Below are 230,686 nucleotides of genomic sequence, written 5' to 3' on the forward strand. Positions count from 1 at the left end.
CGTATTACCGCGGCTGCTGGCACGTAGTTAGCCGGTGCTTATTCTGCAGGTACCGTCATGAGCCCAGGGTATTATCCTAGGCCTTTTCTTCCCTGCCAAAAGTGCTTTACAACCCGAAGGCCTTCATCGCACACGCGGGATGGCTGGATCAGGGTTGCCCCCATTGTCCAAAATTCCCCACTGCTGCCTCCCGTAGGAGTCTGGGCCGTGTCTCAGTCCCAGTGTGGCTGGTCGTCCTCTCAAACCAGCTACAGATCGCGGCCTTGGTGAGCCTTTACCTCACCAACAAGCTAATCTGATATCGGCCGCTCCAATAGTGAGAGGTCTTGCGATCCCCCCCTTTCTCCCGTAGGACGTATGCGGTATTAGCTGACCTTTCGGCCAGTTATCCCCCGCTACTGGGCACGTTCCGATATATTACTCACCCGTTCGCCACTCGCCACCAAAGAGCAAGCTCTTCGTGCTGCCGTTCGACTTGCATGTGTAAAGCATCCCGCTAGCGTTCAATCTGAGCCAGGATCAAACTCTTCAGTTTAATTCCTGTAATCGTAGTTTCTTATCCCCGAAGGAATGGAGAAGCTACGCTCGCTATGCATCACTCAAAAGAAATGACAAAGCTTGGTTTTAACCTTACTTCTTCATTTCTATCTGTGCGAGCACTTGGTATAACATTTGTGCATTTCCGTGCAATGCATGATCCGTGAGAATCAACGCATCGCCGGGCTGTGCTGCCTGTTATCAAGCGCCCACACTTATCGGCTGTTTAGTTTTTAAAGAACAAATCTGCGTGAAGCAGAGAAACGAGATTATGAAGAAGTTTTTTAGTCTTGTCAAGCAGCTGGGGTGGGTGACTCAATCGGTTATTGACTTGCCACATCGTGGCAAAACCGCTTGAACACTGCCTCGCAGCGCCTTGACAAGGAAATCTTCATCCCCTCGTCGAGCCCGAAATTAAAACACATTTAAGCGTTAACGTCAAGCCAGACTGCCACCGGCCGAAACCGGCGCCTCGCCTTTTTACCCTGTACAACCATCGAGACCATTGCCTTCAAATGACCGCACTTCGGCTTGCCAAACCACTGGTTTTACCCTGTGTTGTCGGGGTTAACCCTGACTGCCCGGCGGCGAAGAGACCGAACTATAGCACGCTTTTTTTGTTGTGTGCAAACTGCGTACCGGAAGCAGGTAACATAGGCTGAATGTTCTCTGGCCAGCCAGAGTTACTCTAGATACAAACCCTATAAGAATCAACGGAATACACACATCAAGATGAAAGGCATTATTTTGGCCGGCGGTACCGGCTCCCGACTGCACCCGATTACTCGCGGGGTTTCGAAACAGCTTCTACCCATCTATGACAAGCCCATGATTTATTACCCCCTGTCGGTATTGATGCTGGCAGGCATCCGGGAGGTCCTGGTGATTTCCACGCCCGAGGATCTCCCGGGATTTCGCCGGTTGCTGGGTGATGGTTCCAGATTCGGCATCTCGCTTCAGTACGCCATACAGCCTGCGCCCGAAGGCCTCGCCCAGGCCTTTTTGATTGGTGCGGACTTCATTGGGCAAGATTCCGTATGCCTGATCTTGGGTGACAATATTTTTTATGGCTATGGTTTTAGCGAAATGCTGCATACAGCAGCACGCAGAAGTGCTGGTGCCACCATCTTTGCGTACCGCGTGGCAAACCCTCAACACTTCGGTGTGATTGAGTTTGACCAGATGGGACGAGCAATATCCATCGAAGAGAAACCCGCCAATCCGAAATCTGCCTATGCCGTCACCGGCCTGTATTTCTACGATAACCAGGTGGTGGATATCGCACGCACGGTTCGGCCGTCCAAACGGGGCGAGCTGGAAATCACCGATATCAATCAGGCCTATCTACAGAAGGACGCTTTGAATGTCCAAACCCTTGGTCGCGGCTTTGCCTGGCTAGATACCGGCACACATGAAAGCCTGCTCGACGCCGGTACATATGTGCACACTATCGAACAGCGCCAGGGCCAAAAAGTTGCCTGCCTCGAAGAGATTGGATTTAACAATGGCTGGCTGACACGATCCGAATTGCTGACGCAGGCGCAAATACTGGCCAAAACAGCCTACGGCCAGTATTTGCTGGCATTGGCCCAGGAGCACAGCGCATGAAGGTCATTGACACTTGCCTGCCAGGGGTGCGCATCATCGAACCGCAAGTGCACGCCGACTCCCGCGGCTTGTTTGCGGAGTTATTTAGCGACCAGCGCTACCGGGACGAGGCCGGAATCGACCAGCCTTTTGTCCAGGACAACCTGTCCCGTTCTCATCAAGGGGTTTTGAGAGGCATGCACTATCAGCGGCAACGCCCGCAGGGCAAGCTGGTTCAGGTGCTTGCCGGCAGCGTGTTTGATGTGGCTGCGGACATCAATCCGGCATCACCCACGTATGGGCAAACTGTGGCGCTGGAGCTGTCTGGTGAAAATCACCGGCAATTATGGATTCCCCCAGGCTATGCGCACGGGTTTTGTGTCACCAGCGAGACCGCTTTATTGCACTATAAGTGCACCGACTATTACAGGCCACAGGACGAGGCTGGCGTTGCCTGGAATTGTCCTGTATTGGCTATTACATGGCCGATCAAGCAACCCGCGCTATCTGATAAAGACCAACAGCTAAAGCCGCTCTCCCCCTAAGATTTATTCATTTATCACTCGCAATCCTTGCCTGAACTATCGCATCAGACAGATGGTGATACAGTTTTGCCAGATGTTGAACATCACCTAAAACCCTATAAACCTGCCAAAGACCATGTCCGCCAGCGAAGATATTCTGATCAACGTCACACCCTTTGAAACCCGGGTTGCGGTTACTGTGCAGGGGGTGGCGCAAGAACTGCACATCGAACGCAGCATCCAGCGCGGTCACGTAGGCAATTTGTACCTGGGGCGTGTCGCTCGAGTGCTGCCGGGCATGCAAAGCGCCTTTGTGGATATCGGACGGGAACGGGCCGCCTTCATCCATGTAGCCGATTTGCGCCAAAATCGCCATGCCCGCAACAATGGCGACCACAGCCAACAGACACCGATAGAAAAGCTGCTGTTTGAAGGCCAGTCTCTTTTGGTGCAGGTGATCAAGGATGCCATTGGCACCAAGGGTGCACGACTATCCACACACATCAGCATTGCGGGGCGTATGCTGGTTTACCTGCCACACGAGCCCCATATCGGGATTTCCCAGCGCATCGATAACGAAGCAGAACGCGAGGCGCTGCGCGAGCGCATCATGGCACTCAAGCCCAAAGGTGAACCCGGCGGGTTTATTGTCCGCACACAGGCAGAAGGCGCCAGTGATCAAGAGCTTGAGGCGGACATCCTGTACTTGCGGACACTATGGAGCAATATCCAGGCCCGTATCGGGCAAGTGCCGGCGCCCTCTCCTGTTTACATCGAACTGACACTGGCCCAGCGAGTACTGCGTGACATGGCAACCCCAGACACAGGCACCATCCTGGTGGATTCACGCACCGTTACGCAAGAGCTGATCAGCTGGGCACAACATTACACACCGTCCTTGGTTGATCGCATCGATCACTACAGCGGCAATCGCCCACTGTTTGATACTGCCAATGTAGACGAAGAAATCGCCCGGGCACTGTCCCGGCGCGTCGATCTCAAATCAGGCGGTTATCTGATCATCGATCAAACCGAGGCTCTGACCACTGTGGACGTCAACACTGGTGGCTACGTTGGTGGCCGCAACTTTGATGACACGATCTTCAAAACCAATCTGGAAGCTGCCGTGGCCATCGCCCGACAGCTGCGCCTGCGAAATCTGGGTGGCATAGTGGTGTTGGACTTCATCGATATGGATGATGCGGGACATCAAGCTTCTGTGCTGGCCGAGCTGCACAAAGCGTTGGCACACGATCGCACCCGCGTGACAGTCAGCGGCTTCAGCCAGCTGGGCCTGGTTGAGATGACACGCAAACGCACACGAGACTCGCTGGCGCACCAGCTGTGCGAGCCTTGCCCCACCTGTCAGTCCAGGGGCTCTGTGCGTACACCCAGAACCCTATGCTACGAGATCCTGCGCGAGATCCTGCGCGAAGCCCGACAGTTTGATCCGGCCGAGTTCCGGATCGTGGCCTCGCAAGCAGTGGTGGATTTGTTTCTGGAAGAGGAAAGCCAACATCTGGCCATGCTGGGTGACTTCGTAGGCAAACCGATCTCTTTGGCGGTCGAAGCCGGCTACGGCCAGGAGCAGTACGATCTGGTGTTGTTATAGACAGTGCAGCTTTTTGCTATAGCCAACTGACCTCAGGCACCTGACAAGCTTGCTATTATTCTCTGCCACCGATAGACCTGGATGCCTACTCACCTACATCCAGCTTGTTTTCCCAACTGCTGTCTGCATGACATAACTCGGGCTTCATCATCGCGGTCAACATCTGATGCACTCGGTCCATCTCGCCGGCATAGTAGCTGTACGCCTTGACGTTGATGGTACGGTTATGCAGCAAGGTCAGGCTCAGCACCACACTGCGGTCCCACCCGGCATCAGGAGTGGGGCGATATACCACACGACCATACGCAGACTCCCGAGGCACCATCTCGAAGGTATAGATATCTCCGCACAGCTTTGCGTGACGAAACAAATTTTGCTGTACGCCGGCAAAATCGATGGGCAGGCGCCTGCGTTCGGTGAGCTGGTGGGTGGGAGTCTCGAGCTGATTGATGGTGAGGCCTTGTGGCTGGCCAGCACAGGCGGCCAGAACAGACAAGGATGCAAGGGCGCACAGCGTTTTCATGGGAAGCTCCGTGGCAAAAATGGGGGTGAGGTGGACGGTCGGGCTAAGCATAAGCAAATGGGCAGACTCATGATCAAACCGCGCGTGGCTGGCAAGAAATTGGCACTATCAAGACGCCTGATCCGGCACCGAAGTGCTTTGGTCTGATGCGGGTTCGTCGAGAAATTGCAGCTGGTACAGGTTGGCGTACAACCCACCCTGCGCCAGCAGATCGGCATGGGTGCCCTCTTCCGCTATCCGCCCTTGATCCATGACGATGATGCGATCGGCCTTTTGCACAGTACTTAAGCGATGCGCAATGACCAGCGTCGTGCGCCCCGCCATCAAGCGCTCCAGAGAAGCTTGCACCTGCCGCTCAGACTCGTTGTCCAGAGCTGAGGTCGCTTCGTCGAGGATCAGAATCGGCGCATCCTTGATGAGTGCCCGGGCAATAGCCAGGCGTTGGCGCTGGCCACCCGACATCGCGCTGGCATTGGAGCCCACTTGCGTGTGGATGCCCTCTGGCAGGCTGTCTACAAACTCGAGCAAACTGGCTGCTTCCAGTGCATCACGAACCTGCGATTCTGGTACATCGTCTCGGGAACCATAAGCGACGTTGTCGGCAATGCTGCCTTCAAACATCACGACGTCCTGGCTGACCAATGACAACTGCGACCTGAGCGCCTGCAAGCGAAACTCGTGAATATCAATACCGTCGATCAGCACCTGGCCGCTGGTGGACTCGATAAAGCGAGGCAACATATTGACCAATGTGGTCTTGCCACTGCCCGACCGGCCGACCAACGCAATGGTCTGCCCAGCCGGGACCGAGAGGACAATGTTGTCAAGCGTATTGCGCGATGCATCGGCAAAGCGGTGGCTTACCCCGCAAAACTGAACCTGACCAGACAGCCGCCCAACGATGTCCCGGGTGCCTGTGTCCTGCTCGGCGGGTTCTTCGATCAGGGAGAAAACACTTTCGGCTGAAATCAGCATGCGCTGGGCCGCACCGGCAATATTGGTAAGGCGTTTGAGGGGATCAAAAATCTGCCCAAGAGCTGCCATGAAAGCGGCGAAACTCCCTACTGTCAGCCCTTGATGGTTGGCCTGATACAAGGCAACCGCCACAACAATTGCCACAGACAGGGCCACAAAAAATTGTGAGATTGGCGACATGGCGGAATCTGCACTGGCTGCCCGCATGGCAAACCGGCGCAGGCGAGCATTAATGTAGGCAAAGCGATCACGCTCGCGTGCATAGCCGTCAAACAGTTTGATGACACGCTGCCCGGCGATACCTTCAGACACCACGCGGGTGAGCTCGGCGTTCATGTTGATGGTATCGCGGTTGATACGCCGCAAGCGCTGCACAAAATACCGACCAGTAAGCACCGACAGGGGCAACATCACCAGCACAATCAGGGTAAGTTGCCAGGACATGTAGAGCAGCACGGCCAGCAGGGCCACAACCGTGAGGGACTCGCGAACAATGACACGAATCACCTCTGTGGACAGACCCGCCACATTTCCGGCATCAATGGTGAACCGGTTAAGCAGCCGTCCATGATCACTGGAGCGAAAGGTTTCGTCCGACATGGCCATCAGGCGCTCAAACATCTCTGAACGCAAGCCCAATAGCAGATTATTGGCTACCCAGGACATCAGATAGGTACCGCCAAACGTGGTGATGCCGCGCAGCAGCATGAGGCCCACAACGGCCAATGGAATCGACCAAATGTACGATGGGCGAGCGCCCGTAAAGCCTTCATCCAGCAACGGCTTCATGATGACAGCCAGCAATGGTTGGGTAGCAGAGGCAACACTGAGCAAGAGCAGCGCCAGCAGGGCCACCTTCCAGTCTTTTCCCAGGCGCAGATAGATCTGCCGCCACATTTCCAGGCGTACTGGCTGGCTGTCGGTCAGATTAGATTCAGGTTTCAAGCCTCACACTCTCTTATATACTGTCGTGAATCACGCATTTTAGCCCGTGGCCAGGCTTAGGCCGCTACGGGTTGCCGGAGTTCCTGCGTTGTCACCCACTGCCAGACCCACCTTATATATCCGCCTGCCCAATTGGGTGGGTGATGTCTGCATGAGCCTACCCAGCCTCGAGCTGCTGTTGCACACTGGGCTTCCTGTTGTGGTGTGCGCACGCCCATGGGCCCAGGATCTTCTGGCGGCCTATCCCTTGGCCGGGTTCGTCCCCATGACTTCTTCCTGGCGCACCAACCGCGCGTCTGTCCGCCAGCACCTCAAGCTATCCCGGCTGCCTGCCCCCCGGGGTCTGCTACTGCCCGATTCGCTTTCCAGCGCTCTATCCTTCCGGTTCGCAGGAATCCCTTGCGCCGGCTATCGGGACGATGGCCGCAGCCTGATTTTGCGTTGGCCTTGCCGCAAGCCAGACGCCAGTTTGCATGCCGTGCAATCGTGGCACTATCTCACCCGGTACGCACTCAAGCACTGGCAATTGCCCGTTGCCCACGCCGAGCCGGCCCCCGAACTTGATTGGCGGCCCGCCGCCCTCCATGAACAGCAGGCAGCAAAAGTGATGGCTGAGGCAGGGCTGGCTTCCGGTCGATTCATCCTGATAGCACCCACGGCCACAGGCCTGCATAAGGGGCGTATCAAGGCCTGGACTGGGTTCGATAGCCTCAGCCAGTCCTTGCAGGCACGCGGTTTCACAGTAGTGATGGCACCTCCTGCTGGCGAGCAGGCAGCAGCACAAGCCGCTGCACCCAGCGTCCAACTGCTGCCCGCCATGGGGCTGGGCGCCTTCGCTGTCCTTACTCACGCTGCCGGGCTGGTTGTGTGCAACGACTCCGGTGTCTCTCATCTGGCTGCTGCTGCACGCGCACGCCAGATCACCCTGTTTGGTGTCACCGACCCCTTACGCACAGGCCCTTGGTCAAACCAAGCCACCCGAATGGGCAGGCTGGACCATTGGCCCAGCGCCCCCGACGTCCTGAGCACTGCCCTGACCCTGATGGAGAATGTACCCAGCGCATGAATGTGTCCGAATTCCTGGCCAATCTGGTAATCCCCCTCAATCTCTCGATCACCCTGCTGCTGCTTGCCGTGGTTTTGTTGATCGTCCGCTGGCGCAAGACCGCTGCCATCCTGACGATCGCGGCACTGGCGTGGGTGGTGTTCTGGTCGCTGCCCACCACATCCTTGTGGGCAGGCGGCCTGCTTGAGCAGCGATACCCCTATCGTGTGGCAGCTACGATGCCCACGGCCCAGGCCATTGTGGTACTTGGAGGCAACACGGCCAACGGGCGCAGCAATTGGTTTGAACCCCTGGATTCTGCTTCAACAGTGCTGCGAACCGATACCGCCGCCAAGCTGTATGCAGCCAGGCGTGCGCCATTGGTAGTGGTCTCGGGTGCCGCGCTGGATGGCGGTGTCAGCGAAGCACGCATGATGGCAGCGGCGTTGGAGCATCAGGGGGTGCCAGCCTCAGCAATTCTTGAAGAAAGCCAGAGCCTGACAACGCATCAAAATGCGGTCTACACAGCAAAATTATTACGCCAGCGCGACATCACTGCCTTCTTGCTGGTGACATCGGCACTGCACATGCCGCGCGCCATGGCCAGCTTTCAGAAGCAGGGCTTAAACCCTGTCGCAGCCCCTTCACCGCCACAAATCGTCGTACCCGACCAGCCAGACTTTTCATTCTGGTTGCCCGATCTGCGTGCGCTCAACGCCAGCCGATCGATTGTGAAAGAGTATCTGGGATTGCTGGTGTACTGGCTGAGGGGCTGGGTTTAGCCGTTCAAGAAGCGTTTTTCTCTGCCAGGATGGCGGAATAAACAGCCTGATACTGACGCGCGACTTCGGGCCACGCATGGCGTGCAAGCACTGCCCGCATGCCTTCTTGCAAATGCTGTCTCAAAGCAGCATCCGTGCGAATTCGCACAACTGCCCGGGCCAGCTCATCGGCATGCTCGGGATGGCTTAGCACCAGGGCCTCGTCGCCCGCCCGCACATATTGTGCAAAACCGCACCAGGGCGCAGGACTGAGAATCACTGGCAAACCAAACGACATTGCCTCCAAAGGCGCCATCCCGAAGCTGTCATTGAGAGTGGGGTGCACGTAAATGTCGGCCGCCTGATAATATGGCGCCACCTGTGCGGTCTCAGCCACCAGATGAACCCGCTGGCGGACTGCGTGCGGCGCCTGGTCCACGCAGGTACGGGCAGCAGCATTGGCCCCCACCACCAGCACATGCACATCCTCAGGTAACTGACCAAGGGCCTGCAGTACCGTCGGCAGCCCTTTACGCATAGGGTTGCGGGCCACCAGCAGGCATAGGGTCAGGTGCTGATCCAAACCGAGGGACTCACGGGTACGTACACGCACCTCGGCGGTACTGGCAGGTGCAACCGACACGCCAGGCGGAATCACCGGCAATGGACATGCAAACGGTCCATACGCTTGTTCAAGCTGATAGGCGATCAACTGGGAAACGGCCACCACCCGGCGACCGGGGCGCGCAGCCATGCGGCGACGCTCGAGACCAAGATATGTTTGCACTCGAAGGCTGGGATAAGACAGACAACGCTTGAGCCAAGCCATGGGCTGAACACGCCACCGATAGCGTACTGGCGTAACGTGCACGACTTCAACATCCCCGCACCAGCCATTGCAGTGTGAATGGACGATATCAAAACCCGCCTGCGTTGCCCGCGCAGCCCGGTGGGCAAACAACCAGCCTCGCACCCAGCCGGGCCAGCGCGTACTGACGCGAATGGCACGATACGGCAGTCGGAGGTCGCAGGCCGGATCGTACTCCCGAGCAAACACAGTGACCTGATGGCCCGCGGCAAACAACTCGCGCATCAGGGCCACCCCATAGGCTTCCGCGCCCCCGAAGCGATTGCCAAAACGATCCACCACAAAGGCGATCGACAAAGGCCGGATATCCGGTGCGGGCGATGGAACCGGGAGACGATCGAGCACTGTCACGACAGCCTCTGCTCTTGACGGATACGCTTGCGATCTTCAAGGGATGTGAGGCATTTTTGCAGAAAACGGATCAGCAAAGTTGAGCGCATCACAGCCACCCGAGGCAAGGTAAAGGGGTCATCAAAGCGGCGCACCAGCCCACCGGCGGTGGTGGTGGCAGTTTCGTAGCCGGCATTACGTACACAGGCGGCCAGCTCGGGCGTGAACTTGCCATAGGGATAACAAAATGCCTTGACCGGCGCGCCTGTGATTTGCTCCAGTGCCTCGCGTGAATCGCGGATTTCGTTAAGTGCCAATTCTGGCGACAAACCTGGCAGAACCGGATGATTGAGGGTATGAGACCCCACCTCGTGGCCTGCGTCAAACCATTCTCTGAGCCCCTGCACATCCATAAGCGCAGCAGCGGGCACCCCTTCGGCATGATCCCAGGTATTGGTCTTGCCCAACATACGCACCACAAAATAATTGGTGGCATGAAAGCCGCAGTCTTCGAGGACAGGCAAGGCGTGCTCGAGGACGTTTTGATAGCCATCATCAAAGGTCAGGCCAAATACCTTGCCTGTTTTCTTGCCTTGCAGATAAGGCATCAATTGCGCCATCGACAAACCACGATACCCCAGGCGGCGCAACCAGACCATTTGCCGCCGGAAGTCGCGCGGGTGCACCGTCAGCCCCCGGTAAGGAGTGCCTTTGGGATTGGGCTCGCCAATCTGGTGATACATCAGGATGGGAATCATGCGCAAATTATAAGAATAAGGGGTTGTCACAATAGCCGGCCACCGGGCATAAACAGATCAGGACGGCGACTGGCGGCCCAGCCAAAACAGTTTGACATAACGATAGAAACTGCCGGTTGCCGCCATTCCGGCCAGCACAAGCCCGCGCCAGCCATCGAGAAACCCGCGCCGAAAAAAATAATGGCGAAGGAATGTCCAGAACGCATGCCCAAAGGGGCCCAACAGCGTGGTGCGCCGCCCCTTGTGGTACGCCTGCAGCGCAGCCTCGGTGGAGTACCGATTGATCTTGTCGATGAATATTTCCAGGCTGGCATAGGGATCATGCAAAAAGTGCCCAGGCAGTGTGGCAGTTTGCCCAACAACCTGCACGCTTTCATGCACGGCCGCATCTGTAAAACGGCCAGCTTCGCGTCGAAACAGACGCAGCACGTAATCTGGCCACCAGCCGCTGTGCCAGATGGGTTTGCCGCAAAATTTTGACAGGCGTGCCATCCGGTAAGCATCTGCCTGAGGTGCCTGGATGGCCGCTCGGATCGCGGCAGCCAGCTCAGGGCTCAGCTGTTCATCCGCATCAATGGATAACACCCAATCACCGGTTGCCAAGGCAAGCGCCCTATTCTTTTGCGGACCAAATCCGGGCCAATCAGGGCTGCTGTGCACAAGCGCCCCCAGGCGACGTGCAATGTCACACGTGTCATCTGTGCTGCCAGAATCCAGCACGATGATTTCATCGGCAAAGCTGACCGACTCCAGACACCACGCGATCCGGGCCGCCTCGTTTTTTGTGATGATAATGACAGAAAGGCTCATGAGCGGCATCTTGAATGGCAAGTTGGCATAAGCGCTTAGCCTTTGTAGTGCTGGCTTTTTTTCCAGCGCTTCCAGGCGTTGAAGGGAGGCGCCAGTACCGGGCTGCCGGCCACCTGCACCCGGCGTCCCAGGGACGCGCCTGTCGTATCACGAACCGCAAAACGGAAAATCGACGCGGGATCCATCCCCGGCCTGTTGCGACCAAAGGCGCGCGTGGTGTACAGATACTTGAACCCCAGCTCTTGCGCAATCCTGACGTAATCGGGGTCGAAGTAGCCTTGAGGCCAGCACAAGTGATCAGACACAGAACCCAGACGCTGCTCCAGCGTCTGCCTGGATTGTGACAGTTCTTCGTGCATATGGGCGTTTTTATCGACCGCCTGTTTATCCCATCGGGTATGGGTGTGGGTATGGGTGTGAAATTCCATCACTCCCTGCTCAATCAGCGTACCGATTTCAGACCAGCGCAACATCACCTCGTCTGCGGCACCGTGCGCAATGCGTCGTTCACACTCGTGGTGATCGGGGGTTTCGGGCAATGGGGCACCATCAGACAGACACGGGCGCTGTGGCCCGTCTCCTATCCAGCCCGTGACGATAAACACAGTGGCCCGCATCCCGTAGCGCCGAAGCAGCGGTGCTGCATAAACCCAATTATCCAGGTAACCATCATCAAACGTCAGCAACACCGCCTTGGAAGGCGCTTGGCCATGGTTTAGAAAATGGGTGAATTCTGCCGTGCTGAGCGTGTGGTAACCCCGCCGCGATAACCAACGCAACTGATCTTCAAAGTGCTCTGGTGTAGTGGTGATCATGCCGCCCCCTGGGTGGACATGGTGATACATGAGCACGGGCACAATCTGACGCGTCATGATGCATTGATCTCCTGTAGCCAGCGCTGATAGCACTGCTCTGTGCGTTGGCCCAGGGCGGCGCGCGTAAAGCGGCCATCACCGAGACAGAATTTGCGCCCGGCTTCGCCCATCTGCCGGCGCAGGGCCGGATCGAGAATCAGGCGTTCAATCGCGGCACTCAAGGCTGGGATATCAAACAAGGGGACCAAAAGGCCTGTTTCGCCCTCGCGCATCATTTCGGGTACGCCCCCCACCCGGGTACCCACCACCGGCAAGCCTGCCGCCCCCGCTTCAATAAAAACAGCCCCAGCCGCTTCGATATGGGTAGCCAGTGCAAAGATATCAAAGTCTGGCAAGAGGGCCGGCACATCCATACGGGCCCCCAGCAAATGCACCTTATCCGCTACACCAGCAGCCTGGGCCTGTGAGGCCAACTTTGTGCGAGCGGTCTCGCCGCCACCCACCACGACAAAGTGCAAGTGTGCATAGCGTTGCAACAAAGGCGCCATGGCCGCCAGCAGCTGTTCATGACCTTTTTCCGCACGCAGGACACCCACGCTACCAACAATCAGCGCCTGACCATCCAGGCCGAGTTCAGTACGCAAGACGGGCTGAGGCATGGGATCTGGAAAATCCACGGCAGGCGGCACCACGGCCACGTGTTCGGGCTTGACGCCTCTTTGTATGAGATGCTGACGAACGAACTCGCTAGGTGTAATTACCCGCTTGGGGACACGGGTGTAAGCCAACAGCGACCCCACAGGCTTGGCCAGATGACGTGTGCGCACCACAAGCGGCACTCCCGCCAGCCGGCCGGCTGCCCCCACCAGCAGCGTCTCACGACGGCTATGGGTGTTGAGCACATCAAACCGCCCTGCCTTGAGAAAACGCACCAGGCGGGGCAAACCTTTGAGATGGTTCCAGGGCCCATCCATGGCCAGGGTTTCAACTGCAAAGCCGGCTTCACGCAGCTGGGTAGTCAAGCGGGCGTGAGGCTGGCAAATCGCCTGCACATGATGGCCCCGCGCACGTAATGCGAGCATCAGCCGGTAAATATAACGCTCCTGGCCCCCAAAACCGGTAGCGGCCTCGGCATGGACAATGCGCAGCGGCCTCATCGCTGCGCGCACCACAGCATCAACCTAGCCACCAGAGACATCCACCCTGAAAAGGCAGCAGGCAACATCTTCATCCGTAATTTACCTCGACGTTGTCATAGGAAAGCCACTGTCGGGCACTTGTCAGCAAGGCATCGTCCATGCGGACGCGCCAGGCATCGCCCAGGCGCAGCAAGCAGGAGAAAGCCGGGTCTTGCAGACGCAGCTCGACGGGCACGCCTGCTTCCGCAGACCGCCAGGGCTCGAGCAATTGCTGCAGGCTTGCCGGATCAACCGTGGCCGGCACCACCAGCCGTAAGCTGCGGGCACGGGTTTCACGGATGCGCTGCAGATCGTAAAGGTCATCGGCAGAGACCCGCAAGCCACCGGAGTATTCGTCGTGGCTGACGCGGCCCTGGATAACCAGCGGCCGATCTTCTTTGAGGCTGTTGCGATATTGCTCGAACAACTCGTTGAAAATGGCGATCTCGATCTGTGCGCTACCGTCATCCAGCAAGGCATAAAGCATTTTCCCACGACGCGTCATGCGGGGACGCACGGCGGCAAGCACGCCTGCCAGCCACTGCTGGCCGCGCGCAGGCGCCAGACGCGCCAGCGGCGTAGGGGCCACTCGACGGATCTCATCGCGCCACGCCTCAAAGAGATGGCCACTGAAATAAAAGCCCAGCGCTGATTTCTCTTCTGTGAGCCGGGTTTGCAGATCCCAGGGCGTTACCCGGGCCAACTCACCCGCCACCAGTTGGTCGGATTCGTCGGCAAACAAGGAGGCCTGATTGGCATTGCGCTCGGCCTGCTCTGCAGCGTCGATTGCACTACCCAACGTTTCCAGCAAGGCGGCACGGTTTTCTTCGAGGGTATCGAAGGCGCCGGCACGGATCAGCGCTTCGATGGTGCGCCGGTTGACGGCATGGCGATCCACCCGCGCACAGAAATCAAACAGGCTGGCAAACGGGCCATTGGCCTGGCGTGCCGCCAGGATGGCTTCGACAGCCGATTGCCCGGTGCCTTTGACTCCGCCCAGACCATAGCGGATGGTGCGCGGCGGTTGACCCTGTGCGGTGTACGCATCGGCCACCGGGGCAAACCGAAACCCTGAGGCATTGACGTCCGGTGGCAACACTGCAACGCCGTTATCCAGGGCATCCCGCCAAAAGATCTGCACCTTGTCAGTGTCATCCATGTCCGACAGCATGGTGGCCGCGAGAAACTCGGCGGGATGATAGCGTTTGAGCCAGGCAGTCTGGTAGGAGATCAGGGCATAGGCTGCAGAGTGACTTTTATTGAAACCGTAGCCGGCAAACTTCTCCATCAGATCGAACAAGTGTGCCGCGAGATCGGCGTCATAGCCTTTCTTGACCGCGCCTTCCTGGAAGATTGCGCGGTGCTTGGCCATCTCCTCGGCCTTTTTCTTGCCCATGGCCCGGCGCAGCAGATCGGCGCCGCCCAGCGAGTATCCGCCGATGATCTGGGAGATCAGCATCACCTGCTCTTGATACACGATCACACCATAGGTGCTTTTCAGGACGGGTTCGAGGTCGGGGTGGAAATAATCGACTTCTGCACGGCCATGCTTGCGATTGACAAAATCCACCACCATGCCGGATTCGAGTGGACCTGGCCGAAACAAAGCCAGCAAGGCGATGACGTCTTCGAAGGTGTTGGGCTGCATGCTTTTCAGCAGCTCTTTCATCCCTCGCGACTCAAGCTGAAACACAGCCGTTGTGTTGGCGGACGACAGCAAAGCGTAGGTTTCCGCATCATCCAGCGGCAGATCCATGATGTCAAAATCATGCATCTGCGGATTGAATTCACGCACATAGCGCACCGCCCAATCCAGAATCGTCAGGTTACGCAAGCCCAGGAAGTCGAATTTCACCAGGCCGACGTCTTCGACATCACCTTTGTCGTACTGCGAGACCACGCTTGTTTCACTGCCAGGCTGACAATACAGGGGGGTGTAATCCGTCAGTTTGCCCCTGGCGATGATCACGCCACCTGCGTGCATGCCGATATTTCGGGTCAGTCCCTCAAGCGGCCGAGCCAGATCAATCAGCGCCCGGATTTCTTCATCAGAATCGTAACGCTCTTTAAATGCCGGCTCGTTTTCCAGCGTGCGCTCCAGCGACCAGGGGTCTGCCGGATTGAACGGAATCATTTTGGAGAGGTTGTCGCAGACGCTGTAGGGCATCTCGAGCACACGCCCGACATCTCGCACCACGGCTTTGGCCCCCAATGTACCAAAAGTGGCGATCTGGCTGACTGCATCGCGACCATACTTCTCTTTGACGTACTCGATTACCCGCTCGCGGTTGTCCTGACAGAAATCGACGTCAAAGTCGGGCATGGACACGCGCTCCGGATTGAGAAAGCGCTCGAACAGCAAATCGTATCGCAGCGGATCCAGATCCGTGATCCCGAGGCTGTAGGCCACCAAAGAGCCGGCCCCCGATCCACGGCCTGGACCCACAGGCACTCCATGGTGTTTGCCCCAGTTGATGAAGTCCTGAACGATCAAAAAATAACCTGGGAATCCCATGCCAACGATGGTCTGGCACTCGCGATCCAGCCGCTCTTGATAGACAGGCATCTGGCGCGTGCGTTCTTGCTCGTCTGGATATAACTGGCGCATCCGGCGCTGCAACCCATCATTGGCCAGCTGCACCAGGTAATCATCCAGCGTGACGCCATCAGGCGTGGGAAACAGGGGCAGCTCAGGGTGACCCAAAGTAAGCGTGAGGTTACAACGACGGGCAATCTGCACCGTGTTGGCCAACGCAGATGGAACATCCGCAAAGCGCCGCGCCATTTCGGCAGAATCCGGCATGTATTGTTCGGCGGTAAACCGCCGGGGGCGTCGCGAGTTGCCCAGCAGCTCGCCTTCGGCAATGCAGACACGGGCCTCATGGGCCCGGAAATCAGACGGCGCAATGAACTGAATAGGATGCGTGGCTACTACCGGCACGTCTGTTTCGGAGGCCAGTTGCAGTGCTGCCTGCACGTAAGCCTCATCACCCTCAAAACCGGCTCGTTGCAGCTCGATGAAATAGCTGTCGGGAAAATCCGCAGCCCACTGCCGGGCCAGACGACGGGCTTCATCGGCCCGCCCTGCCCCAAGCGCATGCCCGATGTCTCCGGCCCGACCTCCCGACAAAGCAATCAGGCCCGCCCGGCCAGACAGCCACTCACGGCTGACCTCGGCCCGCCCGCGCTGGCTGTTTTCTGTCCAGGCACGGCTGAGTAGACCGCATAAATCCAGGTAGGCCGCATGACTGGTTGCCAGCAGGACAAGCCGAAACGGCTTGTCGGGATCGTCGGGGTTGCCAAGCCAGACATCGGCCCCGGCAATAGGCTTGATCCCCGCCTTGCGTGCGGCCTTATAAAACTTGATCCAGCCAAACAGATTGCATAAGTCGGTGAGAGCCAGAGCTGGCTGCCCAAATGACTTGGCTGTTTTTACTAAATCGGGGATACGCGCAATACCGTCCACCACCGAGAATTCTGAGTGGCTGCGCAAGTGTACAAAAGAGGGAGAAGCAGAAGACATTTTCATGCGAGGATTGTACTGAAGCCGGGACGCCAGAGGCGCCTAGCGCGGCATGGCTTGCCAGGCCTTCTGCAAACGTTTGACGGATACCGGAAACGGCGTGCGCAGCGCCTGTGCATACAAGGCCACCCGCAATTCCTCGAGCTGCCAGCGAAACGCATCCAGATACGCATCCGGCGCCCCCTTGAGCGCAGTCCGTGCACGTTGCCAGGGCACCATCAGCGTTGAGAACTCGGCCATCAGCTTGGCGTCCCTGGCGGGATCTTCACGCAGTTTGTCAATCCGCACCTGCGCAGCCTTGAGATAGCGCGGAAAATGTTTTAACTGCTCTGCAGGCGTATCTTGAATAAATCGCGGGCCCACCAGTGCAAACAGTTGCTGGCGGATATCTTGCTGTGCCTCGGGCCACGGCTTGGCTTGAGGCAGTTTTTTCAGCAATTGCGCCCGCTCTTGCAAGATCAGCAAAGTCAGCCGGGCAAGCTCCTGGGCCAACAGTGTCAGCCTGGCCCGCGCATCCTGGCAGCGCTGATCGAACGCATCGCTGTTTTCGGGCCAGGGCTCGCCCAGACACGACTGGCCGATGGCGGCATCGATCAGTTGGTCGCGCAATTCTTGCTGGCTACCCAAATCCATGTACAACATAGCCATACGGGTGAGATCCGGCAGATTTCTTTCCAGGTAACGGACTTGTTCACGCAACGCCAGCCGAAACAAGCGGCGAAGCCCGGCGGCATGCACACGACGGGCCTGCTGGGGATCATCGAACACATCCAGGTCACACGACTCCCCACGATCACGCAAGGCCGGATATCCGATCAGGGACTGTCCGCCACGACGAATTTCAAGCAGCTCCGGCAAGGGGCCAAACGTCCATGCGGTCAGGCCCTCATGCTCAAGCACCTGCGCTGCATCTCGGTCCCGTGCTGCCAATTGTTGAAATGAGGCCTGGGCCTCGCGACCGTGCTCGGCGCGCAACTGATCCAGACTGCGACCACCAGACAACATGCGGCCATGCTCATCCACCACCTTGAAATTCATGAACAGATGCGCCGGCAAGGTTTCCAGCTTGAAATCCGTGGCTGACACACGTACCTGCTGTTGCTCCCAAATATCCTGAATCAGGGCTTCAATCAGACTCATGCCAGGGTCTGCGGCACGCTCGAACCAGCGCTCGTGGAATCCTGCCGCGTAATCCGGCAAAGGCACGCACCGCCGACGCAACTTTTGCGGCAGGGATTTAAGTAACAGATGCACTTTGTCCTTCAGCATCCCTGGTACCAGCCACTCACACCGGCCAGCATCCAGCTGATTGAGGGCAAACAGGGGTACGGTCAGCGTCATCCCGTCGCGCGGGGACCCTGGTTCAAAGTGATAATCAACCGCCAGGTCGGTGCCTGCCCATGACAGGCGCCGGGGAAACACTTCGGTTGTTACCCCCGAAGCATCATGCTGCATCAGATCGTTACGGCTCAGCTTCAGGCCTTCGGCCTGCTCGCGCCCCAGTGTACCCACCCAGGCCTCAAGAGAGACTGCCTGACAAACTTCTGGCGGAATCTGCTGATCGTAAAAGGCATAGATCAATCCATCATCAACCAGGATGTCAGGCCGTCGGCTCTGGTGTTCGAGGCGCTCGATGGAGGCGATCAGCCGGCGATTATGCGCAATAAATGCAAGCTTGCTATCAATATCGCCCGGTACGAGCGCATCCCGAATAAAGATTTCGCGTGCAGCCTTGGGATCAATGCGCCCAAAATGCACCCGCCTCCCGGTATACACCGGCAAGCCGTACACAGTGCCACGCTCGTTGGCAACCACCTGCCCGGCCTTTTTCTCCCACCGGGGATCAGACCAGGCCTTTTTCAACAAATGGACGCCTGCTTTTTCGACCCAGACAGGATCGATCTGCGCCACGCAGCGTGCATACAAACGCGTGGTTTCCACCAGTTCGGCGGCCAGCACCCAGCGGCCTGCCTTTTTTTGCAGCGCCGAGCCAGGGTGAATGGCAAACCGGATGTCTCGCGCCCCCTGATAGAGGTTGGCATCATCAGACTTCATACCGATATTGCCCAGCAACCCCGCCAACAAGGCCAGATGTATCTGCTCCCGGGTGGCTGGTGTCTGGTTCAGGCGCCAGCCTTGCTCTCGTGCCAGCGTCAGCAGCTGCACATGTGTGTCGTGCCACTCACGCATGCGCACCGGTGACAAAAATTTTGCACGCAGTTGCTCGACCAACTTGCGCTGAGAGGCCTTGTGCGCCACCTGATCCCGGTACCACTCCCATAGTTTCAGCCAGGCCAGAAACTCTGACTGCTTATCCCGAAAAAGCGCGTGCGCCTGATCCGCCGCATCGCGCGCCTGCATGGGCCGATCGCGCGGATCCTGGATCGACAGCGCCGAGGCGATGACGAGGATTTCAGTCAGGCATTGTTGCTCGTGGGCGGCAAAGATCATCCGCGCAACACGCGGATCAACAGGCAGCTTGGCCAGGGATTTGCCCACTGCGCTGAGATGGTTCTGCTCATCCAGCGCACCGAGTTCCTGCAGCAGTTGATAGCCATCGGCAATCGCCCTGCCCGTGGGCGGCTCAACAAACGGAAACGCTTCGACATCATCCAACCGCAACGCCTTCATGCGCAAAATAACGGCAGCCAGAGACGAACGCAGGATTTCCGGATCGGTAAACGGCGGACGCTGCGTGAAATCTTCTTCGGCATACAGGCGGACGCACACCCCTGGACCCAGCCGGCCGCAGCGGCCTGCGCGCTGGTTGGCCGATGCCTGGCTGATGGGTTCTATCCGCAGCTGCTCGACCTTGCTGCGCCAGGAATATCGCTTGATCCGGGCCAGGCCGCTATCCACGACATAGCGGATTCCGGGCACTGTGAGAGAGGTTTCCGCCACGTTGGTGGCCAGCACCACCCGTCTGAGATTGCTGCGTGGGTGAAAGATCTGCTCTTGCTCTGCCCGCGACAATCGCGCATACAGCGGCAGCACCAATACACCGGCCGGATGCTGCTTGCGCAAGGCCTCGGCGCATTCCCGAATTTCGCGTTCTCCAGGCAAAAAAACCAGCACATCCCCTGCACCATGACGCGCACACTCGGCCACACCATCGACCACGGCGTCTACCAGATCCCGTTCTTCGTCAGCACGGCCGATCTCTGACGCCGGCTGCTCTGCTCGCACCGGCCGGTAACGCAACTCAACCGGAAACAGACGACCGGACACCTGAATCACCGGGGCTGGCTTGCCGCCCTGCCCGAAATGCTGCGCAAAGCGCTGTGCATCGATGGTGGCTGAAGTGATGATCAGTTTCAGATCATCGCGTCGAGCCAGCAGGCGCTTGAGAAAACCCAGCAGAAAATCGATATTGAGGCTGCGCTCATGGGCCTCATCGATAATGATCGTATCGTAGCGACGCAGCCATGGATCACGCTGCGTCTCTGCCAGCAAGATACCGTCCGTCATCAGCTTGATGGCCGTCCCTTGGCTGGTGCGCTCGCCAAAGCGGATCTGATAGCCAACCCAATCGCCCAACTCGGTGTGCAGCTCTTGCGCCACCCGTTGTGCCACAGAAGTAGCCGCAAGCCGGCGAGGTTGCGTATGGCCGATCATGCCCTGGCGGCCACGGCCGAGCTCCAGGCATATTTTGGGCAACTGTGTGGTCTTGCCAGACCCCGTTTCACCACAGATCACAACCACCTGATTATCCGTGATCGCCTGAGCGATCTCACGACGGCACGCACTGACAGGGAGGTCTTCCGGGTATTGAATCAGCGGCAAGGGCCGATCGCCAGCCCCGGCACCAGGGGGCGACGCCTGCGGGCGTCGCTTGCGCGGGCGCCGGGTGGCTGGGTCTTGTTGCAGCGTAGGATGACGTGGCGGAGGTGTCTGGTCTGGCAAAAGTTTGGTTTCCACAGAAAAGCTGCCCTTGAGGCGTGGCCGGGTGCCGGTAACGGGCCCATCCGGCTTAGGCTAAAGCCCCACTCAGAGACCTTCCATGCCCTTAAGGGTAATCCGTCATTATAATTTCGAGGTCTCCCTCTTGCGATCCCACCCCAACTTGCCATGAGCTCAGCCGAAATCGACACCTATTCCGCACAGGATGCCCCTGAATTCGCAGCCGCGCAGTTTGTCCGCTGGTTTCGCGAGGTGGCGCCCTACGTGCACGACTTCAGAGGCAAAACATTTGTGGTGGCCTTTGGCGGGGAACTCATCGAGGACGAAGGTCTTGAGTCTCTCGTGGCTGATCTGTCCCTGTTATCGGCGCTGGGTGTCAAGCTGGTGCTGGTGCACGGCTCGCGCCCGCAGGTCAATGAGCAACTGCGGCTAAAAGGCTACACCACCCAGTTTGGGCGGGGCACCGAGCCCACTAGCCCCGAAGCACTCGAGTGCGCCAAAGAAGCCGCTGGTGAAATCCGCCTGGACATCGAAGCGGCCTTCAGCCAGGGCCTTCCCAACACGCCCATGTCCCATGCAAAGATTCGCGTGATTTCCGGCAACTTCGTCACGGCACGGCCCGTTGGCGTCATCAATGGCATTGATTACCGCCGCGCAGGCACGGTTCGCAAGCTGGATATTGATGCCATGCACAATGTCATCAGCCAGGGTGCCATCGTCCTGCTGTCACCCCTGGGTTTTTCTCCTACAGGCGAAGCCTTCAATCTGGCGATGGAAGACCTTGCCACCAATGCTGCTGTGGCACTGCGGGCTGAGAAACTGATTTTTCTGACGCAAAACCGCACCGTTACCGAAACCGACGGGTCTGTGGATACAGAGCTGGCCCGCAAAGACGCAGACGAGCTCCTGGCCCAGGGCGTGCTCGACGAAGACACCAGCGCATTTTTGGGCCACGCCTCACTGGCAGTCAAGCGCGGCGTGGCACGTGCACACCTGGTGCCCTACACGCTGGACGGCAGCATCCTGCTCGAGATCTTTACCCATGACGGCGTGGGCACTATGGTGGTCGAAGACACGCTCGAAGACCTTCGCCCCGCAGTCGCCGATGACGTCGGGGCCATTGTGCAGCTGATTGAACCCCTCGAATCCGACGGCACGTTGGTGCCTCGTGGCCGCGCCGTGATAGAACGGGACGTCGAGAAATTCACGGTGCTGGAGCACGACGGCGTGATCTACGGCTGTGTCTCGGTGATTCCGTACCTGTCTGACGGTATGGCCGAAATGGCCTGCCTGATTGTCCATCCCGAGTGGCAAGGCGCAGGTGATGGCGAAAAGCTTCTGCGCCACGCCGAAGCCACAGCCCGCGCCCACGGGGCACGGCGTCTGTTTGTGCTCACCACCCGTACATCCCACTGGTTTCTGAAACGCGGCTTTGTGCAAGGCGGGGTATCCGACCTGCCCCACGAAAAGCGCGCCCACTACAACCACTCTCGCAACAGCCTGGTATTTATCAAGCGGTTATAGGCCCGTCAGCGCATGAAAATCCTCATCACCGGAGGCGCCGGCTTTATTGGCTCGGCGCTGGTTCGCCATTTGATTCAGTCTACCGGGCACTCCGTTGTCAATGTCGACAAGCTGACGTATGCCGGCAACCTCACCTCCCTGGATTCGGTCAGCGCCAGCCCGCGATACGTGTTTGAGCACCAGGATATTTGCAACGCGGCCGCACTCGAACGTATCTTTGCGCAGCACCAGCCCCAGGCGGTCATGCACCTGGCTGCCGAAACCCACGTCGACCGATCAATCGATGGCCCGGCTGCTTTTGTGCACACCAATCTGGTTGGCACCTATACTCTGCTGGAAACCGCTCACCAGTACTGGGCCCGCCTGCCCAAAGAAGATCAGTCCAGCTTTCGATTCCACCATATTTCAACCGACGAAGTCTATGGCGATCTTGCCAATACCGAGGATCTGTTTACAGAGCGTACCCCCTACGCACCCAGTTCGCCATATTCTGCCAGCAAGGCAGGCGCCGATCACCTGGTACGCGCCTGGCACCGCACCTACGGCCTGCCTGTCCTGATCACCAACTGCTCCAACAACTACGGGCCTTATCACTTTCCAGAGAAGCTCATCCCGCTGATTATTCTTGGCGCACTGGCCGGCAGGCCCTTGCCGGTATACGGCCGAGGCGAACAGATCCGCGACTGGCTGTATGTAGAAGACCATGCCAGAGCGCTTCAGCGCGTGATTGAAGCCGGCACACCCGGAGAAACCTACAACATTGGCGGCCACAACGAACAACGCAATATCGACGTGGTGCACGCCATCTGTGACTTGCTCGAGGCACTCGCGCCAAAGCACCCAGCCGGGGTTACCCGCTATGCAGATTTGATTACACACGTCACCGACCGCCCAGGCCATGATCTGCGTTACGCGATCGATGCATCCAAGATCCAGACGCAATTGGGCTGGACCCCCCGGGAGACATTCTCCAGTGGCCTGCGTAAAACCGTGCAATGGTATCTGTCCAATCCGCAATGGCTGGACAGCCTTCAGGATGCTCGCAGCCAAGGCCAGCGCCTGGGCCTTAGCCGCATCGGGCAGTGATCAAGCCGGACGACACAATGCGCGTACCCGTCATTCTTGTCACCGGTGCAGACGGCCAATTGGGCAGATCGCTGCAAGCACTAGCCAAACAACAGCCCTCAACCGCCCATTATGTATTTGCCACCCGTCAGCACATGGATCTGGGCAATGAAGCATCCATCGTACGTTTTCTGGATCAGCATCCGGCAGATTGCCTGATCAACGCCGCCGCATACACCGCTGTGGATCAGGCGGCCAGCCACCCCGAGCAGGCCACGGCCATCAATGCACAAGGCCCGCAGTGGCTGGCACAACAATGTGCTGCCCGTCACACCCGGCTGCTGCACGTGTCTACCGACTACGTCTTTGACGGCCAGCTGGACCGCCCATACCAGGAAACCGACACGCCGGCGCCGTTAAATACCTACGGGCGCAGCAAATGGGAAGGTGAACAGGCCGTGATGGCTGCTGACAGCCGCGCCATCGTGGTACGTACCAGCTGGGTATTCAGTGCCTGGGGCGCCAACTTTGTGCGTACCATGCTCAACCTTGCCAGCCGCCAAACCTCTTTGCGAGTGGTCGACGACCAGATCGGCAACCCGACGTGGGCCGGGCACCTGGCTCAGGCTTTGCATCGCCTGGCGCTGCACGTCATAACCTCTGACGAAGCGACTCAGGTTTCCACACATCAGACATCCACGCCGACAAGTACCGCACCGATAGCAGATGGTGTGGATGCGTTCAACAGAATCTATCATTTTTGCGGAACACCGACGGTCAGCTGGAAGGGATTCGCGGAAGAGATTTTTCGTCAGGCACAGGCAAGCAAAGTGTTGGCAGACATACCCACCGTGGCACCGGTCAGTGCAAGCCAATGGCCCTCTCCCGAGCCACGCCCCGCCAACAGCCGGCTGGATTGCTCGCGCATTGAAGCCTTGCTGGGGCCTTTCGAAAGAGATTGGCGCCTAGGCCTGGCGCAGGTACTACAAATCTTGCACACCAAACCAGGCACAAATTAGGCCGCTACAATGGTGGCCTGTTGAAGCCGTAGGAGCGCAGAACATGGCCCGCATGATTCATTGCCACAAACTAAACCGCGAGGCTGCCGGCCTTGATTACCCCCCTTATCCGGGAGAGCTAGGGGCCAGGATCTGGCGCGAGATTTCGCGGGACGCATGGGCCAAATGGCTGGATATCCAGACCCGGCTGGTAAACGAAAACCACTTAAGCCTGGCAGAACCTGAGGCCCGGAAATTTTTAGCCGAGCGCATGAAAGCTTTTTTGTTTGACGACCAGGACGTCGAGGCACAAGGCTATAAGCCCCCCGCCCCCTGATTACCAAACAAACACAACACACAGCCTGCCGGATACGGACAAACAAGCTGTGCCAGCCGTCAGGGCGGCCTGTTCGAGCCGTCAGTCGCGGGGCTCTGGGGGTTCGCCGCGCGCCATGCGCTCGGTGTTGTTAACCCCCAGGTGGCGCACATCATCGCCGCGCACCATATAAATAACCCGCTCGGCCATATTCTTGGCGTGGTCGCCGATACGCTCTAGTGCGCGGGCAATGAAGATGAGATCTATCGAACGCGAAATGGTGCGCGGATCTTCGATCATGTAGGTGATGATGTGGCGCAGCGACGCTTTCCATTCTTTGTCGACGTCCTTGTCGTTGCGCACAACCTGCGCAGCCGCCACGGGGTCCTCGCGGGCAAAAGCATCCAGCGCAGCGCGGATCATGCTGGCCACACCATCGGCCATGTGACGCAGCTCTACCACGGGTTCGTAGGATGAATCCGACTCATGCAAGCGGCGTGCCACTTTGGCGATTTTTTCTGCTTCGTCGCCGCAGCGTTCCATGTCGGTCAGCATTTTGGAAATTGACAGCAACAACCGCAAATCAACTGCAGTCGGCTGATTACGGGCAATCAACTGGCTGATGCGCTCGTCGATATCGACCTCAAACTGATTGACCTGACGCTCGTGTTCGCGGACGCGGTCGACCAATTGCAGCTGCCCCTCGGATAGGGCATGAATGCCGTCGAGCACCATGGACTCGACCAGCCCACCCATCTGCAGAAACATGGATCGTGTGGTTTCGAGTTCGCCGTGAAATTGTTTATTGGTATGTTCCAGCATCGGAAGCCTCTGACTGCTTGTGACACACTAGAGTGCAAGGAGGGCAAGCGTACCATCACGCTGGCCACTTGAAAAGAAACCCAGCATAGCAGGCAAACATGACAACCACATGACCGCCTGAGGTATGTTGAGTTTAGCTTTCCTGGAGCTCGAGCAGGGACACGCCATCCTGCCCTGCCACCAATGCCAGATGCGCCCCGGAAATTGCAAACAGACCGCAGCAGACCACCCCTGGAATATTGTTCAGCATGGCTTCGAATTCGGCAGGATCGTCATACTGCAAACCGCTGACATCCAGAATCTGATTGCCATTGTCGGTGGTAAACCCAGCCCGCAACACTGGCCGGCCTCCCAGTTGTCGAACCTCGCGGGCAACGGCCTCGCGCGCCAACGGGATGACCTCTATGGGTAATGCAAATCTGCCCAGCTGCTGCACCAGCTTGCTCTCATCGACAATGCAGACAAAGCGGTCGGCCACCGACGCCACGATTTTTTCGCGGGTCAGTGCCCCCCCCCCGCCCTTGATCATATTGAGCTGGTGATCAAGTTCATCCGCCCCATCGACATACAAGGTGAGCGAGGAGACCTCATTGAGATCAAGCACCTGGATACCCGCTGCCTGAAGGCGCTGGGTACTGCGCTCTGAACTGGACACTGCTGCGCGAAACGCCTCGCGATGGGCTGCCAGCAGATCAATGAAACGGTCAACGGTAGAACCGGTGCCCACCCCTAGAATGCTTTCTGGCTGCAATTGAGGCAGCACGATATCCAGGGCCGCCTGGGCTGCCTGTTGCTTGAGTTCGTCCTGAGTGCGCATACGCGGGGGTTCCTGCAAAAATTGGATATTGACAAGTGTATTTTAGTGCCTGCCAATGGCAGGTTCAGTAGCATGCCTCTAGCTGGCCGGCCCAGGCCGCCCCTTGTGGCCCGGCTACCTTGAGCAAGGACCGACGCAGGCGCTGCAGATTATTGTGCCGCTGGCGGCTTGAGACATGGCCAATCGTGGCCCGATCAAAATCGATCAGCCAGACGGTATCGTCCGGATCCAGCAAAATGTTGTAGGCGTTTAAATCGGCATGCCAGACGCCGGCGTCATGCATGGCACGGATCGCATTCGCCACAGACAATGGAGAAGCACGATCCAGCAACTGGGCCAGGGGTGTGGCCCCAAAAATGCGCCCCACCAAAATGGCATTGCGATAGCTGAAGCCTGTGCGCCAGTACGCCGCCGCCAAGGGCTGGGGAACAGCCACCCGAGCCGCCTGCAAGTGGGCCAGCACGCGAACCTCGGCCCAGGCCCTTACGCGTGCAGCCCCCAACCAGCAATATGTATCGCGCCGCAGCCGCGCCAGCAAGCCACCACGCCGGTATTGCCGCAAGACAGCAGGGCCATAATCGCCATCGACAAACCAGGCCGCTTGCCGGCCACCCTGGGTAACCGCCTGCGCACCTGGTTGGTGCGGATCAAACCAGCCTGTCGAGACCCGATCTGCCAGCGCCTGCGGGACACATAAAGCGCCGGACGGAAACGCCCGCGCCACCCAGCCGGGAGGAACGGGGCTCATGCCGGGCCTCGCGCCAACAAAAGGGCCATGATCACCAGCAACATGCAGGCAAAAATCAGTTTCAGCCGGGCCTCTGGCAGCGAATAGGCTAGGCGAACTCCGTAGGGCACACACAAAAGGCTGCCCAAGGCCAAGGGAATACCCACCAACCCATGCGCCTGCCCATGCCACGCATAAGTTGCCAGCGCCACCACAGTGCCCGGCACAATCATGGTCAGTGCAAGACCTTGCGCTGCGGTCTGGCGCAAATGAAATAACGTTGTCATGACAGGCACAGCCAGCACGGAGCCCCCCACACCAAAGATACCGCCGGTAAGTCCTGCAAAAATACCTACTAGAAAATACCAAAGCTGCCGAACTTCACCCACATCATGATAGTGACTTTCCGACCGCGTTCTGGCCCCGCGGCCTAGGCTTTCGCGAAAATAAAACAGCGCAATGAGAAAAACAAAACCGGCATAGATGCGACGCAACAGCCACGGATCAATGCCAAGGGCGATCTGCGCACCAATCCAGGTAAAGATGATCGATCCTGCCGCCCCGGCACCCGCCGAGCGCAGATTAATTGGCGAACGCTGATGATATTTGCGCACGGTCAGCAGCACCGCCGGCAGCACCATGATCAGGGCTGTCCCCTGTGCCGCTTGTTGCTCGTAACCCAACACCAGGCCAAGCAAAGGAATTGCAAACAGGCCACCGCCGATGCCCAGAACTCCTCCTGAAAACCCGATAATCCCGCCAACCAGCAGACAGCTGGGAATCAACCACATACTCTCGAACATCCAGATCAATCCTTAACGCAACACACTCAAGACATCTTCGATGCGGTCGACTGCTCGGATTTCCAGGCCTTCGATGGCCTGACGCGGCAGATTGGCACGCGGCACAACCGCCTGAGTAAACCCCAATTTGGCAGCCTCGCGCAGCCTTTCCTGCCCACGAGGCGCCGGGCGGATCTCACCCGCCAGGCCAATTTCGCCAAACGCCAGAAGGCCCTCGGGCAAGGCCTGATCACGCATGGAAGACAAAATGGCCAACGCAACAGCAAGATCGGCCGCAGGCTCGATGATGCGAACCCCTCCCACGGCGTTTACAAAGACATCCTGATCAAAGGTCGCCACCCCTGCGTGACGGTGCAAGACGGCCAGCAACATTGCCAACCGGCTGCTTTCAAGGCCTACCGAAAGCCGGCGGGGATTGGGCACATGCGCGGTATCCACCAAAGCCTGCACTTCAACCAGCAGCGGCCGGGTGCCTTCTTGAGTAGCCATGACGCAAGACCCCGACACTTGGCGCGCATGGCCAGCCAAAAACAGCGCCGACGGATTGCTGACGCCTTTCAGGCCACGATCAGTCATCGCAAAGACGCCGAGTTCATTGACTGCACCGAAGCGATTTTTGATGGCCCGCACCAGGCGAAATGAAGAATGGGTATCGCCTTCGAAATACAGGACGGTATCTACGATGTGCTCAAGCACCCGGGGGCCGGCTAGTGCACCATCCTTGGTGACGTGCCCGATCAGGATAAGGGTGATGCCTGTTTGCTTGGCCACACGGGTAAGCTGCGCCGCACACTCCCGAACCTGGGACACCGAGCCAGGCGCTGCGGTGAGTTCTCCCGAGTACAGCGTCTGGATGGAATCAATCACTGCCACATCAGGCTTGCGCTCTAGCAGGGCATGCGTGATCTGCTCGAGCTGGATTTCAGCCAACAGATCGACTGATTCACCGGATACGCCCAGGCGTTGCGCCCGTAGTGCCACTTGCTCGGCTGATTCTTCGCCTGTGACATACAACACAGGCTGCTGGGCAGACAGGCTGGCAAGCGCCTGCAACAGCAGCGTGGATTTCCCGATACCGGGGTCGCCACCGATCAGGACAACCGCACCAGCGACCAGGCCACCGCCCAATACACGGTCGAACTCTTCGATACCCGTGGGGTTACGCGTGTGTTCACGCGCCTCGATGTCGGCCAGCCGGCGCACGGGGGCCGAGGCTGCCAGAGGTGCAAACCGATGGGCCGCCGAAGCGGTAGGCTCGCGGGATTCTTGCAGAGTGTTCCATGCGCCGCAGTGCGGGCAACGGCCTTCCCACTTGGCTGTGGTGCCACCACACTCGGTACACAGAAACAGGGATCGGGCTTTTGCTTTGGCCATTAGCGGCCCGCCAGGCTGCCGCCCCCGTCTACCCCTAATTCTTGTCCGGTGATAAATGCAGCTTCGTCACTTAGCAGAAACACCACGGCTGCAGCAACCTCATCGGCCTGCGCCAGACGCCCCAGCGGAATGGTAGACAGCACCGCACGCTCGGCATCGCTGCCCACTGGACACTCGGAGCGAAACTGGAGAGTCTCGACCGGGCCGGGAGACACTGCATTGACCGTTACACCGTATGGTGCGAGCTCGAGTGCCCAGGTGCGTGTGCACCCCAGCAAGGCGCTTTTCGCAGCCGAGTAGCTGGTATGGCCGGCGGCACCATGCACCGCACGGCTGCAGAGGTTGACAATACGCCCGGCCTTGCGGGCCTTCATCCCCGGGACAAATGCCTGCACGGCCTGAACAGCCACACGCACGTTGAGATCAAAGGCCTGATACAGGGAAGCCAGATCAACTTCTCCGAGGGGTTCGGCCATGGCCGGGCCCACACAGTTGACCACAGCATCCACCGGATATTTTTCGCGAATCACCCGCAGAAGCTCTTCAGTTTCGCCGGCGTTGGCCAAGTCGCACGCATACAGATATCCGGGAAAATCGATATCGGCGGTATGTCGGGCCAAGCCCACGACATGACAGCCTTGGTCGGCCAATCGCTGGCTGACGGCCCAACCGATACCTTTGGTGGCACCCGTGACGAGGACGCAACTGTTTTTCATGGGGATCCCTGGAGTTAGATCTCGCGCCGTGGCACACGAGGCGCCACGGCACAAAGGAGTTCGTAGCCTATGGTGCCACAGGCCTGGGCAACCGCATCCACCGAAGGCCCACCCTGGCCCCACAGTACAACACTGGAGCCGACATGTGCATCGGGTATCGGCTGGAGGTCGACCGCCAACATATCCATGGACACGCGGCCAACGAGGCGGGTTTCAATCCCATCTACGGTAACCGGGGTGCCCGTGGGGGCGTGCCGTGGATAACCATCCGCGTACCCACAAGCCACGATCCCTATTTTCATGGCCTCAGGCGCACGAAAGGTTTGCCCATAGCCGACGGCTTCTCCTGCCGGCACAATATGTGTGCTGATGAGGCGTGCACTGAGTGTCATGGCCGGCAACAGGCCAAAATGACTGGCAGGCTTATCTGCAAACGGTGACGCCCCATAAAGACAAATGCCTGGGCGTACCCACTGGTTGGCGGCACCAACCGCAGCGGCAAAACCAGGGGTCAGCGTAGCAGCAGAGTTACACACACTGACCGGGCCGGGTAAGCCTTGGGTAGCCTGAATAAAGCAGTCCATCTGCGCCCGCGTGACGGCCACGTCGTCGTCCGCCCGTGCGAAATGCGTCATTTTGCCGACAGACCCCAACACACCACTGGTGTGCAGGGCCTGTGCCCGGGCAAACGCTGCACGGTATTGCGCTGGCTGGAAACCCAGGCGGTTCATGCCGCTGTCCAGTTTGACCATGGCATCCAGTGGTGTACGCAACAGGGCACTCTCAAGCATTTCGAGTTGCTCGGTGCAATGAATGGTGGTCTGGATGCAGTAATGCAAAAGAATCTCCAGATCGGCGGGCTCAAAAAAGCCTTCGAGCAACAGCAAGGGCCCTGTCCAGCCAGCTTCGCGGCACTGAATGGCTTCGTCGAGATCCAGCATCGCCAGGCCATCCGCTTGGGCAAACCCCTTTAGGGCTGCGGCTACCCCATGACCGTAGCCCCGGGATTTCATGACCGCCCACACAAAGGGCGCCGCACCTGGCGCATCCTGGGACAGGCGTTGAGCCACTTGTTGCAGATTATGGGACAAAGCCCCTGTATCGACCGTCACCAGGATTGGACGCGGCATGGGATCCTCATGAAACAGAAAAGCGGGGCACACGCGCCTCGCCAACTGAGGATCAGTATACTGCCGCTTAATGGCCATCGATCACTACGAAAACTTCCCTGTCGCATCACTTCTGTTGCCGGCCAGGCTGCGCCCTGCCGTGCAAACCCTATACGCATTTGCACGCGGCGCAGACGACCTGGCCGATGAAGGCGACGCAGATACCGCAACGCGCCGGGAGGTGCTCGAGCGTTGGCGCCTGGCCGTACAGGATCTGGGCGCTCACCAGACTGTTCGCGTTGCCCTGTCCGCCGAAGACAGCGTAATCTTCGAGCGCCTGCGCCTGACCATCGCAAAACATCAATTACCGATTCAACCTCTGCTGGATCTGCTGTCCGCCTTTATTCAGGATCTGGACGTTACCCACTATCCTGACGAGACTGCCTTGAAAGACTACTGCCGACGCTCGGCCAACCCTGTGGGCCGGCTGATGCTGCACCTGTTTGGCGCCACCAGTTCTCAAGACATCGAGCAATCGGATGCCATCTGCACCGGGCTGCAGCGCGTCAATTTTTGCCAGGACGTGGCAATCGACCAGGCCAAAGGCCGCTGTTATATCCCGCTAGAATGCCTGGCACGGCACCATGTCACCCTGCCGGCACTGGCTGATCTCTGCCAGAATCCACCCGCGCAAGCGCCTGCACCCTGGCAGGCAGTATTGCGCGAACAGGCCCGGCAGGCGCAACACGCCCTGCTTGCCGGCAGCCCCCTGGCCTGGCGCCTGCCGGGACGCATCGGCTGGGAGCTGCGGCTGGTGGTACTGGGAGGATTGCGCATCCTCGAAAAACTGGCGGCTGGTGGTTACAACCCTTACGCCAATCGGCCCATCGTGGGTCGGCAAGATAGCTTCCTGCTATGCTGGCGCGCATTCGGCCGGCCTCGCCCGGCACAAGACACAGCCTTACCCTTAAGCCATGACACCTGACGATTACTGCCAGCAAAAGGCCGCCCAAAGCGGCTCGAGCTTTTACTACTCATTTTTGTTTCTACCCACGCAGCAACGGCACGCCATTACGGCGCTGTATGCCTTTTGCCGTGAAGTGGATGACATCGTGGACAACGCCGAAGAAGCCTCGGTGGCACGCATGAAACTGGCCTGGTGGCGCGGCCAGGTCGACCTGATGTTTGACGGTACGCCAGACCACCCTGTGGCCATTGCACTGGCGCCTCATATCAAAACCTTTGGGCTTGAGTCTGCCCCGTTCTACGCCATAATCGAAGGCATGGAAATGGATCTGGACCAGTTTCGCTACGATGACTGGAACGCCCTGAAAGAATACTGTTGGCGCGCCGCAGGTGTGGTGGGAGATTTATCTGCCCGTATTTTTGGGTACACCGATGCGCGCACCCTGCAATATGCCGAAACCCTGGGGCTGGCGTTTCAGATGACCAACATCATCAGGGACGTGGGCGACGACGCCCGGCGCGGGCGGATTTACCTGCCAGCCGATGAGATGCAACAGCATGGCGTTACCGTAGACGACATCCTGGACGGCCACCACACAGCAGCATTTGAAGCCCTGATGCGGCAACAGACGCAACGTGCACAATCTCTATACCGGGATGCCATGCGCCTGCTGCCGGAAACCGACCGGCGCGCCCAGAGGCCCGGGCTCATGATGGCAGCCATCTATCACACCCTGCTGGGCGAGATCGAACGCGACGGCTGGCATGTCCTGAACCAACGCATCACCCTTACGCCCATCCGGAAATTCTGGCTGGCCTGGAAGGTGTGGGTGGGCGGCGGCGCGGGCCTGATACGCCGTCTGTCTGCATGAAGCTTGCCGTCATTGGCGCCGGTTGGGCTGGCTTGGCCGCTGCAATCCATGCGCTGCGGCAAGGGCATGACGTTCATGTCTACGAGGCGGCCGCCGCTGCCGGCGGGCGCGCACGACACATCCGTAACCCGGCACTGGCCACGGCCACAGATAATGGGCAACATATTTTGCTGGGTGCCTATCACGCCTCCCTTGGCATGATGGCCCAACTGGGTGTCGATCCCCAATCTGCCTTTTACCGATACTCCCTGAATCTTCAGTCAGCAGATCAAAGCCTGAGACTCTCATTTTGGCCTTTGCCAGCGCCTTTTCACCAACTTGGGGTGATGTTCGGCAGCAAAGGCTTGCAAGGCTGGCGCGGCCGCCTGCACCTGAATCGGGTTCTGCGGTCCCTGGACAATCCGGTGATCCCCGCGGACATGAATGCAGCCCTCTGGCTGCAACAACTGGGGTGCCCACCCCGGCTGCAAAACGTCTTGTGGGCACCGCTTTGTCTGGCTGCCACCAATACCGCTCTGGAGCACACGGATGCCCGTTTGCTGGCACACTTGCTGGCCAAGAGCCTGGGTGCCCACCCCGGCGACAGCGATCTGCTGATCCCGCGAGGTCATCTCCACGATCTGTGGCCTCGCCAGGCCTGCGCACAGCTGGGCGACCGACTGAGCCGCGAACGCATCACACAATTGCAAGCTGGCCCGGCAAACACCTGGTACTTGAACGGCAAATGCCATGATCGGGTGATTGTTGCAACGTCCGCACGCGAAGCCCGGCGGCTGCTGTCTCCCCTGCCCGGTGCCAATCTCTGGCTGGACACCTGGCCCTTGCCCCAAATGGCAGCCATCGGCACACTGAGCCTACGCCTGAGCCGACCCTGGAACTCGGGGCACGCCATGCTGCTGCTGCAAGACAACCCTGCCCGGCAAGCATGGGGGCAATGGATGTTTGACGCCAGTGCTTATGCAAACACAGCCGAAGCCCGATCCATGGCGCACATTGTGATCGGACGGGCCCAGCGCTACGCCGACACAGCCCCGGACACGATTTTTAACGGCGTGCTGCAGCAGATTCGAGACCAGGCCAAACACCCTTTACCGGCCGTCGAGCAGTGGTCTTTGATTACAGAAAAGCACGCTACTTTTGATGTGGTGCCAGGCCTGAAACGCCCGGGCACGGAGCCCCCCTGGCCAGGCCTTTATCTGGCCGGCGACTGGACAGACACGGGCTTCCCGGCTGTATTGGAAGGTGCCGTACGCAGTGGCCTGAAAGCGGCACAACAGGCCACTGAGTAAGGCAATCAGCCCACGCTACAAGGCGTGCCGACGAAGATAATCGGCCACCAGACCGGCGTCGCAATCCATGACCTCAAAGCGCTGTGGTTGCTGCTGCAAATCCCGCAGTGCCTCTGGAATTTCGGGCTGTCGGCCGGTTGCCTCAAGAATGGTTTCAGAGAACTTGGCCGGTAACGCTGTTTCGAGCACCAGCATCGGGATACCCGGATCAAGGTGCGACAGGGCGACATGCACGCCGTCTGCCGTGTGCGGATCAATCAGCAAGCCCGACTCCTGGTATACCGCCCGGATGGTGGCCAGACGATCGGCATGCGTACTGGTGCCCGCAACAAAGCCGTAGCGCTCTGTGAACTGCGATTTAAGGTCGGAGAGGTCGAACTGGCCGTCTTGCTTCAGGGCGGACATCAGACTGCGAACCCGAGCCGGATCCTGCGCCACCAGATCAAACACAAAGCGCTCGAAATTGGAGGCCCGCGAAATATCCATCGAGGGACTGGAGGTGGCGTACGTTTGGTTGGCCGGCCGTGGCCGATACACCCCAGTGCGGAAAAATTCTTCAAGGACGTTGTTTTCGTTGCTGGCCAAAACCAGGCGATGAATGGGCACCCCCATCCGACGCGCCAGATGGCCGGCCAGAATATTGCCAAAGTTGCCCGACGGCACCGCAAACGAGACCTTTTGATCCGGCCCGGTGGTGGCACGCAGCCAACCCCAGACGTAATACACAATCTGTGCGGCAATGCGTGCCCAGTTGATGGAATTGACGGCACCCAGATTGTGGCGATTCTTGAAATCGAGATCGCCGGAGAGTGCCTTGACGATATCCTGGCATTCGTCAAACACACCCCGTACCGCAATATTGTGGATATTGGCGTCTTGCAACGAATACATCTGCGCGCGCTGGAAAGCGCTCATGCGTCCATGAGGCGACAGCATGAACACCGCCACACCACGCTTGCCACGCAAGGCGTATTCGGCGGCAGACCCAGTGTCTCCCGAGGTGGCACCCAGCACATTGAGGGTTTGGCCACGCTGCGCCAGCACGTACTCGAACACCTGTCCCAGAAACTGCATGGCCATGTCCTTGAACGCCAGCGTAGGGCCCTCGGACAAGCCCAGCAACGACACGCCGGGGCGCAATGGCTTTAATGGTGCAATCCGGGGAAACACCTCGGGGGCATAGGCGGCTTGCGTGAGGCGCTGCAAGTCATTGGTGGGAATGTCGTCGATGAATAAGCCCAGTACCTGGGCGGCGAGCTCGGCATAGGACAGGCTGCGCCAGGATTCAAGCTGTGTCTTGGAAATTTGCGGCAGGGAGACCGGCAAGGCCAGGCCGCCATCGGGCGCCAGGCCCTCAAGCAGGATGTCGCAAAATGGCATAGGGGCCATACCGCCCCGGGTAGACTGATATTTCATGAGAAATTCTCCACGCGCAGACGGGTGACATCAGAGCGGACAAAAGACTGCTTTTGCATCACTTGCAAGGCAGCATCCACATCGCCTTCACGGGTTTCGTGGGTGAGGAAAATAATGTCGGCCTGCTGGTCACCGTGCGGCTGCTGGAACATTGACCCCACAGAAATCCCCGCACCAGACAGAATCCGTGCCAAATCGGCCAGCACGCCCGGCACATCATCCACACGCAAGCGCAAATAAAAGCTGGAATGCACTTCTGCCATCGGCAGCACAGGAATATCCACCACGGCCTCTGGCTGGAAAGCCAGGTAGGGAACCTGGTGCTCGGGATCAGCCATTTGCAAACGCGCAACGTCGACCAGATCGGCCACGACGGCTGATGCCGTGGGCAAAGCCCCGGCCCCTTGTCCATAATACATGGACAAACCCACAGCATCACCCCTGACAAGCACGGCATTCATGGCACCTTCGACATTGGCCAGAAGGCAGTCGGCCGGCACCAACGTGGGGTGCACCCGAAGCTCGATGCCATCCGGGCGCCGGCGGGTGATACCCAGCAGCTTGATGCGATACCCCAGACGCTCGGCGTGCACGATGTCTTCGGAAGCCAGATGGGAGATACCCTCAGTGGTGACTTTGTCAAACTGCACCGGGATGCCAAAGGCAAGCGACGCCAACAAAGTAAGCTTGTGCGCGGCATCCACACCTTCGATATCGAAGGTTGGGTCGGCTTCTGCATATCCTAATCGCTGGGCCTCGGCCAGTACGGTTTCGAAGGGCAGCCCACGCTGGCGCATTTCGGAGAGAATAAAGTTGGTGGTGCCATTGATAATGCCGGCCACCCACTGGATACGATTGGCTGTCAGGCCTTCGCGGATCGCCTTGATGATCGGAATTCCACCGGCAACCGCCGCCTCGAAAGCCACCATTACTCCGCGGGCCTGGGCCGCCGCGAAAATCTCGTTCCCATGCACGGCCAGCAAGGCCTTGTTGGCCGTGACCACATGCTTTCCGTGCTCGATCGCCTGAAGAATGCAGGCTCTGGCAAACGTATCGCCCCCCATGAGCTCGACGACGACGTCGATATCCGGATCACTCACAAGCTCAAGCGCATTGCTCACAATGCGGACGTCAGGCCCAACCAGCGCCCGCGCCTTGGCAACATCACGCACAGCCACGGCAGTGACTTCGATGGACCGCCCGGCACGACGCGCGATCTCGCTGCCATTTTGCGCCAGTACTGTCCAGACACCCCCGCCAACAACACCCAAGCCTAACAAGCCGATTCGAACTGGTTTCATTTCAGGAACCCGTCCTTGCGAAACATATCCTTGATGCCGCGCACCGCCTGGCGGGTACGTTGCTCGTTTTCGATCAGGGCAAAGCGCACGTATTCGTCGCCGTACTCACCAAAACCAATCCCTGGTGAAACCGCCACTTTGGCTTCCGACAACAAGTGCTTGGAGAACTCGAGAGAACCCATCGCCCGATAGGGCTCGGGGATATGCGCCCAGATGTACATCGACGCCTTAGGGATATCCACCGGCCATCCTGCCTCGTGCAGGCCCTTGGCCAACACGTCACGGCGGCGACGATACTGTTCGACCACTTCGGCCACGCAATCTTGCGGGCCCTCAAGCGCCGCAATGGCAGCCACCTGCAAAGGCGTGAAGGTGCCGTAATCGTGATAGCTCTTGATGCGTGCCAGCGCATTGACCAGCTCGCGGTTGCCCACCATGAAACCGATACGCCACCCCGCCATGTTGTAGCTTTTGCTCATGGTGAAGAATTCGACAGCCACATCACGAGCACCGGGCACCTGCATGATGGAGGGCGCCACATAGCCATCAAACGTAATATCGGCATAGGCGAGATCGTGCACCACCAAAATGCCATGCTCTTTGGCCAGTGCCACCACGCGTTCGAAGAACGACAAATCCACGCACTGGGCGGTGGGATTGCTGGGAAAGCCCAAAATCATCATCTTGGGCCTGGGGATGGTCTCGCGCACTGCACGCTCGATTTCCTCAAAGAAATCCAGACCTGGAATCATAGGTACAGAACGGATATTAGCCCCTGCGATTACCGCCCCGTAGATGTGAATCGGATAGCTGGGGTTGGGCACCAGCACCGTATCGCCGCGATCCAGTGTCGCCAGCATCAGGTGGGCCAGGCCCTCTTTTGAGCCGATCGTCACAATCGCCTCGGTATCGGGATCAAACTGCACGCCGTAACGGCGCTCGTACCACTGCGTAATGGCCCGGCGCAGACGCGGAATGCCCTTGGATACCGAATACCCATGGGTGTTTTCCCGCTCGGCAACCTCAACCAGCTTGGCCACGATATGCGGTGGGGTCGGGCCATCCGGATTGCCCATGGACATATCAATAATGTCCTCGCCCCGGTGCCGGGCAGCCATCTTGAGCTCTCCCGTAATGTTGAACACATAGGGTGGCAGGCGCTCGATACGCGGAAAGGTGGTCATGATGATCCTCGGCAGGGCTGAAACAAGATTCTGGCGGCAAGTAGATGCAGTGCAGCAAATCCGATAATCTAGCGCATGCGTGTGCGACTCGCAAATCAGCCTGCCTGTCGGCGGGAGCACACTGCGCTATCATCACAGGAACTCTGGAGCATGCCGTGTTATTGCAAAAAGACCTTAATCCAGCACTGAATACCGTAACGGCATACGGCGAGCACCACCTGGAGATCAATCAGGTGCGCTACGAAAACGCCATCTGCTTTGGGCCTGAAGGCCCCGTGCGTGCGGTAGAAATCAGCCGCGTCAATGAGATCAATGCATCGCTTTTGAAGGCGCTTATCGGGCTTGACAAGGCCTCGGACGATCCCATGGCGTTTCTTGACGACGCCCCCAGCCGCCTGCCGGACGATGCCCCCGAAGTGTTGCTGATCGGCACGGGCTCCCGCCAAACCTTCTTACCCACCGAGACCCTTCGCCCGCTGTTGCAGCTGGGTATCGGTGTCGAAACCATGACCACCCAGGCCGCAGCCCGGACATACAACATTTTGATGTCCGAAGAACGCCGCGTTCTGGCGCTTTTGTTACCCGGAGACCCAACCCCATGACTACTGTCGCAATCGGCAAACCCTTGCCCTCCTTGACCGCAGAATCCACCCACGGTGCATTTGATTCAGCTGCACTTCAGGGCAAACCCTTTGTTCTTTATTTTTATCCCAAAGACAACACACCGGGCTGCACCACAGAGTCACAAAATTTCCGTGATCTCCACCCGCAATTTCAATCGCTGGATTGCCCGGTGTTTGGCATCTCCCGGGATTCCATCAAATCACACGAAAACTTCACCGACCAGCAAAGCCTGCCCTTCGCACTGGTATCCGACCCAGATGAAACCCTGTGCCAGCTCTTTGATGTCATGAAACAGAAAAACATGTATGGCAAACAGGTGCGCGGCATCGAACGCAGCACCTTTCTGGTTGATCAACACGGTACGCTGGTGCAGGAATGGCGTGGCGTTCGTGTGCCGGGCCACGCAGACGAAGTCTTGCAGGCCGTGCGCAAGCTGACCGCCTAAAAATCCCACTTTCCGGAGACTCCATGCCGCTTCCGAAACCGCCGACCAAGCTTGGTGCTACGGTCGACCCGTCTGCTACCGTATCAACCCTCGTTGCTACACCACCGGGCAACACCGAGGTATCCAACACGACACCAGACACACCCAGAAAACCACGCAACAAGCCGGCGGTCGCGGCGATTCTTACAAAATCAACCCGTTCGCCAAGTACAGCAACAACCGAGCCTGCCACAACACCCAAAACAGCATCCGGCTCAGCCAAATCAGATACGGCGGCTCCCGCTGTTTCGGCCACCACCTCACGCCAGGCTGCCAAACCCAGCAGCTCACCTGCTTCGGCATCCAACACACAGCCTGCTCCCTCCGCCAAAAACAGCAAGGGGCCGGCCAAGCGCCTGCCGGCCAGCCAGCGCAAGCTGTTTGTGCTTGATACCAACGTGCTGCTGCACGATCCCAGCTCGCTGTTTCGCTTTGCAGAGCATGATGTCTTTCTGCCCATGATTGTGCTCGAAGAGCTTGATCACCAGAAAAAAGGCATGTCCGAAGTCGCCCGTAATGCACGCCAGGTCAGCCGCTCGCTCGACGAGCTCATCGGCAATACCGACGACCTCAACAAGGGGGTATTGCTGGACGGCTCTGGCAACAAAGAAGCCAGAGGAGCCCTGTATTTCCAGACACGGCCCACCGACACACGACTGCCCATCGAGCTGCCCATGGGCAAGGCCGACAACGTCATTCTCAGCATTGTCCACGGATTGCGTGAGGCCTCACCCAAGCGCGAGATCGTTCTGGTGTCCAAAGACATCAATATGCGGCTGAAGGCCCGCGCATTGGGGCTGCCTGCCGAAGACTATCTCAACGATCACGTCCTCGACGATTCTGATCTGCTCTACGACGGCATCCTGCCGCTGCCAGAAAACTTCTGGAACAAGCACGGCAAAGACATCGAATCCTGGCAGCAAAACGGCCTTACCTGGTATCGGGTGCGTGGGCCGCTATGCAGCCAGTTCAGCGTCAACGAATTTGTCTACTACGAAGGCGACATGCCTTTGTCGGCACAGGTGCGCGAGGTTACCGGCAAAAGTGCGGTCCTGGCCACTTTACGCGACTTCAGCCACGGCAAAAACAGCGTCTGGGGCATTACGGCACGCAACCGCGAACAAAATTTCGCCCTTAACTTGCTGATGAACCCCGATATCGACTTTGTATCGTTGCTGGGACAAGCGGGCACCGGTAAAACACTGCTCACCCTGGCCAGCGCGTTATCGCAAGCCTTCGAAACCAAACGCTACACCGAAATCATCATCACGCGTGCCACGGTGCCCGTGGGCGATGATATCGGGTTTTTGCCTGGTACCGAAGAAGAAAAAATGCTGCCCTGGATGGGTGCCCTGGAAGACAACCTCGAAGTCTTGCACCAGGGGGCCGGCAATGCCATCACCAGCACCCCCAGCTCAGGCAACCCCGACTGGAGCAAAACACCTGCCATGGATCTGATCCGCTCACGCATCAAGGTCAAATCCCTTAATTTCATGCGGGGGCGTACTTTCCTCAATAAGTTCCTGATCATCGACGAAGCGCAGAACCTGACGCCCAAACAGATGAAGACGCTGATTACGCGAGCGGGCCCAGGCACCAAAATCGTTTGCCTGGGCAATATCGCGCAAATCGACACGCCCTACCTCACCGAAGGCAGCTCGGGGCTTACGTACGTGGTCGACCGCTTCAAGGGCTGGCCACACGCAGGCCATGTCACCTTGCAACGCGGCGAGCGTTCCCGCCTGGCAGACTACGCCAGCGATGCGCTCTGAGTCCGTCAATATGCAACGCAGCCACTTACCTCTTGGTTTCACCCTGGGGGATGCCGCAGGGGTTGGCCCCGAGCTTATCGTCAAGCTGTTTCACCAGGGGTTACCCCACCCCGCCGTGGTGTACGGCGATGCAGGGATTCTGGCCAGGGCCTGTACAGCACTGGGCCTCGAAGAGCAAATCAGGATTCAGCCACTGAAAACCCCTGGAGCAGGTTCCTGCAAGGGCGTCATCGGTGTGCTGAATCGATGGGACAGCCTGCCGCCAGACCTGCCCTACGGGTATGTAGACGCCCGCGCGGGGCGAGGTGCTTACGAGTACCTGTGCCACGCAATTGATGATGCCCAGGACGGCCGTTTGCGTGCCGTGGTTACCGCACCGCTGCACAAAGAAGCCTTGCACGCGGCAGGCATAAATTTCCCCGGACACACCGAAATCCTGGCAGAGCGCACCGCCACCACCGATTACGCCATGATGCTGGCCAACCACGAGCTGCGTGTCCTGCTGGTTACCATCCACATGGCGCTGGCGGATGTTCCCCAAGCCATCAACCAGCAGGCTGAGCACCGTGCCATTACCCTGGCCCAATTGGCGTGCCGGCAGGCCGGTATCCGCCAGCCACGCATTGCCGTGGCTGGGCTCAATCCCCATGCCGGCGAAGGCGGTGCATTTGGCACAGAAGAATCCCGCCATATCCTGCCCGCCATCCAGGCGGCCAAGGCACAGGGGCTGGATGTCTCAGGCCCCTGGCCGGGCGACACCATCTTTATGCGGGCCCGAAAAGGCGAGTTTGACATCGTGGTGGCCCAATATCACGACCAGGGGCTCATCCCGGTAAAGTATCTGGGGCTTGATGAAGGCGTCAATGTAACAGTAGGACTGCCGTTTGTACGCACCAGCGTTGATCACGGCACTGCCTTTGACATCGCCGGCAAGGGGATCGCCGATCCTGCCTCTTTAAGGGCAGCCTTTGACATGGCCCTGCAAATGACCGCCCATGCTGATCAGGCTTAGTAACCCGGCGCAGCAGAGAAATTAAGAAACCGTGTGCTGGCACCCTGAAATGTCAGCCTCACCGTGCCAATCGGGCCATTCCGCTGCTTGCCGATAATGATTTCGGCCGTGCCTTTATCAGGAGAATCAGGGTTGTAAACCTCATCCCGGTAGATAAAGATGATCACGTCCGCATCCTGCTCGATAGCCCCTGATTCACGCAGATCGCTCATGACCGGCCGCTTGTTGGGGCGCTGCTCCAGGCTGCGGTTTAACTGCGATAAAGCCACCAGCGGGCAATTGAGCTCTTTGGCCAGGGCCTTGAGCGAGCGGCTGATCTCGGAAATCTCGGTGGCGCGGTTTTCACCCCCGCCATTGGCTGACATCAGCTGGATGTAGTCGATGATCACCATTCCCAGCTGCCCGCACTGCCGCGACAGGCGGCGGGCACGCGCCCGTACCTCCATCGAGGTGAGCGCCGGCGTTTCATCGATATAGATTTGTGCCTGCTCAACCTTTTGCACTGCATGTGTCAGGCGGGGCCAGTCATCCTGATTGAGTTTCCCGGTTCTCATTCGATGTTGATCGAGCATGCCGACGGAACCAATCATGCGCATCGCCAGCTGTACCGCGCCCATTTCCATGGAAAATACGGCCACCGGCAGACCTTGCTCGATGGCGACGTGCTCACCGATATTCATTGAGAATGAGGTTTTACCCATGGACGGGCGGCCGGCAACGATGACAAGATCACCTGGCTGCAGGCCGGATGTCATGCGATCGAGATCATCAAAACCCGTGGGTACGCCCGTAACATCAGAATCTCCCTCGCGGTGGTACAGCTCGTCGATACGCTCGACAACCTGCGCCAGCAAGGGCCGGATCTCCTGGAATCCAGCCATCCCGCGGGCACCCTCTTGTGCAATCTGAAACACACGGGATTCTGCCTCGTCGAGAATCTGCCGGGCTTCTTTGCCCTGAGGATTGAAGGCAGCCGCGGAGATCTCGTCGGCGATTGATACCAGCTTGCGCAGCATGGAGCGCTCGCGCACGATCTCGGCATAGCGCCGGATATTGGCCGCCGAGGGCGTGTTGTGCGCCAACGCATTGAGATAAGGCAAGCCGCCGCAATCATCGGCCTTGCCGGCCGTGGCCAGGGATTCGTGAACCGTAATGACATCGGCTGGGCGCGCCAGGCCCACCAGACGGGTAATGTGCTGCCAGATCAGGCGGTGGTCAAAACGATAGAAATCATCTTCGACCAGAACATCGGCAATACGATCAAATGCGGCATTATCCAGCAGCAAACCACCCAGCACCGATTGCTCGGCCTCGATGGAGTGCGGCGGGACGCGCAGATAATCCAGTTGATTGTCGGTTTCGATATCCACCACGTGATCCTTGATCCAATAAAAAAGGCCGGCATCGAGCCGGCCTTGGTGCTCGCCCTGCTACTTCTTCATGGAAGAAATGTAGCACGACAGGCAAATGGCATCAGGCCATTTCGCCTTGCACGGTTAGTGTGACATCAGCCACGACGTCCGCGTGCAGCGCAACCTGCAGGGGGAACTCGCCCACTGCCTTGATGGCGCCGTCGGGCATGCGAACCTGCCCTTTGTGCACACCGCTGAAGCCAGCATCTTGCAAAGCCTTGGCAACGTCCATATTGGTCACCGAGCCAAACAGGCGGCCATCGACGCCCGCCTTTTGGCTGATGATCAGGGCATAGCCGTGCAGCTTCTCGGAGAGCGCCTCGGCGGCGGCCAGTTTCTCGGCCTGATGTTTTTCGAGCTCGGCGCGGCGGGCTTCGAATTCTTTCAGGGCTGCGTCGGTTGCCCGACGCGCGATTTTCTGGGGAATCAGGTAGTTGCGGGCGTAGCCATCACGCACACGCACCACATCACCTAGGTTCCCGAGATTGACGACTTTTTCAAGCAGAATGACTTGCATGACGGGGACCTCGGATTAGTTATGGTTGTCGGTGTACGGCAACAGGGCCAGGAAGCGCGCACGCTTGATGGCTGTGTCCAGCTGACGCTGATAGTGCGCTTTGGTGCCGGTCAGGCGTGCCGGGATGATCTTGCCGTTTTCCTGGATGAAATCACGCAGGGTGTCGAGATCCTTGTAGTCGATTTCCTCGACCTTGGCGACGGTGAAGCGGCAGAATTTGCGCCGTTTGAACAGCGGGTTTTGTTGCCCGAATTTACGTTTTTCTTTCGACTTCTTGAAGTAAGCCATGATGTTAACCTTTGTCTGATACCGGGCAAGGCCCGGTGGGTTCATTCAATTTGCCTGCACAAGCTGCTGGATATGCAATACCAGCCGATCCGATCCCTGCCGCTGCGGTGCGAGAAACCCAACTACCCGAATGGCCGTCCCCACGGGGGTATTGGCCAACTGCAGTGCGATGTCTCCCAGAGCGACCGCCTTGAGTGTCATGGATACCTGACGGGACAGGCCCGCTTCGATTACCCGGGATTCATGCGTCATCTGCAATCTGACAACCGGCAAGCCTGCCGGGGTGTGACGCAGCGGTTGAATCTCCAGGAGGTTCGCAGCCAGCTTGACCTGGTTCACGGATCGCGCGAGCGCCGGATCAGGAGTTCGAGGTCTCGGCGGAAGCCTTGCGGGCCTCTTCGCGTTCGACTGACTTCATCATGAGAGAAGGCTCGGTGTGGGCGTGCTTGGTCTTGATGAACAGGTGACGCAGGATGGCGTCGTTGTAGCGGAACGAGTGCTCGAGCTCGTCGAGTGCCGTTTGACCGCATTCGATGTTAAAGCAGACATAATGCGCTTTAACAAGTTTCTGGATCGGGTAAGCCAGCTGGCGGCGGCCCCAATCTTCGACGCGATGAATCTGGCCGCCGTTAGTGGTGACCATGGTTTGATAGCGCTCGATCATGGCGGGCACTTGCTCGCTTTGATCGGGGTGCACAATGAACACTACTTCGTAGTGACGCATAAATGACTCCTTGAGGATATCTGCGATTGACAGACAGCCCGCCACCACTGAAAAACCAGGGACGGTCGGGCAAGTAACCCGGCATTCTAGCACAAATCAGGAAACCTCAACCAAACACAACACAGGGTACTTGCGCCTGGCCGGTGCGATGATTACAGCAAATACGCCGGGAGATTCAGGCGCTACGCACCACTGCATAGGCCGAATGATTGTGTATGGATTCGAAGTTCTCAGCCTCGACTTCAAACCACTGGATGCCCGGCTGTTGCTGCAGCATGACGGCCACATCGCGGACAAGATCCTCGACAAACTTTGGATTCTCGTAGGCGCGCTCAGTGACGTATTTTTCGTCTGCCCGCTTGAGCAACCCCCACAGCTGGCACGAGGCTTGCGCCTCGATGGCGGGAATCAGCGTATCCAACGCCGGCGCCTGCGCTGCCGGACACTCGAGCCGCACTGTGACATGTGAGCGCTGGTTATGCGCACCGTATTCGGAAATGGCCTTGGAGCACGGGCACAGGCTGGTTACCGGCACCTGAACCTCGAGAGAAAACTGACTTGCCTGCTGACGCCGTGCCCGGATCGCCCAGCACACCTGATAATCCATCAGGCTGCGGACCTCGGTGACGGGCGCGGATTTTTCGAGGAAATACGGAAACCGCGCGGACAGATCGCCCGCATCTGCCTGCAACTGATCCAGCATGTCGGCGGCCAGCTGCGCAAGACCTGTCGGGCTCAGAGCCTGGGCCCGTCGAGCCTCGAGCAGCGCAATAAAGCGCGACATATGGGTGCCCTTTTCTTCGGCAGGCAGCGCAACTGTCATTTCCCATTGGGCAATCGTGGCCTGTGGCTGTGCTGCCGTGGCAACCAGCAACGGGTGACGTACCCCCCGAACCCCGACACGCTGGATGGCAATATGGCGTGCATCCGCACTACTTTGCACATCCGGCATGGCTACCAGAACCGGATCGAGCACCGTGTTCATGAATGATTTCCTTGCAAACGCTGGCGTATTGACGCCTCGATCCCTTGGGCGTCCAGGCCTAAGCCTGCCAGGATCGCCTTTTGGTCCCCGTGATCGATGAATTCGTCCGGCAGCCCAAGCTGCAGAACCGGGCACACGATCGCCTCCCGATGAAAGTATTCGGTCACTGCACTACCCGCCCCGCCCATGATGGCTGCTTCTTCGAGGGTGACAAACAACTGATGGCCAGCGGCCAATTGCGACAGCAGGGATTCATCCAGCGGCTTCACAAAGCGCATATCCACCAGCGTGGCGTCCAGCGCCTCAGCAGCCTGAATGGCGGATTGCAGCAGCGTGCCGAACGCCAGAATGGCAATGGCTTGCCCTTGCCTGCGCACCACGGCACGACCGATCTCGACCGTATCGAGTGTATCGCCAGGCTGCACACCACAGCCCGGCCCGCGAGGATAGCGTACCGAAGCAGGCCCGGGATGACGATAGCAGGTGTTGAGCAAGAGGCGTGCCTCGTGTTCGTCGGAGGGTGTGGCCACCACCATATTGGGTACACAGCGCAGATAGGCAATATCATAGTTGCCCGCGTGTGTGGCACCATCGGCCCCCACAATGCCGGCACGATCCAGCGCAAAAGTCACATCCAGATTTTGCAATGCCACATCATGGATCAGCTGATCGTAGCCACGCTGTAAAAATGTAGAGTAAATGGCCAGCACAGGTTTATAGCCCTCGCAGGCCAGCCCTGCCGCGAAAGTAACCGCATGCTGCTCGGCAATGCCCACATCAAAGTAACGCTGCGGATACGCACGCTCGAAGGCAACCAGGCCACTGCCCTCGCGCATGGCAGGCGTAATGCCAATAAGCTTGTCATCGGCCCCTGCCATATCGCACAACCATTGGCCGAAGATCTGCGAAAACGACTGCCGCCCAGGCTGGGCAGGCTTCTGGATGCCCACCGAGGGATCAAACTTGCCAGGCCCGTGATAAAGGACGGGGTCGGCCTCCGCCAATTTGTAGCCCTGCCCCTTGCGGGTAACCACATGCAGAAACTGCAAACCCTTTAGTGCCCGGATGTTTTCGAGGGTGGGCAGCAGCGCTTCGAGGTCGTGACCATCGATGGGGCCCATATAGTTGAAGCCCAGCTCTTCGAAGAGCGTAGAGGGTGACAGCATGCCCTTGGCATGACCCTCAAGTTTGCGTGCCAGCGCCAATGCCGGTGGCACATGCTGCAGCATGGCCCGCCCCATTGTCTTGGCACGTGCATAAAACTGACCGGACAGAAGTCGGGCAAAGTAGTAGTTCAGCGCCCCGACCGGCGGCGAAATCGACATGTCGTTGTCGTTCAGGATCACCAGCAAATTGACATCGGGTGTCACACCCGCGTTATTAAGCGCCTCGAAGGCCATGCCAGCCGTCATGGCCCCATCGCCAATCACGGCAATATGCTGGCGGTCGATACCCGCATTGCGCGCAGCCACGGCCATGCCCAACGCTGCAGAGATCGAGGTGGATGAGTGTGCAGTGCCAAAGGCATCGTAGGGGGACTCGGAGCGTTTGGGGAACCCCGAAATACCACCTTGTTGGCGCAAGCCTGCCATAGCCTCGCGTCGGCCCGTCAGAATCTTGTGTGGATACGATTGATGGCCAACGTCCCAGACCAGACGATCCTGGGGCGTGTTAAAGACATAATGCAAAGCAAGCGTGAGCTCGACCGTACCCAGATTGGAGGACAGATGCCCGCCCGTTTGAGCAACCGACTGCACAAGAAAACTGCGTAGCTCTGTCGCCAGCTCTTTGAGTGCCCGACGATCCAGCTTGCGCAATTGTGCAGGAGAATCAATGGTGTCCAATATCGTCATCTTGTGCTTCTGGTGTCCTGGGTCTGGCTGTATCAGTGCGTTCGGCCAATGATGTAATCCGCAAGCTCGCGCAGGCGGCCGGCCGACGGGCCCAAAGGCAACAGCGCCTCGTGGGCCTGCTCTCGAAGATCGTTGAGCAAACTACGCGAAGCGTCCAGGCCGAGAATGGAGACATAAGTAGGTTTGCCCTGTGCAGCATCCTTGCCTGCCGTTTTTCCCAGGGTAGCCGAATCTGCCGTAACGTCCAGAATATCATCCACGATCTGAAACGCCAGCCCCATCGCGGCCGCATAGGACTCCAGCCCGTTGCGCGCCGTTGAACTGGCACCCGCCACGACCCCGCCCAGCAGCACGCTGGCTTCGAGCATGGCACCGGTTTTCATGCGGTGCATGCGTTGCAGTGCATCGATATTCAGGGCATGGCCGACACTGGCACAATCGATGGCCTGCCCACCCACCATGCCGTCGGCACCGGCCGCCCGAGCCAGCAATTGCACGGCTTGCACCACCAAGGCCGGGGCGATCGGCATCTGTGCCAGACAGTCGAAGGCCAGAGGTTGCAGGGCATCTCCCGCCAGCATTGCCAGCGCTTCATCATCAAATTGCCGATGAACAGTAGGCCGGCCACGCCGCAAATCATCATCATCCATGCACGGAAGATCATCGTGGATGAGGGAATATGCGTGAACAAGCTCTACTGCCGCGGCCGCACCATCCAGCGCCAGGCCTTGGGCGGCGGACGCACTGCCTGAGGGGCAACTGGCCTCACCCGCAGCGTACACCAAAGCAGCCCGTACCCGCTTGCCTGGGCCCAACACGGCATAGCGCATTGCCTCATGCAGCTGCGCGGGGCTTTCGTCGGCTTCGGGAAGGAGCTCGGACAACACCCCGCCAACCCGGCCGACTGCGTCTTGCAGCCATTGATCAAAACTGCCTGCCACGGACATTATTGGCCATCCTGCCCGGGGGTACCATCCAGGGGTTCGAGCAACTGCCCTTGCAAGACCTGCACTTGCTGTTCGGCCGCTTCGAGGCGTTGCTGACAGACACGAGCCAAGGCAACACCCCGTTGATACAGCGCAATCGACTCATCAAGCCCCAAATCGCCATCGCTCATACGCGAAGCGATTGACTCGAGTTCGGACAATGCAGTTTCGAAGTCTTGCGGCAATGCCGGCCCAGCCTGTGACGGCTCTGGGCGCACTGTGGTTTTTTCCTTGACCATGGGATTCTGTTATCTAGTTCCAGACTGAATTGTACGAGAACTGAAGACATGTACTCGGCCCATCTCCCAAATCCAGACAATCGGCCTAACCAAGTTAGAATTCAGGCTACTCATCCAGACCTTTCTGAAGATCAGCATGCCAGACATCACCAGCAACCTTACCTTTTGGGCAACCATCGGCACTTGGCTGGGCCCCGTCGTCACAATAGTGGGCTTTATTCTGGTCATCCGGCAGCTCAGTGCAGATCGGCAGACCCTGGAAACACAAACGAGTTGGCAAATCTATAACGTCGGGGCGGCGGTACTACAGACGTTCGTGAACCACCCGGAGTGCCGGCCATATTTCTACGAAAACAAACCACTGCCGCCGGACGAGCCGCTACGCAGCACGATATTGGCAGTCAACGAACTAATCTGCGATCACATGGAAAACATCGTCCTGCATGTCAATGCGCTAGACTGCGAAACCTACCGCGTCTGGAAAATCTACATGCAGGGGCTCTATAACCGCTGCCCCACCATGCAGGAATTTCTGCGCAAGGAAAATGAAGGATATCGCTATTCCCACGAACTACTCGTCATTCTGTCCGAAGGGGCCAAGACCGAGGTAGGATCCAACGCGTGGATCACACGGTACGATCCTTTGTCATCGCAGCCGCACGACAGCACATCAGCGTAATTCTGCGGTCGTTATAGAAATCCTCCCGGAGGATTTCCCAGCCCAGGTGCAGATAGAGTTCCACCTGGCTGGTGGTGTAAAGGTAAATGGTGGAGGCCAATGTACTGGACCAATCCATCGCCCGCCGGATCAGCCTGCTACCGATACCGCGACTCCGCCATTCCGGCGACACATACACATTGGCCAGCCAAGGGTGCAGTTCGGGATGGCTAGGTAAATCATTTTCAACAATACTGGCCATCCCGATCAACTGACCAGCCTGGCGTGCTACAAAGAATTTAGGGATCGATAGCGCCTCATTCAAGGATCTGTCGAGATCCTGGCGGTTCTTTTGCCATACTGCATCCGTTTCAAACCGAGCCCATTCCTGATAGATCCACTGGGCAACCTGCTTCGCCTCGTACGTACTGCGTAATATTTCAATATCTGGATCTTGGAGGACAACGCTCGGACGCCGGCTATCTGCACGCGCCCCTTGCGGGCTGTTAGGCGCCGCGCCGCGGGCCACCGGACGATCAGGGTTGCTGCACCATTCGCTCCAGGAGCCCGGATACAAGGCAGAGCCCCTAAAGCCCGCCAGCTCCATTGCAAACAGATTGTGGCAAGCCGTGATGCCCGAGCCACATTGGTGCACAATCCCGCGATCCAGGCGGTCGCCCAGCAAAGATTCGAACTCGGCCCGCAGTTGCGAGGCCGGCTTGAAGCGGCCATCGGCCTGCACGTTTTGCACAAACGGACGATTAAGCGCACCCGGGATATGGCCACCCACCGGATCTATGGGTTCAACCTGGCCGCTGAAGCGCTCGGGAGCCCGGGCGTCCAGCACAGTAAATCGCGGCTCGTCCAGATTGCCCAACACGGCACGGGCGTCCACTGTTGGCATCGATGGCTGACGCGTTTGTACCAAGCCCTGCAAGGCTTGGGCTTCGCTGATGGATGCCTCATGCAGACCCGATTCTACGGGCCCATCCGCAGCCAGCCACGCCGCCCAGCCGCCGTCCAGTACGGCAACGGATTCGTGGCCCAGCCAGCGCAGCATCCACCACAGATGGGCGGCAAACATGCTGTTGCCCGCGTCGTATACCACCACATCCGAGCGTGCCGTAAGGCCTTGTGCCCGCATCAAGGCAGCAAAATCGGCGCGATCCGGCAAAGGGTGGCGACCATTTTGGCCTGTGCACGGGGCGCACAACTGCATCTCGTGGTCGAGGTAAAGGGCGTGCGGAATATGCCCTTGCTGATAGGCCTCGCGCCCGGCCTCGGGCTTGGCCAGATCGTGGCGCACATCGAAGATCAGACAACCGGGCCGTTGCAAACGTGCCTTTAACTCATCTGCCTGAATCAGTAAATCGGACATGGCGCTGAACCTCCTGGGTGAAAACAACCTGGCGCGTAGCAAGCGTGTCTTCGTGCACGGAGCATGGGCCCGGGGCCCAAAATGCCTGCCACACGGGGATACAGTTTACAGAGCCGATACTATACACTTTGGATACATCCTCAATTTGTACACGACTCCCGGAGCCGTCCCCCTATGAAGCGCATCATCCTGTTTCTCCTTACCAACCTCGCCGTCGTTGCAATCCTCAGTATCACCATGAATCTGCTGGGTGTCGGGCGCTACCTCACCGCCAATGGCATCAATCCCGGCGCCTTGCTGGTGTTCGCTGCCGTCATCGGTTTTGGCGGTGCATTTATCTCGCTGCTGATCAGCAAGTGGATGGCTAAAACCAGCACTGGAGCTCACGTTATCGACCCCCAGGCGCCCCGTAATGCGCGTGAGGCCTGGCTGGTGGATACCGTGCATCAACTGGCCGATCGCGCGGGCATCGGCCGCCCCGAAGTTGCCATCTACGAAGGGGCGCCCAACGCGTTTGCCACCGGAGCCTTCCGCAACGACGCACTCGTGGCGGTCTCCACGGGCCTGTTATCGTCAATGACAGAAGAAGAAGTCACCGCAGTGCTGGGACACGAAATCACTCACGTTTCAAACGGCGATATGGTCACACTTACCCTGATCCAGGGCGTCGTCAACACGTTCGTCATCTTCCTGTCGCGTATCGTGGGCTATTTCATTGATCGCGCCATTCTCAAGAACGAACGCGGTGTCGGCATAGGGTATTACATCAGCGTCTTCGTGTGCGAGATCCTTTTTGGCGTCCTGGCTTCCATTATCGTGGCCTGGTTTTCCCGCCAACGTGAATTCCGGGCGGATGCAGGCTCGGCACGTCTGCTGGGGTCCCGAGACCCCATGATTCATGCCCTGGCCCGCCTGGGCGGTGTCGATGCCGGCGAGTTGCCAAAAACGTTCCAGGCTTCGGGCATCGCCGGTAATGCATTGGGCGCCTTGTTCGCCTCCCACCCCCCCATCGAGCAGCGCATCAACGCCTTGCGCCAGCAAGCCTGACACGGCTGACACATGCGCGAACTCCAGGTCATCATCGCCTTCAGCGGCTTTATCGCCCTGCTGCTGTGGGGCGTGCATATGGTGCAAACCGGAGTCCAACGGGCCTTCGGCAAAACGCTGGGGGTCTGGATGGGCCGCGCAATGGGCTCCCTGCCTCGGGCCTTTGGCACGGGCCTGATCATCACGGCAGCCATTCAAAGCAGCACGGCCACAGGTCTGATGATCACTGGTTTTGCCATGGATGGTCTGGTATCGCTGGTGCCTGGGCTGGCCGCCATGCTGGGCGCCAATGTAGGTACCACCCTGATCGTACAGGCCCTGTCCTTCAATCCCACCGCGCTGGCGCCGGGGCTGGTGTTGATCGGGGTCTGGATGTTCCGCCACTACGCGCCTGGGCGTACACGGGATCTCGGACGTGCATTTATCGGCCTCGGGCTGGTGTTGTTGTCGCTGAACGAACTCGTCACCATGTTCGAGCCTCTCAAAAGCGCCCCAATGCTGGGTACGGCATTGGATGCACTGGGTGCCGCCCCCTTGCTGGCACTATTGGCCAGCACCGCGCTTACCTGGGCCTCGCACTCCAGCGTGGCCGTGGTTGTACTGATCATGTCATTGGCCCACCACGGGCTGGCAGACCCGACACTAGCCTATACCCTGGTGCTGGGCGCCAATTTGGGCACCGCCATCAACCCTGTTCTCGAAGGGGGCTACGACGACAACCCCGCCTCCCGCCGGCTGCCGGTAGGCAATCTGGGCACACGGGTGGCGGGATGTCTGCTCGGGATGGCCCTGCTGCCCTGGGCAAACGAGATCATGGCAGTGCTGGGCCAGGATCCCGCCCATGGAGTAGCCAATTTTCATCTGGCCTTCAATCTGGTGGTGGCGGCATGTTTTATGCCGATAGTGCGGCCATATGCCAATCTGCTGCAGCGGTTCCTGCCTCAGCGCATCAACCCGGACGACCCCGCCCGCCCCCGTTATCTGGATGAATCGGCCCGCGAGGTTCCTGCTGTCGCCCTGGGGCAGGCAGCACGCGAGGCGCTGCGCCTCATTGATCTCCTGCGCGAATCACTGCAACTGACCGAACGCGCACTGCTGCACGAAGACACCCCGGCCATCGGGCGCGCCCGTTACCTTAACGGAGCCATCAGCCAGCTCGACCAATCCATCACGGCGTACCTGGCCACCCAGGACCAGGAAAGCTTGAGCGCCGAAGACGAAAAATACCTGAAAACCATTCTGGCGTTTTCCACAAACATCGCACACGCGGCCAGTGTTTCAGGCATGGGATTGCTGGGGCACGCCAGCCGGCTGCAAAAAAAACACTGGATACTGGAAAGCGGGCAACAACAAGAACTGCAGCAAACGATGGATCGCCTGCAACGCAATCTGCGTCAGGCAGCCTCCCTGTTTGTATCGGGAGATCGCCATGTAGCGCGCACCCTGGCGTTTGAAAAGGATTATTTTCGAACACTCGAAGCCGAAGCCGCCGACCGCCACCTTGAGCGCATCAAAACAGGCCAGATCGAGGCGGCCGATGTGGGTGCGTTTTATCTGGAGGTCTTGCGCGATGCGGGTGGTGTCAGCGCCTACTTGGTAAACGCTGCGGCCTACCCTATTTTGGCTCACTATGGCGAGCTTCTACCCAACCGGCTTCGCGAAGCCGACTGATCCGCGGCAATCGGCGGCCTAGGCGCTACCCTTAATGAGCCTCGCCCCAATCGTTGCCAACCCCCACTTCAGCAATCAGCGGCACTGCCAGTTCTGCCACACCCGCCATCAGGCGAGGCACCTCGGCGCGCAATAATTCCACTTCGTCTGGCGTCACATCAAAAACCAGCTCATCGTGCACCTGCATCACCATCAGGCTGGCCAGCTGCTTTTCCAGCATCCATTGCTGGACGGCCACCATGGCCATCTTGATGAGATCGGCCGCGGTGCCCTGCATGGGGGCGTTGATCGCTGCGCGCTCGGCCGCTGCCGCCCGGGGCCCCTTTACGCCGGCAAGATCGGGAAAATGCAGGCGGCGACCAAAGACGGTTTCCACATAGCCTTGCTCGCGTGCCTGGCGACGGATGCGATCCATGTAATCGGCCACCCCGGGATAACGCATGAAATAGCGATCGATATAAGCCCTGGCCGCAGCACGGGTAATGCCTAGATTGGTTGCCAGGCCAAATTCGCCCATCCCGTAGATCAGCCCGAAATTGATCGCCTTGGCGGCACGCCGGTGCTCGGCATCCACCTGATCGGGCGCCACGCCAAAGACTTCGGCCGCAGTGGCCCGGTGGATGTCTTGCCCGTGGGCAAATGCCTGACGCAGATTTTCGTCGCCAGACACATGCGCCATCACCCGCAACTCGATTTGAGAATAATCAGCTGACAGAATCTTGCCAAGACTGGACACAAAGGCAGCGCGCACACGCCGGCCTTCAGCGGTACGCACCGGGATATTTTGCAAATTGGGGTCGGATGAAGCCAGCCGCCCGGTAACCACGGCAGCTTGCGCATAGCGCGTATGGACACGCCCCGTCCGGGCATCGATCATCCGGGGCAGCTTGTCGGTGTAGGTGGATTTCAGCTTGGCGATCCCGCGATAATCCAGCAGCAAGCGCGGCAAGGGATAATCTGCCGCCAGGCGGGTAAGGACTTCTTCGTCTGTGGACGGGGCACCACTGGCTGTTTTACGCACCACCGGCAACTGCATCTGCGTAAACAGGATTTCTCCCAGTTGCTTGGGCGAATTCAAATTAAAGGGCTGCCCCGCCAGCACATGGGCCTGCGCTTCAAGCGCAATCATTTGCTCGCCCAGCTCGTGGCTTTGGCGCGCCAGCACGTTTACATCCAGGGCCACACCGTTACGCTCGATGCGCGTCAGTACTTCGGACGTCTGGATTTCAAGCTGATAAATCCGCTTGAACCCGGCCTCAGCCTGCACGCGGGGCCACAGCACCTGATGCAGGCGCAGGGTGAAATCAGCATCTTCTGCCGCATAGTGGGCGGCACGATCGAGATCGACTTCATCAAAGCCGATCTGCCGGGCACCTTTGCCGCAGAGGTCTTCGTAGGTAGTGCCGGTGACACCCAGCCACTGAATGCAGAGGTCTTGCAGATTGACCCGCCGATGAGACTGCAATACATACGCCTGCAACATGGTGTCGTGCCGGATACCGCACAGATGCAAGCCCTCGTTGGCCAGCACATGTGCATCATATTTGGCATGGTGCAACAGTTTGGCGGCCGCTGGATTCTCGATCCAGGGGCGTAGTTGTTCCAATACCCAGCCGCGATCCAGTTGCTCGGGCGTACCCGGGGCACGATGCCCCACCGGGATATACGCCGCATGGCCAGGCTCTACCGATATCGATAAGCCAATCAGGCGCGCCACCATGGGGTCAAGACTGGTGGTTTCGGTATCCAGGGCAACCAGCGGAGCAGACTCAAGCCGCTTTAACCAGCTTGCAAAATGCTGCTTGTCGAGAATGATTTCGTATTTGATTTCTGCCGGCGCCGCGGGGGCGGTGTCTGCCTGTGCCGCCCGGGCATCCTGCTCGGGGATGCGGTCGGGGTCTCCGGTGATTTCACGCAACCATGAGCGAAATCCGTAATGCTCGTATAAACGCGTGAGTGCTGGCGTATCGGGCTGGCGCAGTTGCAGGCTGGGTACGCCAAACCGGCCGCCCAGGTCGCAATCAACGCGAATCGTCAGGAGGTTGCGTGTCATTGCAAACTGAGGCACTGCCGCCCGCAAATTGGCCCCCGCTACCCCTTTGATCTCGTGCGCATGCTCGATGATGGCCTCGATGCTGCCATACTCGGCAAGCCATTTGGCCGCTGTCTTGGGCCCCACCTTATCTACCCCGGGCACGTTGTCCACAGTATCGCCAGTCAGCATCAGATAATCGATGATGCGCTCGGGGGGCACACCAAATTTGCGCACTACCCCATCGTGATCCTGGCGATCATTGGTCATGGTGTTGATGAGCTCGACATCATCGTTGACCAGTTGCGCCAAATCCTTGTCACCCGTGGAAATAATGGTATAAAGGCCCTCTTTGGCGGCCTGAGTGGCCAAAGTGCCAATCACATCATCCGCCTCGACATCGGGCTCACAAATCACCGTCCAGCCCAAGGCGGCCACCGCCTCGTGGATGGGCGCAATCTGACGCCTCAGATCATCCGGCATCGAGGGGCGATTGGCCTTGTACTCGGGGTACATTTGCTCTCGAAACGAGCCACCCGGCGCATCAAAGACACAGGCCCCGTATTGCGCGGCATCCTTGTAATCCTGCATGAGCCTCCGTAACATGGATATGACGCCGTACAGGGCACCGGTGGGCTCTTGCTGCGCATTGCGCAAATCAGGCATGGCATGATATGCCCGATATAAGTAGCTAGAACCATCGACAAGCAACAAGGTTTTTTTCATGACAGACAACAAAACAAAACGTGTATCGGCAGAACAACAGATTCCTACGATTATTGCAGAGATGCGCGCCGCCGCCGTGGCTTTTCAAAAAATCGGCCTGGGTGTCAGCGTTTTCGGTAGTGCCCGCATCCCGCGCGGTCATCCTTTTTATGAGATGGGTCGCGAGCTTGGCCACCGCCTGGCCCAGCTGGGCGTACCGGTCATCGCAGGCGGTGGCCCAGGCCTGATGGAGGCCGCCAATCGTGGCGCCTTCGAAGCCGGCGGCCGCAGCATCGGGCTCAATATCCGCCTGCCGCGCGAAAACGTAGACAATCCCTACCAAACCGATAGCCTGCACTTCGAGTACTTCAACTCACGCAAGGCTTCATTTTTTATGCACAGCCTGGCGTACGTCGTGCTGCCCGGCGGCTTTGGCACACTCGATGAACTCTTCGAAGCGGTCACCCTGATACAAACGCTCAAGCAACCACCTGCGCCCATCATTTTGGTGGGTACAACATTTTGGTCTGGCCTGATCGACTGGGTTCGTGACCAACTAGTACCCAATGGCACGGTCAGCCCCTTCGATGTCGATCTGATCACGGTCACCGACAACCTCGACGAAGTGATCAGCCTTATTCAGCAGTCGCTGCAGATCGAGCCCAATCGCGAACCCGCTCTGCCCGAATAAGCACTTCTACGGGTAATGCTTGATGCGGCCTGATAAAGACCTGGGTTAACATCACGCCTTGTTACCGCTGGCTGGCCGTATGGCAGGCCAGCCCCACAGGAGAACTATTCGATGAAACCGACATTCCTGGGCGCCGCGCTGCTGATCGCAGCCGGGCTGATCCCTGCGGTGGGTTCAACCGCCCACGCCGCCGAACTCAAAATTGCAACCGAAGCCGGCTACCCGCCATTCGAATACCGAAACCCAAACGGGCAGCTTGAAGGCTTCGACATCGATATCGGCAACGAACTCTGCAAACGCATGCAGCGCCAGTGTGTCTGGATCGATCAATCCTTCGATGGTCTGATCCCCGGCCTGCAGGCCCGCAAGTTTGATCTGGCCAACTCCACCATGACGGCCACCGAAGCACGCAAAAAGGTCATCGACTTCACCACCCCTCTGTACATCGTGCCTGTCAAGCTGATGGTCAAAAAGGGCAGCGGCCTCGAGCCCACCGCAGAATCCCTCAAGGGTAAGCGCGTCGGTGTGCAGCAAGGTACCACCATGGAAACCTACGCACGCAAATACTGGGCGCCCAAGGGCGTCAAGGTGGTCTCGTACCCCAGCTATACCAATGCCTACGTCGACGTTACTGCGGGCCGCCTGGATGCCACTTTCCAAGAGGCACAGAGCGCTGTCGAGGGCTTCCTCAGCAAGCCCGAGGGCGCTGACTACGAGCTCGCCCAAATGACGCTCGATGACCCCATCCTCAACGACCCCATCGCCATGGGCATGCGCAAGGGCAACAAGCTCAAGGCCGAGGTCGACAAGGCTCTGAAGTCCATGCTGGCAGACGGCACCATCCAGGGCTTTGCCAAAAAATACTTTGCCGAAGGCCTGATCCAGTTTCCCGCTCAATAACCGGATTGGCGGCCTGCCGCATGATCCTTCCGCCCAGCGCCGCCCGGCTTCACCGGGCACGCCGGGCGGCATTTCCATCTGAAGTCCTCTTTTCATGTTTCTAAACGGCTATGGCCCACTTTTGCTGGCTGGCACCTGGGTGACCATCCAGCTGGCGATCCTGTCTCTACTGGTCGCCATTGGGCTGGGTCTGTTGGGTGCCTGGGCAAAACTATCAGAGGCGTGGGGTGCCAGAGTCCTGGCTACCGCCTACACCACGCTGATCCGGGGAGTCCCCGATCTGGTGCTCATGCTGCTGATTTTTTTCAGCCTGCAGATCTACCTCAATGACGTCACCGACCTTCTTGGCGCCGACCCCATCGATATCGACCCCTTCGGGGCCGGTGTGCTTACCCTGGGTTTTATCTATGGCGCTTATTTTGCCGAAACCTTTCGCGGTGCATTCATGGCGGTGCCGCATGGCCAACTAGAGGCTGCCACTGCCTACGGCATGCGTGAATTCCAGGTGTTTCGCCGGGTGCTGTTTCCCCAGATGATGCGCCATGCATTGCCAGGCATCGGCAACAACTGGCAGGTGCTCCTGAAATCCACTGCCCTGGTGTCCCTGATCGGCCTGACAGACCTCGTCAAAGTAGCCCAGGACGCCGGCAATGTCACGTTTCGGGTGTTTCTGTTCATCAGCATCACGGGCCTGATCTACCTGCTGCTCACAACGATATCCAACGGCGTGCTTTTTTGGTTGTACAAACGCTATAACGTCGGCGTTCGCGAGGCCCTCCTATGATGGACGTCCTCGAGCAATTTTGGCGCGCCTATCTGTTCAGCAGCAACGGCAGCCTCTCGGGCATGGCCATTACCTTGTGGCTGTTGGTGCTGTCCGTCTCCATGGGCTTTTTCATTTCCATATTCCTGGCGGTTGGCCGGGTTTCTTCGCGAAAATGGCTCTCGATACCCCTGTGGATATTCAGCTATGTGTTTCGTGGCACTCCCTTGTATGTCCAGATCCTGTTTATTTATGTGGGCATTTACAGCCTGGATTTCATCAAGGGTGTGCCACCGCTGGCCACTTTTTTCCAAAATGGCTTTAATTGCATGGTGGTGGCGCTTACCTTAAACACGGTCGCCTACACCACCGAAATCTTTGCCGGTGCCATCCGCGCCACCAACGCCGGCGAAATCGAAGCCGCCCGGGCCTTTGGCATGACGCGCTTCGCCCTGTATCGCCGGATCATCCTGCCATCCGCCCTGCGTCGGGCCCTGCCCGCCTACAGCAATGAAGTCATCCTGATGTTGCATGCCACCTCGCTGGCGTTTACCGCCACGGTGCCCGACATCCTCAAGGTTGCCCGGGATGCAAACTCGGCCACCTATCAAACCTTTGCTTCGTACGGGATTGCTGCCGTGCTTTATCTGGGTCTTTCGTTTACCCTGATCGGTATCTTCCGCTGGTATGAGCACCGTACACTGGCCTATCTGGCCATCCACCGATAAGAACATGTCCAAACTCGACGTACTCAATATCCACAAGCGCTACGGCGATAACGAAGTCCTCAAGGGCGTTTCCTTGCAGGCCAATGCGGGCGACGTGATCTGTATCCTTGGCTCCAGCGGCTCGGGAAAATCCACATTTTTGCGCTGCATCAACTTTCTGGAGAAGCCCAACAAGGGCTCGGTATCCCTTAACGGCGAGGAGCTGAAAATCGTGCACGACAAGCACGGTGAGCCCCACGCCGCCGACCTCGACCAGCTTCGCCGGCTGCGATCCAAACTGGCCATGGTGTTCCAGCACTTCAATCTGTGGGCGCACATGAACGTCCTGGGCAACGTCATCGAAGCCCCCATGCAGGTGCTTAAACTGAGCCGCGCAGAAGCCACCGAACGCGCCCGACACTACCTGGCCAAGGTAGGGCTGGATCCCAGGACCGAAACACAATATCCATCTTCTTTGTCTGGCGGCCAACAACAGCGCGTCGCCATCGCCCGGGCGCTCGCAATGGAGCCCGAAGTGATGCTATTTGACGAGCCCACGTCGGCACTGGATCCAGAGCTGGTGGGTGAAGTGCTGAAGGTTATGCAAAAGCTGGCCGAAGAAGGCCGCACGATGCTGGTTGTTACCCACGAAATGGGGTTTGCCCGCAACCTGGCCTCGCAGGTGATGTTTCTGCATAAAGGTGTTGCCGAAGAAACCGGCACGCCCGCCGACATCTTCGATAATCCTCAAAGCCTGCGCCTGCAGCAGTTTCTGTCAGGCAATCTCAAATAGGCTGGCAAGGGTTTTTGCCACCCTCAGGCAGCTTCACCTGCCAAAGCTGCCTAAAGAGCCTGATCAGAACCGCAGCCGCATCTGCCGATGCTCAATCCCTGCGTCCATAAAGGTTTCACCCTCTTCGACAAACCCGTGGCGTGCATAAAAGGGCCGGGCCTGCAGCTGTGCGGCCAGCACCACCTGGGTATCACCCCGCTGGCGCGCGGCATCCATCAAGGCATTCAGTAATAAAGACCCCACTCCGGCACCCCGCCACGGGTGGCGCACCGCCATACGACCAATATGGCCATCAGGCAGCAAACGGCCTGTACCCACCGCCTGTCCGTCACCTGCGTATGCCACAGCGTGCACACACTGTGCATCTTGAAGATCCATCTCTTCTGCCAGGGGGACGCCTTGCTCGTGCACAAAGACTTCAAGGCGAATCGGGCCGGCTATATCGCTGAGTTCGTTCCAGGTGCCGGTGATAACCACGGGCGCCTGCTTGGCCCGCATGCCGGGCCTGGCACCCTCCTGACTGACCGCCATCGGGCCCGTCAGGCTAAAGGCCAGCACCTCTGGGAGCCATTGGGAAAAATCAGAGAGCCCATGATCGCTGCCCTGGATGATATGTTGCCGGGCACCCGAAAAGCGTTGTTGCATCTCACGCCAATTCAGCACCTCATCTCCGGTGGCCGCCAGCAAAAAGTAACGCTCCGGGTGTGTCAACTCTGGAATATCTGCTTCTGCCCGAGCCAGTTCATCCACGTATTCAGGCAGAAACTCGAAAGGATGGTTGCCATGAAAAGTACGATGTGACCCTACCTGAGTGGCCAAATCCCGCGAGGCATGCACCACGGGATTCAGCAGTACGGCGCGACACCCCAGTTGCTCGGCCAGCCAAGTTGTATAAAACCCACCAAGCGATGAGCCAATGACGGTGAGTGCATCGGCGTTTGCCAAGGCTTGCCGGGCCAGTGCCAGGCCCAGCCGCATGGCGGCGGCCGGGCTGGCTGGCAACTGCGGGCAACACCACTGCGCGGCCAGGCCCCGATCAGCCAGGGCCGCAGCCAGCAAGCCAGATTTGAAGGACTCTGGTGAAGACCGGAACCCGTGCAAATAAAGAATCATCGCCTCAGGCACCCAACGCACGAATGGCTGCCGCAACCCCGGCGCCGTAGGCAGGATCTGCCTGGGTACAATGCTGAATATGCACGGCCTGCACCTCTGGTGTCACCCCCGCGATGGCTCGGGCGGTATTGTCAAAAAGCGCTTGCTGCTGTGCCGGCGTCATCAGGCGAAACAGATCACCAGGCTGCGAAAAATAATCGGTGTCTTCACGATGATTCCAGTGATCTGCTGCACCCTCAAGGCTGAGTGGCGGCTCTTTGAATTCGGGCTGTTCCTGCCACTGGCCCGAGCTATTGGGCTGATTGCCTGTAAGGCCGCCATAGTTACCATCCACCCGCATCGCGCCATCCCGGTGAAAGCTGTGATATGGGCAACGAGGCGCATTGACCGGAATCTGGTGGTGATTGACCCCTAGGCGATAACGCTGGGCGTCTCCGTAAGAAAACAGGCGAGCCTGCAGCATGCGATCGGGCGAGAACCCGATACCAGGCACCACGTTGGCAGGCGTAAAGGCGGCCTGTTCAACTTCTGCAAAGAAGTTTTCCGGATTGCGATTAAGCTCGAGAGTACCCACTTCGATCAGAGGATAATCACCATGGGGCCACACCTTGGTGAGATCAAATGGGTTGAGATGATACGCACTGGCCTCGTGCTCGGGCATGATTTGCACGGAGAGTGTCCAGCGCGGAAACTCTTGGTGTGAGATGCTTTCGTATAAATCACGTTGGGCACTTTCACGATCACGCCCAATCAGTTCGGCTGCTTCAGCGTCTGTCAGGTTGCGAATCCCCTGCTGCGACTTGAAATGAAACTTTACCCAAAAACGCTCTTGTTGCGCATTAATAAAACTGAAGGTGTGGCTGCCAAATAAATGCATATGGCGGTGATTTGCAGGAATACCGCGATCACTCATCACGATGGTGATCTGATGCAAGGCCTCCGGCAGGCCTGTCCAGAACTCCCAATTATTTTGGGCGCTACGTAAGCCGGTGCCCGGATCACGTTTCACAGCGTGGTTCAGATCGGGAAACTTGAGCGGGTCTCGAAAAAAGAACACCGGCGTGTTGTTGCCCACCAGGTCCCAGTTGCCTTCTTCGGTATAGAACTTCATGGCCACGCCGCGGATATCACGCTCGGCATCCGCCGCACCACGCTCTCCAGCCACTGTCGAAAAACGGACAAACACGGGGGTTTGCTTGCCTACCTGCGCAAATATCTTTGCCCGGGTATAGCGGGTGATGTCCTGGCTGACAGTAAACATGCCATAGGCACCGGTACCTTTCGCGTGCATCCGGCGCTCGGGGATCACTTCACGGTCGAAGTGCGCGAGTTTCTCGAGTAACCAGACATCCTGCAGCAGTGCTGGTCCACGAGCGCCTGCAGTGAGGATGTTTTGATTGTCGACCACTGGTGCGCCGGCAGCTGTCGTCAGCTTTTTCATGGAATTCTCCTGGTGACAAGATTGATCATGGCCTTGAGTGCGTCATGCACACCCTCAGTTTGAGCCATCCCTGACAGACAGTCTAAACAAGATTTCCGCATTAATAAAATTGATTATTTATTATTGGTAATTAGATAAATACTATTGAACTGAAATCCACATAAAAAACCGGAGTTTGGACATACATCCAAACCCCGGGAATTTTAAAACCAGCTATCGGGCGATACGTCTAATAGCTGTGTCAGGCTGATTCGCGCAGACTGCGACGGCGCTCGTGCTCCTGCAAGAAGCGCTTGCGCAAGCGAATGGACTTGGGCGTGACTTCAACCAGCTCATCATCAGAGATGAACTCGACTGCGTACTCAAGATTGAGCGCAATCGGCGGCACCAGATCAATGTGCTCGTCCTTGCCGGAGGCACGTACGTTGGTGAGCTTCTTTTCCTTGATGGGGTTGACCACCAGATCATTGTCACGCGAATGGATCCCAATGATCATGCCTTCATACACAGGGTCCTGGGGGGACACGAACATGCGGCCGCGCTCCTGCAGCTTCCACAAGGCGTAGGCCACTGCCGTGCCATCATCCTGGCTGATCAGTACACCGTTGCGACGTTCGCCGACGCCGCCCTCACGTACGGGAGCGTAATCGTCAAAAATATGGCTCATCAGACCCGTGCCTCGGGTCAGGGTCAGAAACTCACTCTGGAAGCCGATCAACCCACGGGCGGGAATACGGTACTCGAGGCGGGTACGGCCACGGCCATCCGGCACCATATCCTGCAAATCACCCTTACGACGGCCCAGCTCTTCCATCACGCCGCCCTGGTGGCCGTCTTCAACGTCCACAGTCAGGAGCTCATAGGGCTCGCACCTGACGCCGTCGATCTCTTTGTACATCACACGCGGACGCGACACGGCCAGCTCATAGCCCTCGCGACGCATGTTTTCCAGCAAAATCGTCAAATGCAGCTCGCCACGACCACACACCTCGAATACGGTGTCATCGTCTGTGTCGTTCACCCGCAAGGCCACGTTGGACTTCAGCTCGCGATCCAGGCGATCACGCAGCTGGCGGCTGGTAACAAACTTGCCTTCGCGTCCGGCCAAAGGCGAGGTGTTCACCATGAAGTTCATCGTCAGGGTGGGCTCATCGATGTGCAGCATGGGCAGCACTTCGGGGTTGGCCGGATCCATCAGCGTGCAGCCAATCCCGATCTCTTCAACCCCGTTGATCAAAACGATATCGCCGGCTTCGGCAGAATCCACAAGCTCGCGATCCAGGCCCTTGAACTTGAGTACCTGATTGATGCGACCCTTGAAGGTCTCACCCTCCGGACCAAACATGCCTACCACATCCTGGCCTGCATGCAGGCGGCCACGGTTGATCCGGCCTACGCCAATCTTGCCCACGTAGCTGCTGTAATCCAGAGAAATGATCTGGAACTGCAGGGGGCCATCGGCATCATCATCACGCTGAGGCACATATTGCATGATCGCGTCAAACAGGGGCCGCATGGTGCCCGATCGCACATCGCTTTCCAGGCCCGCATAGCCGGCCAAACCAGATGCGTAGATCACTGGGAAATCCAGCTGCTCTTCGGTGGCGCCCAGCTTGTCGAACAAATCGAAGGTGGCATTCACCACGTAATCGGGACGCGCGCCCGGGCGATCTACCTTGTTAACTACAACGATCGGCTTCAAGCCCAGGGCCAATGCCTTGCGGGTCACAAAGCGGGTTTGCGGCATCGGACCTTCAACAGCATCCACCAGCAGCAACACGCCATCAACCATCGACAGCACACGCTCTACCTCACCACCAAAGTCCGCGTGTCCCGGGGTATCAATGATATTGATATGTGTCCCTTCGTACTCGACCGCACAGTTCTTGGCCAGAATGGTGATGCCGCGCTCGCGTTCGATATCGCCGGAGTCCATGACCCGTTCGGACACCTGCTGGTTGTCGCGAAAGGTGCCGGACTGTCGCAGCAGCTGGTCGACAAGAGTGGTTTTGCCATGGTCGACGTGGGCGATGATCGCCACGTTACGCAAAGCTCGCTTCATAGGATGTTTTCCTCGGTAGTGACACTTGCCGGACGCAGGCCGTCAGGCAAGGCGTGTAAAGGGATCAGCGCCGACTGCGGCGCGGGCATGGCCTGCAAGGCCTCCAGCCCAATGGCCTGCTCGATCGAAAAAGGCCCGATCGCGGTGCGACGCAAGGCGGACAGATGGCCCAGACACCCCAGGTGACGGCCAATATCCTGAGCCAAGGTACGCACGTACGTGCCTTTGCTGCAATGCACTCGCACGCGTGCCTGGTTGCCTTCGCAACTCAGCACGTCGAGGGCATGAATCGTAATCTGACGCGGGGGTCGTTCAAGCTCGATGCCCTGGCGGGCGTATTCGTACAGCGGCTTGCCATCGCGCTTCAAGGCGGACACCATCGGCGGAATCTGCTGGATCTCGCCTCTGAAAGACGCCAAAGCGTCCTCCAGCTGGGCGGCGGTCACGGCAGGGGTCTGCCCGGATCGCGCTACGATATGGCCGGTCAGGTCGCCACTGTCAGTTTCCTCACCAAAAGTGATGGTGGCGTCATACACCTTGTCAGCCTCCAGCATGGCAGCAGAAATCTTGGTCGCACGACCAAAGCAACAAATCAGCAATCCGGTGGCAAAAGGATCCAGCGTGCCGGTGTGGCCCGCCTTGCGGGCATCCACGGTTCTTTTGGCACGCTGCAATGCGTGATTACTGGAGAGGCCCTCCGGTTTGTCCAGCAACAGGACACCGTCGAGCATCTGCCCGCGTCGGGAAGCCATCGTTCAATCCGTCCAGATGAGTGACGACCGCCCTATCAGGGCTGGCCGTCCGGGTCTTCGAGCTCGGGAATCTCCGATGCGCCCGCTTGGGGGCGATTGGCCCGATCGATGAGTTGTGTGAGTTCGATCCCGCGCGCCAGTTGCACATCGTGCATAAAGCGCAGCGTCGGAACCGTATGAATCTGCAGCAACTTGAAGAGCTGCGAATGCAACCAGCCCGCCTTGCTGTTCAAGGCCTGGGCTGCTGTGTCGGGTTCTGCACCCAATACCGTGAAATACACTTTGGCATGGGCGTAGTCGGCCGACAGATCAACCCCTGTCAGGGTGATCAGGCCAGCCTGAGAGACATCCAGCTCGCGGTGCACCAGGGCCGCCAGATCTTTCTGGATCTGGTCGGCCAGCCGGGTATTGCGGCCTGGATTCGGTTTGGTTTTATGACGACCCATGACAGACAGCCCTCACTTACAGTGAGCGGGCAACTTCCTTGATTTCAAAGACTTCGAGTTGATCACCGACTTCGATATCATTGTTGCCCCGGAGCGTGATCCCGCAATCAAAGCCAGACTTGACTTCTTTGACGTCGTCCTTGAAGCGGCGCAGGGACTCGAGCGTACCCGACCAGTGCACCACATGGTTGCGCAGCAGGCGAACCTGAGAATCGCGCTTGACCAGGCCTTCGAGCACCATGCAGCCGGCAATGTTGCCCACCTTGGATACGGTAAAGATCTCGCGGATCTCGACGAGGCCGATGATTTCTTCGCGTTTCTCGGGTGCCAGCATGCCGGACAAGGCATTTTTGACGTCGTCGATAGCGTCGTAAATGATGTTGTAGTAGCGCAGATCGATTTCGTTGGTTTCTGCCAGTTTCTTGGCAGACTGATCGGCACGGACATTAAAGCCGATCACCACGGCACCCGACGCGATAGCCAGGTTGACGTCGCTCTCGGAGATACCGCCCACCGCAGCGTGCACCACCTGTACGCGGACTTCGTCCGTGGACAGTTTGACCAAAGACTGCACCAGGGCTTCTTGTGAACCCTGCACGTCGGTTTTGACGATCAGGGGCAAGGTACGAACACCCTCGCCCAGGTTGTCGAACATGGACTCGAGCTTGGCAGCCTGCTGGCGTGCCAGCTTGACGTCGCGGAACTTGCCCTGACGGAACAATGCGATCTCACGTGCCTTGCGCTCGTCGTTGAGCACCAGCACCTCGTCTCCGGCGGCCGGCACTTCGGCCAGGCCCTGGATCTCGACCGGCGTAGACGGGCCGGCCTCGGCGGTGGGCTTGCCCGTATCGTTGAGCATGGCGCGAACCTTACCAAAGGCCACCCCGGCCAGCACCGCGTCGCCGCGATGCAGCGTACCGCTTTGCACCAGAATGGTGGCCACAGGCCCGCGACCTTTGTCCAGACGGGCTTCGATCACGATGCCCTTGGCCGGTGCGTCTACCGGTGCCTTGAGTTCGAGGATTTCGGCCTGCAGCAAGACGTTTTCGAGCAAATCATCCACACCCTGCCCGGTTTTGGCAGACACCGAGATAAACGGCACATCGCCGCCGTATTCTTCGGGCACGACTTCTTCGGCAACCAGCTCTTGCTTGACACGCTCGGCATTGGCTTCGGGCTTGTCGATCTTGTTGATGGCCACAACCAAAGGTACATTGGCCGCCTTGGCATGGTGAATGGCCTCGCGGGTTTGCGGCATCACGCCGTCGTCGGCGGCAACCACAAGAATCACGATATCCGTGGCTTGTGCACCGCGTGCCCGCATGGCCGTAAAGGCTTCGTGGCCCGGGGTATCCAGAAAGGCCACCACGCCGCGATCGGTTTTGACGCTGTATGCACCAATGTGCTGCGTAATCCCGCCTGCTTCACCCGTAGCCACCTTGGTACGGCGGATGTAATCCAGCAATGAGGTCTTGCCGTGGTCGACGTGACCCATCACAGTCACCACCGGTGCGCGAGGCAAGGCTTCGGTTTCGTTGGCTTCGGTATCGGCCAGGAACGCCTCGGGATCGTCCAGCTTGGCTGCAATCGCAGTATGCCCAAGCTCTTCGACCACAATCATGGCGGTTTCCTGATCGAGAATCTGGTTGATGGTTACCATCTGGCCCAGCTTCATCAGGTGCTTGATGACTTCCGCCGCCTTCACTGCCATCTTGTGGGCCAGATCAGCCACCGAGATGGTCTCGGGGACATGAACCTCACGGGCGATGAATTCGACTTGTTGCGGCTCTTGGTGATGCTCTGCGTGACGGCGGCCTTGCTTGCGCCCACCCTTGCCACCACGGCCAGACTTGTTGCCGGAGCGCCAGGCGTCTTTGCTGGTGCCAGCCGACAGCGTATCGGCCTTGGACGGCTTCTTGCGAGCATCGTTGGACCAGCTGGAAGACACATCCGCTGCCTTGATGACCTTCTTGCCTTCGGACTCTTTCTTGGCAGTACTCTTGCCCGCAGGTTTATGCAGGGTTTTAGAGCTGGATTCTTCGGGCTCGGCTGCGCGCAACACTTTGCGCGGCTGACGCATCATTTCACGCAATGCAGCGGCCTCGGCCTCTGCTGCCTTGCGGGCACGATCCCGATCGGAATCCGGTGCCGCCGGCGCGCGGCGTGCCTTGCCCGGTGTCGCGGCAGGTGCAGCCACGGGTGCGGAGGAAGCCTCCGGCCGCGAGGGGCTGCGCCGTGCAGGCGTGGCATCAGAATGCGTTTTTGAACGAGATGCGGCAGACGTCTCGGCAGGCGCAGCCTGCTCGACGACGGGGGTTTCACTCACGATAGTCGGCTTTGTATCAGTAGAAGGTGCTTCAACGGTGTCTGGTTGAGCTGCATCGGCCGCTGCAGGCTGCTGCGCGACAGGCGTGGCTTCTGCAGACGGCGCGTCTGTGCGGGATTCGGGTGTGGCATCTGCCTGATCTGCGTGTGCAGACCCTGCATCCACATCGGAGGCAGAGGCTGGCGCAGCAGGTGTCTCGGCGACCGGAGCAGCTTTGGCTGGTTCGGAAACCGGTGCAGAGGTTTCAGTGGGCTGCTCTTGTGCCAGCTTTACAGACTCATCAACCACTGGGGTAGCGGTGGCTGCAATAGCTTCTGGCGCAGGCGAAGAATGAATCTCTGCCGCCTGGGCAGGCTCGCCCGCAGCCGCAACGGCCTCGGCTCGCGCAGCATCCAGCAACTCGGCACGATCCCGCTTGACCAGCACCCGCTTCTTGCGAACCTCGACTTGAATGGTCCGTGACTTGCCAGTGCTGTCAGCCTGATGGATCTCGGAGGTCTTGCGGCGTGTGAGCACTACCTTTTTGCCTGATTCTGCCCCGCCGTGCGAGCGACGCAGTGACTCGAGCAAGGCACTTTTATCGGCCTCGGTCACGTCTGCATTCACCGTATCGAGCTGGACACCGGCCGAGCGGAAATGGTCCAGCAGGACGTTGGCAGGCATGTTCAGTTCTTCGGCGAATTGGGCGACGGTGTTACTCGGCATTCGACTCTCTCTTTAACTTCGTTAAGGGGCGCGATGGGGTGCGATGCGACAAGACCTCAGGCTTTGTCGTCTTCGAACCAATGGGCTCGCGCCTGCATGATCATGTCACTGGCAGTTTCTTCAGACAGACCGGTGAGTTCAGCCAGTTCGTCTGCGGCCAGTTCGGCCAAATCATCCAGTGTCGTGATCTCGTTTTCGGCCAGTTTGGCAACCAGCGGGGCATCCATGCCCTTGATCTCCAGCAGATCACGGGCTGTTTGTACACGTTCTTCTTGGGCGATGGCCTCGGTGAGCAAGGCATTACGGGCCCGCGTGCGAAGCTCGTTGACGGTTTCTTCGTCGAAGGCTTCGATGTCCAGCAGCTCTTGCATGGGCACATAGGCGACTTCTTCGAGGCCGGTAAAGCCTTCATCAATCAGAATATCGGCAACTTCTTCGTCCACATCCAGCCTGGTGATAAAGGCATGGCGCAAGGCAGTACGCTCGACATCCTGACGATTCTGGCTTTCTTCAGGCGTCATGATGTTGATCTGCCAGCCGGTAAGCTCGGATGCCAGGCGGACGTTTTGACCTCGCGCACCAATAGCCTTGGGCAGGTTTTCTTCGTCGACCACGACATCCATGGCATGTTTGTCTTCGTCGACCAGGATGGACTCGACGTGCGCCGGCGCCAATGCACCGATGACGAACTCGGCCGGATCATCCGCCCACAGAACGATGTCGACTTGCTCTCCACCGAGCTCGTTGCGCACAGCAGTGACGCGAGAACCGCGCATGCCCACGCACGTGCCGATGGGATCGATACGCTTATCGTACGCCACCACGGCAATCTTGGCACGCACACCGGGATCCCGGGCGGCCGCCTTGATTTCCAGCAAGCCTTGCTCGATCTCGGGCACTTCGTTGTCGAAGAGCTCGCGGATGAAATCGGGTGAAGTACGCGACAAAATCACTTGCTGGCCGCGTGCCGTGTGATCTACCTTGAGCACCCAGGCGCGGACACGATCGCCCGAGCGGATGTTTTCTTTGGGGATCATCTCGGATCGGGGCAAACGGGCTTCGACCTTGCCGATTTCGATGATCGCATCTCCTTTGTCGAGCCGCTTGACGGTACCCGAGACAATGGATTCGCCACGATCGAGGAAATCGTTGAGCACCTGCTCGCGCTCGGCGTCACGGATCTTTTGCAAGATGGCCTGCTTGGCCGCTTGCGCACCGATCCGACCAAACTCGATGGGCTCGAGAGGCTCTTCGATGTATTCGCCGATCTCGATGCCAGGCACAATATCCTGGGCATCGGTGAAGAGCTCCTGCGCATCAGGCTCTTGAAGCCCGGCTTCGTCGGGCACCACCAGCCAACGGCGAAAACCTTCGTGCTCGCCAGTTTGGCGATCGATGGCCACGCGAATATCCACGTCTTCTTTGAAGCGTTTTTTCATGGCAGAAGCCAGAGCGCTTTCGAGTGCGTCAAACACGACATCGCGTTCAACGTTTTTTTCACGCGCCAAGGCGTCGACCAATAGAAGAATTTCGCGACTCATCGCTTCTTACCCTTGAAATCGAGAACAGGATCCAGGTGAGCCCGGTCCACATCGTCAAAAGAAAATGGCAGCGTCTGCAACTGCCCGGCCTGGTCTTCGTACTCCAGACTGAGCTGGGAGGGGTCATCCTCCGACGTGCGCAAAATGCCGGTAAATACCTTGCGGGATTCAATCGCCTCGTGAAGCCGAAGCTCGATGCGTTGGCCCGCAAACCGTTGGTAATCATCCAGACGACGCAAAGGGCGGTCGACACCAGGAGAACTGACTTCCAGGCGCTTGTAGTCGATGTTCTCGACTTCAAACACATGAGACAGCTGGCGTGAGACTTGTTCGCAATCGTCGATACGGACACCTTCAGGACGATCAATGACCACACGCAGCAGCCCCAGGGGCGCGCGCTCGACATCGACCAGTTCTATATCAAACCCAAGCAAAGCCTGCTGGGTGACAGCAAAGATATCCGCCATAAATTCCAAAAAAAAGGGGCTGTCCAGCAGCCCTTTGTTTACCTTGTGGCTTGCGCCAAAAGGCTGATTCAGGAACCGCCAAAGACCCGCGACTAATCTGGCATTACCTTAATAAAAGGCAAAACCCCAGACTAGGCAGGCCTTCGGGGGACACAGCACTTGTATGTGCTGTAAAGCCTTAGATTATAACAGCATTTCTGTGTTCACATAAGGATTTTTAATGTTTCAGCGCCTCGGGTTAACGGGCGCGTCCCACCCGACCCAACTGTGATTCGTGAGCATGCGCCCCGGAGGGTTGGTGCTCGCCGCCTCCCTGACGACGCGGCTTGGCAGCACTCCGATTTTGCTTTTGACCCGAAGCCTGTTGCCCTTTGGGTTTTGGCCCCCCTGCTTTCTGACCAGCAGGCCGTGGCGGCCGACCGCCTGGCGTACGAGGAGAACGCTCGGCGGCAGGCCCCTGACCGGCAAACTCTGTCGGTGCCTGGGCATCTGCAGGTTTGGATCCCCGACGAGGTTTGCCCGGACGTGCTCCTTGGGATTTTGGCCGCGAGGGCTTATGGTTGCCCGCGCCTTGAGGCGCTTCGGCATTTGCCCCATGAGGCCTGCCCGGCCGGCCCTTACGAGCCGGCTTCCCGCCTTTTTGCTCGCGCTCGGCGGTGGGGTGTCCGTTAGCCAGACCGCCGCTGATCAGCAAACCCGGCGTAAAGGGATCAATGGTGCTGCGTCGCCCGCCAGACACACGTCCGCGCCGGTTGATGCGCGCACCATTTTGGCCATTTTGGCCAGGCGTACCATAACCCGGAGGCAAGGCACTGGCATGCGACAGCGGCTGGCGCTCGGCTTGCTCGTCGGCATCATCGGCCGCCCGAATCAAACCAAGATGCACCATCAGGGCACCCACCAAGCGCTCGTCGAGTTCATCCCAGCGACCACGGCGCATGTTGCTGGGCAGCATGACTTCGCCAAAACGAGTACGGATCAGACGGCTGACGGTGACTCCAGCAGCCTGAAACATGCGCCGGACTTCGCGGTTGCGCCCCTCGGACAAGGTGACGCGATACCAGCGATTGCTGCCCTCGCCGCCGATATATTCCAGTGAATTGAACTGTGCCATGCCATCTTCGAGCTGGATGCCAGTGGTGAGCTCGGCCTGTTTGGCCTCATCCAGCTCGCCCAGCACTCGCACAGCGTATTCACGCTCGGAGCCATATCGGGGATGCGAAAGGCGATTGGCCAATTCGCCCGAGGTCGTAAAAATCAATAAACCTTCGGTATTGAGATCCAGGCGCCCCACCGACAGCCACTTGCCACTGCGAATACGTGGCAGGCGTGCAAATACGGTTGCCCGCCCTTCGGGGTCGTCGTGCGAGACGATTTCACCGGCTGGCTTATGGTAGAGAATCACACGCGGCAACTTCCCGGCCCTGGGCCGAGACACCAGACGCCCGTTGACCCGTACTTTATCGTTGGGCCCAACTCGTTGCCCCACATGGGCGGGCTCGCCATTAACCGACACGCGCCCGGCAACGATAAGGTCTTCCATGTCGCGCCGCGATCCAATACCGGCTTCGGCCAGCACCTTGTGCAACTTGGGCATCAGCGCATCTGTGTTGAGATACGGATCAAGGTGATGTTGCGCCTGGTGGGTATCACTGAGATACGACAAGGCACGATCTGCTTCTTCGGGCGACCCGGCATCTACTTGCGGAACATCAGCCTCTGCCTCCGGATTGACGGCGGCATCCCCCCGACGACGACGAAACGGAGTGCGCAATTTCCGCCCACCCCGCGAGCGCCCTGAGGGCCCACGCTCTTTGTTCCCGGCCTCTTTGGGCGTTGCGGGAGAATCCGGTACGGCTGTGGGTGTCGTTTCGAGTTCTGCTGTCATGGGGGTCGGTGACTCCTTCACAAAATTCTGTTCATTATTGAGCGGCCTCCCGGGTGTCGGGGTCAGCCAATATCAGGTCGCCCAGAACCTGCTCGGGTTCTGTGTTTTCGAGAGACGGTAGTTCATCCAGCGCACGCAGACCGAGGTCTTCAAGAAAACGACGCGTGGTACCAAACAGCGCTGGGCGCCCGGGAGCATCCCGATAACCCAGTGTTTCGATCCAGCCTCTGTCTTCGAGGGTGCGAATAATTTGAGCAGATACCGTCACACCCCGGATATCTTCGATATCGCCTCGGGTAACGGGCTGGCGCCAGGCGATGATCGCAAGGGTTTCCAGCACGGCACGCGAGTATCGAGGTGGTTTTTCAGGGTTTAGGCGCCCCAAGTAATGCTGCATGTCGGGACGGCTTTGAAACCGCCAGCCACTGGCCAACTGCCTGAGCTCGAGACCTTTTTCTTGCCAATCGAGTTGCAGGGTTGCCAGATGGCGCCGGACATCGTCCCCGGAAATCGTGTCATCAAAGAGCCCGCGTAACTGGGCAATCGATAAAGGTGCATCCGCACACAACAAGGCGGTTTCTAGTACCCGCAAGATTTCCGTTTCCGCCATTTTATCCTGATCCAAGAAGATTTGCTTGCTTTATTTTCGCAGACTATGCTATAGTTATGTTCTTCAGACGCGGGGTGGAGCAGTCTGGTAGCTCGTCGGGCTCATAACCCGAAGGTCACAGGTTCAAATCCTGTTCCCGCAACCAATAAAATCAAGGGCTTACCGAATTTCGGTAAGCCCTTGTGCTTTCTAAATTCGGTTTTTGCTGCAATTTTGCTGCACTTGTCGCTACACCTGACTCCAACCACACATTCTGGAGCAGAACATGGCAAGCATCACAAAGCGCGGCTCGTATCAGTACCAAGCTACTATCCGCCGAAGCGGCTACCCGACACAAACAAAAACGTTCGAGACCAAGCGCGAAGCCGAAACCTGGTCGGCCACGGTCGAGTCGCAGATGGCCCGAAAAGTCTTTGTGGACCTTTCCGAGGCTGAGCGCACAACGTTCGGCGAAGCCTTGAAGCGCTATGAGCGCGAAGTCACCCCCACACACAAAGGCGCACCCGCAGAGCGCGCCAGGCTGCAGCAACTGCAAAAACATCCGCTTGCCCTACGCACCCTAGCCAGCCTGCGCAGCGTCGACTTCTCGACATACCGGGACGAGCGGCTGAAAGAGGTCGCCCCCAAGACAGTACATCTCGAATTATCGCTGATGTCGTCCGTCCTCGTTACCGCAAACAAGGACTGGTCCATCCCCATTAGCAACCCTATCGCGAACATCCGCAAGCCTAAGCTGCCTCCCGGACGAGAGCGCCGACTTGAGGACGACGAAGAGGCGCGACTGTTTGCCGCCACAAGTGACGCCCGTGCGTCGACACTGAGTACCTGCGTTATTCTGGCTATTGAAACGGGGATGCGCCGAGGGGAAATAGCACTGCTGACATGGAACCAAGTTGACTTCAAAAACAAAGTCATCCGGCTCGGCGCGGCAGACACCAAGAACGGCGAGCGACGTATCGTGCCACTCTCAGAGACCGCAGAAGAAGCCCTTCTCTCGCTGCCACGTCCGCTGCACGACGGGCGGCTCATGAGCTTTCACGACTCCAATGGGCTTGGCGCCGCATTTGCGAGGGCGTGTGAGCGCGCGGGCATTGAAGGGCTGCGCTTTCATGACCTGCGGCACGAAGCGGCCTCGCGGCTCTCCAAGAAAATGCCACCAACAACGCTTGCAAAAATCATGGGCTGGAAAACTTTGCAAATGGCCATGCGCTACTACAACCCGACTGCCGATGAACTGGTAGACGCCATCAGAAAGGTGGCCTGACGGCTGACTGCCTGCATCGGAAGAACGGCCCCAGTTGGGGCCGTTTGTTCAGAATCATTCAAGCCAAAAAGGGCAGCCACAGTCGCTGGCCCCCTTCTCCTTCATTCCCACACATCTCAAGCAGCCTAACCCCTTCAGGGATGAGCCGAGAGCTGCGCGAGCATGTTCGTCCACTCCTTCATGTAGGCGCTTTCGCCATCGCCGGTCGTGACCGCCCACTGCTCATACAAAAATAATACAAAACGCTGAACCTCGGTTGACGCACACTCCAGCCCAGCTGGTACCAACGGCCCCACGCGGGGGTCTTGCCGCATAAGCTCCAATGCCATTGCCACACGGTTGCGTCCCTGCTCTCCAGGCCACACAAGGTCTCGCATTCCTATGTTCCCCGCCATTAACAGGACAAGCATGACAGGCATTCGCAAGTAGGCTCCAATATTCTCCAGTGTCTGGCGTCGCGCACCAGCCAGCTTTGCATCCCCCCGTCGATACTGAACAAGACGTTGATATGAGATGCCCACCGCCCTTGCCAGCTCCGCCAGCGAGTGACCTCGCTTGGTAGCCTGTCGGAGCAACAGCTCAATGAGCGGCTCCTCAATGCGCACCGGTCGTTCAGATTTCATAACCTATCCATCCATATCCTTTCGCAGCACGGCGCTGCTTGCGACGTATAGCGACTGGGTGGATGCCGTACCTGCGAGTAGAGAAGCGGCTAACCGGGAGGCCTGCGGTCGGCATCAAGTCACAGATAGTTTTCTGAGTATTGCGTGTTTATGTGCGTTGCTGCGATAACAATCCATTCAAAATCGCACAGAAGCCGGACATGAACTCAAGAAGCAGCCCCACCGCTTTATCCATATCCCTGGCGCCGAGATTGATAGGCTCCAATTCGGACCAGCTGAAGCACGAGCATCTACTCCAGATTCGCGTCAAAACGCACCCGACCAACTTAAGCTGGAGCATCTTTGCATTAGGTCCTATGAGAAATATGGCAGATGCAAACTCGCTCGACCTTTGCCTCATCTATTCCGAGAGAAAAAAGCACCATTCGATATGCGTAGCAGCCGTAGACCCAAGTTCACTATATGAACAAAAAATCATCGAGATGCTCGCATGGGCATTTAGCTCAGGTAAAGAGGGCCTTCCTTGCGCAACACTAAACAACTGGAGAAGCATTCAGGTTTCACATTGCAGTAGTGTCAGCCCATGTCTGCCAAAATTAAAAATGAAGATAAAACGTCATAAAAACAGAATCAAGGCAACCACGCTCATCAGTGACACAACACAACGTTATGACGCTCAATATTCCGCAGATGCTCTTTGCATGTCACCAGGCAGAATGGTCATTGCCGCCCTGCTCGAGCAACTGCGGAGAATGGGATATTCTCTGCAGTTAATTACTCCACACGAAGAAGCAAAAGGACAGCCTCAAAACTGAGCGACCCATCACCCGGAAAACACTCCTCACCTCTTTGGTAACTGTCCCACGAAAAGCGTTTACCACTTTCCCATATAGAGCTCTACTTTATATGAAACTCTTTATATAAAGCTCTTTAAAAGAATAGCCTGATGCCGTGACACCCTCACAGCGCAAGCATCTACAGCCCTCCAACGTGGCAGATTGCACGGTCTGAAAAGCTCATTATGATTAAATAAAAATAATCCACATCATAATATTTCATCCCACAGAACAACTCACACGACTCAATTTAGTGAAAAAGCGAAGCCATGACAATTCCAGATGATTTCCCTCGCAGGAAAATAATGAGCTCAGTCGCCGGAAAGGCGCCAAAACTTGCAATCCGAAAAACAGCTGATAATCAGTATACTGATTATGTGGACGACACAGAGCACCTCCAAGCATACGAAAATGCAGAAGACCTCGCCCAACAGCTCAAAAAATACGGCCAACGCAAAGAACGAGAGCACCCCGAATGGACGCGAGAATTCAATTTATCCCGCATCCGAAAGGGCATAGAAAATAAAGTGCATAGCTCGGAGTGGAATATTACGCCCGATGAGAAACAGTGGATTATGGAACGCCTCGCACAGCTGCTTAATGAGTCGTCTAAGGACGACCCCGCACCATCTGAGAGTATGACGAAGCTACGGCCAAAATAAGTGACCAACCGTGGGGTCAGAAAAATGACCGCATAGTCAGCGGTCATTTTTTGGCTAACACAAGGCCTGCGGCGTGCTTTGCTATAAGTCTTCGTTTCGAAGAATCAGCACTTGTCCGCTGCGACAACAGATTTCTTTAAACCATCCAAGGCTCCTTCGTCACAACCAAAATTTTTCCACGCCGTCGGTCATAGGAGGCCAGCAGTCCCGCAGTGTGAAGCACCTTCATCGCGACAGTGATTTCGCGACCGAACTGAACAGGCTCCCGCTGCCAAATCGCGCTTAACGCGGATATGTAATACACATGGGTGCGGCACGCACGAAACAAGTCTATCAGCGCAGTCGAAAAACCATCTGGTAATGGCAAACGGGAAGGTAGCGGAATACGAGTCGAGCCCCTCCACCATAAGACTTCTGCGAAGGCAGGCGACATCTGAATTTCCATCCGCCCCTTGTCTACGGACACTGAGCGAAGAAACGTGAACCGGTTTCGGCCATCGTGTGCATAACGCTTGATATTCACTTGGGCACGAGAAAGATGCGTCAAGGAGCGCTTTAGCGCGGCCACGTTTCTCGAGCAAGCGGACCGCCCAATAAATTCAAGAAACTCCGCCGGATTAATGACCATAGTAGCGTCGTTTTTTTGGCCCGATGCCCTTGAAATCAGCCCAAGCAAAACCCGCTTATGGTATTGATTCAATCGAGGCCCACTCAAGGTCACGCACTGCTCACGCAATTTAACGTCAACGCTTTCCCAATCATAGATTGGGTACGATTCTGAGACATCATCATCACATAATGCCGTCGAAAGCCCAAAGAACCCAGAGCGCAAAAACTCAGACGGCAACATCGAAAATTTTTCTGAGACTACCGGGAAGGTGTCTTCCATGCAGTTCCCGGGCGATGTAATACGCGAAATCGCACCACCTGATGTCATCGGCAAAAGATGTATATGTGACATGCAACCCCTAAAACCATCTCAACAAACAGACAAGGGTGTAGTCACTTGACTTTATAGCCGTGAGAATGAGTCTTTTAAGAGCTCGGCCATCCTTTGACTCCCGTCGCCACTACTTAACCAAGCGTAATGGTCCTCAACGGTTGTCTCCTTATCATTCAGGACCTGGGCCGCAGTCTTCACATCGCCGCCCGGGGCCTTCATTATTGCCGTCGCGACGATATGACGGAATGCGTGTGGTCCAATACCATCCGACCTCCACAAATACTTCCGAGTCAATCTGAAAATTGTGCGCCCTATGTCCATATATGGCAAATGAACGTGCTGCCCAGTCGTGCGAGCGCGGGTCGCCGCCCGACCACCATTCAAAGTGAGGATGACGAGGTCGCTTGGTGCACGCTGCAGTACAGGCCGGAATTTGAATAGATAGCGTTCCAAGTCGGGCCAAACAGCCGGATGAACCGGTGCGTGATAGTCCCTTATTGAAGCCGTTGATGCGCGGTTTTTCAGCAGGCGCTTCGGAATATATATCCACCAAGAGCCGTCATCGCGCTGATATAAAACGCCATCCTTGTCTGAACCTTTATTACCCTTTTCTCCATGCCATTGCAAACAAGCAAGGTTCCGCAAGCGAATGGGATTTGATAGCAAGAGCTCTACGACGAATAAATCTCGGGCCCACACCGCCTGCGCCCTCAAACTGCGGCCAATGGGCCTGTCTGCACGCATCCTAGCAACCATATCCGCCATGTATTGCATGGGCTCTTGTGAGTGCACAAGCGTAGAAATTGGGTCAAACGGGTCGCGACCTGCAGCCATCTCTGGTTGATATATCCGAGCCAGCTGGCCTGCATGTTTGTGTTGCTGTTCGCACAGGGCCCTCCAGTCGCGACTATGGTAGACCTTGGGCAAGGTTCCCATCAGTTGGGGGATTTGGTAAAGGTAGCCGTCCCCAGGCCGACACAGCCAGCGCACCATAGCGAGGAACTCCCCAGCCGTACGTGTGTGTTTGCCACCTGCCCGGACCTTCATCCAATCCAGGAATTTCTCTATAAACCCTGGCACAGCAAACCAAGCAAGAGTCTGAGCAGCAGTAATTGGAATACCGCCGCCGCCAGCCTCTGCCGGCAAGGAAAGCCAACCCAGATAGCTTGCCGTTCGCGCCCAGCCCATCCTCGCTGATGGCACTTCCTTCCCATCTAGAAAAGTCCACCAATTTCCACTCGTTTCACGTGCAGCCGCGAGCGGGGCAAAGGTCCAACGACCGTTGCCGCTGCGTTCCAGGAGCGGCACTGCTGCTGTCTTGTACTCAAGCAGTGCCCGCCACTGTTCAGTCAGTGCAGAGTCACGGGGCACTCGAAGCCAGTAACTTTCTTTGCTGCGACGGGCCAGACTCACACGATAGTCAATCGTGGCAGCATTTCCGACTCGCTGCTCAATATGTTTACCGTCCTGAAAGCCGGCTAACAGCACCAAGCTCTCTCGTTCCAATCCAAAAAAAGATTCAAGCCGTCGCAGGTGGCATATGCTGCTAATGCGAGGCCACTTACCATTTCTCCATCCGAATAACATATCCGGCGGTATCGCACACTGCTTGGCCACTCTCTTTATGGGATGTGCGCCTAGGACTTCTTTAATCCTCTTGTGGAAGGGCGAAATATCGGCACCAGCAATCGTCAATTGCGTATCAAATACCACAACAGCCTTCTTAAACGCCATTAACGCAGAACGTGTGTTGCCAATCGAGCGTTCCGAACGTCCTTCGCGACGCAACTCAGCAACCAAGGTCTCAATAGCTGCTCCATGACCGGCGCGAAACTCTTCGCCCACGACATCCTGTTCATGTAGGCGGTTCGCCCGTAAAAATAAATTCAGTGCTGTCAACCGATTAGCGACAGTCTGCTTGCTGACAATCGACAACTGAGCATTTCGTCGCTGTTCATCACGCAGATATTCATAGGTCAGGGAGGATGGGGTAAGCATTTTCTTCCGATATGTCTCCCCCCCTTTTTGCCGCGTCTGCGAAGCAAGTAAAGACGACGGAACGAAGTACCTGCAGGATTCATAACCACCTGATTTATCAGATGATTCGCAGTCGTTAGTCGCACCGCCCTTTTGGTTACAGGACGGTGGATATGCAGGTATCGGATTTCGCTCGAAAAATGGGGAAGACAAGGAGTGTCTTCGCCCTTCGTATAGCGACAGGCGGCTCACAACCGCAGCACCGGCAGCGAACTAACGCCAAGCAAGCCTGCCTCGCAGCAGGTATCCTCGGGGGCATACAGCTGCGGGGATACAATGCGACAGCCCCCCACATCATGTGAAACAATGTAACAAACCGCCTTTTCTGCAGTGATACGCAACTGCAGAAAAGAGACCTGAGGATTCGTCACCCATGCTGTTGATTGCTCCAGGAGCCCGTGCAGTTATCCGCGATGAAGAATGGTTGGTCCGTCGGGTCGACCCGACCGCCGATGGCGGTCACTTGCTGACATGCGATGGGGTATCAGAACTCGTGCGGGGGCGCACGGCACTCTTTCTGAGCAAGCTAGAAGACCAGATAGACATCCTGGACCCGGCGGACACCGAGTTGGTCACGGATGACAGCCCCACCTACAACGCATTCATCCTGTACCTGGAAAGCCTGCGTCGACGTAGCGTACCCAATGATGAGCGCATCCATCTGGGCCACAAGGGCGTCATGGACCTCATGCCCTATCAGTTGGACCCCGCGCTGCAGGCACTGCACCAGCCTCGCGCCCGGATTCTGATTGCCGATGCGGTGGGGCTGGGCAAAACGCTGGAAGCAGGCATTCTGGCCACCGAGCTGATTCAGCGGGGGCGTGGCAAACGCATCTTGGTCGTGACGACCAAGGCCATGCTGACCCAATTTCAGAAAGAGTGGTGGAGCCGCTTTTCCATACCGCTCGTCCGCCTGGACTCAGTTGGACTAGCCAGGGTACGCAATCGCATTCCGGCCAACCACAACCCCTTCAATTACTTTGACCGCAGCATCATTTCCATCGACACGCTCAAGAGCAATCTGGAATACCGCAATTATCTTGAAAGCGCCTGGTGGGACATCATTGTCATCGACGAATGCCACAACGTCGCAGCCCGCGCCGGTGAATCGTCCTTGTCGCGTCGCGCTCGCCTGGCCCGATTGCTGGCAACGCGCTCTGACACCCTGATGCTGCTGTCAGCCACCCCGCACGACGGCTCGGCGCGCAGCTTTGCGTCACTCATGAGCCTACTGGACCCCACCGCGATTTCAGACCCGGACGACTACACGCCCGAAGACTTTCGCAGCAAAGGGCTGGTGATTCGGCGCTTCAAAAAGGACATTCGTGACCAATTGGCCGGGGAAATCAAAGAGCGACTGACGACACGATTGCATGCGCAGGCCAGTGCCGCCGAGGAAGCTGTCTACCAAGCCCTGCTGGCGGTCCCCTTTACCCAGCGCGGCCAGCACACCCCCGGGAAACCCGCAGAACTGCAGCGGGTCGGACTGCAAAAAACCCTGTTTTCCAGCCCGGCTGCTGCCTTGGCATCCACGCAAAACCGCATTTCACGGCTGGAGGCCAAGTCAGCCGCAACCCCGGACGAACAGGCCGAAGTAGCTGCTCTGCGTGAATTGCAAGCGACCCTGCACCCCCTGGTAGATGACTCCAACGCCACCCAGTTCAGCAAATACCAGCGCCTGCTGGCCCAGCTACGCTCCGATTCATTCGGCTGGAATCTCTCCGATGCCAAAGACCGCCTAGTCATCTTTTCCGAACGCATCGAGACCTTGCATTGGCTGCGTGACCAACTGCGCCGTGACCTGAAACTCAAAGACAGCCAAATCGAGGTCATGCACGGCCAGATGGCTGACACCGAGCAGCAGGCCTTGGTTGAACGCTTCGGGCGCCTGAGCGACCCCGTCCGGGTGCTGCTGTGCTCGGACGTGGCCAGCGAAGGCCTGAACCTGCACTACTTCTGCCATCGACTGGTGCACTTTGACCTGCCTTGGTCGCTGATGGTGTTCCAGCAGCGTAATGGCCGTGTGGACCGCTACGGACAGGAACACCAGCCGCAGGTGGTGTATCTCTTTACAGACACGGTCAACGAAAAAGTCAGGGGCGACCTGCGCATCCTGGAAATCCTGGAAACCAAGGACGAACAAGCCTTGCTCAACCTGGGAGACCCGTCCGCCTTTTTGAATGTGTACGACCCGGACAAAGAAGTCGAGAAGGTCACCAACTATATGGCGAGCGGCCTGAGCCCGGAGCAGGTGCAGGCCGACCTGGACGCCACGGCCAGCGATGACGAACGCAATGAAGGCGACTGGTTGATGCAATTATTCGGAGCAGACCCTGGCACGGACCAGCCCTCCTCATCCAATGAACAGTCCTCTGACATCAGCGCGCCGTCGACTGTATTGTTTTCCAGCGACTATGACTACGCCCGCACGGCACTGTCCCTGCTGAACCAGGACCAGCCCCTGTGCCAATGGTCAGCCGAAGATGCCGAACACATCATTGCCCTGACGGCACCATTGGACTTGCAGGAACGCCTGCGTCAGCTTCCCCGGGAGGTCCAGGCCACCAATGACCATTACGCACTATGCGCAGACCCCGAGCGTATCGCCCAGGCCATCGAAACAGCACGGCAAGCCCAGGCAGAAGACGACACCTGGCCGCAACTGCATTACTTATGGCCCCAACACCCCATCATGGAATGGCTGGGCGAGCGCGTACTGACGCATTTTGGCCGACACAAAGCCCCGGTCTTGCAAAGCCATCGTCTGCAGACTAATGAACAGGCCTTCATCCTGATGAGCCTGGTGCCCAACCGCAAAGGCCAGCCCCTGCTGGTGGAATGGCAGGTTGCTCATCGCCAGGGTACGGCCCCCTTCACGCTGGAGTCCTTTGATACCTTCGCTGCACGCGCCGGCATTCAGGCCAAAGGCCTGCCCAATCGGGGCGACGGCCCAGCCCTCAGGACGGCCATGGCAGACTTGCAACGCGCCTTACCCACCGCCGTCGAAACCATGCACGCCTACATGCTGGACCGGCAAGCTACCTTTGCGGCAGACCTGGAGCAGCGACTCAGCAACACACTGACCGAGTTGCAAGCACTACAGGACCGGCAGGTCCAGCAACTGCAACTCAGCCTGGAAAAGCAACTGGAGACCGTGCGTCGGGGCCGCTTTGAACAGCGCAAGCAACAAATCACACGCATCTTCGACGATTACCGGCTATGGGTACACGATACCCTCTCGACCGAACCACAGCCCTGGATTCAGGTCATCGCCGCCCTGTGCCACCCCCAAGCCACTCTGGAGGCCTGACCATGCCCACGCTCGACGCTGTTCAGACCTTTGCCGGCATCACCAACGAAAACGAATTCTATAGCCATCACTATCTGGCCGAAGTGTTCAAGGGTGACATCAAGAACACCCTGGATGCCTGGGATGAGGACGAGGCTCAGCATCCAGGCCAGAACGCACACCGCGCTCCCTATAAACGGCTGCAAGCCTGGGCGCAAAAATGGTTCAGCCTGCGCAGCCAAATCGCCCAGACCAGCGACGCACACAAACGTTGGGTGCTATTCACGGATATCCAGGCCGGTCTGCTCGATGCACTGGGATATGCCGCCCCGCCGGCCCGACCCACATGCGAACCACTGGTAGCCGGCTTGCCCATCCCGGTGTGGGCGCTGTCCCTGCCCGGCCTGGTCCTGATTCCGGCCTATCGCCCTGGGGCCGAAGACGACGACCTGCTGGACCAGACCCTGGCCAGCATGCTGTATGGCGACATCCCTATCCCTCCGGCACTGCAGGGCAAGCCTTGGGCCGAACTGTTATCCGATGCCGTCTTTGCCGGTGACGCCCCGCCACGCTATGTGCTGCTGGCGGGCCTGGACGAGTGGCTATTGATAGACCGCTACAAATGGCCCAACAACCGGGCCCTGCGGTTTGACTGGGCCGAAATCCTGGACCGCAAGGACGTCGACACGCTCAAGGCCTGCGCGGTCTTGTTGCATCAAAATTGCCTGGCCCCTGCCGATGGCGCGGCCCTGCTGCAATCACTGGATGAACAAGCGCACAAGCACGCCTTCGGTGTCAGCGAAGACCTGAAATATGCCCTGCGTGAGGCCATCGAGCTCCTGGGCGACGAAGCCGCCCGGCAATTGCGCCAGCAGGCGGCAGAATCCAAAAAGGGGTTCTTCAGCGGCAAGGACCAGCTGGACGCCGACGAACTAAGCATGGAATGCCTGCGCCTGGTGTACCGGCTGCTATTCATGTTCTACATCGAAGCCCGCCCAGAACTGGCGTATGTGCCGATTGCCAAAAGCGAGGTCTACCAAAAAGGCTACAGCCTGGAAAGCCTGCGTGACCTGGAACTACAGCCGCTGTCCACCCCCAGTGCGCGGGATGGGCGATATTTCGATACCACCTTGCGCCGTCTGTTTTCGCTGGTGGCCCAAGGGTGTGGCCTGAAAGAACCCCGGCAACACGAACTGGGTTCCAGCCTGACCGGCGCGCGCGAAGTCTTTGCCTTGGCCCCACTGGATAGCCGACTGTTCGATGACGACACCCTGCCGCTGCTGAGCAAGGTACATTTCCCCAACCATATCTGGCAACGCATCATCCGTCTGATGTCCTTGTCGCAGGGCCAGGGGCGCGGCAGGCGCCGGGGCCGCGTCAGCTATCAACTGCTGTCCATCAACCAGTTGGGGGCCGTCTACGAGGCTCTGCTCAGTTACCGAGGGTTCTTTGCAACCGAGGAACTGTACGAAGTGCAGCCTGCTGCGAAAAAATCCCAATCAAGCAACGAAAGCAACGATGACGAAGGCGACGACGATATCGACGCACCCGAATCCAGCGACACGGACACCGGTGCATCCGCCGCATCGGGGGACCTGCTGGATAACGCCTGGTTTGTACCCGCCAGCCGGTTGGGCGACTACAAAGAAAGCGAACGCGTCTATGACCGCAACGAGGCCGGCCATCTGGTGCTGCGCAAGCATGCCCGCGGCAGCTTTATTTACCGCCTGGCGGGTCGCGACCGGCAAAAGAGCGCCAGCTACTACACCCCGCAAGTCCTGACGCAGTGCCTGGTCAAATATGCGTTGAAAGAACTATTGGCAGGCGGTCGCGTCCAACAGGCGGACGACATTCTGAGCCTGACGGTATGCGAGCCCGCCATGGGCAGTGCAGCGTTCTTGAACGAAGCCGTCAACCAACTGGCCGAAACCTATCTGGAACGCAAACAGGCCGAACTAGGCCGCCGCATCCCCCACGAAGACTACCCACACGAACTGCAAAAGGTGCGCATGTATCTGGCCGACCGCAATGTCTATGGCGTCGACCTGAACCCGGTGGCCGTGGAACTGGCGGAGGTTTCATTGTGGCTGAATGCCATTTACGGCGAAACGGATGCCCAGGGTCAGCCGCAGCCTGCACGGGTCCCCTGGTTCGGCTACCAACTGTTTACCGGCAACAGCCTGGTCGGGGCACGCCACCAGGTCTATCGCGCCACCAGCCTGAAAAAAACAGCCAGACCCGCCTGGCACCAGGAACCACCTCGCCCTGTCCGCACGGCTCAAGCCCGTCAGGCAGATGAAATCTGGCATTTCCTGCTGCCCGACCCCGGCATGGCCAACTACACCGACAATGCAGCCAAAGCCCTGTATCCAGATGATTTTTCCCGCATCAAGACCTGGCGCAAAGCCTTTTGCGCACCGCTGGAGGACTACGAAATCACCCGGCTGCAGCAGCTCAGTACCCAAGTCGAGGCCCTGTGGCAGCAACATGCCCAGGCCCTGGCACGCGACCGTCACCGCACCGAAGACACGCTGGCCATCTGGCCCGAGTGCGAGGCAGACGATACGGACGCAGAGCAGCGCATCAGCCGCACCCAGAAAGAAGCCATCCGCCGCCAGGGCCTGCTAAACGAAGACGGTGATTTGGCGACCCCCTTTCGTCGCCTGAAGCTGGTCATGGATTACTGGTGCGCCCTATGGTTCTGGCCGATTACCGCCAGTACACAGCTCCCCAGCCGGGAAGAATGGTGGATGGAACTGGGCGCCATCTTGGAAGGCAATGTGGTGGATATCATGCATCAGACGGGGCTGAACTTCACCGCCAACACCCCGCTGCCCCCCACAACCGGTACGACCGCGCCCACGGGGTTTGAAACCGTCCAGGCCCACCTGAGCGGTTTTGAGGTGCAGCCACCCCTGGTCGCCCAGCCCTCAGCCCAACTGCATGATGCATTGGGGCAGTTGCGCATCAGCAAGTTGCGCCAGAGCTTTCCTCGTATCGCCCAGGTGGAAGCCGTGAGCGAAGCGCGCCGTTTCATGCACTGGGAACTGTGCTTTGCCGACGTCTTGCTGCAAGGCGGTGGCTTCGACCTGATACTGGGGAACCCCCCCTGGCTAAAGGTGGAGTGGAACGAATCGGGCGTGCTGGGGGAATACAACCCCATGTTTGCCGTGCGCAAAATCAGCGCAAGCGACCTAGTCAAACAGCGGGCCACTGCCTTTGCCGACTATCCCGGCTTGCAGGCAGCCTGGACCGATGAACTGCAGGAAGCCGCAGGCACACAGAATTTCCTGAATGCCGTCCAGAATTACCCTCTGCTACAAGGCATGAAAGCAAACCTATACAAATGCTTCATACCCCTAGCTTGGAGCCTGAACAGCCCCCAGGGTGCCACGGGACTGCTGCATCCCGAAGGACCCTATGAGGACCCGGACGGCGGCAATCTGCGTGAGGCTCTGTATGCACGTCTACGGCGGCACTTCCAGTTTGTGAATGAGTTGCAGCTGTTTGCAGAAGTTGACCACCATACCAAGTACAGCATCAATGTGTACGGCGCCAACCGTAACCCGTTGAACTTCCATCACATAGCCAATCTATTCACGCCCACAACAGTAGACACCAGCTACCAACACGGCGGAACTGACCCAGTCGGCGGCTATAAAAACACGCTCGGCCAGTGGAACACCAGCGGTCACCACGACCGCATCGTACACGTCGACGAGACGGCGCTGGCAACTTTTGCCCAACTGTACGACGAACCTGGAACCCCACCCCGCCTGGCACGTCTGCCCGCACTGCACGCCAGCGCCTTGAATCAGGTCCTGACCAAGCTGGCAGCCTACCCACACCGGTTAGCGGACTTAGGGAGCGAATATTTCAGTACGCAACACTGGAACGAGAAGCTCTCACGAGATAACGGCACCATCACCCGTCGCTCGTCCAGTGATGAGGGCTTTGCCGCATCCCCCGAAGACTGGGTCTTGTCTGGACCGCATTTTTTCCTGGCCAACCCATTTAACAAAACCCCACGCAAGGTCTGCACGGCCAACGGCCACTACGACGCCCTGGACCTGGAAACCCTGCCCGACGACTACCTCCCCCGCACCAATTACCGCCCCATGACCGACCGGGCGGAATACCTGCGCCGTACCTCTCGCGTCAGTTGGGTGGAAGAAGGGGAAACTGCACCAAAACCGGTGACGGATTATTTTCGATACGTCCATAGAAGACGCATTGGAGCCGCATCTGAGCGCACACTAAGCTGTGCCGTCATTCCCCCTGGAAGTGCCCATGTACACACAGTGCTTTCATTAACATTTTCCTCACCAGCGATACTGATTGAAGCGCTGGGGACACTATCAGCACTAGTCTCCGACTATTTTGTGAAATCCACAGGCCTCGCAGACCTGTACGAATCCACCCTGTCTAAGATTCCGTTTACTAAAAGCCCGGCCATTTCTACCCGAGCCGCAACTTTAAATTGCCTAACCCAACACTACGCCCCACTATGGGAAAGCGTCTTTAACGTAGACTTCACCGACCAATCCTGGAGCCAGCCCGACAATCCCCGTCTGCCACAAGATTTCTGGCAAAACCTGAGCAGTACCTGGACCCGTGATTGCGCCCTGCGCAGTGATTACGCCCGTCGCATGGCGTTGGTGGAAATCGACGTGCTGGTGGCACAGGCATTGGGCCTGACGCTGGATGAACTGCTGCTCATCTACCGCGTGCAGTTCCCCGTCATGCAAGGCTATGAGCGCGACACTTGGTACGACATCCGTGGCCGCATCGTCTTTACCAACAGCAAAGGGCTGGTCGGTGTCGGCCTGCCCCGCAAGGGTGGACGAAAAACCCCACGCACGCGCATTCAGACACCCGACGGTCAAAGCCGCGAAGGCCAGTTTGGCTGGGAAGACCTGTACAAAAACGGTGAATGCCAGGTGCCCGACGGCACCATCGTCACCCAATGGGTGACCGACGACACCCTGCCAGGCGGCCCCCGCATGGTCGAACGCCGCTATGTTGCCCCCTTTGTCCTGGCCGACCGCGAGGCGGACTATCGCACCGCGTGGGCTTTCTTTAAGCAGCAGGAGGCTTCTCAATGAACCCTTGCGATATTTCAACCGTGACAATTCCCATCCTAATTGCTTCTTTATCTGCTCTAGCAGCCATAGCAGCCGCGTGTATGGCATACAAATCCGCCGAAGAAGCCAAAAAAGCAAATAAGATTTCCTTGCACAATCAGAAGCTGGCTATCTACGAAGCCTTTCGCGCACTCAGCATGCACATGACATCTCGTGGGCAGTCAGCAGATTTCGTCGAGGTCAACAAGTTCAACCGCTGCCAGGATATCGCACCCTTTATTTTTGAAAACACCATATCCACAGATTTAAAAAAATATTTCAGAGCGGCATTTGCTATTGCCGACGAATACCGCACCGACCAAAACTTAGCAACAACACCAGAAACCGTAAAGAAGAATCTAGAAATAATTAACAGCCTAACTGAAAGCTTAAATACCAGGCTTAGAGCTGAACTGAAAATTGAATAAATAACCCCATGCTGCCATCGCTGCTGACCCACGACATCAAGACCGGCCTCAAACAGTTTTTGACGACCGGTTTCGAGCCATCAGACGCATTTCTGCACGGTCTGATGCACCGCCTGACGCAGGACGAAGCCAGTTGGCTGAAAGGCCCCTATGTCCAAATCGGCCTGCCGTTTGTCAATGGGCAGCACGGCACTCAATTCTTTTCTGCCTTTCAGACCCAATACCCCGGTTACAGCCACCAGGAACAAGCCTGGAAACGTCTCTCGTCCCAGCACCTCGCCGCCAGCACCCTGGTGGCCACCGGCACGGGCAGCGGCAAAACAGAATGCTTTTTGTACCCCGTCCTGGATGATGCCGCCCGTGCACGGTCAGCCGGCGAGACCGGCATCAAGGCGCTGGTCATCTACCCCATGAACGCCCTAGCGGCCGACCAGGCACGGCGTATCGCCCAACTGGTGGACTCCGTGCCAGCATTCAGGGGACTGCGAGTGGGCTTGTATGTCGGGGGACAAACGGGCGCACCCGGCACCGGCATGATGATGACCCCTGATGCAGTCATCACAGACCGCGACACCTTGCGCAAGCAGCCGCCCGATATCCTGCTGACCAACTACAAGATGCTGGACTACCTGATGTTGCGGCCCAAGGACCGGCAACTATGGGCAGCCAACACCCCGGAGACCCTGCGCTACGTGGTGGTCGACGAACTGCATACGTTCGATGGTGCCCAAGGCACTGACCTGGCCTTGCTGCTGCGCCGCCTACGCGCTCGGCTGCAAACCCCAGCCGGCCATCTGATTTGTGCCGGCACATCCGCCACACTGGGCGGCGCATCCGATACAACGCCCCTGCGCGATTACGCCCGACAGATTTTTGGGGTACCATTCGAGCCTGATTCGGTCGTCACCGAAAACCGCCAGAGCGTGGGCGAATTTCTGGAAGACGCCACCGTCGACTATATCTTCCAGCCACGCCCGGAATCCCTGGCCCTGTTGGAACCCAGCCGCTACGCGTCAGCCGAAGCGGCCGTTCTGCACTGGTACGGCCTGTTCTTTGCTGACCAGCCTGCGCCTAAAGACGCTACAGACCCCGCCTGGCGTCAGCAGTTGGGCCAGCAGCTGAAGCAGCACCAGCTTTTCGTCAACCTGCTAAAGCACCTGAAAGACGGGGTGGCGGATGTCCAAACACTGCAAACTGCCTTTGCCCGCAACCTGCCCGAGGCCAGCGACAAGCAGCTAAGCCAAATCATCGATGCCCTGCTGGTGCTGGTCGCCTGGGCACGTCGCGAGGGCGACCAACCACTGGTCAATCTGCGCATGCAGCTATGGGTGCGCGAACTACGGCGTATGGTGGGCAAACTCAGCCCGCAAGCCGACGAGGTTACCCTACGCAGTGAACGTGACCTGCCCAGCCAACGGGACGGCGTGTATTTGCCCATGGTGCAGTGCCGCCAGTGCCACACCACCGGCTGGATATCCCGGCTGGTACAGGGTTCCAGCAAGCTGTCCACGCAGTTGGACGAAATTTATAATACCTGGTTTGCCCATCGTCCCGAAGCCACCCGCTTTTACGCGGCCCAAAGTGTAGGGCGCACCCATGTGGATGGCATCCACCAGTTTGTCTGCGTGGCCTGCGGCAACCTGCAGATGGGCAAAGACGCCTGCCTGGCCTGCGGCAACCCGTCGCTGCTAGCCATCTTCCGGGTCACGGCGCAGCGCACGCGGGTCTCCGGCACAGCCCAATTCACCCACCACGACACCACCTGCCCGGCATGCGGCGAACGCGACGAATTATTGCTGCTGGGGGCGCGTAACGCTACTCTGGGTGCGCAGGTCGTGGAAGCCACCTGGGCCAGCGTCTTCAACGATGACAAAAAACTCATCGCATTTTCCGATTCTGTACAGGACGCTGCCCACCGGGCAGGCTTCTTCGGCGCGAGAACCTACCAGAACACCGTCCGCACAGCACTGGCCCAGGCTATGGATGAGCTGGTCCAAGCCCCCCTGCCCTGGTCTGAATTTCTGACGCGACTCGAACAACAATTCCAGCAGCCAACGTCCGTCCTTCACATGGACGATGAACGCCTGGTGTCTGAGTTCATTGGCCCGAATATGACCTGGCAACGCGACTGGGCCACGGAATTGCCCCAGCACCAGCACCTGCCCCCCGGCAGCCGCCTGCCCGCCCGCGTCAAAAAACGGTTTCTATGGCAGGCATTCAGTGACATGACCTACCTGAGTCGACGCGGTCGCACCCTGGAGCGCATCGGCAAAGCCACCCTGTCCGTCCCTTGGGCTCGCTTGGCCGCGCTAGCTGAAACGCTGACACGGCGACTGCAAGAAGATTTCGGCGCACGAGGTCTAAGCCAAGCGGTAGTGACGCAATGGCTGTGGGGGCTACTGACCCACATGCGCCAACGTGGCGGGGTCATGCACCCAGAGCTGACCCACTACGCGGCAGACGGTAATGCCTTTGCACTCCCCAAAACCGCAGGGCGCAACGAATGGATGCCCATCATGGGCGAAAACACCCCAAGGCCCATTTTCCTGACCCTGGGGTCACAGGCAGCCTTCGACAAACTGAAGTACCGTAGCCGCGCAAGCTGGTATGAACGCTGGGCCACGGCCATCCTGAGTGAACAGGCGCTGCTGGTCGATGGCATGGCCGCTGAGATGACTCTGACGGCACTAACAGCCTTGGAACAGGCGGGAATTCTGCTGCGCAGCCAGCATCACCAGGGCGACACCCTGGCCCTCAATCCAGCCGCTTTGCTGCTGGATACGCATGTTGCCATGATTGCCACCTCGGGCAATCAGCGGCGGCTGGCCGTGCCCAGCAGCGACGCGCCCCAGCTACTGGGAATGCCGTGCCTGGATGCCCCCGAATCCCGTTATGACATCATCCAGCCTCAGGCAAGAAACTGGTGGGCCAGCCGCTACAGCCTGGGTAGCGTGCGGCGCGTCATCGCCGCTGAACACACAGGCCTGCTACAGCGCACCGACCGCGAGGCCCTGGAACAGCGATTCAAGGACAAGCAGCCCAAACCCTGGTTCGAGAACTTGCTGTCGGCCACCCCCACGCTGGAAATGGGGGTCGACATCGGTGATTTATCGTCCGTGCTGTTGTGCTCGGTGCCGCCGGCCCAAGCCAGTTTCCTGCAGCGGATTGGCCGTGCCGGACGCGTCGACGGCAATGCCGTAGCCACCACACTAGCCGATGGCAACAGCCCGCATGACCTGTATTTCTTTGCTGAAACGGAAGAAATGATGGCTGGCGAAGTCAGCCCGCCAGGGATTTTCCTGCAGGCTGCAGAAGTGCTGCGGCGCCAACTGTTTGCCTTCTGCATGGATGACTGGGTGGCCGGCCTCAGCAACGCAAACGCACTGCCGCACAAGACATCCCCCGTGCTGGATGCCGTGGAGCAGGCCCGCAAAGACCGCTTTCCCTATGTGTTCTGCGACCATGTGCTGCAACACGAGCAACGGCTGTTTGACGCCTTCATGGCCTTGTTGGCAGACGACGCCACGCCAAGAGTCCGCGAACGCCTGTGGAACACCTTGCAAGGCCAGGGGGAAGACGACGGCCTGCGCGTGCGCCTGGTGAAGGTCTTCAGCGACCTAGCGCAAGAACGGCGCACCTACAAGAAACGCAAGGACGAGCTGGACAAGGCACGGGCCCGGTTAGCGCAAAGGCCGCAGGACGAAGCCACCCGCAATGAGGCCGAGCAACTGACCCGCGAACGCGACTCCATGCTGGAACTCATCAAGGAAATCAATGGCCGAGACCTGTTGAACACATTGACCGATGCGGGCCTGATTCCCAACTACGCGTTCCCGGAAGCCGGGGTGGAATTGAAATCCGTACTGTGGCGCAAGCGCGCCTCGGATGAACCTGGCACAGGCGCCTATGTAACGCTGAAAACCCTGACTTACGAACGACCGGCCCAATCCGCTCTGTCGGAATTCGCACCGGACAACCGCTTTTACGCCAACCAGCGGCGGGTACAGGTCGACCAAATCAACATGAGCCTGGCCAAGGCAGAAACCTGGCGGTTCTGCCCGTCCTGCCACCACATGCAGAACCTGGATGTGGAGCCCATCGAGCAGGCCGTGTGCCCACGCTGCGCCGACACGATGTGGGCCGATGCGGCGCAGAAACGGACCCTGCTGCGGTTTCGCCAGGCGATTGCCAATAGCGATGACACGCAGGTGCGCATTGACGACCGGGCGGAAGACCGCGAACCCAAATACTACGTGCGCCAGTTGATGGCGGACTTTCAACCCTCCAGCATCCGGGAAGCCTGGAAAATTGCATCAGGCGAGCTGCCCTTTGGCTTTGAGTTCATCTCCAGGGTCACCTTTCGCGATGTCAATTTTGGCGAAATCGCCAAGCCAGGCGAGGCGTTCAAAGTGGCGGATGTCGAATCGGCACGCCCTGGTTTTTCTGTATGCCGACACTGCGGCAAAGTGCAAAAGCCACCACGCCGCCACGACACAGGCCCTGCCCAGACCCACAGCTTCGACTGCCCCAAACACGGCAGCGACGACCCGGCCAACCTGCTGGAATGCCTGTATCTGTACCGCGAATTTGATTCCGAAGCATTGCGTATTCTGGTGCCATACACCAAAAACGGGGTCGATGAACGTGTCGTGCAGTCCTTCATGGCAGCGGTACAGCTTGGTCTGAAAAAGCGTTTTGGCGGCAAGGTTGACCACCTGCGCATGGTCATGCAAGACGAACCGGGCAAGGACGGCGGACCGCGCAAACACTATGTGCTGCTGTACGATTCAGTGCCGGGCGGCACTGGGTACCTGCACCAACTGCTGGCCCAAGACGCCAAGACCCTAGCTGAAACCCTGCACATGGCGCTGGACACCCTGAAGCAATGCGCCTGCAATGCCGACCCCGACAAGGACGGCTGCTACCGCTGCCTGTATCAGTACCGCCTGGGCCGCAATATGCAGATGGTCTCCCGGGAGTGCGCCAAAACTGTGCTGTCCGAACTGGTGAAGTCCTTGGGCCAGTTGGAGCAGGTGGACACGATTTCGGATATCTACATCAATCCGAACTTCGATTCCGTCCTGGAAGGACGTTTCATCGAATGCCTGTCACGCATGAGCGGCGTGGCTGGCCTGCCCAACATCCAGGTGGTATCCGACATCATCAACGGCAAGCCTGGTTATGTGCTGGAAGTAGGCAAACAACGCTACCGCATCGAGCCCCAGTGCCCCTTGGGCACGGCCCAAGGGGTCACGGTGCCCAGTCAGCCCGACTTTGTCATCTGGCCCTGGGCCTCGGCCTCGAAACGCAAGCCCATCGCCGTATTCTGCGATGGCTGGCTGTACCACCAGCACAGCATCCGCGAAGATGCTCACAAGCGCAGCGCCATCGTCAACAGCGGCGCATTCTGGGTATGGTCTGTCACCCATCAGGATGTCGTCACGGCGCTGGCCGGCGCCTGGGAAACCGACCTAGAGTCACCCTTGACGGCGCTCTCCAGGCACGACGGCAGCCGTGCCCCTGCCCACATACCCAGGGCACAGCAAAACGCCTTCACGCAACACGCCATCACCCGCTTGTTGCAGTGGCTGGCCAGCCCGTCGGAGGCTGACCGCCCAGGCGATGCCGCACTGGATGCGCTGCAACGCAATGCCCTGTGGGCGTCCTTCCTGTGCATCCCGAACAGTGCCAGCGACAAGGCCGCCAGCGAACAAGACCTGGCCCATTGGTTGCCCCACCTGCCAGGCAGTATCCACGACCCCAATACGCCGTGGCCAAGAGCGGGATTTGCACCCTACCTATCCAGAACAGCCCCCTGCCTGTTGCTGGGCTGCTGGCCGCTGGCGCTGGCCAGCGGCACCCTACCCCAGCAAGGCTGGTCCGCCCCCGGCATGGTGGTGTTGGATGCCGCTGCCGCAAGCAATGACGAAACCCTGCATCTAGCCTGGCGCCGATGGCTGCAACTGTATAACGCTGTGCAGGTGCTGCCAGGGATGCTCCTGACCAGTCGCGATGGCTTGGAAGCCCACGACTACGACACGCTGCACCCCGTGACTGCCGGAGAAACAGTCACGTCGGCACATCCCGACAACCATGCCGCGCTACAGGAAGCCTGGCTGGCCGCACTGGAACAAACCTTGAGCGAACTCCAGTCTGGCCTTGCTCAGTTGGCCAGAGCAGGCGCCCCGATTCCGGAAATCGGACTGGAACTGCTGGACGACCGGGGTACCGTGTGTGCGGATGCTGAAATGGCCTGGCCCGATGCAAAGCTGGCTGTGCTGCGGCAGGACCAAATTGACCTGGAAGACGCCTGGCATGCGGCAAGCTGGACTACCCTGCTGCTAGACGAGACGTACGAACACATCGGTCACCAGCCTTGGCTCGTGGCCGTGGCAGCCGCCCTTGACTTGACGCTAGTCCCCGAGACACAGGAGTGATGTTGTGAGCTTCAGACCCAAAGTCGCCATTTCCCAGGATTTTTTGGGGCAATTGGCCAAGCTGCCCGCAGCCGCCCATGCGAAAGTCATGAAATGGGCCACACGCTTTCAAGCCGACCCGACCAGCCCCGGCATCAACTACGAGTCCATACACGCAGCACAGGACAACAATCTGAAGTCGGTTCGACTGGACCAAGACTGGCGCGGCATTGTGTTCAAACCGCCCAAGGGCGACGTCTACGTTCTGCTTTATGTGGACCATCACGATGCGGCCTACCGCTGGGCAACCAACCGCCGCCTTGCGGTCAACCCAGTCACTGGGGCCATGCAGCTTGTGGTGCTGGAACACGTCGTGCAAACGCCCCAAGAACTGGATGCGGGTGCCAACGCTGCCGATACACACGGCGATTTGACTGCGGCACAGACACGCGCTGTCCAGGCCGCTACCCCTTTGTTTGCTCACCACTCCGACCGCGAACTGATGAGCTTGGGCGTACCCGAAGGCATGCTTGCCGCCGTGCGTTCCGTCGCCACAGAGGACGCCTTGGACGCTCTGCAGCCATCTCTGCCTGTCGAAGCCTACGAAGGCTTGTTCCTGGTGCAGGCCGGCGACACCATCAGCCAAATTCTGGCAAGCCGCGAGACCCGCGTCGACCGGGCCATCGATACCGAAGATTTCGCAGCCAGCCTGGATACACCAGAAGCCCAGTCTCGCTTTGTCGTCGTGGAAAACGACGAAGCCATGCGTGCGATTGTCAATGCGCCACTGGCGCAATGGCGTGTCTTCTTGCACCCCACCCAAAACAAACTGGCAGTCGGCGACCGCAGCGGCCCCATGCGGGTGCTGGGCCAGGCGGGGACCGGAAAAACGGTGCTGGCCATGCACCGCGCACGCTGGCTGGCTGAACATCAAACCGGGCCGGGCCAAAAGGTGCTGTTCACGACGTTTACCCGCAATCTGGCCACAGACATCCAGCAAAACCTGCGCACCCTGTGCAGTGCTGAAACGATGGCCAACATCGAGGTCATCAACCTGGATGCCTGGGTGAGCCACTTTATCCGTAGCCACAAGCTGGAACACCGCATCATCTATGACCGTAAACAGGACGGTGCCCGCCAAGCCTGGGAATCCGCTCTGGCCACCCGAGACACCAGCCTGGCATTGCCCGAAGATTTCTACGAAGAAGAACTGGAACAGGTCGTCCTGGCACAAGGCATCACGTCACTGGCCAACTACCGGGTGGCACGGCGTACCGGGCGCGGCATCGTGCTGGGCCGCGCCAAGCGCGATGCCGTCTGGCCGGTGTTTGAAGAATATCGAGGACAACTGGCTTCCAGAAAACTAAAGGAAGTCGACGACGCCTACCGCGAAGTACGCGATATTCTTCAAGCCAAAACCACCGACACCGGTGCGCACCCATACAGTGCCATCGTGGTCGACGAAACCCAGGACTTCGGGCCACAGGCTCTGTTGCTGCTACGTGCCATGGTATCCCCCGGCGCGAATGACCTGTTTTTTGTCGGCGACGGCCACCAGCGTATCTACAGTCGCCATCGCGCCGTGATGAGCCACTGCGGCATTGAAATCCGAGGGCGCTCTCGCAAGTTGTACCTGAACTACCGGACCACCGACGAAATCCGCAAGCAGGCCGTGGCCCTGCTGGAGGGCTGCGAAATCGACGACCTGGACGGGGACCGCGATGAAGACTCCCGCTACAAGTCTCTGTCTCACGGACCAGCACCCGAAACCATCGCCGTCGCCGGTCTGGAAGCCGCTGCGCAAAAGACCCTCGAATTCATCCAGGCATGGCACAAGCAGGCCGGCGAACAGCCCCTGTCGCTTTGCGTCATTACGGCGAACAAAGCCGCACGCGACGCCCTGGCCCAGGTACTGAAGAACTCCGGCCTGCCCTGCGCCACGATAGAGGCACAAAGCAATCCCCAGCATGAACCAGGGACGATTTATCTGGCCACCATGCATCGAGCCAAAGGGCTGGAATTCGATGGTGTCGTAGTCGTAGCTCCCACAAGCTACCTTGGTGCCCCTGAAGAAACTGGCAACCAGCGTAAGCTTCTGTACGTAGCCCTGACCCGCGCCAAACGAGGGGCGCTATTGCTGAAGATGGGGTGATGCCCTGTCAGAAACCGGCCTTTAACGATTACCTGAAGATTGACCCAATGACGAAGCTGCGAAGGCGTTACCCAAGTGAAGCCCACGCCGCCTGACCTGCTCGGCTTTTGTCGGGCGGCCTCTGCGGGGCGGCACTTTAACGGGCTGCTCAACAGGGACAGACCTACGTTGCACTTGTTGTCTCAACCAGACGTCGACGTCGTCTTGCCGGAAGCGGACAAGTCGGCCCAATCTGAAAAATGCCGGCAGGTTGCCGCCCGTGCAGATGCGGTTGTAGATTGTCTGCTCCGAGAGTTCCAGCATAACGGCAAGGGTTTTCGGAGAAAGGAGTGCTTCCATAGGTATGGCTATACGGTACGCAATCACATGACTGCCTACCGTATAGCCACCGATTTACCGCGACCTACTTGACGTGTTTTTTAGGCTGTTCACGGCTGCAGCATTGCTGCAATTTTGCTGCAATTCACCCGGTAAACCGGGGTAAAATGAGGTAAGTCAGGGTAAGCTACATCGTTGATTTTATTGGATAAGCCACTGATTCATCAGGACTTTTTTCGGCCTCATAACCCGAAGGTCATAGGTTCAAATCCTATCCCCGCAACCAGATTTATGGATGGGTCGGCAACCAATTGGTGCCGGCCCATTTTCATTTCTGCTTGGTACCACTCTGCCTTGTGCGTTGATGTTTCATACCACGGCCGGCGATCCATGTCTGGATGGTACAGCGAACTGCTGCCACATGGCTGGCAGTCGTGCCGCCCGCCGGCTAAGCCCCGATAATGCCCCCATCGTCCTTGGTGATGATCAGCGTCGCAGACCGCGGCAGGGACGCACCGCCGTCGGGCCAGTGGCTGTCACCGCCCTCGCCCGGATGCTGAATGTTGATGAACATGGCCTTAATGTCGGGGGTGAAGGTGATACCGGTAATCTCACACTGCTTCGGGCCAACCAGAAACCGGCGGATTTCCTTGCTGACAGGATCGGCACACAGCATCTGGTTATTGCCCTGGCCCTGGTAGTCGCCCGTGTTGCTGTACTTGCCGTCAGTCTGTATCCACAGGCGGCCATGCGGGTCAAAGGCGAGGCCATCGGGGCTGTTGAAGGTGTTGTCGACATTGATGTTGGCCGAGCCGGATCGCAGATCTGCACGATCGGTGTATTTGACGGGGTTACCGGCCAACACAAAGATATCCCATTCAAACGACTCCGCAGCCGCATCGCCACCAGCTTCACGCCAGCGCACGATCTGGCCATAAATGTTCTTTTCCCTGGGATTGGCGGGGCCAGCCGCAGCACGCTTGGTATTGTTGGTAAGGGTGACATAAACCTCACCGGTCTTGGGATTCACGCTGACCCACTCGGGCCGATCCATTTTCGTGGCGCCCACGGCATCGGCTGCAAGGCGCGTGTGGATCAGAACTTCAGCCTGACTGCTGAAGTTTGTGTCTGCGGCAAGCACGGGGTTCGCCTGCTTGTCCAGCAGAATCCATTCACCCCGCCCTGCATAGCGTCCGTCGGCCGAGGGGCCGTCACTGAATCTGGCCACGTACAGCTTGCCGGAATCCAGCAGGTCAGCGGTTTTACTGCCCTCGCGATAGTGGCCCTCGGATACAAACTTGTAGATGTAATCATCAGCCTGGTCATCGCCCATATAGACGACGGCGCGCCGGTCGACCGCCAACGTAAAGGCGGCATTCTCGTGCTTGATACGCCCGAGCGCCGTCCGTTTTTTGGGCATGGATGCCGGATCGAAGGGATCGATCTCCACGACCCAGCCAAATCGGTTGGACTCGTTGGGTTCCTTAGCATAGTCGAATCGCGCGACGAAATCCTCCCAACGGTATTCGGTTGAACCGGCCGCCAGACCATAGCGCTTCTGGGCTGTGTTGCGCGTATCCTGCCCTGATGTCGTGCCGAAATAGGTATTGAAGTTTTCCTCACAGGCCAGATAGGTATTCCACGGCGTCCAGCCATTGCCGCAGTTATTGAAAGTGCCAAGCACACGCGTGCCGCTGGGGTCAGCACTGGTTTTCAGCCAATCATGGCCAGCAGCCGGACCACTCAGTTGCATCGCGGTAGAAGCGGTGATGCGCCGGTTATAACGCGAGCCAGCCTGAATGCTCCATTTTCCGTCGACATTCGCGGCGACGTGAATTACCGACACACCGTGGGCATTCATGGCCTTGTCGGCCTTGTCCGCCGTCCAAGGCTGCGTCCCATCTGCCCCAAACAGCCAGACATAATTTCCGTCTTCGACAGTTGTGTATTCGTGATTGACGACCAGCAGCCCCTCATTGTTTCGTCCATCCATAGCAAAAAAATGGATGCCGTCGTGGTTGTCACCCACCTGCAATGCCTGTGCCGCCGCATCATCGCTGCCATCGGCCTTCCACGCGGACGCAGGTGCAATCAGCGGCGTGCCCCAAGGGGCAAATACAGTAGCGGTATAGCCTGGCGCAATTTGTACCGCATCGGCAGTGGACAAAGGGATGGCGGTGAATCCAAGCAAACGTGAAGGCTGCGGTGCGGCACCGCCCACGCCTTTCGCCTGAGCGGCGGGCAATCCTCCCAGAAACAGGGCGGCGGACAACCCAATTCCGGATTTCAGGAAACCACGGCGGCTGAACGCACGCTGGACCACATCCTGGAAGTGCTCGCCAGCGGAGGTATTTGTTGGCAGGTCTTCGGAATCGATCGGGTAGGACGAGGACATGACTGGGTTCCGTACAGAGTCAGGGAAAGAACTCCAGTATCGGTGATGTTTGTTGCAGGACGATGACGGGGGGTGATCACCAAGAACCATACAAAAGAACCGCCAAAGCACTTTCGGGCTTACCCGAAGCGGGCTTGCCCAAAAGCGCTCCGGCGGTTCGGGGCTCTCGAACAAGAGAGTAAACTGGCTGAAAAATTATGTCTGGCGACAAAGCGCCATAAAATATCGATGAACAGACAAATCCCTATCTTGCCCGCGGATAATCTGATCAAATCGCTGCCTCGCCCCGTGTTTGGCCATGTGGATAGCCAGCCCAACATGATTATTCCCGGCCCGCACCAACATCCCTGGGGCCAGCTGACCTACGCCCTGCAGGGCCACCTGCAGGTCTGGACACCCTACGCCCGATTCATCGCACTCCCACAGCGGGCCGTGTGGATTCCTGCAGGCGTACAGCATCAGGTCTACGAATCATCTCCGGCTGAAATCCGCAGCCTGTATCTGGACGGCGCCGCATTGGGACTGAATTGGGCCGCTTGCCGTGTCCTGGCTATCGACCCTCTGCTGCAAGAACTGATCCGCCGCTTCAGCACGATCCCGGTAGAGTACGATCTGACAGGGCCTGATGGACGCCTGGCTCAGGTGCTGATAGACCAGCTGGTCATCAGTCCTGATGCGGGTCTTGTACTTCCGTGGCCATCCGACCCACGCTTGCTGACCCTGTGCAAGCAACTGCACCACCAGCCAGACGAGGCGCCTACCCTGGCGCAATATAGCCGGCAGCTGGGGCTCTCAGAAAAAACCCTGACCCGTCTGTTTTTGCAACAGACAGGCCTGGGATTCAGATTATGGCGCCAGCGCGCCCGCCTGGTGCATGCCCTGCCCCGCCTTGAACGCGGCGAGCGCATCACCGATGTGGCTTTGGCGTGCGGCTACGAGAGCCTGTCATCTTTTATTGCTGCATTTAAAGAACACACGGGGCAGACGCCCCGTGAATTTGCCTTGCGCAACCAGCAACGCCACGACGGCACCTGACCAGCCCCACAGGCCAATCAGGCGTTAGCCGGCAAAATTAGAATTCGTCGTCAAATACCACGCCCTCGTCGGTACGGCGCATCACACCAACCTTATAAGCCGCAATATCCTGCTCTTGCGGAGAAGCCTGGGTTTTGCTGATATTCAGCCATTTCTCCATGTACTTGAGCGGGTTGGACTGCGGAAACTCGTAGCGGTCAGTCTGGATACCCACAGTGTTGTAAACATCTTTGGCGCAATAGAGTGTCCAGGCTGCCAGACGATCTTCGTTCATGCCGACAAGCTCGCGCCCTTCAGAGAACAGGTATTGAATCCAGTCGAGCTCGCTGTCTACGACTTCGGTGATCAAGGCCTCGATTTCAAAATGGCATTGCTCAAAGGCCTTACGACCACGTTCGGTACGCAGCTCGTGCTGCAGCACTGCACGGTCGAGCTCGGCGTGGATCTCAAGCTCATCCTGGGCGATTTTCTGGATTGCCTTGCCGATGGGCTGAAACATGCCGGTATCGCAGATGGCAAACGTGACAGCAAATGAAGCCATGAACTGGATGCGTTCCATGCAGAACAGCGCCACTACCATCATGAACACCGTATTGTAGGTATCCTGATCGTTGGGAAGTTCGCCTAACGCATATTTGTGTGAGGCCGCGTAGCCTTCACCAAAGGCCTTGACGACCCGTGACAACCGGGTATGCGCCTGCTCGACACTGAGGATCTCGTCGATGATGGCTGAGGGGTCATCAAAGGAGTTGCGAACAATCTCGGAATAGGTAGCCGCATGAACTACTTCGTTGTCGGAGATGCGCTGCCAGGCCGCCCAGAGCTCGGATGAGGTAATAAACGGCGCCAGCACCGGTGCAATGGCGCGCGAGGCCACGCTGTCGGCTTCCCATTGCCACGCCAGCGTCTTGACCATCATGTCGTATGTGGCGCGCGGGCAGTTTTTGAAGTCGGCGTTGCAGGAGGAGTAGTCAAACTCGTTTTCGTCCCAATCGAGCGATTTCTGGGTTTTGTACAAGGACCAGATCTCTGGGTAGTGACGATTGATGGTGTCAAACAGCCCCTGCTTCTCGCCCAGGAACAGCAAAGGTTTGGCGTAATCCTGCTTGTTGTAGTTGAAGACGCTATCAGACATGATGTGGTTTCCAGAAGATGATGAGGCACACGCTGGCTGCACCACCAAGGGTGCCGCGCCAGCGCAACAGTATGTGGATTACAGGGTGCAGCCGCCCTCGCAAACAGGATCATCAGGATCGGGCTCGCCATGGGCAACTGCTTGTGCCTGTGGCAGGCTGATGCCGGATACAGCCAGTTTGACGAAACCTTGCGCCGCCGGGAAATCCGCTACTTTTTTCATGCCCGCAGAGGTTTTCTGGTTCATGTAGTACTTGGATTTCAGACCCATCTTGACCCGGTAGAGGTAGTTTTGGATCATCTCGGTGGACTCGATGCTGGCATCGCCAATGACCTTGCGGTAGAAGTCGGCGGAAATACCCTGGTCTGTCCACTTCTGGATAATCGCGTAGATATCGGTCATATCCTCGGTGGGGACATCCCAGGCGGATTCGTACCATTGGCTCAGGGCATCGCCTTCGGGGGCAGCCCAGTAATTCACCCGCTGGTTATCCGTCTTGATCATGGTAAGTTCGCGGATCGGATACACACCGTTGGTGGTGCCAGACGAGTTGGCCGAGGTTTCTGTGGGCATGTGCGCTGCCACCACCGAGTTGCGGATCCCTCCGTTGGCGATGATTTCAGCACGCAGGGCTTCCCAGTTGTAGTGATTTTTGAAATCGGCAATCTTGTCGATGTTGCGATTGTAGGTGTCGGTGGGCAGCCAGCCGTCCGGCCATTTGGTTTTGTGCATCCAGGGCGCATTGCCTAGTTCGCGGCCCAGCTGCAGGCTGGCCCGTACCAAATGATAATAATGTCGCTCGGCAATCCAGTGAATGAACTGCTTGCCCTCGGGCTCGGTGTAGCGCTTGTGGTTTTTGGCCATCAGGTGCGCCACACCCAGCATGCCCACACCCGCATTCAGACGCGCCTTGGAGGTTACCCCCACGTGCGGGAGCTCGTAGTCGGCCAGGTGAATGCATTTGTCGATCATCAACAAGGCGTAATAGGCGACTTCTTCGTATTGCTCATCGGACTCGATGTTGGAGACGACGATACCCGCCAGGTTGCAGGTGGCAACCTCGGGAGACGAACGGCGCTCGATGCGCGCAATGACGCGGCCATCTGACAGCACATCGCCCGCCACGAGGTCTTCGAGGTACACCGAACCGCGCTGAGTATCTACCGCACCGGTGCCAGGCTGCAAAGTGTGCATATGGCCGTCGGCATCGGCAAACTCGACAAAGGAGATATCCGTGGTTTGATAGAGCTCGGTAATGTGGTTGTACGGTGCCGTGGGCAGTGCAATCTCGGAACACAGATTAGAGCTGTAAATGGTGTTCTTGAACGGCGTGTGGCGGTTCATCTCATAGATGTTGTGTTCGTAGATGCGTCCGGTCTCGTTCCATTCGTTGATTGCGGTGATCAGGAGCTCGCGTGCATTGACGGTTTGCTTCTTGAAGGTGGGGTCTTGCTCGTATTTGGTGTAGAGGGCCTCGAAACGGGCCTCGTCATCGCTGTAGAGCGCATCGTAAAGATCGGGCGCCGTATGACAGTTAAACAGGAAGACGTCTTCGTTGCGCGCCACCTTGCGGGCAAAGAACCGGTTGCCACCCCACGAATAATCCATCCCGCGGATCTTGCGATCTTCGGTGGACATGGGGTTTTTCAGGCGCAGCAAGGTATCGACTTCAGGGTCGAAGATAGAGAAATAACTGGTGCAGGCACCACCACGGCCATTTTGCAGATTGGCCTTGATCTCGGCCACTACCGCACGCAGATAAGGCAGCTTGCCCTGGTGACGGATGACGCCCCCCCGGACGGGATCATTGACAGAGCGCGTTTGCAGGTAGGAACCAATACCCGCACTCATGTATGTCATGGTGTTGGCAATGTGATTGCCGACAGCAATCGAGCGGGCGGAGTCGCCCGACGCATACAGGCAGCAACTGGCGTACCCACGCAGCGGCGTACCCAGATTGATGTGATTGGGCGTGGGGGCGTTGATGCGGTTTTTGGAGAGATGCTCGTAAAACTTGGCCACGTCACGCATACGACGCTCGCGGGGCTGATTGACTGCCAGCGCCATGGCCATGCGCATATAAACAAACTGCGGAGTTTCGTAGTGTATGCCCTTGACGCGATCGGAGATGGCGTACTTGGAGCGATGCGTATGGATCTGATAGTGGGCGTATTCGAAATCACGTGTGTGATCGATCATGCCCTCGACCTGGAAGTATTCTTCTTCGGAGTAGTCGAGGAGCTCCATGTAGCCAAGTTTTTGCAGGCGCCGGTGCAGCGTGAGTACCGTGGGGAAAGCACCGTCACAGACGTCTTTGAGCTCTTTTTGTGCAAGCGCTGCATATAGCCGGCCTGCCATGCGGTTATACGACCAGGTATCGGCGTCGAGGCAGTGGCGAATCAGTTGTATCTGGAGGAACTCGGATGAGCACTCCTCGGGCATGTTGGTGACTGTTTCGAGCACCACGGATGACCAGTCGACGCGGTCACCCAGCGAGGTAGCACCCCATTCACCCCAGCCGTTTAATTTTGACGGAATGAATGGCTCTTTGCGTCCATCACGCTTGATAACGGTCTTGATCATGGGAGTAGTCTTCTTTTGTATGGTGGATAAAGAAAGTTGATGTCAGGCACGCCTACGCGACACCAAATCTTGTGTATATCCTACACGAAACACACCAGATGTTGTGCTTCAAAAATTGTCTCAAAGACACGCAAAAGGAGCCAAAAACATGAAAAGCAAGATGGGATAAGGCTTTGCAGACACGATGGTGCAGCAAATTTTTTATTTCCAAACGTTTCAGTTTGGCAGCCCTGAAAAAACGCAGCCAAGACAAAGGTTATCTTGACTTCTAAGGTGGCGTGGCGTCAATAAAAACGTTTACCAGAGTACAAAAAACAGCCACCAGGACCATAGAAAAGGCAGCAGGCCTGCGGCTACGGAAGCCACTACGCCCAGGCGACGCCCCAACTGCCGGGTACGCAATCCGGCCATACGCCAGACAAGTCGCAGGCTCCAGGCCAACGCCAGGCCCAGCAAGGTAAACCGCAAGGGATTGGCCCACCAGGTGGGTACGCCCTCGTGCTGCAGCAAGGTCAGTGTGGTGGCTGACAGGCCCAGAAACACGCCGATGCCAGCCAAGGGGATCAGCCCTTGTGCCAGCTTATGCACGCCCTCCAGGCGGCTACGCATCAGTTGGCCCACGGCATTGCGCACACCGGGCCGCTGACAGACAGGCAAGCAGCGGCTTGCCATCATCAGGCCCGCAAAAATGGCGCCCCCCACCACCAGCGCTGCACCAAAGATAAACACCAAAATGACAGCTCCATCGAGCCAGCTGAAACTGTCGTTGACCTCAGGGTAGTGAGTGAGCAGAAACCAGGGCGCGTTATCCACGAGCGGCCAATAGATGTCCCGGTTGACCAGCCAGGTGGCCGCGCCCTGCTTGAGCGTGACAAACCAGGGGCTGGCGCTCCATAAGAAAGCACCCACGGCCAAGCCCATCATGCCAAATACAATCAGCATGGTTTGCCAGCCGCTGCCTTCAGCGATATGGACGATTTCGACTTCAGGTGACCGGGGTGACAGCGTGATTGCACCCCGATAATCGCTGCAGCGCCCGCACATGTGACACTCGGCCGCACCCTGCATATGGCGCAGAGGCAAAAGCGGTGCACAGTTGATGGTTTCGGTACGCCGCACAGGGGCACGCCAGGCCTCGGCGTCCACCCGGTAATACCAGGGCGCCAGTTTTGCCAATGCATTGAAGACACCATTGACCGGGCACAGGTATTTGCACCAGACGCGTTTGTTGCGCCCGTACAGATAGCCCACAATCATCGCCGCAATGGTTGATCCCCCCAGGATGGCCGCCACCGCCCAAGGGTATTGATAAACGCTGACCAGCTGACCATAAATGGTGGTGAGGCTGAAGGCCACAAAGGGCCACCCGCCCCAGCGCATCCAACGGGGGATGGCACCACCCCGCCCATGCCGGCTGGCCCACTCGGTGAGTGTACCTTCGGGACAAAACAGCCCACACCAGGCGCGCCCCAGCAAGGGGATGGAAATCAGCACAAACGGCCACCAGACGCCCCAAAAGGCAAACTGGGCAACGATAGTCAGATTGTTGAAGACAGAGGCAGTGCGATCAGGCAACGGCAATACAGCCGGCACAATCAGCAAGGCCAGATAAACACCCACAATGATCCACTGCATGATGCGGATGGCCCGTTGGTGATCACGCAGAAAATCACCTACCCTGGCCACGCGCGTGCGCCAGCCGTACCCCCCGGAAGCAGCCTCTAGCATGTCACTCCCGTGCGCTGCAGTTCACGGCGCACTGCGCGCCCCCGGCGCCAGACCAACACCTGCCCCGCGTAAAACATCAGGATGACGCCGCGACTGATGCGTGGCTGGCACGCCGTGTTGGCGCAGGCGTCGAGCGACGCAACAATGCCAATACACCCACCCAGTACACACCCAGGACAAGTACCTGAGACAGCGCCGGATATGCCCGATAACCGGCGAAGTCGGCCAACACCTTGCCAAGCACACTATCGGTTGTCAGCCAGGCGCTGCTATCCCAGACAGGATCGATCAAGGTGGGTAGCACGCCAAGGGAAATCAGGCGATCGGTGGCAGACACCAGCAAAGCACCGGCCAGCAGCAACAACAGAATCTCGGTGATCTTGAAAAACCGTCGCCAAGTGATGATGCGCCCACCCAGCTGCAGGAGCCAGAAGGTGAATAACGCAACGAGAAACCCCGCCAACCCCGCCAGTGCCATTGATACCACTTGCCCGGCCTGTTGCGATGACAAAATGGTGCCATATAAAAACACCACGGTTTCACTGCCCTCGCGTGCAACGGCAATCATCACCAGTACCAGCAGGCCCCACCAGTGGTTTTGATCCAGCTGCTCTGAGGCACCGGACTCAAGCGCCCGTTTGAGGCCACGACCATAGCGGCGCATCCAGACCACCATTTGCACAACCAACCCACAAGCCACCAGAGCCATCAACGTCTGGAACCACTCCTGGCCGATATCCGACAACCAGGATGCCAGCCCCAGCAGGACCAGTGCCAGCGCCATGGCAAGCAGCAAACCTGCCCCCACCCCGCCCCACAGCCAGGGCAAGCCGCGACGCCCTTCGGGTGAGGCCTTCAGCCAGGCATACAAAATACCAATCACCAGCAGAGCTTCGACGCTTTCGCGCCAGACGATGAAGGCTACTTGTTCCATGAGACTGATCCTGACGGGGGATTCAAGGTTTGGGAAGAACGATCAGGGTGCCTTTCACCTGCGGATGAAAGTCATCAAAAAACGGATATTCGCCTGGCCGGGAAAGGTTTAAAACCACAAACGAGGTGACCCCCGGCCCAAGCACTTTCTCTTTGCGCAGGGGCAGACTTTCAAACTCGACGGCCTGGGTGCTTTCATTGACCAAAATGATTTTGAAACGCCCAGCGGGAACTTCCAGCTTTGAGGGCTGAAATGTACCATCAGACTTGAATGTCAGGGTATAGGCTGGCACCTCGGCCCGTGCAGCAGACAACGGTGCCAGGCAGGCCACCAGCAGTGCCAGACCTATCGCCATCCAACGGCTACGCATCTCAGTACCCACCCTTCTTGCCCGTTCCGGCAAAGACAAAGTCGTACTTCACTTCGAAGGTTTTAAACCACGGCGCCACACCGGTTTCTTTATCGACATGGCGGCCAAAATGATTGCTGGGCGCAGTTTCGGGTGAGCCGATAATAAAAGTGAGCTTGTATTTCCCGGGGCCCTCAAGCTTGACGTTGTCACCATAATGGGGACCATCATTGGCCACCATGGGCATCAGGTCGCCCTTCTGGATTTTGTCGCTGCCCTGCTTCTGGAGTACGTACTGAATATTGAGATACGGAGCCCATGCACCTTCGGGCAAGCCATTTTTGTTGTCGGCCGTCGCATGAATGTCGGCCTCAAGGTGAACGTCGGAATCTTTGGCGGCACGCATCATGCTGTCAGGTTGCATCTCGACGGGCTGCAGATACACTGCGGCCACTTCAAGACCATGGATTTCCTTGGGTTCGCCAATGGGGTACTCGGCAGCGATTGCCGATGTAGCCATACCCAGACCTGCCAACGCGATGAGCAACTTGCCAACCATATAAAAGACTCCGTAGTGATGAAAAGGAAGATAGTAAAGAGAATGATTCTCGTTATTTAACATCAAAAAACGGAGTATATGCAAGCACGAAAGGGGCTTGCAAAATAATTTTTTTGGCTGGCAAATCAGGCGCTGGCCATCCTGGCAACGCCTATCGTGCCATCACAGGATCTTTAGGGTTTCTTTTTTGAATCTGCGGGTGGTTGCCCTGGAAACGGGAAACCGGTGAACAGGTTGCGGGTTTGATCCTGCATTTGATCCTGCATCTGAACAAACACATTGCGGCTTTGTTCAAGGTAGCTGTTCATCATGTTTTGCAAGGCTGGGGTTTGCAGGTTCATCAGCTGGGCCCAGGCCTCAGGGCCAAAATGCTGCTGATATACATCCTGTGACTGATCAGTCATGCGATCCTGGATATCCATGAGCACCTGGATGTTTTTCTCGAGGAACGTGCCCATGACACCTTGCATTGCGTGCCCGTAAAACCGGATGATTTGCGCCAGAGCGGTGGCCGAGAACATCGGCACCCCGCCCGACTCTTCTTCGAGGATGATCTGCAGCAAAATGCTGCGGGTGAGATCATCCCCGCTTTTGGCGTCAACCACGCGAAAGACTGCGTGATCGAGCACCAGTTGCTTGATGTCAGACAGGGTGATGTACGCACTGGTTTGCGTATCGTAGAGCCGGCGATTGGGGTATTTCTTGATTAATCGCTCGGCAGGTTTGGAAGACTTGTTTTGTGGCATTTGTTTAACCCATGTGCAGGCCGCCGTTTAGGGAGAAATCGGCACCTGTTGCAAATCCGGCATCGTCAGACGATAACCAGGCAACAATCGATCCGATTTCCTCTGGGGTGCCCAAACGTTTGACAGGAATCGTGGCAACGATTTTCTCGAGGACATCCGGACGAATGGCACGCACCATATCCGTACCAATATAACCGGGTGAGACCGTATTGACAGTAACTCCCTTACTGGCGACTTCCTGGGCCAATGCCATCGTAAAGCCATGAATACCTGCTTTGGCTGTGGAGTAGTTGGTTTGCCCAAATTGCCCCTTTTGGCCATTCACGGAACTGATATTGATAATACGGCCCCACTGGCGATCCACCATGTCGTCGATCACTTGCTTGGTGACGTTGAACAGGCTGTTGAGGTTGGTGTTGATGACGGCACGCCAGTCGTCTTGAGTCATCTTGCGAAATACGCCATCGCGGGTAATCCCGGCGTTATTGACCAGCACATCCACAGGACCAAACTGCTCTTTGATCTTGATAAAGGCCTGGACGGTGGAGTCCCAGTCGGAGACATTGCCCACAGAGGCATTAAATTTGTACCCAAGGGCCGATTGTTGATGAAGCCATTTTTCGAAATCACGGCTGGGGCCACAACCTGCAACGACGGTAAAGCCCTCTTTGGCCAGGCGCTGGCAGATCGAGGTGCCGATACCGCCCATACCTCCGGTGACGTAAGCCAGTTTTCCGCTCATGGGATTCTCCTTTTTAGTCTGCTCTGACTGTGACATAGTGCCCGGGTGCGGGCTCTAGGATTGGATAGCGTTGATTGCCAAGCCGAACCGGCGCACGCCGCATCGGCCCCGAGTGCCCAGCCAGCCACTGCAGCCAATCGGGCCACCAGCTGCCTTTGGCATGTGTGGCGGACTCAAGCCACTCGGTGGGAGCGCTGGGCAAGACATCGACATCGGACGTCCAGTAGCCACGCCGACCGCGCTCTGGAGGGTTGACGACGCCGGCAATATGACCGGATTCTCCGAGGACAAAGCGCAACGGCCCACGCAGCAACAGCGTGGAGGCGTAAGCAGAGCCCCACGGCACAATGTGATCATCACGCGAGGCATATAAATAGCTTGGCATATCCAGCGTACGAAAATCGACCAACTGGCCACACACAGGCAATTGGCCTGTCTTGAGCCGGTTTTCGAGGTAGGTATTGCGGAAATACCAGGTAAAGAACGGGCCTGGCAAGTTGGTGCCGTCGGCGTTCCAGGCCAGCAAATCGAAAGCGCGCGGAGACTCGCCCATCAGGTAGTTGGCGTTGACGTAGTTCCAGACGAGCTCGGAGGGGCGCAGAAATGAAAAAGTGGTGGAGAGCTCTCGGGCTGACATGAGCCCGCCTGCGCCCAGTTGCTGGTCTCGGGTACGCGCATGCCATTCATCGACAAACACATCAAGGATGCCGGTTTCCCGAAAATCGAGAAATGTGGTGAGCAAGGTAAGTGCCGCCACCGGATCTTGCCCGCGCGCCCGCGCAACCGCCAGCGCAGTGGACAGCAGCGTGCCTCCTACGCAAAAACCCAGGGCGTTGATTTGCGGCTGACGGCTGATGTCGCACACCACCTGGATGGCTTTCAGGACTCCGTCTTCGATGTAGTTGTCCCAGGTCATGGTATCGATGCCGTCGGTGTCGTCGGGCCGCGGATTGCGCCAGGAAACCATGTACACCTGAAACCCCGCCTGCAGCGCATGGCGCACCAGCGAGTTGGCCGGCTGGAGATCGAGAATGTAGTATTTATTGATGCACGGGGGCACCATCAGCAAGGGCCGCCGGTGTACCTGAGCGCACTGTGGCTGGTACTGAATGATTTGCATCAGGGCATTTTGGTACACCACCGAGCCGGGTGTAATGGCCAGGTTCTGGCCAGGCACAAACGCGGTTTCGTCAGTTTGCGTAATACGCCGGCGATGAAGATCGTGCAGCAGGTTGGCCAGCCCCCGCTGAAGGGAGTCTCCGCCGGTACGCAACAAGGCCTGCCGGGCATCGGGATTGCTGGCCAGAAAATTGGAGGGCGCGGCGGCCTCGGCCCATTGCATGATTGAGAACTGCAGGCGCTCACGGGCGGAGTCTGCAACATCAGCAGATGCCGCCAGTTGCTGCAAGGCGCGCGTAAGAATCAGGTAGGCATGCGCAGAAAACAGGGCTTGGGGATCGTTGGCCCAGGCATCGGACGAAAACCGGCGATCAGTGGGCGGCACAAGCTTGCCCTGGGCCGTGGTTTGAAGAAGCGACTGCCAGGATTGCAGGAAATCAGCCTGAATGGCGGCGAGATGATCGACAGCAGCATGCGGGTTGGTCTGCTGTGATGAATCGGTAATTGCCATGACATCCCCCGCAAAGTGAAGCCGTGCTTCTTGATGTTGCTTTCAATCATTCTGACAGGCTGGATCAGGCCGTCAATCGGGGTAATCCGCGAGCATCAAGCCGTCTGGGCCCATCCTCATCGCTGCCAATGCAATGATCATACCAGCCAGGCAATGGTGGCCTGGCGCCCCGTCTGTTTCTGCCGCCGATACGAAAAATACCGATCTGTCTGCTGATAGGTGCATTCGCCGCTGGCTTCGATGTGTGCGACGCCCGCGCATTGCAGCCGCGCACTGGCCAGGCCCGCAAGATCAGCCAACCAGTGGCCGGGCCGCACGGACGGCATAAAACACTGTGCAAGCTGCGGATCCACTTGCAAAAACGCCTCACGGACTTCGGGGCCCACCTCGAATGCGCGGGGGCCGATGGCGGGGCCCAACCAGGCATGCCAGCCATGTGCATCGGGCGCCTGTCGGTGCATTGCCGCCAGGGTGTTTTCGAGCACACCCGCCACCAGACCACGCCAGCCTGCATGTGCCACGCCCAGTACGGTGCCATCGGCATCGGCCAGCACAACAGGCAGGCAGTCAGCCGTCAGGATGGCTAATGGAAGACCACGCTCACGGGTAATTGCCGCATCGGCGCAAGGACCCAATGCCGACACAAGTTGAACCGCTGCCGGGGGATTTGCAGTGTTGGGGACAGAGGCGCACCAGACCTCCGTGCCATGCACCTGATTAAGCCACTGGACGGACCCAGGCAAGGCCACCTGCAGACGAGCCCGGTTTTCCTGCACTGCAGACGGATCGTCGTGCACATGCAAGCCCAGGTTCAGGCTGTCCCAGGGCGCTTCACTGACACCGCCCGTGCGCGCGGTAGAGAAATACTGCACCCCTGACCACGGTGCTCCACTGACTCCATGCACCCCCGGGGCCCATGCCCGCAGTTTGCTCATGCACCCGCCCCCCAATCAATCTGCTCGCGCACCGATTCGAAATCGGCCGGCAGCTCGGCTGTGAAGGCCTGCCACTGGGCAGTCAGCGGATCCTGGAAGCTCAGCGCCTGCGCATGCAGCATCTGGCGCTGGGCGCCGCCCAAGCCACGGCCACCGTATAAGGTATCACCCAGCAAAGGATGCTTCAGCCACGACAGATGGACACGAATCTGGTGCGTGCGCCCGGTTTCAAGATGGCAAATGATTTCTGTGACGGGCTGCTGTTCGCACTGCCCGCTGGCCCGCACCTGATAATGCGTAACCGCAACCTTGGGCGCGATCGGCCTGTCGGCACTCATGCGCACGGGTACACGCGAATCCCGGCCAATGGGCGCGTCCACCCGTCCCGACTGGAGCACCGCACCATGCACCAGCGCGCGGTATTCGCGCTTGACCGTGCGTGCCTGCAACTGACGCACCAGCGCGGTTTGGGCGATGGCTGTCCGCGCCACCACCAGCAGGCCCGAGGTATCTTTGTCCAGCCGGTGCACAATACCGGCCCGAGCCACCTGAAGGAGCTCCGGATACCGGTACAAAAGGCCATTTAGCAAGGTACCGTGCCAGTTGCCGGCGCCAGGATGCGTCACCAGACCGGCCGGCTTATTGACCACAATCCACTGTGCAGACTCTGCCACCACCAGGAAATCGACGGGCTCGGGAGTAAAGGCGAGGTCTTCGGGCGCCTGCTGCGGCCACACCTGTATGTGGGCACCAGGGCCCACACGCGTGCGAATCTTGCCAACCACGCCATCCACCTGCACATGGCCTTGTTCGATCCATGTCTGCAAACGATTGCGTGAATGTTGCGGCAGCAGACCCGCCAGCACCTTGTCCAGACGATCTGGCAGTGCCTGCAAGGGCAGGGTAAAGTGTTCGGGTTCGTCGGAATCGACGTCGTCGGAGGCAAACTCTGTGTCAGACATGGCGACAAATCATATAATCTGCCGACAATGCTAACACCTTGATCAAGGATGCCCCGTGGCCGTGCATGCACTCGTTTCAATGAAATCCATGTCTTCTGTTGCTCGGCTGGCGCTTGCCGGCCTGTGCCTGGCGCTGCTGGCAGCGTGCAGTTCCACGTCGGGCAAGATCGACCCCACGGCAGGCTGGAGCGCAGAACGCCTGTACAGCCAGGCCCGCTCTGACATGAGCTCGGGCAACTGGTCAGATGCCCGCAAAAACCTCGAAGCACTCGAGGCCCGCTATCCCTTTGGCTTGTATGCCCAGCAGGCACTGATTGACCAGGCCTATGTCAACTGGAAAGACGAAGAGCCTGATCAGGCCAAGGCGGCCATCGACCGCTTCATGCAGCAATACCCCAATCACCCGGGTACCGACTACATGCTGTACCTCAAGGGCATGATCACCTTCACACCTCCCAGCGCGATTTTGTCCAATATTACGCGTCAGGATCCAAGCGAGCGCGATCCAAAAGGTTTGCGCGAGTCCTACGAAGCGTTCAACGAGCTCATCAAGCGCTACCCCGATAGCCGCTACACACCGGACGCACGCCTGCGGGCCGCCTGGCTGGTGAACACCATTGCCGAAAACGAAGTGCATGTGGCCCAGTACTACTACGAGCGTGGGGCCTATGTGGCCGCCGCCAACCGGGCGCAAACCGTGGTCACCGATTTTGAAGGCGCCCCGGTCGTCGAGAAAGCACTCTATCTGATGATGCTCAGCTACCAGAAGCTGAACCTGCCCAACCTTGCCGACGACGCCAAACGGGTACTGGATAAAAACTTCCCCGACAGCAAATATTACAAGCAAGGCCTGGACGAGCCCAAAAACTACTGGAACCCCGTCAACTGGCTATAGGCTGCAGGCGATAGGCGATAAGCCTTGCTTAATCGCCCACAGTAGCCGTGTCCGCCGTGGGAGTGTCGGGTACCCCCACGGCGGACACTGTGGCGTTACTTAACAGAGGTGGCCGGGCCATGAAACCAGCGGCCACGGAGGGGTCCCGGGTACGGGCAAACGGTGGCAGGCCCTGCCACAACAGACGGCCATACGGCTTATCCACCAGCCGGCCATCTCCCACCATCAGCACTCCCCAATCCAGCTCCGACCGGATCAGGCGCCCTGCCCCCTGCTTCAGCAACAAGGCCGCTTGCGGCAACTGATATTCCATAAAGGGGTTTCCACCCTCAGTTCGGCAAGCGTTTAAACGCGCCTCCAGCACAGGATCATCCGGGGGAGCAAATGGCAATTTGTCGATGGCCACCAGGGTAAGCGCGTCTCCTGGTACATCAATACCCTCCCAGAAGCTGGTGCTACCCACCAGCACGGCATTGCCGGCAGAGCGAAACCGCTCCAGCAGCACACCACGGGTGGCCTCTCCCTGGCGCATCACCGGCCGGTCGGACGACAGCATCTCGCGCAGGAGAAAGTCGGCAACGCGATCGACGGCCCGCAAGGTGGTGCACAACACCAGCACCCCACCCGCGCATGCATCCACCAGGGGAAGCAAGGATCTTGCAAATGCGTCGATATACCCGGGATCATTGGGCCATGGCAGGTTTTGCGGCACATACAGCAAGCCTTGCGCCGGATAATCGAAAGGCGATTCCCAGTGTTCCGTATGCGCATCATGCAGCCCCAGCTGGTGCTGGAAGTGGCTGAAATTGCCGCGTACCGACAAGGTGGCGGACGTTAACACCCAGGCCTGTTGCGGCTTGCGAAACCCAGAGAAAATACGGGCCACCGACAAGGGTGCCCGATGCAAGCGCACCGAATGCAGGCTGTGCTCAATCCAGCGTACGGCCGCATGATCCGCGGGCTCGGGCTCGCCACGTGCCGGCTGGGTCCATTGCAGCAAGCGCGCCCGCAGGGTGCGTGCCACCCGGGCTGCGGCGGCGAGATCCGGATGGCGCTCTTCTTGCGTGCCCAGGGCTTCGGTTACCACATCCAGCGCTTTGCCCAAATCTTGCAGGGCCGCATCAAATGCATCCGCATCTGGGATTTGCTCGAAGGTGGCGCGGCTACCCGGCATCTTGCTGACAGGGGCACTGATCAGACGAAACGCTTTGGCGGCCGCATCCAGCGCCTGGCAGTGCTCAGACCAGCGCATGGCCTCGCGGGCGTGCGCCAGCCCGGCTGCCTCGGTTTGCCGCGCGCAATCCAGAATTTGATGCAAGGACACACTTTGACCCAAAAAACGGGTAGCGGTTTCTGGCAGTTGATGGGCCTCGTCAAATACCACCAGGCGTGTTTCAGGCAGGAGATCAGCGATGCCTTCTTCGCGCAGGGCCAGATCCGCCATAAACAAAGCGTGGTTGACTACCACCACATCAGCTTCCTGGGCATGGCGCCGGGCCTTGAGTAAAAAGCACTCGCGCACAAACGGGCAGTCTTGCCCCAGGCAGTTTTCACGGGTGGAGGTGACGCGATTCCAGATGTCGGCGGTTTCCGGGACAGCAGGCAAATCCGCTTTGTCGCCAGTGTCTGTTACCTGCGCAAACTGGCGGATTTGCCGTAGCAAGCCGATTTCATCCCGGGATTTCAACCCGCGATCATCCTGTTCGAGACGCTCGAGATGGTAGTGACAAACATAATTGCTGCGCCCCTTGAGCAAAGCCACATCCACCGACATCGACAAAGCGGCCCGCAAGCGCGGAATATCCCGGCGAAACAGCTGATCCTGCAGTGTCCGGGTACCGGTGGACACCAGCACCTTATCCCCCGACAGGAACGCGGGCACCAAATATGCCCAGGTTTTACCGGTTCCGGTGCCGGCTTCTGCGATCAGTACGTCGCCCGCCTCGAGGGTTGTCTGGATGGCGTCGGACAGGGCCAACTGCGCCGGGCGCGGCGTGTAGGCTGGCAATTGACTGGCCAGGGGGCCATCCGGGCCAAATACCTTTGAAAGATCTGGGGAGGACATGAGCGAGGAGAACAGGCGTTAAGCCAGTGATACAAGGAACCGTTGGTCCAATGATACGCTGGAGGGATTCGGGGTTTATGCCACAGTATGGCAAAATGCGCCGCTTGATAGCCTTTATTTTAGGACGTCCGGATGTCCACTGCTGCCCTTCCCTCTACCGACCAAGTCGACCCTGCCCGCATTTTGCGTCTGCTGACCGCAGAGCTGGGCGCCCGCCCCGCACAGGTGGCCGCTGCGGTTGACCTGCTGGACGCCGGGGCCACGGTGCCCTTTATTGCTCGTTATCGTAAAGAAGCCACCGGCGGGCTGGATGACACCGTATTGCGCCAGCTTGAAGTGCGCCTGCTGTATATCCGCGAGCTTGAAAGCCGCCGGCTGTCCATCCTGCAGTCCATCGAGCAGCAAGGCAAGCTGGACCCGGCATTGCACGACGCAATTCTGGCTGCCGACAGCAAGCAGCGACTGGAAGACCTGTACGCCCCCTATAAACCCAAACGCAGGACACGGGCACAGATCGCCCGCGAAGCAGGGCTGGAACCCTTGGCAGAACAGCTGCTGGTTACCGCCGACGCAGACCCTGAAACGGCAGCAGCCGCATTTATCAACGCAGACGCAGGGTTTGCAGACATCAAAGCCACCCTGAATGGCGCCCGGGATATCCTTGCCGAGCGTTTTGCCGAGCAGGCCGTGGTGCTGGAGGCCCTGCGCGCGGAACTCTGGAACACCGGCCGGCTGTACGCCAAGGTGGTGGCCGGCAAAGAGCAGGAAGGTGAAAAATTTCGCGACTGGTTTGATTTCAGTGAAACCCTGCGCACCCTACCCTCGCACCGGATCCTGGCCTTGCTGCGCGGACGCCAGCAAGGCGTGCTGGATCTGCATCTGGGGCTGGATCCCGAACGCGATGCCCTGGTACCCCACCCCTGCGTGGTACGCATCGCCGAGTTGCTGGCGCTGGACGCCCGCTTCGATACCCGGGCCACTGCGCGCGAGCACTGGCTGGCCGAAGTCTGCCGCTGGACGTGGCGGGTCAAACTGCTGACCACCTTTGAAGCAGAACTGATCGGGCAGCTAAGAGAAGCGGCAGAAGCCGAGGCCATTCGAGTCTTTGCAGCCAATCTGAAAGACCTGCTGCTGGCCGCACCGGCCGGCCCCAAGGCGGTGCTGGGCCTGGATCCCGGCATCCGTACCGGCGTGAAGGTAGCCCTCATCGACAGCACCGGCAAGCTGCTGGATACCGCTACCATCTATCCGTTTGAGCCGCGCCGGGATGTCGAGGGCAGCCTGAACACACTGGCAACGCTGATCCGCCGCCATCAGATCCCTTTGATCGCCATCGGCAATGGCACGGCCTCACGCGAGACCGAGCGGCTGGTGGCCACCTTGCTGGAGCGCCACCCCGAGCTTTCTTTTGACCGTGTGGTGGTCTCCGAAGCAGGTGCGTCGGTGTATTCGGCCTCCGAACTGGCGGCGCACGAGTTTCCCGAACTGGACGTCAGCCTGCGAGGCGCTGTATCGATTGCCCGCCGCCTGCAAGATCCCTTGGCTGAACTGGTAAAAATCGAGCCCAAGGCCATCGGAGTAGGCCAATACCAGCACGACGTCAATCAGCGCGCATTGGCTCACTCGCTGGATGCTGTGGTTGAAGACTGCGTGAATGCGGTGGGCGTGGATGTCAACACCGCCTCTGCCCCGTTGTTGACACGGGTATCAGGCCTGAATTCTGGCCTGGCACGCAATATTGTCCAGTGGCGTGAAACCCATGGCGCATTCAGCAACCGGCAGGCCTTGCGTGAAGTTCCCCGCTTTGGCGACAAGGCATTCGAGCAGGCCGCTGGCTTTTTACGCATCCCCGGGTCGGACAATCCGCTGGATGCCTCGGCTGTGCACCCCGAAGCCTACCCGGTGGTCGAGCAGATCGTGCTTAAGGCCGGTAAACCGGTCTCCGAGCTGATGGGTCAGGCACAATCACTCAAGGGTTTGTCTCCGGCTGATTTCACTAGCGAACAATTCGGCCTGCCCACCGTCCGCGATATTTTTGCCGAACTGGAAAAACCAGGCCGTGATCCGCGCCCGGCATTCCAGACAGCACACTTCAAGGAAGGCATCCACGACATCAAGGATCTGCTGCCGGGCATGACGCTCGAAGGCGTGGTCAGCAACGTGGCCAATTTTGGGGCATTTGTAGACATCGGCGTGCATCAGGATGGCCTGGTGCACGTCTCTGCCCTGGCCGACAAATTTGTGAAAGACCCCCGTGATGTCGTGCGTGTCGGCCAGACCGTGCAGGTTAGAGTGCTGGAAGTGGACGTCGCACGCAAGCGGATTGCACTGAGCATGCGCAAAGATGATCCGGAACAGCGTGGGATCAGCCACCCCGGCAAGGCCGGCCCAGGCCGCGCCGCTGGCCGGCCTGGCGCCGGCCGCCCCCAAAAGGCCGAGCGGTCGGCCACAGCGCCCCAGGGGGCAATCGCGGAGGCCTTCGCCCGGTTGCGAGGCAAACCCTAGTGCGTTGTGGCCAGCCAGCCTCGGAACGGAATCAGATTCCGCCCATGCACAGGTACTTGATGACCAGGTAGTCATCCAGACCATGACGTGAACCCTCGCGGCCCAGACCAGATTGCTTGACTCCACCAAACGGGGCGGCGGGATTGGACACGACCCCGGCATTGATACCCACCATCCCGTATTCCAGCGCCTCGGCGACCCGCCAGATACGGCCGATATCGCGGCTGTAGAAATACGCCGCCAGACCATATTCGGTGGCATTGGCCATGCGGATGACTTCAGCGTCATCCTTGAAACGGAACAAAGGCGCAACTGGGCCGAAAGTTTCTTCGGTGGCGACTTTCATATCGGATGTGACCTCGGTCAGGATGGTCGGCTGGAAGTATGTGCCACCCAGGCTATGGGAGCTGCCCCCCGCCAGGACACGTGCGCCCTTGCTCACCGCATCGTCGACATGGTTGCGCACCTTGCTCAGGGCCGCCTCATCGATCAGCGGCCCTTGGTTGACCCCATCGTCCATCCCATTGCCAACCTTTAATTCGGCCACCTTGAGCGCCAGGCGCCGAGCGAATTCATCGTAGACCGCATCCTGGATATACAGACGATTGGCACACACGCAGGTCTGTCCGGTATTGCGATATTTACAGATCATCGCGCCCTCGACAGCAGCATCCAGATCGGCATCGTCGAACACGATGAACGGCGCATTACCTCCCAATTCGAGCGAGAGCTTCTTGATCGTCGGCGCGCTTTGGGCATACAGCAAGCGGCCCACTTCGGTAGACCCGGTGAAACTGAGCTTGCGCACGACAGGATTGGAGGTCATTTCACCACCGATGGCCGGTGCATCCCCCGTGATCACGGAAAACACACCGGGAGGAACACCCGCTTGTTCGGCCAGCACAGCCAATGCCAGCGCCGAAAATGGCGTCTCGGGTGCAGGCTTGACGACTATCGGGCAGCCCGCCGCCAGCGCAGCCGCCGCCTTGCGGGTAATCATCGATGAGGGGAAGTTCCAGGGGGTGATCGCGGCACAGACACCAATGGGTTCACGCAACACAACCACCCGACGGTCATTGGCGGGCCCCGGGATGACTTCGCCATAGGCGCGTTTCCCTTCTTCCGCGTACCACTCGAAATAGCCGGCGCCGTAAGCGACCTCGCCACGAGATTCCGCCAGCGGCTTGCCTTGCTCGGCTGTCATGATGCAGGCCAGATCTTCCGCATGATCCAGCATCAGCTGATACCAGGCCCGCAGAATCGTGGCACGGTGCTGCGCGCTCAGTGCCCGCCAGGCACCCCAGGCGCTCTGGGCGGCGTCGATGGCCTGGCGAGTTTCGGTGGCGCCCATCACGGGTACAGCCCCCAGAAGCTCGCCGGTGGCCGGATTATGTACCGGATCGGTGCGCCCGTCAGCAGCATCTCGCCACTGCCCATTGATGTAGCACTGCTGGCGCAATAAACCAGGCTCGCTTAATTTCAACATCTATGTCTCCTTGGTAATGTCAGCACAAGGCGGATTGCCTTGCGCGATAAGTCAAACGGCGCCTCGTGCCTACAGCGCACGCGTCACCTCATCAAGCGATTGCTCGAAACGATCCGCAAGCGTATTGACCTGAGCCTCGGTGATGATCAGGGGTGGGCAGAACGCCAGGCTGTCCTGGATACCCCGCAGAATCAGACCATTGCCCTGTGCCTGGCGTACCAGCAGCGCCCCCACCTCGCCAACTGGATCGAAGGGCGTATGACCAACCTTGTCGGCCACCAGCTCAACCGCAGCAATCAGCCCCACGCCGCGAACCTCACCCACCAGCGGATGGTCCGCCAGTGCATGCAAGCGGCGCTGAAGCACGGCACCCGACACCGCGGCATTGCCTACCAAGCCCCGTTCTTCGATGATGCGGATATTTTCGAGCGCGACGGCGGCGGCTACCGGATGCCCGCTGGCCGTATAGCCATGGCCAAACGTACCCAACTCACCACTATGGCGAACAAGCACATCGGCCACCCGCTTGTTCATCAGCACTGCGGCCAGCGGCATATAGGACGATGTGAGCTGCTTGGACAGCGTCATGAAGTCGGGCTCGATGCCGAACAGCCCCGACGCGAACAAATGGCCCGTGCGCCCGAAGCCGGTGATCACCTCGTCCGCGATCACCAGCACATCGTATTTGCGACAGACCGCCTGCATTTTTGGCCAATACGCATGTGGCGGGACAATCACCCCGCCTGCCCCCATGATCGGCTCGCCGATGAAGGCTGCCACCGTATCGGAGCCTTCTGCCAGAATCAGGGCTTCAAGTTCGGCCGCCAGACGATCACCAAAGGCCGCCTCAGTCTCGCCTGGCAGGCCCTCGCGGTACAGATGCGGGCAACGCACATGACGCATCTGAGGCAGAGGCAGATCGAAACTGCGGTGATTGCCCGCCAGTCCCGTCAGACTGGCGGAGGCGACCGTGACGCCGTGATACCCGCGATGACGGGCAATAATTTTCTTTTTCTCCGGCCGACCAAGGGCGTTGTTGTAGTACCAGACCATCTTGACGATGGTGTCGTTGGCCTCAGACCCCGAATTGGTGAAGAAGGCCTGGGCCATGGATCCATCTGTCAGGCCGATCAGCTTCTCTGCCAGCTCGATTGACGGGACGTTGGACTTCTGGCTGAAGGTGTGATAGAAGGGCAGATTTTGCATCTGGCGGTATGCTGCCTGTGCCAATCGGGGCTCGCTAAAGCCCACCGCGACGCTCCAGAGCCCCGCCATGCCCTCGATATACTGCTTGCCTTCAGTATCACGGACGTAAATACCTTCACCCTGCGCCATGATGCAAGGGCCTTCTTCGCGCAGACGCTGGGCGTTGGTATAAGAGTGGAATTGGTAGGCTACATCGCTGTGAGCCAAGCTATCGGGTGCATTCATGGCAAAACCCCTTTTGGGCAAAGTCAAAGATAAGTGTTGATCACGCGTGCCAGTGTGTCGAAAGCGGGCCGGATTTCTTCCGGACTGACTCCGGCATAACCCAGCAACAAGCCAGAACGGGCGCGTGCGCGTTCCAGGTAATAGGTGCTCAGGGCCCGGGTGACGACACCCTGCTGCAGGGCGTCGCGCACCACCAGGATGTCGTCCACGCCCTCGGGCAAAGCCAACGGGCGGCGCATCAGGAACAGCGCATCGAGCCCGATGCGCTGGGCCATGGCAGGCCCCTCGTGGGCGCCCAACACCAGCAGCGCACTGGCCCAGGCATCCGCCCGCATGCAATCCGGCGCCAGGACGGTAACAGATGCCACTGCGTGGTCTGCAGGCCGGCGCGCACGTCCATCCATGGTGTGAGACACCCACTGCCCCGGCTCGAAATGAATCCGATGGCGGTAATCACCCGACGTGGCAACGGCGATATTTTCGAGCTGTATCACGCCGTGCGCAGCGCGGATGCCCGCCTGGGGGCGCTCAAGCGCCACAGCCCAAGGCCTGCCGTCCGCGTGACCAGACAAGGCACACAACTCACCATCGAGCGACAGCAAGGCCCTGGCCACGCCATGCTGGCGCATCACAGCCATCATTTTGTCTACTCCGTAGCCCTTGGCGATCCCACATAAATCCAGAGTAAGCGGATGCGTTTTGCGAGCCCGGCCAGCAGCAACGTCCAGTTCGAGAGACACATGAGCCGCCCGGAAACCAAGTGTCGCCCGCCGGATGGCTTCAGCATCGGGCTGCGTGCGCGACGCACCAAACCCCCAGGCTTCTACCAGGCCCCCCACCGCGATATCAAACGCACCATTGCTTTGCCGGCCCACGTCCAGCGCGCAGGCCAGCACACACATGAGTTCGGGGGGCAAATCAACCCACTGGCCCGGTGCGGCGCGATTCAGACGCATGAGATCACTGTCTGGCTTCCAGGTAGACATCTGATTGTCTACCTGATCGACCGCGTGCTGCAGATCCCGTTCAAGCAGGACACCATCCAGACCCGGCACCGGCTGGTAGCGGGCTGCCCAGCGGGTACCCATCGTCGCACCACTCAGGCTATGCTCGACCAGCACATCTGTGGCTCGGCCCAATGTATGCGGCTGGTCCATATCAAAAGACATCTTCGGCATAACGGGCTCCAACACGCAAATTATCCACACAAAGCCCCAAGGGTTTAAGGATGTCATCGAGCGCATCGCGTACACCCTGCGCCATCAAGTGGCTGCCACACACTCGCAACACCGCCCCTTGTGACACCAAATCCTGCAGCCGCGCCGCATCCCGGCGCAAGGCATCCTGCACATAGCTACCGTTTCCCACACGCGAAAAAGCTGTTTTTAGGCCAGTGAGATGGCCTTTGCTAAGCCAGCGTTGCAGCGACGAGGCAAATAAAAAGTCTTTTTCAGGGTCTCGCCCACCAAAATACAAAAACATGGGTGCATGCTGGGAATTGCTCCGGATAAATCCCGCCAAAGGTGCAATGCCGGTGCCCGCGCCAATCAAGATCACGGGCCGGGCTTCGGCGGCCAGCGTAAACCCCGGGTTCTGCTTCACAAATGCCTGTAAACAATCGCCAGGCTGCAAAGTATGCAGATATTCTGAACACTGGCCACCCGGTACTTTTCTGACACAGATCTCCACAAAACCATCCGGACGGCCTGAAGCCAGCGAATAATACCGGGGCACCTGAACCGTATCGGACACAACACCCAGAAGGTCTCCAGCCTGAAACGCAGGCATGCCACGCCCGCGCAACCTGTCTGTGAGGTGCACCTTGGGCCAACCCAGCCGCAGGATAACAACGGCCCCCGTCGCCTCATCGGAATAATCTGTGCGCTCCAGTACCGTAAGCGGATGGGTCGCCGGTACCCGGGCAACCATTTTCAGGACTAGCGGATCGGCCAAAGCATCGGACAAGGCCTTGACCCAGCGCTCAAACGCCTGCACGTTTTGCTGATGAATCGCCTCAAAAGGAAGCAAGCCACGCCATCCCCGAGTTCTCAAAGACTCTTCAATGGCACGCGCATAGGCACAAAAACGGGGAAACTGGCGATCACCGAACCCCAACACCGTCACCGACGCCTGACCGGCTGGCAGTGCCCGAATCTTATTCAGTGCATGCGCTGCAGGCGCGGGGGCCTGGCCGTCACCATAGGTGGCCGCGAACACAAACACATGCCGGGCAGAAGGCGGAACATCAAAAGCTGCCAGAGGCGCGGTATGCACTTTGTGTCCGCGCTGCACCAAGGCATTGTGCAGCGCCTGCGCAAACCCCCAGGTGGAACCGGTTTCACTGGCCACAAAAATCAGCATGTCAGCCTGACTGACTGCTGTATTGGCAGATATCGTGGGTATCAGGCTACGGTGCTGCGCGCGGACGAGCATGCCTGATATCCAAAACATGGGCATCGACAGGCCCAGCAAAGCCAGTACCATTGCCCAGCCCCACCCGCCCTTGCCCGTGTGCAGGGTGTATATCCAATCGTTCAGTTGCTGTAGAACACCGTAAGAAGACCAGGCAAGCATCACACCTGTCTTGCGATCAATCGCACCTTCACCCTCGGAAGTACGTACCGTCCAGACATCCTCAGGCACCCCTGGCTCGGGCAGCTCCAGCGAGCGCAACTGACCGACTGGCAGAGTCTGCAGAAACGGAATACGCCCAGCAGGAAGATCCGGCCTATCTACCCGGGCAGACTGCACCTCAGGAAGCGGTGGCGCATCGGCTGAAAAAAGGCCAAAGCTGGTTGCGCTCATCCACAAAGCCGTGGCAGACGACAGCAACAAGCCAACCACCAGCACACGGCCAGTCCAGGTGTGGAGCCGGTGAACGCCCGTGCCGCGCACCCTGCCAAGGACATGTCGCCAGCCGCCAAGCTGACGCACCAGCAACACTGAACCCGACACAGACAATGCCAGCAAGGCAAAAGCGGCAAATGCAGTAACCAGCCGCCCCGCATCTCCAAGGAGTAGCGAGCGGTGCAAATTGCGCAACCAGCGCTCGGTATTGGAGGCCTGATACGCTCCCAGTACATTTCCGGTTGTGGGATCCAACTGCTGGGCATGGGATCCCGCAGCATCAAAGGAATACGCCAGGACGGCCCCTGCCGGCTGACGCCGGAGCGCTTCCAACCCCGGAATATCGGACTGCGCACGCTGCACCAACCCGGCCACCGAAGCCTGCTGGTCATACGATGGCGCCACCCAGGCGTCCTTGACCGGGAAGAAAGCCAACATTGCACCAGTCAGGCCAAGCATCAATAACAGGGCACCCGGCCACAGCCCCAGCACCCGATGGATCTTTCGCGCATTCATCTGGCTCACCGCACCTGATAAGACACCGATTTCACGTATTGACGGCCCGGCCCACTGGTGGACATACCCTCACTGCGCAAAGGCACGCGCACATCCGAGGGACTATCCCGCAGGTCTTCCACGGCTGCATCAATGTGAATTTCATAGCCCGCATCGAACAGGGCATCGGCCAGATCGGCACTGATCTTCAGGGAGCGGCCCTCGCCGACACTTGCCCCAGTGACGCCATCCAGCCGGGTGGCATCACTGGCAGACAGGCGCTGCCAATTGGAAAGATGCTTGTAATACTTGGCCTTGCCTCCGGCCACCCATAAGGTACCTGCATAAGCACCCGTAGGGTTGGTGAGGTAGACCGCCAAATATGCACCGTCTCCCCCATAACGCTGCAGTGTTGCCGAGAGATCCACTGTGCGGCTATGCGCCAGTGTAGGGACAGCCAACGTAGCGGCTGTCAGGGCGTAAACACCCAAATGATGTTTTGCTTGCATGCTGCATGCTCCTGTCCTTGCCACTGCCCGATAGCAGTGATGAGGTCAGGATACGCAGCTCAATATTGACCAGAGATGAACATATTCTGGCAACGCCAAAAAACAGTTTGGCGGGTCAGATCACGCCATCTGTCCGCAAGCGGTCAATCTCCGGAGTTTCCAGGCCCAGCACCTGAGACAGCACCTCGGCCGTGTGAGCCCCCAGGCCAGGAGGCGGCAGGCGGTAGTCTACCGGTGTATCCGACAAGCGGATGGGGCTGGCCACCAGCGGCACCGACCCGGCTTCGGGGTGTGCCATATCAATTTTTAACGCCCTGGCCTTCACCTGCGGATCTTCGAAGACCTGTGCCATCGCATTGATGGGCCCACAGGGCACCGCACGGGACTCGAGTGCCTGCACCCACTGGGCGGTGGTGCGCGCCGTGGTGATATGCCGCAGGATGGGAATGAGTTCATCCCGGTGTTCGACACGGGCGCGGTTGGTGGCAAAGCGCTGATCGCTGGCCAGATCCGGTTGCCCGGCTTCCTCGCAGAACCGGATAAATTGCCCATCGTTGCCAATGGCCAAGATCATGTAGCCATCTGCAGTGGGGAAATCCTGATACGGCACAATACTGGGGTGTGCATTGCCCATGCGGCCGGGGCTTATGCCAGTGGCCAGATAGTTCATGGCCTGATTGGCTAGGCAGGCCACTTGCACATCCAGCAAGGCCATATCAATGTGCTGGCCCTGGCCGGTGGTGGCGCGGGCTGCCAGGGCCGCCTGGATGGCATTGGCCGCATACAGGCCTGTCAGGATGTCGGTAAGCGCCACCCCTACCTTTACCGGCCCGCCACCCGGCTGGGTATCCGGCTGCCCGGTGACACTCATCAGGCCACCCAGCCCTTGTATCAAAAAGTCGTAGCCGGCACGTGGCGCATAGGGGCCGGTTTGGCCAAACCCCGTAATCGAGCAATACACCAGGCGCGGATTAAGCGCATGCACGCTGGCGTAATCCAGCCCGTAGCGGGCCAGGCCACCCACCTTGAAGTTTTCAACCAGCACGTCCGACTGACTCACCAACTGGCGAATCAAGGCCTGGCCTTTTTCGGCTGCCATATCCACGGTAACCGAGCGCTTGTTGCGATTGGCGCACAAATAGTAAGCCGCTACGCGAGAAGCCTGGCCGCTTTCGTCCGGCATCCAGGGTGGGCCCCAGCCACGGGTATCATCCCCCTGCCCTGGCCGCTCGATCTTGATGACATCAGCGCCCAAATCACCCAAAATCTGGGTGGCCCACGGCCCAGCCAGCACCCGGGACAAATCCAGCACCCGAATTCCCGACAAGGCCCCCGCCGGAGCACCTGCTGCAACCGCTGTATCGCTATGCGTCATGACGGACTCAGTTGGCAAATGCCGCAATACCGGTGATGGCCCGTCCAAGAATCAGGGCATGGACATCGTGGGTGCCTTCGTAAGTATTGACGACCTCAAGGTTGACCAGATGACGGGCGATGCAGAACTCGTCGGAGATCCCGTTACCACCCAGCATGTCGCGCGCAGTGCGGGCAATGTCCAGCGCCTTGCCACAAGAATTGCGCTTGATGATGGACGTGATCTCGACGGGTGCCTGGCCTTCGTCTTTCAGGCGGCCCACCCGCAGCACGGATTGCAACCCCAAGGTAATTTCCGTGAGCATGTCCGCCAGTTTTTTCTGGATCAGCTGATTGGCAGCCAGAGGCCGCCCAAACTGCTTGCGATCAAGCACATACTGGCGTGCGGTTTCGTAGCAGGCCTCGGCGGCACCCAGGGCTCCCCAGGCAATCCCGAAACGAGCGGAATTCAAGCAGGTAAATGGCCCTTTGAGGCCACGAACCTCTGGAAACGCGTTTTCTTCGGGCACAAAGACTTCGTCCAGCACAATCTCGCCGGTAATCGAGGCCCGCAGCCCCACCTTGCCATGGATAGCGGGGGCAGACAGGCCTTTCCAGCCTTTCTCAAGAATAAAGCCGCGAATATCCCCAGCATCGTCCTTGGCCCACACCACAAAGACATCGGCAATCGGACTGTTGGTAATCCAGGTCTTGGCGCCCGACAGTTGATAGCCACCAGCTACTTTTTTAGCCCGCGTGACCATGGAGCCCGGATCAGATCCGTGATCGGGCTCAGTGAGACCAAAACAGCCAATGGATTTGCCACTGGCCAGGCCCGGCAGATATTTTTCTTTTTGTGCCTGTGTGCCAAATGCATTGATGGGCACCATCACCAGTGAGCTTTGCACACTCATCATCGAGCGATAGCCGGAATCGACGCGCTCGACCTCACGGGCAATCAGGCCATAGCTCACGTAATTGAGCCCCGCACCACCGAATTCTTCGGAGATGGTTGCGCCCAGCAGGCCCAGTTCGCCCATTTCGCGAAAGATACCGACATCGGCTTTTTCGTGGCGAAAGGCCTCTTGCACCCGAGGCAGCAACTGATCCTGACAATAGGCCCGGGCGGCATCACGTACCATACGTTCGGTATCGGTCAGCTGCTGGTCCAGCAAGAGAGGATCAAGCCATTGAAATTGCGGGCGAGACGAAGACATGCGAGGGCTCCTGAAAGATCAAGTGATGATTTTGCATCCTACCGACATGCTTATTGCGAATCAAGCCATATAATTTGAATAACCTGTGAGGTATTCTCACTTCTTAGTCCGATCTTTGGATATCGATGCGCAAGCGCCTACCCAACACCAGCACCCTGCAGGCATTCGAGGCCGCGGCCCGGCATCAAAGTTTTACGCACGCGGCCCAAGAGCTCTCCCTCACCCAGGGTGCCATCTGTCGTCAGATTGCCTCACTGGAAAGCTTTGTGGGGGTACCTCTGTTCTACCGGATCCGGCGCGGCGTACGCCTGACAGACGCAGGCGCACGCTATGCCCGAGTGATCCGGCGCAGGCTGGACGCAATCGAGCGCGATACCCTGGCCATCATGGCGCACCAAACCGGCGGCGTGGTCGAACTGGCCACAGTCCCTACCTTTGCCACACGGTGGTTATTGCCCCGCCTGGCCCAAAGCCACGACATCGCAACCAGCCTGCAGGTAAACATGGTTACCCGCACACGCCCATTTTTGTTTGACGAAACCGACTTCGACGCCGCTATTTACTCGGGCGACCCCGCCTGGCCGGGCACACAGGCGTATTTCCTGATGCATGAAAACCCGCTGCCTGTGTGCAGCCCGGCACTGGCCAGCGGCCCCCTTGACGCCACAGCCATCGCCGCCCTGCCCTTGCTGCAGCAAAGTACCCGCCCTACGGCCTGGCGCGACTGGTTTTCTTCAGCAGGCATCCATATGCCCACGGCCATGGCGGGGATGCGCCTGGAGCTGTTTTCGATGTTGTCACAGGCGGCAACCGATGGCCTGGGCGTTGCGCTGATCCCGCCATTTCTGATCCAGCAAGAGCTCGCTGGCGGCGACCTTCATATCCTGAACACACACTCGGGCCCAGGCAAGCGGGCGTTTCATCTGATCGTGCCCGAAAGCAAAACTGATTTGCCCGCTTTAGTGCAGTTTCGTGAGTGGCTGATCCGGCAGGCCTCAGATCTGGCGCAAGGCAGCCCGGACGTTGGCTAATTGATCTGCGGGGACACGTGCCCAGCAATGCTCGCTGGATCCCAGCACGACATACCCCTGGGCATCCACAGGAAACATGGGCAGATCTGCCCCAGCCAGCCCCCGGCTGACCTGGTTCAGCAGCTTGGGGTCGTCGAAGGCTTCGGATAACAAAAGCTCGGTGCCATCAGCCGCAAACAGGCGCTGGCGGAACCGCCCGTCTTCGTCTCGAAACGACACCAGGCGGGCCTTGGCGGCCTTCACGCCACCGGCCTTTTTACCCGCCACGGGTGCGGCTTGTCGCAAACCCACGGCCTCGCGCAGGCGATTCATGAACGGCACCGCAATCCCGCGGGCCTTTCGTGCACCCGCCTGCAAAATGTCTTCGATGTGCCCGGGATGCGCCATCAACTCTGCATAAGGTTCACGCATCGGGCCGATTTGCGCCTCGATTTGTTCGTAAAGCGCCTGTTTGGCTTCGCCCCAGCCCAAGCCGCCCTCAAGGGCTGTCTTGAAAGACGCCGCTTGGGATGCACTGGCGAATGCCCGATACAGGGTAAACAGGTGAGAGGCGTCGGCATCCTTGGGCTCGCCCGGCAGGCGGGAGTCGGTGACGATCTGAGCAATGGCCGATTTAAGGGCCTTGGCTCCGCCCTCAAAAAGCGGGATCGTATTGTTATAGCTTTTGGACATCTTGCGGCCATCCAGGCCCGGCAAGGTAGCCACCTCTTCATCAATCTGCACTTCGGGCAAAACAAAAAGATCCTGGCCACCGCCGTACAGATGATTAAAGCGCTGGGCAATATCCCGCGTCATTTCCAGGTGCTGGATCTGGTCTCGTCCCACCGGCACCCGATGGGCATTGAACATCAGGATATCGGCCGCCATCAGCACCGGATACGAAAACAGCCCCATCGTCACCCCGTCGTCGGAGTCTTCGCCTTTGAGCTGATTGGCATCCACCGAGGCCTTGTAGGCATGCGCACGGTTCATCAAGCCCTTGGCCGTCACGCAGGTCAGCATCCAGCAGAGTTCGGGAATTTCAGGCACATCCGACTGTCGATAAAACGTGACACGCTCGGTATCCAGCCCTCCCGCCAGCCAGGTGGCTGCAATCTCCATGCGCGAGCGGGCCACCCGGGCAGGATCCGCACATTTGATCAGCGCGTGAAAATCGGCAAGAAAGAAAAAGGCGTCGACGTCAGGCTCGGTGCTGGACTGAATAGCAGGCCGGATGGCGCCCGCATAATTGCCCAGATGGGGCGTACCAGACGTTGTAATACCGGTAAGCACCCGGCGAGCGGACTGCGGTGTTGCGGAGGTGTTCTGCATGTGCCTGATCAATTTCAAGAAAAGAATGCCCAATCGTACCGCAGCGCGATGTCGGCACGCCGGTGCATCGCGGGCGCCACTTGCCCGTTACAGCACGACAGCCGCGCGCCGGACTTCTGCCAGATATTCGTGAGACTGCATTTCCATCAGGCGCGACACCGTACGGGTGAATTCGTTGGACATTGGCCCTTCTGTGTACAGTGCATCCGGCGGGCATTGCGCCGACAGGATCAGCTTCACTTTGTGGTCGTACAAAACATCCACCAACCAGGTAAAACGTCGGGCCTCGGAGGCCTGCCTGGGCGCCATGCACGGGACATCCGACACAATAATCGTCTGAAAGCGATCAGCCAGATCCAGATAATCGTTTTGCGAACGCGCGGTGCCGCACAAGGCCATGAAATCAAACCATACCACTGTGCCAGCCAGCGCCACGGCCTGAATCTCGCGATTTTCAATCTGCAGCACGGGTTTTTGTTCGGCCGTATCCGCCAGACGATCAAAGGCCGAGCGCAGCTCGTCGTGTGTGCCGGCAACGATTGGCGTGATATAGGTGCGTAGCTCGGCAAGCGTCCGACGGCGGTAATCAACACCCGCGTCTACATTCAGCACATCCATTTGCTGCTGAATCAGTGCAATGGCCGGCAAAATGCGATCACGGTGCAAGCCATCGGGATATAGGGTGGAAGGCTCGTAGTTGGAGGTCATGACAAATGACGTCCCGTACTCGAACAGCCGCAACAGCAGCCGGTACAGGATCATGGCATCTGCCACATCCGACACATGAAACTCGTCGAAGCAAATCAGGCGATAGCGCTTGGCGATATTGCGGGCCACGTGATCCAGGGGATCTTGTTCGCCACTGACTGCCTGGATTTCACGGTGCACACCACGCATGAACTCGTGAAAATGCAGACGCACCTTACGCTTGACAGGCACTGTCAGGTAAAAGGCGTCCATCAAAAAGCTTTTGCCCCGGCCTACCCCGCCCCACAGGTACACACCGCGCGGCACTGCGGGGTGCAAAAACAGCTTTTTGATTCGGCTGGACCGTTGATGCTTGAACTCGATCCAGTCGTCATAATATTGCTGCAAGCGCTGTACCGCTGCACGCTGGGCTTCGTCAGCGACGAAGCCCCTTTCGTGCAGGGCCTGCGCGTAATACGCGCTGACATCCATCGGGCAACTTACAGATTAAGCGTACGCTTGTCTACCGCCAATGCGGCTTCTTTCACGGCTTCGGACAAAGTGGGATGCGCGTGGCAGATCCGTGCGATGTCTTCGGCCGCACCACGGAACTCCATGATGGTGACAGCTTCGGAGATCAGCTCGGAGGCCATGGGCCCCACAATATGTACACCCAGCACTTCGTCTGTCTTGGCATCGGCCAGAATCTTGACGAACCCGGTGGTGTCGCCCAAGGCACGTGCCCGGCCATTGGCCATGAAAGGGAAAGAGCCCGACTTGTACTCGCGCCCGTCGGCTTTCAGGGCCTGTTCTGTCTTGCCCACCCAGGCAACCTCGGGCGAGGTGTAAATAACCCAAGGGATGGTATCGAAATTGACGTGCCCATGCTGGCCGGCAATACGCTCGGCAACCGCTACGCCTTCTTCTTCGGCTTTATGAGCCAGCATCGGCCCACGCACCACATCGCCCACTGCCCAGACATTGCTGAGGTTGCTGCGGCAGTGTTCGTCTACCACCACAAAACCGCGTTCATCCAGCTTCAGGCCAACGGTATCAGCACCGAGGCCATTGGTGTTGGGCACGCGTCCGATGGATACGATCAGACGATCCACCGCAAGTTTTTGCTCGGCGCCTGCTGCGTCGGTGTACTGGAGATTGACGCCCTTGGCTGAAGTCTTGACCTCGCCAATACGCACACCTGTCTGGATAGCCAGGCCTTGTTTGGCAAGCGCCTTCTGGGCCTCTTTTGCCACGTCGCGATCGACTGCACCGAGGAAATCAGGCATGGCTTCGAGGATGGTGACTTCGGAGCCCAGGCGGCGCCAGACACTGCCCATCTCCAGCCCGATCACACCGGCACCGATGATGCCCAGTTTTTTGGGAATATCAGGGATACGCAAGGCGCCATCATTGGAGAGGATGCGGTCTTCGTCGAAGGCAAGCCCGGGAAGCTCGCGTGCGTTGGAACCTGTTGCAACCACCACATGACGGCCTTCGAGGTCTTCTTCGGTTTTACCCGCTACCTTCACAGACCAGCCAAAATCGGTTTTGGCTACCAGAGAGCCCGTACCGTGGAAGAAAGACACCTTGTTCTTCTTAAACAGATAAAGGATGCCTTCGTTGTTTTGCTTGACCACTGTGTCTTTGCGGCCCACCAGCTTGGCGAGATCAAGGCTGACGCCCTTGGCGGTGATGCCATGCTCGGCGAAATGGTGGTTCAGCTGTTCGTAGTGCTCGGACGACTGCAACAAGGCCTTGGAGGGAATGCAGCCCACATTGGTGCAGGTGCCACCAGGCGCGGGCTTGCCCGCGGCGTCAGACCACGCATCCACGCAGGCCACCGACAACCCCAGTTGGGCCGCACGGATGGACGCAATATAGCCACCAGGGCCGGCACCGATCACGATCACATCAAATTGTTTTGCCATGCTTATCTCTTGAAAAATGGGGATACCGCAGCAGGTATCCGGTTGGCACCCAATATGTGCGCCGGATCAATCGTGACCCTGCGGGCGCCCAGCACTGGATGCCGGCATTACTGGCCGGCCACAGGCCCACTGCAGGTTTGGCAGCAGGCCGCAGCTGGCAGCGATCAGACGCTGAGCAGCAAACGCTGGGGATCTTCGAGCGCTTCTTTCATGGCCACCAGGGCCAGAACCGCTTCGCGACCATCAATGATGCGGTGATCGTAGGACAGCGCCAGGTAGTTCATTGGACGGATCACAACCTGGCCGTTTTCGGCCACCGGACGCTCTTTGGTGGCATGGATACCCAGGATGGCCGACTGGGGCGGATTGATAATGGGTGTAGACAGCATCGACCCAAACACACCACCGTTGGAAATGGAGAAGGTGCCGCCGGTGAGTTCGTCGAGGGTGAGCTTGCCATCCTGAGCCCGGCGACCAAAATCAGCAATCTGCTTTTCGATGTCGGCCAGCGACATTTGATCGGCATTGCGCAAGATGGGTACCACCAGGCCACGGGGGCTGCCCACGGCCACGCCAATATCAAAATAGCCGTGATAAACGATGTCTTTGCCATCGACCGAGGCATTGACCACCGGATAGCGCTTGAGCGCAGCCACAGCAGCCTTGACAAAGAAGGAGGTGAAGCCCAGCTTGACGCCGTGCTCTTTTTCGAAGACCTCTTTGTACTTTTTACGCAGATCCATGATGGCCTGCATATTGACCTCGTTGAAGGTCGTCAGGATGGCGTTTTCGGATTGCGACTGGATGAGACGCTCGGCCACACGGGCACGCAGACGACTCATGGGCACGCGCTGCTCGGTGCGGCCATCCAGGTTGACGGGTACCGGCGCAGACGAGGCAGACGGCCCAGCAGCGGCAGGCTTGGCTGAGGCAGCCAGCGCGTCACCCTTGGTGACACGGCCATCGCGGCCTGAACCTTGCACAGAGGCAGGATCAACGCCTTTTTCGGAGAGGATCTTGCCAGCGGCCGGAGACGCCACCGAGGAAGACTTGGCGGCGGCCGGTGCAGCGGCAGCAGCGGGTACCGACGCAGGTGCGGGTTCTTCGGCTTTGGCAGGCGCCGCAGCAGCGGCCGCCTTGGCGTCCGTATCGATACGGGCCAGGACTTCGCCTGCCGTCACCGTGCTGCCATCGCCCTTGACGATTTCTGCAAGCACGCCACCTGCCGGCGCAGGCACCTCGAGCACGACCTTGTCGGTTTCTACCTCGATCAGGATCTCATCGACTTCGACGGCCTCGCCCGGCTGCTTTTTCCAGTTGAGCAAGGTGGCTTCGGAGATGGATTCGGAGAGTTGAGGAACGAGAACTTCGGTAATAGCCATGGTGATTGTTTTCCGTTTATCTGTCTTTGAATGAGTGGGTTTACTTGATCAGCGAGAAGCTTTTCAGCTTGGGCGAAAAGGCCTGCTCGATCAGGGCATGCTGCTGCTCTTGGTGCTTGGCCAAGTAGCCCACAGCCGGCGATGCCGAGGCCGCACGGCCGGCGTAGCCCAGCTTCTGGCCATCATTCATGTTCTCGTACAGGTGATGCTGTACATAGAACCACGGCCCCTGATTTTGCGGCTCGTCTTGAACCCACACCAGCTCTTTGGCGTTCTCGTATTTCTGGATCTCTGCCTGGAACGCCTTGTGCGCAAAGGGATACAGCTGCTCGATACGAAAGATGGCCACATCCTTGCGATTTTGCTCGTCACGGGCATGTACGAGATCGTAGTAAACCTTGCCTGAGCACACCAGTACACGCTTGACGTCAGCGGGCACGATATCGGCGTTGACTTCGCCGATAACCGGCTGGAACGTACCTGTGGCGAGGTCTTCGAGGGGCGAGGCAGCAGCCTTGTTGCGCAGCAGCGACTTGGGCGTAAAGATGACCAGTGGCTTGCGGAACGGGCGAATCATCTGCCGACGCAGCACGTGGAAGATCTGCGCACCGCTGGTGGGCTGAACCACCTGCATATTGTTGTCGGCACACAGCTGCAAGAAGCGCTCGACCCGGGCCGAGGAGTGCTCGGGACCCTGGCCTTCGTAGCCATGCGGCAACATCAGCGTAAGCCCGCAGGCACGGCCCCACTTGGCTTCGCCCGAGGCGATGAACTGATCGATCACGACCTGTGCGCCGTTGGCGAAATCGCCAAACTGGGCTTCCCAGATGGTGAGGATGTTGGGCTCGGCCGTGGCATAGCCGTATTCGAAGCCCAGCACGGCGGCTTCGGACAAGACCGAATCAATGACGGTAAACGACGCCTGATTGTCGGACACGTTTTGCAGCGGGATGTAGCTGCCGGCATCCCAGCGCTCGCGTTTTTGATCATGCAAAACCGCGTGCCGATGAGAGAAGGTGCCCCGACCCGAATCCTGGCCTGTGATACGGATGGCGTAGCCATTGGCTACCAGCGTGGCAAATGCCAGGTGCTCGCCCATACCCCAATCGATGGGGTGCTCGCCGCGCGCCATGGCCAGACGATCGTTGAGCAACTTGTTGACCAATGGGTGCACGGTGAAATCGGCCGGCACCTGGGTGAGTTTTTCGCCGATGCGGGTAAGCTCGGTGAGCGGCACACCGGTATCGGCGTGATCTGTCCACTTGGCCCCCAGAAACGGCGACCAATCGGTGGCGTATTTGTTTTTGTAGTCGGTGAGCACGGGCTCGACGGTGCGCTGGCCGTCTTCCATCAGCTGGCGGTAATCCTTGACCATTTGGTCGGGCTCGCCGTCGGCCAGCGTGCCCTGGGCCACCAGGCGATCAGCGTACAGCTTGCGCGTGCCGGGGTGCTTGCCAATGCTTTTGTACATCAGCGGCTGAGTAAGAGACGGCGTGTCTTGCTCGTTGTGGCCCAGCTTGCGAAAACAGACGATGTCGACCACGACGTCGTGGCCAAAATCCTGGCGATAATCCAGTGCCATCTGCGTGGCAAACACCACGGCTTCGGGATCGTCGCCATTGACGTGAAACACCGGGGCTTCGATCATCTTGACCACGTCGGTGCAATACAGGGTAGAACGTGTGTCGCGAGGATCAGAGGTGGTAAAGCCAATCTGGTTATTGATGACGATGTGCAGGGTGCCGCCAGTGCCGAAGCCGCGGGTTTGTGCCAGATTGAGGGTTTCCATCACTACCCCCTGGCCTGCAAACGCAGCATCGCCGTGCACCAGCACGGGCAAGACCTGATCGCCTTTTTCGTCGCCGCGGCGATCTTGCCGGGCACGCACACTGCCCTCTACCACCGGATTGACGATCTCGAGGTGGGAGGGGTTGAAGGCCAGCGACAAATGCAGTGGGCCGCCCCGGGTGGAGAGGTCGCTGGAAAAACCGTTGTGATATTTGACGTCGCCGTCGCTGAGCGCCTGGACGTGCTTGCCTTCGAATTCGGCGAAGAGGTCGCCAGGCATCTTGCCCATGATGTTGACCAGCAGATTAAGGCGGCCACGGTGGGCCATGCCCACAACGATCTCTTGTACGCCATTATCGCCTGCATGGTTGACGACCTCGTCCATGGCAGCGATGAAGCTTTCGCCGCCTTCGAGGGAGAAGCGTTTTTGACCAACATACTTGGTGTGCAGGAAACGCTCGAGGCCTTCGGCTTCGGTAACCTGACGCAGAATATTGCGTTTTTGCTCGACGGTGTATTCGGGCACACCCAGGGTGGATTCGAGGCGCTCTTGAATCCAGCGTTTGACGGCCGGATCAGAAATATGCATGAACTCGACACCGATATTGCGGCAGTACGTATCCTGCAGTGCCTTCAGGATGTCCCGCATGGTCATCGTGTCGGCTTTGGTGAAATACGTATTGGTAGCCGAGTAGATTTGATCGAGGTCGGCTTCGGTAAGGCCATAAAAGCCCGGATCGAGCTCGGGAATATCAGGACGATCGCGGCGTTTCAGCGGATCAAGCTGGGCGATGCGTGCGCCTAACGAGCGATACGCCGCAATAATGGACTGGACATAAACCTGCTTGCCGGCAACAGCCAAGGCTTGGTCGGATGCCTGTGCAGGACGAATCTGAAAGGAGTTTTCGCGCGCGCGCTGGGCAAACGACGCCACAATAGGCGCATGTGCTTGGTCGCGGGTGGCTTCGCGGCCATCAGCCGCCGGTTGGTGTTGCAGCTGGTCAAAGTAGCTGCGCCACTGATCCGGGATGGATCCCGGATTATCGAGATAGGACTCGTAGAGTTCTTCGACATAAGGCGCATTAGCGCCAAAAAGATAGGAGTTAGACTGGAATTCTTGTTCCGTGGACATTGTGCGCTTCACCTGGCGGGTGCTTCACCCGAACGATGCAGATTGAAAAACCTTCCGCGACTCGGCCAGACCGATAAGCGGATAGCAGGGGCAGAAGGCTAGTGTACGACGCCTTGCATAAGCCGTATTAAGGCTAAAGTATACGCGGGTTACCACGCGGGTATAAACTGATCAGCCCAAAACGCTGGTTCTATGCCGCTTTTCACAAGAATGGCGTTGGTATTATCAAACACTTGCACGGATCAGTCTCAGCCCTCACTGATCACGACAGCACCATATCAATAAAACCGCTGGAGCAATTGCAATCATGGATTTAAAAGATCAACGTGCCAAAATGGCCCTCGATTACCACGCCTTTCCCGTTCCCGGAAAAATCTCGGTTGTCCCCACCAAGCCGCTGGCAAACCAGGACGACCTCTCCCTGGCCTACTCGCCAGGCGTTGCCACAGCCAGCATGGCCATCCATGCCGAAGGCGAAGCCGCTGCCGCCAAATACACCTCGCGTGCCAACCTGGTTGGCGTGGTAACCAACGGCACCGCTGTGCTGGGCCTGGGCAACATCGGCCCCATGGCGGCCAAGCCCGTCATGGAAGGCAAGGGCTGCCTGTTCAAGAAGTTTGCCGGCATCGATGTCTTTGATATTGAGCTCGATGAGCACGACCCCGATAAACTGGTCGACATCATCGCTGCACTCGAACCCACTTTAGGTGGTGTCAATCTTGAGGACATCAAAGCCCCCGAGTGCTTCTACATCGAGAAAAAACTGCGCGCACGCATGAAAATCCCGGTGTTTCACGACGATCAGCACGGAACAGCCATTATTTCCTCAGCCGCCATCCTCAATGGCCTGAAAGTTGTCGGCAAAAAAATCAGTGAAGTAAAACTGGTGTGCTCGGGCGCCGTGCGGCCGCCATTGCCTGTCTGGATCTTCTGGTCAAGCTGGGCATATCACAAAAAAATATCTATGTGGTGGATTCACGCGGCGTCATCTGGCAAGGGCGCGACGAGCACATGGAGCCCAACAAGGCCCGTTACTCGCAACAAACCGATGCCCGTACCCTGGCTGATGTTTGCAAGGGTGCAGATGTCTTTCTGGGTTGCTCGGCCCCGGGCGTACTGACGCAGGACATGGTTCGCAGCATGGCGGATCGCCCCATGATCCTGGCGCTGGCCAACCCCGACCCCGAGATCCTGCCCGAGGACGCCAAGGCTGCCCGCCCCGATTGCATCATGGCCACCGGTCGCTCGGATTATCCCAACCAGGTCAATAACGTCCTGTGTTTCCCCTTTATTTTCAGGGGTGCCATGGATTGTGGCGCCACCGTCATCAATGAGGAAATGAAACTGGCCTGCGTAAAAGCCATTGCCGAACTTGCCGAGGCAGAAAGCAGCGCCGAGGTTGCAGGTGCCTATGCCGATGAAGACCTCACATTTGGCCCCGAATACATCATCCCCAAGCCCTTCGATCCACGCCTGATCCTCAAGATTGCACCGGCTGTGGCCGAAGCCGCCGCCGCCTCCGGCGTGGCGCGCCGCCCGATCGAGGATATGGACGCCTATCGGCAGTCGCTGATGAGCATCGTCTATCACTCTGGTCAGTTGATGCGGCCGCTCTTTCATCAGGCAAAATCGGCACCCAAGCGGGTTATCTACGCAGACGGCGAAGACGAGCGCGTACTGCGCGCAGCCCAGACAGTGCTGGACGAAGGCATTGCCCAGCCTGTGCTGGTGGGGCGCCCCGCCGTCATCGAGATGCGCATCCAGAAATTTGGCCTGCGCCTGGTGCCGGGCAAAAACATCGAAATCGTCAACCCCGAAGACGACGACCGGTTCAACGAAACCTGGAGCGCCTACTACAAGCTTCGCGGCCGCGAAGGCGTTACACCCGACATCGCCAAGGCGATGGTGCGCAAACACAACTCACTGATTGGCGTGATGTTGCTGCAACGCGGTGATGTAGACGCCATGATTTGCGGCGTGGGCAGCCGCTTTGATAACCAGCTGAAATACGTCGAAGAAGTGATTGGACTGAAGTCCGGCGCCGGCACTTATGCCGCCATGAACGTCCTGATGCTGCCCACGCAGACACTCTTTATCTGCGATACCCACGTCAATGAAGACCCCACGGCCGAGCAAATCGCCGACATGACCATCCTCGCTGCCGAGGAAGTTCGCCGCTTTGGCGTGGTACCCAAGGTGGCCTTGCTGTCCCATTCCAACTTCGGCAGCCGTCCAACAGCCTCGTCACGCAAAATGGCACTGGCCCGACAACTGATTGCGGTAAAAGCACCAGACCTCGAAGTGGACGGCGAGATGCACGCGGATTCAGCACTGTCAGAGGCGACGCGCGCCAAGGCCTATCCCGACACCACCCTGAAGGGCCCGGCCAATCTGCTGATCACCCCCAACCTGGATGCCGGCAACATTACCTACAACATGCTCAAAATGACGGGCAGTCATGGCGTGGCCATGGGCCCGGTGTTGCTGGGGGCAGCCCGCCCGGTTCATATCCTTACCACCAGCTCGACGGTGCGCCGGATTGTGAACATGACGGCACTGGCCGTGGTGGATGCCCAGCAAGAGGCCACCCAAGCCGCTTCAGGCCGGTAACACCAAGGCTTCAATCTCGTTGTACAGCGCACGCGGCACGGCAATTCCGTGCTCGCGGCTGCGTGCGCGAGCGGCAAATCGCCGCTGGGACGGCAACCGGGCACCCTGGCCTTCGATGGCGGCAAACAGGCGCTCCGCCCGTGCTATGGCGGTATCCCGATCTCCAAAGGCAGCAGGATCAAACGCCAGGATCAATTCGCCATGGCGCGGCGAAGCCCCCTGCCCGCCATCAAATGCCAAAGACTCCAGACTGAGCCAGTCGCCAATCAGGGCGCCGGCCAAAAGTTCGACCATCGTGGACAAGGCAGAACCCTTGTGTCCACCAAAGGTCAGCATGGCACCGGCCATCACGGCCAGGGGATCCGTAGAGGGTTGTCCTTGTTCATCCACGCCACAGGCAGCAGGCAAAGCACTGCCTGCACGGCGATGCAGTTCGAGGTCGCCTCGCGCAATGGCACTGGTGGCGAGGTCGAACACATAGGGATCCGTACCAGGCCGCGGCCAGCCAAAGGCGATGGGATTGGTGCCCAGTGTGGGCCCACGTCCGCCGGCCGGTGCCACCCAGGCGTGACTGGGGGTAAGCGCCAAAGCCGCCAGGCCACGCTCTGTCAGCGCCTCGATCTCAGGCCAAAGGGCCGAGAAATGCACGCAATGACGAATAGCCAGTGCCGCCAGGCCGTGGCTACGTGCGCTTGCGGCCAGGGGCTCAAGACCACATTCGAACGCCAGCGGTGCAAAGCCGCCGTCGGCCTCTACCTTCACGATGGCACCAGTGCTTTCAAGCACCTGGGGCTGGGCTTGCAAGTTGACCTTCCCAAGGCGAATGGTACGCACCACATCCAGGATGCGGTAGATCCCGTGTGATTGGCAATCATCCCGTTGCCCGGCCAGCACCACCCGGGTAATGGCTGCCGCATGGGCCTCATCCAGGCCATGCTGATGCAGCACGCGTTTGCATAGGGCTTCGATTTCGGCGGGATCCAGGTACAGCAGATCGGGCATGAGGGTCTCCGGATGGGCAATAAAAAACGGGCACGTCACCGTGCCCGTCTTTTAACAGAAATACGCGTGAAAGTTATTTCACGTTGCGCACTGCTGCACCGGTGTACAGCTGACGCGGGCGGCCGATCTTGTAGTTGGGATCGGACAGCATTTCGTTCCATTGGGCAATCCAGCCCACTGTACGGGCCAGCGCGAAGATAGCCGTAAACAGCGAGGTGGGGATACCGATGGCACGTTGAACAATGCCCGAGTAGAAGTCGACATTGGGGTACAGCTTGCGCTCGACGAAGTACTTGTCTTCGAGTGCAATGCGTTCGACTTCCATGGCCAGCTTGAACAGGGGATCGTTGTGCAAGCCCAGTGCGTCCAGCACTTCACGGCAGGTTTCCTGCATCATCGTGGCGCGAGGGTCGTGGTTTTTATAGACACGATGACCAAAGCCCATCAGGCGTACGCCGGAGTTTTTGTCCTTGACCTTCTCCATGAACTCGCCAACCTTGGCGATGCCGCCATTGGCCTGGAGCGTTTCGAGCATGTTCAGGCAGGCCTCATTGGCCCCGCCGTGTGCCGGGCCCCACAGGCACGCCACACCTGCCGCAATGGCAGCAAACGGGTTGGTGCCAGAAGAACCACACAGACGCACGGTGGACGTGGATGCATTTTGCTCGTGGTCGGCATGCAGAATAAAGATGCGATCCAGGGCGCGCTCGACGACATCATTGACTTTATAGTCATCGCACGGCGTGGCAAACATCATGCGCAGGAAGTTACCCGTATAGGACAGATTATTTTGCGGATAGATGAAGGGCTGACCCAGCGAGTGCTTGTACGCCATGGCCACCAGTGTAGGCATCTTGGCAATCAGGCGAATCGCGGAAACCTCGCGATGATGAGGGTCGGTGATATCGGTGGAATCATGGTAGAACGCCGACAAAGCGCCCACCAGGCCCGTCAGCACAGCCATCGGGTGTGCATCCCGGCGGAAGCCCTGCAAAAACTTGTGCATCTGCTCGTGCACCAGCGTGTGGTGAGTGACCAGATCATCGAACGTCTTTTTTTGCTCGCCGTCGGGCAGCTCGCCGTTCATGATCAGGTAGCAGACGGTCAGGAAATCACAATTTTGTGCCAGCTGATCGATGGGGTAGCCGCGATACAGCAACTGCCCTTTCTCACCATCGATAAAGGTAATGGCGGATTCGCAGGATGCGGTGGCCAGGAAACCCGGATCGTAAGTAAACATGCCGGTTTGGCTGTACAACTTGCGAATATCGATGACATTGGGGCCTACCGTGCCCTGATACACGGGAAAGTCAACCGACGGACTACCGTCGGAAAACGATAGCGTGGCCTTATTTTCGGATAGCTGCATGTGATTTTCCTTTAAGTTACAGCGCCTTCATTTGCTCGACCAGACGACGGATGTCCGGGGTGTCATAGACACCGGAAACGTCCGTCCGCCCCAGAAGGACATCGAGCAATTCGTTGTCGCCCATTTCAAATAGCTGTGTCAGTGCCCGTACGTCAGCCTCGGACAACTGCGTCTCGAAGGTATCCAGGAAACGCGTGATGATGAGGTCGTTTTCGAGCAGACCGCGGCGCGCCCGCCAGCGCAGGCGCGCGCGATCAAGATCTGTGAGATCGCCAGACATGCGGAAACCTAAACCGTACGCCGAACAAGCATTTCCTTGATCTTGCCGATGGCTGCCGAGGGATTCAGCCCCTTTGGACAGACCTCGGTACAGTTCATGATCGTGTGGCAACGGAACAGGCGGTACGGATCTTCGAGGTCGTCGAGACGTTCGCCGGTGGCGCGGTCGCGGGAGTCGGCGATAAAGCGATAGGCTTGCAGCAAACCTGCCGGCCCCACGAATTTATCGGGGTTCCACCAGAACGACGGGCAGGCCGTGGAACAGCAGCCACACAAAATGCACTCGTACAGGCCGTTGAGCTCTTCACGCTCTTCGGGCGACTGCAGGCGCTCTTTCTCGGGAGGCGGCTCGTCGTTGATCAGATAAGGCTTGATGGAGTGGTATTGATCGTAGAAGAACGTCATGTCCACGATGAGATCGCGCACCACCGGCAGGCCAGGCAAGGGCTTGAGCACGATGGGTTCGGCAAGCGTGAGCAGGTTGGTGGTGCACGCCAGGCCATTATGGCCATTGATGTTCATGGCATCAGAACCACACACGCCCTCGCGGCACGAGCGGCGCAGCGCCAGGCTGTCGTCGACCTCGTTTTTGATGCGCAGGATGGCATCCAGCAGCATCTTGTCGGAAGGCTGGAGCTCGACCTCGAGCTTTTGCATGTAGGGACGCTCGTCCTTGTCGGGGTCGTAGCGATAGATTTCGAATTTGACGATACGTTTAGTCATGACAGTATCCGGATTAGAAAGTCCGCGCCTTGGGCGGAATGGTATCGACGGTGAGCGGCTTCATGCGCACAGGCTTGTAGTCGAGCCGGTTATCGGGGGCAAACCACAGGGTGTGCTTGAGCCAGTTGACGTCGTCGCGCTCGGGGTATTCGTCCAGGGCATGGGCGCCGCGGGACTCGAGGCGGTTGGCCGCCGATTTAGCCGTGGCGCGGGCCACTTCGATCATGTTGGTGACTTCGAGGGCTTCCAGGCGCGCTGTGTTGAACACCTTGGATTTATCCGCGAAATACATGTTTTCGACTTCGGGGACAAGCCCGTTGATGACCTGTTCGCCCTCTTTGAGCTTGTCGAGCTTGCGGAACACGCCATAGTGGCTTTGCATGGCCTGCTGCATCTTGTGCACGACATCCTGGGGCTTCTCGCCGGATGTGCGGGTTTCGAGGCGATTGACGCGATCGAGCGAGGCATCGATGTCGGTGTCCGGCAAAGCCGCGTGGCTGTGCTGTTTCTCGGGGTGCTGGGCCACAATGAAGTTGCCCGCCGAGCGACCAAACACAACCAGATCCAGCAACGAGTTGGTGCCCAGGCGGTTGGCACCGTGCACGGAGGTGGCCGCACACTCGCCGATGGCGTACAGGCCGTTGACCACTTTTTCCTCGCCATTGACCAGCGTCATCACCTGCCCATGATAGTTGGCGGGAATGCCACCCATCTGGTAGTGGATGGTGGGCACCACGGGGATGGGATCCTTGATGGGATCGATATTGGCAAACTTGATGGCGATTTCGCGAATCGACGGCAGGCGCTTCATGATGGTTTCCGCGCCCAGGTGATCCAGCTTGAGCAGCACATGGCTGCCGTCGCCGCAACCACGGCCTTCTTTGATTTCCTGATCCATCGAGCGCGAGACGAAATCACGCGGGGCCAGATCTTTAAGCTGCGGTGCGTAGCGCTCCATGAAGCGTTCGCCATCCTTGTTGAGCAGGAAGCCGCCCTCACCACGCACGCCTTCGGTGATGAGCACGCCTGCGCCCGCCACCCCCGTGGGGTGAAACTGCCAGAACTCCATGTCTTGCAGGGGGATGCCCGCGCGCGCCGCCATGCCCAGGCCATCGCCCGTATTGATGAAGGCGTTGGTGGTTGCCGCCCAGATACGGCCGGCGCCACCCGTGGCCAGCACGGTGTGCTTGGCTTCGAGGATGTAGATATCGCCGGTTTCCATTTCCATGGCAGTGACGCCCAGCACATCGCCGTCATTGTTGCGCAGGAGATCCAGCGCCATCCACTCGACGAAGAAATTGGTGCGCGCCGCCACGTTGCGCTGATACAGCGTGTGCAGCATGGCGTGGCCGGTGCGGTCGGCCGCCGCACAGGCGCGCTGCACGGGCTTCTCGCCAAAATGGGAGGTATGGCCACCAAAGGGGCGCTGATAAATGGTGCCGTCCGGATTGCGGTCGAAGGGCATGCCGAAGTGTTCGAGCTCGTAGACGGCATTGGGGGCTTCGCGCACCATGAATTCGATGGAGTCCTGGTCGCCCAGCCAATCGGAGCCCTTGACAGTATCGTACATGTGCCATTGCCAGTGGTCTTCGCTCATGTTGCCCAGCGAGGCACTGACGCCGCCTTGTGCGGCCACAGTGTGCGAGCGGGTGGGGAACACTTTGGTGAGCACCGCAACGGTGAGGCCCGCATTGGACAGTTGCAGGGCGCAGCGCAGGCCGGCCCCGCCGGCGCCAACGACCACCACATCAAACTGGCGGCGTGGGGTAGATTTGTTGACAGCAGCCACGTTAGAGACTCCAGAGAATTTTAGCGAAGAAGACCACGGCCGCGACCAGCCACAGGGCAGTCAGAACCTCCAGGAAGAGGCGCAGACCATCAGAATGGGCGTAATCCATCCAGATATCGCGCACACCTACCCAGGCATGCCAGGCCAGCGACAGAAAAGCCAGCGTGGCCAGCATTTGGCCCACCGGCAGCGTACCGATCGTGAAAGCAAAAAACGCGCGCCAGGTTTCAAAATCCAGGTTGGACACGAAAACGGCGTAAAGCACCAGGGCCAGGGTATACACCGCCATGATGACCGCGGTGGAGCGCTGGACGATGAAATCACGGGTGCCATAGTGTGCGCCCACAACCAGGCGCTTGCGACCAATGCGTTCTTTTGTCATTACCAGACTCCAAAGAGTTTCAAACCGAACACCACGGTAAGGCCCAGGGCAACGCCAATTACCAGGGCGCCGGAGCGCTGCGAGGCTTCGCGGTTGTGGCCGATGTGAAGATCGAGGGTGAGATAGCGGATGCCTGCGCAGAAGTGGTGAAAATATCCCCACATCAACACCAGCAACACCACCTTACAGGCTGGGTTGGCAACCCATTCTTTCATGGTGGCAAAGGTGTCTGGCGACTGCACGCTTTGCGCAAACAGCGGAACCAGAATCACCGGCAGCGCCAAAAACAGCAACGCGCCGCTGATACGGTGCAGAATGGAAGCTTTGCCTGCGGGCGGCAGCTTGTAGCTCATGAGGTCGGCTAACCCCAAGTTACGAAACTGCGGACGCGGCTTTGTGGCTGACTCAGACATGATGGCCTCGTAGTTAAAAATAGGTTGGATTCAGGAGATCAATTAGTATTTTCGCCGATCTTGGAATCAATTCAAACTGTTTCGGTAATGGTGGCGCTCGGTCACGTAGTGCCCCCGGCGTAATTCCATAGGACGATCACCATAGGTATAGGCAATGCGTTCTACCTGCAGCAACGGGCTGCCGGCCGAAACTTGCAATAACGTTGCTTGGGCGTCGGTGGCTGCCACCGCCCGGATTTTTTCTTCGGCGCGCACCATGCTGACGCCAAACTCGGTTTCAAACAAGGCGTAGACCGGGCCGCGATATTTCTGCAAGAACTCGAGCGTCAGGCCTTTGAAAGCACTGCCCGGCAGCCAGATATCGTCGAGAATGGTGGGGATTTCGTTGAAAGACAGCACGCGGCGCATGTTGACGACTGCATCACCCGCCCGCAAATCAAGGGCAGCCGCAATTTCGGCCGAAGCCTTGGTGCGGCGGCAATCAAGGATTTCGCTGCTGGAAGCCGCGGCCAGGCCGTCGTCGGGGGCCAAACGCAAAAAACGGTAACGGACACGGGCCTCGTTGTGAGTCGCCACAAAAGTGCCTTTTCCCTGGCGACGGATCAGCAGATTATCGGCTGCGAGTTCGTCGATGGCCTTGCGCACGGTGCCCTGGCTGACCTGAAAACGGGAAGCAAGCTCGAGTTCGCTGGGGATGGATTCGCCGGGTTTCCATTCGCCACGGTCCAGGCCCTGAAGGATCAAGCCCTTGATTTGCTGATACAAAGGGCTGAACGCAGCGCTGTGTGACGCGCGCCCTGAAGGCTGCTGACGATCAATCTGGGAAGTATCGGACATGTCGGCGAACGCGCCGCAAGGCGGCCCATGCTACAAAATGGAACTTCAGCATTTTCGCATTTCCCTGCCCGGATGTCTAATACTCTTGTGTCTTATATAAGATATAAGACTCTTGACTCTGGCAGATGAAATACACTACTCTTTTCGGCGATTTCGCACACACCGGATACCCCTTTCATCCTATCGGAGATTCACTATGTCCAAACCCGCCATGCGCGTCGCCATTACTGGCGCTGCCGGCCAGATCGGTTACGCCTTGCTGTTTCGCATCGCCTCAGGCGAAATGCTCGGTAAGGATCAACCCGTCATCCTGCAACTGCTGGAAATTCCGGACGAAAGAGCACAAAAAGCCTTGCAAGGCGTCATGATGGAGCTTGAAGACTGCGCGTTTCCGCTGCTGGCCGGCATGTCGGCCCACAGCGACCCCCGCACGGCTTTCAAAGACGCAGACGTTGCCCTGCTGGTAGGTGCACGCCCCCGCAGCAAGGGGATGGAGCGCGCCGATCTGCTGCAGGTTAATGCCCAGATCTTCACAGCGCAAGGCAAGGCACTCAATGAAGTCGCCAGCCGCAATGTCAAAGTGCTGGTGGTGGGCAACCCCGCCAACACCAACGCCTACATCGCCATGAAATCGGCTCCCGATCTGCCGGCCAAGAATTTCACCGCCATGCTGCGCCTGGATCACAATCGCGCGCTTTCGCAGATTGCCACCAAAACCGGCAAGCCTGTGGCCGACATCGAAAAACTGGTGGTATGGGGCAATCACTCGCCCACCATGTACCCCGACACGCGCTTTGCCACCATCGGCGGCCAGGCCGTGCAAGCCCTGGTCAACGACGACGCCTGGATTCGCGACACGTTCATTCCCAAGGTAGGCAAGCGCGGCGCAGCCATCATCGAAGCCCGCGGCCTGTCCTCGGCAGCCTCTGCAGCCAATGCAGCCATTGATCACATCCACGACTGGGTGCTGGGCAGCAACGGCAAATGGGTCACCATGGGCATCCCGTCCGACGGCTCGTATGGCATTCCCGAAGGCATCATTTATGGTGTACCGGTTACCACCGCCAACGGCGAATACACCCGTATCAGCGGCCTTGAAATCGACGCATTCTCGCGCGAACGCATGGATCACACGCTCAACGAGCTGCTCGAAGAACGTGACGGCATCGCCAGTTTGTTGAAATAAGCAGTACCGCCGACACTGCAAACTGCGGCTGACCGCGTTTGCAGTGTCGGCGAATGTCCAGTCGATGACAGACACAGCTAAATTGCAGACGCAAAATCAGCCATATCGATTGGATCCCCCTCGGCCCTGAAGGGCTGATTTTGCCGCGCAATGGGTCTGCCCGGCGCGGCTGCTCACCAGAGAGTCGCTCATGACCCGTCCTGCATCTCCCGGCGCACTGCTGCGCCAAGCCCTCATCGAAGAATCCCCCCTGCAAATTATTGGCGCCATCAACGCCAACCATGCCTTGCTGGCCAAACGTGCCGGCTACAGGGCCATCTATCTGTCTGGTGGTGGCGTGGCGGCTGGTTCGCTGGGCCTGCCCGATCTGGGCATCAACACCCTGGACGATGTCCTGACGGACATCCGCCGCATCACGGACGTCTGCGATGTGCCGCTGGTGGTGGATATCGATACTGGCTTCGGCCCTTCGGCCTTTAACATCGCCCGCACCATCAAATCCCTGATCAAGTTCGGCGCGGCCGGCTGCCACATCGAAGACCAGGTGGGTGCCAAACGTTGCGGACACCGTCCCGGCAAAGAGATTGTCAGCACCCAGGAGATGGCCGACCGCGTCAAGGCGGCTGCGGATGCCCGCACGGATTCCGACTTCTACCTGATCGCACGCACCGACGCGATTGCCGTAGCCGGGGTAGACGCCGCGCTGGAGCGCGCCCACGCCTGCGTTGAAGCCGGTGCCGACGCCATTTTTGCCGAGGCCTCATACGACCTGGAAACCTACCAGAAATTCTCCAGTAGCCTGCCGGTTCCGGTGCTGGCCAACATCACCGAGTTTGGCAAAACGCCGCTCTTTACCGTGCAAGAGCTGGCAGGCGCCGGTGTGGGCATGGTGCTCTACCCGCTGTCGGCTTTCCGGGCAATGAACAAAGCAGCCGAGGCCGTCTATACGGCCATCCGGCGCGACGGCCATCAGCACAATGTGGTCGACACCATGCAAACGCGCGAAGAACTCTACGATCGCATCGGCTACCATCAGTACGAAGCGCAGCTTGATGCATTGTTTCAGCAAGGCAAAGGCAAAGCCTGATCCCCCGCCGGCACCCCGACATTTCATCCCGTCACTCAAGGAGACCTCTGATGGCGACCAAAAAAACAGTTTCTGCAAAAAAACCTGCTGCGCCCAAGGCAGCCGCCCCGGCAGCTCCCACTACCCCTGTACCCGGTTTCAAACCCAAAAAATCCGTGGCACTTTCGGGCATCGTGGCCGGCAACACAGCCTTGTGCACGGTGGGGCGCAGCGGCAACGACCTCCACTACCGTGGCTACGACATCCTGGATATTGCAGACACCTGCGAGTTTGAAGAAGTCGCCCACCTGCTGATCCACGGCAAGCTGCCCACCAAGGCCGAGCTTCAGGCATACAAGGCCAAGCTGCGCAGCATGCGCGGGCTGCCGTTACAGGTGCAGATTGCCCTCGAGGCCTTGCCGGCAGCCAGCCACCCCATGGATGTGATGCGCACGGCTGCTTCGGTACTGGGTTGCGTGCTGCCCGAAAAAGACAACCACAATCTGCCGGATGCCCGTGACATCGCAGATCGCCTGATGGCCAGCCTGGGCTCTGCCCTGCTCTACTGGTATCACTACAGCCACAATGGCAAGCAAATCGACGTCGAAACCGACGACGACAGCATCGGCGGCCACTTCCTGCATCTGTTGCACGGCCAGGCCCCTTCCGACGAATGGATCCAGGCGATGCACACCTCGCTCATCCTGTACGCCGAGCATGAATTCAACGCCTCCACGTTTACGGGCCGCGTGATTGCCGGCACGGGCTCCGACATGTATTCGGCCATCACGGGCGCCATTGGCGCCTTGCGCGGGCCCAAGCACGGCGGCGCCAACGAGGTGGCCTTCGAGATCCAGAAACGCTACGACAACCCCGACGAGGCCGAAGCGGACATCCGCCGCCGCGTCGATGCCAAAGAGGTCGTCATTGGCTTTGGCCACCCGGTGTATACGGTATCCGACCCCCGCAACAAGGTCATCAAGGCTGTGGCCAAGCGTCTGTCCAAAACCGTGGGCTCTACCAAGATGTTTGATATTGCCGAACGCCTTGAATCCGTGATGTGGGACGCCAAGAAGATGTTCCCCAACCTGGATTGGTTCTCGGCCGTGTCGTACCACATGATGGGGGTCCCAACCGCAATGTTTACACCGCTGTTTGTGATTGCCCGCACGGCCGGCTGGTCTGCCCACATCATCGAGCAGCGCGTCGATAACAAGATCATTCGGCCAACCGCCAATTATGTGGGCCCCGAAGATCAGAAATTTGTCCCGCTGGCCAAGCGCAAGTAAGCCAGTTTGCATCAGCCGCAACTCTCTTAGGAACACTCATGTCTGCGACGATTTCCAATAAGCGTCCCCAACCCGATGCGGTGTTGGTGGACATTGTCGACTACGCCCTGAACTTCAAGATCGATAGCACCCTGGCGCTTGAAACAGCCCGCAACTGCCTGATCGATACACTGGGCTGCGGCCTCGAAGGCCTGGAATACCCGGCTTGCCGCAAGCTGATGGGCCCGATCGTACCGGGTACGGTGGTGCCCAATGGCGCCAAGGTGCCCGGTACGCAATTCCAGCTGGATCCTGTCCAGGCAGCCTTCAATATCGGCTGCATGATCCGCTGGCTGGATTTCAACGATACGTGGCTGGCGGCCGAGTGGGGCCATCCGTCGGATAACCTGGGTGGGATTCTGGCCGTGGCCGACTGGCTGTCGCGCAATGCGGTGGCGGCAGGCAAGGCGCCGCTAACCATGCGCACGGTACTCGAGGGCATGATCAAGGCACACGAGATCCAGGGCTGCATTGCGCTCGAAAATTCGTTCAACAAGGTGGGCCTGGATCACGTGGTACTGGTCAAGGTGGCCTCTACTGCGGTGGTCTCGCAGATGCTGGGCCTATCGCGCGAAGAAACCATCAACGCGGTTTCCCTGGCATGGGTAGACGGGCAAAGCCTGCGCACTTACCGTCACGCCCCCAACACGGGCAGCCGCAAGTCTTGGGCCGCGGGCGACGCCACCAGCCGCGCGGTGCGCCTGGCCTTGATGGCCCGCACTGGCGAGATGGGCTATCCGTCTGTACTGACAGCACCTGTATGGGGCTTTTACGATGTGCTGTTCAAGGGCCAGCCGTTCAAGTTCCAGCGTCCTTATGGCACGTATGTGATGGAAAACGTGCTGTTCAAGATTTCTTTCCCGGCAGAGTTCCACTCGCAAACGGCCGTAGAGTGCGCGATGGACATCCACGGCAAGCTGAAGGCCGCAGGCAAATCTGCAGAAGACATCAAGAAAATCACGATTCGTACGCACGAAGCCTGCATCCGGATTATCGACAAGAAAGGCCCGCTGCATAATCCCGCGGATCGCGACCACTGCATCCAGTACATGGTGGCGGTGCCTATCCTGTTTGGCCGCCTGACGGCTGCCGACTACGAGGACGGCATTGCTGCAGATCCACGCATCGACGCACTGCGCGACAAAATGGAGTGTGTGGAGGACCCCGCTTTCACCAAGGATTACCACGATCCAGAGAAGCGTTCGATCGCCAATGCACTGACGGTCGAGTTCAATGACGGTTCAAAACTGGACGAGATCGTCTGCGAGTATCCGATCGGCCACAAGCGCCGGCGGACAGACGGGATCCCGCTGCTCGAAGCCAAATTCCGCAAGAATCTGGCACGTCAGTTCCCGGAGCGTCAGCAGCAACGGATTCTGGATGTGTCGCTGAATCAGGCGACGCTGGAGGCGATGCCGGTACACGAATACGTGGATTTGTATGTCATCTAAATCCAATACAGGCACGATGCAACGCGAGATTCAGCACAATGAGGCCAAGCACCGCTTCGAGTATGTAGAAGAGGAACAGCTTTGTGTGCTGGATTACTCGCTTGACGGCACTGTGGCCGTATTTTTTCACACAGGTGTTCCGTCTGTTGTGGGCGGGCGCGGGATTGCAGCAGATCTGGTGCGCTATGGGCTGGAGACGGCACGGGCGCGCGGCTGGCAGGTGGTGCCCGAGTGCTCGTATGTGGATGCTTATATACGGCGACACCCCGAGTATCAGGATCTTGTCGCTGGATAATTAGCGCTGGCTTTATCTGTTCTTTCCGGGCGCCTGGGGTTTTGGCCTCGGGCGCTTTTTTGCGGCGCCTGCTGCTTGCGGCGCCTGAGAGGAGGGTGGGGCGTGGCTGCGCCAGACAGCGGTCCGGCCCTTGGCCGGACTTCCCGGATCTTCCTCGTCCAGCGGGGCGGCCCGCGAACTCGGCTCGCTACGCGATCCTCAGACAGCGCGGGCCGACGCCTCCCCGCCTCCCTTCGGAAGCATCCGGCGCTGTCCGATTGCGCCGCCACGCCCCACCCTCCTCTCAGGCTCAGACCATGATCAGAGCGAGATGTTTAACCCCCTTTCGTGGCGCTCAGCTCGGTGCGGCTTGCTGATCTCTGGCTTGCTGATCTCTGGCTTGCTGATTGGCTGGCCTACTGACCCACTGACCTACTGGCTTGCCGATCTGTTGACTTGACGACCTGTTGACCTGCTGGCGCCCCAAGCATGGGATTCAAGGTTTTAAGACGCCGCAATTCTCGTGGATCGATGCGGGAGGGTGCCTGGGGACACTGTTGGAGCCTACCACCACATCCCCGGCGAAGCCGCCGGATTGCGACCTGTGTCCCCAGGCACCCTCCCGCATCGATGAAGCCTACCCAAGAAAAAACGCCAACGGTGTCCGCACGAAGAAGCAGCGTGAAAATACCCATACAAAGAAGCCACAACAACGACACCCGGCAAAAGAACAGCACAAAAACCAAACGTCAACTCTTATATCTTATATAAGACTGTTGCCTGATTGGCGCTTCTTCTTTAAAATAGCGGCATTCTCAAACCCTCCTTTCTGGGGTACCTTAATGCTGGATTCCTACCGCACCGAAGCCGCTGCTCGCGAAGCCATTGGCGTGCCGCCACTGCCACTGACAGCCAAGCAAACTGCCGATCTGATCGAACTCCTCAAGGCGCCTCCGGCGGGCGAGGAACAATTCCTGCTGGATCTCTTTACCCACCGTGTGCCGGCGGGTGTTGATGATGCCGCGCAGGTCAAGGCTTCCTACCTGGCGGCGCTGGCACTAGGCACAGAAACCTGCTCGCTGATTAGCGCCAAGCATGCCACCGAACTTCTGGGGACGATGCTGGGGGGCTTTAATATCGGTGCCCTGATCGAGCTGCTTGACCACGCAGACCTCGCACCGGTTGCAGCTGAAGGGCTGAAGAAAACCCTGCTGGTGTTTGACGCGTTTCACGACATCGAAGAAAAAGCCAAGGGCGGTAACGCCCATGCCCAGGCGGTATTGCAAAGCTGGGCGGATGCCGAGTGGTTTACCAGCCGCCCGGAGGTTCCTGAGAGCCTGACGATGACCGTGTTCAAGGTGACGGGCGAAACCAATACGGATGATCTCTCGCCGGCACCGGATGCCTGGAGCCGCCCGGATATCCCGCTGCATGCACTGGCGATGCTTAAAAACCCGCGTGATGGAATTACGCCGGACGCCCCGGGCCAAGTGGGGCCGATCACGCTGATCAATCAGCTGAAAGAAAAAGGCCATCTGGTGGCCTATGTGGGTGATGTGGTGGGCACCGGCTCGTCACGTAAGTCGGCCACCAACTCGGTCATCTGGCACACCGGCGAAGATATCCCTTTCGTGCCCAACAAGCGCTTCGGTGGCGTCTGTCTGGGTAACAAGATTGCCCCGATTTTCTACAACACAATGGAAGATTCGGGTGCGCTGCCTATCGAGCTCGACGTGTCGGGCATGGATATGGGCGACATCATCGAGCTGCGCCCCTACGAGGGCAAGGCACTGAAAAACGGTCAGGTAATTGCCGAGTTTCAGCTGAAGTCTGAAGTTTTGCTGGATGAAGTTCGCGCCGGTGGCCGGATTCCGCTGATTATTGGTCGCGGCCTCACGGCCAAGGCCCGCGCATCGTTGGGCTTGCCGGCCACGACACTGTTCCGTTTGCCCGAGTCTCCCGTGGATACAGGCAAGGGCTTTTCGCTGGCACAAAAGCTGGTGGGCCGCGCATGTGGCTTGCCTGAAGGCCAAGGGGTGCGCCCGGGCACGTATTGCGAGCCGCGCATGACATCGGTGGGCAGCCAGGACACAACCGGCCCCATGACGCGCGATGAGCTTAAGGATTTGGCTTGCGTGGGCTTCTCGGCCGACCTGGTGATGCAATCGTTCTGCCACACGGCAGCGTATCCCAAGCCTGTGGACGTCAAAACCCACCACGAGCTTCCGGCCTTTATCAGCACACGCGGCGGGGTGGCCCTACGCCCGGGCGATGGCATCATCCACTCCTGGCTTAACCGCATGCTGCTGCCGGATACGGTGGGTACGGGCGGTGATTCGCATACACGTTTCCCGATCGGGATCAGCTTCCCGGCCGGCTCGGGATTGGTGGCGTTTGCCGCCGCCACGGGTGTAATGCCGCTGGACATGCCCGAATCCGTGCTGGTGCGCTTCAAGGGCACGATGCAGCCGGGCGTGACACTGCGCGATCTGGTCAATGCAATTCCGCTGTATGCCATCAAGAAGGGCTTGCTGACAGTCGAGAAAAAGGGCAAGAAAAACATTTTCTCGGGCCGCATTCTCGAAATCGAAGGCTTGCCCAACCTGAAAATCGAGCAAGCATTCGAGCTCTCTGACGCGTCGGCTGAGCGCTCGGCAGCTGCCTGCACGGTACGCCTGAACAAAGAGCCGATCATCGAGTACCTCAACAGCAATATCACGCTGCTGAAATGGATGATCGCCAACGGCTACGAAGACGCCCGCACGCTGGCACGCCGCATCAAGAACATGGAAGCCTGGCTGGCCGATCCTCAATTGGTAGAGCCCGATGCAGACGTGGATTACGCAGCGGTCATCGACATCGATCTGGCTGAAATCAAAGAGCCGATCGTGGCCTGCCCCAACGATCCTGATGATGTCAAAACCCTGTCTGATGTAGCCGGCACGGCCATCGACGAGGTCTTCATCGGCAGCTGCATGACCAACATCGGCCACTTCCGCGCCGCCGCAGCTCTGCTTAAAGGCAAGCGCGATCTGCCATCCAAGTTGTGGGTCGCGCCACCCACCAAGATGGATGCCAGCGAGCTGACCAAAGAGGGCCACTATGGCACCTTTGGTACGGCCGGGGCACGCATGGAAATGCCAGGTTGCTCCTTGTGCATGGGCAATCAGGCCCAAGTGCGCGAGGGTGCCACGGTGTTTTCCACCAGCACGCGCAACTTCCCCAATCGTCTGGGCAAAAACGCCAATGTGTTCTTGGGCTCGGCCGAGATGGCAGCGATCTGCTCGGGCCTGGGCCGCATTCCCACCCGTGACGAGTACCTGGAAGCAATGGGGCTGCTGGCTAAAGATAGCCAGGATATCTACCGCTACATGAACTTCGACCAGATTGAAGACTTCACCGAAGTCGCCAATACGGTTCAAGCCTAAAAGGTAGCTCCCGCCCGCTTCGGGCGTCCCCTCAGCCCCGGTATGTTTACACGACATGCCGGGGCTGATTGCTTGAACGCGCTACACTAATGGGTCTATTCAGTGTGTCCCATTTTCCCGGTTTCTCATGCCCGCCCGATCCCGATCTTCTTCTTTGTCCCGGACGTCGCTGTCGCTGGTGTCTCTGGCCGAGTCTCTCTCCCGTTCGGGCAGCCGGCTGGAAGACCTCTGGTGGCAGCAAGCGCTTTCAAAGGCGCTCACTAAAGTGCTCGGTGGCCGCGCTGGGCATAGTATCGAGCACGCACTCGAGCACTTGCTGCAGCATCGCTCGCCGGCCTACGAGCTGCTGGTTGAGCACGCCGAGGCGTACTCAGAGTCTTTTAACCTGACGCACGACAATCAGTCATACGACGTGCAGCTGATTTCAGCCCCAGTACTGGCCTGGACGCGCTACCAGTTGCCTGCCGCGCAACTCACGGAGTCACACTTGCAGGCGTTATCCGACGCCATGACCGGCATTGTGCTGGCGCCCGGTGCGCAACTGCAATTGCTGCCGCATTGGGTGCGTTTCGATCAACTTCCGCAGTCGTTTCGCGAAACCCGTACATGGGCCACAGAAATCGCCCAGCACACCCTGGGCACGCGACGCGATCTCCCGGGCTTGCCACCGGCAGACACACCCGAAGACTTGCTGGCGGATGCGTATTTCCTGATTGGTGTGGTGATCGTGCCACAGGGCCAGGCCCTGTTCAAATGGCAGGATACGGGCGAAAACAGCCTGGTCAAACGCACCGAGGTTGCCGCACAGTGGGCGCAGGCGTGCGTGCAAGCCGTCGAACCCCTGTTTACAGGCTGCCTGATGGAATACCTGCTGCCGGAAGCCTTTTATACAGCCACCCGGCAAGCCGATCAAAGCATCCGGCCGCTTACCTTAAAGGCTGCCATCACCTGGCTGCAAACAGCCGCACATATTGCCGCCACCGATCTTCGTGCCGCCATTGTGGGCTGCGGCGAACAAGCCATCGAGGAATATCGCATCGGTTTTTGCACACGTAAAAACAACGATGTCATCTACGGTTGCGTCTGGCCATCGCTTAGCCGCGAGGAAGCCACCCCCGATCTCAGCGAGGCCGCAGAAGGCGAGGTAGACACCTGGGACACGCTGGCAGCACTGCTGCGAGAATCCGGCATCCAGGACATCCGGCGCCTGCCCGGCCTGCATCCGCTCGAGTTCTGCGACGATTGCGGCACGCCGTATTTTCCCAATATGCTGGGCGAAATGCAGCACCCCGAGCTCCCCGAAGAAATCGATCCCGAACCCGTCCAGTTTCACTAAATGCCTGTCGATATTTTCTGCCAGGTCATCGACAACTTTGGTGATGCTGGCGTGTGCTGGCGTCTGGCACAACAGTACGCAGCGCTGGGCCATCGGGTACGGCTCTGGATCGATGATCTCGCTACACTGGCCCGGCTGGCGCCCGCACTGGACGCAACAGTGCTGCACCAGCATGTGCACGGCATCGAGGTTGTTCATTGGTCTTTGGCTGCGCAGGCGCAGGCCCCGGCCAATGGCTTGGTGATCGAGGCTTTTGCCTGCACCCTGCCCACTTCTTATCAGGCGTCTTTGGCCCAGACACAGAGCCTGTGGATCAATCTCGAGTACCTGAGCGCAGAGCCCTGGATCGAGGGCTATCACGGCCTGCCCTCCCTGCAACCCAACAGGGTTGCCAAGTACTTTTATTTTCCTGGTTTCACTGCGGCCAGCGGTGGGCTGCTGCGGGAGCCAGATCTGCTGGACAGACGTCGTCAGGCGCTTGGGGTGGATCGCCGGCTGCGGCTATCGCAGATCACCGGCTGGCCTGTCGACACCTTGCCGGCGGACGCGCGTTATATCTTGCTGTTTTGCTATCCGGGCGCACCCATGGACACTTTGCTGGCGGCACTGGCTCAGATGGACACCCCCACCTGTCTTTTACTGGCAGGCACGCACGTCGGCGGCGCGGCAACTGCTGCACAGGGTGAAGGAAACCAGCACACTGACGCATCAAGCACGGGAAACCTGCAGGTTCGCACCCTGCCTTTCGTGCCGCAGGCGCAGTTTGATGATCTGCTGTGGTGCTGCGATCTGAACTTTGTGCGCGGCGAGGATTCTTTGGTGCGGGCACTTTGGGCAGGCGCACCCCTGGTGTGGCACATTTACCCGCAGGCCGAAGACACACATCTGACAAAACTGGAGGCCTGGCTGCAAAGGGCGCAACTGCCGACGGCAGCTAACGCCCTGATCCGGGCATGGAACGCCGGCCCGCCCGGCTGTACCAGTCTGTCCAGCCATGCCCACCCGTCCAGCCAGATGGCTGAGTGCCTGGCGGATGCACTGGCGCCCACAAGCTGGAAAGCCTGGCAGATCCGTGCGCAGCAGTGGTCTGACGAGCTGGCCACACAGCCTGATCTGGCCAGTCAGTTGCTGCGGTTTTACCAGCAACACGTCCAGACGCGTTAGAATACACAGTTAATTTTTTCCTGCTTTGCCTCGAAACGCGTTTTTCATGCTCGGGGCATGTCTTTCCCCCGGAGTCTTACCCTATGAAAATCGCCCAAGAACTGCGCGTCGGCAACGTTGTAATGGTTGGCAGCGACCCCTTGGTAGTCCAAAAGGCCGAGTACAACAAATCTGGCCGCAATGCTGCGGTGGTGAAGCTGAAATTTAAAAACCTGCTTACCGGCACCGCCAGCGAGTCTGTTTGCAAGGCCGACGAAAAATTCGAACAAGTCGTCCTTGAAAACAAAGAATGCACGTACTCGTACTTTGCCGATCCCATGTATGCCTTCATGGACGAAGAATACAACCAGCACGAAGTTGAATCCGAAAGCATGGGCGACGCGTTGAACTACCTCGAAGAAGGGATGACGGTTCAAGTCGTCTTTTACGAAGGCCGTGCCATTTCTGTCGAGCTGCCCACAATTATCGTGCGCGAAATCACCTACACCGAACCGGCCGTCAAGGGCGACACCTCGGGCAAGGTGCTGAAACCCGCCAAGATCAACACCGGCTACGAGCTGGCAGTGCCACTGTTCTGCAATATCGGCGACAAGATCGAAATCGATACCCGCACCAATGAGTACCGCAGCCGCGTGATGTAATTTTCAGCATCGGCAGCACATAAAAACGGGGCATGATTGCCCCGTTTTTGCATCTGGCCGGTACGGTTTTATTTACTGCAAACGGTCGTCGTCCAGAATGTCTGGAATCGGCATGATGGAGATGCCGTCTTCCACAAGCTCTTGGCACTCTTCCACAGAAGCCGTGCCACGGATGGGGCGCTCTTCGATTTCTCCGGTGTGCATGCGCCGGGCTTCGTCGGCAAAGCGGGCCCCGACGTTATCGCTTTGGCGCACCACCTGGCGGATCTGACGCAAAACCTCGGCCTGCAGCTGTGCCAGTTGCTGGCTGGAGGGCGCGGCCACGGCCGCACGACCTTGCCCTGCCGGCGACTGGGCCGCCATGGGTTGGCTGCGCAGGTGGCTGACATTAAGGTGCGGGGCCGACACGCGCCGCGTGATACTGCTGCTTTGGCAGACAGGACAACGCACCAGCCCGTCCGCCAGTTGCTTGTCGTAGGTTTCCTGTGATGCAAACCAGCCTTCAAAGACGTGGTCGTGCTCACAGGCGAGGTCGAATACTTTTAGTGCCATGATTAGCAAATGGGGGCGCGATCGCCCGTTTCAAGCGCTTTCCAGCATTTGTAGCGCCATTCCCAGGGTGGCACAGGCTTGGCATCCCGCCACAAGCCCAGGTGCTGCTGTTTTGCGCGCCGTTGCAAGTCTGGCAGGCTGGCGTCACGCATATACTTGCCACGCCCCTGCTGGTTAGCCCAGACCATGCCACTGGCCACCAGGGCCTGACTGGCCAGTCGGCCATCATCCAGGGGGACATCACAGATCTCGCGGCCGTATTGGTCTTGCTCGTAGCAGTGCAGGCGCACATTTTTACCGGCCACCAGATCAGCCAGTGCCTGGCGCGCGGCCTTGCCATAGGGCTGGCCAGGCTGGGCACGCCCATGGCCGATCTCGGGCGCATCAATGCTGGCCAGGCGCACGCGCACGCGATCACGACCCGACAGCAAAGTTAACGTGTCGCCATCCGCCACATGCACGACCTTGCCTGACAAGGTGTAGGCATCGGCCGACTCGAACGCCAGGGGCGACAACAACACCGCCGCCAGTACGGCCACTGAGAAAAGTAATCGACGCATGGAGAGAGTTCCGGCAAAAAAAGGGCTGCAAACCTGGCGCAGCCCGTGCTTTATTGTACTGGACAGCACCACCTTCTTAACGGGCGCTGCAGCACCGCCATCCTGTACAAACTTGAACAAACGCAGCCACTGCGCATCGGCCTCAGGCCGGCCAGGCCCGCTGCAACAACGCCTCGGCGGCCTGAACCGGCAGACACGCACCATATACCCGCCCGCCCTGGCCTTGCAGGCGGGTATCCACAAAGGCCCGAGACACATTATCGGGGGCGTGACGCAGCAGCAGATCGGTCTGCACCAGCAAAACCAGATCGCGGGCAATCTGCCGTGCTTGGATCTGTTGCGCTTCCGGGGTATCCTGCAAGGCCTTCAGAAGGCGGTCAGCTGTCGCGCGCAAAGTGGATTCAGCCGGATGGGCTTGTGCCATGCCGTCAATCATCTGGCTGATGTGCGGCCCAGCATGTCCAATGGCACGCAGCACATCCAGGCACATGACATTGCCCGAGCCCTCCCAGATGGAGTTGACTGGCGCTTCGCGATACAGGCGCGCCATAGGTGCGTCTTCGATGTAGCCATTGCCGCCCCACACCTCCATGCATTCGGCAATGGCTTCGATGGTGCGCTTGCACACCCAAAATTTGGCTGCCGGCGTAAGGATGCGCCGCAAGGCATGCTCGGCCGGCTGCTCGGGATGGTCAAATGCCCGGGACAGCCGCAACGCCAGCACGGTGGCGGCCTCAGACTCCAGTGCAAGGTCGGCCAGCACCTGGCGCATCAGGGGTTGATCGATCAGGTTGCTGCCAAACGCGCGGCGATGACGCGCATGGTGGATGGCTTGCACCAGCCCCTGGCGCATCAGGGCCGCGCTGCCCAGGACACAATCCAGGCGAGTATAAGAGGCCATCTCCACCAGCGTGGGGATGCCGCGCCCAGGATCGCCCACCCGCCGCCCCAACGCACCGGAGAATTCGACCTCGGCACTGGCGTTGGAGCGATTGCCCAACTTGTCTTTTAAGCGCTGGACATGAACGCCGTTGCGCGTACCCGAAGGCAGCCAGCGGGGAACATAAAAACACGACAAACCCTCGCCTTCGCGGGCCAGCATCAAGTGGGCATCCGAGGTGGGCGACGAGAAAAACCATTTGTGGCCGGTGAGACGAAACCAGCCATCGCTGTCCGGGCTGGCCGTACTAGTGTTGCTGCGCAGATCAGAACCCCCCTGCTTTTCTGTGAGACCCATGCCGATCATCATCGAGGCCTTGTCGGCCAGGGGAAGATCGCGCCCATCGTATTGCCGGCTGGCCAGCTTAGGTTGAAGCTCGGCAAACCAGGGCTCGCGGGCCAGCAAGGGGATGGCGGCGCTGGTCATCGTAATGGGGCAAAGCGAGCCTGCTTCTACCTGCCCGTGCATCAGGTAATGGGCGGCACGCACCACATGGGCGCCCTCGGCCGGCGCAATCCAGGCGCTGCCGTGCATGCCCTGGGCAAACGCCAGCGATAGAAATTGTGTCCAGCCCGGGTGAAACTGCACCCAGTCGATGCGATGTCCGGTGCGATCAAATGCCTGCAGCACCGGGGCTGTGCGGTTGGCCTCGGCGGCCAGCACGGCCAGATCGGCCTGCCCCAGGCGGCGCCCCCAGGATTCGAGGTCGGTGGCATCGGCCTGCCCGCCCTCCCGCAGCACCCCCTGCATCAGGGCCACATCATCCAGAAAAAGATTGCAATCGGGCAGATCAGACACCTGGTTATCCACCTGATGTGTCTCGAACGGCGAATGCTGAACAGCCATGACGGCCTCCAAAAAACCCTTGCAAGACAACCCAGTCTACCCGTGAATCCGGTGTGACAACAGGCTCGCTACAATCAGATGCACCCACCCAATGGAGACTCTTTGCATGACCCCACGAATTCTGATCCTGTGCGGTGCCCTTTTGCTGGCACTCGGCGTTGCTGCCGGGGCCTTTGGCGCCCATGGATTGCGACGGGTACTAAGCCCTGATCTGCTGGAAACCTGGCGCACTGCGGCCCATTACCAGCTGATCCATGGCCTGGGCCTATTACTGGTGGCTGCATTGTGGTCGTCTCTGGCGCCCACCCCCGCGGCCTGGGCAGGCGGCCTGATGCTGGCCGGTGTGCTGATTTTCAGCGGCAGCCTGTATGTGCTGGCGCTGACAGGCATCCGGGTGTTAGGGGCCGTGACGCCCATTGGCGGGCTGCTGATGATTGCCTCCTGGCTATGCCTGGCATGGGGTGCCTGGCGAGGCGGCGCATAGGCGGGCAAGCCCAATCGCAGCCTGCTGATCCCTGGCTGTCCAGGCCTATACCCGGGCCTATAATAAGGGCCCGTTTCAACGTCCGGAATCCCCATGTCCAAAGCTTCTGGCGACCACGCACTGCGCAACTGGCTGCAGGCTCTGCCCAAGGCCGAGCTTCACCTGCACATCGAGGGCACTCTTGAGCCCGAGCTCATGTTTGCCCTGGCGTCACGCAATCAGGTGCCCCTGCCCTATGCCGACGTGCAAGCGGTCAAAGACGCCTACCAGTTTTCCGATTTGCAGTCGTTCCTGGATCTTTACTACGCAGGTGCCAGTGTTCTGGTCACCGAGCAGGACTTCTACGACCTGGCCATGGCCTACCTGCAACGTGCCCACGCAGACGGCCTGGTGCACGTCGAAATCATGTTCGACCCGCAAACCCATACGCATCGCGGCATTGCCATTGGCACCGTTTTTGCAGGCCTGGCCCGCGCCTTGCGCGAAGCGCGCGACACCCTGGACATCAGCAGCTACCTGCTGCTCAGTTTCCTGCGCCACCTCAGCGAAGCCGACGCCCTTGCCACGCTGGATGCGGCACTGCCACTACGGGATCAGTACGCAGATCTCTGGATCGGTGTGGGGCTGGACTCTGCCGAAAAAGGCAACCCGCCCGAGAAATTTGCACGTCTGTATGCGCGCTGCGCAGAGCTGGGCTTTCGCTGCGTGGCCCACGCAGGCGAAGAAGGCCCGGCCGACTACGTGCGCAGCGCCCTGGATACGCTGCGCGTCGAGCGCATCGACCACGGCGTGCGCACCAGCGACGACCCCGATCTCCTGCAGTCGGTGATCCAGCAGCAGATACCACTGACCGTTTGCCCCTTGTCTAACCTCAAGCTGGGTGTGGTCAGTGATTTGTCCAACCACAACCTGGCACGCTTGTTGCGCGCTGGCGCCATGATCACCCTGAATTCAGACGATCCCGCTTATTTTGGCGGCTACGTACTGGATAATTATGTGGCCAGCGCGCAAGCACTGGACCTCTCTCACGACGAGTTGGTCACCCTGGCGGCCAACAGCCTGCAGGCGTCTTTCTTGCCAGCTGCCGATAAGGCCCGCTGGATGGATCGCCTGGCCACAGCTGCCAGCCTGGGTTAAGGGCCATGCCATCTGCTGCCAGGCTACACCGATTGTCCCTGCCCTCTGATGCGATACAGGGCGCCTGCACGCGGCTTGATCGCGATTTTTACAACCGCCCGGCCATCCAGGTGGCGCCTGATCTATTGGGCTGCCTGATGTTTCATGCCACTCCCCGAGGCTTGCGGGTGGGCCGTGTGGTTGAGGTTGAAGCCTATCTAGGCCCAACCGACCTGGCCGCCCACACGTCGCGCGGCCGCACGGCACGCACCCGCGCCATGTTTGGGCCCCCCGGCCATGCGTACGTGTACCTGATCTACGGCATGTACCACTGCATGAATGCCGTGACCGGCCCCGAGGGTAGCGGCACGGCGGTGCTGCTGCGCGCACTGGCACCGGTAACAGGCCTTGAAGGCGAGAGCAACGGCCCCGGAAAACTATGCCGCGCCATGGATATCACGCTTGAGCACTATGGCATGGATCTGTGCAGCGACACCCTGTGGCTGGCCCGCGATAACGCGCCGGCTGCCGGGCAGATTGCCACCAGCCCCCGCATCGGGGTGGATTACGCAGGCGAGTGGGCGGCCAAGCCGCTAAGGTTTTATATCGACGGGCATCCGGCGGTCAGCCGCCGGCCTGCTGCCCGCAAGCCGCGCCATAAACCGGCCTGAGCATCACGTATCCACCCGATCGCTTCGATACCGCCGGAAGGGGCTGGGTATTGCGCAAGGCCTGCCAGATCGTGGTATTATCTTGCCCTTTCCGGGGTCTTGGATACATGTCTGGAGACAGACAAATCCCTGATTTCGGTAAACAGGCCTGATATGACAGTGTAAAAAAAACATGTTATATTTACGCCTCTTTAGCGGCTGTAGCTCAGTTGGATAGAGTACTTGGCTACGAACCAAGGGGTCGTGGGTTCGAATCCTGCCAGCCGCGCCAGAATTATCCTGTTCTCCAAAACAGGCAAAAAACCGCCTCGGGTTAATCACCTCAGGCGGTTTTTCTTTGGCAGTTGCAGCCAAGCAAACCATTGCGGCTGGCAAAGCAGCAAAAGACCCTCAGGGACAGCGTACCAGCAGTTGCGTTGATCACGCGTATCCAGTATCTGGCAAAAGCCCTGCCTGACCAGGGTAGAATGATAATCACTTTTAATTAACGACACCGGCAAATGCGCTGTGGGTGCAGCATGCGGATACCCCGACATCGGCCGGCCAACTCATTGATACTGATGACACACAAACTGAAACTTCTTGGCGGCCTGGCTTTGCTTTTGGGCGCGCTGCCGCTGGCGCAGGCTCACGTCCACTTGCAAACTCCCACGGCCACTATCGGCAGCAGCTACAAGGCAATCCTTGAGGTCGGCCATGGCTGCGATGGCTCGGACACCACCCGGATCCGGGTGCAGATCCCTGAAGGCGTTGTGGCGGTCAAGCCGCAACTTAAGGCTGGTTGGCAGATCGAAACCAAGGACGGCGCTTATGCCCAGCCTGAAACCCTGCATGGAGCGAAGATCGATCACGGGGTACGTGAGATCTCCTGGACGGGCCTGCTGCCAGAAGCGTTTTACGATGAATTTTCCTTTGTGGGCACAATCGCGTCCTCTTTGAAGCCCGGTCAAACGCTGTATTTCCCGGTGGTGCAAGAGTGCAAGAAAGGCGTGTCACGCTGGATCGACACAACGGGCAAGGCGGGTGTCGGCAACCCGGCGCCCAGCGTCAAACTTGAAAAAGCCCAAGGGCACCACGGCGCTCACTCGCACTGATGATTTTTGCGCGTCTTGTACTGGCCTGCCTGCTGATCTGGTCTTCAGGCGCCTGGGGGCATGCGGCCCTGATATCCAGCACGCCAGCAGCCGGCGCAGTGCTGGCCCAGGCACCGGCCACGCTGACGCTGCAATTTAGCGAGCCGGTCGGCGTCACGGTCTTGCGCCTGATCAACCCGGCCGGGCGGACACAGGACATCCACACCAGTGGCGCGCACGACGCCACCGTGCAGATCGATGTGGCCGGGCAGCAGACACCCGGCACCTATCTGCTGAGCTGGCGGGTAGTCTCTGCCGATGGTCACCCCATTGGCGGCACGCTGGATTATCAGGTGGGCCCGGCAAGCGGTGCCGCCGGCGGCATCAGCGGTGTAGGCGCTGCCGCGGGGCTGCACGCTCATTTGCAACAGTTGGCAGACCCTGGCGCCAGCCAGCGTGCTGCCCTGATATGGGCCAGCCGCTTTGTTTCGTATGTCTGCCTGTTCTTGCTGCTGGGTGCCTGCGCATTCCGGGCGCTAAACCCGTACAGCCGCCACGCACCCGCGATGCAACCCGTCTTACAAGGCCGCCTGTGGCACATGGCTTTAGGTGTAGGCGTTTTGCTGCTGCCCTTGCAATGGGGCCTGCAGGGGCTGGATTTGCTGGGTGCCCCATGGCAACAGATTGGGCAGCCGGCGGTTTGGGTTCAAACCTGGCACAGCAGCTACGCCACCACGCTCATTTTGCTGGCGTTGGCCTTTGGTACTACCGCCTGGGGGCTTTCCAGGCCGATGCCGGTGCAAAATACCCGCGCCTCGATGCACGGCACCAATCCGCATGAATCCAGCTCAAAAGGTGCTATCTGGCGACAACGCCTGGCCGGGATACTGGCATTGTTGCTGGCGGGCAGTGCCCTGGCCGTCAGCGGCCACGCGGGCACCGCACCGCCGCGCTGGCTTTCCCGGCCAACCGTGGTGCTACATGTCATCAGCGCGGTGGCCTGGATCGGCCTGCTGCTGCCGCTGGCACGTTGCCTGGTGCCTACAACCCTTGCGCAACGCACTGCTAGCGATGTCGCCATCCCCGAACTCCGGCGGTTTTCTAGCGGCATCACCTGGGTAGTGGCGCTTCTGGTGCTAAGCGGCCTGTGTCTGGCTTGGCTGCAGCTGCGCCAGCTGTCCGATCTTTGGCAAACCCTGTATGGTCAGGTGCTGTCTGCCAAACTGACCCTGGTGGCGCTGCTGTTTTGCGTGGCCGCCTGGAACCGCTGGCGGCTGACCCAGGCGACCCAGGCAGGTGCATTGCGGCCACGCGCCCAGCTGCGTCGAGCCATCCAGGTTGAACTGGTCCTGGCTGTATTGATTTTGGGCCTGGTGGCGCTGTGGCGCCTGACACCACCGCCCAGAAGCATGGCTACAGTACCCATGGCAGCTGATGTCCACACGCTGGCGCATCAAGCTGTACATCGACATGCCCCAACCCAGGTACCTGATTCACCCTCCCCTCTCCCGCACAGGCCGGCCATCGTGCTGCATAATGCCGACATCACGGCAACCATCCAACCTGAGCCCACCATGTGGCAATTAACGCTGCGGCACGCCGATGGCACACCTTTTGTTACCCAGGCAGTCGAGGTGCAAATCAGCAACCCAGAGGCCGGCATCCAGCCTCTGCACCGGACAGCCCAGGCAGCGGACGCATCCGGGCACTGGCAATTTGCCCTACCGCCCCTACCCGACACCGGGCATTGGCAAGTTGGCCTGGAGATTCTCGTAAACGATTTTCAACAGGTTTCGCTAAGCTCACACTAGGCACAGGCCGCCCATGGGCAACACAACGTCACGCTTTCGGGAGATGATGAAAACTGCCGGCCGCCGCTTGCTGCGTGGCAGCCAGCGGCTGCGCAAAGGGGCGGGCTTGGCCCACCGAAAAGGCCCAGGCGTGTCCCTATCGTCCGGCCTCTTTTCCGACACTATCCAGCAGAATCAGAATCTACCGCCATCCGCGCACCTGGACACGCCCGACCAGAGCCCACCAAACCCAGACCTCCCCTGCGCGGACAAGGCCTCCCGCCTGTCGCAATCCGTCACCCCCCTGCACCAATCACACCCCAAAGAATCCGGCATCGTCGAGCTCTCCGACGGCCGGGCGGCTTTTGCTGCGCGGGTGGCATTGGCCGACGCCGCCGAGCACACACTGGACATCCAGTACTACATCTGGCACGCCGATATGACGGGCCTGCTGCTGTTTGACGCGATCCGCCGCGCAGCAGACCGCGGTGTGCAAGTGCGCCTGCTGCTGGACGACAACAACACCACCGGGCTGGATCCCTTGATTGCAGGATTGAATGCCCATCCCAATATTCAGATCAGGCTGTTTAACGCGTTTCGCATCCGCCATTGGCGGGCCCTAGGGTACCTGACAGAATTTGCCCGGCTTAATCGCCGCATGCACAACAAATCGTTTACAGCCGACCAGCAGGTAACCCTGGTAGGTGGGCGCAATATTGGCGACGAATACTTCGGGGCCGGCCCCAACCAGTTGTTTATCGACCTGGATATCTTGGCAATTGGGCCAGTGGTGCAGGACGTGAGCGATGATTTTGAGCGCTACTGGACAAGCGACTCTGCCTGGCCGGCAGAACAAGTGGTGCTGCGGCCCCCATCAGCAGACCTTGCCACACTGACCGCCATCAAACCAGATACCGCCCACAGCCACCTGGCTGACAGCTACCTTGAGGCCATCACCCGGCAATCCTTTGTGTGCAACTTACTGGCTGGTACGCTACAGTTTGAATGGACGTCCGTGACACTGATTAGCGACCACCCCGCCAAGGGCCTGGATAAGGCCAATAAAGCCTCCCTGTTATGGCCACAACTGCAGCAGGTGCTGGACAACCCCACGCAAGAACTGGCACTGGTATCGCCTTACCTGGTGCCCGCCAAAGCAGGGGTCGATGCCTTTGTGGGCCTGGCCCAAAAAGGCGTGCGCATCACCCTGCTGACCAACTCGCTTGAGGCCACCGACGTGGTGGCCGTGCATGCCGGCTACGCCAAGCGGCGCAAGCCATTGCTGGCCGCAGGCATCCAGATTTTTGAGCTGAAACGCAGGGCCTCGGTGCCCAAGTTGCGCGATCGCGGCCTGGTGGGGCGATCGGGCTCCAGCCTGCACGCAAAGGTGTTTTCGGTGGATCAATCGCACGTGTTTGTGGGCTCTTTTAATTTTGACCCAAGATCCAGGCACTTGAACACCGAAATGGGCTTCTTGATTGCCAGCCCCCGGCTAGCCGCCCGAATCGCACACAACATCCAGAACCTGACCAGCACGCACGCCTATCAGGTGCAGGCCGGTAGCGGCCATACCCTGAAATGGCTGGAGGGCACCCCGCCCCGGCAAATCGAACACCACCAGGAGCCGGGCGCCACCGTGTGGCGGCGGCTGGCCACAAACCTTATCGCCCGTCTGCCGATTGAATGGCTGCTTTAAGCGTCGCGGAGGCAACGGGGCTGTTGATACAAGCGAGGATTGTCCTAACCGCGATGTATTCGCAGCCACTCGCGTAGCGCTTCATTTGCACGGGTTTGCCACCCTCGGCCAGTTGCCCGCAAACCTTCCAGGACATCCGGATCGAAGCGGATCGTCGTGGGGATTTTGTGGACGGCGGCGGTGGAGCCTGCGGGACGGCCACGACGGCGCGCCTGGATTTGTTCAGGCGTATGGACACGAGCATGCTCACCTTTCTTAGCTTGGTGGATGGATTCCAGCAAATCACGTTCAAACTGGCTCAGTTCGTTGGTCTTGGGCATGATGTCACTCCACAAGTTTTCGCAGTTCTCTCAGGAACGCATGAGAAAGGTTGTCGGTAGTCGATTTGGGATACACGATCAACAAGCTGATTGTTCCGTCTGCCAAGGTTGTGTAGTAGATAACCCGCACGCCACCGCGCTTACCAATACCAGCACGGCCCCATCGAACTTTACGCAGCGGCGCAGCACCGGGGATGACGTCTCCGGCTTCGGGATGCTGCGCGATCCAGTCGATAAAGGCTTCGCGCTCGCCATCGCTCCAGACCGAGGCCGCATAATGCCGAAACATCTGAGTTTCAATGACTGTAAGGACCATTTTATCGTATTAACAATAAATTAGGAAATCAATAATTCAGGTTAATACAACAAACATGTCAGATCGCTTCCGCGAGTCTTTTTTATCCGTTAGATAAACATACCTTGAAGGCAAACCCGATCCGGTAGGCTACGCTCGCGCTGACCATCTCTTTATAGCCAGTATGGTATATAAGCAGCTTGCCCAGCCCAAATCAAGCCCGGTGGCATTGCTGAAAATGCCGGGCTCGGGCCGTGCATTCATGGATACCAACACGGGAGACTCACGATGAACCGACTGAAACTGGCGGCCACCGGCCTGGCCATCTTTGGCTGCATTGGCCTGCTTGGCGCAAGCCATGCCGAAGAACGCGTTACCTATAAATCCGCCAAGACGGGCACCTCGTACTACCAAATGGGGGTAGAGCTGGCCAGCGCCATCAAACAGGGCACTGACGGGCAAACCATTTTGACGGTAGAAGAAAGCCAGGGCTCGGTGCAAAACGTGATGGAAGCGGCCGTGCGCTCGGGCAATTACGTGTTTACCACCCCCCCTTCTCTGGTTAAAAGCGCCCAGGCAGGCACCGGCCCCTTTAAAAACCGGCCCAAAGAAAGCTTTGCAAAGATCCGCGCGCTGTTTCCCATCCCCTCGTTAACCATGCACTTTGTGGTGCACAGCGACAAACAGGTGGATACCTTTGACGACCTGGCCGGCAAGACCATCCTGCTGGGCAAAGGCACGTTTGGCGCCAACGAGGGTGCCAAATACCTGAAATTGTTTGGCCTGGACGGCAAAGTGAAAATTGCCTCGGCAGAACTGGGCAATGCTGCCGAAGCCCTGCAAAACGGCCAGATCGACGGCTTTGTGACAGCCGGATCATTCCCCGCCCCCAACCTGGTGCAGGCCGCGGCCAGCACGCAAGTGGCACTGGTGTCCATGACTGACGAGCAAATCGCCAAAACCGGGCGTGCCAAACAGATCATCCCCGCAGGCACCTATGCCGGCGTAGACAAAGACGTGGCCACCACCTTTTTGCCAGTGGACGCCTTTGCCACCACCGACATGAGCGACGACACCGCCTATCTGCTGACAAAAACCTTCTGGGCGCAAAAGGCTGCTCTGAGCAAAACCGCCCCCTGGTGGAAAGCGGTAGAGCCCGAAATGATCATGAGTGCCGGCGTCAAACTGCACCCCGGTGCCATCCGCTACTACGAAGAGGCCGGTGTCACCATCCCCGAGGCCATGCGTTAATCCCATGAGCACCACCATCAGCACCATGGCAAGCACCGCCAGCACTTCTGCCAGCCCCGACAACCACCCGACACCTGCCACAATCGACACCCGCGCACCCTATGTATGGATTGCGCTGGGGTTGCTGTCCATGGTGTTTCACCTGGGGCTGATTTTCAGCGGCCTGGTGCCGGCCCTGGTGGCCCGCCCCTTGCATATGGCGCTGGCCCTGCCCTGGCTGTTCTTGTTTCCGGCGCATACCCGCAGCCAGCGGATCTCGGGCACGGTGCTGATGGTGATTGGGATGGCCTGCTGCGCGTATACGGTGATCAACGCCGATGCGCTGGGCAACCAGTACGGGTTTTTAGAGAACCCCCTGCAAATGGCCATTGGCCTGGCCTTGCTGGCGGTAACGCTGGAGATGGCTCGCCGCGCCATCGGCTGGCCCCTGCCGATGGTGGCACTGATCTGCCTGCTGTACGCCTTTTTTGGCGAACACATCCCTGGCCAGTTTGGCCACCCAACAGTGCCCTTTGCCAGCACCCTGGGTACCCTCACCATCACCGAAGGCGGCGTGTGGGGCTCGCTGACGGGCGTATCCGTTAACGTGGTGGCCATTTTTGTGATCATGGGCGCCGTGCTTAACGTGGGCGAAGCCGGCCAGGGCTTTCTTAATATTGCCATCGCCGCGGCCGGCCGCCTGCGAGGCGGAGCCGGCAAGGTGGCCGTGCTGGCCTCGGCCCTGTTTGGCTCGATCTCGGGCTCAGCCTCGGCCAATGCGGCATCCATCGGCTCTGTGACCATGCCCACCATGGTGCGCCTGGGCTACCCCAAGGCACTGGCCGGCGCCGTCGAGGCCGTGGCCTCATCGGGCGGGCAAATCATGCCGCCGCTGATGGGCGCGGGCGCCTTTGTGATGGTAGAGCTTACCGGCACCCCCTACACCCAGATCATGGGCGCGGCCCTGCTGCCCGCAATCCTGTACTTTCTGGCCGTCTGGATCGGTATCGATCTGTTTGCCCGCCGCTACGGCCTGCGGGCGTTGGATCAGGAAGACCATCCCCGTGGCCGGGACGTGCTGCTGACCATGATGTTCTTTTTGGTGCCCTTTGGCGTGCTGATGCAGCAGATGTTTATCGCCCGCGTCACCCCGCAATACGCGGCGTGCATCGCCATTTTGGTGGGCGCGGCACTGCTGTTTACCAATATCCGGTTCGAGTTCTCGCCACGCCTGTTTGCCCAGCGCCTGTCCCAGGCGGCCATCATCGCCGGCAAACAGATCTCGATGATTGCCGCCATCATCATCTGCGCCTCGATCATCATCGGCGTGCTGGGCATGACCGGCCTGGGCATCAAGGTCACCTCCGTGATTTTGGCCGTGGCGCAATCCAGCCTGTGGCCCGCCCTGCTGCTTACCGCCCTGGCCTGCCTGCTGCTGGGTATGGAAGTACCCACCACTGCCGCCTACGTCATCTGCGTGGCCGTCGCCGGCCCGGCACTGAGCAGCCTGGGTATCGATCTGCTGCTAGCCCATCTGTTTGTCTTCTGGTTTGCGCTGCTCTCCACCATCACGCCCCCCGTGTGCGGCACAGTGTTCATCACCGCCGGCATCGTGGGCGAAAACTGGCTGAAGGTAGCCGCCTCAGCCATGCGTCTGGGTATTGGCCTGTACATCATCCCCCTAGCGATGATTGCCAACCCGCAGGTGATTCAGCTGGCCAGCCACCCCATCCCCGCCCTGTTTGCCTTTGTGCGCATTGGCGTAGGGCTGTGGGGGCTGTCGTACGCGTTTATCTCGGGGCGCGGTGTGGGGATGCGCCTGCTGGCCGGAGCGATGGGGCTGGTGATGTGCTTTGGGTGGATGTGGGTGCGGTACGGGGTTGCCGTCTTGTAAAAAAACTTTGCCATAACACCCTAAAGTTTCCGACAGACAATCCGTTAATGGGACAGAACAGGAGGTCACTTGGTTTGTCATCCTGGGCAACAAGGGCGGATCTCCGCCAAACAACTTAGGAGTCTCTCATGGCTGTTATCAATACCAACTACCTTGCTCTGGTCTCCCAGAACAATCTGAACAAATCCCAATCCGCCCTGGGTTCCGCGATCCAACGCCTGTCCTCGGGCCTGCGCATCAACAGTGCCAAGGATGATGCTGCTGGTCAAGCCATCGCCAACCGCTTCACCGCCAACATCAATGGCCTGACGCAAGCTGCCCGTAACGCCAACGACGGCATCTCTATTTCCCAGACGGCAGAAGGCTCCCTGAACGAAGTCAACAACAACCTGCAACGCATTCGTCAACTGGCGGTTCAAGCCTACAATGGCACAAACTCGGACGAGGATTTAACCTCGATCAACGCCGAAGTCAAGCAACGCTTGGCCGAAATCACGCGCGTCGCAGAGCAGACACAGTTCAACGGTACCAAAGTCCTGGATGGTTCCACGTCTGGCGGCATCAACATCCAAGTCGGCGCCAACGACAACGAAACCATTAACGTCAAGGTTACAGATGCTACGCTCACCAATCTGCTGAGCGGTGCTTCCTCCATCACTGCCTCCGGCGGTCTGAGTATCACCGTCGTTTCTGGTGGTGCTGACACCCTCGCCTCCGGCGCTCTGGGGGAAATCGACGCAGCTATTGCCAAAGTCGACTCCATGCGTAGCGACCTGGGCGCAATCCAGAACCGCTTCGAATCCACAATTTCCAATCTGAATAACACCATCACCAACCTGTCGGCCTCGCGTTCGCGCATCGAAGACGCCGACTACGCGGTGGAAGTGTCCAACATGACACGTGCCCAAATCCTGCAACAGGCTGGTACTGCCGTGCTGGCCCAGGCAAATCAGGTACCGCAAACCATGTTGTCCTTGTTGCGTTAATTTGCAGCACTGTGCCCAGGCAGGTTTATACTGCCTATCGCACCAAAACCGCCGGATTCTTTCCGGCGGTTTTTTTTGAAGCGCACACCGTGCATCTCACACTAACCCTATCATGAGCCAAAAAGTCCTGATTACCCGCCTTGCGGGGCTGGGGGATGTTGCTTCTATCCTGATTCCCGCCGTCCGATTAGTGCACGAGCAAGAACCCAGTTCTACGATTGACGTGCTGACCTATGGAGCAGGTATCGAGCTTATGTCGCTATGTCCGGATATTGGCGATATCCTGGGTATCACACAAGAGCAATGGCCTCGCGACCTGATCCCCGCCACTCAAAGCTTTCTGAACATAGCCCAGGTCATCTCTTCACGTGGCTACGACCGGATTATTTGTCTAGATACCTGGTTTATGCCGTGCTTTCTGGCGCAGGTTTTGATGGATATTGGGCTTAATGTAGAAGGCAACCACCTGGATCGCCCTACCAGCGAGTTTTTTGCTGCGCAGCAAACAGGGCAACTATCAGATAATTACTTTAGCACTGCCTTTATGGCCAGTACATATCCCAACATGATGGACTGGTTAAGCCCCTGGTGGCTACAGCCACAATCCCATGCCAACTACCCAGAATACTATCTGATCCACTGCTGCGGCCTAGGAAAAAACATTACAATCAGCCTACCCACTGAACCCGATACTGTATTTAAAGAAACTGCTGCTGGACGCCCAATTATTGCGGTGTCATTTCGAGGCAGCACCGCTATCAAGCGCTATAAGCAGGCAGATACTCTAACATGTTTGCTGCAAGAAGCCGGCTACTACGTCTGGTCTGGATTTGACGGCAGCCTACCTATGCAGACCACCTTAGCTCGGCTTGCAACAACCAATCTGTTGGTTACCGTAGCAACATCCACTCAATGGCTGGCCAAACTGGTTGGCTGCCCATCCTTGATGCTACCTGGTGCCATGCATCCTGCCATCCTGGGGGCAGAATACACCATGGATCGAGTTGTAGATTGCCAATACTGCTGCCAGCGCGGCTGCCCCGCAGGCCGAAACTATGCTTGCATGGACGTACCAGCGCAGGACGTGATGGATCGGGCCCGTCACATCCTGGCTGGATAGGGCTGTATTTTAGCTTTATTCTGCTTGGGCGAATTCGGGCGCTATCCCCCAGGCGCGTGCCCATTGATCGAGAAACTCTCCCTCCATCATCCAATTTTGTCGAATCGCGTCACGCAAGGCGTCTCCTTTACGCCCTAATTCATCGGGGTCTGCCAGATGGGCACGAATCGCCTTAACCCAGTCCTGGTGACGGTTAGAGACAAGAGTCACAGGTAAATCTACACGATATGGCTCAATGTCCGTAGCAATAATCGGTACCCCACATGCACCTAATTCCAGCAGGCGAAGATTACTCTTACAGCGATTAAACTGATTTATCTCTAGCGGAACCACAGCCAAATCTAAATTAAGCTTGGCCAGCTTCTCTGGATACTCATGAAATGTCACACCTTTATGATATTCACAGGGAACGCCCTCAGGCTTCATCCCCATAAAGACCCATTCAACCTCATCTTTCAAGTCTTGGACGACAGAACGAATCTCTGCTAAATCGCCCGTATGGCTAGTTCCACCGGCCCAACCGACACGAAATTTACGGCCAACCCGGCGTTGGCTAACAAGATTACGCCACGGATCCACAGGCAAGCCATTTAAGGCCACACGGATATCATGGTGATAATTAGCATATTCCTGAGCTAGCACTGGCGTAGAAACCACTAACCAATCCACTTTTTCAATCGCACGGCGCATATATTTGATAACGCTCTGAGGTAGATCCTTACGATGGATGCTACGTGTTGGAATATTGGGCAGATAGTCATCAAAATCCATCACTACCTTAGCGCCTGTAATTTCTCGATAACGACGAATTTGAGAAAGAATGTCTTTGTTAAGCCAGCCCCCTTGCAACACAATCACATCAGGCTGCACACGAGCCACATCAGTGAAGTGAAAATCACGATGTTTTAACCCGCCCTCCAAACGCAGCTCTGCATCCATTGCCTTAAAAGGTTGCAGAATCCGGTAGTAACCACATCCTTGCCAATCAGCGTGCGCCGCCAATACCACAGGTAAAGGCCTACCCGGCAAAGGGTCCTGGATACGAGATGCTTCAGGACTAAGGTCAAAACCAGGAGAATGTTTGCCAAAGGCCGGATGATAGTAAGGATCTCGCGCCAATTGCGGCAACCACCGCTGATACAAGCGATCCCGCTGTTCATCATCCGGGCTGTTCTTCAGGCCAAATTTCTCTGTCAATACACGGCTCGCACCGCCCATGTGCAACAGGCCAGTGTCAGGCTCCAGAACCAGCAAATACCCTGCCTGTGTCGCCTTCATACTAAGGTCCGCGTCCGCGTAATAGATCGGAAAGGATTCAGCATCAAACCCTCCCAGCTCATCAAAGACTTGGCGCCTCATCATCAGGCACGAGGCACTGAGTGCGCTGACGTTCTGCTGGGCGATCAGACGGTCCATATAGCCCTGGCGATCTTCCGGCAAGCCCCGGAACGCCGCACCAACGCTATTGTCCATCCCCAACACTAGGCCGCACTGATCCACCCCCCCGTCAGGAAGATCCAAACGCGATCCCACCATCCCAACCTCGGGCCGCAACGCATGCCGCAGCAATCGCTCCAGCCAATCGGATCGCGTGCGTGAACCAAACTGGATATCGTTATTCAGGAACAGGAGTATGTCCCCACGCGCCTGGGTGACGGCGATATTGTTCATAGCCGCAAAATTAAACGCCCGCGACCAGCGTAGCACACGAATCTGATCCGTTTCCATAGCTTCCAGCCCGGCTAGAAACGCCACAGTGCTAGGGTCAACGCTGCCATTATCTACGATCAGCAATTCATAATAAGAATATGCTGTATGCTCCATTAAACCCTCAACGCAGGCTTGCAGGACTGGCAATTGGTCTCGAGTGGGAATAATGATGGAGATCAAAGACTGAACGTGCAAAGGGTATGCAACTCTGACCGCCCCTTCGCTGGGCCCAGTTTGCACCTCCGCCTCGATCCCCATACGATCCAGGTGCAGTTGGGTCGCCACAGGCGACCACAGCATGGTTGCCGCTTGCCCTACCCAAGGCATCAGCCCAATCCGACCATACAGAAGCACTTCTGGAATATGGCCCACGACACGCGGCCCCACTTGCTCAACTAACCGCCAAACCAGATCAATGGGCGCTAAATCAGCCAATCGAGCATCCATGCAGCCAGCCGTCTTAAGCGCCATCGCGCTGAATATCAAGTTACGGCCAATGTAAGGATAGCTGCGTAATAGATCGACATTGAAATCGGGTTTCAGCATTGGATTAGCTGGACCTTCTTCACTCATTACGGCTTCGTCAACATACCAAACCAACGGATCGGGGCTGCGCAGTCGGTGTTCACCGAAAACAAGTGATGACTGCGGCAAGAGCCGATCACCGGCATCCAACAGCCATAAGAAATCGGGAGCATCACCCTGACCCAGACGATCCGCCAGGGTTTGCTGCCAAGATTCGTTCCAATTCAGAACTTCAATGCCATCTCCATCAGCAGAGGGCGGCACACTCTCACCGATCAGCCACACGCCGCAAAGCGGTCGGGCCTGGCTTCCCAAGCTCTCCAACGTCGTAACCAGCAACTGGATTTCATCTGTAGCCGAAACGCGGACAACAACTCCAAGCGTACCAACGTCCGGATTCGCATCCAGCATAGTCTGAAGAGCAAGTATGCGACTCTTCTGCGGGCTTCGCTCCGCGATCCAATTTGAAACCCCCCATCCTTCCTTTTCCTTGACGGGCGTCAGCGGCATCGCTTGTGTTCTTTCTATGAAAGCATCTAGTTGTGCAACAAACTTATCGTACGTTGCCAGGCGAATCTCGTAGGATTTCACCGTCTCTCGGCGAACCTCAAGAATTGCCTCTTCACTATCCACAAAAGTTACGCCAGGTAATGAAAAGTGCTCATCAATAGCGTCTTTATTAAAATAATTATCAGGCCGTCGCGTAAACGGCGTATCTACCATGACAACCGGGCAACCGCAATAAATCGCCTCACCGATCACAGCCGAATTAGCAAAACAATAAAGAACCTTTGAGCGCCTAAAGAGTTGGGCCATCTCTTGAGGAGAGGACGGCCACTCATAGGTAATAACCGTAGAATTTTTGAATAATTCCGGATGACTTCTATCCGCATCCTTATATCGGCCAGGATATACAAGGACACCACTTCTCTGGTCATCAAATTCGTTGTTAATATTATTGAATACAGAAAAATCAAAAACCGGAACCGTCAAAATCAAAGCATCATCAGCACCAAATCCCTCCGATAAATATTCTTCAATATAAAAAACACGGAGATCAGTTTCGAGGAATTCAGCAGGTCCGCCAAGCAGCCCCGCATGATTCAGTATATAGCGCACAACGCATCTTTCAGCCAGTGGATTACCGTGTATAACTTCCGGATACACTGCAACTGGATCCAGAGCAAGATTCTTATGTTTCTGCTTTATACCATCCGTCAAAACGGGAGTACGCAGTGCTGGATCCACTGTATCTGTACATACATACGCCTCCTCACCCATCTTATTGAGATAGTGACAAAGCAGATGCATGGCTCGAATGCCCGCAGATAACCTTGTGTAGGGCGGAGCATAAACATAATAAGGTCGCCTCTTATCAATGAATATTTTATTCATTGATTCCGACAAATTTTTTTTAGTAGCCATATTTTATATATCCGACCCACCATCATGAATGATATTTTCTCATTGAGTCAAAAGGATCCAATAAATTCCATAAATCATCACAGTGGATCCACACAAAATGGATAAATCACCAAAAACCCTAAGGCCAAATGTCGAAATCAAATCTTTCGAGCAACAACCTGAAGAAGAGATATTTTACTTTCCCCAACCCGTTCAACCCTCACATCAACACCAATCAAGGAAAGCCCTACAGAATCAAGTAATTTCCTTATTGACTCCACAGAATAAAAATTTATATGCTCATGCCAATGACGCTTCTGAATCATGCATTTTTCTGGGTTATTCATTATGCCTTCAAATGGGACATCTATATATAAAAGCGTACTGTCGCTCATGCATGTCATGATTCTTTGCAATATATCTGCAGGGTAAGGAACATGCTCAAGGACCTGGCAACAAGAGACAAGATCGTACTCACAATTCTGCGCCTGCGCCAGAGTAACTGCATAGGCACCGCTTATGGGGTCGTCGCCACTGATATCATAAATATCAAGCTTGCTTCTAATTGCCGCAAGCGGGCTGTTGCAACCTGTCCCCCCCCCCCAATCCAACACTCGAGGGGGAGGGTGATCACAAGAGAGGTGAAGCTTGATGAAATCATCTACTATTACAAGGTAGCCAGCTCGTTTCTTCAACTCTTCATTACGCAAACGATAGCCAGGCTCATAGAATTCCCTGAGCCTCACATACTCTTCATCTCTATACCCACCATACAAATTGGACATTTCGCGATCCGAAAATCTAATGTCCAGAAACAGGAAACCGCAGTGATTACAATGTAAAGAACGGCATATCGTATAAGCATAACCTTTCTTTACAGTATTGAGTCCCCATGACTCATCTATAAATACAGGCGGCCAGCCTAGGGCACGATGCGCAACAAAAGGCATAAGCACCGCCGGAGCACTCGAGAGCTCCTTGCTGCCACAACATACACATGCTGTGGCGATCCTTTCGTTATTTTGGAGGTTTGTACCCATTATCAGTTCCTGCCCTATCAACCCCAGTCGCAGCGCTATAAACAAGTTTTGTGATAATTTCCAACATCAGTAATCGCTCGAGGCAACGAAATCGTCAAGCCCAGCCCCAACTCGGAGCGAGCGCTAGATATATCAGGAACATATCTATTCCTATCACCTCCGAGAGCATCACATTGGAATATTACAGATTTTTCCGGCGCTAAAATATCTCGTACTAAATGTGCCAATCCACCAATGGAAATCTCCAGATCCGAGCCAACGTTATAGGCGCACCCTGTATTGCCATGCAGCAATAACTGATTGAGCCACACCGCAAGGTCTTGTTGATCCATATAGCTTCGGATTTGACTTCCATCGCCTTGAACCTCAATACGAGGTGCCCAAAGCGCATCACGAATAAAATTTCCAATGGCAAAATGCGCATCCAAAGGCAAATCCCTGCCAATGAAAGCAAAGCACCTGGCCACGACAAAATCCAAACCAAAATCTTTCCAGTAAAGTGCGCATAGATGCTCAGCACACCGCTTTGCCACACTATAAGCGCTGTTGGAATTCAATGGATCTGGGCTGCCCAAGTAGCCCTCAGGTAGGCGAGGCAAGTCTAGTGGCTGGGGGCCGTAAACTCCACCGGAACTCACCAAAAGGAAGCGAAGCACTCCTTGTTTGACTGCAAAATCCAGTAAATTCCGCGTACCGCTCACAATCTGGTCGTAACGCACGATGGGACTCAACTTTGGCCCAAGAGTCGAATCCGCTGCCGCATGCAAAATAAATTCAAATTTCCTTTTCCAGGGTAATGAATCTGGATTCAAAATATCACCCTGAGCAAAAGAAAGCCACGGCAGCTCAGAAAATTCCTGATTCTCTCTACAAAATTCATCAGGATTGCGGCTTAAAACTATGACTTCCGGAGCCCCTCCATCGAAATCGAGCAGCCTCATCCATCGCCTCAGCAAGGCCTTCCCAAAGAACCCTGTTCCCCCTGTCAGTAAAATCTTGCAGCCTTTGATTTCTTCAGTCGATTGATCTTGGTATCGCATAGAGGACCAAATCAAATGAATTAAAGAAATGCTGTCTTACGTAATAATCATAATCCTGACAAAGATCAAAAAGGATCTCCGGAAGCATCCAAATATCGTGAGGGTTATGATAAAGAGAAGCCGCGATAATGGGTCTACTTCTTTTAATTAATTCCTTCGCCCCTGATAGAACAGCAGCCTCAGCTCCTTCCACATCTAGTTTAATAAAATCAAGATGGCTAGCACAAAACAGCTGATCCAAGGAGACAGCCGTAACCTTAGTATTTCCAGCAGTAGAAAAAGCGGAGGATTCCTGCCCTCCGGCATTGAATGAAAACATCTCCTGACAGTCAGACGCCGCCAAAGGCAAGCACACTGTTTCTGCCCGCCCCCGCATCTTATGAGCCAAGCGTGAAAAATTTTTTGAATCAGGCTCTAACAAATAGGCACGCTCACATACAATCCCAGATTTGCAGAGCTGCACATACGTGTCTCCATTGTATGCTCCACAATCCACATAGGAAATTTTCCTGTTTAAAATCCCAGGCAATGTCAAATTATTAAAATACTGATATTCTGTAGACTTAAAACTCGAAAATTCAAGATCCAACCCGGCGCGAAACGCACACACTCTGTACAAAATCAACCGGCTTTCTTCGTCAGCCAGTTGCATTGCAACTTGAGATATCCGATCCATATTTTTTGCCAAGACCACAGGATCTTCAAGCCAGAATCGCCAGCCGAGCTTGCCGCCAAAGGCCCCATAGATATCCCAAGGCATATGGTGAATATCGGACCCAGCTTTGACAGCAATTTGTCGCAGATCATCATACGGAGCTGATCGATTGAAAACAGCCAAAACAACCTGTGCTTCCGACCCTTTCTTGACAAAGTCTTGCCAAGAGCAAACAGGCAAGCTCCCCACCTCACTTTTATTAGGATTTGTCTCAATAAACCCAGACGGTCGCAGCCCATCAAGCCGCATTGCTCGAGCCAGATCCTGGCCGAATTGCCCTGCCCCAAACAACCAGATATCCCGATCTCTATCAATTTGATGCGTAGGCTTGACAGCAATTTTCCGTCCAAGCTGCGCAAACCGAACCGGCCAGTCAGTCTGACGCATCGCACACCCTCCCCTTCCCTGGCAACGCACGGATGGCACGCCCTTGCCCACGTACTTCTTCAAGAGTTTCATGTGGCAGGAACGGATACATGTCATCCAGTTCGGGCGTCATAAACTGCCCCTGTTCATTAACCCGAGATTTGATTCGAGGTGAAAACCCTTGATGCGAATCCACGTGCAGGTCAATGATCATAGGGCCATCTTCTTTTAGCAACTGATCCAACCGTTCAAGATCCTGCTCTGTGCGAATGGATGATGATCGAATACCATAAGCCCGACTCACATCCACGAAATTGGGGAACTCGACACCCGAAGCCGGAGTAGCACCCACAATTCTTCCAAAGAAATTCTCGTGTGTTTGCCAAATGGAAAGATAGCCGCCATTATTTATAATAATAACAATGACATTTTCTTGTATTGTCTTAAGCGTTTGGAATTCTTGTATATTCATTTGAAGACTTCCGTCGCCCTCAAAGCATACAACTCGCCGCCGGTCCTTTCGGGCCGCCACAGCAGCTCCCAAAGCGCTCGGAAGGCCGTACCCCATGGATGCAGAACCAGAATTACTATACATCCGTTGGCCACGCCGAAGCATCCCCGCCTGAAACGGGATTATGCATGCTGACGCATTACTGCATACGACAATATCATCATCACGTAATTTTTCGAATATCCGGTCAATCACAACATACGGATTAAGCGCCTTTCCAGGTTCTTGGTGATGTTCCGCCAATATGGAATAGCGCTGCCGCAACATCTGACACCAATCAATCCACGGCGAAAAATCCGGAAGTAGCGCATCACCCAGCTCATCCTCCAAAAGGTCCAAGAACAGATTAAGATCCGCCACAATACCCAAGTCTGCTCGGAAGGTCGGCTTACTCAACTCCGCCACATCCACGTCGACTTGCGCCACCCAAGCGTTCTTAGCAAAGGAATCCCAGTTATAGCTCACTTGCCGGATGTTCAGCCGTGACCCAAGCACCAATACGAAATCAGCGGCTTGTACTGCGAAATTGCCCGCACGCGTTCCAATAGTGCCAGGTCTACCCGCGAAAAGCGGATGGTCAGACTCGATCAGATCATGCGTCCATGCAGTCGCAAGAGGAACTCTGATGCGTTCAATCAACTTTATAACTCGGGCCTGACAATGTGCTATTCGAACCCCCGTCCCCCCCAAGATCAGAGGACGGTGAGATTCCAATAACTTCGCGATAACTCGCCGACAAGAAAGCCGGACTTCCTCCCTCTGCGCTGAATCAATGCTGTCGGCCATTCCTAATGCAGAGCTTTGAATTTCGATTTGAGCTTTTGACTGCTGAATATCCAGGGGAATATCCAGCCATACAGGGCCCGGCCTACCAGATACTGCCTGGCGATAGGCTTCCGGAAGCGCTTGTATTAGATCCTCTTCATCAAGAATCTCTCGAGAATATTTACAAACCGGACTCGCCATCTTAATGGTGGGTCCTTCTTGATCACCTAATTGACGCAGTCCAGGGACATTATTGAACGATAAACATGTAGCGCGCTTTATCTGGCCTGAAAGCACAATCATGGGAATGGAGTCCATGTACGCGCCATACACGCCATTTAGGGCATTGATCGCCCCCGGCCCCGTCGTTAGCATGACCACGGCAGGCTTTCCTGAGATACGGGCATATCCTTCCGCCGCCATCGCACACGCCTGCTCATGGTGCATGAATGTACAGCGCAGCTTTTCGTGCCCTCCTAGCGCTTGATTCAAGAACATGGCCCCGCCGCCCATCACTGTAAAGACTTGCTCTATACCATTTTGAACAAGCCAGTCAGCAATACTTTCAGAAATATTCCGCATCACAATCCGCGATTAATTATAAGATCCTTCAGAGACTGATTTTCGTTATAAGGCCCATCGATATGATTTATAGTGAGCTGCTCATCAGCCAGAATAGATTGAACCAATTTTTCACCGTTTATCACCTCTCGGCAAGAGAGTTGTCCCTTATGCAAGGGAATAGCCAGATAGAAATCCTTCTCAAAGGTTTCTTTGCGGAGCTCATAACCAGGCGCTAAATCCCGGCGGGCATACACGCCCCGCACTAATGCGGTCAAGTAGTCCGTTTCTTTACGCGATATAATCCTGCGCGCATTACCCACACCGCCACACATCTCTTTTGCTTTATGAAAAGCCTTAAACCATACATCGCACTGCCGTGGCAACGAACAATAACTCGAAACCGGCACTCCTTCGTAATCTATATCGATATGCCTTTCCCAAGTACGAGCCCCCTTACCATAAGAGATAAGCATTGAAGAAGACCAATCATGATACTCATGTGTTGACAACCCGATTACATGGCGTGGATATCTATTTCTGAGATAGTCTATCTGATCCAAACCAAGATCCGAATCCTCGCTCGGATACAATGAAACGCAGTGATTGATGGCAAGAGGAATATTGCGTTTCTCAAAGAAATGGACTAGATCATCAAGATCTTTCTCGGAGGCCCCACCGGTGGAAACAACCGTTGGACGACGGGTAGACGCAATTTTTTCAATGAGTACCCAATCGTTCATATCAGAACTGGCAATCTTGATGATCGGCATATCAAGATCAACACACAGATCAACAGATTTTTCATCAAACGGAGTGGCCATCGGAATGCAGCCGATATTTTTTATTTCTTCGACCATTCGAAAAAAATCCGCCCTCTCCAACCAAGTATCTTCGGTCTTCTTTATATATCGATATTCTGTATTCCCCTTAAATTCCGGGTGAATAAACTCCGCGACATCCCGGAACTGCAATTTAATGGCAGCTTTAATATTATTGAACCTTGCAACAGAACCATGATCACGAATGATTTTCAACCCACGTGACAAGCTTCCCCAGTGGTTGTTGGCAAGCTCCAGAACAAAAAGGTTTTCAAATAATTCTTTATCCCGCTGCTCTATTGCTCTCATATATAACTCTCAAATCAACTGATTGATGATTCTTTAACGTGGATCAAAACAACAGACAGCGCCCAGACGTTACACATTGAAACCATTGCAAAACATCAGAGTGCCGAAATTTAGCGACCACACAAGCCCTAACCAGACCACTAGCCATCCGGAGTTAGTATTTTAGGAGATTTGCTCTACAGCAATTCAGCTAACAAGCGACCAAAAAACCGCTAATCGGTGCACTCGCACACAAAGCGGCACACGCGACACACAGCACAGTGCCCTTTCACTGTAAACTTACGTTACCTGCGCAAGACTTTATGCCGCCACGCTCAGCCTATTTCGAACAGTCCGCGCAGACCCACAAGAAGGGAACCCGCACTTATGAAAGCAGTTATTCTGGCCGGAGGGCTTGGCACTCGCATCAGCGAAGAGACCGCTACCCGACCAAAGCCTATGGTAGAGATCGGTGGCAAGCCTCTGTTGTGGCACATCATGAAAATCTACTCCCACCACGGGTTCAACGACTTCATCATCTGCTGCGGCTACAAGGGGTACGTGATCAAAGAGTACTTCGCCAACTATTTCCTGCACATGTCCGACGTCACTTTTGATATGTTGGAAAACACCATGCAGGTCCACGAACGCCATGCGGAGCCCTGGAAAGTCACTCTTGTCGACACGGGCCTGGACACACAAACTGGCGGGCGGCTGCGCCGGGTCGCGCCCTACCTTCAGGGCGAAGAATCCTTCTGCTTCACCTACGGAGACGGCCTGAGCGACGTTGATATCAGCGCAGTGCTGGCGTTTCATCGGTCAAGTGGACTGCTTGCCACCATCACGGCCACCGCCCCGCCCGGGCGTTTCGGCGCACTGGACATCCAAGAAGACAAGGTCCGGCGCTTTCAGGAAAAACCCAAAGGTGACGGCGGCCTGATCAATGGGGGCTTCTTTGTTCTGTCGCCCGACGTCATCAAATACATCGACGGCGACAACTGCCTCTGGGAGCAATCTCCCCTCGAGACCCTGGCCCAAGAAGGCCAACTTGGCGCCTACATCCACGAAGGGTTCTGGCAACCCATGGATACGCTGCGCGACAAAATCCAGTTGGAAAACTTGTGGCAATCGGGACATGCCCCTTGGAAAACATGGCGATGACAGACGGTTTCTGGCACGGCCGTCGCGTCTTCGTAACCGGCCACACTGGCTTTAAAGGCAGTTGGCTCAGCCTGTGGCTGCAAAAGCTCGGCGCAGAAGTCACCGGTCTCGCCCTCTCGCCCCCGACATCTCCCGGTCTGTTTGATCTGGCGCACGTTGTGCAAGGCATGGACTCCACTCTGGGGGACATCCGGGATCCGGGGACAGTGCGGTCCGCGATGTCCCGCGCCCAGCCCGAAGTCGTGATCCATATGGCCGCCCAACCGTTGGTACGCAGGTCGTATCATGACCCTGCAGAAACGTACGCCATTAACGTCCTGGGAACTGTGCACGTTCTGGATGCCATCAGACATTGTCCGTCGGTCAAAGCAGCGGTCAACGTCACGACAGACAAATGCTATGAAAATCACGAATGGCCATGGCCTTATCGTGAAAGCGATGCGCTGGGCGGGCATGATCCCTATAGCGCCAGCAAAGCCTGCTCCGAGCTGGTTACGGCCAGCTATCGACGTGCTTTTTTAGAGCACCCTGAACCAGGCCATCAAAAGGTCGCACTGGCCAGCGCCCGCGCCGGTAATGTCATTGGCGGCGGTGACTGGGCATCCGACCGCCTGATCCCCGATCTGGTGCGCGCGCGCGATAGCCGCCAGCCCCTGCAGATTCGCCGCCCCCAGGCTGTCCGCCCATGGCAGCATGTACTGGAGCCTTTGCGTGGTTATCTGATGCTGGCAGAACGCCTGCTGGACCCAAACACCCAGTGCGCCCAGGCATTCAACTTTGGACCATCCCCCCATGACGCCAGAACCGTCGCCTGGGTGATCGAACGCTTATCCCAACAATGGCACGTACCCGTGCATTACAGCGTAGACCACACCGGCCCCCACGAGGCCGGCCTGCTGCAGCTCGACGCCTCAAAAGCACGCCATATGCTGGGCTGGCAGCCTCAATTGACCGTGGAAGCCGCACTGGATCTGACGAGAGACTGGTTCGAGCACTTCTGGAACGGCGCAAACCCCAAGGATCTGGTGTTGAGTCAGATCGAGATTTACGAATCTCTCTGCGACACACAACCTTCACCCCACACATCCGATTTGTTATGAGATCAGCAGCATGATTGATACGCCCGAAACCCGAGCCCTGCGGCAGGAAATCTCGAACTTAGTGGAAAAATATGCCACTGTCAGTTTGGCTCCCAAGCCATTTTCCCCAGGAAGCTCGGCTATCCCCCCTTCGGGCAAGCTGATCGACGGTAAAGAATTGCAATTGATGGTCGAGGCGGTACTAGATGGCTGGCTGACGACTGGTCGATTCAATACCCAGTTCGAGCAGAGTCTGGCGAAGTTTCTCGGGGTCAACTACGCCATTACGGTCAATTCCGGTTCCTCTGCCAACTTGGTTGCTTTCAATACCCTGACCAGCCCTAAACTGGGAAACCGCGCCATTCTGCCCGGCGACGAAGTAATTGGAGTCGCTGCCGGCTTCCCCACGACAGTCAATCCCATTATCCAGTATGGCGCCATTCCGGTGTTTATCGACGTCCATCTGGGCACCTACAACATCAGCGCCGATCTGATCGAAGCCGCCATCACGCCGAAAACCAAGGCCATCATGCTGGCCCACACCCTGGGCAATCCCTACAATCTGGATCAGGTGACAGCCCTGTGCAAGAAATACAAACTGTGGCTGATTGAGGACTGTTGCGATGCGCTGGGCTCCACCTATCGCGGAAAGATGGTGGGCACCTTTGGGGATATCGGCACGCTAAGCTTTTACCCCGCCCACCACATCACCATGGGTGAAGGCGGCGCCGTCTTCACCAACGACCCGGAACTGAAGACAATTGCAGAAAGCTTCCGGGACTGGGGGCGAGACTGCTACTGCGCCCCTGGTTGCGACGACACCTGTGGCAAACGATTCGGTTGGCAATTCGGCACCCTGCCCGCCGGCTATGACCATAAATACACCTACAGCCATCTTGGCTACAACCTGAAGATTACGGACACTCAGGCTGCCTGCGCCCTGGCGCAGCTTGAAAAAGTACCCTCTTTCATCGCCCAGAGGAAGGCTCATTTTTCCTACATCAAGGAACAATTGTCTGACTGCGAGGAATTTCTGATTCTGCCCGAAGCCACGCCTCATTCAGATCCATCCTGGTTCGGCTTTCCCCTAACGCTACGCGACGATGCGCCTGTCACACGCCTGGACCTGCTGACCTACTTGAACCAACACCGCATCGGGACACGGTTGCTGTTTGCGGGAAATCTGACACGGCAACCCTACATGCATGGCCGGAATTACCGTGTCAGCGGGACTCTGGAAAATACGGATACGGTTATGAACCAGACGTTCTGGGTGGGTGTGCAACCCGCACTGACTCAGGAAATGATTGATTTCATGGTTCTGAAGATCAAGACGTTTTTGGGGGTTGTGTTTGAGTAATGAGTGTAGTGTTCGAAAAACCCCACCTCAATCTGAAGCGTTATTTATGCTTAAGAAGCAAAGCTAATGCCTGCGCACGTCAAAATCGAATGATCCTGGATTCGTATAGTCCCCACCGACAAACCCGCCAAAATTAAAGAAAAGCTTCTTGATGTAAAGGTTGATCTAGGTATCCGTTCGGCGAACGCAACTTGGGCCGGCTGCGGATCCGATAGAGCATACGTGTCCGCTTAACTAGCGTGGACGCATATGCACCAAGAGCCCATCAGCAAGCCGCTTCGTCGGCGCCGCACCTATACCGCACAGTTCAAGACCGATCTGGTCGCCCATGTACTGAGGCGCATCCACGAAGGGGCGAGCAGGCAAGGGAGCGACGGAAAATTCGTCACTGCCGCAAAGCAGCAAACGCAGCGCCTTGGCTAATGCCTTGCCATATGGTGTTGATTTGCCCGGATGGTACTTTTTGCTCCTCGGCAAAATCCGGCCAAGCCTCTACAGCCTGAAATACCTGCTGGACGATACTGTCGGCGTCATCTACGCCCAAGCGCTGGCCCAGGCGCTGCAAAGACGCAAGCGAGGGCTGTCCTTCTCCTTCTACCGACGTCATGTGCTCGGTACCGCCCATCCCGCTGCTGAAAGTGAGGTCGTAGGCGGGGGAAAACTGCCAGGTGCTGTTGCCCCCACCTGATTCAATCAGCGTGAAGTTCTTTACGTGGTCGTCCTGGTTGTGGGCCAGCACATTAAAAACCGCAAGCCGGTAGGCCTTGGAAACCTCACCCCCAGGCGGGCCGCAACGTCAGCAACCTTGTGGCCACGCTCAGTCGTCTGGCGCACCGCTTCGATCTTGAATTCCTCGGAAAATCGCTTTTGCATGGCATTCGTACTCATGACAACTCCTCATCGCCTCATTATGAGGCAGGTGGGTGTCTAGAGGTTCCGGGTCGATTCATAATGCCTTGCCATATGGTGTTGATTTGCCCGGATGGTACTTTTTGCTCCACGGCAAAATCCGGCCAAGCCTCTACAGCCTGGAATACCTGCTGGACGATGCTGTCGGCGTCATCTACGCCCAAGCGCTGGCCCAGGCGCTGCAAAGACGCAAGCGAGGGCTGTCCTTCTCCTTCTACCGACGTCATGTGCTCGGTACCGCCCATCCCGCTGCTGAAAGTCAGGTCGTAGGCGGGGGAAAACTGCCAGGTGCTGTTGCCCCCACCTGATTCAATCAGCGTGAAGTTCTTTACGTGGTCGTCCTGGTTGTGGGCCAGCACATTAAAAACCGCAAGCCGGTAGGCCTTGGAAACCTCACGCACATCCCTGGAGGCCATCCCCACAAGTTTCAGTACATCTTCGTAGTCCATGCTGGGCTCGCGGTGAGAAAGCTCCAGCATCCCGCCCACGGATACGATGTGGCGTTTCACATCGCCAACCCGATCAAACCGTCGCACTGCAAAGATCGGTGGCTTTGAATGCGCCTGTACGCAAAGCGAAGGCGGGCATCGGGCTTAAGGCAAATCCAGACCTGATCCAGCGATCATCGTACTCGAACCAGATCTCTCCCTTGGAACTGCGCGCCAGCTGACCAACGGGCTGCCCGGACAGAAGCACCTCAAGCTCGGTCACATGCTGCATGGCCATCTCCTAGCCACGCCCGCGTTTTCGGGCAGGCTGTACAATATCTTTTAGACGCACCGGCTCTCCCATCGAGGCGAAAAGCCCCTTGAAATCATCCAAATTGCCTAACGCCTGTGCGAGCTTCAAAAGTGCCATCACGCCGATCTCCCCCGTGGTCTCGAAGCGTTTGATCGTGCCCTCTGGCACCCCGGAGCGAGCGGCAAGACTTTTGCGTGAAAGGTTTTCAGCAAGACGGCGCTGACGCGCCGCCTGAGCAATTTTCTGCGCGATATCTTGATGGTTAACAATAGATAATATCTGATCCATTAAATGATAAATATTTATTTAACAGATAACATATTATCACTTATATGGAATGAATACATCACTGTACTGGCGTCAGCAAAGCTCAGAATCACAATTGATGCAAGGCCTTGATCACCACGATGCTCAGCCGTATCGGCAAACCCGTCCGATTGGCAACTGGCTAGTATGGGCCCAAGGCATCAGAAGACGACACGACACAAAAAGCTCTCAAAAAGGCCCATGACAGCGTCGTTTACAAGCCGATAGCTTGCAGCCATCGGCCCTCCGCTACTTAAACAGCAGCGCTAACAATCACTTCCACCAGCAACCCCGGGCGGGCCAGATGCGCTTCGCACGTCGCACGGGTAGGCACACCCTGAGGATCCACCCACTCTTCCCAGGCAGCGTTCATGCCATCGAAATCGCGGTCGATGTCGCGCAGCCAGATTTGTGCTGTCAGCAGGCGGGATTTGTTGGTGCCGGCCTGGGCCAGGTAGCCATCGATCTTGGCCAGCGCGTCGCGGGTTTGTTCCTTGATGTCTGCTTCGGGGTTGGAGCCGGTTACCCCGGCGATGTAGGCCACGCCGTTGTGGATGACGATGCGGCTGAGGCGTTTGGTACTGTCAATGCGCTGGATGTCGGTAGACATGTGGAGTGCTCCTGATAAGCAAAAAGAAAATGGACGTTAGAAAAAACGGCCAACAGAAAATGGGGAAACAGGCAGGCGGCTGGTGCCGTCGCACAGTAACTCACTGACGATGCGCCCGGCGATTGGCCCCAGTTCAAAGCCGTGGGCCGAGAAACCAAAGGCGTGGATCACATGGGCGTCATTGCGGCTGGGGCCCAACACGGGGATGCCATCGGGCATAAAGGCTTCTACCCCACCCCAAGCATGGGCCACGGGCAATTGTGCCAGATGTGGAAACAGGCTGCGCACTGTATGGGCGCTGGGCGCAAGGCTTAGCAGGTCTACATCGGCAACACGGTCTGTCAGGTTGGGCTGGCAGCGCAGGCCGCCGCCAATCACCACGGTGCCATTGGCAAATTGCTTCAACGACAATGGCCGGCTGGATCCACCCAATACGGGGCTTAAAAATGGGGCGGTACGCTGGGTCACCATCAGCATCAGGCCATCGGCCGTTACAGGTACGGGATCTCCCAGCTGTTGGGCCAACTGTCCTGCCCAGGCCCCGGCGGCGTTTACCAGGGCGGGTGCGGTAAAGGTTTGGCCTTGCGCGGATACTACCCAGTTTGAGCCCCGCTGCCACACCTGGGTGACACAATGGTTTTCGTGGATGTGCACGCCGGCCGCCTGGGCGGCTTGGTAAAACGCCATCACTGCGCCATAGGGCCAGGCGTGGCCATCACCCTCTACCCAGATGCCGCCGCGCACGTGCGGCGCCATGGCCGGCACCAGCGCACGCACTTTCTCCTGGCTGATCATTACTTCATGGTGGTAGCCCAAAGATGCCAGCTGCTGCACGCGCTGCTGCGCGTTTTGCACGTCCTGGTCGGTTTCCAGCACCTGCAGCTGGCCACAGGACACAAAGCCAAGATCTTGCCCGACAACTTCCTGCCCTACTCGCCAGATTTCGTCGCGGGAGGCCAGGGCCAGGGGGATCTCGGCCTCGTGGCGGCCCATGGTGCGCACGCCTCCGGCGTTGACGCCGGAGGAATGGCGGCCACAGTAGTCTCTTTCAAGCAAACACACCGAGAGCCCACGCTTGGCCAAATGCCACGCCGAGGACAAACCCACCAGGCCGCCGCCCACCACAATGACGTCGCAGCCCTGCGGCAGGCTGCCGGCTGCAGGTGCCTTGTCAGCCATGATGCGGGGCTTCCTCTGCCAGTTGTGCCAGGGTGATGGGTTTGATGGGCGGGCGAATCCGGTAGTAGCCCACCTCGGCGGGCGGCATGTTACGGGCGCCGGCGATCAGCTCGGTTACCGTCAGGCCGCACTGGCGGCCCTGGCACGGGCCCATGCCACACCGGCTAAACGACTTGGTCTGGTTGGGGCCGGTACATCCCAGTTCTACATACTCGCGCAAGCGCCCGGCGCTGACTTCCTCGCAACGGCACACCATCACATCGTCTGCGGGGATGCGGTGCTCATCGCGCGGGCGGTAAAGCGCATCGATAAACGGCCGGATCTGACGGGCCTTTTTTAGTGCTGCAATCAGCGGTGCAGCCAGCGTGTCGCGCTGTGCCGCATCCAGCTTGCCTGCGACACTGGCCACACCCAGGCCGGTGATCCGGCCCTGCAATGCGGCCGCCTGTGCACCACTGATGGCTGCACCGTCGCCCGCCACATAAATACCGGGCACGTCCAGCTGGCCCCAGGCATCGGTTTGCGGGTGCCAGCACAGCTGCTGCTCACTCCACTGGTGGGCTGCCCGCAGCGACCATGTAATCTGGGTATTGGGCACCACCCCCTGATGCAGCAGGACCAGGCTGGCCGGCAAGCTACAGCGCTGCCCGTCTGCGGTAAAGGTGATCTGCTCGGCATGGGTCTCGCCTTGGATAGCCAGGCCGGACACACCCCGGTAATGGGGCACTTTATGCCGCCGGATGGCGGCCAACAGCCCCAGGCCTTTGGCCAGGTCTCGCCAGCCGGCCAGCATCTGGCCGATATGGCCGCGGGCATGCCCCGGGCGGGGGGCCTCTGCGGTATCCAGAATAGCCTTGATGGGCACGCCGGCCCGCAAATATTGCCAGGCCAGCAAATACAACAAAGGCCCGCAGCCCGCCAGCACCGGCGCTTGCTGGGGCACCACCCCAGCGCTTTTCATAAGGATTTGCGCAGCGCCGGCTGTCATCACACCCGGCAGTGTCCAGCCCGGTATAGGAAAGGGCCGCTCCATGGCGCCGGTGGCCACCACGACGGCGGCAGTTGCCTGCAGGCTTAGCACATGCCCGTCGCGCAAGGCATGTACCCGGCGCTCTCGGGTAAGCTGCCAGACGGCGGTATTGGGCCAGTATTGGGCACCAGAGGACAAAAACGCCTGCGCAATCTGGCTGCCTTTTTGATAATCGGGGCCCAGGATAGCCTGCCGATTGGCATCAGCCTGGGTAATCTGGCGGTAGATCTGGCCGCCAACGGCGTGTTGCTCGTCCAGCAGCACCACCGACAGCCCCTGATGGCTGGCTTCGGTGGCCGCCGCCATGCCGGCCGGCCCCGCCCCGATCACCACCACATCCACCTGGACATCGGGTTCTCGCAGGGGTACGTATTCTTGTTCTGCCAAACTAGCCATGAAGCACCTCCTGCTGGGCCAGGCCGGCAAATCCCGGCATGCGCATGGATTTCACTACCATGCCTTCCTGCACCGTCACCAGGCAAGACTGCTGATTCGGCTGGCCATCGATCTCTACCAGGCACTCGAAGCACACACCCATCATGCAATAAGGGGCACGCGGGCGCTGGCTGACGGCCGAAGGATGAAAGGCCTCCAGGCCAGCGAGCAACAAGGCGGCTGCCACCGAGATGCCGGCGGGCACCGCCACGGGCTGGCCATCCAGCTCAAGCGTAATCTGTGCCACCGTGGCCCCAGGCGCGGCCGGCAAGGTGCGAAACAATTGTTCAGTGCGCATCCAAAGGCCCCTCCGTCGGCCTGGTCGAGCAAAATCGGTTAACTCCAAAACCATCGATACCGGCCGGCCGGTCACCCCCGGCCAGCCAGGACGCCAGGGTAAGCGCATGCTGCGCGGCCAGCGTAACGCCGCTGTGGCAAGTGATGACAAACGCGCCCGGCAAGCTGTCAGACTCCTGATACACCGGAAAGCCATCGGGCGTCATCACCCGCAGCGCGGCCCAGCTGCGCACCAGGCGCAGCTCGCCCAGCGCCGGCATGCAACGCACGGCACGGGCAGCAATATTGCCCAATACCGGCGTGCTGACGTTATCGTCGTAGCCAGCCTCTTCCATCGAATCACCCACCTGGATGGTGCCCTCATCGGTTTGGCGGATCAGATTGTTGGGATAGGACAGCACCGGCGGCAGGCGCTCGGTGATAAGAACCTCGCCACGGTTGGGTGCCACGGGCACCTGCAGGCCGATGTGCGGCGCCAGCGTGCGATTGGCCAGGCCGGCTGCCAGCACAACACGGCCCGCCTGCCAGCGTTGCGTACCTGCCTGCACTTCAAAGCCACTTCCTTGTTTGGCGACGGTGGTAACGTGCTGACGTGTATGGATGGCCACCCCGCGCTGCCGGCAGGCCTGATGCAGGCTGCCCAATAGTTTCAAGGGATTGACGTGCCCGTCCATGGGCGAATAACTGGCACCAAATACAGTTGGGCCCAGGGCCGGCAGCAGCGTACGCGCCGCTTTAAGATCAAGCATCTCAAAGGGGTAATCGGCCCCCACGGCATCCTGCAACTCTTGCAGGCGTGCCTGGCGCTCCAGGAACTCACTTTCTGTGAGGCACAGGTGCAGGCCGCCGCGTTGTTGCAGGCAGACATCCACACCAGTGTCCTCCAGCAACGCAGCTGCCAGTTGCGGCCACAGGCGCGCCGAGCCACGGCTCCAGCGAGCGTAATCAGGCTTGCCCACGCCTTTGCCTTGCACCCACACCAGGCCGAAGTTACCGCGCGAAGCCCTGAAGACCTGGTCACCCTCATCCAGCAAGGTGACGCTTACCCCCTGGCGCGCCAGCCCATAGGCAACGGCACTACCCAGCAGGCCTGCGCCCACCACCACAACATCACTTGTTTGCATGCTTGGCCTTTACTTGTTTATCGATTACCCACCAGCACGCGCTCAAGCCCGACGATGCGGTCAAGCACCACCATCAGAACCAGCGTGCCGACAATCAGCACGGTAGAGACGGAGGTCACCAGCGGATCGATGGTTTGCGCGATGTGGTTGTACATCACCACAGGCAAGGTGGTCATGCCCGGAGTGGCCACGAAAATGGTCATGGTCAATTCGTCAAAGCTTTGGGCAAATGACAAAATCCAGCCGCCTGCAATGCCTGGCAAGATCATGGGCATCAGGATGCGACGCGCCACAGTCCACCGGGGCGCGCCCAAAGATTGCGCGGCGCGCTCGGCATCCATTTCCATGCCTGTGGCAGCGGCCAGCACCAGCCGCAAGGCGTAGGGGGTGACAATAATGACGTGCGTGGCGACCAGCCAGAAAAAAGATCCACTCATCCCTGCCAGGCTGAAAAAGCGTAAAAACGCCACCCCCAAGACCACTTGGGGAATCATCAGCGGCGAGAGAAAAAACGCCAGCAGCGCATTGCGCCCTACAAAGCGATGGCGCGCAATGGCCAGCGCCGCGGGCACGGCCATGGCCACGGCAACGCTCGCCGAGGCCAGGCCCAACAAGAGCGAGATCCAGAATGCGTGAACCATCTCGGGTGCCTGTGCGATGGCGCGAAACCAGCGTAGCGACAAACCACCCTCGGGCATGGAGATATAGCCCTTGTCGGTAAACGAGACCACCATCACCACCACCAGCGGTGCCAGGATGAAGGCAATGAACAAGGTGTGATAACACAGGGCAAGCCAACCATTTTTTTTCATGAGAGTCTCCGGGTGTCAGAACACTTGTTTGAAGCGGCGTTCAACCAGCCGGTTGCAGCCCAGGATAATCACCAGATTGGCCACCAGGAGAATCAGCACAATGGCGGCCCCCAGCGGCCAGTTGAGCGTACTGAGGAATTCGTCATACGCTGCCGTGGCAGCCACCTTGAGGCGCCGGCCGCCCAAAATGGCCGGGGTGGCAAAGGCTGAAGCCGACAGTGCAAAGACGATGATGCTGCCCGACAAAATGCCCGGCAGAATCTGCGGCAGGATCACTCGGCGCATCACGGTGAAGTGCGAGGCCCCCAAAGACAAGCCCGCCTGGGCCATTTGGGGATCCAGCTTTTGCAAGGAGGCCCACACCGAGATCACCATAAAAGGGATCAGCACATGCGTCAGGGCCACCACCACGCCGGTCATGGTAAATACCAGCCGTGTGGGCGCATCAATAATGCCAAACAGCATCAGCAGGTAATTGATCAGACCGTCGTTATCCATCAAGATGGCCCAGCCCAGGGTACGCACCACCACCGAGATCAGCAGCGGCGCCAGGATGATCACCAGAAAGAAACCTCGCCAGGGGCTGCGCATGCGCGTCAGGATCAGGGTCTCGGGCACGCCAAAGATCACGCACAGCACGGTGGTGCCGGCAGCCAGCCCCAGGGTGCGCAAAAAGATCTCGTGGTAATACGGGTCGGCAATGATTTCCAGGTAGTTGTGCAGCGAGTAATCGTCGCTGAAGGTGCCAATACCATCAAAAGTATGAAACGACAGCACGGTAGTGAGCGCCAGCGGTGCCAGCAGCATCACCAGAAACACAATCAAGGCAGGGGCGGACAGCGCCCAAGGCGCCCAGCGCCGGGCAACACTAGTGTCCATGGGGCTGCTCCTTGTTTAGCACCCGGATGTCGGTGTCTGCCCAGGTAAGGCCGACATCTTCACCCTCTTGCACGGTCAGCTTGCCAATATTGGGTACCGATACCCGCATCGGGCCGTGGGCCGTGTCAACCTCCAGCACCCAGTGATCGCCCAAAAACAGGCGGGTAATAACGCGCCCTGTCAGCCGGCCTTCGGCGTGCGGTGCCAGGCGGATTTTTTCGGGACGGATATACACATCGACGCGCGATTGCAGGGTGGCGCCCTGACAAGGCACCTGAACCACCAACGACTGCAACTGCACGGTACAGGTGCTGCCATCCTGGGCGCTGACCTGGCCCGACAAAATATTGGTTTTGCCTAAAAAGTTGGAAGCAAACGCCGAGACCGGGTGTTCGTAAGCGGCATAGGGCTCGTCGTACTGAACGATCTTGCCGCCATGCATCACCGCGATGCGGTCGCTCATGGTCATGGCTTCGGTTTGGTCGTGCGTGACCAAAATGGTGGTAATGCCCAACTGGCGCTGGATGGCACGCAACTCGATATGCATCTCGCTGCGCAGCTTGGCATCCAGGTTGGACATGGGTTCGTCGAGCAGCAGAACCGCCGGACGGATGGCCAGTGCCCGGGCAATGGCCACACGCTGGCGCTGTCCCCCTGAGAGTTCTCGTGGGTAGCGCGCATCAAGCCCCTGCAAGCGCACCATCTCAAGTGTTTCGGCCACCCGCAATTGGCAGTCGGATTGCTTGATGCCTCTCATCTCCAGGCCAAAACGCACGTTTTCGGCGACCGTCATGTGGGGAAACAAGGCGTAGCTTTGAAACACAATGCCCATACCACGCTTCTCGGGCTTTTGCGCCAGGATGCTGTGCCCATTTACCCGGATATCACCCTTTGACGGCGCCAGAAAACCCGCAATCATCTGCAAGGTCGTGGTTTTGCCGCACCCTGAAGGGCCCAGCAGAGAGACGAATTCGCCCTTTTCCACCTGCAAATCCAGGTGTTCGACCGCCAGGAAGTCGCCAAACGCTTTTCTGAGGCCGCTGATTTCAAGAAAACTCACGTCGCCATTCCTATCAAGATGGCCCCCTGCTGGAGGGGGCCTGTTAATCCGGCTTAGCGCTCTACCGTACGGTTCCAGCGATTAGTCCATTTGGCGCGCTCGGCGTTGACAACGGCGTAATCCACTGACTCAAGCTTCTTGATCTGCTCCGGGCCATAAGGCACGGCGGCAGCCACTTCGGGGCTTAACTTGGTTTTGGAATTGACGGGCCCCCAGGCCTGGGTTTCAGCTAAAATGGCCTGTACTTCGGGGCTTAGCAGAAACTGCACAAACGCTTGCGCTTCGGGCTTGGCATCGGGCCGCGCCACCGGGCAGACAGCGGTAAAGAGCGCAACAGCGCCTTCCTTGGGATAGACAAACTTGACCGGGAAGCCCGTGGCCTCGAGGGCATACACCCGGCCACTGCCCCAGACACCGATCACGCCAGAGCCGTTCTGAAAGAGCTCGGACATCTTGCCGGGTGAGGGCTCCCACGCCAACACGTTAGGGGCGACTTTCTCGGTGATCGCCTTGAAGCCGGGATCAATATCCTTGACCCCACCGCCATTGAGTTCGGCGAATTTGATCAGCGTATGCAAGCCATACCCATTGGAGACGGGCGGGATGACAACCTTTTGCTTGAACTTGGGGTCTTCCAAATCATGCCAGGAAGTGGGCGCGTCCCAACCTGCCTTGGCAAAGGCTTCTGTGCTGTAGAACAGGCCCGTGGCCACCACACCCAGCGCGGAGGCCGACTTGCCTATGTTGGCCAGGGGATAGAGGTCTTTATAAACCGGTGCATCGGCCAGAGGGGCACATAGCTGAAACTGCTGAGCCTGCTGCATGGGGCCATCATCGATCAGCACCACATCAAACTGCGGATTGGATTTTTGGGCCACCAGCTTGGCCAGGGTGTCTGTGGAGTTGCCTGGCACATACACCACATCGTTTTTGGTTTTTTGCTTGTACAGCGGGATGATCTGGTCGCGGAATGCCTGCTCGGTGGAGCCCCCATAGGAGCCCACATTGAGGGTTACGGCCTGGGCCAGCACCGGCAGGGTTGATATCGCAAGAACAGAGGCAACGGTCAGTAAACGCTTCATATGGAGTCTCCTTGGCTTACTTAAGAGGGATCTTAGTAAAAACCCTATGTTATTTAAAGATAGTTACAAGGTCGAAGAAGATCCTTGTATTTACTATACTAATCAGCCAAGCGAATAAAATGAAATGCTATTTTTTACTGATACTATGTCTTTTTGACATCACATTGTCATTGCTTCCTTGTGATTGCGTGCTGTCGCCCCCTTGCTCCTCTCTTTAACAACTGCCGCTTCTTTAGCCCCCTCACCTACTTGCGCCATGAACAACCGGATTACCCTTCGCCACCTGGAAGCCTTTCGTGCCGTGATGCTGAATAAAACGGTTACCAGCGCAGCCACGGCCATGCATGTCTCCCAGCCTGTGGTCACGCGCCTGGTGGCCGATTTTGAACAGCGCACCGGCATCCCCCTGTTCGAGCGCCAGCGCGGCCGGCTGCATCCCACGCCCGAAGCCCGGCTGCTCTACGAAGAAGTCAAACGCTCACTGGCTGGGGTGGCGCGCATCACCGATGCCGCGGCTGAGATCCGCACCCTGCAGCGCGGCAGCCTGCGTATTGCTGCGGCACCCAATTTAGCCTTGGATTTTTTGCCTGGGGTGATCGGACGGTTTTTAAAGCACCACCAACACGCGCGCATCCAGTTGTTACTACTCAGCTCACCCGACGTAATGGAGCGAGTCCGGGACGGCCAATCCGACATTGGTTTCGTGGTTTTGGGCCTGCATCTGCAATCCAGTCATTGTCAGTTGCTGATGTCCACACGCATGGTGTGCGTCATCCCGAAAGGCCACCGCCTGCAGGGCAAGTCTTCTATTGCCCCCGAAGACCTACACGGCGAGCACTTTGTGTCGTACTCACATATCCTGGACACCCGCAGCATGGTGGACACCATTTTTGTCACCCACGACGTTCGCCGCATACTGAACGTTGAAACACAAAACTCATATGCCATGCTGCGCCTGGTTGAGGCTGGCGCAGGGGTAGCCATCATTGACGCGCTCACCGCTGCCAACCATCAGCACGAAGACAGCGTACGCTTTATCCCTTTTGCCGCCAGTGTGCCCATGAACTTCTCACTCATGACCTCACCAGATCAAACCCCCAGCGCCTTGCAACAGCCGTTTATCGACTTCCTACGCCAGGAGATGGATCGCTATATTCCGCCAGAGCTGGTGATCACCCGAGGCAGCTAGACACAGCCTGTATTGCCCACCTGTACGAGCTCTGGGTAGCCCGGCGGCACGTACATCACCCACCTGTAAAAGTATCCAGGCACAACAAGACGTTTTAAATTTCCCCGACAGCCACATCGGGGTATTATTCAAACGTCAATGATCCCGCCAGGTGCATCCCGTGCCGGCATGTTCTGGAGTCTTAACCATGAGTGGCGAATACATCCTGAAAACCAGCGGCGAGAAGTTCATGTTCAATCTGCGTGCCGGCAACCATCAGGTTATCCTGACCAGCCAACGCTATGCCTCCAAGACAGCCGCCCTGGGCGGCATCGAGTCTGTACGCAAAAACGCAGCGTCCGATGCGCGGTTTGCACGCTTAACCGCCAAAGACGGCTCGCACTACTTTCATTTGTCGGCCACCAACGGTGAAACCATCGGCAGCAGCGAGATGTACGCCACCGCTGCGGCGCGCGATAAAGGGATTGCATCAGTGCAAGCCAACGGGCCCACAGGCGTGGTGCGCGACGACACCTAGCCACACGGACAAGCCGCAGCCCCATGCTGCGGCGCCCACTCACCATATCGGGTGACACCGCACAGCAACGTCACTTAGTCACGGCAACATCCTCTGCTGCCAGCCGCTAGCGCAGCTGGCGAATCTGACTTGAAAAAACTTCTGCCGGGCCCGCCTGGGCCGCGCGCGCAGTGATGTCTGCCTGCCGGCGCAACACATCCAATGGCCGGGTGTTATCCAGGCCGTGATGCCGGTACAGATACTGGGGCAAATAACCGGACAAAATCAAACGGATATCCATAGGCAGGCCAGGCACAATGGGCCGCACCATGTCGTACACCAAGGTGGTGCAATTGGCCGTCAGCGTGTTGTAAAAACGAGGGGTTTGCGCCAGACGATTGGCACTTTTCACATACGCCAGAAACAGCTGGCGCATGGCGGCAGGCGGCATCTGCACGGAATATAAAAACACCTGCTCGCCACGCGGGCCCGCACGCACGTACAGGATGTCACGCTCTTCGGCTGCCACGATGCTGCGCTCGAACTGCTTGAAAAACCCGCCTGCGGCAGAGTAGGCCTCGTCGCGCTCTTTGCGGATTTCTACCGAAAAAACCAGATGACGGCCATCGGCAAAACCAAAGGACACCAGCGTGTGGGCGATGGCAGGCCCCATCCAGTACGACAACGCCATATCCACTGACAAAAGCGTCTCCAGATCGTAGCGAGCATCCTGCCAGCGCACGGTGTAATCGGTGTCGCTGCGCCAGTCGAAGTTGCGGATATTGTGTAGCGTCACCACCTGGCCATCCACCTGGCCTTGCAAAGACTGCGCCACATCATCAGCCCAAAGGCGCTGATTGGACGGGCGCAGGCTAAACCACCATAGCAGCATCAGGATACCCGCCGCTATCCAGGCCCAGCGGGCCAGGTGCAACCAAGCCCATGGCAACCAGATGGACGCAATCGCCATGCCGCCCAGCACAAGCCACAACACCATCCACAGCAGCCGACCAACAAACCCGCCCGGCGCCTGAAACCGCAATGCACCCAGGCCCCAGGCCAAGGCCAGCAGCACGGCAATCGACAACAGGGCTTGAGTGAGGAGGGTCATGGCAGATATAAGGCTTGCACCAGCTCCATTCTACAAAGCAAACCCCACCCACTGAGGCCCGCCATACGGAATGGCAGGCCACCGCCATCCAGTCCCAACGACGCTGGTGGCGATCTGCCACTTCTTTACGTCTGCGCCAATTTCATAAAATGCACTAAATACGCTTTACTGTATATTTTAAGCTTATAACATCTGTTAATTTTACCCATTATGCAGACATTGTCTTTCTTTTCAAAGAACCCGTATCATGTTAAAAACTACGGGTTTTTACTAGAGGCTTGTCATGGGTGCAATCCAGCTTAGCTACAGTACATTTGGCCTGACCAACCTCGATTTTCTGGATGCCCTGGATGCGGTGGATCGCGCTGGTTACGATGGCGTCGAGATCTCTTTTCATCGCCGGCAGTTCAACCCGTTCAATATCGACGACGCTTACCTGGCGCTAGTGCGCCAGCGCCTGGATAGCTTGCGCGTGGTGCCTGCCTGCGTGGCCACGGCCTCGCACTTTTTTTCGCCCTCGCGCCCGCACGAGCCCTCGCTGATGGCACTCGAGCCCGCCGGGCGCAAGCGCCGCATTGATCTGGTGCGGCGCGGCATCCACGTGGCGCGTCAGTTGGGGGTGCCGCTGGTTACCTTTGGCAGCGGCTTTATCCGCGACGAGCACGTCGCCAATCGGGGGATCAACCCCGGCGAATTGCTGGTGGATTCCATCCGCGAATGCCTGCGCGAAATCCACGACGATGAAGACATCACCCTGCTGATCGAGCCCGAGCCCGGCATGTACATCGAAACCCTGGCACAGGGGCAAGCGCTGCTGGACGCAGTGGGCTCACCCAAGTTTCAGTTGCACGTGGATCTTTGCCATGCATATTGCTCCGAGCCCGACTACATCAGTGCACTGGCGCAGGCAGCGCCCCATGCGCGTTACCTGCACATCTCGGATGCCCGCGAAGGCTACAACCTGAAGATCATGCAGGATGCAAGCGATCTTGCGATTGACCTGGATTTTGCCAATGTACTGGTGCATTTTCCGGATACTGCCGATTATCTGCTGCTGGATCGCGCGCGCCCGACATACTTTTGTGATGCCCCTGTGACGCCTGCCCGCCAGGCGCGCATCGATGCACTGCTGGCCCGCGCCCAGGTGCGCACACCTTTGACGGTGCTTGATTACGCTGGCCTGTATGCGGGGGCTTCACCGCTGGATGATGAGATCTTCACCTACCTGATTTCCGTGCCCGGCCTTAGCTACGATGTGCTGGAGCGTGCCAAACCGGTAATTGCCTATCTGCGTGGCGCACAGCACCCTCCCCTGGTGGATCAAATGGTGGCCAATACGCTCACCGGCATCGTGCATTTTCACGAGATTCCGGGCGAAGGCACCCTGGATTTTGCGGCAAGCTTCAAGGCGCTGACAGACCATGGGTTCTCGGGCTACGGATCGGTCGAGCTCTATCACCATGTTGAATCCTGGGAGAAAGCACTCACTGACAGCCACCAGCATCTATCTCGCTTTACGACTGCATCCCAAGCAGCCTAGTAGAGCACACGCCTATGACTGATTTGAAATCCCTGGGCTGGCCCCCGGATCTGATTGGAGAACTGGATCATCGCCGCCTGAAGGCACCCAGCGTCAAACTGCGCTCGGCGCAGCGCGGCCCCAGCGGGGCAACCGTGTTCTGCGTGGACCTGCGTGTGCGACACCCCAACGCCGATGCCTATCTGACATCCACCGAGCTGCACTCACTGGAGCATTTTCTTCTGGAAGGTCTGCAGCGCCTGATGCCGAAGCACTTTGTCTCAATCGGCATCATGGGCTGCCGCACCGGCTTTTATCTCGTGTTTCTAAATGAAGGGCGCGCACAAACACTGTGCGCCACGCTACAACGCATATTTGAAGACATGCAGCACGCCCAGGCGGTGCCTTATGCCAGCATCGAACAGTGCGGTCATTATCAAGACCACAGCCTCAGCGCAGCGCAAGCCGTGGCACGTGAGATCCTGGCACGCCGCACCGATTGGCTGGACGCCGCATGAGCCCGGTAACCAAGCGCTGGCAAGTGCGCACGCAGCGTCCAGTCTCCTACGACGTTATCAAGGCACCAGGATTATTTCAGCCGGACAACCGCGGTCTGCTGACACTGGGGCGCCACGAAGGCGGGCGCCGCTTTGTGGTGGTAGACGCCAATGTGGCCCGTTTGCATGGTGACACTATCCGCGCCTGGTTCACGCGCCATGAAATTGACGCGCACATCGAAGTCATCCATGGCGGCGAAGCGCACAAAACCCTGGACGTCTATCAGCACCTGCTGTGTGCACTGGACCGCTTCCCCATCCACCGGCGTGACGAGCCGCTGATTGCGATTGGCGGCGGAGTACTGACCGATGTAGTGGGCTTTGTGGCAGCCAGCTACCGCCGGGGCGTGCCGCACATCAAGGTGCCCACGACCCTGATGGGCCATATCGATGCAGCGCTGGGCATCAAGGCGGGGATCAACTTTAACGGCAACAAGAACCGCCTGGGCAGCTTCGAGCCGCCCCTGGCGGTGTTTCTCGATTCATCATTCTTGGCCAGCCTGCCGCGACGTCATCTGCTGAACGGCGTATGCGAGATTATCAAGCTGGCGATTATTGGCGATGCCGCACTGTTTGACCGGCTGGAAGCCGACGGCGCCGACGGCATCGACACGCATTTCACCAATGCGCCAGGCGCCGCAATTCTGGATCACGCCGTTGGCAGCATGCTGGCCGAGCTCACCCCCAATCTCTATGAGGACGAGCTTGCGCGCAAGGTGGATTTTGGCCACACCTTCAGTTACGGCCTGGAAACCCGCCACCCGCATCGCCTGTTGCATGGCGAAGCCGTGCTGCTGGATATTCTTGTGTCAGTGCTGATTGCCCAAAAGCGCGGCCTTTTGTCTGCACACGAAACCACCCGCATTTTTACCCTGATCCATCTGCTGGGCATCGAACCAGACCTGGAGGTACTTGACGGCACGGTGATGTGGAAATCCCTGCTTGACCGCATTGAACACCGCAATGGCCAGCAACGGGTGCCCATGCCGGCAGGCCTGGGCCAGTGCACTTTTATCAATGATATTACCCGCCAAGAACTTGACGCGGTGCTGCCTGCGCTGCACAACCGGATGAAAGAAAACCATGAATCAGCCCTCGAACGTTGACCGCCAGGAAATCGACAAATTTGATCGTGTGGCCCAGCTGTGGTGGGATCCGGACGGCAAGATGGGCATGTTGCACGTCATCAACCCGCTGCGCAGCACCTTTGTATCCGACCAGGCCGCCATGCAGCAGGCACGTGCCGTGGATGTGGGCTGCGGGGGCGGGATCCTGACCGAGGCCCTGGCCAAGGCGGGCGCCACTGTGGTGGGGATTGACCAATCACAGCTGACGCTTGATATCGCACGTCAGCACGCCGACCAAAACGGCCTGGCAATCGATTACCGCCTGCAAACCGTCGAGCAGCTGGCCGAGCAGGAAGCCGGCACCTACGATGTGGTGACCTGCATGGAAATGCTGGAGCACGTGCCCGACCCCGCCGCCGTGGTGGATGCCTGCGCGCGCCTGTTGAAACCCGGCGGCCACGCCTTTTTTTCCACCATCAACCGCAATTTCAAGGCCTTTCTGTTTGCCATCGTGGGCGGTGAATACGTCTTGCGGATCTTGCCACGCGGCACGCACGACTACAAAAAGTTGATTCGTCCCGATGAGTTGCGCCACTGGACAGCCGACAGCGGGCTTGAATTCATCCGCATCGCCAGCCTGATGTACAACCCCCTTACCCGAAACTTTCGCGTTGCCCCGGGCCGCGAAGACGTCAATTACATGGCCAGCTTCGTCAAAAAGGGGTGAGATCCATGGAAAAGTTTTTGGCGCTTTCGCGATCCACCCATGGCGTGCTGGATATCGCCATCACAGGCTTTGCCGCGCTCCTGTGGCTGGGTGCCTTCCCGACATGGCCTGTGCTGATTGTGGCGCTGATCACCGCGCTGGCCGGCTACACCGCCCTGTACGCACTCAATGACCTGATCGGGGTGAAAGTAGACCGGGAGAAATTTGCCGGCACCGGCCTCAAACCTGGCTACTCGGTAGAAGCCTCCGATCTGCGTTATCCCATTGCCCAGGGCAAGCTCAGCCTGCGCAGCGGCATCCTTTGGTTTGCCGGCTGGTATCTGATGGCCCTGCTGGGGGCCTGGTGGCTGAACCCCTGGCTGGTGGCGGTGGTGCTGGCCGCACCGGTTCTGGAAGCTGCCTATTGCCTGCTGCTTAAGGTGACCTATTGGCGCGCGCTGGTGAGCGGCCTGGTCAAATCACTGGGGCCCATCGCCGCAGTGCTGGTGGTGGTGCCCCTGCCCTCTCCTGCCTGGCTGGCCTTGATGGTGGCCTGGCTGGTGATGTGGGAAATCGGCGGGCAAAACATCCCCGCCGACTGGAACGACGTTGAAGAAGACCGCCGCGTAGGTGCACGCACCATCCCGGTGGTTTTCGGCCCACGCGTGGCCGGCAGCCTGGTGATGCTTACCCTGCTGGCCACTGTGGCCCTAAGCGTGTACCTGCCGATCATGTCGCCCCTGGTGCTGGGCCTGCCCTACCAGGTGGCCACGAGCGCTGCCGGCTTCTTTTTGCTGTTGCTGCCCGGCTGGCGCCTGTTTCGATCGCAAGACGGGCGGCTCGCCGCACGGTTGTTTGATCGCGCCAGCCTGTACCCGCTGGCAATGCTGGTGATTATTTTGGTGTTTGTGTTGTACACAGCACTTCAACCGTAACGTGCGACAACTCATGAATGGGTGCAAGTAGCGCCTTGTAGTCTGCAGGCGTTTGCGGTTGGGGTGCAGCCAACGAGACAATGGCAGCAAAATGGCCAGGCCCTACCTGCCAGACAACTGGCAAAGCCAGCCAGATCCCCCAGCTTGCCGGTGCCAAACGAAAATCGCAGATTGCCGACATGCTTGCGCGCAAAACGATAGGCCAACACGGCAATCAGCATGGCACCGGCGTGGGTGGACATATGCCAGCCATCCGCCACCAATGCCATCGAGCCATACACCGTACCGGCAATAATTTCCGCCAGCATCATGACGGCCGTGAGGACGATGACCAGCCACACCTTGCGCTCGTTGCCAAGGGCGTTTCCGTCAGCGACCACCGATGCTATTTCACTACCATGCCGAAGAGGATAAAGTATGATTAAGTATGAATCCCCACCGAGGTACAGCACGATGTCCACGATTGAACGCCTGACCGTCACGATGCCTGCCGAAATGGCAGCCACGCTCAAAAGCGCCGTCGATGCGGGCGAGTACGCATCCACCAGTGAAGTCATTCGGGAAGCCTTGCGCGATTGGTCTTTCAAGCGCCAACTGATGCTGGATAAGTTGACAGCACTCAAACAGGACATCGACAAGGGGCTTGCAGATGTCGCAGCCGGCCGCGTCCGCGAGTTCAATGCGCAGCACATCGCTGAGCGGGGGAGAAAGCTATTAGCCGCACGCTCTTCCTGACCGATAGCGCAGAAGCGGATCTAGCGGAAAGCATGTTCGGGTCTCTATAAGGGCCATCCTTGGGCATTTATTTTTTAACATACCCAAACACATACTAAAAAATATGGGATTGTGTGACCCGACCCGAAACGTCCAGGCACGAAAAAACCCGCACAAACCTAATGTTCATGCGGGTTTCCGGTACTTTCAGAGCCGTTCTGAAACGCCCTGATTTTTAAAGTGGTGCCGTCGACGAGACTCGAACTCGTACAGCTTTCGCCACTACCCCCTCAAGATAGCGTGTCTACCAATTCCACCACGACGGCTTTTTGCTTCAGAAGAAAGACCAGGATTCTACCATGACCCGCAGTTATTTGCTGCCGGTGTTGTCAGTAGCGGGTGCAGGCACGGATGGCACGGAGGCCGCCGAGTTGGCAGCACCTGTGGCTGCGTCTGCAGCGGCAGCACCAGAGGACGATACCGCATCAGACGCCCCGCTGGACGAAGGCACGGCAGGCACCGAAGGCACCGCCCCACTTACGTCAGGCACCGCAGAGCCAGACGGCACAGGCGCAGCCTGCTTGGTTGTGCTGAACCCTTGCATGATGCCGGTTTCGATGGGAGAACCCGAAGGATGGTGCGCAATCCAGGCCAGGCCGATGGTGGTGGCAAAAAACATCACAGCAGCCCATTTGGTGGCACGCGACAGAAAGTTGGCGGCGCCGGCCGAGCCAAAGACGCTGCCTGCCGAGCCGCTGCCAAACGCAGCCCCCATGTCGGCACCTTTACCCTGCTGCAGCAAGACCAGGACGATGATCAGTAACGACGAGATGACCTGCAAAGTAAGCAGGATCGTGGAAAACCATTGCATGATGGGGAGGATCTCCGGGGGCTTAGGCGGCAGATGCCGCGATATTCAGGAAGTCTTCGGCAACAAGCGACGCACCGCCCACAAGGGCTCCGTCGATGTCAGCCTGAGCAAACAGCGCAGAGGCATTGGCAGGCTTGACGCTACCACCGTAGAGAATCGGTGTGGCACCCGAACCGTGCTGCACGAGGGCAGCACGAATCAGGCTGTGAATAGCCTGGGCCTGCTCTGGGCTGGCCGTACGGCCGGTGCCGATGGCCCAGACGGGCTCGTAGGCGATGACCATTTTGGCCAGCGCATCCGCACCCAGTGCAAGCACGGGTTCAAGTTGATCTGAGATCACACACTCGGCGTTATCGGCATCGCGATCGGACAGGGTTTCGCCCACACAAACCACTGGGGTCAGGCCAACGCTTAGTGCCGCAGCCGCCTTGGCCGCAACCACACTGCTGGTTTCGGCATGCAGGGCACGGCGCTCGGAGTGGCCGCACAATACCCAGCTGACCCCGAAATCGGCCAGCATGCCGGCAGAGACTTCGCCGGTATAGGCACCGTGGGCATGCACGCTGACATCCTGTGCGCCCCAGCTGATTGCCGAGCCGGACAGCGCCTGCTGTGCCTGAACCAGATACGGAAAAGGCACACAGACCGCCAACTGCGCGCGCCCGGCGCGCTGCGCGCCCGCAACCAGGCCAGCCAGCAAGGCGGCGTTGTCTGCCAGGTTGCCATGCATTTTCCAGTTGCCCATGACAAGGCACGAACGGGATGGGTTCATGTGGATAAAGCTTAAATGAGTGAACTCTTGATTGTAGCGTGTTTGGAACATCCATGAAAAGCGGCCCATGTTGCACGCTGTGCAGACATGGGCCGAAACGCTAAATCAGAGGCACTTTCGGGAAATCAGTGCAAAGAGGCCAGCTTTACTTGTTTGTCACCCAAGGCCTGGGCGACGTCGTACATGGCCTGATTAAGAACCTTGTGCGTGACTTTGTCGGTGTCGTGGCCAAACTTGGTATCAATATCCACCATGACCTTATTGTGCAGATCGTGGGACAAGGCCTTGTCAAACAGATAGCCCGACCAGAACGTGCCATCTACCGTGCCAGCCTGTACCAGGCCCTTGGCCAAGGCCGGGCCTTTAAGATCTGCCGGCGCTGCCGGCAGTTTTACGCCGGCTTCGGTGGCACGTTTCAGCCCATCGTTGACTGCGTATGTCATGCCATCGATAAAGGTTTTCACTTCTTTCTCGCCATATTGTTTGGTCAGTTTGGCAACCTCGGCGTTAACAGTTTTTTCGCCCAGCATCGATACCAACGCCTTATCAAAGGTAAAGTGGCTGGCACCACCACCGGCAGCCACCAATGCTGCCGTTGCCTGCAAGGCAGGATCACCGGTGTAGACGGGGCCGCCAAACCAGTTCATGGCATGGCTGCTGGCCGCCTGGGTGGAGGCACTGGCTGCCATTACCGGGCCGCCGGCCAGGGCGAAGCCCAGTGCCGTGGCCAAGGCCAGGGAAGTACGGGTAAGAGAATGAGTGATGTTCATAATGTGCTCCTTCAAAACAAAGAAGGTCGCGGCACGGCGTCATGATGGCGTTGCGACGAGGCCCTTTAAAAAGGCGGGAAACCCCCCGTCCGGGAAAAGAGAATCCAGCTGGCGCAACGCCGGCTGAGACTGTAATTGGTTTAACTGTGGCTCTAGTGCCTGCCCTAAAGCAGCCAGTGTGATGTACTGGCGAATAAAGGCCTCGGCCAATTGGACAACCACCTCCTGGGTGGTGCTTAGCCCCTGCGCAGCCTGGGCGTCTGTCTGGCCCACCAGTGCGCCGGCATGATCGGCCACCACCAGCAACCAGCGGGTGGCATCGGCAGGCACCAGAGACAGGCAATGAATATCACCCTGGCAGCCACCACAGGGCTGCGGGCAGGCCTGCAGGCACAGGGTTGTGACTTGCACCCCCCTTTGTGCAGCAAAGGCCAGAGGCTTGGCCAAGGCGGCGGCCTCCGCTGGCTGCAAGGCCACCATCAAGGTATGCTGGCAGCCGTCTATCAGGTACCGCGCCCGGGTCAAAAGCTCTTTACCGCGCAGGTCAAAAACGGGTGCCGGGGTGTGGGCTGCCTGCTGACGCTCCAGCGCGGCGTGTGCCGCCTGCAGCGAGCGCTGATGCCGGGCATCCAGGCTGTCGAGCAGCTGTTGCGCAGGAATGGCGCTGTAGCGCTGTGCACCTTCGCGCTCGGCGCGCAAAATGGCGCCACGCTCGAGGAGCTTGTTGGCGACAGCATAGATATTGGCACGGGGAATCCCGGTCTTTTTGGCCAGCTCGTAACCATTGAGCTCGCCCGCCTGCACCAACGCAACGTAGGCACGGGCCTCGTACTCGGTAAATCCAAGCTGTTGCAGGGATGCGGTGGTATCCATAAAGATCAGGTCATCAGTAGTTGCTATGAATATAGCTACTATAAACCCGAAACAATCCCTGTCAAGAGGAAGCACACCGATATTTATGAATATGACAAACCAGGCACTTCACCTCCCTCCAGCATAAAAAGTCGGTGGGAGATGCGGTTACAATGAGCGCCTTGCAGGCGGCTCCCATGGCGGAATAGGTAGACGCAAGGGACTTAAAATCCCTCGCTTTCGGGCGTGCCGGTTCGATTCCGGCTGGGAGCACCATCCTGTCTGCACCACCCCTGGCGCCCCATCAACACGTCGATCCCATACACAAACACCTGTTCTCATCCGGTGCATACGCATGCACCGGCGCAATCACTGCGCAGAACCAAACGGGACTTTGAAAATAGGGATTCAGGCCGGGCTTATGCCACAATGCCTGTGGATACTTGAGGGATTTGGCGGAAGCGGTGAGATTCGAACTCACGGATGGGTCGCCCCATCGCCGGTTTTCAAGACCGGTCCATTCAACCACTCTGGCACGCTTCCTGATTGAAGACCGCAAGTGTAACGCATAATCGTCACCCTATTTGTCGAGAAATACGGATGAAAGCAATCGAAATTACCCAACCCGGTGGCCCGGAGGTTCTACAACTCACTGACAGGCCGGTGCCAACACCTGGGCCGGGTGAAGTCCTGATCAAAGTGGCCGCAGCCGGCATCAACCGTCCAGACGTATTACAGCGACAAGGTGGCTATGCTCCACCTCCCGGCGCATCCGATCTCCCCGGCCTGGAAATCGCCGGCAATATCGTGGGCGGCGATCCAGCCTCGGCAGGTCTGGCCATGAACGACGCCGTATGCGCCCTGGTAACAGGTGGTGGCTATGCCCAGTATTGTGTGGCGCCCGCGGCACAATGCCTGCCAGTGCCCAAGGGGCTGTCGCTTATCCAGGCCGCCGCCCTGCCCGAAACCTATTTCACCGTCTGGAGCAATGTCTTTGACCGAGGCCGCCTGTCGCCCGGCGAAACCTTACTGGTGCACGGAGGTGCCAGCGGCATCGGCACCACCGCCATCACGCTGGCGCGTGCGTTTGGCCACACGGTATATGCCACTGCCGGCAGCGACGAGCGCGTACAGGCTATTGAGGCCCTGGGATGTACCCGCGGGATCAACTATCACACACAGGATTTCGTAGAGGAAATCCAGGCTCTGACAGACGGCCGGGGCGTGGATGTCATTCTGGACATGGTGGCGGGCGACTACCTGCCACGCAACATCAAGTGCCTGGCCGAGGACGGCCGGCTGGTGATGATTGCCCAGCTGGGCGGCATGCACGGGCAGGTAAATTGCTGGCGCGTGATGGTGCGCCGCCTGACCATCACCGGCTCCACTTTAAGATCCCGCCCGGTGGCGTTCAAGGCAGCCATTGCCCAGGCGCTAAAAGAGCGTGTCTGGCCATTGCTTGAGGCAGGCACCATCGAACCTCTGATCCACGCCACATTTACGCTGGACGAGGCCGCCAAGGCACACGCCATGATGGATGCCGGCGAACAGATCGGCAAGATCGTCCTGACAATGGATTAAAGACAGCGCAAAAAACCGGCAGGTGGTTTGAGCCACCTGCCGGTTTTTTTATATTCTTGATTGCAAGAGCTGGATACCTACCCAGCCCTTGCGGGCCGGGTGATTACTCGGCAGCCGACGGAGCCGCCGGGCCGCCTTGAGCTTCGATGCCGCCGATGGCTTTCACCGACAGACGCAGGCGACCGCGGTCATCGGCTTCGAGGATCTTGACGCGCACCGACTGGCCAACCTTCAGCACATCGTTGATATCGGCAATACGGTAATTGGCAATTTCGGAGATGTGCAGCAGGCCATCACGGCCGGGCAGCACCTGGACAATCGCACCGAAATCCAGCAAACGCTGCACCGTGCCCTGGTATTCCTGGCCGATTTCAACGTCGGCCGTGAGCTCTTTGATGCGGCGCTCGGCTTCGTGGGCGCGATCCAGATCGGCGCTGGCGATGGTGATGGTGCCATCGTCGCCGATATCGATCTGGCAACCGGTTTCTTCGGTGAGCGCACGGATGGTGGCGCCGCCCTTGCCGATCACGTCACGAATCTTCTCGGGGTTGATTTTCAGGCGCAGCATGCGCGGCGCAAAATCGGAGAGCTCGGTACGTGAACCATCAATGGCTTCGCGCATCTTGCCAAGAATATGCAAACGGCCTTCGCGGGCCTGGGCCAGCGCTACCTGCATGATTTCTTTGGTAATGCCCTGGATTTTGATGTCCATCTGCAAGGCGGTGACGCCGGTAACCGTACCGGTTACCTTGAAGTCCATGTCACCCAGGTGATCCTCGTCGCCCAGGATATCCGTGAGCACGGCAAACTTGCCGCCTTCCTTGATCAGGCCCATGGCCACACCAGCCACGTGATCCTTGATGGGCACACCGGCGTCCATCATGGACAGGCTGCCACCGCACACCGACGCCATCGAAGAAGAACCGTTGGATTCCATGATTTCGGAAACCACACGCAGCGTGTATTGGAATTCTTCGGGGCTGGGCAACAGGGCCAACAAGGCGCGCTTGGCCAGCCGGCCGTGGCCGATCTCGCGACGCTTGGGCACACCAAAACGGCCGGTTTCGCCTGTAGCAAACGGAGGCATGTTGTAGTGCAGCATGAAACGGTCACGGTACTCGCCCATGATCGAATCGATGATTTGCTCGTCTTGCTTGGTGCCCAGCGTGGTGGTAACCAGCGCCTGGGTTTCACCCCGGGTAAACAAGGCCGAACCGTGGGCGCGCGGCAACACACCCAGACGGATGCTGATAGGACGCACGGTACGGGTATCACGCCCGTCGATGCGGGGCTCACCGTTCAGCACCTGGCCGCGGACGATCTCGGACTCGAGTGCAAAGAGCATGTTCTCGACTTCGACGTTATCGGGCGCAGCATCGCCACGGGCAGCGGCGTGCTCGGCCAGCTTGCCCTTGACGTCGGCATATACCTTACGCAGCTGCGTGGTGCGCTCTTGCTTGTTGCGCACCTGATAGACACCTTGCAAGGCTTCGAAAGCGGCACTGCGAACGGCGGTGGCCAGCACTTCGTTGCGCGGGGCGGGCTGCCAGTCCCACTCGGGCTTGCCGGCTTCGGCCACGAGCTCGTGGATGGCGTTGATGCAGACTTGCATTTGCTCGTGGCCAAACACCACCGCACCCAGCATCACGTCTTCGGACAGCTGCTTGGCTTCGGATTCGACCATCAGCACGGCGGCTTCGGTACCGGCCACGACCAGATCAAGCTGGGATTTTTCGTGCAGCAGGCTGGTACCCGGATTAAGCACATATTGGCCATCGACATAACCCACCCGTACGGCACCCACCGGCCCGTTAAAGGGGATACCGGAGATTGCCAGCGCGGCAGAGGCGCCAATCATGGCGGGGATATCGGGATCGATATCGGGATTGACCGACATCGTGTGAATGATCACCTGTACGTCGTTATAGAAGCCCTCGGGGAACAAGGGACGCAACGGGCGGTCGATCAGGCGTGAGGTGAGTGTTTCTTTTTCGGAGGGCTTGCCCTCGCGCTTGAAAAAGCCTCCGGGGATCTTGCCGGCGGCATAGGTTTTTTCGACGTAGTCAACCGTCAGGGGGAAGAAATCCTGACCGGGCTTGGCAGTACGGGCAGCCACGACGGTAGCCAGAACGACCGTATCGTCCACGGATACCAGCACCGCACCCGAGGCCTGACGGGCGATTTCGCCGGTTTCCAGGACCACGGTGTGCTCGCCGTACTGAAACGATTTGCTCACTTTGTTGAACATTTTTTTATCCTATTAAAAGAGCCGCCGGCAGGCACATGCCTGCAACCCACCCGCCGCGCGCGGGATCAAATTTTGGCGACCCATGACAAAAAGCCGCGCACACTGCAAATTGGATGGCAGCGTGCACGGCTAGTGCTGGGGGAACCTGGCCCCCGGGCATTACTTGCGCAGACCGAGTTTTTCGATCAGGGCGCGGTAGGAATCCGGGTGACGGCCTTTCAGGTAGTCGAGCAGCTTGCGGCGGCGGCTAACCATGCGCAGCAGACCACGACGTGAGTGGTGATCTTTAGTATGCGACTTGAAGTGGCCGGTGAGTTCGTTGATGCGGGCGGTAAGCAGGGCAACCTGGACTTCGGGAGACCCGGTATCCCCGGCGGCGCGCTGAAATTGCGCAACGATGTCGGATTTGATGATATCTGCAACAGACATGCTATGTATAACCTCGAGAACAGGCGGCAGCACCGAGGCGCGCTGCCGTGGGATCAAAAAAAGCGCCACGCAAATCGCGGCGCAGGAAAAATTATAGCGGATTTGTGTGCAAGACGTTGTGTCTATTATGGAGACTACGGGTTGCGGTCGGTATCCAGGCCACGCATGCGCTGGCCCAAGCGACGGGCACGGCGCACACGCCACAGCCAGATCAGCCAGCCCGACAAGCTATACAGCACAAACAGCGCAAACAGCACCACTGGGGGATCGCTGGAGACAAACACAAACACCGCCACCAACAGCAGCATCACCCAAAATGGCACGCTGCGCCCCAGGGCAAAGGATTTGCCACTGAAAAACGGCGCATTGGACACCATTGCCACACCAGCATAGATTGTCAGCCCAAACGCCACCCAGGGGATAAGGCCATCGGAAAACGACAGCTTGTTATCCACCGACAACCAGACAAAGCCGGCCACCAGCGCCGCCGCAGCCGGGCTGGGCAAGCCTTGAAAATATTGTTTGTCGACCTTGCCGATATTGGCGTTAAACCGCGCCAGGCGCAGGGCTGCCCCCACGACATAGATAAAGGCGGCCAGCCAGCCCCAACGGCCCAGACCTTGCAACGACCACTCGTACATCACCAATGCGGGGGCCATGCCAAATGAAATCATGTCGGCCAGGGAATCGTATTGCTCGCCAAATGCCGACTGGGTGTGGGTAAGCCGCGCCACACGGCCGTCCATGCTGTCAAAGACCATGGCCAGGAAGATTGCGATGGCCGCAACCTCGAAGTGCTGGTTCATGGACTGTACGACGGCATAAAAGCCGGAAAACAAATTGGCCGTGGTAAAGGCATTGGGCAGCAGGTAAATGCTGCGCCGCCGTTGACGTTCGTCGGGCATGGAGTGATCAGACTGCGGGTTCATCATGATGAGGATTTGCGGGTAATTGCGCCAACACGGTGCTGGTTGCCTGGACTTTGTCGCCAATGACGACCTGAGGCCGCGACCCCAAAGGCAAGTATACGTCTACACGCGAACCAAACCGGATAAAGCCGTAGCGCTGCCCCGCATACAGCGACTGCCCCACCCGGGCATAGCAGAGGATGCGCTTGGCCACCAGCCCCGCCACCTGAACCGCCGTCACAGTGTGACCATCAGGCGTTTTGAGCACCATGGCATTACGCTCGTTCTCCAGAGAGGCCTTGTCGAGCGATGCATTGAAAAATTTGCCCGGGAAGTAATCGACAGACTGAATCGTGCCTTCCACCGGCGAGCGGTTGGAGTGCACGTTGAAGACGTTCATGAATACGCTGATCTTGATACTTTGGCGCCCTTGAAAATAAGGGTCAGCAACTTCTTCGACGCAAACAATGCGGCCATCTGCCGGGCACAGCACCAGATGCTCGCCCTCGGGCGCGGGGCGTGCCGGATCGCGAAAGAATTGCAGCGCAAACAGCGCGAAGATCCAAAACGGGATGGCGGCCCACCAGGACCACAGGCTGACGGCTATGGCCAGCACCAGGCTGATGGCCAGGATGCCCCAGCCTTCACGGGCAATCAGGGGATGAGGATACGCGGGGATTTTCATGATAGGCGCAAGAATAACCCAATTAGCAAAACAGGATTGACGGTGGCGCCGTGCGCCAAAGCAAACTGGCCGCCGGCCACGCCATACCCGGATGAAAAATCATTTGGATACGACGCGGCCAGCGGCCAGAAAGAGTGCAAGGATTGCCGGGAGATTAGTTCTTGGATTGATCGACCAGCTTGTTGGCGGCAATCCAGGGCATCATGGCGCGCAGCTTGCCACCCACCTGCTCGATTTGGGATTCGGCATTGAGGCGACGACGCGAGATCAGCTCGGGCGCACCGGCTGCATTCTCCAGGATGAAGTTCTTGGCATACACACCCGATTGAATATCCGCCAGGCACTGGCGCATTGCTGCGCGGGTTTCGTCGTTGACCACACGCGGGCCAGTGACGTACTCGCCGTACTCGGCATTGTTGGAAATCGAGTAGTTCATGTTGGCGATGCCGCCTTCGTAGATCAGGTCGACAATCAGCTTGAGCTCGTGCAGGCACTCGAAATAGGCCATTTCGGGGGCGTAGCCAGCATCCACCAAGGTCTGGAAGCCCGCCTTGATGAGTTCGACGGTACCGCCGCACAGCACGGCCTGTTCGCCAAAGAGGTCGGTTTCGGTTTCTTCGCGGAAATTGGTTTCGATGATGCCAGCGCGGCCACCACCATTACCCATGGCGTACGACAAAGCCAAATCACGTGCCTTGCCCGACACATCCTGATATACGGCAATCAGGTGCGGCACACCACCACCCTGGGTGTAGGTGCTGCGCACGGTGTGGCCGGGTGCCTTGGGGGCAATCATGATGACGTCGATATCATCGCGCGGCACAACCTGGCCGTAGTGCACGTTAAAGCCATGGGCAAAGGCCAGTGCAGCACCGGCCTTGAGGTTGGCGGCGATTTGCGTGCGATAGACCTCGCCGATGTGCTCATCAGGCAAAAGCATCATGACGACATCGGCGCCCTTTACCGCGTCAGCCACTTCTTTGACGGTAAGACCGGCGTTTTCGGCCTTTTTCCAGGAGGCCCCACCCTTGCGCAGACCCACCGTCACATTGACGCCGGAGTCGTGCAGGTTTTGAGCGTGGGCATGGCCTTGCGAGCCGTAGCCGATGATGGCCACGTGCTTGCCTTTGATCAGGGACAGGTCGCAATCTTTATCGTAAAAAACTTTCATGTTGAAGCTCCAATTTTTTTGATTCTGAAATAAGAGGTTGGGATGAGGCGGGACATGAAATAGTCCCTGCGGACTATTTCATGCCTGACGAATCCGAGCAGCATGCAAGCTGCGAGGTGGATCGCCGCATGAGGTTTACAGTTTGAGGACGCGCTCGCCCCGGCCAATGCCCGACACGCCGGTGCGGACAGTTTCCAGGATGGCGCTACGATCCAGTGCGCCGATAAAGGCGGCAATTTTGTCTTGCACGCCCGTCAGCTCAATGGTGTAGGTTTTATCGGTGACATCGATGATGCGGCCACGGAAAATCTCGGCCATGCGCTTCATCTCGTCGCGCTCTTTACCCACCGCCCGCACCTTGATCAGCATGAGCTCGCGTTCGACGTGAGGACCCTCGGAGAGATCCACCACCTTCACCACATCCACCAGGCGGTTCAGGTGCTTGGTAATCTGTTCGATGATCTCGTCCGAGCCCACCGTGACGATGGTCATACGGGACAAGGTGGCATCTTCGGTGGGCGCCACCGTCAGCGTTTCGATGTTGTAGCCACGCGCCGAAAACAGCCCCACCACACGGGACAGGGCACCCGGCTCGTTTTCAAGCAATACGGAAATCACGTGTTTCATGGTTATCCCCTCACAGATCCTCAGCACCCAACAGCATCTCGGTCAGTCCGCGGCCAGCCTTGACCATCGGCCAGACGTTCTCGGTTTGATCTGTGATGAAATCCATGAAAACCAGGCGATCTTTGTATCGTGTAAAGGCTTCACGCAAAGCCGGCTCGACATCGGCCGGTTTGTCGATACGCATGCCTACATGGCCATAGCTTTCGACCAGTTTGACGAAATCAGGCAGCGCATCCACATAAGACTCTGAATAGCGCGAACCGTATTCGATTTCCTGCCACTGGCGCACCATCCCCAGGTAGCGGTTGTTCAGGCACAGCACCTTGGGGGTCAGGCGATATTGGCTGCAGGTGGAGAGCTCCTGGATATTCATCTGGATCGAACCCTCTCCAGTGATCACCGCCACATCGCGATCGGGGTTGGCCATTTGCACACCCATGGCAAAGGGCAAGCCCACGCCCATAGTGCCCAGGCCACCCGAGTTGATCCAGCGCCGGGGCTCCGGGAAGGGATAGTACTGCGCAGCCCACATCTGGTGCTGGCCCACGTCTGAGGTCACAAAGGCCTGCCCGCGGGTGATTTCCCAAAGTTTTTGCACCACAAACTGCGGCTTGATGACGGTATCCGAGTGCTCGTACTCCAGGCACTTGCGGCCACGCCAGGTGTCAATCTGCTTCCACCAGGCATCCAGCCGGTGCTCGTCTCCCGTGTGCTCGGCGAGGGTTTGGGCGTACAGGCCAATGAGATCCTGCAGGACTTCACGCACATCACCCACGATCGGCACGTCCACCCGAACCCGCTTGGAGATCGAGGACGGATCGATATCGATGTGAATGATTTTGTGGGCCACCGAAGCAAAGTGCTTGGGATTGCCGATCACGCGGTCATCAAACCGGGCACCAATTGCCAGCAACACATCGCAGTTTTGCATCGACATATTGGCTTCGTAGGTACCATGCATGCCAGGCATGCCCACAAATTTTTCGTCTGTGCCCGGTAGCGTGCCCAGCCCCATCAGGGTGGTGGTGCATGGCGCGCCTGTCATACGAACCAGCTTGCGCAGTTCGTCGGACGCATTGGACAGCACCACGCCGCCGCCCGCATAGATCATGGGGCGCTCGGCTGCCATGAGCATCTGCACTGCTTTTTTGATTTGCCCTTGATGGCCCTTGGTAACCGGCGCATACGAACGCATCTGGGTAGGGCCTTTTTTGGGAGAGAACTTGCACGTGGCAACCGACACATCCTTGGGGATGTCGACCAACACGGGCCCGGGCCGACCCGAGCGCGCAATGTAAAAGGCGCGGCGCATGGTCTCGGCCAGGTCTTTAACGTCTCGCACCAGGAAATTATGCTTCACGCAGGGGCGCGTGATCCCCACGGTATCGCATTCCTGGAAGGCATCCTGGCCGATAGCATGCGTAGGCACCTGGCCGCTGATGATCACCAGCGGAATGGAGTCCATGTAAGCCGTAGCAATGCCCGTGACTGCATTGGTGACACCCGGGCCACTGGTGACCAGGCACACACCTGTTTTGTCGGAAGATCGGGAATACGCATCTGCGGCATGAACCGCCGCTTGCTCGTGTCGCACCAGAACGTGCTGAAATTTGTCTTGCTTGTAGATCGCGTCGTAGATGTAGAGGACAGCACCGCCGGGGTAGCCAAATACATGGTCTACGCCTTCCTCGACCAGACAACGCACAACGATGTCGGCGCCATTGAGTTCCATAGTGGATTCCTTTCGTAACCCGTGCCTTGCACCAAGCGGCTAGGGAACAGCCCGGGCCAGTGCTGATGGTCCGTGACATGATCCGACGCTGGGCGATTCACGGAATCGCTTTGCCCGGACACATTACGGGATCAGTCTGTACCCCTTGACACAAAACACACGCGCCTTCGGGCGCAATGTGGTGGAAATGGACGCCCCGGACCACGCTTGTGACATATCCTGAGGCATAAAACGGAAGGCGAAAAAAACCGGGTGTGTGACCCGGGTATGCTCGCCACATCAACCGGCCGCGATGGGGTCGGTCAAGCGGCTAATTTACCGCGTTGCAACATAGCCCGCAAGCGGCAACCGTTTGGACACGCATTTTGGCCAGGATTTTCTATACTGCACACGATGCCAACAAAGGCGATTCACCGGACGATCTGCCCATGATGTCTCCCCCCCTGCAGCTGCAGCGCTTTTTTTACAGCCACTATTTTTTTGGTGGGCTGCGCCAGGCCAGTGGGGTTCTGCTGCCAGCTTTGGTATTGACGATGCTGTGGGGCTCGGTCACCACCGGCTTTGTGGCGGCAGTGGGTGCCGCCTGTGTGGCGATTCTGGATCAACCCGGTGGCCCGCGACGCTACGGTATCAACGGCATGTTCGCGGCTCTGTGCCTGGGCTCTCTTACCACGGCCGTCACGGGCCTGGCAGCCAGCCATACCTTGTTGATCTGGCTGGTGATTCCCGCGCTGTGCTTTGCGTTTTCGATGCTGACGGTATACGGCAAACATGGCGGCCTGCTCGGCTTTGCGTGCTTGCTGATCATGACGCTCACCTTGCGCACACCCCTGACCCCCAGCGATGTATTGCAGCACACCCTGACATCCTTTTTGGGTGGCGCCTTCTACCTGGTGTACAGCGCCATCGTGCACCGTTTGATGTGGCATCGCGAGGAGCAGCAGGCCTTGTCGGTAGCCCTGTTTGCCACGGCCGACTACATCGCCACCCGCGGCAATTTTTACGATATTCACGAAGACCTGGACAAAAACTATCGCCTGCTGATCCGCACTCAGGCATCCATGACCGACGCGCATCAGGCCGCCCGCGACATGGTGCTGCGCGAGCTGCCCCGTGGCACCACCAAGCGCAGCGACCGGCAACGCCAGGGCCTGCTCAACCTCTTTGTTGACATGATCAGCCTGCTGGACAGCATGGTGGCCACACACACGGATTACGCCACCTTGCGCCAGGCACTGCCCGACAGCGACAGCCTGCTGTTTGTGCGCGATGCCATGCGCAAGCTGGCTGCCAATGTATCGGGGCTGGCACTTAATGTGGCCCGCAACCGCCGTACGCGGGTACGCAATAGCGTCAAGGCTGAGTTGCGTGCACTGGAGTTTGAGCTGCAGCAGTTGCGCGAAGCAGGCCTGGCCCAGAGCAACCCCGAGCTTTATGCCCTGTTGGTGCAGGTGTTGCGTCGCCTGCGCAACATGACCCGCCAGGTCGACCGCATGGCAGACCACTCGGTCAATCCCCTGCCCCGGGATACGGATACCGCGCGGGCCAATCGGTCGCTCAACCGCTTCTTGTCACGCCAGAAATGGCGACTGGGCTTGCTGACCGACAATCTGCATCCCCAGTCAGCACATTTCCGCTACGCGGTCAGGGTGGCCGCAGCCGCTCTGCTAGCCATGGTGGTAGGCAGTGCCTTGGCCCGGGCGCCCTTGGTGCGCACGCTGGATCCCGGCATGGCCGGCCACAGTTACTGGATCATCCTGACAGTGCTGATCATCATGAAGCCAGGCTTTGCCCTTACCCGGCAACGCAACGGCTGGCGTTTGATGGGCACATTGGCAGGCTGTGGCCTGGCCCTGGTTTTGTTCTATCTGAACCTCAACCCCACCGTGTACCTGCTGATTCTGGTGGCTTGCAGTATTCTGGGTTACAGCCTGGTGCAACTTAACTACACCCTGTCGGCCATGTCCAACACCGTGTTTGTTTTGCTGGTGTTTCATTTCCTGGTGCCCGGCTCTACCACGGTGGTGGGCGAGCGTCTGGTGGACACCCTGATCGGCTGTGTACTGGCACTTAGCGGCAGCTATATCTTGCCCTCGTGGGAGCGCAACACCTTGGATGCGTTGGCCCAGGCCCTGCGCGAAGCCAATCTGGCCTTTCTGCGCCACGGACAGGCATTTGTCCAGGCATCGCGGCTCGCACGCCAGCAGGGGCAAAATCCGCAGGAAGCCAGCGAGGCGGAAACCCGCTGGAAGCTCAGCCGCAAAAATGTGCACACTGCATTCAGCAATTTTGCCTCGGCCTTTTACCGCATGATGGACGAGCCCACCCGCCGGCAGCGCCACGTACCTGAATTTAACCGGCTGATGATCCAGCATCACGCGCTGGCATCACAAACGGCAGCCGTCATCCCGCAACTGGCCCAGTTGGACACCGAACCCGAAGGCATCCGCCAGGCCCTGAAAGCCACCGAAGATGCGCTGGCCGGCCAAACCGCACAAGTGCCCAATGTCATCGATACGGATGGCAACTACGCCGCGATGGCTTACCCACTGCGACAGATGATCAAGGCAGCGCAACAGATCCAGGACAACATGCTGGCGCTGCAGCCTGCCCCACAAACAGACGCCAAGCAGCAGGCAGCCGCCGCCCCCAGCTAGTGCCGGGCGGGCCGGCGAAACACCAGGGTGTCGTCGTCTGATTCTTCGGCGCAATAGGCGTAGTTCTCGGCCGAGAACTTGCGCAGTTGCGCGGGCTTGGTGATGGCGTGCTGGATCACAAAGCGGGCCATCAGGCCGCGCGCGCGTTTGGCATGAAAACTGATGACTTTCCAGACGCCATTTTTTTCGTCCTGAAACACGCATTGAATGACGCGCGCCTGCAACGCTTTGCGGTTGACGGATTTGAAATATTCCTGCGACGCCAGATTCAGCAAGACAGGTGTCCCCCCCAGTTGCTCCAGACGTTGCTGAAGCGCCTGGGCGATTTTGTCGCCCCAGAACTGATACAGGTTATGGCCACGATCCGTGGGCAGCCGAGTACCCATCTCAAGGCGGTGCGGCTGGATGAGATCCAGAGGCCGCAACACCCCATACAAGCCACTGAGAATGGCAAGATGCTCTTGTGCCCAATCCAGCTGTTTATCCGAGAAATCAGCCGCCTGAAGGCCCTCGTAGACATCACCATTAAAGGCCAGGATGGCTTGCCGCGCGTGCTGCCGGGTGGGCTTCTTTACCCAAGCGGCATAGCGGTCGACATTAAGCTGCGCCAGCGCATCAGAAAGCCCCATGAGCCGACTGAGTTGCGCGGGCTGATAGCCTTGCATCACTTTAAGCAGTGCCTGCGTATCGCCATCAAATACGGGGGTAGACCACTGTTGCGTGCGCACAGGGGAATCGTAGTCCAGCTTTTTGGCTGGAGACAAAACCATCAGCATACGAGATCCTTGCGTTCACACCAGCCTTGATGGCCGGCGTGAGGAAGTCAATTAACGGGCTGTCCAGCCGCCATCGATAGACAAGGTGGTGCCTGTCATCTGGGCTGCGGCATCAGAGGCAATAAAGACGGCGGCCTGACCCAGTTGCTCGGGTGTCACAAACTCTAGTGAAGGCTGCTTCTCGGAGAGGAGATCACGGGCTGCGTCTTCGATACTGAGGTGTTTGCTATCAGCCAGCGCCTTGATCTGTTTCTCGACCAGAGGCGTGCGTACCCAGCCCGGGCAGATGGCGTTGCAAGTAACCCCTGTGCCGGCGTTTTCGAGGGCCGTCACTTTGGTGAGACCCACGACTCCGTGCTTGGCCGCCACATAGGCAGACTTATTGACCGATGCCACCAGCCCATGGGCCGAGGCGATATTGATGATGCGGCCAAATTTTTGCTTTTTAAGCGTGGGCAGCGCTGCTGCGGTGCAATGAAACACGGCCGACAAGTTGAGCGCAATAATGCTGTTCCATTTCTGGACCGGGAAATCTTCGATGAGGTCGGTGTGCTGGATGCCAGCGTTATTAACCAGGATATCCAGGCCTCCCAGCGCCTTGATCGACTGGGCGATGAAGTCGCGTGCGGCTTGCTCGTCCATCAGATCAGCGTTGAGATACACCGCCTTGATACCAAAGTCTTTTTCCAGGCCAGCACGCTCACGTTCGACGGCGTCAGCGTCTCCAAAACCATTGATCACTACATCGGCACCTTGCCGGGCAAGCTCGCGCGCAATGGCCAACCCAATCCCACTGGTTGAGCCCGTCACGATTGCTTTTTTTCCTTTCAGCATCAGATTTCTCCTTCTGCAATGGATTCGTGAATGAATGCAGATCAGTGTAACGCGCCATCCTGAATGTTGCCTTGCAGCATTGGAAACCCCACTGCTAAGATGCTTGCCAGACCCCACTGGACGAGAAACCTTGCTCTATAGCCCACTGCTTGCCATTGCCACCGGAGCCTCTGCGGGCGCGATCTTGCGCTGGTGGCTGGGGCGCACGCTTAACATGCTTTTCCCGCTACTGCCTCCTGGCACGCTGGTGGCCAACCTGCTGGGTGGCTACATTATCGGTGTCGCCATCGCGGTGTTTGGGGCTTCTGCGCACTTGTCGCCGCAATGGCGGCTATTTGTGATCACCGGGTTTTGCGGCGGCCTGACCACGTTTTCCACGTTCTCGGCCGAGCTGGCCATCCTGTTGCAGGAAGGCCGCTTTGGCTGGCTGGCCGGATCAATCGCAGTTCATGTGGGTGGCTCATTGATCATGACGCTGCTGGGCATTGCCACTGTGGCAGGCATCAAAATGCTGTCGGCAGGCTAGGCCGGCCGACAGCAGCCTGCACAATCAGGCCCGGGCCGCCATTTGTTTGCGTTTTTGTTTGGCCCACAACAGACCACCGCCCACCACCAACAAGGCACCTACGATCTCGGCAATAATCTTCCACATCGCCGGGGCCTGCCCCCAGTGCTCTACAACGAACACGTCGGATATCAGCATGCCGCCGGCAATCCAACCCAACAAGGCCGCGCCCAGAGTAACCACAACAGGGAAGCGATCGATGAGCTTGAGCACCAGGGTGCTGCCCCAGACAATAATGGGCACACTGACCAGCAAACCAAAGATGACCAGCCCGATCTGATGATCCGCATGCGCATTTTGTGCCGCACCCGCAATGGCAATCACGTTATCCAGGCTCATGACAAAATCAGCAATGATGATGGTTTTGACTGCGGCCAGCACTGACGATCCACCTTTGATTTTGTCGTGGCCATGGTCTTCGGGCAGCAACAGCTTCATGCCGATCCACAGCAGCAGCAAGCCGCCCACCAGTTTCAAGAAGGGCACACTGAGCAGTGTCAGGGCAAAGGCAATCAGCACTACGCGCAGGATAATGGCCCCGGCAGTGCCCCACAAGATGCCCTGCATTCGTTGCTTATGCTCTAGATTGCGGCACGCAAGGGCGATGACGACGGCATTGTCGCCTCCCAGCAAAATATCAATGATGATGATCTGAAAGACCGCGCCCCAGTGCAGGGTCTCGATGAATTCAAACATGAAATCTCCAATAAAAAAGGCCTGAAGCCCATTACAGGCCAGGCCATTTCTTGGAAAAGAGACGCGCCTTGCCCTATGTGGCAAGGTCTTGCTCGCAACCCCTTGGATTGCCCGGACACCGGGTGCCTGCGTAAAGCATGCTGCCGTCGTGACGATGTCGCGGAGAAGGTGAGCTACTCCCCTTGATCGAAGGATTATACTGAAAAACAGCCAGCGTATATACCGCCGGATAAAAAATCAGGCAGAACAACACCCTGCGGGAAACACCGCTGCATCAGGCAGGCATAAACCGCCAGGCAATAAACGCTGCCACACATTGAGACAACAGCAAACTGGCCACTGCGCCCGGCCAACTGCCCCAGGCATAGCCAATACCGCACAACCAGGCGCCGGTAAACCCACCGCAATAATAGGCTGAGTAATACAAGCCACTGGCCAAAGAGCGGCCCTGGGTGATGCGTCCGGCGATAAAACTCATGGTGGCCGACTGAATGATAAACACACCACAGGCGGCAACCGCCAGGCCGGTCACCACCAGCCAGGAAGGCACCGATAGTGTCAGTGCCACACCGATAGCAGACGTAAACAAACTGGCCAACACAGTGGTGCGCACGCCAAAGCGGGGTATCAAGCGTCCTGATAAAGGCGTGATGAGCACACCCAGCAAATACACCGTAAAAATATTGGCCAACTGGCCAGAGCTGAAGTAATACGGCGGCTCAGCCAGGTGCAGATTGACGAAGGTAAACAGGCCGATCAAGGCAAAAAAGACGGAAAACCCCAGCGCACAGGCGGCTTGCAAGGCGGGATTACGCAGCAGTTGCCCCAGCGAGATCAGGCTGGACTTGACCCGGGCGTTGGGCACGAAATAACGCGAATCAGGCAAGCCGCGCCACACCACCACAGCCCCCAACAGGTTCAGCACTGCCATGATGGCAAACGCGCTTTGCCACGGCATGAACTCAACCAGATGGCCCAGCAAAAATCGCCCCAGAAACCCGCCAAACACGCAGCCCGACACATACAGCGACACCATGCGCACCATCAGCGGGCTGCGAAATTCTTCGCCAATGTAGGCCACCGCCACCACCGAAACACCAGGCACGGCCAACCCCTGCAAAAAGCGCAGAATCAGCAAACCCTGAACGGAGTCCACCATCGGCATGAGCCCCGTGGGTACCGCTGCCAGGAAGACGGACGCAATGATCAGCGGCTTGCGCCCCACCGCATCCGAGAGCATGCCCACAAAGGGAGAAATCAACGCAACGGCCAGCACCGTCATCCCCACCGAGTTGCCGATCTCCACCACACTGGCGTTAAGGTCGCGCTGCAGCTGGGGCAGAATCGACTGGATGGAATACACCTGGATGAAGGCAAACAACCCCACCAGTGCAATCGTCACTTTAAGCAAACGGCTGGCTTGATCCGGGGCGTGAGAAGGGGTGGCGGGCACAAAAAGGATCTGAAGAGGAGGCGAGCGGTGATTATAGACGCCGGCCGGCCAATGCCCCTGAAAGGCTGATCGGCAGCCGGGGCCGCGCACCGGCTTGCCACAAGGCTGCGCAGCGCCGCATACTGAAGGCCTCTGCCTCAATCGGGATTTTTCATGAGCAACGCCATCACCATAGAACAACGAGCACGGGGTGCCCTAATGGGCGCGTACATCGGCGACGCGCTGGCACTGGGCCCGCACTGGTACTACAACCTCGATGAACTGCAACAGACATACGGGCCTTGGATCAGCGACTACACCGAACCCAAACCCGGCCGTTACCATGCGGGGCTCAAGGCGGGGCAGTCCTCACAAGCAGGTTTTATTCTGGATTTGCTGGTGGAATCGCTGACAGACCAGGGGCAATACAACGAGGCCCATTTTTGTCAGCAACTGGACACCAAGCTGTTTCCCCAGTTGGACGGCACGCCGATGCAAGGGCCCGGAGGCTATACCAGCCAGTCGATCCGCGAGGCATGGCGCTTGCGTGTGCAGCAAAAAAAACCTTGGGATCAAGTTGCCGGCCTGGCCGACACCACCGAAGCGGCCGAACGCATCCTGGCGCTGGCCATCCGCTATGCGCTGCAACCAGCAGAGCTGGCCCGTTGCATCTCCAGCAACACTGCCCTTACCCAATATGACACCACCGTGATGGCCATGACCGTCGCCTATGGCTGCGTGCTGGGTAGTCTGGTACGCGGCGAGCCCCTGGACACGCAAACCTCCGGGCGTCTGATGACACTGGTACACGATGGCGTCCTGCCCTTCCATGCAGTGACATCCACAGGTGAGCAAACCCCGCCGCCCGGCCCTGAAGCCCCCCGGCAGGTCGGACAGTTTCCCTCGCCCGACGCCTTACTGACCGCTTCATGCATCCTGCAAGCGGCTACCGACCCCGACATCCGCATCGATCCGGCCTGGAAAGCCTCTTTGGTATACGGCATGCCCTGCGCGGTTTACCACCAGTTTCCAGCCGCCTACTATCTGGCAGGCCGTTTTCAGGGAGATTTCGAACTGGCCGTGCTGCATGCCGTCAACGGCGGCGGCCAAAACCAGGCTCGGGCCATCCTGACAGGCGCACTCTCGGGTGCACTGGGAGGAATTCAATCGATTCCCGAGCGCTTCATCACAGGCCTTGAAAACCACGCGCAGCGACAAAAATGGGCACAGCAACTGGGCAAACAGGCGGCAGGAAAGTAAGTGCAGAGGCTTGACTGTGGCTGCCCGGCTAGCGCACTGGCAGAAAATTGAAAAACAGCAAGCCCTGTACATAATTGATCCCTATGCGCCGCATGCTCTCGTCCTGCAGTTCGGCCACCAGATCCAGACGGGCCACCATGCGGCCAAACTCGCGCTCGAAGCTCAGGTTGGCCACGCCTTCACCCAATTGATTGGACAGCAGCAGGGGCCGGCCTTCGGCATCTCGCCGGCTGGCCAGCATCCAGGCAGCCACCTCGAGATTACGGGCGGCGTTAAAGACGTGTGTGGCATTCACCGAATCTGTGACATGAAAACGGGTTTTGCCACCGTGTGCGGCAATGATCATATTTGCCATGCCCAGCACAAACGCAGCCACCCTGTCTCCGGGATAGCGCGGATCCATCGCCACGGACAGCACTTCAATATCCCGCAAACCATCCAGCTCGGGGGGCACCTCGCCCAGCAAAATGCGTGCATTGCCCTGAGCCAGGGCCGAATTCAAATCAGTAAAGCCAGCCTTGCGCCACTGGGCCGGATTGCGGCGATAGAGTTTTTCGAGCAAGCGCTGCAAGCTGTCCAGGTTATCGCGCATCGCCAGGGTTTCCAGCCGATTGATATCGCTCTGGACAAGCTGATCGCCTGAAAATACCTCACTGCGCGGCCCCGGATTGGTCCCTGAAGTAGCCGCACAAGCCGATAGCACACATATCAGCGCACCCATGGCCACTGTCCGTGCAGCACGGTGGTGGAATCGATCACGGTTCATACATCGGGTGTCCATGGATGCACGGGAATCTGCGAGAGCGTATTTGCCGACACTGACGCACCCCCTGGCGCGGCCAACCAAATACCCGTTGGACTTTAGCACATGCTCCTCTGCCCTCAATGGCTTGGAGACAGGTGGTACGCCGCCCTGCCCGGCTGCCCGACACCACGTGTTTTTGCATCACCCGTTTGCGAAATATGAAACGGTTTCCAGCCCACCGGCATCCAATGCAGTGAAGAACAGCGATGGACGCTGTCTTATTTCAGGAGAAACTCATGATTCGTTCCGTGCTCACCGCAACCGCTACCGCTGCCGCCCTGATGCTGTCCTTGGGCAGCACTTCTGTCATGGCGGCAGAAACCTCGGTTACCAACGCCCCCCCAGCCACCCCGTACAAGGCGGTCAGCTCACTGGTGAAACTGCCCGACTTCATCCCCGGTCTGGGCCAGTTGTTTGTCGACCCGGACACCCTGCCCGCTGGCCCCTTCCTGGGCTATGACCACGACGGTAAACTGGTCAGCACCACCTATATGGTGCCGCTGTCCATGATGAAAGCTGATATGAAACTCAGCGATCTGAAAGCGCCTGCCAGCACCGTAGACCACGTGGACATGATGTACAACGCGGGCCATCCGGGTGTTGCCGAACCCCACGTGCACATCGTGCTGTGGAATATCCCGGCCGACCAGGAATCTCGCGTCGCCAAATGATGGATTTCACCCATAACCCCCGACGCCGGCTATTGCTGTCGGCCGGGGGCGGCCTGCTATTGTCGGCAGTCCTGGTTCGTCGCGCCGGGGCTGCAGATGAGGTCGAGATCGCCATGTCCGGCACCACCAGCGGATCAGAAGTATGGTTTCGGCCGCGAGGCCTGCTGATACATCCTGGCCAGACCGTCCGGTGGATCAACAAGGATGCGGGCAATGTACATACCAGTACCGCCTACCATCCTGACAACAAGAAAGCATTACGGATCCCCAGACAGGCCAAGTCCTGGAATTCAGACTACCTGATGCCCGGAAAATCTTTCAGTGTCACGCTGGATATCCCTGGGGTTTACGACTATTTTTGCCTGCCACACGAACACGCCGGCATGGTGGGCCGTATCATTGTCGCAGGTGAAAACATCCCTGCCCATCCGTATGCCGATACGGATTCACAGCTTCCGCAGGCGGCAATTGACAGGTTTCCTGCTGTCGCAGACATCCTGCGCCTGACTCAGATCGAGTAAGCCATCAAGGGCGGGCACTGCCCGCCCTTAAACCATTCAGAGAAGAGGATACGATGAAACCGGTTGTTGCCTTTAACGCACCCATCGCAGTCGATCTGGAAGCAGGCAGGGAATACTATTTCTGCCGCTGTGGACGATCCAAGAATCAACCTTTTTGCGACGGCTCCCACCGGGGCACCGGGTTTACGCCCCTGCGCTTTGTCGCTGAAAAACAGGGAGAAGCCTATCTGTGCCGCTGCAAGCAAACTCATAATGCGCCATTTTGTGATGGCTCGCACAAGAAAGTGCCAGCCTCGATGGTAGGCAAAGAGTTCTCACTGGACGAACCTGTAACCGCTGATAAGGCCTCATCGGACAACACACCCCCATCTTCAGGTGTTACTGCAACAGCAACCCAGGCATCCGCTGTCGACCAAACCACATATCCGGCCAGGGAGCCCACCGCAACGTCTGCCAACCAAGCCCCTGCGGCTGAACCCACCCCAGAAGAACCCACGGTGGCATTTATTCACCAGTTGGCGCGCGAGGGTCTAAGCAAAATGGGCCACCACGGCCCAATCGACGCGATGGGGGTTCCACGCAGCCAGTTACCCGACTGGAACAATATCCAGTTGATGGTGGCCCAGTTGGCAACACAACCCTTGCTGGAAGACATCCCAGTAGAAACCGGGCTGGTGATTGGCCCGCAAGCGCGCCGCCCCCTGCAGCTACAGATTCCGCTGCTGGTCAGCGACATGAGCTTTGGCGCATTGTCAGAAGAAGCAAAGGTATCATTGGCACGCGGCGCCCAGTTGGCCGGCACGGGCATTTGCTCTGGTGAAGGCGGCATGCTGCCAGAAGAACAATCCGCCAATCAACGCTACCTGTTTGAATATGCCTCGGCCGGCTTTGGTTACCGCGAAGAGCTGCTCTCCAAAGTGCAGGCGTTTCACTTCAAGTGCGGACAAAGCGCTAAAACGGGTACCGGCGGCCATCTGCCTGGCAGCAAAAATATAGGCCGCATCCCCGAGATCCGCCACCTGACCCCTGGCACGGATGCAATTTCTCCGGCCACTTTCACCCAATTGCACAGCGTTCCGGACTTTGCACGATTTGCAGACCATGTGCGCGAAATCACCGGTGGAATTCCCATTGGATTCAAGCTCAGTGCCCAGCATATCGAGCAGGACATCACGTTTGCAGTAGAGGCCGGGGCTGATTACATTATTTTGGACGGGCGCGGCGGTGGCACCGGCGCTGCACCGCTGCTATTCAGGGATCACATTTCCGTCCCGACCATTCCCGCACTGGCGCGTGCCCGCCGCTGCCTGGATACCCTTGGCGCCAGCGGCCGTGTCACACTGATCGTGACAGGCGGCCTGAGAACACATATTGATTTCGTCAAAGCCCTGGCACTTGGC

Annotated in this window: 189 protein-coding genes, 5 tRNA genes, 1 rRNA gene and 7 pseudogenes (1 of these 202 cut by a window edge); 77 read left to right on the forward strand and 125 right to left on the reverse strand. The window is 58.3% G+C overall.

Annotated features, from left to right (window positions below; all coding sequences use genetic code 11):
* Positions 1-535, reverse strand: a 16S ribosomal RNA gene (locus ABS758_RS02030); the annotation flags it as partial.
* 734 nt (positions 536-1,269) lie between these two features.
* On the opposite strand from ABS758_RS02030, the gene rfbA reads away from it, so the two are divergent.
* The 3 genes from rfbA to rng all read left to right on the forward strand — a co-directional run bounded on the left by rfbA (position 1,270) and on the right by rng (position 4,260).
* Positions 1,270-2,145: a glucose-1-phosphate thymidylyltransferase RfbA gene (gene rfbA / locus ABS758_RS02035; RefSeq protein WP_350380835.1), complete on the forward strand. Its 876-nt coding sequence runs from the start codon at positions 1,270-1,272 to the stop codon at positions 2,143-2,145.
* A complete protein-coding gene (gene rfbC, locus ABS758_RS02040) occupies positions 2,142-2,669 on the forward strand; it encodes a dTDP-4-dehydrorhamnose 3,5-epimerase (RefSeq protein WP_350380834.1) in 528 nt (175 codons plus the stop codon). Before rfbA ends, rfbC begins: the two co-directional genes overlap by 4 nt.
* A 115-nt stretch (positions 2,670-2,784) precedes the next feature.
* The gene (gene rng / locus ABS758_RS02045) at positions 2,785-4,260 is read left to right on the forward strand and encodes a ribonuclease G (protein ID WP_350380833.1); all 1,476 of its coding nucleotides are present in this window, start codon (positions 2,785-2,787) and stop codon (positions 4,258-4,260) included.
* An 85-nt stretch (positions 4,261-4,345) separates the two neighbouring features.
* Here the strand turns inward: rng and ABS758_RS02050 are convergent, their stop codons facing one another.
* Positions 4,346-4,783 carry a M14 family metallopeptidase gene (locus tag ABS758_RS02050; protein WP_350380832.1) on the reverse strand — a complete coding sequence of 146 codons (438 nt, stop codon included), beginning with the start codon at positions 4,781-4,783 and terminating at the stop codon, positions 4,346-4,348.
* 108 nt (positions 4,784-4,891) lie between these two features.
* Positions 4,892-6,655, reverse strand: a complete 1,764-nt coding sequence (msbA, locus tag ABS758_RS02055; RefSeq protein ID WP_350380851.1) for a lipid A export permease/ATP-binding protein MsbA — start codon at positions 6,653-6,655, stop codon at positions 4,892-4,894.
* A 199-nt stretch (positions 6,656-6,854) separates the two neighbouring features.
* Here msbA and ABS758_RS02060 point away from each other — a divergent pair, with 199 nt between their 5' ends.
* Both ABS758_RS02060 and ABS758_RS02065 read left to right on the forward strand, forming a co-directional pair.
* Entirely contained in the window at positions 6,855-7,769 is a 915-nt protein-coding gene (locus tag ABS758_RS02060) for a glycosyltransferase family 9 protein (RefSeq protein WP_350380831.1), read from the forward strand.
* Entirely contained in the window at positions 7,766-8,530 is a 765-nt protein-coding gene (locus tag ABS758_RS02065) for a YdcF family protein (RefSeq protein ID WP_350380830.1), read from the forward strand. The genes ABS758_RS02060 and ABS758_RS02065 overlap by 4 nt, the downstream gene beginning before the upstream one ends.
* Positions 8,531-8,534: 4 nt before the next feature.
* Here ABS758_RS02065 and ABS758_RS02070 read toward each other — a convergent pair whose 3' ends face one another.
* From ABS758_RS02070 to hrpA, 7 genes are all read right to left on the reverse strand, one after another.
* Positions 8,535-9,674 (reverse strand): glycosyltransferase family 4 protein, encoded by a 1,140-nt coding sequence (locus tag ABS758_RS02070; protein WP_350380850.1) that lies wholly within the window; start codon positions 9,672-9,674, stop codon positions 8,535-8,537.
* Positions 9,675-9,724: 50 nt separating this feature from the next.
* Positions 9,725-10,465 carry a polysaccharide deacetylase family protein gene (locus ABS758_RS02075; RefSeq protein ID WP_350380829.1) on the reverse strand — a complete coding sequence of 247 codons (741 nt, stop codon included), beginning with the start codon at positions 10,463-10,465 and terminating at the stop codon, positions 9,725-9,727.
* 57 nt (positions 10,466-10,522) lie between these two features.
* On the reverse strand, positions 10,523-11,275 hold the full coding sequence (locus ABS758_RS02080; protein ID WP_350380827.1) for a glycosyltransferase family 2 protein: 753 nt from the start codon (positions 11,273-11,275) through the stop codon (positions 10,523-10,525).
* 35 nt (positions 11,276-11,310) lie between these two features.
* A complete protein-coding gene (locus ABS758_RS02085) occupies positions 11,311-12,147 on the reverse strand; it encodes a polysaccharide deacetylase family protein (protein ID WP_350380825.1) in 837 nt (278 codons plus the stop codon).
* Positions 12,144-13,247 carry a glycosyltransferase family 4 protein gene (locus tag ABS758_RS02090; protein WP_350380823.1) on the reverse strand — a complete coding sequence of 368 codons (1,104 nt, stop codon included), beginning with the start codon at positions 13,245-13,247 and terminating at the stop codon, positions 12,144-12,146. Before ABS758_RS02090 ends, ABS758_RS02085 begins: the two co-directional genes overlap by 4 nt.
* A 70-nt stretch (positions 13,248-13,317) precedes the next feature.
* Entirely contained in the window at positions 13,318-16,797 is a 3,480-nt protein-coding gene (gene dnaE, locus ABS758_RS02095; RefSeq protein WP_492304489.1) for a DNA polymerase III subunit alpha, read from the reverse strand.
* A 36-nt stretch (positions 16,798-16,833) separates the two neighbouring features.
* Positions 16,834-20,658, reverse strand: a complete 3,825-nt coding sequence (gene hrpA, locus ABS758_RS02100; protein WP_417276723.1) for an ATP-dependent RNA helicase HrpA — start codon at positions 20,656-20,658, stop codon at positions 16,834-16,836.
* A gap of 201 nt (positions 20,659-20,859) precedes the next feature.
* Here hrpA and argA point away from each other — a divergent pair, with 201 nt between their 5' ends.
* Genes argA through ABS758_RS02120 form a run of 4 tightly spaced genes read left to right on the forward strand, consistent with a single transcriptional unit; the run spans position 20,860 to position 24,615 of the window.
* Positions 20,860-22,215 (forward strand): amino-acid N-acetyltransferase, encoded by a 1,356-nt coding sequence (gene argA / locus ABS758_RS02105; RefSeq protein ID WP_350380821.1) that lies wholly within the window; start codon positions 20,860-20,862, stop codon positions 22,213-22,215.
* Between the two features lie 12 nt (positions 22,216-22,227).
* Positions 22,228-23,301, forward strand: a complete 1,074-nt coding sequence (rfbB, locus tag ABS758_RS02110; RefSeq protein WP_350380820.1) for a dTDP-glucose 4,6-dehydratase — start codon at positions 22,228-22,230, stop codon at positions 23,299-23,301.
* Between the two features lie 17 nt (positions 23,302-23,318).
* Positions 23,319-24,299, forward strand: coding sequence for a dTDP-4-dehydrorhamnose reductase (rfbD, locus tag ABS758_RS02115; protein ID WP_350380819.1), 981 nt, complete (start codon positions 23,319-23,321; stop codon positions 24,297-24,299).
* Between the two features lie 43 nt (positions 24,300-24,342).
* Positions 24,343-24,615 carry an oxidative damage protection protein gene (locus tag ABS758_RS02120; protein WP_350380817.1) on the forward strand — a complete coding sequence of 91 codons (273 nt, stop codon included), beginning with the start codon at positions 24,343-24,345 and terminating at the stop codon, positions 24,613-24,615.
* An 81-nt stretch (positions 24,616-24,696) separates the two neighbouring features.
* Here ABS758_RS02120 and phoU read toward each other — a convergent pair whose 3' ends face one another.
* From phoU to alr, 7 genes are all read right to left on the reverse strand, one after another.
* Positions 24,697-25,416, reverse strand: coding sequence for a phosphate signaling complex protein PhoU (gene phoU, locus ABS758_RS02125; RefSeq protein ID WP_350380816.1), 720 nt, complete (start codon positions 25,414-25,416; stop codon positions 24,697-24,699).
* Positions 25,417-25,549: 133 nt separating this feature from the next.
* Positions 25,550-26,233, reverse strand: coding sequence for a ribose-5-phosphate isomerase RpiA (gene rpiA / locus ABS758_RS02130; protein WP_350380815.1), 684 nt, complete (start codon positions 26,231-26,233; stop codon positions 25,550-25,552).
* A gap of 64 nt (positions 26,234-26,297) precedes the next feature.
* A complete protein-coding gene (locus ABS758_RS02135; RefSeq protein ID WP_350380813.1) occupies positions 26,298-26,981 on the reverse strand; it encodes a 3-deoxy-D-manno-octulosonic acid kinase in 684 nt (227 codons plus the stop codon).
* Positions 26,978-27,763 carry a sulfite exporter TauE/SafE family protein gene (locus ABS758_RS02140; RefSeq protein WP_350380812.1) on the reverse strand — a complete coding sequence of 262 codons (786 nt, stop codon included), beginning with the start codon at positions 27,761-27,763 and terminating at the stop codon, positions 26,978-26,980. Before ABS758_RS02140 ends, ABS758_RS02135 begins: the two co-directional genes overlap by 4 nt.
* A gap of 12 nt (positions 27,764-27,775) precedes the next feature.
* Positions 27,776-29,137 carry a DNA repair protein RadA gene (gene radA, locus ABS758_RS02145; RefSeq protein ID WP_350380811.1) on the reverse strand — a complete coding sequence of 454 codons (1,362 nt, stop codon included), beginning with the start codon at positions 29,135-29,137 and terminating at the stop codon, positions 27,776-27,778.
* The gene (locus tag ABS758_RS02150; protein WP_350380809.1) at positions 29,137-29,853 is read right to left on the reverse strand and encodes an SDR family oxidoreductase; all 717 of its coding nucleotides are present in this window, start codon (positions 29,851-29,853) and stop codon (positions 29,137-29,139) included. The genes radA and ABS758_RS02150 overlap by 1 nt, the downstream gene beginning before the upstream one ends.
* 14 nt (positions 29,854-29,867) lie before the next feature.
* The gene (gene alr / locus ABS758_RS02155; protein ID WP_350380807.1) at positions 29,868-30,983 is read right to left on the reverse strand and encodes an alanine racemase; all 1,116 of its coding nucleotides are present in this window, start codon (positions 30,981-30,983) and stop codon (positions 29,868-29,870) included.
* Between the two features lie 70 nt (positions 30,984-31,053).
* Between alr and hpnC the strand changes: the two genes are divergently transcribed.
* Genes hpnC through hpnE form a run of 3 tightly spaced genes read left to right on the forward strand, consistent with a single transcriptional unit; the run spans position 31,054 to position 34,089 of the window.
* Positions 31,054-31,947 (forward strand): squalene synthase HpnC, encoded by an 894-nt coding sequence (gene hpnC / locus ABS758_RS02160; RefSeq protein ID WP_350380806.1) that lies wholly within the window; start codon positions 31,054-31,056, stop codon positions 31,945-31,947.
* Complete coding sequence (gene hpnD / locus ABS758_RS02165) at positions 31,937-32,800, forward strand: presqualene diphosphate synthase HpnD (protein WP_350380804.1); 864 nt, start codon at positions 31,937-31,939, stop codon at positions 32,798-32,800. Before hpnC ends, hpnD begins: the two co-directional genes overlap by 11 nt.
* On the forward strand, positions 32,797-34,089 hold the full coding sequence (gene hpnE / locus ABS758_RS02170; protein WP_350380802.1) for a hydroxysqualene dehydroxylase HpnE: 1,293 nt from the start codon (positions 32,797-32,799) through the stop codon (positions 34,087-34,089). Before hpnD ends, hpnE begins: the two co-directional genes overlap by 4 nt.
* Before the next feature lie 15 nt (positions 34,090-34,104).
* Here the strand turns inward: hpnE and thrC are convergent, their stop codons facing one another.
* Genes thrC through alaC form a run of 3 tightly spaced genes read right to left on the reverse strand, consistent with a single transcriptional unit; the run spans position 34,105 to position 37,990 of the window.
* Positions 34,105-35,505, reverse strand: a complete 1,401-nt coding sequence (gene thrC / locus ABS758_RS02175; protein WP_350380800.1) for a threonine synthase — start codon at positions 35,503-35,505, stop codon at positions 34,105-34,107.
* Positions 35,502-36,806 carry a homoserine dehydrogenase gene (locus ABS758_RS02180; RefSeq protein WP_350380799.1) on the reverse strand — a complete coding sequence of 435 codons (1,305 nt, stop codon included), beginning with the start codon at positions 36,804-36,806 and terminating at the stop codon, positions 35,502-35,504. The genes thrC and ABS758_RS02180 overlap by 4 nt, the downstream gene beginning before the upstream one ends.
* A complete protein-coding gene (gene alaC / locus ABS758_RS02185) occupies positions 36,803-37,990 on the reverse strand; it encodes an alanine transaminase (protein WP_350380798.1) in 1,188 nt (395 codons plus the stop codon). Before alaC ends, ABS758_RS02180 begins: the two co-directional genes overlap by 4 nt.
* A gap of 155 nt (positions 37,991-38,145) precedes the next feature.
* On the opposite strand from alaC, the gene ABS758_RS02190 reads away from it, so the two are divergent.
* The 4 genes from ABS758_RS02190 to pdxA are packed head-to-tail and all read left to right on the forward strand — an operon-like array spanning position 38,146 to position 41,882.
* Complete coding sequence (locus ABS758_RS02190) at positions 38,146-38,592, forward strand: Mth938-like domain-containing protein (protein WP_350380796.1); 447 nt, start codon at positions 38,146-38,148, stop codon at positions 38,590-38,592.
* Positions 38,589-39,059 (forward strand): peroxiredoxin, encoded by a 471-nt coding sequence (locus ABS758_RS02195; RefSeq protein ID WP_350380794.1) that lies wholly within the window; start codon positions 38,589-38,591, stop codon positions 39,057-39,059. Before ABS758_RS02190 ends, ABS758_RS02195 begins: the two co-directional genes overlap by 4 nt.
* A gap of 23 nt (positions 39,060-39,082) precedes the next feature.
* Complete coding sequence (locus ABS758_RS02200) at positions 39,083-40,870, forward strand: PhoH family protein (RefSeq protein ID WP_350380792.1); 1,788 nt, start codon at positions 39,083-39,085, stop codon at positions 40,868-40,870.
* A complete protein-coding gene (pdxA, locus tag ABS758_RS02205; RefSeq protein ID WP_350380790.1) occupies positions 40,860-41,882 on the forward strand; it encodes a 4-hydroxythreonine-4-phosphate dehydrogenase PdxA in 1,023 nt (340 codons plus the stop codon). The genes ABS758_RS02200 and pdxA overlap by 11 nt, the downstream gene beginning before the upstream one ends.
* On the opposite strand, the gene ABS758_RS02210 is transcribed toward pdxA, so the two are convergent.
* From ABS758_RS02210 to ABS758_RS02250, 9 genes are all read right to left on the reverse strand, one after another.
* Positions 41,879-43,252, reverse strand: coding sequence for a replicative DNA helicase (locus ABS758_RS02210; RefSeq protein WP_350380788.1), 1,374 nt, complete (start codon positions 43,250-43,252; stop codon positions 41,879-41,881). The two genes, pdxA and ABS758_RS02210, sit on opposite strands and share 4 nt — an antisense overlap.
* A 103-nt stretch (positions 43,253-43,355) precedes the next feature.
* Positions 43,356-43,811, reverse strand: a complete 456-nt coding sequence (gene rplI / locus ABS758_RS02215) for a 50S ribosomal protein L9 (protein WP_350380786.1) — start codon at positions 43,809-43,811, stop codon at positions 43,356-43,358.
* A 15-nt stretch (positions 43,812-43,826) separates the two neighbouring features.
* The gene (rpsR, locus tag ABS758_RS02220; RefSeq protein WP_066456389.1) at positions 43,827-44,099 is read right to left on the reverse strand and encodes a 30S ribosomal protein S18; all 273 of its coding nucleotides are present in this window, start codon (positions 44,097-44,099) and stop codon (positions 43,827-43,829) included.
* Positions 44,100-44,144: 45 nt separating this feature from the next.
* Positions 44,145-44,438 carry a primosomal replication protein N gene (gene priB / locus ABS758_RS02225; RefSeq protein ID WP_350380784.1) on the reverse strand — a complete coding sequence of 98 codons (294 nt, stop codon included), beginning with the start codon at positions 44,436-44,438 and terminating at the stop codon, positions 44,145-44,147.
* A gap of 19 nt (positions 44,439-44,457) precedes the next feature.
* A complete protein-coding gene (gene rpsF, locus ABS758_RS02230; protein ID WP_350380783.1) occupies positions 44,458-44,823 on the reverse strand; it encodes a 30S ribosomal protein S6 in 366 nt (121 codons plus the stop codon).
* Between the two features lie 175 nt (positions 44,824-44,998).
* Complete coding sequence (gene folE2 / locus ABS758_RS02235) at positions 44,999-45,808, reverse strand: GTP cyclohydrolase FolE2 (protein WP_350380781.1); 810 nt, start codon at positions 45,806-45,808, stop codon at positions 44,999-45,001.
* Positions 45,805-47,661, reverse strand: coding sequence for a 1-deoxy-D-xylulose-5-phosphate synthase (gene dxs, locus ABS758_RS02240; protein WP_350380780.1), 1,857 nt, complete (start codon positions 47,659-47,661; stop codon positions 45,805-45,807). The genes folE2 and dxs overlap by 4 nt, the downstream gene beginning before the upstream one ends.
* A gap of 32 nt (positions 47,662-47,693) precedes the next feature.
* Positions 47,694-48,608, reverse strand: coding sequence for a polyprenyl synthetase family protein (locus ABS758_RS02245; protein ID WP_350380778.1), 915 nt, complete (start codon positions 48,606-48,608; stop codon positions 47,694-47,696).
* A complete protein-coding gene (locus tag ABS758_RS02250) occupies positions 48,608-48,886 on the reverse strand; it encodes an exodeoxyribonuclease VII small subunit (protein ID WP_350380777.1) in 279 nt (92 codons plus the stop codon). Before ABS758_RS02250 ends, ABS758_RS02245 begins: the two co-directional genes overlap by 1 nt.
* Positions 48,887-49,022: 136 nt before the next feature.
* Between ABS758_RS02250 and ABS758_RS02255 the strand changes: the two genes are divergently transcribed.
* The gene (locus ABS758_RS02255) at positions 49,023-49,565 is read left to right on the forward strand and encodes a hypothetical protein (RefSeq protein WP_350380775.1); all 543 of its coding nucleotides are present in this window, start codon (positions 49,023-49,025) and stop codon (positions 49,563-49,565) included.
* Here the strand turns inward: ABS758_RS02255 and ABS758_RS02260 are convergent.
* Positions 49,513-50,073, reverse strand: a complete 561-nt coding sequence (locus ABS758_RS02260) for a GNAT family N-acetyltransferase (RefSeq protein WP_350380846.1) — start codon at positions 50,071-50,073, stop codon at positions 49,513-49,515. The two genes, ABS758_RS02255 and ABS758_RS02260, sit on opposite strands and share 53 nt — an antisense overlap.
* Positions 50,059-50,922: pseudogene (locus ABS758_RS02265) on the reverse strand (sulfurtransferase); the annotation flags it as partial. The gene ABS758_RS02260 and the pseudogene ABS758_RS02265, both read right to left, overlap by 15 nt.
* A gap of 174 nt (positions 50,923-51,096) precedes the next feature.
* Here ABS758_RS02265 and htpX point away from each other — a divergent pair.
* Positions 51,097-51,969, forward strand: a complete 873-nt coding sequence (htpX, locus tag ABS758_RS02270; RefSeq protein WP_350380773.1) for a protease HtpX — start codon at positions 51,097-51,099, stop codon at positions 51,967-51,969.
* A gap of 12 nt (positions 51,970-51,981) precedes the next feature.
* Positions 51,982-53,640 (forward strand): Na/Pi cotransporter family protein, encoded by a 1,659-nt coding sequence (locus tag ABS758_RS02275; RefSeq protein ID WP_350380771.1) that lies wholly within the window; start codon positions 51,982-51,984, stop codon positions 53,638-53,640.
* 31 nt (positions 53,641-53,671) lie between these two features.
* On the opposite strand, the gene polA is transcribed toward ABS758_RS02275, so the two are convergent.
* Complete coding sequence (gene polA, locus ABS758_RS02280) at positions 53,672-56,398, reverse strand: DNA polymerase I (protein ID WP_350380769.1); 2,727 nt, start codon at positions 56,396-56,398, stop codon at positions 53,672-53,674.
* Between polA and ABS758_RS02285 the strand changes: the two genes are divergently transcribed.
* The 5 genes from ABS758_RS02285 to ABS758_RS02305 all read left to right on the forward strand — a co-directional run bounded on the left by ABS758_RS02285 (position 56,397) and on the right by ABS758_RS02305 (position 60,231).
* The gene (locus tag ABS758_RS02285; protein ID WP_350380768.1) at positions 56,397-57,068 is read left to right on the forward strand and encodes an LOG family protein; all 672 of its coding nucleotides are present in this window, start codon (positions 56,397-56,399) and stop codon (positions 57,066-57,068) included. The two genes, polA and ABS758_RS02285, sit on opposite strands and share 2 nt — an antisense overlap.
* A 111-nt stretch (positions 57,069-57,179) precedes the next feature.
* On the forward strand, positions 57,180-57,968 hold the full coding sequence (locus tag ABS758_RS02290) for a transporter substrate-binding domain-containing protein (RefSeq protein WP_350380766.1): 789 nt from the start codon (positions 57,180-57,182) through the stop codon (positions 57,966-57,968).
* Positions 57,969-58,062: 94 nt separating this feature from the next.
* Positions 58,063-58,752 carry an ABC transporter permease gene (locus tag ABS758_RS02295; RefSeq protein ID WP_350380764.1) on the forward strand — a complete coding sequence of 230 codons (690 nt, stop codon included), beginning with the start codon at positions 58,063-58,065 and terminating at the stop codon, positions 58,750-58,752.
* A complete protein-coding gene (hisM, locus tag ABS758_RS02300; protein WP_350380763.1) occupies positions 58,749-59,459 on the forward strand; it encodes a histidine ABC transporter permease HisM in 711 nt (236 codons plus the stop codon). Before ABS758_RS02295 ends, hisM begins: the two co-directional genes overlap by 4 nt.
* Entirely contained in the window at positions 59,419-60,231 is an 813-nt protein-coding gene (locus tag ABS758_RS02305; RefSeq protein ID WP_417251522.1) for an ABC transporter ATP-binding protein, read from the forward strand. Before hisM ends, ABS758_RS02305 begins: the two co-directional genes overlap by 41 nt.
* Positions 60,232-60,294: 63 nt before the next feature.
* On the opposite strand, the gene ABS758_RS02310 is transcribed toward ABS758_RS02305, so the two are convergent.
* The 11 genes and pseudogenes from ABS758_RS02310 to scpB form a co-directional block, all read right to left on the reverse strand.
* Positions 60,295-60,762 carry a GNAT family N-acetyltransferase gene (locus ABS758_RS02310; RefSeq protein ID WP_350389051.1) on the reverse strand — a complete coding sequence of 156 codons (468 nt, stop codon included), beginning with the start codon at positions 60,760-60,762 and terminating at the stop codon, positions 60,295-60,297.
* Positions 60,763-61,344, reverse strand: a pseudogene (locus ABS758_RS02315) (YqiA/YcfP family alpha/beta fold hydrolase); the annotation flags it as partial. It lies immediately after the preceding gene.
* A gap of 4 nt (positions 61,345-61,348) precedes the next feature.
* Positions 61,349-62,785 carry a catalase gene (locus tag ABS758_RS02320; protein WP_350380759.1) on the reverse strand — a complete coding sequence of 479 codons (1,437 nt, stop codon included), beginning with the start codon at positions 62,783-62,785 and terminating at the stop codon, positions 61,349-61,351.
* Positions 62,786-63,026: 241 nt separating this feature from the next.
* On the reverse strand, positions 63,027-64,847 hold the full coding sequence (gene typA, locus ABS758_RS02325; protein WP_350380758.1) for a translational GTPase TypA: 1,821 nt from the start codon (positions 64,845-64,847) through the stop codon (positions 63,027-63,029).
* Positions 64,844-65,599 carry a tRNA pseudouridine(55) synthase TruB gene (gene truB / locus ABS758_RS02330; RefSeq protein ID WP_350380756.1) on the reverse strand — a complete coding sequence of 252 codons (756 nt, stop codon included), beginning with the start codon at positions 65,597-65,599 and terminating at the stop codon, positions 64,844-64,846. Before truB ends, typA begins: the two co-directional genes overlap by 4 nt.
* A 35-nt stretch (positions 65,600-65,634) precedes the next feature.
* The gene (gene rbfA / locus ABS758_RS02335) at positions 65,635-66,045 is read right to left on the reverse strand and encodes a 30S ribosome-binding factor RbfA (protein ID WP_350380754.1); all 411 of its coding nucleotides are present in this window, start codon (positions 66,043-66,045) and stop codon (positions 65,635-65,637) included.
* Positions 66,046-66,061: 16 nt separating this feature from the next.
* Positions 66,062-69,076 carry a translation initiation factor IF-2 gene (infB, locus tag ABS758_RS02340; RefSeq protein WP_350380752.1) on the reverse strand — a complete coding sequence of 1,005 codons (3,015 nt, stop codon included), beginning with the start codon at positions 69,074-69,076 and terminating at the stop codon, positions 66,062-66,064.
* Positions 69,077-69,132: 56 nt separating this feature from the next.
* Positions 69,133-70,617 (reverse strand): transcription termination factor NusA, encoded by a 1,485-nt coding sequence (gene nusA, locus ABS758_RS02345; RefSeq protein WP_350380750.1) that lies wholly within the window; start codon positions 70,615-70,617, stop codon positions 69,133-69,135.
* Positions 70,614-71,084 (reverse strand): ribosome maturation factor RimP, encoded by a 471-nt coding sequence (gene rimP / locus ABS758_RS02350; protein ID WP_350380749.1) that lies wholly within the window; start codon positions 71,082-71,084, stop codon positions 70,614-70,616. Before rimP ends, nusA begins: the two co-directional genes overlap by 4 nt.
* Before the next feature lie 238 nt (positions 71,085-71,322).
* The gene (rluB, locus tag ABS758_RS02355) at positions 71,323-72,972 is read right to left on the reverse strand and encodes a 23S rRNA pseudouridine(2605) synthase RluB (protein WP_350380748.1); all 1,650 of its coding nucleotides are present in this window, start codon (positions 72,970-72,972) and stop codon (positions 71,323-71,325) included.
* Between the two features lie 67 nt (positions 72,973-73,039).
* Positions 73,040-73,582, reverse strand: a pseudogene (gene scpB / locus ABS758_RS02360) (SMC-Scp complex subunit ScpB); the annotation flags it as partial.
* A gap of 68 nt (positions 73,583-73,650) precedes the next feature.
* Here scpB and ABS758_RS02365 point away from each other — a divergent pair.
* Both ABS758_RS02365 and ABS758_RS02370 read left to right on the forward strand, forming a co-directional pair.
* Positions 73,651-73,727 (forward strand) — tRNA-Met (locus tag ABS758_RS02365).
* A 120-nt stretch (positions 73,728-73,847) separates the two neighbouring features.
* Entirely contained in the window at positions 73,848-74,846 is a 999-nt protein-coding gene (locus tag ABS758_RS02370; protein ID WP_350380744.1) for a site-specific integrase, read from the forward strand.
* 134 nt (positions 74,847-74,980) lie between these two features.
* Here the strand turns inward: ABS758_RS02370 and ABS758_RS02375 are convergent, their stop codons facing one another.
* Positions 74,981-75,223 carry a hypothetical protein gene (locus ABS758_RS02375; protein WP_350380743.1) on the reverse strand — a complete coding sequence of 81 codons (243 nt, stop codon included), beginning with the start codon at positions 75,221-75,223 and terminating at the stop codon, positions 74,981-74,983.
* A 446-nt stretch (positions 75,224-75,669) separates the two neighbouring features.
* Here ABS758_RS02375 and ABS758_RS02380 point away from each other — a divergent pair, with 446 nt between their 5' ends.
* Positions 75,670-76,284 (forward strand): hypothetical protein, encoded by a 615-nt coding sequence (locus ABS758_RS02380; RefSeq protein WP_350380741.1) that lies wholly within the window; start codon positions 75,670-75,672, stop codon positions 76,282-76,284.
* 326 nt (positions 76,285-76,610) lie between these two features.
* The gene (locus ABS758_RS02385) at positions 76,611-76,967 is read left to right on the forward strand and encodes a hypothetical protein (RefSeq protein ID WP_350380739.1); all 357 of its coding nucleotides are present in this window, start codon (positions 76,611-76,613) and stop codon (positions 76,965-76,967) included.
* 136 nt (positions 76,968-77,103) lie between these two features.
* Here ABS758_RS02385 and ABS758_RS02390 read toward each other — a convergent pair whose 3' ends face one another.
* Both ABS758_RS02390 and ABS758_RS02395 read right to left on the reverse strand, forming a co-directional pair.
* A complete protein-coding gene (locus tag ABS758_RS02390) occupies positions 77,104-77,856 on the reverse strand; it encodes a RepB family plasmid replication initiator protein (protein WP_350380738.1) in 753 nt (250 codons plus the stop codon).
* A 123-nt stretch (positions 77,857-77,979) separates the two neighbouring features.
* Complete coding sequence (locus ABS758_RS02395; RefSeq protein WP_350380737.1) at positions 77,980-80,100, reverse strand: hypothetical protein; 2,121 nt, start codon at positions 80,098-80,100, stop codon at positions 77,980-77,982.
* 220 nt (positions 80,101-80,320) lie between these two features.
* Between ABS758_RS02395 and ABS758_RS02400 the strand changes: the two genes are divergently transcribed.
* From ABS758_RS02400 to ABS758_RS02420, 5 genes are read left to right on the forward strand one after another with little or no spacing between them, the layout of a single operon-like run.
* On the forward strand, positions 80,321-83,257 hold the full coding sequence (locus tag ABS758_RS02400) for a DEAD/DEAH box helicase (protein ID WP_350380736.1): 2,937 nt from the start codon (positions 80,321-80,323) through the stop codon (positions 83,255-83,257).
* A gap of 2 nt (positions 83,258-83,259) precedes the next feature.
* Positions 83,260-88,341 carry a DNA methyltransferase family protein gene (locus ABS758_RS02405; RefSeq protein ID WP_350380734.1) on the forward strand — a complete coding sequence of 1,694 codons (5,082 nt, stop codon included), beginning with the start codon at positions 83,260-83,262 and terminating at the stop codon, positions 88,339-88,341.
* On the forward strand, positions 88,338-88,787 hold the full coding sequence (locus tag ABS758_RS02410) for a hypothetical protein (protein WP_350380732.1): 450 nt from the start codon (positions 88,338-88,340) through the stop codon (positions 88,785-88,787). Before ABS758_RS02405 ends, ABS758_RS02410 begins: the two co-directional genes overlap by 4 nt.
* A gap of 8 nt (positions 88,788-88,795) precedes the next feature.
* Positions 88,796-95,224, forward strand: coding sequence for a DEAD/DEAH box helicase family protein (locus tag ABS758_RS02415; protein ID WP_350380731.1), 6,429 nt, complete (start codon positions 88,796-88,798; stop codon positions 95,222-95,224).
* 4 nt (positions 95,225-95,228) lie between these two features.
* On the forward strand, positions 95,229-97,355 hold the full coding sequence (locus ABS758_RS02420) for a UvrD-helicase domain-containing protein (RefSeq protein ID WP_350380729.1): 2,127 nt from the start codon (positions 95,229-95,231) through the stop codon (positions 97,353-97,355).
* Positions 97,356-97,376: 21 nt separating this feature from the next.
* Here ABS758_RS02420 and ABS758_RS02425 read toward each other — a convergent pair whose 3' ends face one another.
* Both ABS758_RS02425 and ABS758_RS02430 read right to left on the reverse strand, forming a co-directional pair.
* Complete coding sequence (locus ABS758_RS02425; protein WP_350380727.1) at positions 97,377-97,694, reverse strand: helix-turn-helix transcriptional regulator; 318 nt, start codon at positions 97,692-97,694, stop codon at positions 97,377-97,379.
* A 427-nt stretch (positions 97,695-98,121) separates the two neighbouring features.
* Positions 98,122-100,068 carry a PhoX family protein gene (locus ABS758_RS02430; protein ID WP_350380726.1) on the reverse strand — a complete coding sequence of 649 codons (1,947 nt, stop codon included), beginning with the start codon at positions 100,066-100,068 and terminating at the stop codon, positions 98,122-98,124.
* A gap of 228 nt (positions 100,069-100,296) precedes the next feature.
* Between ABS758_RS02430 and ABS758_RS02435 the strand changes: the two genes are divergently transcribed.
* Positions 100,297-101,103: an AraC family transcriptional regulator gene (locus tag ABS758_RS02435; protein WP_350380724.1), complete on the forward strand. Its 807-nt coding sequence runs from the start codon at positions 100,297-100,299 to the stop codon at positions 101,101-101,103.
* A 37-nt stretch (positions 101,104-101,140) separates the two neighbouring features.
* Here ABS758_RS02435 and ABS758_RS02440 read toward each other — a convergent pair whose 3' ends face one another.
* From ABS758_RS02440 to ABS758_RS02490, 11 genes are all read right to left on the reverse strand, one after another.
* On the reverse strand, positions 101,141-102,238 hold the full coding sequence (locus ABS758_RS02440) for a ribonucleotide-diphosphate reductase subunit beta (RefSeq protein ID WP_350380722.1): 1,098 nt from the start codon (positions 102,236-102,238) through the stop codon (positions 101,141-101,143).
* Between the two features lie 78 nt (positions 102,239-102,316).
* Positions 102,317-104,821: a ribonucleoside-diphosphate reductase subunit alpha gene (locus ABS758_RS02445; protein WP_350380721.1), complete on the reverse strand. Its 2,505-nt coding sequence runs from the start codon at positions 104,819-104,821 to the stop codon at positions 102,317-102,319.
* A gap of 297 nt (positions 104,822-105,118) precedes the next feature.
* Positions 105,119-106,549 carry a 4Fe-4S binding protein gene (locus ABS758_RS02450; protein ID WP_350380719.1) on the reverse strand — a complete coding sequence of 477 codons (1,431 nt, stop codon included), beginning with the start codon at positions 106,547-106,549 and terminating at the stop codon, positions 105,119-105,121.
* 76 nt (positions 106,550-106,625) lie between these two features.
* Positions 106,626-107,483, reverse strand: coding sequence for an FTR1 family iron permease (locus ABS758_RS02455; protein WP_350380718.1), 858 nt, complete (start codon positions 107,481-107,483; stop codon positions 106,626-106,628).
* A 22-nt stretch (positions 107,484-107,505) separates the two neighbouring features.
* Positions 107,506-107,853 (reverse strand): cupredoxin domain-containing protein, encoded by a 348-nt coding sequence (locus ABS758_RS02460; protein WP_350380716.1) that lies wholly within the window; start codon positions 107,851-107,853, stop codon positions 107,506-107,508.
* A 1-nt stretch (position 107,854) separates the two neighbouring features.
* The gene (locus ABS758_RS02465) at positions 107,855-108,391 is read right to left on the reverse strand and encodes an iron transporter (protein ID WP_350380714.1); all 537 of its coding nucleotides are present in this window, start codon (positions 108,389-108,391) and stop codon (positions 107,855-107,857) included.
* Between the two features lie 173 nt (positions 108,392-108,564).
* On the reverse strand, positions 108,565-109,137 hold the full coding sequence (gene phaR, locus ABS758_RS02470; RefSeq protein WP_350380712.1) for a polyhydroxyalkanoate synthesis repressor PhaR: 573 nt from the start codon (positions 109,135-109,137) through the stop codon (positions 108,565-108,567).
* Between the two features lie 4 nt (positions 109,138-109,141).
* Positions 109,142-109,879 (reverse strand): acetoacetyl-CoA reductase, encoded by a 738-nt coding sequence (gene phbB, locus ABS758_RS02475; protein WP_350380710.1) that lies wholly within the window; start codon positions 109,877-109,879, stop codon positions 109,142-109,144.
* A gap of 13 nt (positions 109,880-109,892) precedes the next feature.
* Positions 109,893-111,509 carry a PHA/PHB synthase family protein gene (locus ABS758_RS02480; protein WP_350380709.1) on the reverse strand — a complete coding sequence of 539 codons (1,617 nt, stop codon included), beginning with the start codon at positions 111,507-111,509 and terminating at the stop codon, positions 109,893-109,895.
* Between the two features lie 137 nt (positions 111,510-111,646).
* Positions 111,647-112,444 (reverse strand): peptidoglycan editing factor PgeF, encoded by a 798-nt coding sequence (pgeF, locus tag ABS758_RS02485; RefSeq protein WP_350380707.1) that lies wholly within the window; start codon positions 112,442-112,444, stop codon positions 111,647-111,649.
* Complete coding sequence (locus ABS758_RS02490) at positions 112,441-113,406, reverse strand: RluA family pseudouridine synthase (protein ID WP_350380706.1); 966 nt, start codon at positions 113,404-113,406, stop codon at positions 112,441-112,443. The genes pgeF and ABS758_RS02490 overlap by 4 nt, the downstream gene beginning before the upstream one ends.
* A gap of 79 nt (positions 113,407-113,485) precedes the next feature.
* Between ABS758_RS02490 and ABS758_RS02495 the strand changes: the two genes are divergently transcribed.
* On the forward strand, positions 113,486-114,301 hold the full coding sequence (locus ABS758_RS02495) for an outer membrane protein assembly factor BamD (RefSeq protein WP_417251508.1): 816 nt from the start codon (positions 113,486-113,488) through the stop codon (positions 114,299-114,301).
* Between the two features lie 28 nt (positions 114,302-114,329).
* Here the strand turns inward: ABS758_RS02495 and yoaA are convergent, their stop codons facing one another.
* Positions 114,330-116,366, reverse strand: a complete 2,037-nt coding sequence (gene yoaA, locus ABS758_RS02500) for a DNA repair helicase YoaA (RefSeq protein ID WP_350380704.1) — start codon at positions 116,364-116,366, stop codon at positions 114,330-114,332.
* A 132-nt stretch (positions 116,367-116,498) separates the two neighbouring features.
* Between yoaA and ABS758_RS02505 the strand changes: the two genes are divergently transcribed.
* A complete protein-coding gene (locus tag ABS758_RS02505; RefSeq protein ID WP_350380702.1) occupies positions 116,499-118,871 on the forward strand; it encodes a Tex family protein in 2,373 nt (790 codons plus the stop codon).
* Positions 118,872-118,902: 31 nt separating this feature from the next.
* Here ABS758_RS02505 and ABS758_RS02510 read toward each other — a convergent pair whose 3' ends face one another.
* The 7 genes from ABS758_RS02510 to ABS758_RS02540 all read right to left on the reverse strand — a co-directional run bounded on the left by ABS758_RS02510 (position 118,903) and on the right by ABS758_RS02540 (position 128,209).
* Positions 118,903-120,357: an NAD-dependent succinate-semialdehyde dehydrogenase gene (locus ABS758_RS02510; protein ID WP_350380700.1), complete on the reverse strand. Its 1,455-nt coding sequence runs from the start codon at positions 120,355-120,357 to the stop codon at positions 118,903-118,905.
* A 69-nt stretch (positions 120,358-120,426) separates the two neighbouring features.
* Positions 120,427-121,788 carry an aspartate aminotransferase family protein gene (locus tag ABS758_RS02515; protein WP_350380699.1) on the reverse strand — a complete coding sequence of 454 codons (1,362 nt, stop codon included), beginning with the start codon at positions 121,786-121,788 and terminating at the stop codon, positions 120,427-120,429.
* Between the two features lie 23 nt (positions 121,789-121,811).
* On the reverse strand, positions 121,812-122,966 hold the full coding sequence (locus ABS758_RS02520) for an FAD:protein FMN transferase (protein ID WP_350380698.1): 1,155 nt from the start codon (positions 122,964-122,966) through the stop codon (positions 121,812-121,814).
* Positions 122,947-125,151 (reverse strand): PepSY domain-containing protein, encoded by a 2,205-nt coding sequence (locus ABS758_RS02525; protein ID WP_350380697.1) that lies wholly within the window; start codon positions 125,149-125,151, stop codon positions 122,947-122,949. Before ABS758_RS02525 ends, ABS758_RS02520 begins: the two co-directional genes overlap by 20 nt.
* Before the next feature lie 5 nt (positions 125,152-125,156).
* Positions 125,157-125,639: a DUF2271 domain-containing protein gene (locus ABS758_RS02530; RefSeq protein ID WP_350380695.1), complete on the reverse strand. Its 483-nt coding sequence runs from the start codon at positions 125,637-125,639 to the stop codon at positions 125,157-125,159.
* A 115-nt stretch (positions 125,640-125,754) separates the two neighbouring features.
* Positions 125,755-127,014, reverse strand: a complete 1,260-nt coding sequence (locus ABS758_RS02535; RefSeq protein WP_350380694.1) for a CaiB/BaiF CoA transferase family protein — start codon at positions 127,012-127,014, stop codon at positions 125,755-125,757.
* Between the two features lie 7 nt (positions 127,015-127,021).
* The gene (locus ABS758_RS02540; RefSeq protein ID WP_350380692.1) at positions 127,022-128,209 is read right to left on the reverse strand and encodes an acyl-CoA dehydrogenase; all 1,188 of its coding nucleotides are present in this window, start codon (positions 128,207-128,209) and stop codon (positions 127,022-127,024) included.
* A gap of 125 nt (positions 128,210-128,334) precedes the next feature.
* Here ABS758_RS02540 and ABS758_RS02545 point away from each other — a divergent pair, with 125 nt between their 5' ends.
* Positions 128,335-129,240 carry a LysR substrate-binding domain-containing protein gene (locus tag ABS758_RS02545; protein WP_350380690.1) on the forward strand — a complete coding sequence of 302 codons (906 nt, stop codon included), beginning with the start codon at positions 128,335-128,337 and terminating at the stop codon, positions 129,238-129,240.
* On the opposite strand, the gene ABS758_RS02550 is transcribed toward ABS758_RS02545, so the two are convergent.
* The 5 genes from ABS758_RS02550 to ABS758_RS02570 all read right to left on the reverse strand — a co-directional run bounded on the left by ABS758_RS02550 (position 129,205) and on the right by ABS758_RS02570 (position 137,468).
* A complete protein-coding gene (locus ABS758_RS02550) occupies positions 129,205-130,551 on the reverse strand; it encodes a tryptophan--tRNA ligase (protein ID WP_350380688.1) in 1,347 nt (448 codons plus the stop codon). The genes ABS758_RS02545 and ABS758_RS02550 overlap by 36 nt on opposite strands.
* Before the next feature lie 87 nt (positions 130,552-130,638).
* Entirely contained in the window at positions 130,639-131,730 is a 1,092-nt protein-coding gene (zapE, locus tag ABS758_RS02555) for a cell division protein ZapE (protein WP_350380686.1), read from the reverse strand.
* 8 nt (positions 131,731-131,738) lie between these two features.
* Positions 131,739-133,166: a dihydrolipoyl dehydrogenase gene (lpdA, locus tag ABS758_RS02560; RefSeq protein ID WP_350380684.1), complete on the reverse strand. Its 1,428-nt coding sequence runs from the start codon at positions 133,164-133,166 to the stop codon at positions 131,739-131,741.
* Between the two features lie 164 nt (positions 133,167-133,330).
* The gene (gene odhB, locus ABS758_RS02565; RefSeq protein ID WP_350380682.1) at positions 133,331-134,548 is read right to left on the reverse strand and encodes a 2-oxoglutarate dehydrogenase complex dihydrolipoyllysine-residue succinyltransferase; all 1,218 of its coding nucleotides are present in this window, start codon (positions 134,546-134,548) and stop codon (positions 133,331-133,333) included.
* A 40-nt stretch (positions 134,549-134,588) separates the two neighbouring features.
* Complete coding sequence (locus ABS758_RS02570; protein ID WP_350380680.1) at positions 134,589-137,468, reverse strand: 2-oxoglutarate dehydrogenase E1 component; 2,880 nt, start codon at positions 137,466-137,468, stop codon at positions 134,589-134,591.
* A gap of 307 nt (positions 137,469-137,775) precedes the next feature.
* Between ABS758_RS02570 and ABS758_RS02575 the strand changes: the two are divergent.
* A pseudogene (locus ABS758_RS02575) lies at positions 137,776-140,078 on the forward strand (NADP-dependent malic enzyme).
* On the opposite strand, the gene ABS758_RS02580 reads toward ABS758_RS02575, so the two are convergent.
* The 8 genes from ABS758_RS02580 to ABS758_RS02615 all read right to left on the reverse strand — a co-directional run bounded on the left by ABS758_RS02580 (position 140,067) and on the right by ABS758_RS02615 (position 146,872).
* Positions 140,067-141,080, reverse strand: coding sequence for an Ldh family oxidoreductase (locus ABS758_RS02580; protein WP_350380678.1), 1,014 nt, complete (start codon positions 141,078-141,080; stop codon positions 140,067-140,069). The pseudogene ABS758_RS02575 and the gene ABS758_RS02580 sit on opposite strands and share 12 nt — an antisense overlap.
* Before the next feature lie 73 nt (positions 141,081-141,153).
* Entirely contained in the window at positions 141,154-142,449 is a 1,296-nt protein-coding gene (gene gltA / locus ABS758_RS02585; protein ID WP_350380676.1) for a citrate synthase, read from the reverse strand.
* 16 nt (positions 142,450-142,465) lie between these two features.
* Positions 142,466-142,729, reverse strand: a complete 264-nt coding sequence (locus ABS758_RS02590; protein WP_350380674.1) for an FAD assembly factor SdhE — start codon at positions 142,727-142,729, stop codon at positions 142,466-142,468.
* 8 nt (positions 142,730-142,737) lie between these two features.
* On the reverse strand, positions 142,738-143,451 hold the full coding sequence (locus ABS758_RS02595) for a succinate dehydrogenase iron-sulfur subunit (protein ID WP_350380672.1): 714 nt from the start codon (positions 143,449-143,451) through the stop codon (positions 142,738-142,740).
* 13 nt (positions 143,452-143,464) lie between these two features.
* The gene (gene sdhA / locus ABS758_RS02600) at positions 143,465-145,240 is read right to left on the reverse strand and encodes a succinate dehydrogenase flavoprotein subunit (RefSeq protein ID WP_350380671.1); all 1,776 of its coding nucleotides are present in this window, start codon (positions 145,238-145,240) and stop codon (positions 143,465-143,467) included.
* Between the two features lies 1 nt (position 145,241).
* On the reverse strand, positions 145,242-145,622 hold the full coding sequence (gene sdhD, locus ABS758_RS02605; RefSeq protein ID WP_350380669.1) for a succinate dehydrogenase, hydrophobic membrane anchor protein: 381 nt from the start codon (positions 145,620-145,622) through the stop codon (positions 145,242-145,244).
* The gene (sdhC, locus tag ABS758_RS02610; protein WP_350380667.1) at positions 145,622-146,035 is read right to left on the reverse strand and encodes a succinate dehydrogenase, cytochrome b556 subunit; all 414 of its coding nucleotides are present in this window, start codon (positions 146,033-146,035) and stop codon (positions 145,622-145,624) included. Before sdhC ends, sdhD begins: the two co-directional genes overlap by 1 nt.
* A 66-nt stretch (positions 146,036-146,101) precedes the next feature.
* Positions 146,102-146,872, reverse strand: coding sequence for a GntR family transcriptional regulator (locus ABS758_RS02615; protein ID WP_350380665.1), 771 nt, complete (start codon positions 146,870-146,872; stop codon positions 146,102-146,104).
* Between the two features lie 196 nt (positions 146,873-147,068).
* On the opposite strand from ABS758_RS02615, the gene ABS758_RS02620 reads away from it, so the two are divergent.
* The 9 genes from ABS758_RS02620 (at position 147,069) to efp (ending at position 158,746) form a co-directional block, all read left to right on the forward strand.
* Positions 147,069-148,058, forward strand: coding sequence for a malate dehydrogenase (locus ABS758_RS02620; protein WP_350380663.1), 990 nt, complete (start codon positions 147,069-147,071; stop codon positions 148,056-148,058).
* Between the two features lie 190 nt (positions 148,059-148,248).
* Positions 148,249-149,145, forward strand: a complete 897-nt coding sequence (gene prpB / locus ABS758_RS02625) for a methylisocitrate lyase (protein ID WP_350380661.1) — start codon at positions 148,249-148,251, stop codon at positions 149,143-149,145.
* Positions 149,146-149,195: 50 nt separating this feature from the next.
* Positions 149,196-150,413 carry a bifunctional 2-methylcitrate synthase/citrate synthase gene (prpC, locus tag ABS758_RS02630; protein ID WP_350380659.1) on the forward strand — a complete coding sequence of 406 codons (1,218 nt, stop codon included), beginning with the start codon at positions 149,196-149,198 and terminating at the stop codon, positions 150,411-150,413.
* Positions 150,414-150,451: 38 nt separating this feature from the next.
* Entirely contained in the window at positions 150,452-151,903 is a 1,452-nt protein-coding gene (locus tag ABS758_RS02635) for a bifunctional 2-methylcitrate dehydratase/aconitate hydratase (protein ID WP_350380658.1), read from the forward strand.
* Positions 151,893-152,198 carry a GNAT family N-acetyltransferase gene (locus ABS758_RS02640; protein WP_350380656.1) on the forward strand — a complete coding sequence of 102 codons (306 nt, stop codon included), beginning with the start codon at positions 151,893-151,895 and terminating at the stop codon, positions 152,196-152,198. Before ABS758_RS02635 ends, ABS758_RS02640 begins: the two co-directional genes overlap by 11 nt.
* A gap of 821 nt (positions 152,199-153,019) precedes the next feature.
* Positions 153,020-155,605 carry a bifunctional aconitate hydratase 2/2-methylisocitrate dehydratase gene (acnB, locus tag ABS758_RS02645; protein ID WP_350380654.1) on the forward strand — a complete coding sequence of 862 codons (2,586 nt, stop codon included), beginning with the start codon at positions 153,020-153,022 and terminating at the stop codon, positions 155,603-155,605.
* 127 nt (positions 155,606-155,732) lie between these two features.
* Entirely contained in the window at positions 155,733-156,941 is a 1,209-nt protein-coding gene (locus tag ABS758_RS02650) for a DUF2863 family protein (protein WP_350380652.1), read from the forward strand.
* Positions 156,942-158,105, forward strand: a complete 1,164-nt coding sequence (gene earP / locus ABS758_RS02655; protein WP_350380650.1) for an elongation factor P maturation arginine rhamnosyltransferase EarP — start codon at positions 156,942-156,944, stop codon at positions 158,103-158,105.
* Positions 158,106-158,188: 83 nt separating this feature from the next.
* The gene (gene efp, locus ABS758_RS02660; RefSeq protein ID WP_350380648.1) at positions 158,189-158,746 is read left to right on the forward strand and encodes an elongation factor P; all 558 of its coding nucleotides are present in this window, start codon (positions 158,189-158,191) and stop codon (positions 158,744-158,746) included.
* Positions 158,747-158,818: 72 nt separating this feature from the next.
* Here efp and ABS758_RS02665 read toward each other — a convergent pair whose 3' ends face one another.
* The 3 genes from ABS758_RS02665 to ABS758_RS02675 form a co-directional block, all read right to left on the reverse strand.
* On the reverse strand, positions 158,819-159,298 hold the full coding sequence (locus ABS758_RS02665; protein WP_350380647.1) for a DUF1178 family protein: 480 nt from the start codon (positions 159,296-159,298) through the stop codon (positions 158,819-158,821).
* A gap of 2 nt (positions 159,299-159,300) precedes the next feature.
* Positions 159,301-159,858: a thermonuclease family protein gene (locus tag ABS758_RS02670; RefSeq protein WP_350380645.1), complete on the reverse strand. Its 558-nt coding sequence runs from the start codon at positions 159,856-159,858 to the stop codon at positions 159,301-159,303.
* A gap of 142 nt (positions 159,859-160,000) precedes the next feature.
* Complete coding sequence (locus ABS758_RS02675; RefSeq protein ID WP_350380643.1) at positions 160,001-161,644, reverse strand: isovaleryl-CoA dehydrogenase; 1,644 nt, start codon at positions 161,642-161,644, stop codon at positions 160,001-160,003.
* Between the two features lie 106 nt (positions 161,645-161,750).
* Here ABS758_RS02675 and ABS758_RS02680 point away from each other — a divergent pair, with 106 nt between their 5' ends.
* From ABS758_RS02680 to ABS758_RS02710, 7 genes are all read left to right on the forward strand, one after another.
* On the forward strand, positions 161,751-162,128 hold the full coding sequence (locus tag ABS758_RS02680) for a DUF423 domain-containing protein (RefSeq protein ID WP_350380641.1): 378 nt from the start codon (positions 161,751-161,753) through the stop codon (positions 162,126-162,128).
* A gap of 93 nt (positions 162,129-162,221) precedes the next feature.
* Positions 162,222-163,265: an adenosine deaminase gene (locus ABS758_RS02685; protein WP_350380639.1), complete on the forward strand. Its 1,044-nt coding sequence runs from the start codon at positions 162,222-162,224 to the stop codon at positions 163,263-163,265.
* Between the two features lie 32 nt (positions 163,266-163,297).
* Entirely contained in the window at positions 163,298-163,915 is a 618-nt protein-coding gene (locus tag ABS758_RS02690) for a DNA-3-methyladenine glycosylase (protein ID WP_350380637.1), read from the forward strand.
* A gap of 194 nt (positions 163,916-164,109) precedes the next feature.
* A tRNA-Arg gene (locus ABS758_RS02695) sits at positions 164,110-164,186 on the forward strand.
* Between the two features lie 289 nt (positions 164,187-164,475).
* Positions 164,476-165,009, forward strand: a complete 534-nt coding sequence (locus ABS758_RS02700) for a YcnI family copper-binding membrane protein (protein ID WP_350380636.1) — start codon at positions 164,476-164,478, stop codon at positions 165,007-165,009.
* Positions 165,009-166,799 (forward strand): copper resistance CopC/CopD family protein, encoded by a 1,791-nt coding sequence (locus tag ABS758_RS02705; protein ID WP_350380634.1) that lies wholly within the window; start codon positions 165,009-165,011, stop codon positions 166,797-166,799. Before ABS758_RS02700 ends, ABS758_RS02705 begins: the two co-directional genes overlap by 1 nt.
* 43 nt (positions 166,800-166,842) lie before the next feature.
* Positions 166,843-168,474 (forward strand): phospholipase D family protein, encoded by a 1,632-nt coding sequence (locus ABS758_RS02710; RefSeq protein ID WP_350389046.1) that lies wholly within the window; start codon positions 166,843-166,845, stop codon positions 168,472-168,474.
* A 44-nt stretch (positions 168,475-168,518) separates the two neighbouring features.
* On the opposite strand, the gene ABS758_RS02715 is transcribed toward ABS758_RS02710, so the two are convergent.
* Together ABS758_RS02715 and ABS758_RS02720 are read right to left on the reverse strand one after the other, a co-directional pair.
* Complete coding sequence (locus tag ABS758_RS02715) at positions 168,519-168,794, reverse strand: BrnA antitoxin family protein (protein ID WP_350380632.1); 276 nt, start codon at positions 168,792-168,794, stop codon at positions 168,519-168,521.
* A gap of 4 nt (positions 168,795-168,798) precedes the next feature.
* On the reverse strand, positions 168,799-169,083 hold the full coding sequence (locus tag ABS758_RS02720; RefSeq protein ID WP_350380631.1) for a transcriptional regulator: 285 nt from the start codon (positions 169,081-169,083) through the stop codon (positions 168,799-168,801).
* Between the two features lie 294 nt (positions 169,084-169,377).
* Here ABS758_RS02720 and ABS758_RS02725 point away from each other — a divergent pair, with 294 nt between their 5' ends.
* From ABS758_RS02725 to ABS758_RS02740, 4 genes are all read left to right on the forward strand, one after another.
* Positions 169,378-170,340, forward strand: coding sequence for a TAXI family TRAP transporter solute-binding subunit (locus ABS758_RS02725; protein WP_350380629.1), 963 nt, complete (start codon positions 169,378-169,380; stop codon positions 170,338-170,340).
* A 4-nt stretch (positions 170,341-170,344) separates the two neighbouring features.
* On the forward strand, positions 170,345-172,213 hold the full coding sequence (locus ABS758_RS02730) for a TRAP transporter permease (RefSeq protein WP_350380628.1): 1,869 nt from the start codon (positions 170,345-170,347) through the stop codon (positions 172,211-172,213).
* A 128-nt stretch (positions 172,214-172,341) separates the two neighbouring features.
* Positions 172,342-173,199: a flagellin N-terminal helical domain-containing protein gene (locus ABS758_RS02735; protein WP_350380626.1), complete on the forward strand. Its 858-nt coding sequence runs from the start codon at positions 172,342-172,344 to the stop codon at positions 173,197-173,199.
* 190 nt (positions 173,200-173,389) lie between these two features.
* Positions 173,390-174,319, forward strand: coding sequence for a glycosyltransferase family 9 protein (locus tag ABS758_RS02740; protein WP_350380624.1), 930 nt, complete (start codon positions 173,390-173,392; stop codon positions 174,317-174,319).
* Between the two features lie 15 nt (positions 174,320-174,334).
* Here ABS758_RS02740 and ABS758_RS02745 read toward each other — a convergent pair whose 3' ends face one another.
* From ABS758_RS02745 to ABS758_RS02770, 6 genes are all read right to left on the reverse strand, one after another.
* On the reverse strand, positions 174,335-177,979 hold the full coding sequence (locus ABS758_RS02745) for a glycosyltransferase (protein ID WP_350380623.1): 3,645 nt from the start codon (positions 177,977-177,979) through the stop codon (positions 174,335-174,337).
* A 137-nt stretch (positions 177,980-178,116) separates the two neighbouring features.
* Positions 178,117-178,998: a class I SAM-dependent methyltransferase gene (locus ABS758_RS02750; protein ID WP_350380621.1), complete on the reverse strand. Its 882-nt coding sequence runs from the start codon at positions 178,996-178,998 to the stop codon at positions 178,117-178,119.
* 35 nt (positions 178,999-179,033) lie between these two features.
* Entirely contained in the window at positions 179,034-180,038 is a 1,005-nt protein-coding gene (locus tag ABS758_RS02755; protein WP_350380620.1) for an NAD-dependent epimerase/dehydratase family protein, read from the reverse strand.
* Positions 180,013-181,140 (reverse strand): FkbM family methyltransferase, encoded by a 1,128-nt coding sequence (locus ABS758_RS02760; RefSeq protein WP_350380619.1) that lies wholly within the window; start codon positions 181,138-181,140, stop codon positions 180,013-180,015. The genes ABS758_RS02755 and ABS758_RS02760 overlap by 26 nt, the downstream gene beginning before the upstream one ends.
* A complete protein-coding gene (locus ABS758_RS02765) occupies positions 181,127-182,977 on the reverse strand; it encodes a thiamine pyrophosphate-binding protein (protein ID WP_350380618.1) in 1,851 nt (616 codons plus the stop codon). Before ABS758_RS02765 ends, ABS758_RS02760 begins: the two co-directional genes overlap by 14 nt.
* Entirely contained in the window at positions 182,977-184,086 is a 1,110-nt protein-coding gene (locus ABS758_RS02770) for an N-acetylneuraminate synthase family protein (protein WP_350380617.1), read from the reverse strand. The genes ABS758_RS02765 and ABS758_RS02770 overlap by 1 nt, the downstream gene beginning before the upstream one ends.
* Positions 184,087-184,452: 366 nt before the next feature.
* Here ABS758_RS02770 and rfbF point away from each other — a divergent pair, with 366 nt between their 5' ends.
* Genes rfbF through rfbH form a run of 3 tightly spaced genes read left to right on the forward strand, consistent with a single transcriptional unit; the run spans position 184,453 to position 187,665 of the window.
* A complete protein-coding gene (gene rfbF, locus ABS758_RS02775; RefSeq protein ID WP_350380615.1) occupies positions 184,453-185,226 on the forward strand; it encodes a glucose-1-phosphate cytidylyltransferase in 774 nt (257 codons plus the stop codon).
* Positions 185,223-186,326 carry a CDP-glucose 4,6-dehydratase gene (gene rfbG, locus ABS758_RS02780; RefSeq protein WP_350380614.1) on the forward strand — a complete coding sequence of 368 codons (1,104 nt, stop codon included), beginning with the start codon at positions 185,223-185,225 and terminating at the stop codon, positions 186,324-186,326. The genes rfbF and rfbG overlap by 4 nt, the downstream gene beginning before the upstream one ends.
* A 10-nt stretch (positions 186,327-186,336) precedes the next feature.
* The gene (gene rfbH, locus ABS758_RS02785) at positions 186,337-187,665 is read left to right on the forward strand and encodes a lipopolysaccharide biosynthesis protein RfbH (protein ID WP_350380613.1); all 1,329 of its coding nucleotides are present in this window, start codon (positions 186,337-186,339) and stop codon (positions 187,663-187,665) included.
* 385 nt (positions 187,666-188,050) lie between these two features.
* Here the strand turns inward: rfbH and ABS758_RS02790 are convergent, their stop codons facing one another.
* The 14 genes and pseudogenes from ABS758_RS02790 to ABS758_RS02855 form a co-directional block, all read right to left on the reverse strand.
* Positions 188,051-188,404 (reverse strand): HipA domain-containing protein, encoded by a 354-nt coding sequence (locus ABS758_RS02790; RefSeq protein WP_350380611.1) that lies wholly within the window; start codon positions 188,402-188,404, stop codon positions 188,051-188,053.
* Between the two features lie 35 nt (positions 188,405-188,439).
* Positions 188,440-188,538: pseudogene (locus ABS758_RS02795) on the reverse strand (transposase); the annotation flags it as partial.
* A 35-nt stretch (positions 188,539-188,573) separates the two neighbouring features.
* Positions 188,574-189,083, reverse strand: coding sequence for a HipA domain-containing protein (locus ABS758_RS02800; RefSeq protein WP_350380609.1), 510 nt, complete (start codon positions 189,081-189,083; stop codon positions 188,574-188,576).
* Between the two features lie 13 nt (positions 189,084-189,096).
* Entirely contained in the window at positions 189,097-189,294 is a 198-nt protein-coding gene (locus ABS758_RS02805; RefSeq protein ID WP_350380607.1) for a HipA N-terminal domain-containing protein, read from the reverse strand.
* A gap of 9 nt (positions 189,295-189,303) precedes the next feature.
* Positions 189,304-189,603: a helix-turn-helix domain-containing protein gene (locus ABS758_RS02810; RefSeq protein WP_350380605.1), complete on the reverse strand. Its 300-nt coding sequence runs from the start codon at positions 189,601-189,603 to the stop codon at positions 189,304-189,306.
* Positions 189,604-189,874: 271 nt separating this feature from the next.
* A complete protein-coding gene (locus ABS758_RS02815) occupies positions 189,875-190,231 on the reverse strand; it encodes a RidA family protein (RefSeq protein ID WP_350380603.1) in 357 nt (118 codons plus the stop codon).
* Positions 190,232-190,267: 36 nt separating this feature from the next.
* Entirely contained in the window at positions 190,268-191,410 is a 1,143-nt protein-coding gene (locus ABS758_RS02820; RefSeq protein WP_350380601.1) for an NAD(P)/FAD-dependent oxidoreductase, read from the reverse strand.
* Positions 191,403-192,836 (reverse strand): FAD-dependent oxidoreductase, encoded by a 1,434-nt coding sequence (locus ABS758_RS02825; protein WP_350380599.1) that lies wholly within the window; start codon positions 192,834-192,836, stop codon positions 191,403-191,405. The genes ABS758_RS02820 and ABS758_RS02825 overlap by 8 nt, the downstream gene beginning before the upstream one ends.
* Entirely contained in the window at positions 192,829-193,173 is a 345-nt protein-coding gene (locus tag ABS758_RS02830) for a (2Fe-2S)-binding protein (RefSeq protein ID WP_350380596.1), read from the reverse strand. Before ABS758_RS02830 ends, ABS758_RS02825 begins: the two co-directional genes overlap by 8 nt.
* Positions 193,163-194,296, reverse strand: a complete 1,134-nt coding sequence (locus ABS758_RS02835) for an NAD(P)/FAD-dependent oxidoreductase (protein WP_350380593.1) — start codon at positions 194,294-194,296, stop codon at positions 193,163-193,165. The genes ABS758_RS02830 and ABS758_RS02835 overlap by 11 nt, the downstream gene beginning before the upstream one ends.
* Positions 194,297-194,313: 17 nt before the next feature.
* Positions 194,314-195,108 (reverse strand): ABC transporter permease, encoded by a 795-nt coding sequence (locus ABS758_RS02840; protein WP_350380591.1) that lies wholly within the window; start codon positions 195,106-195,108, stop codon positions 194,314-194,316.
* 15 nt (positions 195,109-195,123) lie between these two features.
* Complete coding sequence (locus ABS758_RS02845; RefSeq protein ID WP_350380589.1) at positions 195,124-195,987, reverse strand: ABC transporter permease; 864 nt, start codon at positions 195,985-195,987, stop codon at positions 195,124-195,126.
* Positions 195,977-197,047: an ABC transporter ATP-binding protein gene (locus ABS758_RS02850; protein WP_350380586.1), complete on the reverse strand. Its 1,071-nt coding sequence runs from the start codon at positions 197,045-197,047 to the stop codon at positions 195,977-195,979. Before ABS758_RS02850 ends, ABS758_RS02845 begins: the two co-directional genes overlap by 11 nt.
* Positions 197,048-197,100: 53 nt before the next feature.
* Entirely contained in the window at positions 197,101-198,129 is a 1,029-nt protein-coding gene (locus ABS758_RS02855) for an ABC transporter substrate-binding protein (protein ID WP_350380584.1), read from the reverse strand.
* 256 nt (positions 198,130-198,385) lie between these two features.
* On the opposite strand from ABS758_RS02855, the gene ABS758_RS02860 reads away from it, so the two are divergent.
* Positions 198,386-199,318 (forward strand): LysR substrate-binding domain-containing protein, encoded by a 933-nt coding sequence (locus ABS758_RS02860; protein WP_350380582.1) that lies wholly within the window; start codon positions 198,386-198,388, stop codon positions 199,316-199,318.
* A 187-nt stretch (positions 199,319-199,505) separates the two neighbouring features.
* The gene (locus tag ABS758_RS02865) at positions 199,506-199,835 is read left to right on the forward strand and encodes a YegP family protein (RefSeq protein WP_350380579.1); all 330 of its coding nucleotides are present in this window, start codon (positions 199,506-199,508) and stop codon (positions 199,833-199,835) included.
* A gap of 106 nt (positions 199,836-199,941) precedes the next feature.
* Here ABS758_RS02865 and ABS758_RS02870 read toward each other — a convergent pair whose 3' ends face one another.
* On the reverse strand, positions 199,942-200,925 hold the full coding sequence (locus tag ABS758_RS02870; protein WP_350380577.1) for an Lnb N-terminal periplasmic domain-containing protein: 984 nt from the start codon (positions 200,923-200,925) through the stop codon (positions 199,942-199,944).
* A 283-nt stretch (positions 200,926-201,208) separates the two neighbouring features.
* Between ABS758_RS02870 and ABS758_RS02875 the strand changes: the two genes are divergently transcribed.
* Genes ABS758_RS02875 through ABS758_RS02895 form a run of 5 tightly spaced genes read left to right on the forward strand, consistent with a single transcriptional unit; the run spans position 201,209 to position 205,709 of the window.
* Positions 201,209-202,465, forward strand: a complete 1,257-nt coding sequence (locus tag ABS758_RS02875) for a sugar phosphate isomerase/epimerase family protein (RefSeq protein ID WP_350380574.1) — start codon at positions 201,209-201,211, stop codon at positions 202,463-202,465.
* A gap of 14 nt (positions 202,466-202,479) precedes the next feature.
* Complete coding sequence (locus ABS758_RS02880; protein WP_350380571.1) at positions 202,480-202,962, forward strand: S-ribosylhomocysteine lyase; 483 nt, start codon at positions 202,480-202,482, stop codon at positions 202,960-202,962.
* Positions 202,959-204,107 (forward strand): sedoheptulose 7-phosphate cyclase, encoded by a 1,149-nt coding sequence (locus tag ABS758_RS02885; RefSeq protein WP_350380568.1) that lies wholly within the window; start codon positions 202,959-202,961, stop codon positions 204,105-204,107. The genes ABS758_RS02880 and ABS758_RS02885 overlap by 4 nt, the downstream gene beginning before the upstream one ends.
* Positions 204,085-204,795: a bifunctional 2-polyprenyl-6-hydroxyphenol methylase/3-demethylubiquinol 3-O-methyltransferase UbiG gene (gene ubiG, locus ABS758_RS02890; RefSeq protein WP_350380566.1), complete on the forward strand. Its 711-nt coding sequence runs from the start codon at positions 204,085-204,087 to the stop codon at positions 204,793-204,795. The genes ABS758_RS02885 and ubiG overlap by 23 nt, the downstream gene beginning before the upstream one ends.
* Positions 204,796-204,800: 5 nt before the next feature.
* A complete protein-coding gene (locus ABS758_RS02895) occupies positions 204,801-205,709 on the forward strand; it encodes a UbiA prenyltransferase family protein (protein ID WP_350380563.1) in 909 nt (302 codons plus the stop codon).
* 110 nt (positions 205,710-205,819) lie between these two features.
* Here the strand turns inward: ABS758_RS02895 and ABS758_RS02900 are convergent.
* Positions 205,820-206,098: pseudogene (locus ABS758_RS02900) on the reverse strand (cation efflux transmembrane domain-containing protein); the annotation flags it as partial.
* A gap of 64 nt (positions 206,099-206,162) precedes the next feature.
* Between ABS758_RS02900 and ABS758_RS02905 the strand changes: the two are divergent.
* A complete protein-coding gene (locus ABS758_RS02905) occupies positions 206,163-206,444 on the forward strand; it encodes a ribbon-helix-helix domain-containing protein (protein WP_350380557.1) in 282 nt (93 codons plus the stop codon).
* Positions 206,445-206,664: 220 nt separating this feature from the next.
* Here ABS758_RS02905 and ABS758_RS02910 read toward each other — a convergent pair.
* The 5 genes and pseudogenes from ABS758_RS02910 to ABS758_RS14965 form a co-directional block, all read right to left on the reverse strand.
* Positions 206,665-206,749: transfer RNA gene (locus ABS758_RS02910), tRNA-Leu, on the reverse strand.
* Positions 206,750-206,793: 44 nt separating this feature from the next.
* A complete protein-coding gene (gene secG, locus ABS758_RS02915) occupies positions 206,794-207,294 on the reverse strand; it encodes a preprotein translocase subunit SecG (RefSeq protein ID WP_350380556.1) in 501 nt (166 codons plus the stop codon).
* Positions 207,295-207,316: 22 nt separating this feature from the next.
* Complete coding sequence (tpiA, locus tag ABS758_RS02920; RefSeq protein WP_350380554.1) at positions 207,317-208,066, reverse strand: triose-phosphate isomerase; 750 nt, start codon at positions 208,064-208,066, stop codon at positions 207,317-207,319.
* Positions 208,067-208,191: 125 nt separating this feature from the next.
* A complete protein-coding gene (locus ABS758_RS02925) occupies positions 208,192-208,836 on the reverse strand; it encodes a hypothetical protein (protein ID WP_350380552.1) in 645 nt (214 codons plus the stop codon).
* Positions 208,837-209,499: 663 nt separating this feature from the next.
* Positions 209,500-209,709 (reverse strand): annotated as a pseudogene (locus ABS758_RS14965) (helix-turn-helix domain-containing protein); the annotation flags it as partial.
* Positions 209,710-209,879: 170 nt separating this feature from the next.
* On the opposite strand from ABS758_RS14965, the gene ABS758_RS02935 reads away from it, so the two are divergent.
* A tRNA-Leu gene (locus ABS758_RS02935) sits at positions 209,880-209,964 on the forward strand.
* Positions 209,965-210,141: 177 nt separating this feature from the next.
* Here the strand turns inward: ABS758_RS02935 and ABS758_RS02940 are convergent.
* Positions 210,142-210,231 (reverse strand) — tRNA-Ser (locus ABS758_RS02940).
* Positions 210,232-210,288: 57 nt separating this feature from the next.
* Between ABS758_RS02940 and ABS758_RS02945 the strand changes: the two genes are divergently transcribed.
* Entirely contained in the window at positions 210,289-211,269 is a 981-nt protein-coding gene (locus ABS758_RS02945) for an NAD(P)H-quinone oxidoreductase (RefSeq protein ID WP_350380548.1), read from the forward strand.
* 103 nt (positions 211,270-211,372) lie between these two features.
* On the opposite strand, the gene pnp is transcribed toward ABS758_RS02945, so the two are convergent.
* The 7 genes from pnp to ABS758_RS02980 form a co-directional block, all read right to left on the reverse strand.
* Positions 211,373-213,517 carry a polyribonucleotide nucleotidyltransferase gene (pnp, locus tag ABS758_RS02950; protein ID WP_350380546.1) on the reverse strand — a complete coding sequence of 715 codons (2,145 nt, stop codon included), beginning with the start codon at positions 213,515-213,517 and terminating at the stop codon, positions 211,373-211,375.
* 159 nt (positions 213,518-213,676) lie between these two features.
* Complete coding sequence (gene rpsO / locus ABS758_RS02955; protein ID WP_350380544.1) at positions 213,677-213,946, reverse strand: 30S ribosomal protein S15; 270 nt, start codon at positions 213,944-213,946, stop codon at positions 213,677-213,679.
* A 134-nt stretch (positions 213,947-214,080) separates the two neighbouring features.
* Positions 214,081-214,875 (reverse strand): CDP-diacylglycerol--serine O-phosphatidyltransferase, encoded by a 795-nt coding sequence (pssA, locus tag ABS758_RS02960; protein ID WP_417276717.1) that lies wholly within the window; start codon positions 214,873-214,875, stop codon positions 214,081-214,083.
* Positions 214,859-215,539, reverse strand: a complete 681-nt coding sequence (locus ABS758_RS02965; RefSeq protein WP_350380542.1) for a phosphatidylserine decarboxylase — start codon at positions 215,537-215,539, stop codon at positions 214,859-214,861. Before ABS758_RS02965 ends, pssA begins: the two co-directional genes overlap by 17 nt.
* A gap of 154 nt (positions 215,540-215,693) precedes the next feature.
* Positions 215,694-216,710: a ketol-acid reductoisomerase gene (gene ilvC, locus ABS758_RS02970; RefSeq protein WP_350380541.1), complete on the reverse strand. Its 1,017-nt coding sequence runs from the start codon at positions 216,708-216,710 to the stop codon at positions 215,694-215,696.
* 135 nt (positions 216,711-216,845) lie between these two features.
* A complete protein-coding gene (gene ilvN, locus ABS758_RS02975; RefSeq protein WP_350380538.1) occupies positions 216,846-217,337 on the reverse strand; it encodes an acetolactate synthase small subunit in 492 nt (163 codons plus the stop codon).
* A 10-nt stretch (positions 217,338-217,347) separates the two neighbouring features.
* Entirely contained in the window at positions 217,348-219,069 is a 1,722-nt protein-coding gene (locus tag ABS758_RS02980) for an acetolactate synthase 3 catalytic subunit (RefSeq protein ID WP_350380536.1), read from the reverse strand.
* 428 nt (positions 219,070-219,497) lie between these two features.
* Here ABS758_RS02980 and ABS758_RS02985 point away from each other — a divergent pair, with 428 nt between their 5' ends.
* The gene (locus tag ABS758_RS02985) at positions 219,498-221,726 is read left to right on the forward strand and encodes an FUSC family protein (RefSeq protein WP_350380535.1); all 2,229 of its coding nucleotides are present in this window, start codon (positions 219,498-219,500) and stop codon (positions 221,724-221,726) included.
* Here ABS758_RS02985 and yaaA read toward each other — a convergent pair.
* The gene (gene yaaA / locus ABS758_RS02990) at positions 221,723-222,502 is read right to left on the reverse strand and encodes a peroxide stress protein YaaA (RefSeq protein ID WP_350380533.1); all 780 of its coding nucleotides are present in this window, start codon (positions 222,500-222,502) and stop codon (positions 221,723-221,725) included. The genes ABS758_RS02985 and yaaA overlap by 4 nt on opposite strands.
* A 51-nt stretch (positions 222,503-222,553) precedes the next feature.
* Positions 222,554-223,336: a 3-hydroxybutyrate dehydrogenase gene (locus ABS758_RS02995; protein WP_350380531.1), complete on the reverse strand. Its 783-nt coding sequence runs from the start codon at positions 223,334-223,336 to the stop codon at positions 222,554-222,556.
* A 130-nt stretch (positions 223,337-223,466) separates the two neighbouring features.
* Between ABS758_RS02995 and crcB the strand changes: the two genes are divergently transcribed.
* Entirely contained in the window at positions 223,467-223,862 is a 396-nt protein-coding gene (crcB, locus tag ABS758_RS03000; protein WP_350389048.1) for a fluoride efflux transporter CrcB, read from the forward strand.
* A gap of 24 nt (positions 223,863-223,886) precedes the next feature.
* Here crcB and ABS758_RS03005 read toward each other — a convergent pair whose 3' ends face one another.
* A complete protein-coding gene (locus ABS758_RS03005; RefSeq protein ID WP_350380526.1) occupies positions 223,887-224,597 on the reverse strand; it encodes a TerC family protein in 711 nt (236 codons plus the stop codon).
* Positions 224,598-224,871: 274 nt separating this feature from the next.
* Positions 224,872-226,050, reverse strand: coding sequence for an MFS transporter (locus tag ABS758_RS03010; protein WP_350380524.1), 1,179 nt, complete (start codon positions 226,048-226,050; stop codon positions 224,872-224,874).
* A gap of 153 nt (positions 226,051-226,203) precedes the next feature.
* On the opposite strand from ABS758_RS03010, the gene ABS758_RS03015 reads away from it, so the two are divergent.
* Positions 226,204-227,289, forward strand: coding sequence for an ADP-ribosylglycohydrolase family protein (locus ABS758_RS03015; protein WP_350380522.1), 1,086 nt, complete (start codon positions 226,204-226,206; stop codon positions 227,287-227,289).
* A 28-nt stretch (positions 227,290-227,317) separates the two neighbouring features.
* Here ABS758_RS03015 and ABS758_RS03020 read toward each other — a convergent pair whose 3' ends face one another.
* On the reverse strand, positions 227,318-228,010 hold the full coding sequence (locus ABS758_RS03020; RefSeq protein ID WP_417276716.1) for a hypothetical protein: 693 nt from the start codon (positions 228,008-228,010) through the stop codon (positions 227,318-227,320).
* A 320-nt stretch (positions 228,011-228,330) separates the two neighbouring features.
* On the opposite strand from ABS758_RS03020, the gene ABS758_RS03025 reads away from it, so the two are divergent.
* The 3 genes in view from ABS758_RS03025 to ABS758_RS03035 are tightly spaced (at most 53 nt apart) and all read left to right on the forward strand, a layout consistent with a single transcriptional unit that may run on beyond the window.
* Positions 228,331-228,765 carry a hypothetical protein gene (locus ABS758_RS03025; protein WP_350380518.1) on the forward strand — a complete coding sequence of 145 codons (435 nt, stop codon included), beginning with the start codon at positions 228,331-228,333 and terminating at the stop codon, positions 228,763-228,765.
* Positions 228,762-229,286, forward strand: a complete 525-nt coding sequence (locus ABS758_RS03030; protein ID WP_350380516.1) for a plastocyanin/azurin family copper-binding protein — start codon at positions 228,762-228,764, stop codon at positions 229,284-229,286. Before ABS758_RS03025 ends, ABS758_RS03030 begins: the two co-directional genes overlap by 4 nt.
* Positions 229,287-229,339: 53 nt before the next feature.
* Positions 229,340-230,686: the 5' portion of a glutamate synthase-related protein gene (locus ABS758_RS03035; RefSeq protein WP_350380513.1), read on the forward strand. It continues 312 nt past the right edge of the window; only the first 1,347 of its 1,659 coding nucleotides appear in the window; its start codon is at positions 229,340-229,342; its stop codon lies beyond the right edge, outside the window.

The sequence above is a fragment of the Castellaniella sp. FW104-7C03 genome (assembly GCF_040276085.1).
Lineage (GTDB): Bacteria > Pseudomonadota > Gammaproteobacteria > Burkholderiales > Burkholderiaceae_B > Castellaniella.

Coding starts and splice junctions, on each gene's coding strand:
- rfbA (WP_350380835.1), top strand. CDS start 1,270: ATGAAAGGCATTATTTTGGCCGGCGGTACCGGCTCCCGACTGCACCCG.
- rfbC (WP_350380834.1), top strand. CDS start 2,142: ATGAAGGTCATTGACACTTGCCTGCCAGGGGTGCGCATCATCGAACCG.
- rng (WP_350380833.1), top strand. CDS start 2,785: ATGTCCGCCAGCGAAGATATTCTGATCAACGTCACACCCTTTGAAACC.
- ABS758_RS02050 (WP_350380832.1), bottom strand. CDS start 4,783: ATGAAAACGCTGTGCGCCCTTGCATCCTTGTCTGTTCTGGCCGCCTGT.
- msbA (WP_350380851.1), bottom strand. CDS start 6,655: ATGTGGCGGCAGATCTATCTGCGCCTGGGAAAAGACTGGAAGGTGGCC.
- ABS758_RS02060 (WP_350380831.1), top strand. CDS start 6,855: ATGAGCCTACCCAGCCTCGAGCTGCTGTTGCACACTGGGCTTCCTGTT.
- ABS758_RS02065 (WP_350380830.1), top strand. CDS start 7,766: ATGAATGTGTCCGAATTCCTGGCCAATCTGGTAATCCCCCTCAATCTC.
- ABS758_RS02075 (WP_350380829.1), bottom strand. CDS start 10,465: ATGATTCCCATCCTGATGTATCACCAGATTGGCGAGCCCAATCCCAAA.
- ABS758_RS02080 (WP_350380827.1), bottom strand. CDS start 11,275: ATGAGCCTTTCTGTCATTATCATCACAAAAAACGAGGCGGCCCGGATC.
- ABS758_RS02085 (WP_350380825.1), bottom strand. CDS start 12,147: ATGACGCGTCAGATTGTGCCCGTGCTCATGTATCACCATGTCCACCCA.
- ABS758_RS02090 (WP_350380823.1), bottom strand. CDS start 13,247: ATGAGGCCGCTGCGCATTGTCCATGCCGAGGCCGCTACCGGTTTTGGG.
- dnaE (WP_492304489.1), bottom strand. CDS start 16,797: ATGAAAATGTCTTCTGCTTCTCCCTCTTTTGTACACTTGCGCAGCCAC.
- argA (WP_350380821.1), top strand. CDS start 20,860: ATGAGCTCAGCCGAAATCGACACCTATTCCGCACAGGATGCCCCTGAA.
- rfbB (WP_350380820.1), top strand. CDS start 22,228: ATGAAAATCCTCATCACCGGAGGCGCCGGCTTTATTGGCTCGGCGCTG.
- rfbD (WP_350380819.1), top strand. CDS start 23,319: ATGCGCGTACCCGTCATTCTTGTCACCGGTGCAGACGGCCAATTGGGC.
- ABS758_RS02120 (WP_350380817.1), top strand. CDS start 24,343: ATGGCCCGCATGATTCATTGCCACAAACTAAACCGCGAGGCTGCCGGC.
- phoU (WP_350380816.1), bottom strand. CDS start 25,416: ATGCTGGAACATACCAATAAACAATTTCACGGCGAACTCGAAACCACA.
- rpiA (WP_350380815.1), bottom strand. CDS start 26,233: ATGCGCACTCAGGACGAACTCAAGCAACAGGCAGCCCAGGCGGCCCTG.
- ABS758_RS02135 (WP_350380813.1), bottom strand. CDS start 26,981: ATGAGCCCCGTTCCTCCCGGCTGGGTGGCGCGGGCGTTTCCGTCCGGC.
- ABS758_RS02140 (WP_350380812.1), bottom strand. CDS start 27,763: ATGTTCGAGAGTATGTGGTTGATTCCCAGCTGTCTGCTGGTTGGCGGG.
- radA (WP_350380811.1), bottom strand. CDS start 29,137: ATGGCCAAAGCAAAAGCCCGATCCCTGTTTCTGTGTACCGAGTGTGGT.
- ABS758_RS02150 (WP_350380809.1), bottom strand. CDS start 29,853: ATGAAAAACAGTTGCGTCCTCGTCACGGGTGCCACCAAAGGTATCGGT.
- alr (WP_350380807.1), bottom strand. CDS start 30,983: ATGCCGCGTCCAATCCTGGTGACGGTCGATACAGGGGCTTTGTCCCAT.
- hpnC (WP_350380806.1), top strand. CDS start 31,054: ATGGCCATCGATCACTACGAAAACTTCCCTGTCGCATCACTTCTGTTG.
- hpnD (WP_350380804.1), top strand. CDS start 31,937: ATGACACCTGACGATTACTGCCAGCAAAAGGCCGCCCAAAGCGGCTCG.
- hpnE (WP_350380802.1), top strand. CDS start 32,797: ATGAAGCTTGCCGTCATTGGCGCCGGTTGGGCTGGCTTGGCCGCTGCA.
- thrC (WP_350380800.1), bottom strand. CDS start 35,505: ATGAAATATCAGTCTACCCGGGGCGGTATGGCCCCTATGCCATTTTGC.
- ABS758_RS02180 (WP_350380799.1), bottom strand. CDS start 36,806: ATGAAACCAGTTCGAATCGGCTTGTTAGGCTTGGGTGTTGTTGGCGGG.
- alaC (WP_350380798.1), bottom strand. CDS start 37,990: ATGACCACCTTTCCGCGTATCGAGCGCCTGCCACCCTATGTGTTCAAC.
- ABS758_RS02195 (WP_350380794.1), top strand. CDS start 38,589: ATGACTACTGTCGCAATCGGCAAACCCTTGCCCTCCTTGACCGCAGAA.
- ABS758_RS02200 (WP_350380792.1), top strand. CDS start 39,083: ATGCCGCTTCCGAAACCGCCGACCAAGCTTGGTGCTACGGTCGACCCG.
- pdxA (WP_350380790.1), top strand. CDS start 40,860: ATGCGCTCTGAGTCCGTCAATATGCAACGCAGCCACTTACCTCTTGGT.
- rplI (WP_350380786.1), bottom strand. CDS start 43,811: ATGCAAGTCATTCTGCTTGAAAAAGTCGTCAATCTCGGGAACCTAGGT.
- rpsR (WP_066456389.1), bottom strand. CDS start 44,099: ATGGCTTACTTCAAGAAGTCGAAAGAAAAACGTAAATTCGGGCAACAA.
- rpsF (WP_350380783.1), bottom strand. CDS start 44,823: ATGCGTCACTACGAAGTAGTGTTCATTGTGCACCCCGATCAAAGCGAG.
- folE2 (WP_350380781.1), bottom strand. CDS start 45,808: ATGAACACGGTGCTCGATCCGGTTCTGGTAGCCATGCCGGATGTGCAA.
- dxs (WP_350380780.1), bottom strand. CDS start 47,661: ATGACGATATTGGACACCATTGATTCTCCTGCACAATTGCGCAAGCTG.
- ABS758_RS02245 (WP_350380778.1), bottom strand. CDS start 48,608: ATGTCCGTGGCAGGCAGTTTTGATCAATGGCTGCAAGACGCAGTCGGC.
- ABS758_RS02250 (WP_350380777.1), bottom strand. CDS start 48,886: ATGGTCAAGGAAAAAACCACAGTGCGCCCAGAGCCGTCACAGGCTGGG.
- ABS758_RS02255 (WP_350380775.1), top strand. CDS start 49,023: ATGCCAGACATCACCAGCAACCTTACCTTTTGGGCAACCATCGGCACT.
- htpX (WP_350380773.1), top strand. CDS start 51,097: ATGAAGCGCATCATCCTGTTTCTCCTTACCAACCTCGCCGTCGTTGCA.
- ABS758_RS02275 (WP_350380771.1), top strand. CDS start 51,982: ATGCGCGAACTCCAGGTCATCATCGCCTTCAGCGGCTTTATCGCCCTG.
- ABS758_RS02285 (WP_350380768.1), top strand. CDS start 56,397: ATGACAGACAACAAAACAAAACGTGTATCGGCAGAACAACAGATTCCT.
- polA (WP_350380769.1), bottom strand. CDS start 56,398: ATGAAAAAAACCTTGTTGCTTGTCGATGGTTCTAGCTACTTATATCGG.
- ABS758_RS02290 (WP_350380766.1), top strand. CDS start 57,180: ATGAAACCGACATTCCTGGGCGCCGCGCTGCTGATCGCAGCCGGGCTG.
- ABS758_RS02295 (WP_350380764.1), top strand. CDS start 58,063: ATGTTTCTAAACGGCTATGGCCCACTTTTGCTGGCTGGCACCTGGGTG.
- hisM (WP_350380763.1), top strand. CDS start 58,749: ATGATGGACGTCCTCGAGCAATTTTGGCGCGCCTATCTGTTCAGCAGC.
- ABS758_RS02305 (WP_417251522.1), top strand. CDS start 59,419: ATGAGCACCGTACACTGGCCTATCTGGCCATCCACCGATAAGAACATG.
- ABS758_RS02310 (WP_350389051.1), bottom strand. CDS start 60,762: ATGGCGGTCAGTCAGGAGGGTGCCAGGCCCGGCATGCGGGCCAAGCAG.
- ABS758_RS02320 (WP_350380759.1), bottom strand. CDS start 62,785: ATGAAAAAGCTGACGACAGCTGCCGGCGCACCAGTGGTCGACAATCAA.
- typA (WP_350380758.1), bottom strand. CDS start 64,847: ATGAAGCGAGCTTTGCGTAACGTGGCGATCATCGCCCACGTCGACCAT.
- truB (WP_350380756.1), bottom strand. CDS start 65,599: ATGGCTTCCCGACGCGGGCAGATGCTCGACGGTGTCCTGTTGCTGGAC.
- rbfA (WP_350380754.1), bottom strand. CDS start 66,045: ATGGGTCGTCATAAAACCAAACCGAATCCAGGCCGCAATACCCGGCTG.
- infB (WP_350380752.1), bottom strand. CDS start 69,076: ATGCCGAGTAACACCGTCGCCCAATTCGCCGAAGAACTGAACATGCCT.
- nusA (WP_350380750.1), bottom strand. CDS start 70,617: ATGAGTCGCGAAATTCTTCTATTGGTCGACGCCTTGGCGCGTGAAAAA.
- rimP (WP_350380749.1), bottom strand. CDS start 71,084: ATGGCGGATATCTTTGCTGTCACCCAGCAGGCTTTGCTTGGGTTTGAT.
- rluB (WP_350380748.1), bottom strand. CDS start 72,972: ATGACAGCAGAACTCGAAACGACACCCACAGCCGTACCGGATTCTCCC.
- ABS758_RS02370 (WP_350380744.1), top strand. CDS start 73,848: ATGGCAAGCATCACAAAGCGCGGCTCGTATCAGTACCAAGCTACTATC.
- ABS758_RS02375 (WP_350380743.1), bottom strand. CDS start 75,223: ATGCGAGACCTTGTGTGGCCTGGAGAGCAGGGACGCAACCGTGTGGCA.
- ABS758_RS02380 (WP_350380741.1), top strand. CDS start 75,670: ATGAACTCAAGAAGCAGCCCCACCGCTTTATCCATATCCCTGGCGCCG.
- ABS758_RS02385 (WP_350380739.1), top strand. CDS start 76,611: ATGAGCTCAGTCGCCGGAAAGGCGCCAAAACTTGCAATCCGAAAAACA.
- ABS758_RS02390 (WP_350380738.1), bottom strand. CDS start 77,856: ATGGAAGACACCTTCCCGGTAGTCTCAGAAAAATTTTCGATGTTGCCG.
- ABS758_RS02400 (WP_350380736.1), top strand. CDS start 80,321: ATGCTGTTGATTGCTCCAGGAGCCCGTGCAGTTATCCGCGATGAAGAA.
- ABS758_RS02405 (WP_350380734.1), top strand. CDS start 83,260: ATGCCCACGCTCGACGCTGTTCAGACCTTTGCCGGCATCACCAACGAA.
- ABS758_RS02410 (WP_350380732.1), top strand. CDS start 88,338: ATGAACCCTTGCGATATTTCAACCGTGACAATTCCCATCCTAATTGCT.
- ABS758_RS02415 (WP_350380731.1), top strand. CDS start 88,796: ATGCTGCCATCGCTGCTGACCCACGACATCAAGACCGGCCTCAAACAG.
- ABS758_RS02425 (WP_350380727.1), bottom strand. CDS start 97,694: ATGGAAGCACTCCTTTCTCCGAAAACCCTTGCCGTTATGCTGGAACTC.
- ABS758_RS02430 (WP_350380726.1), bottom strand. CDS start 100,068: ATGTCCTCGTCCTACCCGATCGATTCCGAAGACCTGCCAACAAATACC.
- ABS758_RS02435 (WP_350380724.1), top strand. CDS start 100,297: ATGAACAGACAAATCCCTATCTTGCCCGCGGATAATCTGATCAAATCG.
- ABS758_RS02440 (WP_350380722.1), bottom strand. CDS start 102,238: ATGTCTGATAGCGTCTTCAACTACAACAAGCAGGATTACGCCAAACCT.
- ABS758_RS02445 (WP_350380721.1), bottom strand. CDS start 104,821: ATGATCAAGACCGTTATCAAGCGTGATGGACGCAAAGAGCCATTCATT.
- ABS758_RS02450 (WP_350380719.1), bottom strand. CDS start 106,549: ATGCTAGAGGCTGCTTCCGGGGGGTACGGCTGGCGCACGCGCGTGGCC.
- ABS758_RS02455 (WP_350380718.1), bottom strand. CDS start 107,483: ATGGAACAAGTAGCCTTCATCGTCTGGCGCGAAAGCGTCGAAGCTCTG.
- ABS758_RS02460 (WP_350380716.1), bottom strand. CDS start 107,853: ATGCGTAGCCGTTGGATGGCGATAGGTCTGGCACTGCTGGTGGCCTGC.
- ABS758_RS02465 (WP_350380714.1), bottom strand. CDS start 108,391: ATGGTTGGCAAGTTGCTCATCGCGTTGGCAGGTCTGGGTATGGCTACA.
- phaR (WP_350380712.1), bottom strand. CDS start 109,137: ATGCCACAAAACAAGTCTTCCAAACCTGCCGAGCGATTAATCAAGAAA.
- phbB (WP_350380710.1), bottom strand. CDS start 109,879: ATGAGCGGAAAACTGGCTTACGTCACCGGAGGTATGGGCGGTATCGGC.
- ABS758_RS02480 (WP_350380709.1), bottom strand. CDS start 111,509: ATGGCAATTACCGATTCATCACAGCAGACCAACCCGCATGCTGCTGTC.
- pgeF (WP_350380707.1), bottom strand. CDS start 112,444: ATGAGCAAACTGCGGGCATGGGCCCCGGGGGTGCATGGAGTCAGTGGA.
- ABS758_RS02490 (WP_350380706.1), bottom strand. CDS start 113,406: ATGTCTGACACAGAGTTTGCCTCCGACGACGTCGATTCCGACGAACCC.
- ABS758_RS02495 (WP_417251508.1), top strand. CDS start 113,486: ATGAAATCCATGTCTTCTGTTGCTCGGCTGGCGCTTGCCGGCCTGTGC.
- yoaA (WP_350380704.1), bottom strand. CDS start 116,366: ATGTCCTCCCCAGATCTTTCAAAGGTATTTGGCCCGGATGGCCCCCTG.
- ABS758_RS02505 (WP_350380702.1), top strand. CDS start 116,499: ATGTCCACTGCTGCCCTTCCCTCTACCGACCAAGTCGACCCTGCCCGC.
- ABS758_RS02510 (WP_350380700.1), bottom strand. CDS start 120,357: ATGTTGAAATTAAGCGAGCCTGGTTTATTGCGCCAGCAGTGCTACATC.
- ABS758_RS02515 (WP_350380699.1), bottom strand. CDS start 121,788: ATGAATGCACCCGATAGCTTGGCTCACAGCGATGTAGCCTACCAATTC.
- ABS758_RS02520 (WP_350380698.1), bottom strand. CDS start 122,966: ATGCCGAAGATGTCTTTTGATATGGACCAGCCGCATACATTGGGCCGA.
- ABS758_RS02525 (WP_350380697.1), bottom strand. CDS start 125,151: ATGAATGCGCGAAAGATCCATCGGGTGCTGGGGCTGTGGCCGGGTGCC.
- ABS758_RS02530 (WP_350380695.1), bottom strand. CDS start 125,639: ATGCAAGCAAAACATCATTTGGGTGTTTACGCCCTGACAGCCGCTACG.
- ABS758_RS02535 (WP_350380694.1), bottom strand. CDS start 127,014: ATGACGCATAGCGATACAGCGGTTGCAGCAGGTGCTCCGGCGGGGGCC.
- ABS758_RS02540 (WP_350380692.1), bottom strand. CDS start 128,209: ATGTCTTCGTCTCGCCCGCAATTTCAATGGCTTGATCCTCTCTTGCTG.
- ABS758_RS02545 (WP_350380690.1), top strand. CDS start 128,335: ATGCGCAAGCGCCTACCCAACACCAGCACCCTGCAGGCATTCGAGGCC.
- ABS758_RS02550 (WP_350380688.1), bottom strand. CDS start 130,551: ATGCAGAACACCTCCGCAACACCGCAGTCCGCTCGCCGGGTGCTTACC.
- zapE (WP_350380686.1), bottom strand. CDS start 131,730: ATGGATGTCAGCGCGTATTACGCGCAGGCCCTGCACGAAAGGGGCTTC.
- lpdA (WP_350380684.1), bottom strand. CDS start 133,166: ATGGCAAAACAATTTGATGTGATCGTGATCGGTGCCGGCCCTGGTGGC.
- odhB (WP_350380682.1), bottom strand. CDS start 134,548: ATGGCTATTACCGAAGTTCTCGTTCCTCAACTCTCCGAATCCATCTCC.
- ABS758_RS02570 (WP_350380680.1), bottom strand. CDS start 137,468: ATGTCCACGGAACAAGAATTCCAGTCTAACTCCTATCTTTTTGGCGCT.
- ABS758_RS02580 (WP_350380678.1), bottom strand. CDS start 141,080: ATGCCCGATCTGCTGTACCTGGATCCCGCCGAAATCGAAGCCCTATGC.
- gltA (WP_350380676.1), bottom strand. CDS start 142,449: ATGCAGCTATCCGAAAATAAGGCCACGCTATCGTTTTCCGACGGTAGT.
- ABS758_RS02590 (WP_350380674.1), bottom strand. CDS start 142,729: ATGTCTGGCGATCTCACAGATCTTGATCGCGCGCGCCTGCGCTGGCGG.
- ABS758_RS02595 (WP_350380672.1), bottom strand. CDS start 143,451: ATGACTAAACGTATCGTCAAATTCGAAATCTATCGCTACGACCCCGAC.
- sdhD (WP_350380669.1), bottom strand. CDS start 145,622: ATGACAAAAGAACGCATTGGTCGCAAGCGCCTGGTTGTGGGCGCACAC.
- sdhC (WP_350380667.1), bottom strand. CDS start 146,035: ATGTCTGAGTCAGCCACAAAGCCGCGTCCGCAGTTTCGTAACTTGGGG.
- ABS758_RS02615 (WP_350380665.1), bottom strand. CDS start 146,872: ATGTCCGATACTTCCCAGATTGATCGTCAGCAGCCTTCAGGGCGCGCG.
- ABS758_RS02620 (WP_350380663.1), top strand. CDS start 147,069: ATGTCCAAACCCGCCATGCGCGTCGCCATTACTGGCGCTGCCGGCCAG.
- prpB (WP_350380661.1), top strand. CDS start 148,249: ATGACCCGTCCTGCATCTCCCGGCGCACTGCTGCGCCAAGCCCTCATC.
- prpC (WP_350380659.1), top strand. CDS start 149,196: ATGGCGACCAAAAAAACAGTTTCTGCAAAAAAACCTGCTGCGCCCAAG.
- ABS758_RS02635 (WP_350380658.1), top strand. CDS start 150,452: ATGTCTGCGACGATTTCCAATAAGCGTCCCCAACCCGATGCGGTGTTG.
- ABS758_RS02640 (WP_350380656.1), top strand. CDS start 151,893: ATGTCATCTAAATCCAATACAGGCACGATGCAACGCGAGATTCAGCAC.
- acnB (WP_350380654.1), top strand. CDS start 153,020: ATGCTGGATTCCTACCGCACCGAAGCCGCTGCTCGCGAAGCCATTGGC.
- ABS758_RS02650 (WP_350380652.1), top strand. CDS start 155,733: ATGCCCGCCCGATCCCGATCTTCTTCTTTGTCCCGGACGTCGCTGTCG.
- earP (WP_350380650.1), top strand. CDS start 156,942: ATGCCTGTCGATATTTTCTGCCAGGTCATCGACAACTTTGGTGATGCT.
- efp (WP_350380648.1), top strand. CDS start 158,189: ATGAAAATCGCCCAAGAACTGCGCGTCGGCAACGTTGTAATGGTTGGC.
- ABS758_RS02665 (WP_350380647.1), bottom strand. CDS start 159,298: ATGGCACTAAAAGTATTCGACCTCGCCTGTGAGCACGACCACGTCTTT.
- ABS758_RS02670 (WP_350380645.1), bottom strand. CDS start 159,858: ATGCGTCGATTACTTTTCTCAGTGGCCGTACTGGCGGCGGTGTTGTTG.
- ABS758_RS02675 (WP_350380643.1), bottom strand. CDS start 161,644: ATGGCTGTTCAGCATTCGCCGTTCGAGACACATCAGGTGGATAACCAG.
- ABS758_RS02680 (WP_350380641.1), top strand. CDS start 161,751: ATGACCCCACGAATTCTGATCCTGTGCGGTGCCCTTTTGCTGGCACTC.
- ABS758_RS02685 (WP_350380639.1), top strand. CDS start 162,222: ATGTCCAAAGCTTCTGGCGACCACGCACTGCGCAACTGGCTGCAGGCT.
- ABS758_RS02700 (WP_350380636.1), top strand. CDS start 164,476: ATGACACACAAACTGAAACTTCTTGGCGGCCTGGCTTTGCTTTTGGGC.
- ABS758_RS02705 (WP_350380634.1), top strand. CDS start 165,009: ATGATTTTTGCGCGTCTTGTACTGGCCTGCCTGCTGATCTGGTCTTCA.
- ABS758_RS02710 (WP_350389046.1), top strand. CDS start 166,843: ATGATGAAAACTGCCGGCCGCCGCTTGCTGCGTGGCAGCCAGCGGCTG.
- ABS758_RS02715 (WP_350380632.1), bottom strand. CDS start 168,794: ATGCCCAAGACCAACGAACTGAGCCAGTTTGAACGTGATTTGCTGGAA.
- ABS758_RS02720 (WP_350380631.1), bottom strand. CDS start 169,083: ATGTTTCGGCATTATGCGGCCTCGGTCTGGAGCGATGGCGAGCGCGAA.
- ABS758_RS02725 (WP_350380629.1), top strand. CDS start 169,378: ATGAACCGACTGAAACTGGCGGCCACCGGCCTGGCCATCTTTGGCTGC.
- ABS758_RS02730 (WP_350380628.1), top strand. CDS start 170,345: ATGAGCACCACCATCAGCACCATGGCAAGCACCGCCAGCACTTCTGCC.
- ABS758_RS02735 (WP_350380626.1), top strand. CDS start 172,342: ATGGCTGTTATCAATACCAACTACCTTGCTCTGGTCTCCCAGAACAAT.
- ABS758_RS02745 (WP_350380623.1), bottom strand. CDS start 177,979: ATGGCTACTAAAAAAAATTTGTCGGAATCAATGAATAAAATATTCATT.
- ABS758_RS02750 (WP_350380621.1), bottom strand. CDS start 178,998: ATGGGTACAAACCTCCAAAATAACGAAAGGATCGCCACAGCATGTGTA.
- ABS758_RS02755 (WP_350380620.1), bottom strand. CDS start 180,038: ATGCGATACCAAGATCAATCGACTGAAGAAATCAAAGGCTGCAAGATT.
- ABS758_RS02760 (WP_350380619.1), bottom strand. CDS start 181,140: ATGCGTCAGACTGACTGGCCGGTTCGGTTTGCGCAGCTTGGACGGAAA.
- ABS758_RS02765 (WP_350380618.1), bottom strand. CDS start 182,977: ATGCGGAATATTTCTGAAAGTATTGCTGACTGGCTTGTTCAAAATGGT.
- ABS758_RS02770 (WP_350380617.1), bottom strand. CDS start 184,086: ATGAGAGCAATAGAGCAGCGGGATAAAGAATTATTTGAAAACCTTTTT.
- rfbF (WP_350380615.1), top strand. CDS start 184,453: ATGAAAGCAGTTATTCTGGCCGGAGGGCTTGGCACTCGCATCAGCGAA.
- rfbG (WP_350380614.1), top strand. CDS start 185,223: ATGACAGACGGTTTCTGGCACGGCCGTCGCGTCTTCGTAACCGGCCAC.
- rfbH (WP_350380613.1), top strand. CDS start 186,337: ATGATTGATACGCCCGAAACCCGAGCCCTGCGGCAGGAAATCTCGAAC.
- ABS758_RS02805 (WP_350380607.1), bottom strand. CDS start 189,294: ATGCAGCATGTGACCGAGCTTGAGGTGCTTCTGTCCGGGCAGCCCGTT.
- ABS758_RS02810 (WP_350380605.1), bottom strand. CDS start 189,603: ATGGATCAGATATTATCTATTGTTAACCATCAAGATATCGCGCAGAAA.
- ABS758_RS02815 (WP_350380603.1), bottom strand. CDS start 190,231: ATGTCTACCGACATCCAGCGCATTGACAGTACCAAACGCCTCAGCCGC.
- ABS758_RS02820 (WP_350380601.1), bottom strand. CDS start 191,410: ATGGCTGACAAGGCACCTGCAGCCGGCAGCCTGCCGCAGGGCTGCGAC.
- ABS758_RS02825 (WP_350380599.1), bottom strand. CDS start 192,836: ATGGCTAGTTTGGCAGAACAAGAATACGTACCCCTGCGAGAACCCGAT.
- ABS758_RS02830 (WP_350380596.1), bottom strand. CDS start 193,173: ATGCGCACTGAACAATTGTTTCGCACCTTGCCGGCCGCGCCTGGGGCC.
- ABS758_RS02835 (WP_350380593.1), bottom strand. CDS start 194,296: ATGCAAACAAGTGATGTTGTGGTGGTGGGCGCAGGCCTGCTGGGTAGT.
- ABS758_RS02840 (WP_350380591.1), bottom strand. CDS start 195,108: ATGAAAAAAAATGGTTGGCTTGCCCTGTGTTATCACACCTTGTTCATT.
- ABS758_RS02845 (WP_350380589.1), bottom strand. CDS start 195,987: ATGGACACTAGTGTTGCCCGGCGCTGGGCGCCTTGGGCGCTGTCCGCC.
- ABS758_RS02855 (WP_350380584.1), bottom strand. CDS start 198,129: ATGAAGCGTTTACTGACCGTTGCCTCTGTTCTTGCGATATCAACCCTG.
- ABS758_RS02860 (WP_350380582.1), top strand. CDS start 198,386: ATGAACAACCGGATTACCCTTCGCCACCTGGAAGCCTTTCGTGCCGTG.
- ABS758_RS02865 (WP_350380579.1), top strand. CDS start 199,506: ATGAGTGGCGAATACATCCTGAAAACCAGCGGCGAGAAGTTCATGTTC.
- ABS758_RS02870 (WP_350380577.1), bottom strand. CDS start 200,925: ATGACCCTCCTCACTCAAGCCCTGTTGTCGATTGCCGTGCTGCTGGCC.
- ABS758_RS02875 (WP_350380574.1), top strand. CDS start 201,209: ATGGGTGCAATCCAGCTTAGCTACAGTACATTTGGCCTGACCAACCTC.
- ABS758_RS02880 (WP_350380571.1), top strand. CDS start 202,480: ATGACTGATTTGAAATCCCTGGGCTGGCCCCCGGATCTGATTGGAGAA.
- ABS758_RS02885 (WP_350380568.1), top strand. CDS start 202,959: ATGAGCCCGGTAACCAAGCGCTGGCAAGTGCGCACGCAGCGTCCAGTC.
- ubiG (WP_350380566.1), top strand. CDS start 204,085: ATGAATCAGCCCTCGAACGTTGACCGCCAGGAAATCGACAAATTTGAT.
- ABS758_RS02895 (WP_350380563.1), top strand. CDS start 204,801: ATGGAAAAGTTTTTGGCGCTTTCGCGATCCACCCATGGCGTGCTGGAT.
- ABS758_RS02905 (WP_350380557.1), top strand. CDS start 206,163: ATGTCCACGATTGAACGCCTGACCGTCACGATGCCTGCCGAAATGGCA.
- secG (WP_350380556.1), bottom strand. CDS start 207,294: ATGCAATGGTTTTCCACGATCCTGCTTACTTTGCAGGTCATCTCGTCG.
- tpiA (WP_350380554.1), bottom strand. CDS start 208,066: ATGAACCCATCCCGTTCGTGCCTTGTCATGGGCAACTGGAAAATGCAT.
- ABS758_RS02925 (WP_350380552.1), bottom strand. CDS start 208,836: ATGAACATCACTCATTCTCTTACCCGTACTTCCCTGGCCTTGGCCACG.
- ABS758_RS02945 (WP_350380548.1), top strand. CDS start 210,289: ATGAAAGCAATCGAAATTACCCAACCCGGTGGCCCGGAGGTTCTACAA.
- pnp (WP_350380546.1), bottom strand. CDS start 213,517: ATGTTCAACAAAGTGAGCAAATCGTTTCAGTACGGCGAGCACACCGTG.
- rpsO (WP_350380544.1), bottom strand. CDS start 213,946: ATGTCTGTTGCAGATATCATCAAATCCGACATCGTTGCGCAATTTCAG.
- pssA (WP_417276717.1), bottom strand. CDS start 214,875: ATGAACCCGCAGTCTGATCACTCCATGCCCGACGAACGTCAACGGCGG.
- ABS758_RS02965 (WP_350380542.1), bottom strand. CDS start 215,539: ATGAAAATCCCCGCGTATCCTCATCCCCTGATTGCCCGTGAAGGCTGG.
- ilvC (WP_350380541.1), bottom strand. CDS start 216,710: ATGAAAGTTTTTTACGATAAAGATTGCGACCTGTCCCTGATCAAAGGC.
- ilvN (WP_350380538.1), bottom strand. CDS start 217,337: ATGAAACACGTGATTTCCGTATTGCTTGAAAACGAGCCGGGTGCCCTG.
- ABS758_RS02980 (WP_350380536.1), bottom strand. CDS start 219,069: ATGGAACTCAATGGCGCCGACATCGTTGTGCGTTGTCTGGTCGAGGAA.
- ABS758_RS02985 (WP_350380535.1), top strand. CDS start 219,498: ATGATGTCTCCCCCCCTGCAGCTGCAGCGCTTTTTTTACAGCCACTAT.
- yaaA (WP_350380533.1), bottom strand. CDS start 222,502: ATGCTGATGGTTTTGTCTCCAGCCAAAAAGCTGGACTACGATTCCCCT.
- ABS758_RS02995 (WP_350380531.1), bottom strand. CDS start 223,336: ATGCTGAAAGGAAAAAAAGCAATCGTGACGGGCTCAACCAGTGGGATT.
- ABS758_RS03005 (WP_350380526.1), bottom strand. CDS start 224,597: ATGTTTGAATTCATCGAGACCCTGCACTGGGGCGCGGTCTTTCAGATC.
- ABS758_RS03015 (WP_350380522.1), top strand. CDS start 226,204: ATGAGCAACGCCATCACCATAGAACAACGAGCACGGGGTGCCCTAATG.
- ABS758_RS03020 (WP_417276716.1), bottom strand. CDS start 228,010: ATGGGTGCGCTGATATGTGTGCTATCGGCTTGTGCGGCTACTTCAGGG.
- ABS758_RS03025 (WP_350380518.1), top strand. CDS start 228,331: ATGATTCGTTCCGTGCTCACCGCAACCGCTACCGCTGCCGCCCTGATG.
- ABS758_RS03030 (WP_350380516.1), top strand. CDS start 228,762: ATGATGGATTTCACCCATAACCCCCGACGCCGGCTATTGCTGTCGGCC.